Annotated in this window: 192 protein-coding genes, 11 pseudogenes and 1 riboswitch (2 of these 204 running past the window's edge); of the genes and pseudogenes, 74 read left to right on the plus strand and 129 right to left on the minus strand. The window is 61.8% G+C overall.

Annotated features, from left to right (window positions below):
* From XH92_RS33860 to XH92_RS33900, 9 genes are all read right to left on the minus strand, one after another.
* Positions 1–1,498 carry the 5' portion of a flavin monoamine oxidase family protein gene (locus tag XH92_RS33860; protein ID WP_210345497.1) on the minus strand. The gene continues 95 nt to the left of window position 1, outside the view, so only the first 1,498 of its 1,593 coding nucleotides appear in the window; its start codon is at positions 1,496–1,498; its stop codon lies beyond the left edge, outside the window.
* Positions 1,499–1,622: 124 nt separating this feature from the next.
* A complete protein-coding gene (locus tag XH92_RS33865; protein ID WP_194456016.1) occupies positions 1,623–2,375 on the minus strand; it encodes a hypothetical protein in 753 nt (250 codons plus the stop codon).
* Positions 2,376–2,681: 306 nt separating this feature from the next.
* Complete coding sequence (locus XH92_RS33870) at positions 2,682–3,902, minus strand: ABC transporter substrate-binding protein (protein ID WP_194456017.1); 1,221 nt, start codon at positions 3,900–3,902, stop codon at positions 2,682–2,684.
* 227 nt (positions 3,903–4,129) lie between these two features.
* Complete coding sequence (locus tag XH92_RS33875; RefSeq protein WP_194456018.1) at positions 4,130–5,575, minus strand: amidase family protein; 1,446 nt, start codon at positions 5,573–5,575, stop codon at positions 4,130–4,132.
* A gap of 41 nt (positions 5,576–5,616) precedes the next feature.
* Positions 5,617–7,035, minus strand: a complete 1,419-nt coding sequence (locus XH92_RS33880) for an amidase family protein (RefSeq protein ID WP_194456019.1) — start codon at positions 7,033–7,035, stop codon at positions 5,617–5,619.
* 43 nt (positions 7,036–7,078) lie between these two features.
* Entirely contained in the window at positions 7,079–7,873 is a 795-nt protein-coding gene (locus XH92_RS33885; protein WP_194456020.1) for a FadR/GntR family transcriptional regulator, read from the minus strand.
* A 163-nt stretch (positions 7,874–8,036) separates the two neighbouring features.
* Positions 8,037–8,546: a hypothetical protein gene (locus XH92_RS33890; RefSeq protein ID WP_194456021.1), complete on the minus strand. Its 510-nt coding sequence runs from the start codon at positions 8,544–8,546 to the stop codon at positions 8,037–8,039.
* Between the two features lie 362 nt (positions 8,547–8,908).
* On the minus strand, positions 8,909–10,030 hold the full coding sequence (locus tag XH92_RS33895; protein ID WP_194456022.1) for an amino acid ABC transporter permease: 1,122 nt from the start codon (positions 10,028–10,030) through the stop codon (positions 8,909–8,911).
* A gap of 1 nt (position 10,031) precedes the next feature.
* Positions 10,032–11,228: an amino acid ABC transporter permease gene (locus XH92_RS33900; protein WP_194456023.1), complete on the minus strand. Its 1,197-nt coding sequence runs from the start codon at positions 11,226–11,228 to the stop codon at positions 10,032–10,034.
* A gap of 106 nt (positions 11,229–11,334) precedes the next feature.
* On the opposite strand from XH92_RS33900, the gene XH92_RS33905 reads away from it, so the two are divergent.
* From XH92_RS33905 to XH92_RS33920, 4 genes are all read left to right on the plus strand, one after another.
* Positions 11,335–12,210, plus strand: coding sequence for a MurR/RpiR family transcriptional regulator (locus XH92_RS33905; protein ID WP_194456024.1), 876 nt, complete (start codon positions 11,335–11,337; stop codon positions 12,208–12,210).
* A gap of 5 nt (positions 12,211–12,215) precedes the next feature.
* A complete protein-coding gene (locus tag XH92_RS33910; RefSeq protein ID WP_194456025.1) occupies positions 12,216–13,565 on the plus strand; it encodes an aspartate aminotransferase family protein in 1,350 nt (449 codons plus the stop codon).
* 12 nt (positions 13,566–13,577) lie between these two features.
* Entirely contained in the window at positions 13,578–14,588 is a 1,011-nt protein-coding gene (locus tag XH92_RS33915; RefSeq protein WP_194456026.1) for an amino acid ABC transporter substrate-binding protein, read from the plus strand.
* A 168-nt stretch (positions 14,589–14,756) separates the two neighbouring features.
* Entirely contained in the window at positions 14,757–15,389 is a 633-nt protein-coding gene (locus XH92_RS33920; protein WP_194456027.1) for an aspartate/glutamate racemase family protein, read from the plus strand.
* A gap of 47 nt (positions 15,390–15,436) precedes the next feature.
* Here XH92_RS33920 and XH92_RS33925 read toward each other — a convergent pair whose 3' ends face one another.
* Entirely contained in the window at positions 15,437–16,771 is a 1,335-nt protein-coding gene (locus tag XH92_RS33925; RefSeq protein WP_194456028.1) for an MFS transporter, read from the minus strand.
* A gap of 318 nt (positions 16,772–17,089) precedes the next feature.
* Between XH92_RS33925 and XH92_RS33930 the strand changes: the two genes are divergently transcribed.
* Positions 17,090–18,289, plus strand: a complete 1,200-nt coding sequence (locus XH92_RS33930; protein WP_371818100.1) for a multidrug effflux MFS transporter — start codon at positions 17,090–17,092, stop codon at positions 18,287–18,289.
* Positions 18,290–18,352: 63 nt separating this feature from the next.
* On the opposite strand, the gene XH92_RS33935 is transcribed toward XH92_RS33930, so the two are convergent.
* Positions 18,353–18,787, minus strand: a complete 435-nt coding sequence (locus XH92_RS33935; protein WP_246787824.1) for a DUF983 domain-containing protein — start codon at positions 18,785–18,787, stop codon at positions 18,353–18,355.
* Positions 18,788–18,882: 95 nt separating this feature from the next.
* On the opposite strand from XH92_RS33935, the gene XH92_RS33940 reads away from it, so the two are divergent.
* Positions 18,883–20,259, plus strand: coding sequence for a PLP-dependent aminotransferase family protein (locus XH92_RS33940; protein ID WP_194456030.1), 1,377 nt, complete (start codon positions 18,883–18,885; stop codon positions 20,257–20,259).
* A 105-nt stretch (positions 20,260–20,364) separates the two neighbouring features.
* Complete coding sequence (locus XH92_RS33945; RefSeq protein WP_371817853.1) at positions 20,365–21,663, plus strand: serine hydrolase domain-containing protein; 1,299 nt, start codon at positions 20,365–20,367, stop codon at positions 21,661–21,663.
* 18 nt (positions 21,664–21,681) lie between these two features.
* On the opposite strand, the gene XH92_RS33950 is transcribed toward XH92_RS33945, so the two are convergent.
* Positions 21,682–21,990: a hypothetical protein gene (locus tag XH92_RS33950; RefSeq protein ID WP_194456031.1), complete on the minus strand. Its 309-nt coding sequence runs from the start codon at positions 21,988–21,990 to the stop codon at positions 21,682–21,684.
* Between the two features lie 193 nt (positions 21,991–22,183).
* Between XH92_RS33950 and XH92_RS33955 the strand changes: the two genes are divergently transcribed.
* Positions 22,184–23,188 carry a hypothetical protein gene (locus XH92_RS33955; protein ID WP_194456032.1) on the plus strand — a complete coding sequence of 335 codons (1,005 nt, stop codon included), beginning with the start codon at positions 22,184–22,186 and terminating at the stop codon, positions 23,186–23,188.
* Positions 23,189–23,558: 370 nt separating this feature from the next.
* Here the strand turns inward: XH92_RS33955 and XH92_RS33960 are convergent, their stop codons facing one another.
* Entirely contained in the window at positions 23,559–24,791 is a 1,233-nt protein-coding gene (locus tag XH92_RS33960) for a rhodanese-like domain-containing protein (RefSeq protein ID WP_194456033.1), read from the minus strand.
* Positions 24,792–25,038: 247 nt separating this feature from the next.
* Here XH92_RS33960 and glgC point away from each other — a divergent pair, with 247 nt between their 5' ends.
* Positions 25,039–26,301 (plus strand): glucose-1-phosphate adenylyltransferase, encoded by a 1,263-nt coding sequence (gene glgC / locus XH92_RS33965; protein ID WP_026192423.1) that lies wholly within the window; start codon positions 25,039–25,041, stop codon positions 26,299–26,301.
* Positions 26,298–27,752, plus strand: a complete 1,455-nt coding sequence (gene glgA, locus XH92_RS33970; protein ID WP_194456034.1) for a glycogen synthase GlgA — start codon at positions 26,298–26,300, stop codon at positions 27,750–27,752. The genes glgC and glgA overlap by 4 nt, the downstream gene beginning before the upstream one ends.
* Positions 27,753–27,814: 62 nt before the next feature.
* On the opposite strand, the gene XH92_RS33975 is transcribed toward glgA, so the two are convergent.
* From XH92_RS33975 to XH92_RS33995, 5 genes are all read right to left on the minus strand, one after another.
* On the minus strand, positions 27,815–28,132 hold the full coding sequence (locus XH92_RS33975; RefSeq protein WP_194461545.1) for a hypothetical protein: 318 nt from the start codon (positions 28,130–28,132) through the stop codon (positions 27,815–27,817).
* Positions 28,133–28,281: 149 nt separating this feature from the next.
* Positions 28,282–29,412, minus strand: a complete 1,131-nt coding sequence (locus tag XH92_RS33980; protein WP_194456035.1) for a serine hydrolase — start codon at positions 29,410–29,412, stop codon at positions 28,282–28,284.
* 515 nt (positions 29,413–29,927) lie between these two features.
* Positions 29,928–32,150, minus strand: a complete 2,223-nt coding sequence (locus XH92_RS33985) for a fused MFS/spermidine synthase (RefSeq protein ID WP_210345498.1) — start codon at positions 32,148–32,150, stop codon at positions 29,928–29,930.
* Positions 32,151–32,324: 174 nt separating this feature from the next.
* Positions 32,325–32,813 (minus strand): DUF417 family protein, encoded by a 489-nt coding sequence (locus XH92_RS33990; protein ID WP_194456037.1) that lies wholly within the window; start codon positions 32,811–32,813, stop codon positions 32,325–32,327.
* Between the two features lie 164 nt (positions 32,814–32,977).
* The gene (locus tag XH92_RS33995) at positions 32,978–33,613 is read right to left on the minus strand and encodes a TetR/AcrR family transcriptional regulator (protein WP_194456038.1); all 636 of its coding nucleotides are present in this window, start codon (positions 33,611–33,613) and stop codon (positions 32,978–32,980) included.
* 250 nt (positions 33,614–33,863) lie between these two features.
* Between XH92_RS33995 and XH92_RS34000 the strand changes: the two genes are divergently transcribed.
* From XH92_RS34000 to XH92_RS34035, 8 genes are read left to right on the plus strand one after another with little or no spacing between them, the layout of a single operon-like run.
* Positions 33,864–35,174, plus strand: a complete 1,311-nt coding sequence (locus tag XH92_RS34000) for an NAD(P)/FAD-dependent oxidoreductase (protein ID WP_246787826.1) — start codon at positions 33,864–33,866, stop codon at positions 35,172–35,174.
* A gap of 5 nt (positions 35,175–35,179) precedes the next feature.
* On the plus strand, positions 35,180–36,034 hold the full coding sequence (locus XH92_RS34005) for an ABC transporter ATP-binding protein (RefSeq protein WP_194456039.1): 855 nt from the start codon (positions 35,180–35,182) through the stop codon (positions 36,032–36,034).
* Entirely contained in the window at positions 36,031–36,822 is a 792-nt protein-coding gene (locus XH92_RS34010) for an ABC transporter ATP-binding protein (RefSeq protein ID WP_194456040.1), read from the plus strand. Before XH92_RS34005 ends, XH92_RS34010 begins: the two co-directional genes overlap by 4 nt.
* The gene (locus XH92_RS34015) at positions 36,822–38,756 is read left to right on the plus strand and encodes a long-chain fatty acid--CoA ligase (protein ID WP_194456041.1); all 1,935 of its coding nucleotides are present in this window, start codon (positions 36,822–36,824) and stop codon (positions 38,754–38,756) included. Before XH92_RS34010 ends, XH92_RS34015 begins: the two co-directional genes overlap by 1 nt.
* Positions 38,757–39,629, plus strand: a complete 873-nt coding sequence (locus XH92_RS34020) for a branched-chain amino acid ABC transporter permease (RefSeq protein WP_194456042.1) — start codon at positions 38,757–38,759, stop codon at positions 39,627–39,629.
* Positions 39,629–40,675: a branched-chain amino acid ABC transporter permease gene (locus tag XH92_RS34025; RefSeq protein ID WP_194456043.1), complete on the plus strand. Its 1,047-nt coding sequence runs from the start codon at positions 39,629–39,631 to the stop codon at positions 40,673–40,675. Before XH92_RS34020 ends, XH92_RS34025 begins: the two co-directional genes overlap by 1 nt.
* 34 nt (positions 40,676–40,709) lie before the next feature.
* Positions 40,710–41,870 carry an ABC transporter substrate-binding protein gene (locus XH92_RS34030; RefSeq protein WP_194456044.1) on the plus strand — a complete coding sequence of 387 codons (1,161 nt, stop codon included), beginning with the start codon at positions 40,710–40,712 and terminating at the stop codon, positions 41,868–41,870.
* A 4-nt stretch (positions 41,871–41,874) separates the two neighbouring features.
* Positions 41,875–42,621, plus strand: a complete 747-nt coding sequence (locus XH92_RS34035) for an NAD(P)H-dependent oxidoreductase (RefSeq protein WP_194456045.1) — start codon at positions 41,875–41,877, stop codon at positions 42,619–42,621.
* 10 nt (positions 42,622–42,631) lie between these two features.
* Here XH92_RS34035 and XH92_RS34040 read toward each other — a convergent pair whose 3' ends face one another.
* From XH92_RS34040 to XH92_RS34080, 9 genes are all read right to left on the minus strand, one after another.
* Positions 42,632–43,825: an acyl-CoA dehydrogenase family protein gene (locus tag XH92_RS34040; protein WP_194456046.1), complete on the minus strand. Its 1,194-nt coding sequence runs from the start codon at positions 43,823–43,825 to the stop codon at positions 42,632–42,634.
* Entirely contained in the window at positions 43,822–44,757 is a 936-nt protein-coding gene (locus tag XH92_RS34045) for an alpha/beta hydrolase (protein ID WP_194456047.1), read from the minus strand. Before XH92_RS34045 ends, XH92_RS34040 begins: the two co-directional genes overlap by 4 nt.
* Positions 44,757–45,509: an SDR family NAD(P)-dependent oxidoreductase gene (locus XH92_RS34050; RefSeq protein ID WP_194456048.1), complete on the minus strand. Its 753-nt coding sequence runs from the start codon at positions 45,507–45,509 to the stop codon at positions 44,757–44,759. Before XH92_RS34050 ends, XH92_RS34045 begins: the two co-directional genes overlap by 1 nt.
* A 3-nt stretch (positions 45,510–45,512) precedes the next feature.
* A complete protein-coding gene (locus tag XH92_RS34055; protein WP_194456049.1) occupies positions 45,513–46,307 on the minus strand; it encodes an enoyl-CoA hydratase/isomerase family protein in 795 nt (264 codons plus the stop codon).
* 13 nt (positions 46,308–46,320) lie between these two features.
* Positions 46,321–46,818 (minus strand): aromatic-ring-hydroxylating dioxygenase subunit beta, encoded by a 498-nt coding sequence (locus XH92_RS34060; RefSeq protein WP_157340290.1) that lies wholly within the window; start codon positions 46,816–46,818, stop codon positions 46,321–46,323.
* Complete coding sequence (locus XH92_RS34065; protein ID WP_194456050.1) at positions 46,818–48,077, minus strand: Rieske 2Fe-2S domain-containing protein; 1,260 nt, start codon at positions 48,075–48,077, stop codon at positions 46,818–46,820. Before XH92_RS34065 ends, XH92_RS34060 begins: the two co-directional genes overlap by 1 nt.
* A 190-nt stretch (positions 48,078–48,267) precedes the next feature.
* Positions 48,268–48,762 (minus strand): hypothetical protein, encoded by a 495-nt coding sequence (locus XH92_RS34070; protein WP_194456051.1) that lies wholly within the window; start codon positions 48,760–48,762, stop codon positions 48,268–48,270.
* Positions 48,759–49,832 carry a phosphotransferase family protein gene (locus XH92_RS34075; protein WP_194456052.1) on the minus strand — a complete coding sequence of 358 codons (1,074 nt, stop codon included), beginning with the start codon at positions 49,830–49,832 and terminating at the stop codon, positions 48,759–48,761. The genes XH92_RS34070 and XH92_RS34075 overlap by 4 nt, the downstream gene beginning before the upstream one ends.
* Positions 49,829–51,382, minus strand: coding sequence for a long-chain fatty acid--CoA ligase (locus XH92_RS34080; protein WP_194456053.1), 1,554 nt, complete (start codon positions 51,380–51,382; stop codon positions 49,829–49,831). Before XH92_RS34080 ends, XH92_RS34075 begins: the two co-directional genes overlap by 4 nt.
* Before the next feature lie 201 nt (positions 51,383–51,583).
* On the opposite strand from XH92_RS34080, the gene XH92_RS34085 reads away from it, so the two are divergent.
* The 7 genes from XH92_RS34085 (at position 51,584) to XH92_RS34115 (ending at position 60,192) form a co-directional block, all read left to right on the plus strand.
* Positions 51,584–52,807, plus strand: coding sequence for an ABC transporter substrate-binding protein (locus tag XH92_RS34085; protein ID WP_194456054.1), 1,224 nt, complete (start codon positions 51,584–51,586; stop codon positions 52,805–52,807).
* 54 nt (positions 52,808–52,861) lie between these two features.
* Positions 52,862–53,977, plus strand: a complete 1,116-nt coding sequence (locus XH92_RS34090; protein ID WP_194456055.1) for a hypothetical protein — start codon at positions 52,862–52,864, stop codon at positions 53,975–53,977.
* Complete coding sequence (locus tag XH92_RS34095; protein WP_194456056.1) at positions 53,977–54,903, plus strand: acyl-CoA thioesterase II; 927 nt, start codon at positions 53,977–53,979, stop codon at positions 54,901–54,903. Before XH92_RS34090 ends, XH92_RS34095 begins: the two co-directional genes overlap by 1 nt.
* Positions 54,904–55,114: 211 nt before the next feature.
* Positions 55,115–55,348, plus strand: coding sequence for a hypothetical protein (locus XH92_RS34100; RefSeq protein ID WP_194456057.1), 234 nt, complete (start codon positions 55,115–55,117; stop codon positions 55,346–55,348).
* A 291-nt stretch (positions 55,349–55,639) separates the two neighbouring features.
* Positions 55,640–57,970 carry a TonB-dependent siderophore receptor gene (locus XH92_RS34105; protein WP_194461547.1) on the plus strand — a complete coding sequence of 777 codons (2,331 nt, stop codon included), beginning with the start codon at positions 55,640–55,642 and terminating at the stop codon, positions 57,968–57,970.
* A 1-nt stretch (position 57,971) separates the two neighbouring features.
* Entirely contained in the window at positions 57,972–58,997 is a 1,026-nt protein-coding gene (locus tag XH92_RS34110) for an extracellular solute-binding protein (RefSeq protein WP_194456058.1), read from the plus strand.
* Positions 58,990–60,192, plus strand: coding sequence for a PepSY domain-containing protein (locus XH92_RS34115; RefSeq protein WP_194456059.1), 1,203 nt, complete (start codon positions 58,990–58,992; stop codon positions 60,190–60,192). Before XH92_RS34110 ends, XH92_RS34115 begins: the two co-directional genes overlap by 8 nt.
* Before the next feature lie 9 nt (positions 60,193–60,201).
* Here the strand turns inward: XH92_RS34115 and XH92_RS34120 are convergent, their stop codons facing one another.
* Together XH92_RS34120 and XH92_RS34125 are read right to left on the minus strand one after the other, a co-directional pair.
* Complete coding sequence (locus tag XH92_RS34120) at positions 60,202–60,729, minus strand: DUF4269 domain-containing protein (protein ID WP_194456060.1); 528 nt, start codon at positions 60,727–60,729, stop codon at positions 60,202–60,204.
* Between the two features lie 225 nt (positions 60,730–60,954).
* The gene (locus XH92_RS34125) at positions 60,955–62,592 is read right to left on the minus strand and encodes an isocitrate lyase (RefSeq protein WP_194456061.1); all 1,638 of its coding nucleotides are present in this window, start codon (positions 62,590–62,592) and stop codon (positions 60,955–60,957) included.
* A gap of 145 nt (positions 62,593–62,737) precedes the next feature.
* Here XH92_RS34125 and XH92_RS34130 point away from each other — a divergent pair, with 145 nt between their 5' ends.
* Positions 62,738–64,174, plus strand: a complete 1,437-nt coding sequence (locus tag XH92_RS34130; RefSeq protein ID WP_194456062.1) for a short-chain fatty acyl-CoA regulator family protein — start codon at positions 62,738–62,740, stop codon at positions 64,172–64,174.
* Positions 64,175–64,183: 9 nt separating this feature from the next.
* On the opposite strand, the gene serA is transcribed toward XH92_RS34130, so the two are convergent.
* From serA to XH92_RS34145, 3 genes are all read right to left on the minus strand, one after another.
* Positions 64,184–65,437, minus strand: coding sequence for a phosphoglycerate dehydrogenase (gene serA / locus XH92_RS34135; RefSeq protein ID WP_194456063.1), 1,254 nt, complete (start codon positions 65,435–65,437; stop codon positions 64,184–64,186).
* 278 nt (positions 65,438–65,715) lie between these two features.
* Positions 65,716–65,952 (minus strand): BA14K family protein, encoded by a 237-nt coding sequence (locus tag XH92_RS34140; protein ID WP_246787829.1) that lies wholly within the window; start codon positions 65,950–65,952, stop codon positions 65,716–65,718.
* A gap of 279 nt (positions 65,953–66,231) precedes the next feature.
* Positions 66,232–66,528 carry a hypothetical protein gene (locus XH92_RS34145; protein WP_246787831.1) on the minus strand — a complete coding sequence of 99 codons (297 nt, stop codon included), beginning with the start codon at positions 66,526–66,528 and terminating at the stop codon, positions 66,232–66,234.
* Between the two features lie 601 nt (positions 66,529–67,129).
* On the opposite strand from XH92_RS34145, the gene XH92_RS34150 reads away from it, so the two are divergent.
* The gene (locus XH92_RS34150; protein WP_194456065.1) at positions 67,130–68,062 is read left to right on the plus strand and encodes an AraC family transcriptional regulator; all 933 of its coding nucleotides are present in this window, start codon (positions 67,130–67,132) and stop codon (positions 68,060–68,062) included.
* Positions 68,063–68,083: 21 nt separating this feature from the next.
* Here the strand turns inward: XH92_RS34150 and XH92_RS34155 are convergent, their stop codons facing one another.
* From XH92_RS34155 to deoC, 8 genes are all read right to left on the minus strand, one after another.
* Positions 68,084–69,175 (minus strand): ABC transporter ATP-binding protein, encoded by a 1,092-nt coding sequence (locus XH92_RS34155; protein WP_194456066.1) that lies wholly within the window; start codon positions 69,173–69,175, stop codon positions 68,084–68,086.
* Between the two features lie 84 nt (positions 69,176–69,259).
* Positions 69,260–70,699, minus strand: a complete 1,440-nt coding sequence (locus XH92_RS34160; RefSeq protein WP_312000884.1) for an extracellular solute-binding protein — start codon at positions 70,697–70,699, stop codon at positions 69,260–69,262.
* Between the two features lie 49 nt (positions 70,700–70,748).
* Positions 70,749–71,786 (minus strand): carbohydrate ABC transporter permease, encoded by a 1,038-nt coding sequence (locus tag XH92_RS34165; protein ID WP_194456067.1) that lies wholly within the window; start codon positions 71,784–71,786, stop codon positions 70,749–70,751.
* On the minus strand, positions 71,783–72,658 hold the full coding sequence (locus tag XH92_RS34170) for a carbohydrate ABC transporter permease (protein WP_021076112.1): 876 nt from the start codon (positions 72,656–72,658) through the stop codon (positions 71,783–71,785). Before XH92_RS34170 ends, XH92_RS34165 begins: the two co-directional genes overlap by 4 nt.
* A gap of 7 nt (positions 72,659–72,665) precedes the next feature.
* Positions 72,666–73,589, minus strand: a complete 924-nt coding sequence (locus tag XH92_RS34175) for a ribokinase (RefSeq protein ID WP_194456068.1) — start codon at positions 73,587–73,589, stop codon at positions 72,666–72,668.
* 4 nt (positions 73,590–73,593) lie between these two features.
* Positions 73,594–74,049: an RbsD/FucU family protein gene (locus tag XH92_RS34180; protein WP_194456069.1), complete on the minus strand. Its 456-nt coding sequence runs from the start codon at positions 74,047–74,049 to the stop codon at positions 73,594–73,596.
* A gap of 82 nt (positions 74,050–74,131) precedes the next feature.
* Complete coding sequence (locus tag XH92_RS34185; RefSeq protein ID WP_194456070.1) at positions 74,132–76,519, minus strand: aldehyde dehydrogenase family protein; 2,388 nt, start codon at positions 76,517–76,519, stop codon at positions 74,132–74,134.
* A 10-nt stretch (positions 76,520–76,529) separates the two neighbouring features.
* Complete coding sequence (gene deoC / locus XH92_RS34190; protein ID WP_371818101.1) at positions 76,530–77,447, minus strand: deoxyribose-phosphate aldolase; 918 nt, start codon at positions 77,445–77,447, stop codon at positions 76,530–76,532.
* Between the two features lie 417 nt (positions 77,448–77,864).
* Here deoC and XH92_RS34195 point away from each other — a divergent pair, with 417 nt between their 5' ends.
* Entirely contained in the window at positions 77,865–78,590 is a 726-nt protein-coding gene (locus tag XH92_RS34195) for a DeoR/GlpR family DNA-binding transcription regulator (protein ID WP_246787833.1), read from the plus strand.
* Positions 78,591–78,670: 80 nt separating this feature from the next.
* Here XH92_RS34195 and XH92_RS34200 read toward each other — a convergent pair whose 3' ends face one another.
* The 3 genes from XH92_RS34200 to XH92_RS34210 all read right to left on the minus strand — a co-directional run bounded on the left by XH92_RS34200 (position 78,671) and on the right by XH92_RS34210 (position 82,460).
* Positions 78,671–79,822 (minus strand): substrate-binding domain-containing protein, encoded by a 1,152-nt coding sequence (locus XH92_RS34200; protein WP_194456073.1) that lies wholly within the window; start codon positions 79,820–79,822, stop codon positions 78,671–78,673.
* Between the two features lie 74 nt (positions 79,823–79,896).
* Positions 79,897–80,889 carry an ABC transporter permease gene (locus XH92_RS34205; protein WP_194456074.1) on the minus strand — a complete coding sequence of 331 codons (993 nt, stop codon included), beginning with the start codon at positions 80,887–80,889 and terminating at the stop codon, positions 79,897–79,899.
* A complete protein-coding gene (locus XH92_RS34210; protein WP_371817854.1) occupies positions 80,886–82,460 on the minus strand; it encodes a sugar ABC transporter ATP-binding protein in 1,575 nt (524 codons plus the stop codon). The genes XH92_RS34205 and XH92_RS34210 overlap by 4 nt, the downstream gene beginning before the upstream one ends.
* A gap of 260 nt (positions 82,461–82,720) precedes the next feature.
* Between XH92_RS34210 and XH92_RS34215 the strand changes: the two genes are divergently transcribed.
* The 3 genes from XH92_RS34215 (at position 82,721) to XH92_RS34225 (ending at position 87,604) form a co-directional block, all read left to right on the plus strand.
* Complete coding sequence (locus XH92_RS34215; protein ID WP_194456076.1) at positions 82,721–84,553, plus strand: PQQ-binding-like beta-propeller repeat protein; 1,833 nt, start codon at positions 82,721–82,723, stop codon at positions 84,551–84,553.
* A 1,183-nt stretch (positions 84,554–85,736) separates the two neighbouring features.
* On the plus strand, positions 85,737–86,417 hold the full coding sequence (locus tag XH92_RS34220; RefSeq protein WP_194456077.1) for an HAD family hydrolase: 681 nt from the start codon (positions 85,737–85,739) through the stop codon (positions 86,415–86,417).
* 278 nt (positions 86,418–86,695) lie between these two features.
* A complete protein-coding gene (locus XH92_RS34225; RefSeq protein ID WP_194456078.1) occupies positions 86,696–87,604 on the plus strand; it encodes a TauD/TfdA family dioxygenase in 909 nt (302 codons plus the stop codon).
* Positions 87,605–87,752: 148 nt separating this feature from the next.
* Here XH92_RS34225 and XH92_RS34230 read toward each other — a convergent pair whose 3' ends face one another.
* The 16 genes from XH92_RS34230 to XH92_RS34305 form a co-directional block, all read right to left on the minus strand.
* Complete coding sequence (locus tag XH92_RS34230) at positions 87,753–88,034, minus strand: DUF2274 domain-containing protein (RefSeq protein WP_194456079.1); 282 nt, start codon at positions 88,032–88,034, stop codon at positions 87,753–87,755.
* Positions 88,035–88,038: 4 nt separating this feature from the next.
* The gene (locus XH92_RS34235; protein ID WP_194456080.1) at positions 88,039–89,250 is read right to left on the minus strand and encodes a TrbI/VirB10 family protein; all 1,212 of its coding nucleotides are present in this window, start codon (positions 89,248–89,250) and stop codon (positions 88,039–88,041) included.
* The gene (trbG, locus tag XH92_RS34240; protein ID WP_194456081.1) at positions 89,247–90,281 is read right to left on the minus strand and encodes a P-type conjugative transfer protein TrbG; all 1,035 of its coding nucleotides are present in this window, start codon (positions 90,279–90,281) and stop codon (positions 89,247–89,249) included. Before trbG ends, XH92_RS34235 begins: the two co-directional genes overlap by 4 nt.
* Complete coding sequence (gene trbF / locus XH92_RS34245) at positions 90,278–90,961, minus strand: conjugal transfer protein TrbF (protein WP_194456082.1); 684 nt, start codon at positions 90,959–90,961, stop codon at positions 90,278–90,280. The genes trbG and trbF overlap by 4 nt, the downstream gene beginning before the upstream one ends.
* A 92-nt stretch (positions 90,962–91,053) precedes the next feature.
* The gene (trbL, locus tag XH92_RS34250; RefSeq protein ID WP_194456083.1) at positions 91,054–92,280 is read right to left on the minus strand and encodes a P-type conjugative transfer protein TrbL; all 1,227 of its coding nucleotides are present in this window, start codon (positions 92,278–92,280) and stop codon (positions 91,054–91,056) included.
* On the minus strand, positions 92,277–92,648 hold the full coding sequence (gene trbK-alt, locus XH92_RS34255; RefSeq protein ID WP_194456084.1) for a putative entry exclusion protein TrbK-alt: 372 nt from the start codon (positions 92,646–92,648) through the stop codon (positions 92,277–92,279). Before trbK-alt ends, trbL begins: the two co-directional genes overlap by 4 nt.
* Positions 92,648–93,376, minus strand: a complete 729-nt coding sequence (trbJ, locus tag XH92_RS34260; RefSeq protein WP_194456085.1) for a P-type conjugative transfer protein TrbJ — start codon at positions 93,374–93,376, stop codon at positions 92,648–92,650. Before trbJ ends, trbK-alt begins: the two co-directional genes overlap by 1 nt.
* Complete coding sequence (gene trbE, locus XH92_RS34265) at positions 93,373–95,814, minus strand: conjugal transfer protein TrbE (RefSeq protein ID WP_194456086.1); 2,442 nt, start codon at positions 95,812–95,814, stop codon at positions 93,373–93,375. The genes trbJ and trbE overlap by 4 nt, the downstream gene beginning before the upstream one ends.
* Positions 95,815–95,824: 10 nt before the next feature.
* On the minus strand, positions 95,825–96,088 hold the full coding sequence (locus XH92_RS34270) for a VirB3 family type IV secretion system protein (RefSeq protein WP_194456087.1): 264 nt from the start codon (positions 96,086–96,088) through the stop codon (positions 95,825–95,827).
* Positions 96,088–96,414 (minus strand): TrbC/VirB2 family protein, encoded by a 327-nt coding sequence (locus XH92_RS34275; RefSeq protein ID WP_194456088.1) that lies wholly within the window; start codon positions 96,412–96,414, stop codon positions 96,088–96,090. Before XH92_RS34275 ends, XH92_RS34270 begins: the two co-directional genes overlap by 1 nt.
* Position 96,415: 1 nt before the next feature.
* A complete protein-coding gene (trbB, locus tag XH92_RS34280; protein WP_194461549.1) occupies positions 96,416–97,330 on the minus strand; it encodes a P-type conjugative transfer ATPase TrbB in 915 nt (304 codons plus the stop codon).
* Positions 97,331–97,560: 230 nt separating this feature from the next.
* Positions 97,561–98,889 carry a nitrate/nitrite transporter gene (locus tag XH92_RS34285; RefSeq protein WP_194456089.1) on the minus strand — a complete coding sequence of 443 codons (1,329 nt, stop codon included), beginning with the start codon at positions 98,887–98,889 and terminating at the stop codon, positions 97,561–97,563.
* A gap of 132 nt (positions 98,890–99,021) precedes the next feature.
* On the minus strand, positions 99,022–99,447 hold the full coding sequence (locus XH92_RS34290; RefSeq protein WP_194456090.1) for a CopG family transcriptional regulator: 426 nt from the start codon (positions 99,445–99,447) through the stop codon (positions 99,022–99,024).
* A gap of 6 nt (positions 99,448–99,453) precedes the next feature.
* Positions 99,454–101,436, minus strand: a complete 1,983-nt coding sequence (locus tag XH92_RS34295) for a conjugal transfer protein TraG (protein ID WP_194456091.1) — start codon at positions 101,434–101,436, stop codon at positions 99,454–99,456.
* A gap of 36 nt (positions 101,437–101,472) precedes the next feature.
* Entirely contained in the window at positions 101,473–103,236 is a 1,764-nt protein-coding gene (locus XH92_RS34300; protein WP_194456092.1) for a DUF3363 domain-containing protein, read from the minus strand.
* A complete protein-coding gene (locus tag XH92_RS34305; protein ID WP_194456093.1) occupies positions 103,233–103,466 on the minus strand; it encodes a hypothetical protein in 234 nt (77 codons plus the stop codon). The genes XH92_RS34300 and XH92_RS34305 overlap by 4 nt, the downstream gene beginning before the upstream one ends.
* A 108-nt stretch (positions 103,467–103,574) precedes the next feature.
* Here XH92_RS34305 and XH92_RS34310 point away from each other — a divergent pair, with 108 nt between their 5' ends.
* The gene (locus XH92_RS34310) at positions 103,575–104,420 is read left to right on the plus strand and encodes an IS66 family transposase (RefSeq protein ID WP_246787835.1); all 846 of its coding nucleotides are present in this window, start codon (positions 103,575–103,577) and stop codon (positions 104,418–104,420) included.
* A gap of 380 nt (positions 104,421–104,800) precedes the next feature.
* Here XH92_RS34310 and XH92_RS34315 read toward each other — a convergent pair whose 3' ends face one another.
* The 15 genes and pseudogenes from XH92_RS34315 to XH92_RS34380 form a co-directional block, all read right to left on the minus strand.
* Entirely contained in the window at positions 104,801–105,490 is a 690-nt protein-coding gene (locus tag XH92_RS34315; RefSeq protein WP_194456095.1) for a lytic transglycosylase domain-containing protein, read from the minus strand.
* Positions 105,491–105,693: 203 nt separating this feature from the next.
* Positions 105,694–106,206, minus strand: a complete 513-nt coding sequence (locus XH92_RS34320) for a S26 family signal peptidase (RefSeq protein WP_194456096.1) — start codon at positions 106,204–106,206, stop codon at positions 105,694–105,696.
* The gene (locus XH92_RS34325; RefSeq protein ID WP_194456097.1) at positions 106,203–106,667 is read right to left on the minus strand and encodes a DUF2840 domain-containing protein; all 465 of its coding nucleotides are present in this window, start codon (positions 106,665–106,667) and stop codon (positions 106,203–106,205) included. The genes XH92_RS34320 and XH92_RS34325 overlap by 4 nt, the downstream gene beginning before the upstream one ends.
* Positions 106,668–106,858: 191 nt before the next feature.
* Positions 106,859–107,137, minus strand: coding sequence for an AlpA family transcriptional regulator (locus tag XH92_RS34330; RefSeq protein ID WP_075968518.1), 279 nt, complete (start codon positions 107,135–107,137; stop codon positions 106,859–106,861).
* Positions 107,138–107,364: 227 nt separating this feature from the next.
* A pseudogene (locus tag XH92_RS43975) lies at positions 107,365–107,802 on the minus strand (E3 ubiquitin--protein ligase); the annotation flags it as partial.
* 510 nt (positions 107,803–108,312) lie between these two features.
* A complete protein-coding gene (locus XH92_RS34335; RefSeq protein ID WP_194456098.1) occupies positions 108,313–108,930 on the minus strand; it encodes a hypothetical protein in 618 nt (205 codons plus the stop codon).
* Between the two features lie 288 nt (positions 108,931–109,218).
* On the minus strand, positions 109,219–109,539 hold the full coding sequence (locus XH92_RS34340; protein WP_018270286.1) for a DUF736 domain-containing protein: 321 nt from the start codon (positions 109,537–109,539) through the stop codon (positions 109,219–109,221).
* A 601-nt stretch (positions 109,540–110,140) separates the two neighbouring features.
* Positions 110,141–110,572, minus strand: coding sequence for a hypothetical protein (locus XH92_RS34345; RefSeq protein ID WP_194456099.1), 432 nt, complete (start codon positions 110,570–110,572; stop codon positions 110,141–110,143).
* Positions 110,573–110,713: 141 nt separating this feature from the next.
* Positions 110,714–111,637, minus strand: coding sequence for a DUF2493 domain-containing protein (locus XH92_RS34350; protein ID WP_194456100.1), 924 nt, complete (start codon positions 111,635–111,637; stop codon positions 110,714–110,716).
* A 337-nt stretch (positions 111,638–111,974) separates the two neighbouring features.
* Positions 111,975–113,075 carry a toprim domain-containing protein gene (locus XH92_RS34355; RefSeq protein WP_194456101.1) on the minus strand — a complete coding sequence of 367 codons (1,101 nt, stop codon included), beginning with the start codon at positions 113,073–113,075 and terminating at the stop codon, positions 111,975–111,977.
* A complete protein-coding gene (locus tag XH92_RS34360) occupies positions 113,075–117,403 on the minus strand; it encodes a strawberry notch-like NTP hydrolase domain-containing protein (protein WP_194456102.1) in 4,329 nt (1,442 codons plus the stop codon). The genes XH92_RS34355 and XH92_RS34360 overlap by 1 nt, the downstream gene beginning before the upstream one ends.
* Before the next feature lie 247 nt (positions 117,404–117,650).
* On the minus strand, positions 117,651–119,777 hold the full coding sequence (locus XH92_RS34365) for a ParB/RepB/Spo0J family partition protein (protein ID WP_194456103.1): 2,127 nt from the start codon (positions 119,775–119,777) through the stop codon (positions 117,651–117,653).
* Positions 119,778–120,213: 436 nt separating this feature from the next.
* Complete coding sequence (locus XH92_RS34370; RefSeq protein ID WP_194456104.1) at positions 120,214–121,407, minus strand: DUF932 domain-containing protein; 1,194 nt, start codon at positions 121,405–121,407, stop codon at positions 120,214–120,216.
* Between the two features lie 307 nt (positions 121,408–121,714).
* A complete protein-coding gene (locus XH92_RS34375; RefSeq protein WP_194456105.1) occupies positions 121,715–123,250 on the minus strand; it encodes a Fic family protein in 1,536 nt (511 codons plus the stop codon).
* Between the two features lie 695 nt (positions 123,251–123,945).
* Positions 123,946–124,266, minus strand: coding sequence for a DUF736 domain-containing protein (locus XH92_RS34380; protein ID WP_194456106.1), 321 nt, complete (start codon positions 124,264–124,266; stop codon positions 123,946–123,948).
* A 1,205-nt stretch (positions 124,267–125,471) separates the two neighbouring features.
* On the opposite strand from XH92_RS34380, the gene XH92_RS34385 reads away from it, so the two are divergent.
* The 3 genes from XH92_RS34385 to XH92_RS34395 all read left to right on the plus strand — a co-directional run bounded on the left by XH92_RS34385 (position 125,472) and on the right by XH92_RS34395 (position 128,498).
* On the plus strand, positions 125,472–125,726 hold the full coding sequence (locus XH92_RS34385; RefSeq protein ID WP_194456107.1) for a hypothetical protein: 255 nt from the start codon (positions 125,472–125,474) through the stop codon (positions 125,724–125,726).
* Between the two features lie 1,734 nt (positions 125,727–127,460).
* Positions 127,461–127,919 carry an Hsp20 family protein gene (locus XH92_RS34390; RefSeq protein ID WP_194456108.1) on the plus strand — a complete coding sequence of 153 codons (459 nt, stop codon included), beginning with the start codon at positions 127,461–127,463 and terminating at the stop codon, positions 127,917–127,919.
* Between the two features lie 81 nt (positions 127,920–128,000).
* Entirely contained in the window at positions 128,001–128,498 is a 498-nt protein-coding gene (locus XH92_RS34395) for an Hsp20/alpha crystallin family protein (protein ID WP_194456109.1), read from the plus strand.
* A gap of 138 nt (positions 128,499–128,636) precedes the next feature.
* Here XH92_RS34395 and XH92_RS34400 read toward each other — a convergent pair whose 3' ends face one another.
* Positions 128,637–129,074: a response regulator gene (locus XH92_RS34400; protein ID WP_194456110.1), complete on the minus strand. Its 438-nt coding sequence runs from the start codon at positions 129,072–129,074 to the stop codon at positions 128,637–128,639.
* Between the two features lie 282 nt (positions 129,075–129,356).
* Between XH92_RS34400 and greA the strand changes: the two genes are divergently transcribed.
* Positions 129,357–129,839: a transcription elongation factor GreA gene (greA, locus tag XH92_RS34405; protein WP_194456111.1), complete on the plus strand. Its 483-nt coding sequence runs from the start codon at positions 129,357–129,359 to the stop codon at positions 129,837–129,839.
* An 87-nt stretch (positions 129,840–129,926) separates the two neighbouring features.
* Here greA and XH92_RS34410 read toward each other — a convergent pair.
* The 7 genes and pseudogenes from XH92_RS34410 to rpoH form a co-directional block, all read right to left on the minus strand.
* Positions 129,927–131,023, minus strand: a pseudogene (locus tag XH92_RS34410) (trypsin-like peptidase domain-containing protein).
* A 109-nt stretch (positions 131,024–131,132) separates the two neighbouring features.
* Positions 131,133–131,468: a hypothetical protein gene (locus tag XH92_RS34415; RefSeq protein WP_194456112.1), complete on the minus strand. Its 336-nt coding sequence runs from the start codon at positions 131,466–131,468 to the stop codon at positions 131,133–131,135.
* Between the two features lie 139 nt (positions 131,469–131,607).
* On the minus strand, positions 131,608–132,063 hold the full coding sequence (locus XH92_RS34420) for an Hsp20 family protein (protein WP_194456113.1): 456 nt from the start codon (positions 132,061–132,063) through the stop codon (positions 131,608–131,610).
* Positions 132,064–132,276: 213 nt separating this feature from the next.
* On the minus strand, positions 132,277–132,723 hold the full coding sequence (locus tag XH92_RS43260) for a hypothetical protein (RefSeq protein WP_246787837.1): 447 nt from the start codon (positions 132,721–132,723) through the stop codon (positions 132,277–132,279).
* A gap of 402 nt (positions 132,724–133,125) precedes the next feature.
* Positions 133,126–134,748 carry a chaperonin GroEL gene (gene groL, locus XH92_RS34430; protein WP_194456114.1) on the minus strand — a complete coding sequence of 541 codons (1,623 nt, stop codon included), beginning with the start codon at positions 134,746–134,748 and terminating at the stop codon, positions 133,126–133,128.
* A 56-nt stretch (positions 134,749–134,804) separates the two neighbouring features.
* Positions 134,805–135,119 carry a co-chaperone GroES gene (gene groES / locus XH92_RS34435; protein WP_194456115.1) on the minus strand — a complete coding sequence of 105 codons (315 nt, stop codon included), beginning with the start codon at positions 135,117–135,119 and terminating at the stop codon, positions 134,805–134,807.
* Between the two features lie 559 nt (positions 135,120–135,678).
* Positions 135,679–136,572, minus strand: a complete 894-nt coding sequence (rpoH, locus tag XH92_RS34440; RefSeq protein WP_246787838.1) for an RNA polymerase sigma factor RpoH — start codon at positions 136,570–136,572, stop codon at positions 135,679–135,681.
* A 467-nt stretch (positions 136,573–137,039) separates the two neighbouring features.
* On the opposite strand from rpoH, the pseudogene XH92_RS43265 reads away from it, so the two are divergent.
* From XH92_RS43265 to XH92_RS43690, 3 genes and pseudogenes are all read left to right on the plus strand, one after another.
* A pseudogene (locus XH92_RS43265) lies at positions 137,040–137,369 on the plus strand (hypothetical protein); the annotation flags it as partial.
* 123 nt (positions 137,370–137,492) lie between these two features.
* Complete coding sequence (locus XH92_RS34445; RefSeq protein WP_194456117.1) at positions 137,493–137,822, plus strand: hypothetical protein; 330 nt, start codon at positions 137,493–137,495, stop codon at positions 137,820–137,822.
* 392 nt (positions 137,823–138,214) lie between these two features.
* Positions 138,215–138,337 carry a hypothetical protein gene (locus tag XH92_RS43690; RefSeq protein WP_018270270.1) on the plus strand — a complete coding sequence of 41 codons (123 nt, stop codon included), beginning with the start codon at positions 138,215–138,217 and terminating at the stop codon, positions 138,335–138,337.
* 91 nt (positions 138,338–138,428) lie between these two features.
* Here XH92_RS43690 and XH92_RS34450 read toward each other — a convergent pair whose 3' ends face one another.
* Positions 138,429–140,009: an ISL3 family transposase gene (locus XH92_RS34450; protein ID WP_210345499.1), complete on the minus strand. Its 1,581-nt coding sequence runs from the start codon at positions 140,007–140,009 to the stop codon at positions 138,429–138,431.
* 227 nt (positions 140,010–140,236) lie between these two features.
* On the opposite strand from XH92_RS34450, the gene XH92_RS34455 reads away from it, so the two are divergent.
* From XH92_RS34455 to XH92_RS34465, 3 genes are all read left to right on the plus strand, one after another.
* Positions 140,237–141,751 carry an ISNCY family transposase gene (locus tag XH92_RS34455; protein WP_194456118.1) on the plus strand — a complete coding sequence of 505 codons (1,515 nt, stop codon included), beginning with the start codon at positions 140,237–140,239 and terminating at the stop codon, positions 141,749–141,751.
* Positions 141,752–142,153: 402 nt separating this feature from the next.
* Complete coding sequence (locus XH92_RS34460; protein WP_194461709.1) at positions 142,154–142,354, plus strand: hypothetical protein; 201 nt, start codon at positions 142,154–142,156, stop codon at positions 142,352–142,354.
* A 39-nt stretch (positions 142,355–142,393) separates the two neighbouring features.
* On the plus strand, positions 142,394–142,573 hold the full coding sequence (locus XH92_RS34465) for a hypothetical protein (RefSeq protein WP_080650328.1): 180 nt from the start codon (positions 142,394–142,396) through the stop codon (positions 142,571–142,573).
* A gap of 570 nt (positions 142,574–143,143) precedes the next feature.
* Here the strand turns inward: XH92_RS34465 and XH92_RS43980 are convergent.
* From XH92_RS43980 to XH92_RS43270, 7 genes are all read right to left on the minus strand, one after another.
* Positions 143,144–143,368: a Lar family restriction alleviation protein gene (locus tag XH92_RS43980; protein ID WP_194456119.1), complete on the minus strand. Its 225-nt coding sequence runs from the start codon at positions 143,366–143,368 to the stop codon at positions 143,144–143,146.
* Between the two features lie 14 nt (positions 143,369–143,382).
* Positions 143,383–143,634, minus strand: coding sequence for a hypothetical protein (locus tag XH92_RS34475; RefSeq protein ID WP_246787839.1), 252 nt, complete (start codon positions 143,632–143,634; stop codon positions 143,383–143,385).
* 83 nt (positions 143,635–143,717) lie between these two features.
* The gene (locus XH92_RS43985; protein ID WP_371817856.1) at positions 143,718–143,924 is read right to left on the minus strand and encodes a sigma factor-like helix-turn-helix DNA-binding protein; all 207 of its coding nucleotides are present in this window, start codon (positions 143,922–143,924) and stop codon (positions 143,718–143,720) included.
* Between the two features lie 881 nt (positions 143,925–144,805).
* The gene (locus tag XH92_RS43695) at positions 144,806–144,931 is read right to left on the minus strand and encodes a hypothetical protein (RefSeq protein ID WP_256437493.1); all 126 of its coding nucleotides are present in this window, start codon (positions 144,929–144,931) and stop codon (positions 144,806–144,808) included.
* Positions 144,918–145,067: a helix-turn-helix domain-containing protein gene (locus XH92_RS34485; RefSeq protein WP_194456120.1), complete on the minus strand. Its 150-nt coding sequence runs from the start codon at positions 145,065–145,067 to the stop codon at positions 144,918–144,920. Before XH92_RS34485 ends, XH92_RS43695 begins: the two co-directional genes overlap by 14 nt.
* Before the next feature lie 108 nt (positions 145,068–145,175).
* Positions 145,176–145,448, minus strand: coding sequence for a hypothetical protein (locus tag XH92_RS34490; protein ID WP_075969288.1), 273 nt, complete (start codon positions 145,446–145,448; stop codon positions 145,176–145,178).
* A 1,411-nt stretch (positions 145,449–146,859) separates the two neighbouring features.
* A complete protein-coding gene (locus XH92_RS43270) occupies positions 146,860–147,054 on the minus strand; it encodes an isochorismatase family protein (RefSeq protein ID WP_245288924.1) in 195 nt (64 codons plus the stop codon).
* Positions 147,055–148,141: 1,087 nt separating this feature from the next.
* Here XH92_RS43270 and XH92_RS34500 point away from each other — a divergent pair.
* Positions 148,142–148,654 carry a ferritin-like domain-containing protein gene (locus tag XH92_RS34500; protein WP_194456121.1) on the plus strand — a complete coding sequence of 171 codons (513 nt, stop codon included), beginning with the start codon at positions 148,142–148,144 and terminating at the stop codon, positions 148,652–148,654.
* Between the two features lie 783 nt (positions 148,655–149,437).
* On the opposite strand, the gene XH92_RS34505 is transcribed toward XH92_RS34500, so the two are convergent.
* From XH92_RS34505 to XH92_RS34535, 7 genes and pseudogenes are all read right to left on the minus strand, one after another.
* A complete protein-coding gene (locus tag XH92_RS34505) occupies positions 149,438–149,980 on the minus strand; it encodes a DUF1003 domain-containing protein (RefSeq protein ID WP_210345500.1) in 543 nt (180 codons plus the stop codon).
* Entirely contained in the window at positions 149,980–150,441 is a 462-nt protein-coding gene (locus tag XH92_RS34510; protein WP_194456122.1) for a low affinity iron permease family protein, read from the minus strand. Before XH92_RS34510 ends, XH92_RS34505 begins: the two co-directional genes overlap by 1 nt.
* A gap of 366 nt (positions 150,442–150,807) precedes the next feature.
* Positions 150,808–151,728: pseudogene (locus tag XH92_RS34515) on the minus strand (YihY/virulence factor BrkB family protein).
* Between the two features lie 26 nt (positions 151,729–151,754).
* Positions 151,755–152,474: a hypothetical protein gene (locus tag XH92_RS34520; protein WP_194456123.1), complete on the minus strand. Its 720-nt coding sequence runs from the start codon at positions 152,472–152,474 to the stop codon at positions 151,755–151,757.
* Positions 152,471–152,887 (minus strand): phage holin family protein, encoded by a 417-nt coding sequence (locus tag XH92_RS34525; protein WP_194456124.1) that lies wholly within the window; start codon positions 152,885–152,887, stop codon positions 152,471–152,473. Before XH92_RS34525 ends, XH92_RS34520 begins: the two co-directional genes overlap by 4 nt.
* Complete coding sequence (locus XH92_RS34530) at positions 152,884–153,453, minus strand: hypothetical protein (RefSeq protein ID WP_018270255.1); 570 nt, start codon at positions 153,451–153,453, stop codon at positions 152,884–152,886. Before XH92_RS34530 ends, XH92_RS34525 begins: the two co-directional genes overlap by 4 nt.
* A 10-nt stretch (positions 153,454–153,463) precedes the next feature.
* Positions 153,464–154,447: a DUF3618 domain-containing protein gene (locus XH92_RS34535; protein WP_194456125.1), complete on the minus strand. Its 984-nt coding sequence runs from the start codon at positions 154,445–154,447 to the stop codon at positions 153,464–153,466.
* 191 nt (positions 154,448–154,638) lie between these two features.
* Between XH92_RS34535 and XH92_RS34540 the strand changes: the two genes are divergently transcribed.
* A complete protein-coding gene (locus tag XH92_RS34540; protein WP_194456126.1) occupies positions 154,639–155,598 on the plus strand; it encodes a sensor histidine kinase in 960 nt (319 codons plus the stop codon).
* Positions 155,599–155,627: 29 nt separating this feature from the next.
* Here XH92_RS34540 and XH92_RS34545 read toward each other — a convergent pair whose 3' ends face one another.
* Positions 155,628–155,981: a heat-shock protein gene (locus XH92_RS34545; RefSeq protein WP_194456127.1), complete on the minus strand. Its 354-nt coding sequence runs from the start codon at positions 155,979–155,981 to the stop codon at positions 155,628–155,630.
* Positions 155,982–156,211: 230 nt separating this feature from the next.
* A pseudogene (locus tag XH92_RS34550) lies at positions 156,212–156,667 on the minus strand (TspO/MBR family protein).
* Between the two features lie 1,246 nt (positions 156,668–157,913).
* Here XH92_RS34550 and XH92_RS43990 point away from each other — a divergent pair.
* The 3 genes from XH92_RS43990 (at position 157,914) to XH92_RS34565 (ending at position 160,396) form a co-directional block, all read left to right on the plus strand.
* A complete protein-coding gene (locus XH92_RS43990; protein WP_194456128.1) occupies positions 157,914–158,366 on the plus strand; it encodes a transposase in 453 nt (150 codons plus the stop codon).
* A gap of 17 nt (positions 158,367–158,383) precedes the next feature.
* Positions 158,384–158,713 (plus strand): IS66 family insertion sequence element accessory protein TnpB, encoded by a 330-nt coding sequence (tnpB, locus tag XH92_RS34560; RefSeq protein WP_210345501.1) that lies wholly within the window; start codon positions 158,384–158,386, stop codon positions 158,711–158,713.
* Between the two features lie 99 nt (positions 158,714–158,812).
* Positions 158,813–160,396, plus strand: a complete 1,584-nt coding sequence (locus XH92_RS34565; protein ID WP_371818102.1) for an IS66 family transposase — start codon at positions 158,813–158,815, stop codon at positions 160,394–160,396.
* Here the strand turns inward: XH92_RS34565 and XH92_RS34570 are convergent, their stop codons facing one another.
* A complete protein-coding gene (locus tag XH92_RS34570; protein WP_028339957.1) occupies positions 160,397–160,834 on the minus strand; it encodes a hypothetical protein in 438 nt (145 codons plus the stop codon).
* A gap of 1,263 nt (positions 160,835–162,097) precedes the next feature.
* The gene (locus XH92_RS43280; protein WP_246787841.1) at positions 162,098–163,252 is read right to left on the minus strand and encodes a hypothetical protein; all 1,155 of its coding nucleotides are present in this window, start codon (positions 163,250–163,252) and stop codon (positions 162,098–162,100) included.
* Positions 163,253–164,469: 1,217 nt separating this feature from the next.
* Here XH92_RS43280 and XH92_RS43290 point away from each other — a divergent pair.
* The 3 genes and pseudogenes from XH92_RS43290 to XH92_RS34595 form a co-directional block, all read left to right on the plus strand.
* A complete protein-coding gene (locus tag XH92_RS43290; protein WP_246787843.1) occupies positions 164,470–164,826 on the plus strand; it encodes a transposase in 357 nt (118 codons plus the stop codon).
* Positions 164,827–165,052: 226 nt separating this feature from the next.
* Positions 165,053–167,782 carry a DUF5695 domain-containing protein gene (locus tag XH92_RS34590; RefSeq protein ID WP_246787845.1) on the plus strand — a complete coding sequence of 910 codons (2,730 nt, stop codon included), beginning with the start codon at positions 165,053–165,055 and terminating at the stop codon, positions 167,780–167,782.
* Positions 167,783–167,917: 135 nt separating this feature from the next.
* Positions 167,918–168,139: pseudogene (locus tag XH92_RS34595) on the plus strand (transposase); the annotation flags it as partial.
* A 328-nt stretch (positions 168,140–168,467) separates the two neighbouring features.
* Here the strand turns inward: XH92_RS34595 and XH92_RS34600 are convergent.
* The 11 genes and pseudogenes from XH92_RS34600 to XH92_RS34645 form a co-directional block, all read right to left on the minus strand.
* On the minus strand, positions 168,468–169,802 hold the full coding sequence (locus XH92_RS34600; protein WP_194456132.1) for a glutamine synthetase family protein: 1,335 nt from the start codon (positions 169,800–169,802) through the stop codon (positions 168,468–168,470).
* The gene (locus XH92_RS34605; protein WP_194456133.1) at positions 169,799–171,088 is read right to left on the minus strand and encodes an ATP-grasp domain-containing protein; all 1,290 of its coding nucleotides are present in this window, start codon (positions 171,086–171,088) and stop codon (positions 169,799–169,801) included. The genes XH92_RS34600 and XH92_RS34605 overlap by 4 nt, the downstream gene beginning before the upstream one ends.
* Positions 171,085–171,954, minus strand: a complete 870-nt coding sequence (locus XH92_RS34610; protein ID WP_246787847.1) for an EamA family transporter — start codon at positions 171,952–171,954, stop codon at positions 171,085–171,087. Before XH92_RS34610 ends, XH92_RS34605 begins: the two co-directional genes overlap by 4 nt.
* A 162-nt stretch (positions 171,955–172,116) precedes the next feature.
* Complete coding sequence (locus XH92_RS34615; RefSeq protein ID WP_194456135.1) at positions 172,117–172,935, minus strand: gamma-glutamyl-gamma-aminobutyrate hydrolase family protein; 819 nt, start codon at positions 172,933–172,935, stop codon at positions 172,117–172,119.
* Entirely contained in the window at positions 172,932–173,990 is a 1,059-nt protein-coding gene (gene rtxC, locus XH92_RS34620) for a dhydrorhizobitoxine desaturase (protein WP_194456136.1), read from the minus strand. The genes XH92_RS34615 and rtxC overlap by 4 nt, the downstream gene beginning before the upstream one ends.
* 31 nt (positions 173,991–174,021) lie before the next feature.
* Positions 174,022–176,433, minus strand: coding sequence for a 2-aminoethylphosphonate--pyruvate transaminase (locus XH92_RS34625; RefSeq protein ID WP_246787849.1), 2,412 nt, complete (start codon positions 176,431–176,433; stop codon positions 174,022–174,024).
* Positions 176,434–177,203: 770 nt separating this feature from the next.
* Positions 177,204–177,332, minus strand: coding sequence for a hypothetical protein (locus XH92_RS43700; protein ID WP_256437494.1), 129 nt, complete (start codon positions 177,330–177,332; stop codon positions 177,204–177,206).
* 226 nt (positions 177,333–177,558) lie between these two features.
* Positions 177,559–179,075: pseudogene (locus XH92_RS34630) on the minus strand (ISNCY family transposase).
* A 951-nt stretch (positions 179,076–180,026) separates the two neighbouring features.
* On the minus strand, positions 180,027–181,910 hold the full coding sequence (cysN, locus tag XH92_RS34635; protein WP_194456138.1) for a sulfate adenylyltransferase subunit CysN: 1,884 nt from the start codon (positions 181,908–181,910) through the stop codon (positions 180,027–180,029).
* Complete coding sequence (cysD, locus tag XH92_RS34640) at positions 181,910–182,809, minus strand: sulfate adenylyltransferase subunit CysD (protein ID WP_194461555.1); 900 nt, start codon at positions 182,807–182,809, stop codon at positions 181,910–181,912. Before cysD ends, cysN begins: the two co-directional genes overlap by 1 nt.
* A 270-nt stretch (positions 182,810–183,079) precedes the next feature.
* The gene (locus XH92_RS34645) at positions 183,080–184,354 is read right to left on the minus strand and encodes a sulfotransferase (protein WP_194456139.1); all 1,275 of its coding nucleotides are present in this window, start codon (positions 184,352–184,354) and stop codon (positions 183,080–183,082) included.
* Positions 184,355–185,328: 974 nt separating this feature from the next.
* On the opposite strand from XH92_RS34645, the gene XH92_RS34650 reads away from it, so the two are divergent.
* Complete coding sequence (locus tag XH92_RS34650; RefSeq protein ID WP_194456140.1) at positions 185,329–185,880, plus strand: MarR family winged helix-turn-helix transcriptional regulator; 552 nt, start codon at positions 185,329–185,331, stop codon at positions 185,878–185,880.
* 1,860 nt (positions 185,881–187,740) lie between these two features.
* Here XH92_RS34650 and ccoS read toward each other — a convergent pair.
* From ccoS to XH92_RS34700, 10 genes are all read right to left on the minus strand, one after another.
* A complete protein-coding gene (gene ccoS / locus XH92_RS34655; protein ID WP_194456141.1) occupies positions 187,741–187,959 on the minus strand; it encodes a cbb3-type cytochrome oxidase assembly protein CcoS in 219 nt (72 codons plus the stop codon).
* Entirely contained in the window at positions 187,959–190,145 is a 2,187-nt protein-coding gene (locus XH92_RS34660) for a heavy metal translocating P-type ATPase (RefSeq protein ID WP_194456142.1), read from the minus strand. Before XH92_RS34660 ends, ccoS begins: the two co-directional genes overlap by 1 nt.
* Before the next feature lie 12 nt (positions 190,146–190,157).
* Entirely contained in the window at positions 190,158–190,658 is a 501-nt protein-coding gene (locus tag XH92_RS34665; RefSeq protein ID WP_194456143.1) for a FixH family protein, read from the minus strand.
* Between the two features lie 22 nt (positions 190,659–190,680).
* Complete coding sequence (gene ccoG / locus XH92_RS34670; RefSeq protein WP_194461556.1) at positions 190,681–192,150, minus strand: cytochrome c oxidase accessory protein CcoG; 1,470 nt, start codon at positions 192,148–192,150, stop codon at positions 190,681–190,683.
* Between the two features lie 77 nt (positions 192,151–192,227).
* Positions 192,228–193,100 carry a cytochrome-c oxidase, cbb3-type subunit III gene (gene ccoP, locus XH92_RS34675; RefSeq protein WP_194456144.1) on the minus strand — a complete coding sequence of 291 codons (873 nt, stop codon included), beginning with the start codon at positions 193,098–193,100 and terminating at the stop codon, positions 192,228–192,230.
* 6 nt (positions 193,101–193,106) lie between these two features.
* Complete coding sequence (locus XH92_RS34680) at positions 193,107–193,271, minus strand: cbb3-type cytochrome c oxidase subunit 3 (RefSeq protein ID WP_194456145.1); 165 nt, start codon at positions 193,269–193,271, stop codon at positions 193,107–193,109.
* An 11-nt stretch (positions 193,272–193,282) separates the two neighbouring features.
* Positions 193,283–194,017: a cytochrome-c oxidase, cbb3-type subunit II gene (gene ccoO, locus XH92_RS34685; protein WP_194456146.1), complete on the minus strand. Its 735-nt coding sequence runs from the start codon at positions 194,015–194,017 to the stop codon at positions 193,283–193,285.
* Between the two features lie 8 nt (positions 194,018–194,025).
* Entirely contained in the window at positions 194,026–195,678 is a 1,653-nt protein-coding gene (gene ccoN, locus XH92_RS34690; protein ID WP_194456147.1) for a cytochrome-c oxidase, cbb3-type subunit I, read from the minus strand.
* Between the two features lie 68 nt (positions 195,679–195,746).
* A complete protein-coding gene (locus tag XH92_RS34695) occupies positions 195,747–196,079 on the minus strand; it encodes a hypothetical protein (RefSeq protein ID WP_194456148.1) in 333 nt (110 codons plus the stop codon).
* 386 nt (positions 196,080–196,465) lie between these two features.
* Positions 196,466–196,693, minus strand: coding sequence for a hypothetical protein (locus tag XH92_RS34700; RefSeq protein WP_194456149.1), 228 nt, complete (start codon positions 196,691–196,693; stop codon positions 196,466–196,468).
* Between the two features lie 930 nt (positions 196,694–197,623).
* Here XH92_RS34700 and XH92_RS34705 point away from each other — a divergent pair.
* From XH92_RS34705 to XH92_RS34745, 9 genes and pseudogenes are all read left to right on the plus strand, one after another.
* Positions 197,624–197,959: a hypothetical protein gene (locus XH92_RS34705; RefSeq protein WP_194456150.1), complete on the plus strand. Its 336-nt coding sequence runs from the start codon at positions 197,624–197,626 to the stop codon at positions 197,957–197,959.
* An 8-nt stretch (positions 197,960–197,967) separates the two neighbouring features.
* Positions 197,968–198,201: a hypothetical protein gene (locus XH92_RS34710; protein ID WP_246787851.1), complete on the plus strand. Its 234-nt coding sequence runs from the start codon at positions 197,968–197,970 to the stop codon at positions 198,199–198,201.
* Positions 198,202–198,314: 113 nt separating this feature from the next.
* A complete protein-coding gene (locus XH92_RS34715) occupies positions 198,315–199,745 on the plus strand; it encodes a PAS domain S-box protein (protein ID WP_194456151.1) in 1,431 nt (476 codons plus the stop codon).
* Positions 199,742–200,347: a response regulator FixJ gene (gene fixJ, locus XH92_RS34720; protein ID WP_194456152.1), complete on the plus strand. Its 606-nt coding sequence runs from the start codon at positions 199,742–199,744 to the stop codon at positions 200,345–200,347. The genes XH92_RS34715 and fixJ overlap by 4 nt, the downstream gene beginning before the upstream one ends.
* 574 nt (positions 200,348–200,921) lie before the next feature.
* The gene (locus tag XH92_RS34725) at positions 200,922–201,713 is read left to right on the plus strand and encodes a universal stress protein (RefSeq protein WP_246787853.1); all 792 of its coding nucleotides are present in this window, start codon (positions 200,922–200,924) and stop codon (positions 201,711–201,713) included.
* A 497-nt stretch (positions 201,714–202,210) separates the two neighbouring features.
* The gene (locus XH92_RS34730; protein WP_246787855.1) at positions 202,211–202,894 is read left to right on the plus strand and encodes a helix-turn-helix domain-containing protein; all 684 of its coding nucleotides are present in this window, start codon (positions 202,211–202,213) and stop codon (positions 202,892–202,894) included.
* 151 nt (positions 202,895–203,045) lie between these two features.
* On the plus strand, positions 203,046–203,672 hold the full coding sequence (locus tag XH92_RS34735) for a hemerythrin domain-containing protein (RefSeq protein WP_194456154.1): 627 nt from the start codon (positions 203,046–203,048) through the stop codon (positions 203,670–203,672).
* A gap of 418 nt (positions 203,673–204,090) precedes the next feature.
* Positions 204,091–205,443 carry an oxygen-independent coproporphyrinogen III oxidase gene (hemN, locus tag XH92_RS34740; protein ID WP_194456155.1) on the plus strand — a complete coding sequence of 451 codons (1,353 nt, stop codon included), beginning with the start codon at positions 204,091–204,093 and terminating at the stop codon, positions 205,441–205,443.
* Positions 205,444–205,754: 311 nt separating this feature from the next.
* Positions 205,755–205,910: pseudogene (locus tag XH92_RS34745) on the plus strand (transposase); the annotation flags it as partial.
* A 10-nt stretch (positions 205,911–205,920) separates the two neighbouring features.
* Here XH92_RS34745 and XH92_RS34750 read toward each other — a convergent pair.
* Both XH92_RS34750 and XH92_RS34755 read right to left on the minus strand, forming a co-directional pair.
* A complete protein-coding gene (locus XH92_RS34750) occupies positions 205,921–206,136 on the minus strand; it encodes a hypothetical protein (protein ID WP_194456156.1) in 216 nt (71 codons plus the stop codon).
* 526 nt (positions 206,137–206,662) lie between these two features.
* The gene (locus XH92_RS34755; RefSeq protein WP_246787857.1) at positions 206,663–207,520 is read right to left on the minus strand and encodes an Effector protein NopP; all 858 of its coding nucleotides are present in this window, start codon (positions 207,518–207,520) and stop codon (positions 206,663–206,665) included.
* Positions 207,521–207,895: 375 nt separating this feature from the next.
* Between XH92_RS34755 and XH92_RS34760 the strand changes: the two are divergent.
* A pseudogene (locus XH92_RS34760) lies at positions 207,896–209,218 on the plus strand (IS5 family transposase).
* A gap of 325 nt (positions 209,219–209,543) precedes the next feature.
* Here XH92_RS34760 and metE read toward each other — a convergent pair.
* Positions 209,544–211,886 carry a 5-methyltetrahydropteroyltriglutamate--homocysteine S-methyltransferase gene (gene metE, locus XH92_RS34765; protein ID WP_194456157.1) on the minus strand — a complete coding sequence of 781 codons (2,343 nt, stop codon included), beginning with the start codon at positions 211,884–211,886 and terminating at the stop codon, positions 209,544–209,546.
* A gap of 101 nt (positions 211,887–211,987) precedes the next feature.
* A riboswitch (cobalamin riboswitch) is annotated at positions 211,988–212,185 on the minus strand.
* Positions 212,186–213,531: 1,346 nt separating this feature from the next.
* On the opposite strand from metE, the gene XH92_RS34770 reads away from it, so the two are divergent.
* Entirely contained in the window at positions 213,532–214,380 is an 849-nt protein-coding gene (locus XH92_RS34770) for a nodulate formation efficiency C protein (RefSeq protein ID WP_194456158.1), read from the plus strand.
* Between the two features lie 659 nt (positions 214,381–215,039).
* Here the strand turns inward: XH92_RS34770 and XH92_RS34775 are convergent.
* Both XH92_RS34775 and XH92_RS43295 read right to left on the minus strand, forming a co-directional pair.
* The gene (locus XH92_RS34775) at positions 215,040–215,306 is read right to left on the minus strand and encodes a hypothetical protein (protein ID WP_246787859.1); all 267 of its coding nucleotides are present in this window, start codon (positions 215,304–215,306) and stop codon (positions 215,040–215,042) included.
* Positions 215,290–215,910, minus strand: a complete 621-nt coding sequence (locus XH92_RS43295; RefSeq protein ID WP_246787861.1) for a Wadjet anti-phage system protein JetA family protein — start codon at positions 215,908–215,910, stop codon at positions 215,290–215,292. The genes XH92_RS34775 and XH92_RS43295 overlap by 17 nt, the downstream gene beginning before the upstream one ends.
* A 539-nt stretch (positions 215,911–216,449) precedes the next feature.
* Between XH92_RS43295 and XH92_RS34785 the strand changes: the two genes are divergently transcribed.
* From XH92_RS34785 to XH92_RS34800, 4 genes are all read left to right on the plus strand, one after another.
* The gene (locus XH92_RS34785) at positions 216,450–216,644 is read left to right on the plus strand and encodes a type II toxin-antitoxin system VapB family antitoxin (protein ID WP_194456160.1); all 195 of its coding nucleotides are present in this window, start codon (positions 216,450–216,452) and stop codon (positions 216,642–216,644) included.
* 43 nt (positions 216,645–216,687) lie between these two features.
* Positions 216,688–217,092: a type II toxin-antitoxin system VapC family toxin gene (locus tag XH92_RS34790; RefSeq protein WP_194456161.1), complete on the plus strand. Its 405-nt coding sequence runs from the start codon at positions 216,688–216,690 to the stop codon at positions 217,090–217,092.
* Between the two features lie 812 nt (positions 217,093–217,904).
* Positions 217,905–218,624, plus strand: a complete 720-nt coding sequence (locus tag XH92_RS34795; RefSeq protein WP_194456162.1) for a thermonuclease family protein — start codon at positions 217,905–217,907, stop codon at positions 218,622–218,624.
* 8 nt (positions 218,625–218,632) lie between these two features.
* Positions 218,633–219,382 carry a carbonic anhydrase gene (locus XH92_RS34800; protein ID WP_246787863.1) on the plus strand — a complete coding sequence of 250 codons (750 nt, stop codon included), beginning with the start codon at positions 218,633–218,635 and terminating at the stop codon, positions 219,380–219,382.
* Positions 219,383–220,225: 843 nt separating this feature from the next.
* Here XH92_RS34800 and XH92_RS34805 read toward each other — a convergent pair.
* Positions 220,226–220,705 (minus strand): annotated as a pseudogene (locus XH92_RS34805) (aminotransferase class I/II-fold pyridoxal phosphate-dependent enzyme); the annotation flags it as partial.
* Between the two features lie 676 nt (positions 220,706–221,381).
* Between XH92_RS34805 and XH92_RS34810 the strand changes: the two are divergent.
* The 6 genes and pseudogenes from XH92_RS34810 (at position 221,382) to XH92_RS34830 (ending at position 226,224) form a co-directional block, all read left to right on the plus strand.
* Positions 221,382–221,768 carry a hypothetical protein gene (locus XH92_RS34810; RefSeq protein ID WP_194456163.1) on the plus strand — a complete coding sequence of 129 codons (387 nt, stop codon included), beginning with the start codon at positions 221,382–221,384 and terminating at the stop codon, positions 221,766–221,768.
* A gap of 988 nt (positions 221,769–222,756) precedes the next feature.
* Positions 222,757–222,984 (plus strand): hypothetical protein, encoded by a 228-nt coding sequence (locus XH92_RS43995; RefSeq protein WP_371818103.1) that lies wholly within the window; start codon positions 222,757–222,759, stop codon positions 222,982–222,984.
* Positions 222,985–223,019: 35 nt separating this feature from the next.
* A complete protein-coding gene (locus tag XH92_RS34820) occupies positions 223,020–223,913 on the plus strand; it encodes a sulfotransferase (protein ID WP_246787865.1) in 894 nt (297 codons plus the stop codon).
* A 219-nt stretch (positions 223,914–224,132) separates the two neighbouring features.
* A pseudogene (locus XH92_RS43300) lies at positions 224,133–224,315 on the plus strand (MFS transporter); the annotation flags it as partial.
* Positions 224,316–224,332: 17 nt separating this feature from the next.
* On the plus strand, positions 224,333–224,848 hold the full coding sequence (locus XH92_RS43305; protein ID WP_246788653.1) for a hypothetical protein: 516 nt from the start codon (positions 224,333–224,335) through the stop codon (positions 224,846–224,848).
* 260 nt (positions 224,849–225,108) lie between these two features.
* Positions 225,109–226,224 carry a condensation domain-containing protein gene (locus tag XH92_RS34830; protein WP_246787866.1) on the plus strand — a complete coding sequence of 372 codons (1,116 nt, stop codon included), beginning with the start codon at positions 225,109–225,111 and terminating at the stop codon, positions 226,222–226,224.
* A 1,227-nt stretch (positions 226,225–227,451) separates the two neighbouring features.
* Here the strand turns inward: XH92_RS34830 and XH92_RS34835 are convergent.
* A complete protein-coding gene (locus XH92_RS34835; RefSeq protein WP_305825858.1) occupies positions 227,452–228,099 on the minus strand; it encodes an FkbM family methyltransferase in 648 nt (215 codons plus the stop codon).
* Between the two features lie 569 nt (positions 228,100–228,668).
* On the opposite strand from XH92_RS34835, the gene groES (XH92_RS34840) reads away from it, so the two are divergent.
* Positions 228,669–228,983 (plus strand): co-chaperone GroES, encoded by a 315-nt coding sequence (gene groES, locus XH92_RS34840; protein ID WP_194461561.1) that lies wholly within the window; start codon positions 228,669–228,671, stop codon positions 228,981–228,983.
* Between the two features lie 84 nt (positions 228,984–229,067).
* Positions 229,068–230,686: the 5' portion of a chaperonin GroEL gene (gene groL, locus XH92_RS34845; protein WP_194456166.1), read on the plus strand. 22 nt of this gene lie beyond the right edge of the window; only the first 1,619 of its 1,641 coding nucleotides appear in the window; its start codon is at positions 229,068–229,070; its stop codon lies off the right edge, out of view.

Consider the following 230,686-nt stretch of genomic DNA (forward strand, 5'->3'; position numbering starts at 1 on the left):
CGCCGGCCAGCGCGATGCGGCCGTCGATCTGGCAGAGATTGCGGTAGTGCTGCGCCCGCCCGGCCTCGGTCCATTCACCGGCACAGCCGAGCGTGAACGGCACCCGATGCCACGCCACCGCGACGCCGTTCTCGAACTCGCTCTTGTACTGCGGATGAATCTTGGCGCCGAACTCGACCGCACTGGCGACCCGTTCGGCCGGCGTCATCGCGGTGAACTCGAAGGAATTGGCGCCCTCATACAGGTACGCGCCGAGCAGCACGCCGCGGCCGCCGCGGTTGAAGCCATAGTTCGGATAGCCGATGTTCCGGATCGGCAGATCGGTGTAGCTGATGCCGCCATAGATCGCCTCGTCCTCTTCCCAGAACCGCCGCTTGAACTGCAGCCCGACCTTCACCGAGGCGGCGTAGGGCAAGGAATCGATCGCATTCTTCATCGGCCCGCCGACGTCGACGGGCAGCTGGCTCAGGATCGGCAGCGGGATGGTGCAGATGCACCAGTCGGCAGTCGCCTGCTGCACCGTGGACGGACCGGCGGTGTCGACATAGCTCACGGTGACGCCCGAGCCGTTCTGCTGGATCTGCGTCACCTTGGCGTTATAGCGGATGAGATCGCCGACCTCGCGCGCGAACGCCTTGCCGATCATGTCCATGCCGCCGACCGGCTGGAACATGGTGGTCTGGAAATCGTAGTGCGCGAAGCTCTGCACATAACGCCACATCCGCGACCGCAACAGCTCCTGCAGCGAGATCGGATCGCTGGGCAGCGGATCGCCCATCAAGCCGCCGCCGGGATCGCGCGCATAACCGCGGACGTCGGCGGAACGCAGATTGGCATTGTACTTGTAATCGCGATCCAGCGCGCCCCAGTCGCGCAGCGCCTGCAGCAGGATCTCCTGATCTTCCTTGCTGACGAACTCGTCGAGCCTGCCCTGCTGGCTGACTTTCGCCAGCAGCTCCGACACCCCGCCCTGGAAATCCGCCTTGACGCTGCGAAAGCGTTGCGGCTTGCCGTCGAATGCACGCGTCGCGTGCACATAGGCATTGTGGTTGAGCTGGATGAAGGGTTCCAGTGTCACGTTGAGCCGGCGGCAGTAATCGAGCAGCGCCCGATGATGATAGGGAATCCGCCACGGGCCGGGATTGAGATAGAGCCCCTGCTCGAACTGGCAGGTCTGCTTGAAGCCGCCGAGCTCGGTAAAGCTGTCACCGCCGCGGATCGACCAGTTGCGGCCGCCTGCGCGATTGTTGAACTCGAGGATCTGGACCTTGTAGCCGGCTTTGCGCAGTTCCAGCGCCGCAGTCATGCCGGCAAGCCCGGCGCCGAGAATCAGCACCGAAGCGCCCTTCACGTCGCCCGTGAGCTTGAGCGGGCCCTTGTAGGGCGACTCGGACGCGAAGCCGAGGTTCGTCATCGCCTGATACATCGCCGAACTACCGGCGATGGTCCCGATCAGCGCCAGCAAATCCCGCCGCCTGATCACAGATTGGTTCTGCACCCGCGTTCACCCAGCCACTGGTTTCGATGGCGAAGGGAAACGGTTGACGCGACCCGTGTCAAGAAAGGGCACGCGCGTGCACATGCACCCACACGCGCTTTTGATGCATCACGCGACCGAACCATCACACCACGCGCTCGCGATGCACGCGCCGGCAATCCATTTCGAAGTCGAGCCCGACCACCGGCGGCCGGTCGAAATGCCAGGTCAGGCCGTTGTGTAGCACACCGCGGCGGCCGAGCTCGCTTTCCAGCACCGGATAGACATCATGCACGGTGTAGAGCTGCACCGCGGTGGTGTCCCGCCAGGAGCCGCCGAACGCGCTCATCCGGCGTTCCATCTCGTCAGCCACGAATTTCGCCTTGGCCAGGATGCCGGCGGGGCTGGTATCGCCGGGCGCTATGGTATGATCGCGATAATTGGCCTTGCCCTCGACCGACTCGCCGCTGCCGGCCACGACGAAGCTGCGAGGTGCATCCTTCGCAGCCGGCACCGTGTAGCAGAAGGCGTGGAAGCTCGGCTCGGCGGGCGGATCGAGTTTTGGACAGACATTGCTGCGCGCCACCGGATTGACGCCGTCGCGCATCACGCCCCAGGCGATCAGCGTCTTGGTGTAGATCTCGTTGAAGGCCCTGAATCCTTCCTCGGTGAACGGCGCCGGTGAACGCAGTTCGCAGGCGCCGAATGCGGTGAGCGGGCGGCCAGCGTTCCTGATGATATCGGCAATCCGTTCGAAACCCGCGCTCAGCGACACCGGTTCAGAGAATCTGACCCGCTCGATGGCATAACCGGGCAGCGCGCCAATGCCGCAGGAATACTGACTGACGCCGGGCATGAAACGGTAGCCGCCGTCTTGAGCCTCGATGGTGCTGGTCATGGTGCCTCTTGATGCTGGATGCGGCGGTCGCGATGACGGTTCGCGATGGAGGATACCCTCAATTCGAGATGTCAAACAACGCGCTGTCATCACCCGCGAAAGCGGGTGATCCAGTATTCCAGAGGCATCTGCGCTTGAGCCGAGAGGCCGCGGCGTACTGGATCGCCCGGTCAAGCGGGCGATGACAGCGTTGGGCCTCCGAATTCTTCACAGCGACAAGCGAGCGATTTGTAAGAACGATGCGCTCACCGGTCAGTTCACCCGGGGGCCACCTCACGGCATTCCGCGGCGTCGAGCCTCGCGCCCTTAATGCGCCTTGGCGACGTAGGGGCAGCCGCCTTCATCGAGCGGACGGAAGGCCTGGTCGCCCGGCACCGTCGCGAGATATTCGTAGAGATCCCATTTGCCCCTGGACTCTTCCGGCTTCTTGATGCGCATCAGATACATGTCGTGCACCATGCGGCCGTCCTCGCGCACCACGCCGTTCTGAGCGAAGAAATCATTGACCGGGGTCTTGCGCATCTGCGCGATCACGGTCTCGGAATCGACCGAGTTGGTGGCGGCGACCGCCTTGAAATAGTGCCGCAGCGCCGAGTTGACGCCGGCCTGGTAGGCGGTCGGCATCGCGCCGTGCCGCTTGAAGAACTCCTGGGCGAAGACGCGGGTCTCCGGCGTGCGATCCCAATAGAAGGAATCGGTGAACAGCAGGTCGTGCGCGTGCGCGAGGCCAAGCGCCGGCACGTCGGTGAGCGTCACCTGCAGCGCGACGAGCTGCATGCTGGCGCGGATGTTGAACTCGTCGGCCTGCGATACCGCGTTGCGGAAGTCGGAGCCGGCATTGGCGAGCGCCAGGATCTTGGCTCCGGAGGATTGGGCCTGCAGCAGGAAGGACGAGAAATCGGCGGTGTCGAACGGATGACGGACCGCGCCCAGCACCTTGCCGCCGGCCGACGTCACGGCCTTGCTGGCGTCGCGCTCCAGCGCCTGGCCGAACGCATAATCCGCGGTGAGGAAGAACCAGGGCGCGCCGCCGCGCGCGACCACTGCCTTCGCCGTGGCGTTCGAGGAGGCATAGGTGTCGTAGGTCCACTGCACGCTGGTCGGCGAGCACTGCTTGCCGGTGAGATCGGATGAGCCGGAGCCCGAGATCAGGAACAGCTTCTTGCGTTCGCGCGTCACGGTCTGGATCGCGAGCGCCACCGCGGAATTGACGCCTTCGGCGATCACGTCGACGCCCTTGTTGTCGATCCAGTTGCGCACGATGCCGGTTGCGACGTCAGGCTTGTTCTGGTGATCGGCCGAGATGATCTCGATCTTGCGTCCGGCGACGGTGCCGCCGATTTCCTCCGCGGCCATCTGCGCCGCGATCACCGATCCCGGGCCATTGCCGTCGGAATATTGCCCGCTCATGTCGGTGATGATGCCGACGCGCAGGACACCATCCTCCGCGCGAGCTGCGCCGGCGGCGAAGCAGAGACACAGCGCGGCAATTGCGATCAGGACATGCGAGCGTTTCGTGATGGACATTTCGTTCCCAGGGATTCGGATGGTTCGGACGAACTCCTGAAGGAATCAGGGACCGCGGGCAACCCCGCAGCCGGAATGGCGCTCTGCGAATCCGCGCACAAATTCCGGGAGAAGGAACAAGCTCGAAGTGCCGACACGCGCGCGTCATCATGCGAACGCCGCGGCGAGAATTCGCCGCGGCGCTCTTTGGGTCATACGATTGAACAATCCGAAACGGCCTGATCGCCTCAGCGCCGCTCCCACAACTGCCGTGCCAGGATGCCGGCCTTGCGCTCGATCGCCTCGGCGGCATCGAGACACATGTCCTCGCGGTAGCGCGAGCCGACGATCTGCACGCCGACCGGCAGGCCCTCGTGCAGCCCGACCGGCACCACGGCCGCCGGCAGCCCCAGCACGTTCATCGACGAAATGAAGCGCAAATCGTTCCAGAACAAATCCTTCACGCGCTGGTCGCCGCCGAGATCGGCATTGACCTCCGGCGTCTTGCGCACCGAGGTCGGCATCAGCACCAGTGGATACTGCTCGAGGAACATCATCCAGTTCCTGATGTGGCGCGAACGCTCGGCGATCGCCTTCATGTAGCCGGCCTGGTCCAGCGGATTGGCCAGCGCCATGAAGCCGTGGAATGTCTTCTGGAAGTCGGCGCTGGAGGTCGCCAGCATCTGCTCCTGCTGCAGGATGCGGGTCTCGGTCATGATCAGGTCGCACCAGAGCTGCCAGACCTTGTTGAGATCGGGCACCTCGACCTCGCTAACCGCGTAGCCGGCATCGGCCAGGTAGTCCGCCGCCTTGCGCTGAAGCGCGATCACGCCGCGATCGGTCACCATGTCCTCGGGGATCTTTGCCAGCGCGACCTTGACCGGTGCGGCAGGCTTCGGCCCTTGCAGCGGCGCCGGCACATACCAGGGATCGCGCGGATCGCGCTGCGCCATCACCTCGAGGCCAAGGCGCACGTCCGCGACGTGGCGCGCCAGCGGCCCCTGCGACGACATGAACTGCGCCATCAGCGGCCGTTCAGCCGTTGCGCTGGGATTGAACGCCGGAATCCGGCCCTGGGTCGGCTTGATGGTGACGATGCCGTTGCAATGCGCCGGCCAGCGCAGCGAGCCGCCGATGTCGTTGCCATGCGCGATGGTGCCGATGCCGGCCGCGATCGACGCGCCGGCGCCGCCCGATGATCCGCCGCAGGTCACCTCGGCATTCCAGGGATTGCGCGTCAGGCCGTGCAGCGGGTTGTCGGTGAAGCCGCGCAGCGAGAATTCCGGCGTGTTGGTCAGGCCGATGATGATGGCGCCAGCCCTCTTGAGATTGGCCGTCACCGGCGAGTCGCCCGGCGCAATATTGTCCTTGAAGGCAACCACGCCGTTCGAATTGGCCTGGCCTTCGACGTCGATGTTGATCTTGATCGTGACCGGCACGCCGTGCAGCGGTCCCGCCGTGCCGCCCTTCCCCTTGCTCGCTGCCAGCGCCTCGTCCGCCGCCTTGGCGGCCTGCATCGCCGATGCGCCGAGATCGACGACGACTGCGTTGAGCGCCGGGTTGGCTTCCTGCATGCGGTCGAGATGGGCACGAACCACCTGCTCCGAGGTCACTTGGTTGTTCCTGATCGCCGCCGCCGTCTCGACGGCGGACCATTGCCAGATCGGTGTAGTCGTCACTTTGTACTCTCCCATGATGCTCAGTGCTTGTTGTTGGTTTCGAAAACCGCGTGCCTTCAGTCGCGCGGATCGATCGGCGTCAGCGTCGAGGCCCGCGCCTCGATCACCTCGGCGACGGCGAGACAGACGTCCTCGCGGAAGCGGCCGGCGATCACCTGCACGCCGACCGGCACGCCGCCGGCAGTCCCCGTCGGCACCACGACCGACGGAAAGCCGAGCGCGGGCACCGCGAGCAGCGGCCGCTGCGCGTCGAGCAGCGCACGCACCACTGTTGCGTCTTCCTGATCCTGATCGAAGCGGAACGGCAGTTGCGCCGAAACCGGCAGGATGATGACCGGGCAGCGCTCCTGGAACAGCTGCCAGGCCCGCACGATCGAAAGCCGCCGCTCGAAGCAGGCCAGCACCTGATCGCCATCGAGCTCGGGCGCATAGGCGACATGGCAGTCGAGATTATAGCGGCTGCGGTCGTCGCCGAATTTGCGGATCATCGGCGCCAGCACGCGGCGCTCCTCATTGATGACGAGGCGATGCCAGAGATCGGCGGCCTCTGCGAGCCGCGGCGGCGTGGTCTCCTCCACGGCAAAGCCGGCGTCCGCGAGCCAGCGGCCGGCGGCGCGCACCGCTGCGCTGACCTCCGGTGCCTCGTCGCCGAACGGCGTCGCCGCGATCGCAACGCCGATCGGACGCTTGAGTGGCGCGCCCTGCAAGGGCACCGGCATCCACGTGCCATCGCGCGCATCCGCCTGCGCCATCGCGGCGAGGCCGGTGCGCAGATCGGCGACCGAGCGGGCGAGCGGCCCCTGCACCGACATCATCTGCGCGGTGATCGGACGATCGCTGGTTGCCGATGGATTGAATGACGGAATGCGTCCCGGGGTCGGACGCAGGCCGGCGACGCCGCAGGCATAGGCGGGATAGCGGATCGAGCCGCCGAAATCATTGCCATGCGCGATCGCGCCCATGCCGGAGGCGACGGCCGATGCGGCGCCGCCGCTGGAGCCGCCCGGCGTCAAGTGCCGGCTCCAGGGATTGTAGGTCGCGCCGTGCAGATCGTTGTTGGTGAACCAGCGGTGCGAGAAGGCCGGCGTGTTGGTGCGGCCGACGATAACCGCGCCCGCCTTGCGGAAGTTCGCGACCACCGGGCTGTCCTCGGCGGCGATGACATCGCGGAAGGCGACGACGCCGTTGGTGGTGGCATGGCCGCGCTGATCGACATTGACCTTGATGGTGACCGGCACGCCGTGCAGCGCGCCGAGCTCTGCGCCAGATTTCACCGCGGCATCCGCGGTGTCCGCCGCGGCCAGCGCCTCATCGGCCAGCACCTCGACAATGGCGTTCAACGCCGGATTGACCTGCGCGATCCTGTAGAGACTGGACTGCACGGCGTCCCGGCTCGAGATCGCGCGCGTCGCGATCGCGCGCGCCAGATCGACGGCCGACCAGCTCCACAACTCATTCTCGCGCCGCTTGACCATTGTTGTTTCCTCCAAAGCGTATGCAACAGTCGGCCGTTGCGCTTCAGTCGAGCCGCAACGGCTGGTGAAAGACCGGCAGATCCATGCGCCGGTCTTCCGCGGGAACGACCACGGCTTCGGCGCTCAGCACATGATCGAGCATCACTCGGCGGGCACGCGCCGCATTGCCGGAGCGGAACGCGGCCATCAGGCGCTTGTGAAATTCGATGTTCTCGCAGGTGAAGCTGGATGCGAATTCCTGCACGCCGAGCTTGCCGATCAAATGGCGGATCGCCTCGTTGACGAAGCGGGCGACCAGGCCGAGCAACGGATTCGGACAGGCCTCGATCAGGATGTCGTGGAAGTCGATCTCGGCGTGGCGGTGGTGCTCCCAGTCCGCGATGCCGCCGGGATGATGCTCCTGAACCGCGATCGCCTTGTCGAGTGCCGCGAAATGCGCTGCCGTGAGGTGGCCGACCACGCTGAAGGCGAGCTCCGGCTCGATCAGGCGGCGGATCTGATAGATCTGCGCGGTAGAGATCCACTGGAAATAGAAGTAGTTGCTGAGCAGGCCGACGATCCGGTTGATCGACACCGTCGCCACCCGCGCGCCGCCGCCGGGACCTGTCGTGTTCTGCACCAGCCCCTGCACTTCCAGCGATTTGAGCGCCTCCCGGATGGTCGAGCGGCTGCAGCCGAACATCTCGATCAGCTCAACCTCCTGCGGCAGCCGGTCGTTGGGCTGCAACCCGGCCTGGAAGATGTGGCTGCGGATCAGGTCGGCGACCGCGTCCGAGCGCTTGCGCTTGATCGCGGCGCGCCGCGACGGGTCCAGGGACGGAAGAGCCGATTTATCCATTTTATGATCATAAATAGGATGGAGCCGGCTTGGCAAGCCTCCGGTTGCCTGGGGCATTCATTCTGTGGAGGCGCCAGCGACGGATTCAGGACTTGTGTCGGGCCGCGCGTTCGCTGCCGGGCGTTTCGACCGGTATTGCCCGTCAGCCGAGGCGGTCCTGCCCTTAAAGCGGGCGATGGTTCACCCTGAGGCGCATCCGGCGACAGAATCCCTCGATGACCTGTGCAAGCACCTCGAAATTGACGAGCAGCTGTTCGGCCTGCTCGCGATCAACCGATCCGGGGGCAAACGATTCCGTCAGACGCCGTTGGCGATCTGCCCAGGCCCGGCATGTTGCGGCCTTGCCTTCGGCAAACTCAAGCTGCTCGCTCCGGCGAACGAGCCTGTCTTCTTCCTCAAGCGACCGGCTGTTGGGAATTGGTCTCGTGCTGGTTGGAACGTCCGAGCGCCTGAACAGATCCAGGTAGTGATCCGTGTTTGCGCGCGCGATGGACTCATTGATGTAGGTGCCTCCCGCCAGTCGCAGTCCTGGTCGGCGAGGTTTGGCTTCAGGACTCAAGAACTGCTCGATCTCTGTCAGGAGGTCACGAAGCTCATCAGTCGAAAACCCCTGCAGGGCATCGTCGACCTGGCTTCGGGTGTTCTCCGGATAGACGACGTTGTCTTCGGCCATTGGCGTGCAACAAATCAGAAAAAAGCCCTATCAGGCAGGCACCATGCATTCGTATGAAAAAGAAACGGCAGCCATTGCGCGGCGCTCGGTCCAAACAGGACAATGCCCGCGCAAACAATGATTTCAGTCATCGCGCGCTCGCGAATCCCAATGGCTTTGAAGATAAGTTACGGGTGGAACAGCGCCTAGTGCACTCTGTGCCAGCCGCGCTCTGCGCCGGCCATCGGCCAAATCTTGGTTGTCGCATCCTTAAAGTCGGAACAGGCCGTTGCAAAAATCAAAGCAGGAAGCTGCGGATGCGAACAGGCTGACATCGAAGATGCAGCATGTGAACGACGCAAGCGACGGCGAGCCCGGATCGCTCAGTTCGTTCCGCGCTGCGCCTCGAGGCCGCGGCTGTAGCGCGACATCGCAAAGCAGAAGATGAAGTAGATCACGCCGACGAAGACATAGACCTCGACGCTGAAGGACTGCCAGGCCGGATCGACGATCGCGGTCTTGGCGGTGGTCAGGAGGTCGAAGATGCCGATGATCAGGACCAGGCTGGTATCCTTGAAGAAGGCGATGAAGGTGTTGACCAGCGGCGGGATGACGTGGCGGATCGCCTGCGGCAACACGATCAGCGCGTTCTTCTCCCAGTAGGACAGCCCGAGCGCATCGGCGGCCTCATATTGTCCGCGCGGCACCGCCTGCAGGCCGCCGCGCACGACTTCCGCAAGGTAGGCGCCGGCATAGAGGATGAAGGCAATCTGCGCGCGCAGCAGTTTGTCAATGTTGACGCCGTCGGGCATGAACAGCGGGAACATCACACTCGCCATGAACAGCAGGCTGATCAGCGGCACGCCGCGGATCAATTCGACATAGAGCACGCAGAGCGAGCGGATCGCCGGCAATTTCGAGCGGCGGCCGAGCGCGACCAGGATGCCGAGCGGAAAGCCGAACGCGAGCCCGAAGGTCGCCAGGATCAGCGTCACCGGCAGCCCGCCCCAGCGGTCCTGCGTGACGAAGCTGAGGCCAAGGAAGCCGCCCCACATCAAGCAACCGATCACGACCAGGGCCGCGGCCCACAGCAGGAACAGCTCCTTGCGCCAGAAGCTGCGGCGGCTCGAGACCGCGAACAGCGCGATGAAGATCACGACTACGAGCGCCGGCCGCCACTGCTCGTCGAACGGATAGGTGCCGAACAGGATGAAGCGGTACTTCTCGGGAACGACGGCCCAGCAGGCGCCGATGCCGCGCAGCGCGCGGCAGGCGCTGCTGTCATTGCCGGAGACGATCCAGACGGCGTTCGCGATGCCCCACTGCCAGAGACCGATACAGGCCTTGCCGAGCACGAACAGCAGCAGCAAGGTCATGATGCCGGACGGGATCGAGGCGAACAGGTTGGCGCGCAGCCACGCTGTGAGATGTCCGCCGAGCGCCCGTGGCGCCGGGCGCGGGCCGATCGGCAACGGATCCTGCGGAAGGTGCGCGACCGAGCTCATGTCAGCGCTCCACCAGCGCGATCCGCGCATTGTACCAGTTCATGAACAGGCTGATGCCGAGGCTGATGGTGAGGAACACCATCATGATCAGCGCGATCGACTCGATCGCCTGCCCGGTCTGGTTCAGCGTGGTGTTGGCGATTGAGACGATGTCCTGGTAGCCGACCGCGACCGCGAGCGAGGAATTCTTGGTCAGGTTCAGATACTGGCTGGTCATCGGCGGGATGATGACGCGCAGCGCCTGCGGCAGCACGATGTGTTGCAGCACGAAGCTGCGCTTGAGCCCAAGCGCCTTGGCGGCATCCGACTGGCCGCGCGGCACCGCCTGGATGCCGCTGCGCACGATCTCGGCGATGAACGCCGACGTATAGGTGACGAGCGCGATCAGCAGCGCAAAGTATTCCGGCGCCAGGGTCAGCCCGCCGACGAAGTTGAAGCCGCGCAGCTCCGGCAGCGCGATGCTCCAGCTCGCGCCCACAAACCACGACACCAGCGCAGGCAGCGCGACGACGAGCCCGAGCGCGTAAGGCCAGGCCGGCCGCGCGCGGCCGTCGAGCATCTGCTGCGCGATCAGGCGGCGCCTGACGACATGGAAGACGAACACGCCCGCGACCAGCGCCAGGATGGTCCACCAATTGGCTTCATGCAGCGGGACCGACGGCAGGATCAGGCCGCGATTGGAGAGATAGACGCCCTCGACCGGCTTCCAGGCCTGGCGCGCCGCCGGCAGGCCCTGCATCAGCACGTACCAGAACAGAAGCTGCAGCAGCAGCGGCAGGTCGCGCAGCACTTCGACATAGACGGCGGCGAGCCGCGCCAGGAGCCAGTTCGACGACAGCCGCGCAATGCCGACCAGCGTGCCGATCACGGTCGCCAGCACGATGCCGATCACGGCGACGCGCAGCGTGTTGACGATGCCGACGATGAAGGCGCGCAGGTAAGTGTTCTTCGGCGTGTAGTCGATCCAGGAGTCCGCGATCGGCATGCCGGCTTCGCGGCCGAGGAAGGCGAAGCCGGTCGAGATGCGCCGCACCGAGAGATTATGGACCGCGTTCGACCACAGCCACGCGACGATGGCGACCGCGATGGCGACCACCAGGACCTGCCAGAACAGGCCGGCGACGCGGGGATCGCTGAGCGAAAGCCGCCAGGAGCGACTTGGAGCCCGGGCGGGGCGTTGCGGCGTCGACGTCGTCACAGCACAGGATCCTCTGAGAAGCGATCTTCTGCCATGCGCAAGAGCGTATTCGGGGCTGCGCACTTCATATGTTGCACCAAATTGATATTCGTGCAACATATGTTTCATGGCCCAGGCTCAGCCGAAACCATCGCCCCTCAACGAATTGTGCAGCGCATTGCCGTCGCTGCCAATGCGGTTGCAGGAAGTCGGTCGGTTTGTCGCAGCCAATGATTACGACGCCACCACGCGCTCGATGCGCGAACTTGCCGCGGTCGCCGGCGCCGATCCAGCCTCCTTCACCCGTCTTGCCAAGGCCCTCGGCTATTCCGGCTGGGACGAATTGCGCGCCGCTCTCACCGAGGCGCGACGGCCGGCGCAGGGCTCGCCGTTCTCCGGTCGCGCCAGAAGCCGCCGCGCCGGGCCGAATGCCGATGTCAAACTGGTGCACGACAAGCTGGAGGCGGAAGCCGCGGGGCTTACCCGGATTTCCGCGAGCGCGATCGCTGACGCCGCGCGTGCGCTGCACGCCGCTGACAGGATCTGGATCACGGGCTTTCGCAGCTGCCGCAGCGTTGCGGAACTTTTGACGTATCAGCTTCGCCTGTTCCGCCCCGACGCCGTGCAGCTGGTCGGCGGTTCCGGTCCGTTCGATCTCGACCACGGCGCCTTCCGTTCAGGCGACGCCGTGGTGGTGATCGGTTTTGCGCCCTACACCCTGGTCAGCGTCGAGACCGCACGTGCGGCGCATCAGGCGCGCGCCACGCTGATCGCGATCGCCGACACGATCACAGCGCCGATGGCCGAGGGAGCCGATCATCTGCTGCTGTTCGAGGCCGCCTCCTCGCCCGGCTTCTTCCCGAGCCTGACCGGCGCGATCGCGGTCGCCCAGTCGCTCGCCGCCGTTGCCTTCACGCTGGGCGGCGCGAGCGCAAAACGCAAGCTGGAGGAGACCGAGGGCCGGCTTGCCGAGATGTCGCAATATTTTGTCGAGAAAGGATAAGTATCATGGCCGCCAACAAGAGCCGCGTGATGCATCGCAGCCTGCGCGAAACCCCGCCCAAGGCGATCGGCGGCGACGGTGTCTGGCTGATCGCGGAAGATGGCCACCGCATTCTCGATTCCTCCGGCGGCGCCGCGGTGTCCTGCCTCGGCCATCAGCATCCGCGCATCCTTGCCGCGATCGCGAGGCAAGCGTCCAAGATTGCCTATGCGCATACCGGCTTCTTCTCCTCCGAGCCGGCGGAAGAGCTCGCCGAGCGGCTGGTCGGCCACGAGCCCGGCGGCCTCGGCTATGTCTATTTCGTCAGCGGCGGCTCGGAGGCGATCGAGGCCTCGATCAAGCTGGCGCGGCAATATTTCATCGAGCGCGGCGAGCCGAAGCGCGCCCGCTTCATCGCGCGCCGCCAGAGCTATCACGGCAACACGCTCGGCGCGCTGTCGGCCGGCGGCAATGCCTGGCGCCGCGAGCCCTATGCGCCGCTGCTGTCGCCCTCGTTCAGCCACGTCACCCCGGCCTTTGCCTATCACGAGAAGCGCGACGATGAATCCGAGGCGGCCTTTGTGGCGCGGCTTGCCGCCGAGCTCGAGGCCGAATTCCAGCGGCTCGGCCCCGAGAACGTCGCCGCCTTCATCGCCGAACCCGTGGTCGGCGCCACCGCCGGCTGCGTGCCGGCACCGGAAGGCTACTTCAAGGCGGTGCGCGAGATCTGCAACCGTCACGGCGCGCTGCTGATCCTCGACGAGGTGATGTGCGGCATGGGCCGCACCGGCACGCTGCATGCGTGGGAGCAGGAAGGCATCTCGCCCGACATCCAGGCGGTCGCCAAGGGGCTCGGCGGCGGCTATCAGCCGATCGGCGCGATGCTCGCGAGCGGCAGCATCGTCGACACCGTGCGCAACGGCTCCGGCGCGTTCCAGCACGGCCACACCTATCTCGCGCATCCGCTCGCCTGCGCCGCCGCGCTCGAGGTGCAGAAGGTGATCAGCGAGGAGAAGCTGCTCGAACGGGTCAAGGAACGCGGCCGCCAGCTCGAGCAGCGGCTCGTCGAACGCTTCGGCAATCACCGCCATGTCGGCGACATCAGGGGCCGCGGGCTGTTCTGGGGGATCGAGCTGGTCGCAGACCGCGGTACGCGGCAGCCGTTCGATCCCAAGCTGAAGCTGCATCAGCGGATCAAGTCCGCAGCCTTTGCCGGCGGCCTCGGCTGCTATCCGTCGGGCGGCACCGCCGACGGCCAGCGCGGCGACCATGTGCTGCTCGCCCCGCCCTATATCGCAACTTCCGGCGACATCGACATGATCGTCGAAAGGCTCGGCGCTGCGGTAGACAGCGCGTTGAAGGATGTTGGTCATTAGGAGGAGGACAGAATGTACAGGGTATTGATCACTGCAACCGTTCTTGCCGCCAGCATCGCTGGCGCAAGCGCAGCGACGCTCGACACCGTCAAGCAGCGCGGCACGCTGGTGTGCGGCGTCTCGACCGGGTTTGCCGGCTTCTCGGCGCCGGACTCGCAAGGCAATTTCAAGGGCCTCGATGTCGACTATTGCCGCGCGCTTGCCGCCGGCATCCTCGGCGATGCCAACAAGGTGCGTTACGTCGCGTTGACGGCGCAGAACCGCTTCACCGCGCTGCAGTCGGGCGAGATCGACGTGCTCTACCGCAACTCGACGCAGACTTACCTGCGCGGCACCACGCTCGGCCTGCGCCAGGGCCCGGTCAATTTCTACGACGGCCAGGGTTTCGTGGTGAAGAAGGACCTCGGCGTGAAGGAGCTGAAGGATCTCAAGGGCGCCACGGTCTGCGTCGCGCAGGGCACCACGCATGAGGTGACGCTCGGCGACTACGGCCGCGCCAACGGCATCGACTGGAAGCCGCTGGTGTTCGACCGCCCCGACACCATGTACCAGACCTTCTTCGGCGGCCGCTGCGATGCCATGACCCAGGATGCTTCCGCGCTCGCCGGCGCGGTCGCAACCGCAGCGCCGAAGGCCGACGACTACGTCGTGCTGCCGCAGACCATCAGCAAGGAGCCGCTCGGCCCGTTCACCCGCAACGGCGACGAGGTCTGGAGCGACATCATCACCTGGCTGCACTATGGCCTCGTTGAAGCCGAAGAGCTCGGCGTCACGCAGGCCAATGTCGACGAGATGACGAAGTCACAGGTCCCGGCGATCCAGCGCCTGCTCGGCGCATCCGGCGATCTCGGCTCGCGGCTCGGCCTCGACAACAAATGGCTGGTTGGGGCGATCAAGGCCGGCGGCAATTACGGCGAGATCTTCGAGCGTAATGTCGGCAAGGCGAGCCCCCTGAAGCTCGAGCGCGGCCTCAACGGCACCTGGAGCAAGGGCGGCCTGATGTACGCGATCCCATTTAAGTGACGGATCACCTCGCCCCGCTTGCGGGGAGAGGTCGGATTGCGAAGCAATCCGGGTGAGGGGGAGCCTCCGCATATTCCACCCTCACCTGCTGCGATGATAGAGCCCCTCACCCCTGCCCTCTCCCCGCGAAGGGCGGGGAGAGGGAGGAAGAAGAGGCGATAACACACCATGCGCATCACGCTCATTCACGCCCTGAAACACTCGATCGTGCCGATCGAGGCATCGTTCGCAAAGCATTGGCCGGAAGCGCGGCTGATGAACCTGCTCGACGACAGCCTGTCGGCCGACCTCGCGCGCGACGGCAAGCTCACCGAGCGGATGACCGAGCGCTTTCTGACCGTGGGCAGCTATGCTGCCAGCACCGGCGCCGACGGCATTCTCTTCACCTGCTCGGCGTTCGGCCCCTGCATCGAGGCGGTGGCGCGCGCGCATGCGCCGATGCCGGTGCTGAAGCCGAACGAGGCCATGATCGAGCAGACGGTGGCGAAGGGACAACGGATCGGCCTGCTCTCGACCTTCCCGCCCACGCTGGTGTCGATGCCGCCTGAATTCCCATCCTCGGTCACGCTGGTGCCGAAGCTCGCCGAGGGCGCGCTGGCGGCGCTCGATCGCGGCGACCGCGCCGAGCATGACCGTATCGTGGTCGAGGCAGCCAAGGATTTGCGCGACTGCGATCTGATCGCGCTCGCGCAGTACAGCATGGCACCGGCCGCCGAGCGCGTCGCCGCCGTCACCGGCCGCGAGGTGCTGACGACGCCCGACAGCGCGGTCAAGAAGCTGAAGGCGATGCTCGGCGGTTAGCTCCGCTGCGCCGGGTGGATTAGCCGAAGGCTAGTCGCCCTACAGAGCTATCCGCCCGCATCCTTCACGTTCAGATCGACGCCCTGCGGATCCCTGATCGTCGACACCGTGATCAGCGAGATCAGCGACAGCACCGCGATGTAGACGCCGACACGCCAGGACTCGCCGTAGGCGCCGATGATCCATTGCGCGATCATCGGCGCGAAGGCGCCGCCGAAGATGGCGCCGAGCGCGTAGCCGATCGAGACGCCGGAATAGCGCACCTTGGCCGGAAACAGCTCGGCATAGAGCGCGGCCTGCGGGCCATAGGACAAACCGAGCGCGATGGTGAGGCCGACGGCGCTGATGAAGAACAGCAACAGATTCTTGCTGTCGATCAGAAACCACATCGGCACCGCCCACAGCACCATCAGGGTGTAGCCGATCTGGAAGCAGCGCACGCGACCAATCTTGTCGCCGAGGATGCCGCCGAGCAGCGTGAAGATGAACCAGCTCACGGCCGCGAGCGTGCCGATCAAGAGCAGCTGCTCGGACGGCATCTTCAGCGTGTTGGCGCCGTAGCTGATGATGAACGCGATCAGGATGTAACCGGCCGCATTGTTGGCCATGAAGATCAACGCGGTGCGCAAAATTTCCTTGCTGTGATTGCGCATCAGCTCCCTGAGCGGCGCGGAGGATTCCTTGTGCCGCCGTTGCATCGCCTTGAACACCGGAGACTCTTCAACCGTGCGGCGGATCACGATGCCGACGACGATCAGCAGGATCGACAGCAGGAACGGAATCCGCCAGCCCCATTCGATCATCGCTTGCTTGCCGAGAATCGTGGTCAGCACCCACAGCACGCCGGTCGCCAGGATCATGCCGAGTGGGGTGCCGACCTGCGGGAACGAGCCGAAGAAGCTGCGCTTGTCGACGGGTGCCGACTCCACCGACATCAGCGCCGCGCCGCCCCACTCGCCGCCGGCCGAGAAGCCCTGCAGGATGCGCAGAAGAATGAGGAGCGCCGGCGCCCAGGCGCCGATTTGGGCATACGTCGGCAGCAGGCCGACCAGCGCGGTCGCAGCCCCCATCAACAGCAGCGTGACGACCAGCATGTTCTTGCGGCCGAAGCGGTCGCCGAGATGGCCGCAGACGATGGCCCCGAGCGGACGGAACAGGAATGAGAGGCCGAGCGTCGCGAACGAGACGATCTGCGCCAGCAGCGGGTTGTTGGCGTTCATCGGCGCGAAGAACAGCGCGCCGAACACGAGGCCAGCGGCCTGGGCGTAGACGAAGAAGTCGTACCATTCGATCGTGGTGCCGACGAGCGTTGCGGTGAGGACCTTGCGCTCCTCATCCGACAGCGTAGCGCCGCGCGAACGCGCGGAGATTTCGATGGACATGTGGCCTCCCCAAAACCCGTTCTTTGGCCGTGCCGGCGTGATCGGCCGCGATGCGCCTGCCCAGCACGGATGCTGGTACCGGGATAGCAGAGGTTTTCGCGGGGGACGAGCAAAATAGTTGCAGCAGCAACGATAGCGCGCCACCCGATGCCCTCGGCGCCGGTTCCATGACCCGGCTACCTCACCCGCCGGTGACGGTCTCCCATCCCGAAACGCCGATTGTGCAACGCAGCAAGAGCATTATGATCCGGGTTCGCCACGAGGTCTTAAGTGTCTGACATCAATGCCGATGCCTGGGTTTCCTCAGGCCACCGCCCGATGGGCTTCCCGGAATTCGTCGTCGTCATCGCCTCCATCATGGCGCTCAACCCGCTGGCGATGGACATGATGCTGCCGGCGCTGCCGAACATCCGCTCCGCCTTCCAGATCGCTGACGCCAACCGCCCGCAGATGGTGCTGTCGATCTTCCTGGTCGGCTTCGGCGTCGGCCAGTTCGTGATGGGCCCGCTGTCGGATCGTTTCGGCCGCCGCCCGGTGCTGCTCGGCGGCATGACCGTCTACACCATCGCCGGCCTGCTCGCGATCATGGCGCCCTCGTTCGAGACGCTGCTCTTGGCGCGCGCGCTGCAAGGCCTCGGCACTGCGGCAACGCGCGTGATCGCCACCTCGATCGTGCGCGACTGCTACGCCGGACGTCGGATGGCGAGCGTGATGTCGCTGGCCATGATGGTGTTCATCGCGGTGCCCGTGATCGCGCCGTCATTCGGCCAGGCGGTGATGCTGCTGACGCATTGGCGCGGCATCTTCGTGCTCTTGATGATCTACGGCGTGATCGCGCTGGCCTGGAGCGCGATGCGGATGCCGGAGACGCTGCCGCTGGAATTGCGCAAGTCGCTGGCGATCCCGGAGGTGCTGTCCGCGTTCCGCCAGACCGTCACCAACCGCCAGACGCTCGGCTACGCGCTCGCCGCCGGCGGCGTGCAGGGCTCGCTGTTTGCCTTCGTGTTCTCCTCGCAGCAGATCTTCACCGAGATCTTCAAGCTCGGACATTACTTCCCGGTCGCCTTCGCGGCCTGCGCGGTCGGCGTCGCGATCGCCGGCTTCCTCAACTCGCGCATCGTCGGCCGCATCGGCATGCGCGTGATCTCGCACGCCGCGCTGACCGGCTTTGCCGTGGTCGCCGGCGCGCTGTTCATCGCGGTGAAGACCGACACGCTGTCGCTGCCGCTGTTCATGGTGCTGGCGGGCCTGATGATGTTCGCATTCGGGCTGATGATGGCGAACTTCACTGCGCTCGCGATGGAGCCGCAAGGCAAGATCGCCGGCACCGCCACTTCGCTCTACGGCACCATCACCACCCTGCTCGGGATCGGCGTCGGCACCACGATCGGCCAGGATTACGACGGCACCTTGCTGCCGTTCGCGACCGGCTTCTTCCTCTGCACGCTGGCGGCAGTCGCCGTCGTGCTGGTGACCGAGAAGGGCCGGATGTTCCGGCCGCATCACCATCCGATTTGATCTTCGTAGGGTGGGTTAGCCGAAGGCGTAACCCACCATCTTTCTCGCGAGCGGCGCGGCGGATTACGCTTCGCTAATCCGCCCTACGGAACCGGCGTTGGTTCGCACCCGCGCCGGCGCAGCAACCCGCCGCGTTGCCGCAAATCCCTCCATCCCGAGCTGCCACTGCAATCCGACGATCGCGCCCTTGGTCGGCTGCAACAATCCGAGTGCGCTGAACAGCGTGAACGGCAACCAGATCGCCAGTTGCAGCCAGGCCGGCGGCGCGTAGGTCATTTCCATCCAGAGCAGCGCCGGCACCACGACGTGGCCGACCACGACGATGACGAGATAGGCCGGAAAGTCATCCGCGCGCTGCGGGGTGAAGTCCTCGCCGCAGACCTCGCAATGATCGGCAACCTTGAGGAAGCGGCCGAACAGATGGCCGCGCCCGCAGTTCGGGCACTTCATGGTGAAGCCGCGCAACATCGCCTTTGGCAGGGAAACCGTCTCGGTCATTGTCGTTTTCCTTTCGCCGTTGTCCTTGACCTGATCTGATGATCCATACAATATGCCTTCGATAGCATACAATCAAAGACAATGCGCTGGATTGCATGGATTGGATCCCTACAGTTTCGGAATGGCACGGCCCGATGTTCCTGCGCATCGTCGATGCGCTGGCCGCCGACATCGCGAGCGGGCGTCTGGTGCGCGGCCAGCGGCTGCCGACCCACCGCGCGCTGGCGACCGCGCTCGGCATCGACCTCACCACGGTGACGCGCGCCTATGGCGAGGCGCGGCGGCGCGGGCTGCTCGATGCCCGGGTCGGCCAGGGCACCTTCGTCTCCGAGACCACCGCGCGCGCGGCGTCCGATCTGCCGGCGCCCGTCAACATCGACCTTTCGATGAACCTGCCGCCGCAACCGGTCGAGGCCAATCTCGACCTGCGCATCGCGCAGGGACTTGCCAACATCCGTTCCGAGGCCGGATTTTCAGCCTATCTCGGTTATACGCGTCCGGGCGGCACCGCCGAGGAACGCGAGGCCGGCGCCGCATGGCTGCAGCCGCGCGTGCCGAACGCATCGGCCGACCGCATCGTGATCTATCCGGGTTCGCAGGCGATCATCTTCAACGCCCTGCTGGCGCTGACCTCGCCCGGCGATGTCGTGGTGACGGAGGCGTTGACGTTTCCCGGCATCAAGGCCGCGGCGGCGCGGCTCGATGTCCGCCTGGTCGGCGTTGCGATGGACAGCGAGGGCGCGAGGCCCGACGCGCTGGATGAGGCCTGCCGCAAGCACAAGCCGAAGGTGGTCTATCTGGTGCCGACGCAGCAGAACCCGACCACGGCGACGATGGGCGCTGTCAGGCGCAAGGCGATCGCCGACATCATCAGGAAGCGCGGCTGCGTCCTGATCGAGGACGACGTCTACGGCCCGCTCGAGCCGCAAATGGCGCCGATCGCCACGTTGATTCCGGAACGCACCTACCTTGCCGCGAGCATCGCCAAATGCATCGCGCCGGCCTTGCGGGTCGCCTATCTGCTGGCGCCGGATGCGAGCGCCGAGCAGCGGATGCGCGCCGGCATGCAGGCCACCATGCAGATGCCGCCATCCTTGATGGTCGCGCTGGTCACGCAATGGCTGCGCTCCGGCGTCGCCACTGAGATCATCCGCGCGATCCGCAACGAGGCGGCCGCGCGCCAGCAGCTCGCGTCCCGCTTCCTCAAGGGCGTCAGCTACGCGGCGCGGCCGGCGAGCCACCATCTCTGGATGCCGCTGCCGAAACATTTCGACGGCACCGACCTGCTGTCGCATCTGATGCGCAATGGCCTCGCCGTGGTCGGCGAAGACGCCTTCGCGGCCGGCGATGCCGCGCCGCGCGGCCTACGTGTCTCGCTCGGCGCCGCGCGCAACCGTGCCGAACTGAGCCAGGCGCTGCAGGTGCTGTCGAATGCCGTGCGTACGCCGGTCGGCGCCACGCAAATTGTATGAATTTCGACCATCGTTGAGGAATAAACTCGCCCGAAAATGATTATGGTGCGGGGGCGCCTGCGCTAAAACCGCGGCGTTCAGGCATAGGCAGGGGCGGGCTTTTCAATGTCGGGCAGAGTTGATCGGGCAGCGCGGCCTTCCGTGCGAACGCTTCGTAGGGCTGCGACTGCGCTCTTCTGTCTTGCACTTGTCATATCCGGCGCGGCGCGCGCCTCTGATGCCCCTGCCCCATCGCCGGACAAGCTCGAACGCATCACCGCATTCTTCGACAACGAAGTTGCGACGGGAAAAATTCCAGGCGCCGCCATCCTGATCCAGCAGCACGGCAAGCCGGTCTATCTGAAGACCTTCGGATATCGCGACGTCACGACCAAGTCGCCGATGCGGCCGGACACCATGTTCGCGCTGCATTCGATGACCAAGCCGATCACCAACACCGCCGCGATGATGCTGGTCGACGAAGGCAGGCTGTCGCCGCAGGACCCGCTGTCGAAATACATTCCGGCGTTCGCCGACGTGAAGGTCGGCATCGAACCGGATGGCGGCAACGATCTGAGCAAGCTCGAGCTGGTGCCGCCGATCCGCCCGGTCACGATCGAGGACCTGATGCGGCACACCTCGGGCATCACTTACGAATATATCGGCGCCGACTGGATCCAGAAGCTCTACCGCGCCGGACATCTGTTCGACGGCAAGTTCGACAACAAGGAATTCGTCGCGCGGCTGGCCAAGCTGCCGCTGTCGCGGCAGCCCGGCACGATGTGGCGCTACGGTCATTCCACCGACGTGCTCGGCCGGGTGATCGAGATCGTCGCGGGCAAGACGCTCTATCAGTTCGAGAAGGAGCGCATCTTCGATCCCCTCAAGATGAACGACACCAGATACGTGCTCGATGCCGAGACCGAGCGGACTCGGCTGGCCGAGCCGCTGCCCTCGGACACCATCCTGATCGAGGGGGAAAACGACCGGCGCGCGCATCCGGAGTGGGAATCCGGCGGCGGCGGTCTGGTGTCGACCATTCTCGATTATGCGCGCTTCGCACAGATGCTGCTCAATGGCGGCGAGCTCGACGGCAAGCGCTATCTCAGCCCCGCCGCCTTCAGGACCATGACGACCGACCATGTCGGGCCGGGCTCCGGCGTCGGCCGCGACTACTGGTACTTCCCCGGCGACGGTTTCGGTTATGGCTACGGCATTGCCGTGCGCACCGATCCCGGCATTGCCAAGCCGCCGCCCCCCGGCTCGATCGGCGAGTTGAAATGGGACAGCGGCAGCGGGACCTATTTCGGCGTCGATCCGAAACTCGACATGATCTACATCATGCTCGAGCAGACCCAGAACGAACGCCAGCGCATCACGCCGGCATTCCGCAAGCTGGTCTACGACGCGTTCAGCCCGGATTGAGCTCGGTCGCTGGTTCCGTCATTGCGAGGAGCGAAGCGACGAAGCAATCCATCTATCCACGCATTCGCGGATAGATGGATTGCTTCGCTTCGCTCGCAATGACGGAGCCGGAAGTATCCCACCCCACGACTTCCGCCGAACCATCTCCTGCCTGCGCCATGCTGCATCCGCGATCAGGCTCGCGGTGCATTCGTCGCAGACGAACGCACACGCATCCGTAAACAGGCCGATCCGCGGCTCGAGTCCGATCGCACCATCGTCGACGAGCCCGTCGATGATGCCACCGCAGCACTCGCATTGGTGGCGCGCCGCCGATTCCCGTTCCATGACGCGCTCTCCAGCGGACGCTGCTTCCCTCTCTGCTGCTTCCCTCACGCTATATACTATCGTATATATCGAGACGACAAGGCAGGCGGGTGAACAATCCGGTCGGGAACCCTGCACACAATAACCATCGACCGGAGACGATCGCCTCACAATTCCTGCCTGGTCCAACCAGGTTCATTGAGGAAACGCGATCATGATAAAAAACAATGGCGACGCGGGACATCCGCGCGCAACGGGAGAACTGCTCAATATCCGCCGCGCATCGCTTCCAAGCGCTGCGGCCATCGTCCTCACGCTCGGCACCGCCGGCGTAGCCCGCGCCGAGACCGCGCCGCTCGGGGTTCCCGACAAGAGCTTCCCGGAGAGCGTGACCTCGACCTCCGACGGCACGCTTTACGTCGGCAGCTTCAATCATGGCGGCGTGACCAAGATCTCCGGCGGCAAGGCCGAGCAGCTGGTCAAGCCGGGTGCCGGCGACAGCCGCTCGACGCTCGGCGTGCTCGCCGACGAGAAAAGCGGCACGCTCTATGTCTGCTCCAACGACATCAGCGCGATGGGCGTCGCGGGGCCGAGCGACGTCAAGGGCGCCTGGCTGAAGACCTATGATCTGAAGAGCGGCGCGCCGAAGGGCAGCTTTGCGCTGAGCGATCCGAAATCGTTCTGCAACGATATCGTGGTCGGCGCCGACGGCACCGCCTATGTCAGCGATTCCTTCGCGCCGTTCGTCTACAGCCTGAAGCCCGGTGGCACGGCGCTGGCGACATTCGCGACCGATCCGCAGCTGGCGCCGGCCAAGGACGGCGTCGGGCTCGACGGCATCGCGATCGGCGCCGACGGCAATCTCTATGTCACGACCTTCATTCCGGCAAAGTTGTTCAAGATCGAGATGAAGGACGGCAAGGCGGGCGCCGTGACCGAGCTGAAGCCGTCGCGGCCGCTCGACCACGCCGACGCGCTGCGCGCGCATGGCGGCGGCTTCCTGCTGATCGAGGGCAACGGCAAGCTCGACAAGATCACGGTGACGGGCGGTGAGGCCACGGTCGACACCATCAAGGATGGTCTGGCCGAGCCGGTCTCGGTAACTAAGGTCGGCGATGTCGGCTGGGTCGCCGAGGGCAAGCTGTCCTACGTGATCGGCGACAACAAGGGCAAGGACCCCGGCCCGTTCAAGCTGACGCCGGTGGCGCTGCCGAAGTAGCCACCGTTGTCATCGCCCGGCCTGTGCGCAATTGCGCACATGGACCGGGCGATCCAGTACGCCGCGGCCTCTCGCCTCAATTCGCTGCTGCCTCTGGAATACTGGATCACCCGCATGCGCGGGTGATGACACCGAGCAAGCTGAGCAATCACCTGGTCACCCTGAGAGCCCGCCAACGGCCGGGGCCTCGGAGGATGGCTTGCACAATTTCGGAATAATGGAAAAGTACCGCTGAGTTGCCCGACGAGTCAAGTTGCCGTGTCCGCCGCCAGCCGCCGGCTACTGTGCATGGGGTTGTTTTCGATATTTTGGCAGCTGCCCCCAGCAACTCGGCACCGACGCGGTCGCACCGCCGTCACCAGGTCATCGCTCAGATCACATAGAACCCGTGCGTCGCGTCGCGGCGCAGCTGCTCGACCAGGCCGTACTCCCAATCGAGATAGGCCTGCATCGCCGTTTCCACGACGCCGGTGCCTTCATAGGGGCGCCGGTAACGGTGCGCGGGATCGGGCCGCGGCACGACGCGCGGCGGACCGGCTTCGAGCCCGCCGTCATAGCCGCCGTCGAGCACATAGACCTCCCAGCCCATCTGCGCGAGCCAGGACGCCGTCATGTCGGCGCGGATGCTCCTGTCGTCGGTCAGCACGATGCGCGCGCCGCGCACCGGCGCGGCCATGTCGATTTCCTGCACCAGCTGGCCGCCGGCATAATGACGGAAGCCGGCGAGATGACCGGCGGCGTACTCCTCCGCGTCGCGGACGTCGAAGCGATACAGCGTGCGCTGGGCGTCCTTCTCCAGCGCGGCGAGTTCAGCGGCGCCGATGTGACGGACGCCGGCGCGATAGGCGACGTCGCGGGCATTGCCGGCCGCGCCTTCGAACGGCCCGATGCTGCCGCGCTTGCCGGCGCCGTGTTCGAGATCGTGTTTGGCGAGCGTCCAGCCGATCGTGCCGTTGCGCAGCGCCCGCACCTTGTTCGGCAGCCCGGCATTGATCAGGGATTGCGTGCCGATGATCGAGCGGGTGCGGCCGGCACAGTTGACGATGATCGTGGTGTCGGGATCGGGCGCCGCGCGCCCTGCCCGCAGCACCAGCTCGGCGCCGGGCACGCTGACCGAGCCCGGGATGTTCATGGTGGCATATTCGTCGAAGCGGCGGACATCGAGGATCGCGATGTTGGCCTTGTCCGAGATCAGCGCGGCGACCTCATCGGCGCTCAGCGACGGCGTGTGCCTGCGCGACTCGACCAGCTCGCCAAAGGCCTTGGCGTAGGAATTGACATCCTCGAACACCTCGTAGCCGGCGGCCTTCCAGCCCTGCAAGCCATCGGCAAGCGCCGCGACGTTGCTGTAGCCCAGGGTACGCAACCCGGCGGCCGCGGCAGCGACCAGGCCCTCACCATCGTCATAGAGCACGATCGGCACGTCCTTGCGCGGCAAGCGAAGCTCGGCTTCGAGCGCGATCCGGTCCGCCGCCATGTTGGCGGCAAACAGCGGATGGCCGGTGGCGAATTCCGCCTCGTGCCTGACGTCGAGCAGCGCGATCTCCTGGCGCAGCAGAAGCGTTGCACGGATGTTCTGGGGCGTGACGAGCGAAACTGTCATGAGATGCTGGGCCTCGGGCGGGACATGCGCAGGCCTGCTCTAGGCCGAAATCGCGCGCCGTCAATAGCCTTAACCCGTCCGCAACCCCGATCTTCACGAGCAGGGGTTGCGGGAACGAAAGTCTGTCATCCCGCTTTGCCCAACCGGGGCGCGCTTGCTACGTTCCAATCGGCCCCGTTGGCGCCCGATCAGGCCTTCCGGACAAGAGAAGGCAGCGGGGCCAGCCTGAAGTTCTGGGAGGATGACCATGAGATCAGTCGGAAATGAACCATTGTCGCGTCACGCCCTCGCTTTCGTGCTGGCCGGCGGACGCGGCAGCAGACTTCAGGAGCTCACCGACAGGCGCGCCAAGCCGGCGGTGTATTTCGGCGGCAAATCCCGCATCATCGATTTCGCGCTCTCCAATGCGGTGAACTCCGGCATCCGCCGCATCGCGGTGGCGACCCAGTACAAGGCGCACAGCCTGATCCGGCATCTGCAGGGCGGCTGGAACTTCTTCCGGCCGGAACGAAACGAGAGCTTCGATATCCTGCCCGCAAGCCAGCGCGTCTCCGAGACGATGTGGTATGTCGGCACGGCGGATGCGGTCTATCAGAACATAGACATCATCGAGGCGCACGGCACCAAGTACATTTTGGTGCTGGCCGGCGACCATGTGTACAAGATGGACTACGAGATCATGCTGAAGCAGCATGTCGAGAGCGGCGCCGACGTCACGGTCGGCTGCCTCGAGATGCCGCGGGCGGAATCCTCCGGCTTCGGCATCATGCATATCGACGAGACCGGCCTGATCCAGTCGTTCCTGGAGAAGCCGGCCGATCCGCCGCCGATGCCCGGCAAGCCCGACAAGTCGCTGGCCAGCATGGGCATCTATGTCTTCAATTCGGAATTCCTGTTCGACGAATTGCGCCGTGATGCCGCCGACCCGAACTCGGCCCACGATTTCGGCAAGGACATCATTCCCTATATCGTCAAGCACGGCCGCGCGATCGCGCATCAGTTCAACGATTCCTGCGTCCGCTCCGGCGACGATCCGCGCGCCTATTGGCGCGATGCCGGCACCGTCGACGCCTATTGGGGCGCCAACATCGATCTCACCGACGTGGTCCCCGAGCTCGATCTGTATGACCGGTCATGGCCGATCTGGACCTATGCCGAGATCACACCGCCGGCGAAGTTCGTCCACGACGAGGAAGGCCGCCGTGGCCAGGCGGTCACCTCGCTGGTCTCGGGCGCCTGCATCATCTCGGGCGCGTCGCTGCGACGCTCGCTGCTGTTCACCGGCGTCCATGTCAATTCCTACGCCAATGTCGAGAATGCGGTGATCATGCCCTATGTGAATGTCGGCCGCGGCGCGCGGCTCAGAAACGTCGTGATCGATCGCGGCGTGCGGATTCCGGAGGGGCTCGTCGTCGGCGAGGATCCCGCATTCGACGGCAAGCGCTTCCGCACCACCGAGAACGGGATTACGCTGATCACGCAGGCGATGATCGACAGGCTCGAGACATGACGCAACTGCGCGTCCTCGCGGTCGCTTCGGAAATCTACCCGATCGTCAAGACCGGCGGCCTCGCCGACGTGGCCGGCGCGCTGCCGGCGGCGCTGCAGCAGCACGGCGTCACGACGCGGACGCTGGTGCCCGGCTATCCGGCTGTGCTGAACGCGCTGACCGCGGCGGAGACGCTGCTGCACTGGGGCGAGTTCTACGGCGGGCCGATCCGCGTGCTCGGCGGCAGCCATGACGGCCTCGATCTGCTCGCGCTCGACGCGCCGCACCTCTATGCGCGTCTCGGCAATCCCTATGTCGGCCCCGACGGTCGCGACTGGCCCGACAACGGCATCCGCTTCGCGGCGCTGTCGCGAATGGCCGCCGAAATCGGCCGCGGTGCGATCGCCTCCTTCGTCCCCGACATCGTGCACGCGCATGACTGGCAGGCCGGCCTCGCGCCGGCCTATCTGCATTATGCCGGGCAGCCGCGGCCGGGCACGGTGATGACCGTGCACAACCTCGCCTATCAAGGGCAATTCTCGCCGGACATGCTCGCGACATTCGGCCTGCCGGGCGAGGCCTATTCGCTGCACGGCGTCGAATATTACGGCACCATCAGCCTCTTGAAGGCCGGCCTGCAATTCGCCGACCGTATCACCACGGTGTCGCCGACCTATGCGCAGGAGATCCAGAGCGACGAAGGCGGCATGGGGCTCGGCGGCCTGCTGCGCGAACGCGCCGACGTGCTGAGCGGCATCCTCAACGGCATCGACATCGACGTGTGGAATCCGGCCACCGATCCCGATATCGCCGCGCGGTTCAGCGCCGGGCAGATGGCGGAGCGCGCCGCCAACAAGGCGGCGCTGCAGCGGCGCTTCGGGCTCGATCCGGCGCCGGATGCGATGCTGCTCGGCGTCATCAGCCGGCTGTCATGGCAGAAGGGCCTCGACCTGCTGCTCGACAACATCCCGACATTGCTCGGCGAGGGCATTCAGCTCGCGCTGCTCGGCAGCGGCGATCGCGATCTGCAAGATCGCTACGCCGCGCTGGCGCGCGACAATCCCGGGCGGATCGCGGTCGTGATCGGCTACGACGAGGCGCTGGCGCATCTGATCCAGGCAGGCTCCGATGCGCTCGCAGTGCCGTCGCGCTTCGAGCCGTGCGGCCTCACCCAGCTCTGTGCGCTGCGCTACGGCGCGGTCCCGATCGTTGCCAATGTCGGGGGTCTCGCCGACACCGTGCTGGGCTTCGACGAAGCCGCGATCACCGGTAGCGCGGCAACCGGCGTCAAGTTCGCACCCGTGACCTCGGAAGCGCTCGCCCACGGCTTGCGCACGGCGAACCTGCTGTTCAACGACAAGGTGACCTGGCGCCGGCTGCAGCAGGCCGGCATGGCCACCGATGTGTCCTGGCACAATCGCGCCGGCCGCTACGCCGCGCTCTACCGCGAGCTCGCTGCCGCGCGAGGCTAGAGCATGATCCGGAAAAGTGCGAAGCGGTTTTCCGACAAGATTATGCTCAAACGACGCCGCGATCAGTTCAGCAGATCACAGGACGCGATGCGGTTGACGTCGGCGAGGCGCCGGTCGGAATCTCCCTTGAGATCGAGGCTTGCGACAAGATCGAGCAGCCGGCCATAGGCACGGTCGGCGACTGCGACCGGCAGCGGCTCCTCGTCGAAGGCCTCGATGTAATTGCCGACGAGACCGCTCAGCAGCCGGCACATCGCCCGTTGCTCAGGCTGATGCCTGCTCAAGGTCTCGAGTTTTTCCTGGAGGGTTCGGTAGGTTCGCAAGCCGTGCGGCTGTTGCGAAAGCCAAGTGACTAAATCAGGATTTTGCAGATCGGTCATATTAGCCTCTTCAAAATGGAGAAGAAGCTGCGGGTTTATACAGCCGATCATGGTTCCGCGCCATGACGATTTTTGCATGCACCCCTGCCCAGCCGCGCAGGCCGTGTCATCGGATTTGCACGCAGCATCGCTAGGCTATTCTGGTTTGGTTAGAGCCGCGCGAGTGCCGGCAGAATCCTGTAGCGCGCGATCTCGTGCGGATAGTCGCCGCGATTGGCGAGCAGCACGATGCCGAACCTGCGCGCCGGCACCAGGCCGATATAGGCCGAGGCATTATTGAGACCGCCGGGCTTGTCGATGACGGTGACACCGTCCAGCCGCACATGCTCCCACGCCATCGCCTGCCCGAACTTCGCATCGACACGAAAGCTCTCACGCATGGTCATCTGCAATGCCGCGCGCAATTCGGGATCGATCACCGCGCCGTCGAGGCAGGCGCGCAGCAGCATGCCGAGATCGCGCGCCGACGAGAACATCTGACCGGTGCCGGGAAAATCGTAATAGCTCTGCTGATTGCCGGGTGGACCGATCGCCGTGCCGTCGTGCGAGTAGCCCTGGACCATGCGCTGCATGATCTCCGGCGCCACCGCCGCACGGTTGTCCTCGCCACGATCAGGAACGAAGGTCGAGGTCATCCCGAGCGGCTTGAGGATGCGGCTTTCGATCAAGGTCGCGATCGGCATGCGATAGCGCTGTTCCAGCACCAGCTGCAGCAGGACATAGCCGGCATGGCTGTAGATGCGCTGCTTGCCCGGCTGCTCGCCTGCCGGAGGCGTCCAGGCATTGAGCATCGCGATGAACTGATCGCGGCTGAAGCTCTCGTTCGGCCAGGGCGGATGATCGGTCGGCAGCAGCAGCCCGGATGTATGGTCGACGAGCTCGCCGATGGTGATGCGGCCAATAGTGCCACCGTGCAACTCGGGCAGATATTTGCCGACGGGATCGTCCAGCCGCAATTCGCCGCGCTCGGTGCCGAGCGCAACCAGCGTTGCCTCGAACAGCTTGCGCAGCGAGGCGAGGTTGAACAGCGTGTCCGAGGTGACCGGCCGCTCGGCCGCCGTGTCAGCGAAGCCGTAGTTGAAGAAGGCGACCCGGCCACCGGCATAGACCGCCGCGACAAGGCCGCCCGGATCGGCCGCGGTCGCGGTCGGCGCCAGTTCCGCCGCGACGATGTCCCTGATCTGCGCATCCATGTCGGAATCAGCCCGCGCCGCCGTCAGCACGCTGGCGGCAACGGCGAGCAGGACGGTCGCGATCCGGACGAAGAGCCATTGTCTCATGGAGAACGAATTCGGGACGATGTTGCAATGTGATCCGCAGGCGAACCTGTTCAGCCATTGCGAGATGGCGACATCGCGATCCTAGCGATGGAACCCACACTTTCCGAATTCACGATCGCGCGTCTTTGCGCCGCCGCCGTCCCGGGCTGGGGGAACGGGCGGCCCGATCGCTGTTCCAGCGGTCACTGCCGGAAACCGCGATCGCGACCGCCCTCCCACTCCAGCCACGGCGCGGGAACTGCAATGGAACTAAAAAATGCGGAGTGTTTGAAAATACGGGAAATGTGCTGCGACGGAGAGGCAATGCCAACGCTTGCCGAGAAAGCCGCCGATATGTCTGACTTCGTCACATTCCGCTCCCGACCGGGGGACGGTTTCTTACTAGCAACAATTCGTCAATCAACGGTTGCATAGGCCCGTGGGATTCGATTTACAAGACACGGCTGCCTGCGACGAATTGTCCTGTTCCAGGTGCCGGGATGTCGCGTTCGCGTCCCGCCCGCACCTGAATGCCGCTACTCCAGACCGAGATAGTAGCGCCACTCGGTTCCCATGTTGTCGTCGGTGACGAGGACCTGGTCCTTCGTTCGCGACAGCAGGGCCGGGCACTGCTCGATCATGTCGCCATCGAGGCGGAACTCGTCCATCAGCTCGTCGAGGAATTCACGATCGGTCTTGCCGGCCGGATTGAACTGGCGCTTTCCGTCGATCGTGTAGGCGTCCAGCACCGCCCGCCAGCGGGCATAGTTCCAGTCGAGCGGAGCGTTCGAGGCCACCATGTGGTTGGTGAATCGCGCCCCATAGGGAAACACGGTGCATGCCGTCTTCTGCATCCGCCGCGATGAGGTCGTGTTGTAGAACACGATACCGCCGGGATTGAGATGACCGCTGACCAGCTCGAGAAACTCGACCGAGAGCAGGTTCGTCGCGTTGGCGCGGAAGTTCCAGGTCGTGTTGGAGACGACCGCATCGAACTGCTGTCCCGGGTGGCGGCGCAACCATCGGCGTCCGTCGTCGGCGATGATCGTGACCTTGGGATGATGCAGCAGCGATTGCACCTCGGGGCGCTCGGCAATCAGTTGGGTGTAGCCCGGATTGATCTCCACAATGGTGAGCTGCTCGACCGACGGATTGTTCGCGATGACCTGCGCCCACGACCCCGATGCCAGTCCGATCATCAGCACGTCGCGCGGCGCCGGGTGAAACAGGCTGAGCGCATAGGCGCGGATGACGCCATTGCGATCGGATTTCAGGCTGGTGTTGAAGCGACCGTCATACATGCCGTTGCCATAGACCGCACCATCGGCGTCGACGGTAATCACGCCGCTCCGGTTCTCGACCACGCTGGCGAAGGTCTGACCGGAGATCGCATGGGTCTGAAGATTTTCGAACAGGTGCCGCGAGAGCGGCGGCGCGACAATCGTTCCCGCGCACAGAACCGCAACAGCGATCGCAGCCGCCCTCGCCCGCACACCGGCCACGGCGGGTGATCGGTAGATCAGCAGCAGCGCGCACAGGGTGCCGATCCCGAGCAGCAACATGCTGATCTGCTGCAGACCGAGGTAGTTTGTCAGCACGAAGCCGGTGACGACGGCACCGCTGGCGCATCCGGCGATGTTCGCGCTGTAGAGCAATGCCGTCTGCATGCCGGCCCGATCGTCCGCCGCAATGCCGAAATGCGAGAGGAACGGCAGCAGCGCACCCCATTGCCGCGCGATCAGGTAGATCCCCGCGAGCACGACCAGAATGGTTCCGATACCGAGGCCCGCCGACTGGTTCGCGAGCGGCAGAAAGGCCGCGCCCGCGGCATTGGCCCAGATCAAGCCCTTGGCAGCCTCCCCCATCGCTTCCGCCGGAGAAAGCCGCGCGCAGACATGCGCCGCATTGTAGGCGCCGCCGGCAACGCCCGCCAGAAAACCGCAGAGCACGAAGGCGAACGCCATCGAGCTCGATCCCGAGGCAAACGACACGGTCCGAAACAGGAATATCTCGTAGGACAGCGAGACGAAGCCGCCGACCGCGGCAAGCAACATCACAAACGGCATCGAAAGGATGGGCTGCGCCGTTCGCAGACGTTGCGGGACGATGCTCGTGTCGTCCAGTTGCTTGCGCCGATGATGGGCGATGAACGCACCGACGGCGACCGCGACATTGATCCCCGCCGCGATGTGCACTGCCATGTGCATCCCGAGATGGGGAAAGATGACGACGGCGCAAAGCAGGCAGGCCGCCGAGGCCCCCAGCGTGTTGACGTAATAGAGAAGGCCGACCGAATGGGCCGTCTGTCCCGACGTTCTCACGAGGTGCGAGACCAGGATCGGCAGCGTCGCGCCCATCAGAAGCGTCGGGATCAGCACCAGCAACAGGTTGACGGCGCCGATGGCCGGCAACGACCAGTCGAGCGCGAGGTCGCCGATCCATTCGAAGATCGCGAGCGACACGACGCCAAAGGCCGCAGTGAGCAGCTCGATGATGCCGAGCAGCAGCAAGGGCTGCACGGCGCGCCGCCGCGTGATCCATCCGCCGGCAAGGCTGCCGAGCCCCAGGCCCAGCATGAACGCGGTCACGACGATGGTGACGGATTCCGTATTGACCCCGAAGATGCGGAACAGGCTTCGTTGCCAGGTGAGCTGGTAAACGAGTGCGGGGATTCCGGAGAAGAAGAACAGGATCGGCAGGATCCGATGGCGCACAGCTGATGAGGCCGGGCTCGCCGTCGACAGTTCAAGGGCAGTCACATCCATCCCCCACGTTCGGGAGATTGCTCATAGCAACAATATGTCAATCGACGGTTGCAGCGGTCCCTTGCATTCGAGCAACGGGAGGAGGATTTCGGTCGAATATGTCGAGGCGGGCGCGCTTGGGTCGGAGCGAGATACCATTGATTCAGCACCCGTTAACCAAGGCGGCATCTATCCGGTCCGCGACCCGACGATCGACCGCGGCAACGACGCCAGCAGCAGCACGAGGCAGACGCAGAGCAGCACGATGTCCTTGAACAGGAATTCGCCGGCCAGGTTCCAGGCCATCGGGTCGGCCGACAGGCTCCATTTGACCACCCCGGGCGTCGTGAAGAAGAACGACCAGGTCACCGCGAAGGTGATCACGCCCATCAGCGCGCCGATCGCTGACAGGATCGGGTTGAACGCGCCGGCCGCAAGTAGCACCGCGATGCCGAACTCGGTGACGCCGAGCACATAGGCCTCGCCGCGCAGGCCGAACACCGACAGCCACGAGACGAACGGGCTGTTGCTGATGAACTGCACGATGCCTTGCGCCGATTGCAACGTGAACTTCTGCATGCCGAACGACACGAAGATCACCACCATGACCCAGCGCAGGATCGCGAGCAGACGATAGGACCCCTCGCCGTGTTCGGCGATATTGAACGACAGATTCATGCGGATGTTTCTTCCCTCGCTGCGGTGCCACCATCGGCCGTGGTTACGGCGTTCTTGGCAGGTCTACGCAGCGCGCCCCCACGCGCGTTACGCATGGGACCGGTAGCAGCCTTCACAAGAATGTGCGGACGGGGTTAAGGGCGGTCGCCGCCGCCGCGATAACCTCACGCGCGCTGGCGCAGCGGCCGCGCGGCGTCCTTGGCCGGCACCGGCATGGTGAAGCCGTACAGGAACAGGTCCACCACCATGTCGGCGAACTCGCTGGGGTCGACGCCGCCCTTCGGGTCGTACCAAGTGTGGCTGAAGTTCAGGATGCCGAACAGCATCATGCTGTAGATCTTCTTGGTCCGCTTGACGATCTTGCCTTCCTTGTCGAGCTTGACCAGGAGATCCGAGACCGTGTCGACGATCTGGCGCTCCAGCGCCTTGATCGCATCCTGCTCGGTCTCGCCGAGGAACGAGAGGTCGTTGAGGATCACGCGCTGCTCGTCGCTGGAGCGCGCATTGAGCGCGACGATAGCCTGGATCGCCGCGCGAAACTGCTCCAGCGTCGCCGTCTTGCCGGCCATCGCGGCCTCGACATCGGTGATCATCTCGCGGATATGCGCATCGAGGATCGCGAACAGGATCGCTTCCTTCGAGTCGAAATAATGATACAGCGCGCCGCGCGACAGCTTGCAGGCATCCGCAAGGTCGGCGATCGAAGCACGCATGTAGCCCTGCCGCGCGAATAGGCCGCAGGCGGTGGTGAGGATGCCCCGCTGGATCTCGTCGTAATTTTCTGAGCGCGTTCGCGCCATTGCATTTCTCTCGTGCACCATCGGCGCCGCCGGAATCGGACGGCACCCGTCTCTCTATACTACCGCCACTCCGCGCCCTCCTCCCCTTTGCGGGCACCATCCACCAGAACTCGTCGAGCAAGTCACAGCTTCATTGACCTGCGTCAAAAAATAATTTGAACGACCGGTCGGATTATATTATCGTGCCCGTCATCAGGCAAGCAGATTGCGCACGCCGGGACCAACCCGGCGGCACCGAGGGAGGCTGCGCGTGGATGCTCATAAGGTCGATGCTGTCGTGATCGGAGCCGGCGCCGGCGGGCTATGCGCCGCGGCGCGCCTTGCCCATGGCGGGCTGCATACGCTCGTCGTCGACGACAAGGACCGGCTCGGCGGACGCGCCTCGACCGAGGAGATCGATGGCTTCAAGGTCAATATCGGCGCGATCGCGATCGAGTTCGGCGGCGTGTTCGAGGAGACCTTCCACACCGTCGGCGCCCCGCTGGACATTCGCGCGCCGGAGCCCGCGAGCTCGTTCTTCATCGACGGCAAGGTGATCGATGTCGGCCGCGGCGGCTGGTCGCTGCTGCTCGGGCAGCTCACGAAGCAGGCCTCGCGCATCCTGGAGAAATTCGCCGATGCCCGCGCCGGCAACCTGCCCGACGGGCGGCAATCGACCGAGGACTGGCTGAAGGGCTACACCAGCAACGCCACGGTGCACGCGCTGTTCCGCAATCTCTGTGCGGCGATCTTCGCCTGCAACGCCGCCGAGCTGCCGGCGCGCGCCTTCCTCACCTATTTCACCAGCAAGGGCGCCTTCAAGAAGTTCGGCTTCTGCCCGCAGGGCACGATCGGCGTCTGGAACAGCCTCGGCAGCGCGATCCGGCGCAACGGCGACATCTGGCTCGGCACGCCGGCGACCACGATCCACACTGCCAACGGCCGCGTCGAGGGCATCACCGTGCTCAGGGATGGCGAGAAGGTGCGGATCGACACCGATCTCGTGATCAGCAATGCGGGACCGAAAGCCACCGTCGCGCTTGCAGGCAGCGCGGCCTTCCCGGCGGACTACATCGCCAAGGTGAAGAACGACCTGCGTCCGGCCGCCAACATCGTCATCAACGTCGCGAGCCGCGAGCCGCTGATCAACCATCCCGGCATCGTCACCTTCGGCAAGACGCGGCGGCTCTGCAACATGGCGAACCTCTCCGCCACCTGTCCGGAACTGGCGCCGCCCGGCTGGCATCTCTACGTCGCCTATGCCGTACCGGTGCCGGCGCTCGGCGATTTCGATTCCGACGCCGAGGTCGCGCTGGCGCTCGAGGACCTGCGCGAGCAGTTCGCGAGTTTCGACCAGGCGAAAATCCTCTCGATCCGGGTGATGCGCGACGACTGGCCGGCGCAACGCAGCTGCGCCGGCTACGACCTGCCGCGGGAAACCGGAATCGAGGGCCTGTGGTGCGTCGGCGACGCGGTGAAGCAGTACGGCAATGGCGGCACCCAGGCCTGCGCCGAGACCGCCAAGATCGTCACCGATGCGATCTTCGCCGCGCGGCCGCGCCGATCGGCCGGCCGGGTCTGAGCGCGATGCCGACGACCATCGCGCATCCGACGCCGCAGCCAGCAACCCAGGCCGCTCCTGCGCCGGATGCCCTGCTCGAATTCCGCAACATCCGGATCGTCTACGACAACGCGATCGAAGCGATCCGCGACGTCTCGATTGCGGTGCCCGAAGGCAACATCGTCGCCCTGCTCGGCTCCAACGGCGCCGGCAAGTCGACGCTGCTCAAAGCGATGTCCGGCATCCTCTACACCGAGGAAGGCGTGATCGAGAACGGCAGCATCCGCTTCCGTAATGACGAGGTGCATCGTCTCGCGCCGGACGAGCTGGTGCGCCGCGGCATCGTGCAGGTGCCGGAGGGCCGCCGCGTGTTCGCCGCACTGACCATCGACGAGAACCTGCAGATGGGCGGCTACACCAGGACCGGCGCCGAAGCGCGCGAGCGCCGCGACAAGGTATTCGTGCTGTTTCCGCGGCTCTATGAGCGGCGCGACCAGATCGCCGGCTACATGTCCGGCGGCGAGCAGCAGATGCTCGCGATCGGCCGGGCGCTGATGACCGATCCGGTGCTGCTGGCGCTCGACGAGCCGTCGCTCGGCCTCGCGCCGCTGATCATCGACCGCATCTATGAGGTGATCGTCCGCCTGCGCGACGAGCTGAAGATGACGGTGCTCCTGGTCGAGCAGAATGCACAGCGCGCGCTCGACATCGCCGACTATGGCTACATCCTGGAAACCGGCCGCGTGGTGCTCGACGGCACCGCCAAAAAGCTCACCGCTAACGAGGACGTCCAGGAGTTCTATCTCGGCGTCTCCTCCGCCGGCCGCAAGAGCCTGCGCGACGTCAAGCATTACAAGCGCCGCAAGCGGTGGCTGTCGTGACCGCGCTGCTTGCGATCGAGAACCTGTCCAAGCGCTTCGGCGGCCTGCAGGCAGTCGCCGACGTCAGCCTGCAAGTCTCGCCGGGCGAGATCTGCAGCGTGATCGGCCCGAACGGGGCCGGCAAGACCACGCTGTTCAACATGATCTCGGGCGTGCTGCGGCCGAGCGGCGGCCGGATCACATTTGACGGGATCGACCTTTCGACCATCTCGCCGTGGAAGTTCGCCGCCGTCGGCATCGGCCGCACCTTCCAGAATCTGGCGCTCTTCAAGCACGGCACCGTGGTCGAGAACATCCTGACCGGCCGCCATACCCACCTGCGCTCGACCGTGCTCGACGCCGTCGTGTTCTTCGGCCGTACCCGCAAGGAGGAGATCGCGGCCCGGCGGCGCGTCGAGCATATCATCGAGTTCCTCGAGATCGAGCATATCCGGGACGCGGTGGTCGGCACGCTGTCCTACGGCCAGCAGAAGCGCGTCGAGCTTGCCCGCGCGCTCGCCTGCGAACCAAAGCTACTGCTGCTCGACGAGATGGTCTCCGGCATGAACCAGGAGGAGACCGAGGATATCGCGCGCTTCGTGCTCGACATCCGCGACGAGCTCGGCATCACCGTCGTGATGATCGAGCACGAGATGCGCATCGTGATGGACATCTCCGACCGCATCCACGTGCTGAACTTCGGCCGCAAGATCGCCGAAGGCACGCCCGACGAGGTCAGGCGTGATCCGGCGGTCGCGGAGGCCTATCTCGGCGGCCAGCGCGCAGAGGCGATAAAGGTGGGCGCGTGATGTCGACGCTGGACAGTTTTCGTACCGTTCATCCACCGTTGCAGGCCAATGCAGCGCGCAGCGCACCTGCGGGAGGAGCCGACGCGCTGCAGGCGGCGCTTGCGGATGCCGCCATCACCATCCCGCAATTGCTGCAGCGGCGCGCCGCGATGCATGGCGATGCGCTGGCACTGCGCGAGAAGGACTACGGCATCTGGAACCCGTATTCCTGGCGGCACTATTACGAGACCGCGCGCGCGGTCGCGCTCGGGCTGCTGTCGCTCGGCATCAAGCCGGGCGACCGCATCGCCATCGCCGGCGAGAACACGCCGGAATGGTTTTACGCCGATCTCGGCGCCCAGATGATCGGAGCGGTCGCGGTCGGCATCTATCCGACCAATCCCTGGGTCGAGCTGCAATATATCGTCAAGCATTCCGGCGCCCGCATCGTCGTCACCGGCGACCAGGAGCAGACCGACAAGGTGCTCGACGCGATGGCGGGTAATGGCGGCCTGCCGGACCTCGAGGCCATCGTCTGCATCGACATGAAGGGCCTGCGGCACTACCGCCAATCGGAACTGATGTCGTTCGCTGCATTGTGCGAGCGCGGCACGGCCTATGCCGAGGCGAACCCGGACGCCAACACGGCGCTCGACCGCCTGATCGGCCAAGGCGCGCCCGACGATGTCTGCATCCTGGTCTATACGTCAGGCACGACCGGCCCGCCCAAGGGCGCGATGCTGACCCACCGCAATCTGGTCTACGCCGCCTATGCCTACGCCAAAACCGTGGGGATTGCCGACAAGCCGTTCGAGGCGGTGAGCTATCTGCCGCTGTGTCATGTCGCCGAGCGCTGCTACGGCACCGTGACGCATCTCGTGCTCGGCGGCACCGTCTCCTTTGCCGAATCGATCGACACGGTCGCGATCAACATCCGCGAGATCGCGCCGACCTTCTTCGTCGGCGTGCCCCGCATCTACGAGAAGCTGCAGCAGGGCTTTCTGTTCAGGCTCGGCGAGAGCGGCCGGATGCGGCAGAGCTTTACCAAAGTCTGCCTCGCCTGGGGCCGCGCCCTGTCCGACCGCCGACAGGCCGGCAAGGCCAATGTGCTCGACCGCGCCGCCTACGGGCTGCTCTACCTCCTGATGTTCCGCAATCTGCAGCGCCATCTCGGCTTCGCTTACAGCCGGCACCGGCTGTGCGCCGGCGCCTCGATCTCGCCGGAGACGCTGCGCTTCTTCGACATCATCGGCCGCCCGGTGTCGCAGGGCTACGGTCTCACCGAAAGCGGCGGCGTCGCCTTCATCCAGACCGCGAGCCACCACCGGATCGGCGGCTGCGGCGTGCCGTTGCCGCAGACGGAATGGAAACTCGACAGCGATGGCGAGATCCTGCTGCGCAACCCCGGTATCTTCAAGGGCTACTTCCTCGACGAGAAGGCGTCGACCGCTTCGCTGGAACAGGACGGCTGGCTGCGCACTGGCGACATCATCGACGTGCTCGACAACGGCGAAATCGCCGTGGTCGACCGCAAGAAGGCGATCATCATCACCGCCGGCGGCAAGAACATCGCGCCGTCGGAGATCGAGAACGCGCTGAAGGATTCCGAATTCATCAAGGAAGCCATCGTGGTCGGCGAGGCCAGGAAGTACCTCGGCGCCATCGTCCAGGTCGATTACGACAATGTCGGCCGCTGGGCGCGCGACCGGGCGCTGGCCTACACCAACTACAAATCACTGTCGCAGCTGCCTGAAGTGCACGAGCTGGTCGAGCGCATCGTCAACGAGACCAACAAGCGCTTCGCCCGGGTCGAGAACATCAGGCGCTTCGCCATCCTCGAGAAGGAGCTCGACCATGACGACGGCGAGCTGACCGCCACGCAGAAGGTGCGCCGCGCCATGATCGAGAAGAAGTTCGCGCGCGAGCTTGCCATCATCTACCAGTCGGAGGGCTGAATGCAGTATCTCGTCCAGCTCCTGATCTCGGGCCTTGCGATCGGCGCCATCTACGGCCTGATCGCGATGGGCTTCGCGGTGATCTACAAGTCCACCGGCCTGGTCAATTTCGCGCAAGGCGAGATGACAATGATCACGGCCTATATCGCCTGGACGATCTCGACCACGGTCAGCGGCAACGTGTTCGTCGTCGCCATGGGTGCGATCCTCGCCGCGGTCCTGCTCGGCCTCGTCATCGAGCGGTTGGTGATGCGACCGATGCTGGGCGAGCCGGTGTTCGCGACCGTGATGGTCACGATCGGCCTCGCGGTGATCCTGCGCTCGGCGATCAACTTCATCTGGGACGCCTATCCGCACGGGCTCGATATCGGCATGGGCCGCGGCATCGTGCATCTCGGCAGCATCGGCGTACGGACCGGGCAGCTCGCGGTCATCGCGGCGCTGCTCCTGCTGCTCGCCGCGATCTGGGCCTTCTTCCGCTACAGCAAGGTCGGCGTCGCGATGCGTGCCGTCGCAGCCGACGACCGCACCGCGCTGCTGATGGGCATCAGCGCCACCAAGGTGCATGCGTTGGCCTGGGCGGCGTCGTCAGTGATCGCCGGCATCGGCGGCGTGTTCTTCGCGCTGTCCTACGATCTGTCGCCGGCGATGTTCCAACTCGGGCTGAAGGCGTTTCCCGCCACCATCCTGGGCGGGCTTGACGCCGTGCTCGGCTCTGGCCTTGGCGGCCTCCTGATCGGCATCACGGAAAACCTCGCCGGCGGCTATCTCGGCTCCGGCATGAAGGAGGTGGCGGGCTTTGCCATGATCATCGTTGTGCTGATGGTCCGCCCGTTCGGCATCTTCGGCGAACGCGACATCGAGAGGGTGTGATGCGCACGGGCGATTACAAGCAGAGCTATGGGGAACTGGTTGCGCTGATCGATTCCCCGCCGGTGTGGCTCTGGTCGGCCGTGCTGCTGCTGGCACTGATCGCAGCGCCCCATCTGTTGAATTCCTACGCGCTGTCGTTCCTGATGATCATCCTGATCACGGTAACCGGCGCACTCGGGCTCAACATCCTGACCGGCTACACCGGCCTGATCTCGCTCGGCCATGTCGGCTTCCTCGTCACCGGCGCCTATGCTTACGCGGTGTTGGTCTCGAAATACCACATGCCGCCGCTGGTCGGCTTCCTCGGCGCCGGGGTGGTGCCGGCGCTGGCGAGCCTGATCGTCGGCGCGCCGTCGCTGCGGCTCAAGGGGCTCTACCTCGCCATCACCACGCTCGCCTTCTCCTTCATCATCAACACCGTGATCCTGGAGATGCGCTGGTTGACCAACGGCGCCCGCGGCATCCAGGTGCAGCGGCCGGAGATCCTCAGCATCAGCTTCGACGGCGATGCCGCCTTCACCTATCTCTGCCTCGGCATCGCGGGGCTGACGCTGTTCGCCACCCTCAACATCCGCCGTAGCCGGGTCGGCCGCGCCTTCGTCGCGATCAGAGACAACGACACCGCGGCCCGGGTCATGGGCATCAACCTGCATGCCTACAAGCTGTTCGCCTTCGTCACATCGGCGTTCATCACCGGCATCGCCGGCGCGCTCTACGGCATCTATCTCTCCTTCGTCAGCGTCGAGGGCTTTCCCTTCCTGCTGTCGATCGAGGCGCTGGCGATCCTGATCGTCGGCGGGCTCGGCTCGGCGCTCGGCGCCGTGCTCGGCACCGTCCTGATCGTGTTGCTGCCGGAGGCGACACGGCTCGTCTTCAGCCTGTTCAGCGCGCAGATGGACGCGACGTTTACGACCGGCGCGCAGGAGCTGAAGAGCATGCTCTACGGCCTCGTCATCATCCTGTTCCTGCGCTTCCAGCCGAGGGGTCTGGTCGGCGCCTGGCACGACATCAAGCGGACCTGGGTGCACTGGCCGCTGCGCTACTAACCAAAAAAAGACGCAACACCATGAGGAGGAGACAATGATCAAGCATCTGGCGGCGGCCGCGCTGCTGCTCACCACGGCCTGTCTTGCCATCGGCCCCGCTGCAGCCGCCGACCCGGGGATCACCGACACCGAGATCCTGATCGGTGACGTCGAACCCCTGACCGGCCCGCCGGCGCTGCTTGGCGTCGCGGCCTCGATCGGCCACAAGATCGCGATCGCGGAAGCCAATGCCGCCGGCGGCATCAACGGCCGCAAGATCAAATATGTGCTGGAGGACGATGGCTACGTCACCGCGCGCACCATCCAGGGCGTCAAGAAGGTGATCGACGTCGACAAGGTGTTCGCGATGATCGGGATCTCCGGCTCGGGCCAGTCGATCGCCGTGATGCCGGTGCTGGAGAAATCCGGCATCCCGACCGTGATCGACGTCGCGCCGGTCAAGTTCCTGTGGGAGCCGCCACGCAAGAATGTGTTCGTGGTCGGCCAATCCTACGAGGAAGGCATCATCCACCTCGTCAATTTCCTCGCCGACAAGAACCCCGGTAAGAAATGGGGCCTGATCACCCAGGACGACGATTACGGCATCACGGTGCGCGACGGCTTCGATTCGGTCGTCAAGGCCAAGAAGCTGAACGTCGTCTACAGCGGCAATTACAAGAAGGGCCAGCAGGACTTCTCGTCCGACATGCTGCAGCTGAAGGATTCCGGCACCGAGGTGTTCCTGGCCGGCGGCATCATCGCCGAGAACATCGCAATGATGAAGGAGCTCGAGAAGCTCAGCATCAAGCCGGTGACCGGCATCTTCTGGCCGGGCCGCATCGAGCCGGTGCTGAAGCTGATGGGTCCGGCCGGCGACGGCATCTACGCGGTCGACTATGTCGAGCCGTTCGCCGGCGCGGCCGGCAAGGCATTCCTGGAGAAAGCCAAGCCGCTGGTGTCGGAGGCCGAGCTCAAGGGCATCAACCGCTACACCATGACGGGCTATGCCGCCGCGAAGGTGTTGATCTCGGCGATCGAGCGCTGCGGCAAGCAGCCGACCTGGGCCTGCACCATCGCGGAGCTGGAGAAGACCAAGAACGTCGAGACCGGCGTGATGGCGCCGATCAGCTTCGGCCCCGGCGTCCGCTTCTCCAACCAGAAGCTGCAGATCATGCAGGCCGATACGGCGACGCTCAGCTTCAAGCCGGTGGACTAGAACCATGAAGGTCCTGATCGTCTTTGCCCATCAGGAGGCGCAGTCGTTCAACGCTGCGCTGCTGGCGCGGTCGGTGGCGGAGCTGACCGCGCTCGGGCATACGGTCAGGATCTCCGATCTCTACGCCATGCGCTTCAATCCGGTGGCGACATCAGACGATTTCGGCGCGCGGCGGTTTCCCGACCGGCTGCAATATGACCGCGAGCAGAAATACAATCTGCAACAGGGGGCGCTCAGCGGCGACATCGCCGCCGAGATCGAGAAGCTGCTGTGGTGCGACCTCCTGATCCTGCAGTTTCCGCTGTGGTGGTTCTCCGTTCCCGCCATCATGAAGGGCTGGATCGACCGCGTGTTCGTCAACGGCGCGGTCTACGGCGCGGGTCGTCGCTACGACACCGGCGGCCTTGCCGGCCGCCGCGCCATGGTGGTGACCTCGACCGCCGCCTATCCCGGAATGTGCGCGCCCGACGGGCTGGTCGGCGCGCTCGACGTCGTGCTGTGGCCGATCCAGAACGGCACCCTGGCCTATGCCGGCTGCAAGGTGCTGCCGCCCTTCGTGTCGTATTCGGTGAATTTCGTCGACGAGGCCACGCGGCACCGCTATCTCGACGGCTACGCCGAGCGGCTGCGTCGGATCGAGACCACCGAACCGCTGTTCTTCCATCCGCTCGCGGATTTCGGCGAGGATTGGCGGCTGAAGCCGGGGATTGCGGCGCAGACTGTCGGCCAGGGCAAGCCGGCGTCGAGGTAACGGCCGTCCCTTACATTCGCTTCGCCACTTCTTCCAGCATCACCTCGGTGGCACCGCCGCCGATGGTCAGCACGCGGGCGTCGCGCACCATGCGCTCGATCGGCGTGCCGCGCATGAAGCCGCTTCCGCCGTGCAGTTGCAGGCAGCCATGCACGACCTCGTGCAGCACCTCCGGCGACAGCGCCTTGACCATCGACACCTCGCGCAAACACTCCTGCCCGGCCGCCGCGAGCTCGGCGGCCTGGTAAGCCAGCGCGCGCGCCGCGGCCGCCTTGGCCGCGAGCTGGGCGAGCTTCAGCCGCACGCCCTGCTGGTTCCAGAGCGGGCCGCCGAACGCCTGCCGCGTCTTCACATAGTTCGTCGTCAACTCGATCGCCTTGGCGGACTCGCCGGCGCAGATGCCGCCGATACACATGCGTTCGTTCTGGAACGTCTCCATGATGCCATAGAACCCCTTGTTCTCCTCGCCGAGCAGATTCTCCGCCGGCACCCGGACGTCCTGGAAGCCGAGCTCGGCGGTGTCCGAGCAGAGCCAGCCATGCTTGTCGAGTTTTGTCGCCGTGATGCCCGGCGTGTTGCGCTCGACGATGAACAGCGAAATGCCGCGGCTGCCCTTGGCGTGCGGATCGGTGCGCGCGGCGACGATCAGGATATCGCCATAGACCGCGTTGGTGATGAACATCTTAGCGCCATTGATCACCCAATGATCGCCGTCGCGCCGCGCACGCGTCTTGAGGCCCGCGACGTCGGAGCCCGCGTCGGGCTCGGTCACCGCGATCGAACAGACCGTCTCGCCGCGGATGATCGCCGGCAGAAATTTCTGCTTCTGCTCCGGCGTGCCGCGCAAGGAGATGTGCACAGCGGACATGTCGGTATGAACCAGGATCGACGAGGTGAAGCCGCCGAAGCTCGAGCGCCCGAGCTCCTCGGCGAACACCATCGAGGCCAGCGGCCCCATGTCGGTGCCGCCATATTCGGCGGCATGGCGCATGCCGAGGAAGCCGAGCGCACCCATGCGGCGATAAATCTCGCGCGGGATCTTGCCGTCGCGCTCCCACGCCTCGGCCTGCGGCACCACTTCCTTCTCGACAAAGCGGCGCACCTGCTCCCGCAGCATGCGCAGTTCCTCGGGCAGATTGGGCTGCTCCGGGAAATGGAATTCGGTCTCGGTGAGCTGGCGCGGATCCGGGGTCATGACGTTCATTGTGGCGCTCTCTGATGGCCAATGTGAAGGTGGTTGCGCAGAAAATCCGCGAGGGCCGTGATCGCCTCTCGCGCCTGCGGAATTTCGGGGAACATCTGGAAGACGTGGATCATACCGTCCCAGAGCTGTAGTTCCACGTCGCAGCCGGCGGCTTTCGCCTTTGCGGCCAGCTCCGTTGAGTCATCGCGCACGGTTTCGCGGTCGCCGACCTGCACCAGCAGCGGCGGTAGACCAGCGAGATCGGCAAAAAGCGGCGAGGCCAGCGGATCGCAGGGATTACCGTCCTTGCCGAGATAGTTCTCGGCGAGCGCCAGGATCATCGCACGCTGGTGGATCGGATCGGCCTCGGCCCTGCTCTGATAGCTCGCGCCGCTCGCGGTGAGATCGGTCCAGGGCGACATCAGCGCGCCGGCCGTGGGGAGCGGCAGGCCGCGATCTCTCGCGGCGAGCATCGCAGCGAGCACGAGATTGCCGCCGGCGGAGTCCCCGGCGAAGGCAATCTGTGCAGGACGCAGTCCCTGATCGCGAAGATACTGATAGGCAATCAACGCATCATCCAGCGCCGCCGGAAAGCGATGCTCCGGCGCGAGGCGATAGTTGATCGAGAGTACCCGGCAGCCGGACGCATCGGCGATCCGCGCGGCCAGATCGCGATGCGAAGCGATCGAGCCGATGCGAAAACCGCCACCGTGAAAATACAGGATCGCCTTGTCGCGCGGTGCGCCTGGCGGCACGAGCCATTCGCCATCGACGCCGCCGGCGGAAACCGGCTGGCAGCTCACCGGCACCGAGCAGCCGGCAAAGGCTTTGTCCCAATCGCTGCGCATCTGCGCCACTGATGTATCGCGGGTCCAGCCGCGATAGATCGCACGCAAACGCTCGATCGCGCGATCGACCGGCGCGATGGCGATATCGTCGCCCGCGGTACCCATCAGCCGCCGATGCCCATGCCGCCGGAAACGCCAAGCGTTTCGCCGGTGATGTAGGCGGCCTGGTCGGAGGCCAGGAACAGCGCGGCGGCCGCAACCTCCTCCGGCTCACCGAGCCGGCCGAGCAGCGTCGCGCCGGTCATCGCCTGCAGGATCTTGTCGCCGCCTTTTGCCACCGCCTGCTCCAGCATCGGCGTGCGGATCGGTCCCGGCGCGATCGCATTCGCGGTGATGCGATAGCGCGCGTTCTCCCGCGCGATGCTCCGGGTGAAGGAGATCACGCCGCCCTTGGCCGCGGAATAGACCGCGCCGCCCTTGGAGCCGAGCCGCGCCGCCTCCGAGGTCACATTGATGATGCGGCCGAACCGTGCCGCCTGCATCGCCGGCAGCGCGGCGTGGGTGCAGGCCAGCACCGAAGTGAGATTGACCGCGATCAGCCGCGCCCAATCGTCGGCTGACGTGTCGGTGAAGAAAGCATGCTGATCGATGCCGGCATTGTTGACGACGATGTCGAACGGGCCATCCTGCGCCATCATGGCCTGCACCGCCGTGGCATCGCTGACGTCGAGCCCGGCGACCACAGCGCCGGTCTCGCGCGCGAGCTCCGAGGCCGCGGCGACGTCGAGATCGGCGATCACGACCCTGGCACCTGCTCCGGCAAAGCAGCGGACGATCGCAGCACCGATGCCGCGCGCGCCGCCGGAGACGAAGGCACGGCGGCCGTCGAGGCGTCCGAATGGCAAGGTGCCAGCCACGTCTTAGCGCCCCGTGAAGACAGGCTTGCGCCGCTCGATCACGGCGGCGAGCCCTTCGCGCGCATCGGCCATCCCCGAGAGCTCGGCAACGGTACGCGCCTCTTCCGACAAGCATTGCTCGATGCTGGTGCCGGTGCCGGCCCAGACCAGCCGCTTGGTCGCGGCCAGCGCCTTCGGCGCGCCGGCCGCCAGCTCGCGCGCCAGTGCGAGCGATGCGTCGGCAAGCTCCGCATCAGGCACCACCTTGGTGACGATGCCCATCTGCAGCGCCTCGGCGGCTGATATCACCGGGTTGGTCAGCAGGATCGACATCGCCCGCCGCAGGCCGACCAGCCGCGACAGCGTGACGGAGACGCCGGCATCCGGCGCCATCGCGACCCGCGTCGCGCCGGCAAGGAATTTTGCCGACTCCGCCGCGATCACGATATCGGAAGCGCAGACCAGACCGAAGCCGCCGCCGCCTGCCGCAAAGCCCTGCACCGAAGCGACTACCGGCGCCTCCAGCCGCAGCAATCCGGTGACCGCATTCTGCAGATAGGCGGTGGCCTGCCGGATATAGTCGGGCAGCTTCTCGCCCTTGGAGGCAAAGGCGCGGACATCGCCGCCCGCGCAGAAGTTCGTGCCCTCGCCGCTCAGCAGCACGACGCGCAGGTCCGGATGGCCGTGGCAGGCCATGATGGCGTCGCACAACGCGCTCAGCAGTTCTGCGCTCATGCCGTTGGCAGCGTCGGGGCGGTTGAGCCGCAGCCGCGCGATGCCGTCGGTGATGTCGAGCAGGACGGGACCCTTGTCGATCATGGCAAGATCTCTCCTAGACCAGGAATGACAGCGTGTAGATCGCCTTGTCGTTGTTGACGAGGATGACCTTCTTGCTGGCCATCCGCAATTCGCCGTCGACATGGCGCAGCCGGTATTCGTTGCGCGCCGCCCACAGCGTGTCGTCGCGCAGGCTCGACTCGAAGATCAGGCTGTTGCTGGCGACCGCGATGTCGCCATCGTCCGGCTGCTCGTCCATCAACTCGATGTTGGAGATCAGCCGGCGCAGGTTCGACTGCGGTGTCTGGGTGAAATGCTTGCCGGTCATCAGCTGCCGGACGCGCAGCGCGATCCGCGAGCGGTTATCGTAGATGATCGACATCTGCCGCTCCGGGTCGATGTCGGCGCCGTTGGCCGGCACCCAATAGACGCCGTCGTCGGTCCAGAGCTTTTCCCAGGCCTCGTATTGATGCTCGTCCTGCAATCGCGCCTCGCGATAAAGGAAGGCGGTGATGGCGCTCATCAACGTGGCGCTGCTCTCGCGCGACAGCATCAGGCAGGCTCCATCAGCTTGCGATAATGGGTCCAGATGCCGCGCGACGGCACCTCGTCGGTGACGTGGCCGACCGTGAAGCCGAGTTCGTCCTGCCGCTGGCGCTTCTCGCCGCGGCCGAGGAAGATCCATTCCGGATTGCGCGCCAGCACCCCGCGATGGCAGCGCTCGTACATCTCGGAATCATCCGCGAGCAGGAAGCCGGCCGGGCCGACCGAGCCCATGGTCTGCTGGCGCAGTCTCCGGTTCAGATCGGGCGCCCCCTTGAATTGCAGCGCCGTGACATGCTGCACGCTGTCGTCGACGCCGAGCGGCTGGATCACGAACATCTGGATCTCGGCGATGAACAGGTTCGGGAAGATCATCACATGCGGCGTGCCGTCGATCATGATCTCGCGCGCCGCGCTGTCGCCATAGGCGGTCTTCATGCGCGCGGTGTAGTCGGGCAGCCGCTCCTCGCTGGTGCCGAACCAGCTCATCGGCGCGTCGCGTTTGCGAAACTCGGGCCGCAAATCGATCTCGGTATGGCCGTTGCCATAGTCACGGGTCAGCGCGGTCGAGGCGCCGCCATAGAGCTTGCCGATCATGCTGTCGGCAACGCCGAAGATCGAGGTGTGCACGAAGGCCGGGTGATAGCCGTCGCACTCGTTCTCCAGGATGAACTTCCAGTTCGCCTTGACGCGATGCTTGAGGAAGCCCGCCGTGATCTCGACCTCACCCTCCGGCGATGATCGTACCAGGCGATCGATGGTCTCGGCGGCGCCGCCGAGATGTTCCTTCAGGGTCGGGCCTTCGGCCGCGAACGAGCCGAACACGAAGCCGCGATAGGACTCGACACGCGCCACCCGCCCGAGCGCGAGCTGCGCCTTGTCCTGCCCCTCGTATCCGTCGGGAAAGGCGTAGCCGACCAGGCGGCCGTCATTGGCGAAGGTCCAGGAGTGGAACGGACAGGTAAACGAGCGCGCATTGCCGCGCTCGAACGAGCAGACCTGGTTGCCGCGATGCGAGCAGCGGTTGAGCAGCAGGTTGACCTTGCCCTGCTCGTCGCGCGTCATGATCACGGATTGCGGGCCGATCGATTTGACGACGTAGTCGTTGGCATTAGGCACCTCGCTCTCGTGCCCGACATAGACCCAGGTGCGGTACCAGATGTTCTTGAGCTCGGCCTCGAAGATCTCGGGGTCGGTGTAGAGCGATCCGTGCACCCGGTCGGGCCGGATCAACCGCTCCCATGGCGAGACGCCGGTCATCATGTTCATCGCTCCGTCTCCCTCGCCGGCCGCTTGCCGCGGATGCCTTTACCGGCCCATCAATAATAATCCGAACGACCGTTCGGTCAATGAATAGCACGAGCGCCGCGGACCGGCAAGCTTCTTTCCCAGCGACACCACTGATTTCCCGGAACACCGCACAAAGATGCAATTCCGGGCAGCCGGCGGCGCAACGGCCTCAGCCCTGCGCCTCGCCGCCCGCGATCTGCTGCAACATCGACTTCGGCGTCGTCGCGAGCTCGATCTTGAGCTGGTCGCAGATCGCCCGGCGCAACAGGCGCTCAATCTCGCCCGCAGCATCGCGATTGGCCGCACGCGCCCCCTCGCCGCTCGCCCAGAGCAGAAGCTGCCCCAGCCGCCGGTCGCCATCGTCGCGGAGCGCCTCGATCATGGTGGCGTCGGACATGTCGCCCGGGATACGCGGCGTCGCCGGAATCTCCGGATGCACCATGCCGTCGGTCAACCGTTTGACCGCCGCAAAAGTATCGTCCTGCAAACGCACCTGCTCGAGCAGCGGTCCGGCCTTCCAGTCAGCCGCGAGCTTCAGCCCGTTCAACGCGTAGATCGCGGAGAACACCTGGCCGCGGACGAAATCGTCGTTGCTGTTCGGCACGACATGGCTTTGCAGGGCATCGATGATGCCGTCGATCAACCGCTCAAAGGATGCACTCATGCCGCGGCCTCCAATGCGCGCTCGAAAGCCCGCACGATCGACGGCATCTGGCTTGCCATCACCGCGAGGCGCATGTCGTTGAAGCGATCGACCTCGAAGGCGCGCACCGCGCACATCTGGATCGCCGCCGCCTGATACAGCGCATAAGCCTCGTAGAAGGCGAGGCTCTTGTCCGAGACCGCAATGCCGGAGGCACGCTGATAGAGATCGATCACCTCCGCGCGCTCGAGCACGCCATAGAGTTTGCGACTCCTGGCGTTGAAGGTCGGCATCATCGCCCAGGCCAGATCCTCATGGGGATCGCCGAGGTGCGTGAGCTCCCAATCAAGGATGGCGGTGATCCGCCCATTGTGCTCGATGAAATTCCCGATCCGGTAATCGCCATGCACGACGGTGCGGCATGGCGGCGGCGGGCAGTTATCTTCAAGCCAGCGTCCGCCCCAATCGAGCAGCGGATAATAGCGTGCCGTCGGCCGCGCCAGCGAGGCGCGCCAGCCGGCGATCGCGCCGACTTCGGCGCGGAGCCCGCCTTGTTGCAGCGATGCGAATGGCGTTCCGCTCGCGTCGATCCGGTGCAGCGATGCGAGGATCTCGACGAACTGCCGGGCGATCGCGCGCTTGTGGTCCGGGTCGAGCTCGCTCGCCGCCCAGGGTGCAGGTACATCGCCCTCGACATGCGTACAGATGAAGAACGGGAAGCCGATCTCGGCGCTACCCTGTTCAAACGACACCAGCGCCGGAACCGGCACGCCGGAGCCGGCAAGCGACTGCAGCGCATAGACCTGCGGCAGCACCGAGTAAGGCGCAAACAACCCGTTCGGCGGACCGACGCGCAGGATCAGCTTGCGGTCTCCGTCAGCCGCAGAGCGCGCCACGAAGGCATAGGTGATCCAGGAGAAGCCCGACGATTTGCGGCCGAAGCTCGTGATCTCCGTCCGGCTCCCGGATATCCGCGACAGATGCCGCGCGAGACCGGTCCGCACCGCGTCGTCATTCACCACGACAGGGCGAGCGGGCTCCGGCGCGACATCCGACTCGTCGCCGGATCGTTTGGCAGCCTCCTGCTTCAATTGACCGACCTCGTATAGCCCTGCCACTTCTCCTCACGCAGCGCCGACTTCATGATCTTGCCGGAACCGGTCAGCGGCAACGGCTCGAGACGGATGTCGACCGAGCGCGGGCATTTGTAGCCGGCGATCAGGGTGCGGCAATGCGCGATCACCATGTCGGAATCGAGCCGCGCGCCGTCCTTCGGCACCACGATCGCGTGCACCGCCTCGCCCCATTGCGGATCGGGCACCGCGATGACGGCGCATTCCTTGACCTGCTCGTGCTGGAAGATCGCGTTCTCCACCTCGCCGGAATAGACATTCTCGCCGCCGGAGACGATCATGTCCTTCAGGCGATCGACGATATAGACGAAGCCGTCCTCATCCATCCAGGCGCCGTCGCCGGTGTGCAGCCAGCCGTTGCGCAACACCCGCGCGCTCTCCTCGGGCTTGCGCCAGTAGCCGAGCATCACGCCGGCGCCGCGGATCGCGATCTCGCCGACGGTGCCGCGCGGCACTTCATTGCCCGCAGCATCGATGATGCGGATCTCGACGCCGGGCGCCGCCCGCCCAGCCGATTTGCGCTTGCCCGCCAGCGGTCCCTCCAGCGCGTGATACTCCCACGGCAGGATGGTCGCCAGCGCCGCGCTCTCGGTCATGCCGTAGCCCTGATGGAAGCGCCAGCTCGGCAGCACGCGCATCAGCTTGACCAGCAGCGCATCCGGCATCGGCGAGGCGCCATACTCGCAATCCCTGACGCTGCTCAGATCATATGCGCCGAACGACGGATGATTGAGCATCATGTTGAGCATGGTCGGCACGAACAGGCAGTAATCCACTCTGTGCTCGGCGATCGTCTTCATCGCGAGCTCGGGCTCGAATTTCGGGATGGTGACATGGGCGCCCCCAACGAGCGTGAGCGCGATCATCGGCGAGGTGCCGGCCAGATGAAACATGCCGGCCGAGTGCAGATACCGGGTATCTTCGCGGAACCGGAGCGCATAGATCCAGACCAGCGATTCATAGATGATGTTGGCATGCGACAGCATCACGCCCTTGGGAAAACCGGTGGTGCCGCCGGTGTAGAAGATGCCCGCGAGATCATTGTAGGCGCCGGATGCATCCGCGATCGGCGCGTTCGCAATGAGTTCGTCATAACCCTGCATGCCGCCAGGGACCGGTCCCTCGTCCAGATAGACCATCGCGGTAAGTGATTTCGCACCACGCAGCGCCGAGCCGATCTCGGCAAAGGCCTTGTCGACCAGCAGCAATTTCGGCGTGGAATCGTCGATCGCATAGGCATTCTCGGCGACCGCCCAGCGGGTGTTGAGCGGCACTGCGACCGCACCGGCCCAGGCGATGGCATAGAGCGCCTCGATATAGAGATCGCTGTTGTGCGCAAGGATCGCAACGCGATCGCCGGCCTCGATGCCGAGCCGCCGCAGCCCGCCCGCGGCACAGGCGACGCGATGGCCGATCTCCTTCCAGCTTCGCGACCGTCCGGCATGGATGGTGCCGGGCGCATCCTTGCGCAACTGCACTGCCGAGATGAGCGCCTGCGTCAGCTTCATGTTTCCTCCTTGCCGCCATTCGGCCGCGCACGCGCGGATGTTTCCGTCACGCGTGAGGCTGATATCCCTGCCCGGAGATTCCAGTTGATAATCCGGACATACGGTCTATTATTACATAGCCGATGCGGCGGGTAAAGCCTTTGCCGGCTCCGCCGTCGGGATCAACGAGCCCCGCAAAAGAGGGCGTCATGGGAGGGGAAGATGCGGAAGCTAATCGCAACGCTTGCCGTGTGGGCGCTCGCGCTCAGCGGAGGGCTCGGAACAGCGAACGCCCAGAAGGCCTATGGTCCAGGAGTTAGCGACACCGAAATCCTGCTCGGCGCCAACGCGCCCTACAGCGGACCGGCGTCGATCTATGCGAGCTTTCCGAAGACCATGCTCGCCTATTTCACGATGTTGAACGAGAAAGGCGGCATCAACGGCCGCCACATCAACTTCCTGACCCGCGACGACGCCTATAGCCCGCCCAAGACCGTGGAGGTGACGCGCGCGCTGGTCGAGAACGACAAGGTGCTCGCGATCATGGCGCCGTTCGGCACGCCGACCAACGCCGCGATCCAGAAATATCTCAACAGCAACGGCGTTCCGCAACTCCTGGTGCAGAGCGGCGGCACCCGCTGGAACGATCCCAAGCAGTTCCCCTGGACGACGCCCTACTCGCCGACCTACGTCAACGAGTCCCGGATCATCGCCCGCTACGTGCTGCGCGAGAAGCCGGATGCCAAGATCGGCGTGCTGCTGCAGGCCGACGACATCGGCAAGGATTTTGTGCTCGGCCTGAAGGAAGGCCTCGGCGCCAAGGCCGACACCATGATCGTCAAGGAGGCGATGTATCAGTCGACCGAGCCCACTATCGACTCGCAGATCGTGAATCTGAAGGCGTCCGGTGCCGATACAATCTTGATCGCCGCGCAAAACAAGTTCGCCTCGATGGCGATCCGCAAGATCCACGAGCTCGGATGGAAACCGCTGATCTTCCTCGGCTCGACCGCGAATTCGATCGCCGGCGTGCTGGTGCCGGCGGGCATTGAGGCCTCGACCGGCATCCTGACCACGACCTCCTACAAGACACCCAACGATCCGGCCTGGGCCAATGACAAGGGCATGGCCGACTATCTCGCCTTCGCCGCGAAATACATGCCGGGGATGGACCCGAACGACGTGATCGCGGTGACCGGCTACACCACGGCGCAGCTCGGCGCCATCATCCTGCAACGCTGCGGCGACAACCTCACGCGGGAGAACGTGCTGAAGCAGGCCACCAACCTCAGCGGCATCGAGCTGCCGATGCTGCTCCCGGGCATCACGATCCAGACCACGCCGCAGGATTACGCGGCGATCACCGAACGCCGCTTCGCCCGCTTCGACGGCAAGACCTGGGGGCTGTTCGGCGACATCGTGGGCGCGGGTCCGGCCAAGGATTGATCCCGCGCCGGCCATCCATCTGACCGAACCGGCTCAAACATAAGGACAAGAACAATGCTGACAGCCCAGGACGATCTCATCGGCCACCAGACGCCGCAGCCGTTTGCCAAGGCCGGCGGCGGCGATGTCAGGTTCACCGAGCGCTACTGGTACACCGCGCATCCGATCGACGGCAGCGAGCTGCTGATCGACATCGGGCTCGGCTATTACCCGAACCGCAACGTAATGGACGGCTTTGCCGGCATCAGCATCGGCCGCCGCCAACACAACTTCCGCGCCTCGCGCCGGCTCGGGACCCGTCCGCTGGAGACGGAAGTCGGCGGGCTCAGGATCGAGATCGTCGAAGGCAACAGCCTGCACAGGGTCTCGCTCGCCGACAATCCGTCCGGGATCAGCTTTGAGCTCGAATTCAAGGCGAGCTTCCCGGCGGCGCAGGAGAAGCAGAATTTCCGCGAGCGCAACGGCGTCGTCGAGGAAGACCTCGCGCGCGTCTCGCAATTCGGCCGCTGGCGCGGCTGGATCGTCGCCGACGGCAAGCGCTACGAGATCGAGCCGGAACAATGGTGGGGACAGCGCGATCGTTCCTGGGGCCTGCGCTCGGAGATGCGCACCGACGAGACAACGCCGCCGGTCGCAACCCATCGCAATTTCTTCTGGACCTGGTCGATGTTCCAGTTCGAGACGTCCGCGCTGTCGATCTTCATCAAGGAGCGCACGCCGGGCAAGCCGCATTACCTCTCCGGCACCGAGTTCCGCCGCGAGGCCGACGGATCGGTGTCGCATCGCGAGGTGACCTCGGTCGAGCACGCGATCGAATGGGCCGACGATCCGCTCGGCCAGACCATCGCGGTGGCCGACTTCACCTTCAGCTTCGAGCGCGGCGAGCCGCGCCGCGTCAGGATGCTGGGATTGCCGACGCGATTTTATCTGAAGGCCGGCATGTATGGCGGCCTGCAAGGCTGGACCCACGGCGACGACCGCGGCGAGAGCCATGCCGCCCACGACATCTGGAACCTCGACGACGCGGCGACACGCGCCATCGCTCGGACGCTGTCGGACCATGTCGTCCGGCTCGAAAGCGGCAACGAAACCGGATTCGGCATCAGCGAATACGGCGTCGCCGCCGGCTATCCGCTCTATCCCGGACCGCAGAAATTCCCGGCGATGTGATGGACGGGCAAGGCATCCGCGTCGCGGAGGGACATGGCGACACCTGCGATCCGTGGGACGACAAGGCGGCGGAGGCGCTGGTCTCGCTCGAGACCATCGCGCCGCTGCGCTATCGCAGCCGCTTCGGCGACGGCAATCTCAACGGGCGCTCCTACGGCGGCCAGATCCTTGGCCAAGCCATGATGGCCGCAACGCTCAGCGCGCCCGAAGATCGCCCGGCGGCGATGCTGCAACTCCTGTTCCTGCGCGGCGCCGATCCTGTCAGGCGCATCACGTTTGACGCGGCGGTTCTGCAGGACGGCAAGCGGTTCTCCTCCCGCCATATCCTCGGCAGCCAGGGCGACGGCCGCATCGTGCTGAGCGCGCAGGCCACGTTCTGCGCAGCGCAGCCGGGTCCGCGGCACGCAGCGCCGTTTGCACGATCGGAACATCCCGAGAGCCTGCCCGATCTGAGCATGATCCCCGACCGGCTGATGGCGCAGTTGCGACCGCTCGGTCCGTATTCGCAGCACATCAAGTCCAGCATGGATTTCCGTATCCCCGAGATCGAGCGTCAGCTCTCGGCCGCGACGGCAGGGCCGCGCCTGCGCTTCTGGATCAGATCCCGCCAGCCGCTCGCCGCCGGTTCCCGCGCCCAGGCCGCGGTGTTCGCCTATCTCTCGGATTGGTGGCTCAATTTCTCCAGCGTCGGCGGCCATCTCCGCGACCTGCAGTCGCGCGCGCCGCTCTATCTGTCGAGCCTCAACCATTGCATCTGGTTTCACCGCGCATTCTCGCCCGACGCCTGGATGCATGTCGAAACCGAGAGCCCGTGCGCCGACGGTGGCCGCGGGCTGTCGATCGCCCGCGTCCATGACCGCGATGGGTCGATGCTCGCGACCTCGATCCAGGAAACCCTGATGGTGCATCCGGACGGTGATGCGTAAGCCACGCCGCGACAGTTCAGCGCGTGTCGTGATCGCGGCTGCGTAGCAGCCGTTGCCCGTGATTGGGTTCCATCGTCTGTTGAATCCCGGCAACACCGCCAGACAAAATGCGCAATCGTGCAGATTGCGCGCTTTGAATCACGAAGGCGCCGCATCCCTGTCAAATCCTGTCTGCGGGTGGCGCAACAAAAACACTATGGGGAAAACCTACATGCAGCAGGCAGTCTCGGGCGCACGGAGTGCGGAATCGTCTGGCTATGTTCTCTACTTCCAGCTCGCCAGCAATGGCGCGAGACGCGCGTGCAGTCTGACGATCCAGGCGGAAAGTGCCGACGAGGCGGCGCGGATCTTCCGCGAGAACTGGGGCACGATCGAATCGATGGCACGCGACGGCGTGAGCACGGGAATGGTCGGTTCGGCGTGCGTCAGCCTGGCTATGTCGTGAGGCGCATCGCGCCTACACGAGCGACCCTACGCTTGAGGTGCGACAGCAAGACGACTGCTGACCGCAGACCAGGATCGCGCGACCATTTGACGCGCTAACCTGACAATCAAACATGAGAGGCGAGGCTCGCGCACGCGCGCGAGCCTCGTCTTGTCTTAGAACGATTCAAATCCAATCCGGTTAGAGGGATTCAAGTCTGCTCCGGTTCTTTTCGCGCGGGCTAGCTGCTAGAGGCGCGGCGTGAATGAGTTTGCGTGAATCGGAAGTCTAAGAGTGCCTGCAAGAGTGTCTGTGAATGCTGATGGCCGGCTTGTCGGCGACCGTCGAAATGCCGCCGACAAGGGCCGTACTCACCTGCTGATCGGCGCGGCATTCCTGCTCGCCGATGTCTCCTCGGCGGTGACGCCAGCAAACGCTCAATCGAGCGTCCCCTTGCCGCCGGTCACGGTCGACCAACCGACGCAGAAGCGCAAGCCGACCGCTGCGGCGAAGCCGGCGCAGCGAACGCAAGCCGCCGCCTCGGGACGGCAGCGCAGCCGGCCTGCCCAGCCGGCGCCACCGACACCGTCGCAGCGTGCAGCAGCGGCCGCCGCCGCGCTGAACGAAGCCAAGCTCGGCTATCGCGCGATGCCGAGCTCGACCACCTTGCGCAGCGGCGCCTCGCCGCTCGACACCACGCAGACGGTCAATGTCGTACCAGAGCAGGTGCTGAAGGATCAGCTGCCGCGCAATCTTGACGACGCGCTCGCCAATGTCAGCGGCGTTACCCAAGGCAACACGCTGGCCGGCACCCAGGATGCGGTGATGCGCCGCGGCTTCGGCGACAACCGCGACGGCTCGATCATGCGCAACGGCATGCCGCTGGTGCAGGGCCGCAGCCTCAACGCTGCGGTCGAGAGCGTCGAGGTGCTGAAAGGCCCGGCGTCGCTGCTCTACGGCATCATGGATCCCGGCGGCATCGTCAACACGATCAGCAAGCGCCCCGAACTGTATCAGCACGGCTCGGTGACCCTGCTCGGCTCGACCTTCGCCAACGACAAGAGCGGCGCCGACGGCACCATCGACATCACCGGCCCGATCGGCAATGGCGGCCTCGCCTACCGCTTCATCGGCTATGGCGTGAGCGAGGACTATTGGCGCAATTTCGGGCGCCACCGCGAAATGCTGGTCGCACCGTCGCTGGCCTGGTACGGCGACAACACCACCGTCCAGCTCAACTACGAGCACCGCGAATTCATCACGCCGTTCGACCGCGGCACCGCGTTCGATTCCGTGACCAAGGCGCCGCTGGCGATCCCGGCGACGCGGCGGCTCGACGAGCCCTTCAACAACATGTGGGGAACTTCCGACCTGATGCAGGCCTCGGTCGAGCACCGGCTGAACCAGGACTGGAAGCTGTTCGCGGCCTACAGCTACAACACCGAGACCTTCAGCGCCAACCAGCTCCGCATCACCGGCGTCAACAGCAAGACCGGCGTCGAGACCCGCAGCAATGACGGCACATGGGGCTCGCTCAGCAATGCAAGCTACGGCACCTCCTATCTGCAGGGCAATGTCTGGCTCGGCGGCTTCCGCCACGAGGTGCTGCTCGGCGGCGACGGCCAGTACCGCACGATCTACCGCGACAATCTGATCCGGCAGGCGACGCCGAGCTTCAACTTTTATAATCCGGTCTATGGACTGATCACGCCGGGCACCACGATCTCCGCCGCCGACAGTGCCCAGACCGACAAGCTCGGTCAGTGGTCGCTGTTCTTCCAGGACACGCTGCATCTGACCGAGCGCTTCGCGCTGGTCGGCGGCGTGCGCTACATGGATTATGATCAGATCGCCGGCAAGGGACGGCCCTTCATCACCAACACCAACGTCTCGCAGGACAAGGCGCTGCCGCTCGGCGGCGCCATCCTCAAGCTCACTGACGAGGTCTCGCTTTACGCAAGCTACACGCAATCGCTGAAGCCGACCTCGACGATCGCGCCGCTGACCGGCGGCGTCGTGATCGGCTCCAACATCGCGCCCGAAGAGGGCACCCAGTGGGAGACCGGCGTCAAGTTCGACTTCAACAAGCGGATCTCCGGCACGCTTGCGCTCTACGACATAGACAAGAAGAACGTGCTGGTCTCGCAGCTCAACCCCGCGACCGGTATCGTCGAATACCGCACCGCCGGCAAGGTTCGTTCGCGCGGCGTCGAACTCGATGTCACCGGCAGGTTGACCGACAGCTGGAGCATGATCGGCAGCTATGCCTATACCGATGCACGGGTCACCGAGGATCCGACGCTCGCCGGCAACGCCCTGCAGAACGTCGCACTCAACACCGCCTCGCTCTATCTGGTTTACGATTTCGGCACCACCCTGCCTGGCCGGTTGCGCCTCGGCGGCGGCGCGCGCTATGTCGGCGACCGGCCCGGCGATGCCGCCAACAGCTTCGTGCTGCCGGCCTACACCGTCGCTGATGTCTTCGCGACCTACGAGACCAAGGTGCAGTCGTTCCCGGTAGTCTACCAGTTCAACGTCAAGAACCTGTTCGACACCGTCTACTACCCCTCCGCCAACAACATCCTGACGGTGGCGATGGGCGACGCGCGGCGCTTCTCGCTTTCGGCGACGGTGAAATTCTAGCATGGGCACGGCACGGACAGCGATCGGACTGCTCGCCGTCCTGGCTGCGACCGCTTTCGCCTGCGCCACCGTCCACGCCGAGGAGCTCACGCTCTACTCGACCCGGGAAGCCAATCTGGTCGAGCCCGTCATCGCCGCCTTCACGGCAGCGAGCGGCACCAAGGTCAGGACCGTCTTCGTCGAGGACAGCCTGGTCAAGCGCCTGACAGCGGAAGGCGACACCTCATCCGCGGATGTCCTGCTGACCATCGGCCTCGACAAGACGATTCTGCTTGCCGCGCGCGGGCTGACGCAGGCGATTGCATCTCCAGGGCTTGAGCAGGCGGTGCCGGCGAACCTGCGCGGCGGCAACGGCCAGTGGATCGCGCTCGCCATCCGTCCGCGTGTGGTGTTCGCACGCAAGGACAGCCCTCTCGCCGCGATCACTTATGAAGAGCTCGCCGATCCCAAATGGCGCGGCAAAGTGTGCATGCGGCCGGCCGCGCACCAGAACAATGTCGCGCTGATCGCGGCCTATCTTGCACATCATGGGACGGATGCGACGGAGACCTGGCTCGGCGGACTGAAGCGCAACCTCGCCCACAAGCCGGCCGGCAAGGACAACGACGTGGTCCGCGAGATCGCGGAAGGGCGCTGCGACATCGGAATCGGCAACACGGTCGCGCTCGCGCAGCTTCGCGACGGCCGCGACGGCACCGACTGGCGCGCATGGGCGGACGCCGTGAAGGCGGTGCCGACCATATTTGAGGGCGGCGGCAGTCACGTCAATCTGACGGGCGCCGCGATCGCCCGGCACGCACCGCATCCGGCCGCGGCCCGCGCGTTCCTCGAATTCCTCGCCACACCCGAGGCCCAGACGATCTTCTCCACCGCCGAGCTGCAATACCCCGTGCTTGCGACCGCAAGGCGGGCCCCGATCGTGGAGGGGATCGGATCGTTCGCGGCCGATGCTCTCTCCATCGACGAGATCGCGGCGCATCAAGCGGCCGCAACCGCCCTGATCCGAAAGGCCGGATTCGATGAGTGATGTCCAACGCCCGATCAAGGCCGCGCTGCTGCAGGTCCACTCCATCGCCGGCCTCGCGCTGGCGCTGCTCTGGGCCGTGGTCGGCCTCACCGGCGCGACGATGGCGTTCGAGGACGAGATCGAGGCCAGCCTGAACAGCGGCATCATGCGCGTCGACGCCAGCGCGGCCCGGCGGCTGACGCCGGATGAACTCGTCGCATGTCTCCAGTCAGGTGGCGACTTTGGCCGGGCCTCCGCCGTGATGATGGCGAGCAACCCGTCAGCGGCCGCGCGCGTCCGCTTCGCCCGCGGCGAAGGCGGCTCGCGGCCATCCTCAGTGTATGTCGACCCCTATGACGGACATGTGCTCGGCTCGCCGCGCGGCGAGGACTTCTTCGCCACCGTCCGCAAGCTGCATCGCTGGCTGCTCCTGCCGGGCGACGGCAACGGCATTGGCCGCACGATCACCGGGTCAGCCGCGATTGGCCTGATCGTGATGCTGATCACCGGCCTCGTGCTGCGCTGGCCGCATCGCGCGCGTAGCGTGAAGATGTGGCTGAAGCCGAACCTGGGCCTGCGCGGGCGCGGCCTGCACCGCTCGCTGCACGCCGTGATCGGCACCTGGGTGCTGCCGGTCTATCTGGTGATAACGCTGACCGGGCTGTGGTACTCGTTCGAATGGTACAAGGCCGGCGCCAACTGGCTGTTGGCACGGCCTCAAGCCACAGCCGCAGCGATGCAGCCCAAACCCCCGCGCGCCGGCGCGGCTGCCGCGAGCAAGGGCGACACCAGCGCCGAGGCAAAGCCACTCGCCTTCGACCGTGTCTGGTCGGCCTTCCTGCAACAGGAGAAGGACGGTTACGCAAGAGCCCTCCTGACCTTGCCGGCCGGCGCGGGCACGGCGGTGCGCGTGCGGTCATGGCCGCGAGATTCCTCGCTCGAGAGCGTGCGTGACGAATTTCGCATCGACGCCGTCACCGGGCATGTCATCTCGTCGGATCGCTACGCGGACAAGACGTTCGGCGAGCGCGCCCTTGCCGGCGTGCTCGACATCCACCGCGGCGCCATCCTGGGATGGCCCGGCAAGCTCGCCTTCATGCTCGCCGCCGCCATGATGCCGCTGTTCGCCCTGACCGGCCTGCTGCTCTATCTGTCCCGCCGCAGACACCGGCGCCTCGCTCGGCCGCCGGTCGGCCACCTCGTCCCGGGCGAATGAACTGCGCGATCAGCCGGGATCGCACGCCGCGAGCCGGGCGCGCAACGCGGCGTCGGTTTCGGCCGCAAGTCCGAGCAATCCGCGATAGGGATCGCCTGGTATGCCGAGCACGGCGGCGAATGCAGGCTCGGTCTTGAGGCCATCTGCCCGCAGCTTGCCGACGGCTCGCCGCAGCCGTCCGTCATCCAGCGCGAGCAACCGCCGCTCGACCTCGAAATGAATCCAACCCTGCTGCTGGTCCACCGGACTCCGGTCGCCGAACAGTTCGAACGGCCAGCCATCCCACACAAAGCGGGCAATCGTCGGCCGTGTTCCCGAGGTCCATCGATAGAGCGCGAAATCATCCGCCGATCGGTAGTGATCCCAGACGATTTCCGCGAAGGCATTCGGATCCGGCGCATGGCAGACGATATCGATGTCGCTGCCGGGCACGGCAAGACCGAGCGGCAGCGTTCCGACGATACGGGGATCGAATGGTTTCAGCAGCTCGATCACGGCAGAGCTGGTGACGGCGGATGCATAGTGCCCGGCCTTCATCGCACGGCGTGCCCTCGAGATCGCAGCGATGCAATACCACGCTCGCGTGGGGTGAGAGAACCTCGACAAGCGGGCGGAAGCCTGACGGGAAAGGTCTTGCAAACGCTACGGGGCGATCTCAACCGCGTCATCGTGGTCGAAATCGCCCCGTCAAACGCAGACAGGCGGGACTGCCTCGCAATCCCGCCTGTCCAGCCGATCGTCGCAATGATCGGTTCGGATCGATTAGCCGAACTGGTTCATCGTGTTGTGAACGCCGCCCGCCTTGAGGGCAGCCTCACCGGCGAAGTACTCCTTGTGATCGTCGCCGATGTCGGAGCCCGCCATGTTCTGATGCTTCGCACAAGCGATGCCCTGACGGATTTCCGCGCGCTGCACGTTCTTGACGTAGCCGAGCATGCCCTGCTCGCCGAAATACTCCTTCGCGAGATTGTCGGTCGACAGCGCTGCCGTGTGGTAGGTCGGCAGCGTGATCAGGTGGTGGAAGATGCCGGCGCGCTTGGCCGAATCCGCCTGGAAGGTACGGATACGCTCGTCGGCTTCGATCGCCAGCGGGGTGCCGTCGTATTCCACCTTCATCAGTTCGGCGCGGTTGTACTTGCTGACATCCTGGCCCGCTTCCTTCATCGCGTCGTAGACCTGCCAACGGAAGTTGAGGGTCCAGTTGAACGACGGCGAGTTGTTGTAGGCGAGCTTCGCGTTCGGAATGACCTTGCGGATGCGATCGACCATGCTGGCGATCTGCTCGATATGCGGCTTCTCGGTCTCGATCCACAGCAGGTCGGCGCCGTTCTGCAGCGAGGTGATGCAGTCAAGCACGCAGCGATCCGCACCGGTGCCTGGACGGAACTGGTAGAGGTTGCTGGGCAGCCGCTTCGGACGCATCATCTTGCCGTTCTGGTTGATGATGACGTCGCCATTGCGCGCATTGGCTGCCGTCACTTCCTCGCAATCGAGGAAGCTGTTGTACTGATCGCCGAGGTCGCCGGGCTTGTGGCTCACGGCGATCTGCTGCGTCAGGCCGGCACCGAGCGAGTCGGTACGGGTCACGATGATGCCGTCTTCGACGCCGAGCTCGAGGAACGCATGGCGGCAGGCGCGGATCTTCGCGATGAACACCTCGTGCGGCACGGTGACCTTGCCGTCCTGGTGGCCGCACTGCTTCTCGTCGGAGACCTGGTTCTCGATCTGCAGGGCGCAGGCGCCCGCCTCGATCATCTTCTTGGCGAGCAGGTAGGTCGCCTCGGCATTGCCGAAGCCGGCGTCGATGTCGGCGATGACGGGCACGACGTGGGTCTGGAAGTTGTCGATCTTCTCGATCAGTGCCTTTTCCTTGGCCTTGTCGCCCTCCTTGCGGGCCGCATCGAGCGCGCGGAAGATGTCGTTGAGCTCACGCGAATCCGCCTGACGCAAGAAGGTGTAGAGCTCCTCGATCAGGGCCGGCACCGAGGTCTTCTCGTGCATCGACTGGTCGGGCAGCGGGCCGAACTCGGAGCGCAGTGCGGCGATCATCCAGCCGGAGAGATAGAGGTAACGGCGGTCGGTGTTGCCGAAGTGCTTCTTGACCGAGATCAGCTTCTGCTGGGCGATGAAGCCGTGCCAGCAGCCGAGCGACTGGGTGTACTTGGTGCTGTCGGCGTCGTAGGCGGCCATGTCGGCGCGCATCAGCGCAGCCGTGTAACGGGCGACGTCCAGACCGGTCTTGAAGCGGTTCTGCAGGCGCATGCGCGCCACGGCCTCAGCGGTGACGCCGTTCCAGGTGTCCTTGGTCTTGAGGAGCGCTTCGGCCGCCTCGATCTCGCTCTGATAGGAAGCCGGCCCCTGGATGGCCCGGTCGCTGATCCCGCGCGGTTGGAAGTTCATGTCCGTGATCCCTTCGGTGACGAAATAACTGCACCGTTTGTGACGCGCGGCGTCACGGGGAGCTAGACCTGGCGCGGAAAACTTGTCATAACTTACAAGAAACCGATGTATTGTTGTAAGAATCTTACAAGAATTGGATGAGGCGATGGTAACCTCAAGCGCCCGCTCCGTTTTCATGGGCCCCCGGCTGCGCCGGTTGCGGCGCGACCTCGGGCTGACCCAGGCGGACATGGCCGCCGATCTCGAAATTTCCGCGCCCTACGTCGCGCTGCTGGAACGCAATCAGCGGCCGGTGACGGCCGACATGCTGCTTCGCCTGGCCCGGACCTACAAGATCGATCTGGCCGATCTCGCCGGCGATGGCGGCGCCGATCACACCGCCCGCATGCAGTCTGTCCTGAAGGAGCCGATGTTTGCCGACATCGACATCCCCGCGCTCGAGGTCAGCGACCTCGCGGTCAGCTATCCCGGAATGACCGAAGCGTTCCTGCGCCTCTATACCGCCTATCGCGAGGAGCAGCTGGCGCTCGCAGAGCGGCGCGCGCCGGACCTGGCGGGAGCCGCCCTGCTGCCGGGTGAGAACTTCGACGCCAACGATCCCGTCGCGGAAGTCAGGCGATTTCTCGCCGCGCGCCGCAACAATTTCGCCAACCTCGACGATGCCGCCGAGCGCCTGGTCCATGAACCGGCCGGACCAGCCGGATTTATCGAGCGGCTTCGCGAGCGTCACAAGCTCCAGGTCCGCTATCTGCCGCCGAACGTCATGCTCGGCTCGGTCAGGCGACTGGACCTGCATCGCAGGCAATTGCTGCTCGAGGACTCGCTCGATACCGCGGGCCTCAATTTCCAGCTGGCCAAGCAACTCGCGTACCTGGAGCTGGAAGGCGAGATCAGCGCGGCGGTGGAAGACGGCAAGTTCACCAGCAAGAGCACCGAGCTGCTGGCCCGCCGCGCGCTCGCGGCCTATGCCGCGGCCGCGCTCATCATGCCTTATTCCGTGTTTGCGAAGGCAGTCGAGGCGCGCCGCTACGATCTGGAGGCGCTGGCGCGCCAATTCGGCACCAGCTTCGAGCAGACCGCGCACCGCGTCACGACCCTGCAAAGGCCAGGCCTCGAGAAGGTGCCGTTCTTCCTGATCCGCGTCGACCCGGCCGGCAACATTTCCAAGCTGCTCGATGGCGCCGGCTTCCCGTTTGCAAAGCACGGCGGCGCGTGTCCGCTATGGTCGGTCCACGACATCTTCAAGACGCCGCGCCAGATCGTCACGCAATGGCTGGAATTGCCTGACGGACAGCGGTTCTTCTCGATCGCTCGCACCGTGACCGCCGGCGGCGGCGCGTTCGGCGCCATACGCGTCGAGCGGGCGATCGCGATCGGCTGCGCCGCCGAGCATGCCGGCCAGCTGATCTACACGCGCGACGGACAGGGACCGAACGCGGATGAGCCGACGCCGATCGGCGTCGCATGCCGGGTGTGCCATCGCCCGAGATGCGCGGCGCGGTCGGCACCGCCGATCGGGCGCGAGATTCTTCCCGACGATTTCAGAACCTCGAGCGTTCCGTTCGGCTTCTCGGCGGACTGACGCGGTCGATCACCCCTGCGGCCGGTTCGCGTCGTACAGCACCCGCACGCGGATCGTGCCGTCAATGGCCTTCAAATCGGCCAGCAGCCCCTCGCCCTCGCCGCCGACAACGTCGGTCTCGAGCACGACATAGCCGACCTCCGGATCGGTCTGCAGATATTGCGCCAGGATGTTGATCCCGTGCCGGGAGACTGCGTCGTTGACCTGACGCATGACGCCCGGAACATTGCGGTGAACGTGGATGAACCGGGTGCCGGTCGGTCGCGCCGGCAATTGCACCTGCGGAAAATTGACCGCGCCGAAGGTCGACCCGACATCGGAATAGTCGATCAGCTTGCGCGCGACCTCGCCGCCGATGCGATCCTGCGCCTCTTCCGTCGAGCCGCCGACATGGGGCGTGAGGATGACGTTGGAGAGGCCCTGCAGCGGCGAGACGAAGCGCGCCTCGTTCGACACCGGCTCAATCGGAAACACGTCGACAGCGGCACCCGCCAGCCGGCCCTCGCGCAGGGCGCTCGCCAGCGCATCGAGATCGACCACGGTGCCGCGTGAATTGTTGATCAGATAGGCCTCGGGCTTCATCAGCCGGAGCTGGGCTGCGCCGATCATGTTGGCGGTGGTCGGCGTCTCCGGCACATGCAGGGATACGACGTCGCTCGCTGCGAGCAATGCATCAAGCGATTCAGCCGGCTCGGTATTGCCGTGGCGGAGCTTGTCGGTCTGATCGAAATAGATCACGCGCATGCCCATGGCTTCGGCGAGGTTCGACAGCTGCGAGCCGATATTGCCGTAGCCGACGATGCCCAGCGTCTTGCCGCGTACCTCACGGCTGCCTTCGGCGGATTTGTCCCAGCCGCCGGCATGTGCGGAGACCGAGCGCGGAAAGATCCGGCGGAACAGCATGACGATCTCGGCGATGGTCAGCTCGGCCACGCTGCGGGTGTTGGAGTATGGCGCGTTGAAGACGGGGATCCCGAGCTTTCGCGCGGCGTCGAGATCCACCTGGTTAGTGCCAACCGAAAAGCAGCCGACAACGAGCAATCGGTCGGCGGCCTCGAGGATTTCCGCGGTCAACTGGGTCCGCGACCGGATTCCCAGCATATGGATGCCCGACAGCGCTTGCCTGAGCTCTTTCGGCCCCAGCGCCTTGGGCAGACGTTGCAGCTCGGTATAGCCGTTCGCCTCGAACATCCGGGCCGCGGAATCATTGACGCCCTCCAGCAGCAACACGCGTATTTTTGTCTTGGGAAGCGACAACATCATCAAGATCCAGGCTCGTGGGCTCGGGCAGGTCATGCACGGGCGGTTTCGACGGATCAGGTGATAACATAGAAAACAATCGCGTCAGAAGCGGCCGTCGGCGGCCCGCCCCGCGATTTCCGATCAAGCCCCCTCGATCCGCGCATCCAGACGCTGGGCGGGAACCGATTCAGCCAAATATCTTGCTCAATTCGTCGGCAGAGGGCCCGTTGCGACCCTGGGGTGTTCGAACGCCTGCTCCGGCTCACCGGCCGGAGCAGGCGCGGCTCCATCTCAAACGCTTACTGGCAAGGATAGCGCCGGCCGTCCTTTGCCTGGAACGTATTCGACGCCGGATCGTATGAGCGATAGCGCTGGGCGCACGATGCTGCGTGCTGCTGGGCGGCGGCGGCTTCCTGCTGCGCGGCGGCGTTGGCTGCGCCGGCCGCGATGACGCCGCCGATGAGGCCACCGACCAATCCGCCGACGGCTGCGCCGCCATCGCACTGCCCGTAACGACACCAGACCTTCTCGGTCACGGCCGGTGCTGCCGCCGCAACACTGGCACTGTGCTGGAGCGGAGCCGAAATTGCGGAGGCGGAAAACATCATAACGCCGGTGGTGGCCGCCAAAACAGCTTTCAGAAAGCGAGCCCTACGCATCATATCTCCTGCTTCATTGCTGTGGGCGCAGGTCGGCGCCTGCGTCCCGATTCCCTCAAAAATGGATGGCTCGTCCGGTCTCGGACCGGACGGCACCCTTACACGCGCGGCCGGTTACAATTCGCGCGTCAGCCTTGCTTCACAGATGGGCGGAATTCATTGGCCGGCTGCGTTCACGACGCGGCAGAGGTTGTCGCCGACGCCTGGGGCCAACTGTCCGGGCGGCAAGGTGAAGGTCGCATCGACGCGGCTGCCTTTGCCGTCCTTGCGGACGACGACTTGCAGCGTTTGTGGCCGGCCCGACCCGGTGGTCTCCTGCTGCGTGGTCACGGTGCCAAGCTTCTTGTCGACGTTCACACCGACAAAGCCCTCTGCCAGAACGGCGCGAGACACCTTATCGAGGGCGACACCGGAATTGACCGACGGGAAAATCATCCAGGTCTTGTGGGTCATGCCCGTTACCATCGGAACGCCGGTACTCTGGACGTGATCTGCGCAGCTATCGGCCAGCGCAGGTATGGACGAAAGAACCGTGAGCGCGAATACGCAAGTTATCCTTGTAAGCATGCTTCCTTAACCCGTTTGAGTTGGTCGAAAGCATTTAGGCCAAATGGGCTATGAGTCCATGGACGGCATCGCATTCCGGATGGAAGCATTCGGATTGTGGCTAGCACGATCGACCGCGAGCGCTGCGCATTCGTGCGTGCTCTCAAGCGTCAGCGCGGCAGGACGAGATCGGAACTTTCGCGTTGCCCGGGCGAGCGAATGAGATCAAATGTTACCTTCCGCGCCTCGATTGCGCGATATGGATATTTCATTCGACAATTGGATATTGAAGTGATCGAGGAGAGCGCGCGCCGAACTCACCAAAGCTGTGCTAATGTGACGATACGATCTATGCGTTTGGCGGACGCCCTGAACGATGGATACGCGATCCCGATGGATCGGATCATTTTCGCGGACAGCAACATCCGATGGTTAGGATTTGATGGTCGAAGACATACTCGCTGCGCCTCCCACGCGATCGGGATCATCGTTTGAAGAGCTGCTGCAAATGCTCCAGCCGCACGGGATCAATGCGCACTCGTCGCCGCGGCCCGACGAATCGTTTCGTTGGCATGCGGATATTGCAATTGGCGCGGAAATTGACGTCGTTCGGGCGGAACTGTCCGCGGGTTGGGATTGGGACTATTCCTACGAGAACACGTCGGGAGAGCTTGCGATCAGCCTGCTGAATGCCGGCAACGCCGAAATGCGCATCGCGGGAAAGAACGTCCAGCGGACCCCCTCCGAGATCGCCATCGTTCCGCTTCCGACGATGCAGGCGCAGCGGGTCGAAGCTGTCGATGGACGATACGCGAGCGTCACGCTCACCTTGCACACGGGCATGGTGACAAAAGTGCTGTCCGCGACGTTCGGGAGCACGGCGCTGGAAGACCTCAATCTGACGCCAATCGTCGATCTGTCGACCGGCACCGGGCAGACCCTTCTTCAGCTTGTTCGTGCCAGCGCGACCGGCTTGTATGACGGCATCCTGGCGCGCTCGCCGAAAGCCAGCGCGCTGCTGTCAGAGGCTGCGATACAGCTCATCCTCGAGAACGTGCCGCATCGGCTGAGCGACCGCTTGAACCGCTACCCGCCGGATGCGCCGCCGCGTTACATCAGGCGGGCTGTCGAGTATATGCGGGCCAATCCTCACCTGCCGCTGACGATCTCAGATATTGCCGGAACGGTCGGCGTCAGCAGCCGGTTGCTGCAACTGGGCTTCCGTAAGATTCACGGCACGACGCCTGTAGCCTATCTGCGAAAGATCCGGCTTGAAGCGATCCACGATGAGCTGTCGCGACCGGAGAACATGCTGCCGATCAGCGAGGTTGCGCTGAAGTGGGGCTTTACTCATATGGGCCGTTTCGCGGCGGTGTACCGCTCGGCATTTGGCCTGTATCCGTCCGATACGGTGCGGCGAGCCCGCGGGTTCTACAGCTAAAAGAACTGTCACCGCGACAGATCAGGAAATGGCCTTCCCTGACGCCTTGTCGAACAAATGCGTTCGCTCGAGGTCGAGCGCGACGTCGATGACGTGATCCGGCTCCGCGGCAACGCCCACCTGCATTTGCGCGGTGAACGCAGAGCCGGCGACGGTCCCGATCACGAGCGTGTGCGGTCCGAGCGGCTCCACGTCCTTCACAAGCATGCGGATGTGAGAGCCTTCCGGCGCACCTTGCCGCAATACATGATCGGGCCGCACGCCGAGCACCACGGGCTTGCCGACGCTTGCTGCATAAGCCGCCTCACGCGACTTCGGCACTCGCAACGCCGTGCCTGATGCCGCGGTGAAGGTCAGCGCGCCGTCGCGGGCGATGATTTCGCCATCGATGAAGTTCATGCTGGGCGCACCCATGAAGCCCGCGACGAAGAGATTGCTGGGCTTCTCGTAGATCGTGATCGGATCGGCGGCCTGCTCGATCCGGCCTTTGTTCATCACCACGACGCGATCGGCCATGGTCATGGCTTCGACCTGGTCGTGGGTGACATAAACGATGGTCTTGGCGAGACGGCGGTGCAGCGCCTTGATCTCGGTCCGCATCTCGATGCGGAGCTTGGCGTCGAGATTGGACAGCGGCTCGTCGAACAGGAAGACATCCGGGCTGCGCACGATGGCGCGGCCGATCGCCACGCGCTGGCGCTGCCCGCCGGACAACTGCTTGGGCCGGCGCTGCAAATACTGCTCGAGGTCGAGCACGTGCGCCACGTCACCCACGGCCTTCTCGATGCTGGCGCGCGATTCGCCGCGCACCTTCATGCCGTAGCCGATGTTCTCGCCGACCGTCATGTGCGGATAGAGCGCGTAGTTCTGGAACACCATCGCGCAGTTGCGCAGGCCGGGACGCAACTGCGTCACGTCGCGGTTGCCGATCCGGATAGTCCCGCTGGTGACGGCCTCCAGTCCCGCGATCATGCGCAACGTCGTGGTCTTGCCGCAGCCGGACGGGCCGACCAGCACGACAAACTCCTCGTCGGCCACCTTGAGGTCGAGCCCTTCGATGATCTTGTAGGGTCCGTATGCCTTGCTGACGTTCTCGATCTCGACGTGCGCCATGGAGTCCTTTTCCGTCCCTTCGTCGACGGCTGGTCAAAATCCCGGATGACGCGCGTGCATCGTCCGGGACGTCTCACTCGAAAGCTAGTTCTTGGGCGGCAGGCCCATCGCCGCGCGATAGGCGGCAAGCTGCTTGGCCCGGCCGAACTCGTCGGTCAACCGATTCCACTCCTTCGCCATCGCGTCGAGCGCCGCCTGCGGCGTGGTCTGGCCGGCCAGTGCCTTGCCGAGCTCGATCTCCACGACCTCGGTGTAGGAGAAGTAGCCGGGCAGACGCATGTCGAGCGCGACGTTCTTGGCGTTGATGGAGTCCGATTGCGCGCCGAGATATTCCTTGGCCTCTTCCGGCGAGAAGATCTTGCTCCACAGTTGCAGGTTGGCGGTGTGCGATTTGCGGTAGGGATTGACGCCGCTGCCGCCGGTGATCGCCGCCTGGCCCGACACTTCAGGACTTGTCAGTGTCTTGACGAAATCCCACGCCGCCTGCTGGTTCTTGCCGGCCTTCGGCACCGCGATCTGCCAGCCGCCGAACGCCATGAACGGGCCCGGAAGCACGCTCGGGAACTTGTCCCACTTCTTGGTCTTGGCGTTCCAGATCTCGTCCGAGCCGGGCAGCATCGCCGAGCCGACCTTGCCCGAGATCTTCGACTGCTTCGGGTCGGCGGCGATGACGCCGGTGTCGCCCCAGCCGATCGATTCCGCCACCTGGCCGCCGGCCACCGCCGCGTTCACCTCACCGAACGAGAAGTTCAGCGCATTGGGCGGCCCGAGCTTCGATGCGCGGATGTATTCCTCGAGCCCCTTCACCCAGCCCGGGTTGTTGATCTGCGCGTCCATCGTCTCGGGGTCGAAGAACATCGCGCCCGGATAGTTCGGATTGTTCGCGTAGGCCGCCGCATGGCTGAAGAAGAACCAGAATTGCTGACCGCCGCGGCGGAAGGCCTCCGCCGTTCCCCACAGGCCCTTGTCGGGCCGCTGGAAGAACTCCGCAATGTCGAGATATTGCTTCCAGGTCTTCGGCGGAGCGAGGTCGTAGCCGTATTTGGCCTTGAAGGCGTCCTTCTCCTTGGGATCGCTGAACAGGTCGGTGCGGTAGGTATAGGTGTGGACGTCGCCATCCATCGATTGCGAATAGATCTTGCCCTCCCACACCATCAGGCGTTCGCGATAGGCCGGCTCGATATCGTCCCAGTCCTTGCCGGACTGCATTTCCTTCGGCATCTCGCTGAGGTAGGGCACGAAATCCGGCAGCCAGGCCGGCGCAAAGCTGACGAGATCGAACGTCGCGTCCGACGCCGTGAGCGATGTCGCGATCTTCGGATAGAGCTCGGACCAGGGAAACTCGACGACATTGACCTTGCCGCAGGTCTTCTTGGCCCATTCGTCGGCGCCAAGCTTGAGCGCGGAGGCGATATAAGGTCCGGTCTGCGACGCCACCGTCAGGGTGACGCCGGTGTAATCCGGACTGCAGGCAGCGTTCGCCTGGCTCGCGGCGCAGGCCATCGCGAGCGAGGTGGTCAGCATCAGGAACGTCCGTCGCAACATCGTCTAGTCCTCCCTACAAGGTTTTTTGCTATTTGATGGCCCCGAGCAGCAGGCCCGACCGCATCATCCGGCTGAGCAGACCCGCCATGATCATCATGGGAACGATGGCCACGAGCGCCGCAGCCGAGATCGCCCACCATTCATCGCCGCGTTGGCTGTTCTGTCCCGCCACCAGGATCGGCAGCGTCTGCCATCTGGAATTGGTCAGGAACAGCGCGAACAGGAACTCGTTCCAGACGAAGGCCAGCGTGATCATGAACGTCGCCAGCAGCCCGTTCATCGACATCGGCACCACGATGCCGATGAAGATGCGCCAGCTCGGCACATTGTCGACCATCGCCGCCTCCTCGACCTCGATCGGGATCGCCTCGAAGAAGTCGCGCATCAGCCAGACCACGATCGGCAGCGAGAACGCGACGTAGCACAGCGTCAGGCCGACGAAACTGTCGATCAGCTGGAAGCCCAGCCGGCCGATCTCGCTGTAGAGCAGATACAGCGCGAAGGCCGTCACGATCGGCGGGAACATACGCTGGCTGACGAACCAGAACAGGATGTCCTCATTGCCGAGGATCGGTCCGGGCAACGGCAGACGATTGGCGACGACAGCGGCGAGCAGCGCGATTGGAAAGGCGAGCAGCAATGCCTGCGGCCGGGTGAACCCGAACGTCGCGTTGAAGAGCAGATAGCCGCCGAGCGCGAACAGGAAGAACACGAGGCCCGCACCGAGGCGGACCTTGAACTCGAACCGCACGAGCGCATAGGCCGCCATCGCGCCGATCGCGGTGGCGATCGCCGCCGCAGACAGACCGACGATGGTCGAGTTCAGGAAGGTGCGGAAGAACTCGCCGCGAATCCCCTGGTAGAGATCGATGAACGGCTGCAAGGTCGGCGTGAAGTCGATGAACGGCAGATAGGTCGGTCCGCCGACGACGCCCGGCGGCGTCTTGAACGCGGTCACGACCACCCAATAGAGCGGAAACACCGTGATCAGGCACCAGAGGAGAACGCCGAGCGCGACCAGACGGCGGCTCCATGGCGACAGTCCGGTCAGCCCCTGCCCGCTCATCGGCGCTTCTCCAGATGCGGCCGCAGCAGCGCCAGATAGGTGACGCCGATGATCGTGATCGCGATCAGGAACAGGAAGCTGAGCGCCGATGTGTAGCCGAGATTGAACTTCTTGAAGCCTTCCTGGTAGGCGAACAATGTCAGCGTCTCGGTGTCGACGCCCGGCCCGCCGCCGGTCATCACGAACACCGTGTCCATGATCTTGTAGCTCTCGATCAGGCGGATGAAGACGACCGCAGCCGAGATCGGCAGCATCATCGGAAAGGTGATGCCCCAGAACTGCTGCCAGGCACTGGCATTCTCGAGCTCCGCGGCCTCGTAGACGTCTTCGGGAAGCGTCTGCAGGCCGGCCAGCATCATCAGGATCACGAACGGGGTCCACTGCCAGACCTCGACCGCGATGATGCAGGCGAGCGCCCAATGCCCGTTGGTGAGGAACGGCAGGTTGACCAGACCGAACTTCGACAGGAACTGGTTGAGCGGCCCCATGGTCGGGTTGAACATCATGCGCGCCACCAGCGCGACCGCGACGGGCGCCAGCAGCATCGGCAGCAGCAAGGCAACGCGAAACAGCCGCTCGCCCGGCACCCGCGCGTTCAACGCCAAGGCGACACCGAAACCGATCGCGTATTGCAGCCCGACCGCGATGAAGGCGATCAGCGTCGTCGTGAAGAGCGCACTCCAAAAACGCGGCTCCTGCAGCAGCGTGGCATAATTGCCGAGCCAGACGACGCGCGGCGGGATAGGCGGAATCAGGCGATAGCTCAGGAAGCTCGTGGTGAGCGAATAGATCAGCGGAAAGATCGAGATCGCCAGCACGACGAGCACCGCCGGCCAGATGAAGACATGCTTGATCGGATCGTTCCGCATCATCGCGCGGTCATCCCTTCAACAGCGCGTCGATCTCCGCACGCCGCGGCATCGCGGGCGCGGTGCCCGGTCGCGTCACCGAGATTCCGGCCGTGGCCGAGCCGAACCGTGCAGCCTCGAGCGGATCGGCGCCGTCAGCGAGCGCCGCCGCAAAGCCGCCGACGAAAGCATCGCCCGCGCCGGTGGTTTCGACCACCTTGCCGGCGGCGAACGGCGGCACATGCAGCGAGCGGTCCCGCGCATGAAACAAGGCGCCGCGCTCGCCGAGCGTGATCAGCGCCGTTCCGGCGCCTTTCGCCAGCAACGCGTCGCCGGCGCGGCGGGCGCCGGCGAGATCGCCGACCGCGATGCCGGTCAACCCTTCGGCCTCGGTTTCGTTGGGAACGACATAATCGCAGAGCGCAAACAGGCTGCTATCGAACTTGATGGCCGGCGCTGGATTGAACACGGTGATGCTGCCGGCGGCGCGCGCGATCTCGAGCCCGCGCCGCGCCGCATCGACCGGCTGCTCGAGCTGCGTCACGAACACGCTGGAGTCGCGTATGGCGTCCGCCACCGCGTCGACATCGGCCGTACCGATGCCGCCCGCCGCACCCGGCACCACGATGATCGCGTTGTCGCCGCGCGTCTCGTGGACATAAATGAATGCCGCGCCGGTCGGCGCATCCGCGGTCCTCGCCACGCGCGGCCGGATTCCCTCGGCCTCCCAGGTCTTGATCGCAAGCTCGCCAAAGGCGTCGCTGCCGATCCGGGAGATGAAGCTCACACTGGCGCCGGCCCGTGCGGCCGCGACAGCCTGGTTGGATCCCTTGCCGCCGGGCCCCATCGCGAATCCCGATCCGGCGATGGTCTCGCCGATCGCCGGCATGTTGCCGGCGCGGAACGCGAGGTCGACGACGAAGACGCCGAGGACGGCGACGCCATTCTTGCTCATGTCGTCACTCCCCGTCCGGCGCGATGACGCCCTTGCTGAACAGGAAGCAGCCGTAGAAGCGTCGCTCGCCGGTCGCGATCACGCAATAGGCTGCCTTGGCCTTCTCGTAGAACGCATGGCGCTCGACACCCACCAGCGGCCAGGACCGTCCCTCGGCGCGATCGATCGCGGCCTGCACCTCGCGCTGCACGGGCGGCACTTCCTGCGGCTGTCCGACAATCTCCATGCGGATCGCGGCGTCGTCGACGAAGGTATCGAGCGGCATCACCGAGAGAACGGCTTCGACCGCCTTGGCGGCGCTTACATTGTCTATGCGCAGCAGCCTGCCGAGCGCGCTCTGGCGCGCGATCGAGTCGGCCGGAAAATTGGTATCGCATACCACCAGGCGATCACCGTGCCCCATCGCCCGCAGGGCGTAGAGCACGTCGGCATTGAGCAGTGGATCGATGCCTTTCAGCATGTTTGCGTCCCTCCCTTGTCTTCAAGATCGCCGGACTCTGGCGGTCCGGATCCTTATTCCCTATCACCGCAAGGTGACGCCCCTAGTCACCATACGGAATCCAGATGTTCTTCACCTGCACGGCATGCCGGAGCAGGATCGGCCCCTCGCTCGCGGCCTTGTCGTACCAGTCGATCGCGAGGCCATGATCGACCAGCGTCCGCTTGAGATTGCCGATCGATAGCCGCTCGGCGGTCGCGGAGGCCTCCTGCGACCCGAACGCCCAAAGCGCGTCGACATCGTCATGCTCGGCAAGCACCTTGACCAGTTCGTCGCGGTCGCCGGTGACGATGTTGACCACGCCGCCCGGCACGTCCGACGTCTCGAGCACCTGGTAGAAATCGGTCGCGGCGAGCGGATGCCGTTCGCTCGGCACCGCGACGACCCGGTTGCCCATCGCAATCAGCGGCGCCACCAGACTGATGAAGCCAAGCAGCGGCGCCTCGTCGGGACAGGCGACACCGACCACTCCGATCGGCTCATGCATTGCCAGCGCCACGCCGCGCAGCGGCGGTGCGTGGACGGATCCCTCGAATTTGTCGGCCCAGGCGCCATAGCTGAACAGCCGCTCGATGCTCGCATCGACCTCGTTGCGCGCCTTCGCGCTCGAAACGCCGGTCATGTCCGCGATACGGCGGCTGAACTCGTCACCTCGAGCGGAAAAATTCTCGGCAAGGTAATAGAGGATCTGGGCGCGATTATGCGTCGTCGCCCGCGCCCAGGACTCGGCGGAGCGCGCCGCGGCCACCGCATTGCGGATATCCTTGCGATTGCCCTCGCCTGCCTCGCCGAGACGCCGGCCCTTCGGCGAGAGCACCGCGCGCGAATAATTGCCGTCCGGACGCACCTGCTTGCCGCCGACGAACAGTTTTGCCGTCCGATCGATCGGCGGCACGTCGAAACCGGCGCCGGCGCTGGCCGCAATCGGCGGAGGCGATGGCTTGGGCCGCGCCTTGCGCCCGCTCCAGGCCTTCGGCTTGAGATATTCGTACATGCCTTCACGGCCGCCCTCGCGGCCAAAGCCGGACTCGCGATAGCCGCCGAAGCCGACGCTGGCATCGAACAGATTGGTGGCATTGACCCAGACCACGCCGGCCAGGAGTTTTGGCGCGATGTCGAGCGCGAGCCCAATCGTCTCGCTCCACACGCTGGCGGCAAGGCCGTAGCGCGTGTTGTTGGCGAGCATGACAGCCTCGTCAGGCGTGCGGAACGTCATCGCCACCAGAACCGGGCCGAAGATCTCTTCGGTCGCGACCGTTGAGGATGGATGCACGTTCCAGAGTAGCGTCGGCGGATAGAAGCATCCGTCCGCCGGCAGCGCGGCGGACGCCTGATACTTCTCGGCGCCCTCCTTCACCCCGGTCTCGACCAGCGACTTGATCCGCTCGAGCTGCACCGGCGCGACCACCGCGCCCATGTCGATCGCCTTGTCGAGCGGCATGCCGACGCGAAGCGTCTCCATGCGGCGGATCAGACGCCTGCGGAAAGTCTCGGCAATGCCTTCCTGCAGCAGCAGCCGCGAGCCGGCACAGCACACCTGACCCTGGTTGAACCAGATGGCATCGACCACGCCTTCCACCGCGCCATCGATATCGGCATCGTCGAACACGATGAACGGCGATTTGCCGCCAAGCTCAAGCGTCAGCGATTTGCCGGTCCCTGCGGTCGACTGGCGGATCAGGCGCCCGACCTCGGTCGAGCCGGTGAAGGCGATCTTGTCGACATCGGGATTCTCGACCAGCAACGCACCCGTCGCGCCGTCGCCGGTGACGACGTTGAGCACGCCCGGCGGCAGGCCGGCCTCGGCCGACAGTTCGGCAAACAGCAGCGCCGTCAGCGAGGTGAATTCCGCCGGCTTCAGCACCACCGTGTTGCCCGCGGCGAGCGCGGGCGCGATCTTCCACGCCAGCATCAGCAGCGGGAAATTCCACGGGATGATCTGGCCGATCACGCCGATCGGCACCTGATCGGCGAATTCGCGGTCCTGCAACTGCGCCCAGCCGGCGTGATAGTAGAAATGGCGCGCGGCGAGCGGCACGTCGAGATCGCGTGTTTCCCGGATCGGCTTGCCGTTGTCGATCGCCTCCAGCACGGCGAACAGCCGCGCGTGACGCTGCAGCATGCGCGCCAGCGCGTAGAGATGACGCGCGCGGCCGTGACCGCCAAGCTTGGCCCAAGTGACCTGCGCGGTGCGCGCGGCGTTGACCGCCGCCTCGACATCGGCGGCGGTGCCCTGCGCGATGCGCGCCAGCGTCTTGCCGGTGGCAGGCTCGCTCGTTGTGAGGTGCTTACCCGCGTGCGGCGCGGTGAACTTGCCGGCGATGAAATGCCCGAACGTGGCGCCATGCCGCGCCAGCCAGGCGCGCGCCTCGCCGTCCGCCTCGGGCGCGGGGCCATACTCCATGGTCTCGAAATAGCTTGCGACGCTCATCGCTGGAGTCTCATCCCACGGGGTGGCGGTTGAAAGCCGAGTAGTGGCCGGTCACGTGATGCTCGAGCTGCCGCTCGATGTCGGCGAGCAGGCTGGAGGCGCCGATGCGGAACAGATCCGGCTCGAGCCAGTCGCGTCCCAGCTCCTCCTTCATCAGGAACTGGTAGTTGAGCACATCCTTTGCCGTCGAGATTCCGCCGGCCGGCTTGAAGCCGATCTTGTAGCCGGTGCGCTCCTGATAGAGGCGGATCATCCGCAGCATCGCCAGCGTCACCGGCAGCGTCGCGTTGACGCCTTCCTTGCCGGTGGAGGTCTTGATGAAGTCGGCGCCGGCCATCATGCAGACCATCGAGGCCTTGGCGACATTGCGCAGCGTCTTGAGGTCGCCGGTGGCCAGGATCGTCTTCAGATGCGCGTTGTCGCAGACCGCGCGGAAATCCCGCACCTCGGCGTAGAGCGCCCGCCAATCGCCGGTCAGCACGTGCTCGCGCGTGATGACGATGTCGATCTCCTGCGCGCCGTCGCGAACCGATGCTTCGATCTCCTTCAACTTCAGCTCGTGCGGCACGAGGCCTGCGGGAAACCCGGTCGAGACCGCGGCGACCGGGATGCCGGATCCATCGAGCGCTTCGACAGCGGTGCCGACGAAGCGATGGTAGACGCAGACCGCTCCGGTATGCAGCCCGCGCCCGGCAAAGCCGAGCCGCTCGAGAAGATCGCCGCGCACCGGCGCCCTGGCCTTGGCGCAGAGGCGCTTGACCCGCTCGGCCGTATCGTCGCCATTGAGCGTCGTCAGGTCGATGCAGGTGATCGCTTTGAGCAGCCACGCCGCTTGCGCGTCCTTCTTGACGGTGCGCCGGCCCGGCAGGCTCGCGACACGCCGTTCGGCGGCCGACAGATTGATCCTGATCTCGTCGAGCCAATCCATCTCGAGCGCGCGGCCGCTGTTGCGCGGAAGCGGATGCAAATGCTCGCCGCCCGGGGAAGGCGATTGCACGGCCAAAGGCGACGGATTCTGGATGAAGACGCTCTGCGTCATGGCGGCGCCGTGCGGTCCTAGCGAATCGAGGAGGTGGGCAGATAGATTGAATGTGTCGATCGCAACATGTGATCCTCCCCTGACCTTGCTGCTGGGCTTGCCGACCGCCTGAGGAACGACACCCCAACGCTCGATCAGCCCGCTGGACTGGATGTTATTATTGTAACAAATCGACGTTGATAAACTCACAACATTGTAAGATCATTGTCAATCGGATAAGCAAGCCCGGCGATCAAAATGGCTGAAACCTCGAACGCACGACCAAGCGAGACACGCGTCCAGCGCCTGCAGAGGCTGCGCCGAGCCGTGGAATCGAGTGGCGCGCTGCATCTGAAGGACGCCGCCGAGCTCCTGAAAGTTTCTGAAATGACGGTGCGGCGCGACCTTGCCGGTCCGGAGGCCGCCCTCGCTTTGCTCGGCGGCTACGTCGTCAATGCGGCGTCGCCGACCGGCATCAAGTACACGTTCGAGCAGGAGATCGACCAGCACACCCAGGACAAGCGTCTCGCCTGTCGGGCTGCCGCGGCCTCGATCAAGGAAGGCGACACGATCTTCATCGACTGCGGCACCACGATGCAGTCGCTGGCGGACTGCCTGCCCGAGGATCTGCCGCTCTCGGTGATCTGCTATTCGATGAACGTGGCCTCGATCGTGACGCGACGGCCGGCCACGCAGGTGATGCTGATGGGCGGGCTCTATCATCCCTCGTCGCAATCCTTTGCGTCCGACGACGGGCTGTCCTATCTGCGGCGGCTCGGCATCAACAAGGCCTTCATCTCCGCCGGTGGCGTGCACTGGACCCGCGGCGCGAGCTGCTCGAATTTTCACGAGGTCGCCGTCAAGCAGGCCGTGATCGAGACCGCGATGGAGAGCATCCTGGTGATCGACGCGAGCAAGCTCGGCAGCCTCAAATCGGCATTCTTCTCCGATATCGGCGCGTTCTCGCGGATCATCGTCGGCGGCGCGGCGTCAGCGGATATGCGTAAGCACTTCCGCAGCCTTCCCGTCGAGTACGTGACCAACGCAACCTGATCCGAGCGGGGGCTGGCACGCCCGGATCAGGCTGCTCACGATGCGCGGGCTCGCGGGACCACGCACCGAACTCAAGCGACTCAGTTACAGGCAGGCTTCGCCTTGTTGCAGGCGTCGGTCAGCTCCGGCGGCGGCTCCTTCTTGAACACCGTCTTGTAGGATTCCAGCACGTTCGACTGCGTCACTGGCAGCGACTGCACGCCGACCCAGGCCGGTGTTTCCTTGCCGAGCAGCGCGTTCATCATGGCCATTGCTTCGGCGACGCCCTGGTCATAGGGACGCTGCGACCCCGTCGCCTTCAAGGGACCGCCCTTGGCGATCTCGATCGCCGATTGCAGGCCGAGGTCGACGGTCGTGACCGGAACGTCGATGCCCTGTGCGCGCATCGAGCTCAGCGTATCGAGCGCCGGCTGATCCCAGACCGCGAACACGCCCTTGACGTCCGGATTGCCGGTGAGGAAGTCGCCCGCGATCTGCGACACCTTCGGCGGATCGGTGAAGTCGACCTGCTTCATCTTGATGTCGGGACGGTTCTTCTGCATCCAGTCGCGGACGCCCTTGGTGCGTTCGTTGGTGCTGAAATAGTCGACGCCGAAATTGACCAGGCCGATGGTACCGCCCTGCGGCATGCAGGAGGCCAGGATCTGGGCCGCGATCTGGCCGTTGCCCAGATTGTCCGCCGAAATCATCGAGGCGTATTCCTCGGGATGCTTGAGGCCGGTCGGAATGCTGTCCATCAGCACCAGCTTGATGCCGGCCTTGGCGACCTTCTTGTAGGTCGGCGCGGTCGCCGTGAAATCGACCGGGATCGAGATGATGCCGTCCGGATGCTGCTGGATGGTGTTCTCGATGTCGGCGATCTGCTTGTCGACCTGATATTCGGCGGACGCAACACCAGTCACGGTCACGCCATACTTCTTCAGCGTGTCGGTGATGCCCTGGATCTGCAACTGCGCCCAATCGAGGTTGACGGTCTGCATGGAGATGCCGACCTTGAAGTGCTTCTCCTTGACCTTGGCGGCGTCGGCGTCCGACAGCGCGAGCACCTCGGGCGACGCGGCCTTCTCGCCGTGCGGCCCTTGTCCGACGATGGATTTCGGTCCAAGCGTCGCGAGATCGACGCCCTTGACGCAGGTGGCCGGCACCTCGGCGCGCGCCGCGGGGGCGATCGAAATCGCTGTCGCCGCGATCAGCGCGGTCAGCGGCAGGGTTTGTCGCAAGATTGGCTTCATTGTTTCCTCCCTTTTTTGGTCGCCGATTGACCGGAGGCCGGCGACCTTGCCCCTACAACTTTCCGGATCGTGCTCTAGCGTTTGGTGAAGGCGACCGCGGCGACGATGATCGCTCCCTTGATGACGAGCTGCATCGGCGAGCTGACGCCGAGCAGCACGAGGCCGTTGTTGAGCGTGCCGATGATGAGGCTGCCGAACAGCGTCCCGAGAATGTAGCCGCGGCCGCCGAACAGACTGCAACCGCCGAGGATCACGGCGGCGATGACGTCGAGCTCCATCCCCTGCACGACGTCGGGCCGCGCTGCGTGCGAGCGCGCGGACAGCACCAGCGCCGCAAGCCCAGCCAGCGCGCCGGTCAGCACAAAGGCTGCGGTCGTCACCCATTTGGTGTTGATGCCGGAATACAGCGCCGCGGTCGGATTGCCGCCGACCGCATAGATACGACGGCCGAACACGTTGTAGTGCAGCAGCAGGATGCCGACGATCATCGCCACCAGCGTCCAGGCAATCGGAACCGGGATGCCTAGGAACGTGCCTTCGCCGAAGATCGCGAAATAGGTCTCGTTGGTGATGATGACAGGCTTGGTGTTGGTGACCATCATCGCCAGCCCCCGCGCCATGCTCAGCGATCCCAGCGTGACCAGGAACGAGGGGATCGAAAGCTGCGTAGTCAGGATGCCGTTGAGCAGCCCGACCAGCGCGCCGGTTCCGAGCCCGGCGGCGGCGCCGACGATCCAGCTGTTGCTGATCTGGCTCATGGCGAGCGCAGCCGCCATGCCCGACAGCGCCAATGTCGATGCGACCGACAGATCGATCTGACGTGCGATGATCACGAAGGTCATGCCGACCGCGATGATCGACACCAGCGTGGTCTGGCGTCCGATGTTCAGGAAATTGTCGACCGACAGGAACCAGGGCGAGGACAGGCTGAACACGACCAAGAGCACGACGAAGGCGATGTACAGCATGTAGGGCCGCTCGCCGCGCAGCAGATTCTGCAAGAGCTTGCGGCGACGGTCGGATCGGGTCGACGCGGCGACGACATTGGGCGCGGTTAGTTCAGTCATGCGGGCTGCTCTTGCAATACGCCTTGTCCGGAAGCCTGGTAGATCTGCAGGAGATGATGGAGCTCTTCGGCATCAACGATCTCGCCCCGCACAAGCGTTCGCGCCACGCGTCCATCGACGATCACGGAGATGCGGTCACAGAGTTCGATCAGTTCGACGAGATCCGAGGAGACGATCAGCACGCCGCTGCCGTCGCGGGCGGCATTGCGGATCACGCCGTAGATTTCCTCGCGGGCGCCAACGTCGACGCCGACCGTCGGCTCGTCCAGCAGCAGCACGCGCGGCTGCGGATCATTCCATTTTCCGAACACGACCTTCTGCTGGTTGCCGCCGGACAACGTCCGGACCAGGCTGGAAGCGCCTTGCGCTTTCACCGAAAGCCGCGCGACCGCAGCGTCGGCGCGCCTGATGGCGGCGCGTTGCTGCAAAAAGCCCCAGCGCGAGAAATGCGGAATCCGCGGCAGAGTGATGTTGCGTTCGATCGAATGATCGAGCACGAGGCCCTGCACATGCCGATCCTCCGGCACCAGCGCGACGCCCAGTTCGATCGCATCCGCCGCGCTCTTCGGCAGCCATGGCCGGCCCTCAATCTCGAGCGTGCCGCTCTCGGCCGGCCGAAGTCCGAAGATCGTCTCGAGAATCTCCGTGCGCCCGCTGCCGATCAATCCGGCAAGGCCATGGATCTCGCCTTTCATCACCGATAAGTCGACGGCCGACAGCCGGTCATTTGACACACCCGACAGGGAGAGAACCGGCGATGAATCGAACGAGCGCGCTGCGGCGGGCGCGGCCCGCGACGCCGCCGGTGCCAATCGATCGGTGCCGATAATGGCGTTCACCAGCCGTTTCATATCGGTATCGGCGGTGACGAACGTGCCGGCGTTGGCGCCGTCGCGCAGCACGGTGACGCGCTGCGATATCTCGAACACCTCGTTGAGCCGATGGGTCACATAGATCACGCCGACGCCGCGGCGCGTCGCCTTGCCGATCGCATCGAACAGGATGCGGACCTCATCCGACGTCAGCGAGGATGTCGGCTCGTCGAGGATCAACAGCCGCACCTCGCCCATCAGCGCCTTGGCGATCTCGGTCATCTGGCGGTAGGCGAACGGCAGCGAGCCGACCGTCGCCTTGGTATCGAGGGGAATGCCGAGCTCGCTCAGGAACGTCTCGGCCCTGGCCATCAGCTCGCGCTTCCGGACAAAGCCGAACCGCGCGCGCGGCTCGCGGCCGAGCAGCAGATTGTCGGCGACGCTCAGGGACTCGACGAGGCTGAGGTCCTGATAGACGACAGCGATCCCCGCCTCGCGCGATCTTGCCGGGCTGTCGAACGTCGCCGGTTTGCCGGCGATCTCGATCGTCCCGCTGTCGGCGGCATGAACACCGCTGAGGATCTTGATCAGCGTGGATTTTCCGGCGCCGTTTTCGCCCAGCAGCGCGTGCACCTCGCCGGAGACGACCTCGAGGTTGACGTCGCGCAGCGCGCGCACGCCGCCGAAGCGCTTGTTGATGCCACCGACCGTCAAAAGCGACGCCGACGGCCGAGGCTCTGCCGCGATCGAACCGGACAATTCCATCCTCCTCCCGTCGCCCGCGCGAGACGCTGATGCGATGATGACATCATGTTATTTTTGCAACTTATTGTGTTATAATTCTATCACATCGGGCGACCTGTCAATGGGAGATCACGCCGTCAGGCGCTCGATTTGGGGGCAGCCGGTCGCGATCAGGCCCGACACACGCCACCGGCCTCCCCATGCACAATGGAAGCCGGCAAGTTGTGCTACGCTGCAGTCGCTCATCTCATCAAAGCCAACGCCGGTGCATCACGATGAAACTGAGTGCCGCGATTGCCGTCGCCCTGATCTCGTCTTGCCTTCCTGCGACAGCGCAGCAAGGCGGAGCCGCCCTCTACGCACAACGCTGCGCGCAGTGTCACGACAGCAGCAACACCGATATCCGCGCGCCGAGCCGCACCGCGCTGCAATCGAAATCGTTCGAAGAGGTTCTCGGTGCGATCACCACCGGCGCGATGTCGTCCTTCGCGCAGGGGCTGAGCAGTGACGAGCGGGCGGCGATCGCCTCGCTCGTCACCGGCAAGACTGCCTCGCACGCGTCGACCGACAGTGCAGGCCAATGCGCGCAGAGCGAGGCCGGGTTTCCGCAGCCGATCGATGGGCCACGGTGGAACGGCTGGGGCGCGGATCTCAACAACAGCCGGTTTCAGACGGCGGCGATGGCGGGCCTGACGAAGGACCAGGTCCCGCGGCTGCGTTTGAAGTGGGCGTTCGGGTTTCCCGGCATATCCACGGCCTTCGCTCAGCCGACGGTCATCGGCGGCTTGCTGTTCGTCGGCGGCGGCGACCGCAAGGTCCACGCCCTCGACGCCAAAACCGGATGCACCCGCTGGGTGTTCCCGACCGACGCGCCGGTCAGGGCGGCCATCAGTCTGGTCCCGATGGATAACGGCCAGTCCGCCATCGTCTTTGGCGATGTGCTCGCCAACGTCTACGCCGTGAATGCTGCGACCGGTGCGCTGATCTGGAAGAGCAGGATCGAGGATCACCTGGCCGCCCGGATCACCGGTGCGCCGACCTTCCATTCCGGCGTCATCTATGTCGGGGTGTCATCGATCGAGGAGGCCACGGGGTCTCGGCCCACCTACCAATGCTGCACGTTTCGCGGCAGCGTCGTGGCGCTGAAGGCCGAAACCGGCGCGCAGCTCTGGAAGACCTACACCATCGCTGAAGCGCCGCATCCCACAAGGACCAACGCCGTCGGGACCCAGTTGTTCGGGCCGGCCGGCGCATCGGTCTGGTCCGCACCGACGATCGATGTGCAACGCAAGGCGCTCTATGTCGCGACATCGAACAGCTATGCCGATCCGGCGACCGACACCAGCGATGCCATCCTCGCCTTCGATCTCGCGACCGGGCGAATGCTTTGGCATCAGCAGGCAACGCCCAAGGACAGCTTCGTCGTTGCGTGCTTCGGCGCCGACCAGAGCAACTGTCCGCAGGACCACGGCCCCGACCACGACTTCGGACAATCGCCTATCCTGGTGACGTTGCGTAGCGGCCAACGCGCGCTGGTCATCGGCCAGAAATCCGGCGTGGTGCATGCGCTGGATCCCGACCATGAGGGCAAGATCCTGTGGCAGACGCGAATCGGTCAAGGTGGCCCATTGGGCGGCACCGAGTGGGGCTCCGCCGCAGACCAGGACCGAATTTACGTCGCCAATTCCGACGTGCGATTCCTGAGGGACGGCTCGAGGCGGCTCAATTCAAGCGAAGGCGGCGGCCTGTTCGGCCTCGATCTTGCGACCGGGAAAATCGAAATGCAGGTGGCGCCGGTTGCCTGTGGCGACCGCCCCCAGTGCAGCCCCGCCCTCTCCGCAGCGGTCACCGTGATTCCTGGCGTCGTGTTCTCGGGCGGCGTGAGCGGCTTCTTGCGCGCCTACGCCACCGATGATGCACGGCTGCTTTGGGAGATCGACACCGCGCGCGACTACACCACCGTGAATGGTGTTCCGGCCCATGGCGGCGCCATGGACGGGCCGGGATCGGTCGTCGTCGACGGCATGCTGTATGTCAATTCCGGGTACGCGCAATGGGGCGGCCTGCCCGGCAACGTTCTGCTGGCCTTCGAGGTCGGCAATCCCTGAGAGGCGCGTTTCAGAATCTGCGCTGGCACGTGAGCACTACTCGCGACGGGCTATTCGTGCTTTGATGGTGGCCAGAACCGGCCGATCGGTCGCAGCCGCTCGTTCCGGCGACTCGCCGATTCAGGAACATGCGCCCCGGAACGACGAACATGGCTGCCGCGCTAGAAATCAATGCGCAATTCGTTGCGCACAAAAAACACAGAAACTATAAGTGCTTGGAAAGATGGTCGGAGTGGCAGGATTCGAACCTGCGACCCCTGCGTCCCGAACGCAGTGGGCATCTTCTAACTTATTGATCTTTCTTCGTGTGGTGACCACTCCCGTCCCGTTTTGTTCACGGTCGTTTCACCCAATTCATTGCGATTTCGTTGCGGCATTTCCCGACGAGAACGGCGCTCGCTGAGATGTCGGGCCGGCGAGCTGCAATGTGACCTGACCAAATCAGCACCACCAGATCTGATCGGAAGGAGAAGCAATCGTAGCGATTTCCGAGCGACCCTAAACTCTGCCGCATGAACACTGGTTTTTGCGTAACAAGCTCAGTTCTTTCAGAAGACCGACCCTGATGACGTCTCGGGAAAAAAGTGGTCTGACGGCGACCACGATCGGCACCGATTGCAGCCCGGCCATCGACCGGACCTGCCGCTCGCCAACTTCCTTGACTGCGTCGGTGACGAGTCACTGCACGACTTTGCCAAAGCGCCACCCTCGGGCTTTGTCCGGGTAGTCAGCTAAAACAGAAACGCCAAGTCTTTTCACTACTCATGCATTTCATTGCTGGGGCGGGCGGGATCCGACCGCCGAATGACGAAAATCAAGATCCGCCGGCGCTCGCCAGCTCTATGCTGCGGCTGGTCCACCGTAAAAACTTGGTCCGTTTTCTGACAGCGACGTAAGGTCATGTCAGGATCGGCACACTGCGCGTCGGGTTCAGATTTTCCAAAGCACAGTTTGCCGCTTACTGCGCGCTTGCGGCGTTGGCACGACCATTGCTCCAGCAAAGATCAGCTTCAAAGATACAGAGGAAAACCGGTCATGCTCTTCTTCCCTAGTCCTCGCGTCCTACACAGAACAGCGGTCCGCGCGTTTACCTGACCAGGCGCAATACTAGACATACGGATCCGCAATTGTCCGATCGCAAACGCATTTACCGCCGCGGTACTTGCCTTAGGTTCGTTCGCCCATGAAATCCGCGATTGTGTTCGACTGGAATGGCACGCTGCTCGATGATGCCAATGCGGTGCTTCAAACCATTAATGCAATTTTGAGCCGCTTCGGTCGCGCAGCCGTAGATATGCGCAGGCTTCGAGAGGAATTCGAACTACCTCTTTCGGTTCTCTTCCGCAACCTAGACATGTCGAAAGATGAAATCGACGTCGTGGAGAGAAATGACAGCGCCATTTTTCACGACACCTACGAATTCTTGGCGCGCAACGCTGCCTTACGCAAAGGGGCACGAAATCTTTTGCTCGCCGCTGATCACAGAGCCGTTCACACCGTTATTGTCAGCAATCACATTGTTGAACCAATTCGCGCGCAAGTGCGAAGACTTGGAATCAAGACTCACGTCACGGACATTTTGGCATTTGAGAGCCGCGCAACCCAGTTTAAGAGCGTGAACAAGGGAGAACGTCTGCGCTTGTATATGCAGGCCAATGATATATCCCCACGAAGAACCGTCATCGTGGGTGACATGCCAGTCGAGACGGAGATTGCTCGCAATCTCGGTCTTATCAACGTATCAATCATGGGGGGATTTGTTTCCGAAGCGCGCTTGCGCGCCGCGGGGCCCGATTACATGATTCATGACCATCACGAATTATTACCTATTTTGCAGAAGCATTGCATTCTTCCGAACGGATGAGTCATCACAAGAGCATAACAGAAGAATCTGCCGGTTGGCGCGCTCCTGCTGTCCGCTTGGTCTTCACCATTCGACGAGAGTGGTCGGCGATCAAGTTCTTTCGTCACTCGGGCGAACTATCGGTTCAGTCCGATAGCTTGCGCCAAATATCGCGATCCGTTTAGCGCCCATGTGAGTCTACATGGTCGGTCTGGGTCCGTCGCATGGCACAATGCTTGCTGGAATCATTCGCTACCGAGAGGCGAAGAAGACACTGCGAGTTGGCTTGGAAAAACAACATGAGCACAACGGCTTTGATCGGTGACGTCATTTCAGGCACCGATGTTGTGAAGCGTGCAGCGCGCATCGGTGCCGAAGTCAAAAATATCAAGCTATCGGGCGATCTACCGGACCACACGATCGCCGCGATTAACAGCTTGTTGCTCGAGCACAAGGTGATCTTCTTCCGCAATCAAGGACATCTCAACGACGCCGAGCAGGAGCGCTTTGCCGCTCGCCTTGGAAAGCTAGTTCCCCATCCGATGCTCGGTCCTACCAAGGGAATGGCGTCGCTCCTCGAACTGGACTCCAGTCGCGGCGGCGGTCGCGCCGATGTTTGGCATGCGGATGGGACCTTCGCCGACGCCTATCCCAAAACTTTGGTCCTACGAGCCGTTGTAATGCCAACGTTCGGAGGCGACACCGTGTGGTCGAACACAGCGGCCGCTTATCTTGATCTACCGGCACCGCTACAGCGGCTTGCAGAGGAACTATGGGCCGTTCACAGCAACGTTTTCGATTACGCCGGAATCGCGCGCGTCCGCGAGGTCGACAAGAGACACTTTGACGAGGTGTTCACCAGAACGGTTTTTGAGACCGAGCATCCCGTCGTGCGCGTCCACCCCGAAACAGGCGAGCGGGCGCTGGTGCTCGGCGCCTTAGTGAAGCACTTTATTGGGGTCCCCAAGTACGACGGACAAAAGCTGTTCGATCTGTTCCAGTCTCACGTCACCGCGCCCGAAAATACTGTGCGCTGGAACTGGCTAGAGGGCGATATCGCGATATGGGACAATCGCGCAACACAGCATTACGCGGTCAACGATTACGGTGACCAGCATCGCGTCGTACGTCGGGCCACGATCGATGGTGACGTGCCCATCAGCGTAGATGGCCGGAGCAGTGTAACGCGCCTGAAGGTAACCGAATAGCGGCCCATCGACGCCCAGCGCCCTCGCATTGAGAATGGAGAAACCTGATTTGCCGGAGTTGTTTCGGCAGACTTGGAAACACACATTCCCACACGATATGTCAGCTGTTGGGGCCAAACTCGGCGGCGCCTAGGTTTATGCTTCGCAACTATTCAGCGTCGCGCGACAGCTTCGAAAAACCTTGGGCATCACTGTCTTCGCCGGCGACCGGTACGTCGCCCTGACGTTTCAGTTTAGAAAACCCACGATCCGTGGCCATAAAGCGCGCTAACATGGGAGCGATTAGCTTAGTCGGTTCGACCACTTGACCGCCTTGAAGCGTAAGGGCCTCTGCATATGCAATGAGATCACGATGCACGGCCGCCGGCAGCTCCGTACTCACTTTGACCGGCTTGTCGTCTGGAAGCTCTCCTATTTTGAGCTTTGGCATGCTGTCACCCTCTATACGGCGTAACTATGAGATCACGATTGACAAGAACACGGACCGGGAAGCCAGGCCGCACGGTCAGAGTAGGCTGGATGTTGAGACTGCGTCGAACCACCTGCTGTCCGGTTTGGTTTAGTGAGTCGGAGGCGCCGTGTCGCAACGCCTGGATGATGGCGCTGTCGTTGCTATTGGTGTCCGAGCCAGCCCCTAGTTCGGTCCCGACCGCCAGAAACGTCGATAGTGCCGCAGCCTTGAATAGCTCTGTCCAGTGATTGTCGACTTGGTCTTCCAGACCCGCATAGCCAGCGCTATCAGCGCCAGGCTGCCGCTCGAGAACGATAGAATGTCCATTCGGCATAATCAGCCGCGTCCAGACCAGTAGGACACGGGACTGGCCGAAAGTAACTTGACTATCGTACGTGCCGATCAGACGCGCTCCCTGAGGCACAAGCAGAAAGCGGCCGGTCGGCGTGTCAAAAACATTCTCGGTGACCTGCGCGGTAATTTGGCCTGGCAGGTCCGATCGGATCCCGGTAGTCAGGGCTGCCGGAATGACCGTCCCAGCCTGCACGACATATGGTGAAGCCGGCTTGGTGATGCGGTCGGGGCTGACCGTGCGACGGTCCACAGAAGCATTCACGAAGGCAAGCTTTCGGTCTTGACCGTTCTGCGCAAATCCGTCGTCGCCAGTGCTCGATAAGTTCGGCGACGCGACGCGGTCGCCTTCAACAGCCGCAGCGGCAGGCGGACGTCCTTCTCCTCCCTTGGTCGCAGCGAACAAATGGCTAATGCGGGCGGCCTCGGTCTCCTGGTCCCGGCGCTGCTGTTCCGCATCAGGCCCGATCGCCGGCGACTGGCCTTGGGCAGCAAGGATTGGCCGACCGAGGTCGCCAGGGAGTGGCGGACCAAGCTGCGGGATTGGCTGGCGCGGAACGCCAGCATAGTCCTTCGGCAGCGTCGTAAGGCCGTCGGCAACATTGTGATGGTCAGTGCTGTAGAGTTCCTCGGCCGCCTGGTTTCGGGGACGATTGTTCTGCAGCGACCACAGGACTGCTCCACCAATGACAAAGAAGGCAAGCGCGCTCCCTCCGGCCAGGACTTTTCGCGACAACCGTGTCACGCGCGGATGCTCCGCTCTCAGTCGGAAGCTTTTGGACTGCTCCTCTTGTGTCTCCGGCGAATCTGCTTGCTCGTGATCGTTTCCACTCCGGCTGTTCATGACGACGGCCTCCCGTCGGTCCTGACAATCCTGACCTTTTGCTGACGCTCACCGCCGAGCCGCAGTTCAGCTGCTGCAAACAGCCGATCGACGATCAACACGTTACCGTAGGCGCGATAGTTGACGAGCTCGGTCTTCCCGTCAGGGCCGATGACAAAGAGCGGTGGCATCTCTCCCTGGACGATACCTTTAGGGAATTCGACGTAGACCTTGCGGCCATCGTCGTATGCGGCGAGCGGCCGCCAGGGTGGACTGTCCCCTTCAATGGCATAGCGGGAGATACGCTGCCCTGGATCCGGAAGAATGGGTCTCAGAGCGACTGAACGGGATCGTTCGCGCGCTGTTTCGGGATAGTACCAGGCAACAGACGGCATATATGGCCGCTCGCGGGAGCGGAGCTCAATCAGGTAGGTGCGCCGGTCGGTATTGACAATGAGGTTGGTCTCGATCGATGCGCGGGTCGGCTTGACCAGGATATGGACGCGTCGCGTATCGCCGCTCCCGCTCTCGGTATCGCCTACGACCCAGCGTACGGTATCTCCGGCCGCGATGGGCCCTGATCCCGTCAGTTGCTCTCCCTCCTCGAGCGCGATGTCCGTGATCTGCCCCGGCGCGGCATAGATCTGATAGAGCGCCCCGGGACTGTAGGCGTAGATCTGCGCTGCGTTGAAATATCCCCGCTTGCGCGGTTCGACCCTGGCTGCGCTGTTTGCCGTCTCAACCCGGCTCACAGGTTCGGGCTCTTCCTTCCCACCTGACTTGCCGCCGAGAGCCGGCTTCCAGAGCGGCGGAACGTGGAGCGGTCGCGACTTGTCATCCAGAGGCGCTGGCAGCGCCGGCAGCGGCGGGATTTCCGCGTCATAGCTGATCCGTGGCGGGATGTAGGTCGCGCACCCACCGAGCGCCGACGAACAAAGCAGAAGAGCGGATAGAAATGCTCGCTTCGATGTCACGAACTCGGACCAAGTCGAATTGCACCTACTCAGCACGATAGGACGCTTCGAATAAACGTCAGACGGGGTCTTGGTCACTGACTCAACTCCTTTGACCAGTTGATGGCGCGGACATAGACGCCAAGGGGATTCTTGCGCAGGCGTTCGGCATCGCGCGGCATCTCGATCACGACGGTGAGAATTGCAGTCCAGCGCTCGGTCGAACTCAGCGAGCCGTTATCGTAGGTGCGTTGGATCCATGCGATCCGAAAGCTTTCTGAAGACGCGCGAATGACGCTCGACACGTCGACGGAGATTTGCGCCTTACCCAGTTTGGCAAAAGGGTCATTGTTGCGCGCGTAGTCGTTGAGCGCAGCGGCGCCGCGATCGGTCGCAAAATCGTATGCCCGGAGCCAGTTTTGGCGCAGAACGATGCCGTCGGCCGGAAGGCCCCTGACATCCTCGATAAAGCGCGCCAGATGGTAGGCGATCTGTGCATCAGTGGGTTGATAGTCGATGTTGGCCGGCGCGACCCTTTGGGCCTGGCCAAGATGGTCGACTTCGACCACCCAGGGTGTGATCGAGCCTTGATTCGACTGCCAGACAAGCCCACCAGCGAGACCGGCTGACAGCATCAAGCAGCCGAATGCCATCAGGCGCCAGTTCTTGGCTTGCACGCGCGCTGATCCAATGCGTTCGTCCCAAACCTGAGCTGCTTTCTGATACGGCGTGACCGGTGCGGGCATGCGCCCGTAGTGAACGGAAGTTCGTTTGAACATCGATGGTTACCCTGGTATCGAGTGATCGGTTTCACGTCGGGCGATGGAAGGGTTTGAGGTGCTGATGTGCGGCGTAGGTGCAGTGGTGCGTCTCAGCGCTCTCCTTCGGACAAATCGACGGAGGAGCCGCTGCCACCGTGATCGCCCGAGCGGACGGCGTGGCCGGCAGCCGAAGCACCATGCCGAATAGTCTCGGCACGCTTCATCCGGCGCGCCCAATCAGGCTGCCCCTCGGCCGAGGTGCTCGCGGCCCTTTCGCCCGCTTGCTCACCTCCGAAGGCAGCCGCTGCGCGACGCAAAGGACTCATGGCAGCCGAAGCGCCAGCCTCCGCGACGCCGGCAAGGCCGCCGCTTCGATAGGCGGCTGATGCTCCGCTTAGAACAGCGCCGCCACCGCGCGCGGCGCCTGCAATCGCGCCACTAGCGAGACCAGCACCACCGGCCGCTACACCAGCACCTGCCGCAACAAGCCCGCCAGCAGCCAACCCCGTTCCAATCGCCGCACCGGCGCCGAGCTGCGGTCCGCCGGATACCAGGCCGTTTGCAATACCCGGACCGAAGATGCCGAGGCCCAGCAGGGAGAGCGCCGCGAGCACTAGCGTCATTGCGTCTTCAATGGTCGGCTGAGCGCCTCGGAAACCAGAGGTGAACTGCGAGAACAGGGTCGAACCGATGCCGACGATGACAGCTAGGACCAGAACCTTTATCCCCGAAGATATTACATTGCCCAGGACCCGCTCAGCGGCAAAGGCGGTCTTGCCAAACAGACCAAATGGAATGAGCACGAAGCCGGCCAGCGTCGTAAGCTTGAACTCGATCAGGGTGACGAAAAGCTGGATCGCCAAAATGAAGAAGGCGAGCAGCACCACGACCCACGCGAATAAGAGAACAACGATCTGAACGAAATTCTCGAAAAAGCTGATGTAACCCATCAGGTTCGAGATCGAATCGAGCAGCGGTCGGCCGGCATCGAGTCCGACTTGGGCGATCTTTCCCGGCCTCAGGAAATCGGATGCGGACAGGCTTGCACCCGACGCTTTCAGCCCAAGGCCGGCAAAGCTCTCGAAAACGATGCGCGCCAGGCTGTTCCAGTTGCCGATGAGGTAGGCAAGGACGCCGACGAAGAGGGTCTTCTTGACGAGCCGCGCGATGATGTCCTCGTCAGTTCCCCAACTCCAGAACAACGCAGCGAGAGTGATGTCGATCGCGGCGAGTGTCGTCGCGAGATACCCAACGTCACTGCCCAGCAACCCGAATCCGTTATCGATATAACGCGTGAACGTTTCCAAGAATTGGTCGATGATCCCGGTACCCGTCATGGCTTGGCCGCCTCGGGTGTCGCCGGTTGCGGATATGCTTGCGGGATCCGGCTCTGATCCTTTGGGGCGGGCGCCAGCCCTGCGGCGGAATCATTCTGGCCAGGGTCTGCTGGGCCGGTTCTTTTGCCAAAGAAGCGACGCCGGTTTTCGTCCCAAATCTGCTTGCAATGCCGATAACCCGCTGTTTCCTCTAGAGTAACGCCGCGGCAGCGTGCGAGGTCGGAGTCGGCTGCATCGGTCCCTTGCTTCGCCTTCGGTGCCGACCGAGACTCGTCTAGTCCGCGCAGCTGAATCGTGCAGGCAGCGACGGCCACTAGGCCGATTGTCGTAAGCAGCGACAGCGCCTTGAATGCCTTTACGTCGGTCATCAGTGGAACATCTGTACATTGGAGGATTGATAGCCCTGTCCTGGTGTCAGGAAGCGCTTGAGCTGCTCTCGACCCTGATCCTGGGCCGCGGCGCGCTGCGCCGCTTCGAGGCTCTGCGCCCTGCCCTGCGCCGCCACGGCCGCCGTGAGATCGGCAAGTTGTTGCGCTTGAAGCGCGAGAATCTGATTGCCAGCCTGCGTCGCCTGCAGAGCGCCAGTGGCACCCTGGCTTGACGTCACGAGCGCGGATGTCTGGATGCGATTGGTGTCGAGGTTAGCAACGATGCCGGCCTGGACACGAAGCGCGTCTTGCGTTGCGGCATAGGAATTTTGCCATCGCGCTTGAGCGTTGGCGACCAGCAACTGGTTCGACTGGCTGCTGGTCGCTGGCGCGTAGCTTGTCGAGAAGGCATGATCGATCTGCTGCACGTCGTAAGCAATGCGCTGGGCCTGGACCAGCAATTGCTGGGTACGCTGAATCGATGATTGCAGTTGCTGCAGCGACGAATACGGCAAGCTCGCCAGATTCTTCGCTTGATTGATCAGCATCTGCGCCTCGTTCTGCAACGAGTTGATCTGGTTGTTGATCTGCTGGAGCTCCCGCGCAGCGGTCAGGACATTCTGAACGTAGTTGTTGGGATCGAAAACGATCAGCGCCCGTGCGGGGATCGTAACGCCAAGCGCCAGCGCGGTGACGCCGGCTGCGGCCAATAGGGCTAGACGCCTCATGGCGATTTCTCCAGATTGACGAGATTGGGAATCAGATCTGTGGCCCAGGCGACGCCACGGTGCTGGAGCCAGGCCGGCACGAAGCCGTCAGGTCCATGTTCGGCGAGGAGCTGCGCAATGGCAGCCTGGTCTGTCTTGGAAGAGGCCGCAGTGAACGCGAGCGCAACCTCACCAAGCCCGAGTTCGAACATCCGGTTGCCGCGGCGGGACTGGCAGTAATAGTCGCGTTTTGGCGTTGCCCGACTCAATAACTCGATCTGGCGGTCATTGAGGCCGAAGCGGCGGTAGATGGCGGTGATTTGCGGTTCGATCGCCCGTTCGTTCGGCAGCAACAAGCGAGTTGGGCAGCTTTCGATGATCGCCGGCGCGATCGCGGAGCCGTCGATATCCGAGAGCGACTGGGTGGCGAAGATGACGGAGGCATTCTTTTTCCGAAGCGTCTTGAGCCATTCCCGGAGTTGCCCCGCGAAATCCTCGTCATCGAGGGCAAGCCAACCCTCATCGACAATCAGGAGTGTCGGCCGACCATCGAGACGATCCCCAATACGATGGAAGAGGTACGCCAGCACGGCCGGCGCCGCGCTCGTTCCGATCAAGCCTTCGGTCTCAAACGCCTGGACCGACGCTTCGCCAAGGCGCTCGAATTCGGCATCAAGCAGGCGCCCTGAGGGACCACCCAGGCAATAGGGTTGCAGGGCACGTTTCAGGGAGTTGGATTGGATGAGGACTGACAGCCCCGTCAGGGTGCGTTCCTGCATCGGCGCCGAGGCGAGAGACGTCAGCGCCGACCACAGATGATCCTTGACCTCCGGGGTGATCTCGATCTTTTCCCGTGCCAGGATCGCGCAGATCCATTCGGTGGCCCATCCGCGCTCGGAAGGATCATCGATCCAGGCCAGCGGCTGCAGCGCGGCGGGCCGATCACTTCCGTCAGACAAAGCGCCGCCCAAATCATGCCAGTCGCCGCCCATGCCGAGCGCGGCCGCCCGGATCGAACCACCGAAATCGAACGCAAAGACCTGAGAGTTCGGGTAACGGCGGAATTGCAGTGCCATCAGAGCGAGCAGTACCGACTTGCCGGCCCCCGTCGGTCCGACCACAAGGGTATGGCCGACGTCGCCGACGTGGAGGGAGAATCGGAATGGGGTCGATCCCTCGGTCTTGCCGAACAGGAGGGGCGGACCCTTGAAGTGCAGATCCCTCGCCTCGCCGGCCCATATGGCGGAAATCGGAATCATATGGGCGAGGTTGAGGGTCGAAACCGGCGGCTGACGCACGTTGGCGTAGACGTGCCCGGGCAGACTGCCGAGCCAGGCTTCGACGGCGTTCACCGTCTCGATCATGCAGGTGAAATCACGGCCCTGAACGACCTTCTCGACCAGCCGCAACTTTTCATCGGCAGCACTAGGATCGCGGTCCCAGACGGTGATGCTCGTCGTGACAAAGGCCTGTCCGATCTGATCGGACCCCAGTTCCTGCAACGCCGCGTCGGCATCAAGCGCCTTGTTGTGGGCGTCGGTATCGAGCAGCGTCGACGCCTCGTTCGTCATGACCTCCTTGAGAATGGCGCCAATCGACTTTCGCTTGGCGAACCACTGCCGCCGAATCTTGGTCAGCAGCTTGGTGGCGTCGGTCTTGTCGAGCATGATCGCCCGGGTCGACCAACGATAAGAGAATGGCAGGCGATTCAGGTCGTCTAGGATTCCCGGAGTCGTGGCGCCCGGAAAGCCAACAATCGTTAGGACCCGAAGATTGGCTGAGCCCAACATCGGCTCTAGCCCGCCGGTCAACGGCTGGTCGGCCAAGAGCGCATCGATGTACATGGGAATTTCGGGCACCCGAACCCGATGACGCTTGGTCGAGATTGTCGAGTGCAGGTAGGTCAGCGTGTATTGATCATCGAGCCAGGCGCATTCGGGCATAAATCCTTCAACGAGTTGAAGCACGCGGTTGGTTTGATCGATAAAACCGCGGAGTACCTCGCGAGCAGCGGCCCCAACGGCGCGGTCGCGACCCTCGTAAAGAAGTCGCTCTGCCTTGGCGGCTCCTTCCTCGGGGGGCAGATAGAGGAAGGTCAAGAAGTAGCTGGACTCGTAGTGGGCACCCGCCTCTTCAAACTGAGCTCTGCGCTCGGCGTCGACCAGTGCGGATGCGACATCCGGAAATGTGCTCGGAGGATAGGCCCCGGCAAAATGGCGCTGCGCCTCGACGAATACGGCCCAGCCTGATCCGAGGCGGCGCAGGGCGTTGTTCAGACGGCCGGCGACGGCGACAAGTTCAGCCGGCACCGCGCTGTCGAGGTCGGGGCCGCGGAATTTCGCCGTCCGTTGGAAAGACCCGTCCTTGTTCAGGATGATTCCCTCGTCGACCAGGGCTGCCCATGGCAGGAAGTCGGCAAGACGGGCGTCGGAGCGGCGATATTCAGCGAGATTCATCATGATCGGGGGCTCAGGTGTTGAGATGGCCGGGAATGCGAAGATGTCGGCGCACGACGTCGACAAAGGCAGGATCGCGCTTGGCGGCCCAGACGGCGGCCATGTGGCCGATGAACCAGAGGACAAGGCCCGCGATCCAGAGCCGAAGTCCGAGCCCCAGGGCTGCAGCAAGCGTGCCGTTGACGATCGCGACCGACCGTGGCGCGCCGCCCATCAGGATTGGCTCAGTGAGCGCGCGATGAACGAGCACGACAAAGCCTGTGACCGGTTCATCCATCAGATCACCACGCCGCCGCCGAAGGAGAAGAACGAAAGGAAGAAACTCGAGGCGGCAAACGCGATCGACAGACCGAACACGATCTGGATCAGCCTGCGGAAACCACCTGACGAGTCTCCGAACGCGAGCGTGAGCCCGGTCACGACAATGATGATGACGGCGATGATCTTGGCGACCGGACCTTCAACTGACTGCAAGATCTGATTGAGTGGCTGTTCCCACGGCATGTTCGATCCGGCAGCCCATGCCGGTGCCGACGCCAAAAGAAGCATCCCGGACATGGCCAGTGAAGCGGCATCTCGACGAAAACGAAATTGCGAACGCATGTCAGTCTCCTGTTGATGAAAGGTCGTAGCCGCCGGCGGCCCCTAGCCCGGTGACGAGGGCAAGCTCAGCGAGGCGACGGTCAGCGCCGCGCCCCGCAAGCACAGCAACGAGGTTGATGGTCTCAGCGATCAAGGCGCGCGGAACCGTGATGACGGCTTCCTGGATGAGTTGCTCGAGCCGCCGCAGGGCACCGAGCGCAGTACCCGCATGGATGGTGCCGATGCCCCCGGGGTGGCCGGTGCCCCAAGCCTTGAGCAGATCGAGTGCTTCGGCACCGCGAACTTCGCCGACTGGAATTCGGTCAGGACGCAGTCGCAGCGAGGAGCGAACGAGGTCCGATAGCGTGGCCACGCCATCTTTGGTACGCAAAGCGACGAGATTGGGCGCTTTGCACTGAAGTTCGCGGGTATCTTCGATCAGCACGACCCGATCAGAAGTCTTTGCCACCTCGGCCAAGAGCGCATTCGTCAATGTTGTCTTGCCGGTCGATGTCCCGCCGGCGACGAGGATGTTCTTGCGTGAGACGACTGCGCTCTTCAGGATGTTGGCCTGTTCCGGGGTCATGATCTCTTTGGCGACGTAGTCATCCAGCGTAAACACGGCGACGGCGGCCTTGCGGATAGCAAAGGCCGGTGCTGCAACGACCGGGGGCAAGAGCCCCTCGAAGCGTTCGCCGGTCCCAGGCAATTCGGCCGAGACCCGTGGCGCGCCGGCATGCACCTCGGCGCCTACGTGGTGCGCAACCAGGCGAACAATGCGCTCGCCATCCACTGCGGACAGAGTTTCGCCTGTATCGGTCAGGCCATGCGACAACCGGTCGATCCACAGCCGCCCATCCGGATTGAGCATCACCTCGATGATCGCTTCGTCTTCGAGGTAGCTGGCAATCGCGGAGCCGAGCGCGCTACGCAGCATTCGCGCACCGCGCGAATTCGCCTCCGATTGAAAGGAATGGATTGCCACCGTCGCCCCCACCGAATGAGGGCCTCCACAGAGGGCCCCTCAGATGGGGACGATTAGAAAAGGCACCAATGGACTTGGCGCAACAAGCGCTTTCGATGATCGTAGACCGGCGTAGAAAAAGAAAGATTGAGAGGCGATATTTGACGCCTACTCAATCGTATGGGTTCGCTGCGAGTTGCTGCTCACCACTCCGCATCGTCATCCGGAGGCAGGAGGATGGCCGAATTCTCGTACAAGCCAACTGACTCGACAGGTTCGAAGGCGCTAGCCGACATCTCGAGAGAGATTGAACCCACCCATGACGCAAAGGCCCGGAACCAAGGCAGCGCGAACCAGAGCAATGTCACGATCTGCAGTGCTACGTTGAGACCGAACGCTACTTGATAGGCTTGGACGGGCCTATGGCCATCATTCGCAGACCATTGCTCCAGGATAAGACCTGTCGCGTATTGTGCTAGGAACGCCCAACCAAAGTGCAAGACGTTCAAGGCGCCGTTGGCACGACCGGCAAGCTCCGGCGGAAAGTAATCCGCTATCACGGCGAAGCTAACCACGGTTGCCGTTCCGACAATTGCGACAACAGACCAGGGCAAGATAGATGGCAGAGACGCTCGAAGGATCAAGGCAAACTCGGCTGCGATAAATAGTACCGCAACCATCGCCAATATTGTCTCCGCCCCGATTCCCCTTCGTTTGACGTAATGGACCGTCATACCGAACAACCAGGCACCCGCGCTAAGTACGATCGACATAATGAAAAGCTGGCTCACGAGGCTTGCGCGATCAAACCCCTCTACGTCGGTCAGCCATGGCGATGCCCATAATCCCTGCAGAGACCAAGCCGATCCAATGCAAGTCGCCGACAATGGGGCCATTCGCCAAAAGCGCCGATCGCTGAAAACGGAGCTCAGGGTGGCGGAAGCTGTTGATGGGGCTGCGCTTCGTTCAGGCACCACGAGATAGATGAGAATGGCCGTCGTAGCGGTCGCGACTGCCAAAATCTCGAAGAGCTGCCGCCAGCCCATCGAAGTCAGCAGGTGTTCGACGGGAGCCGTCGCGGTCACCGCTCCTAGCGATCCCAGCATGATCATATAGCCGTTCAGCAAGGCAACTCGTTCCCTAGGGAACCAAAGGATGATCGACTTCAGTCCTGCGGTCAGTGCCGCCGCTACGCCAAGCCCGATCATTGCGCGCGCGATCAAAAGCGACAGGAAGCCAGTCGATACCGAAAACAGTCCGCCGCCCACTGCTGCGAGCAAGAGCAGAACGCTCTGGACGCGACGCGGACCAAAGTGGTCCAACAATAAACCGACGGGGATCTGGGCCACCGCGAGAACAAGAAAATAGACTGACGTAAGCAACCCGAGGTCAGCAGTCCCAAGCCCGGTGTCCGAGCTGAGATGGCTGGCGATCAGAGCGTTGATCGTTCGAAACAGATATGAGAGATAGTACCCAGCTGCAAAAGGGAGAAAAACGCGCGCGATTCGACGCCATGCTGTTGAGATTTGCATGCTGGCCCCTTTGCTCTCAGCTCACCCGAGCCGATAGCGCGTCCAGCTTTTGTCAGTTCGGTTAACTCGCGGCGGTAGTAGGCTGGCGTAGAAAAAGAAAGAGCGGCGAAACGGTCTATCGACATGGTTCAATCAGCCTTCTTCTGCCGATTCCTGACGGCGGATATCTTCTGGAATCTCGCGCAGAAAGCTTTGCCCCTTTTGCAAACGACGCCCGAGCGCCTCGACAAATCCCTCAAAGCGCTCCCTTCCCTTTGCTTGAGCGGCCGCTTGCGCATCGTTGGGCAACGGTGGCGTGATCGTCAGCCAAAAACGAATGAAGAGGGCCAAGGTCTCGGCCGTCAAACCGACGTCACGTTCCAGCCTCTGCATCTGACGGGAAAGCCGATCCAGACGACGGGTAAATGCTGCCTCCCGCCTGTCCGCTCCATCCGGTGACAGAAACGAAGCGACGGCCGCTTCCACGATCGCAGACCGCGAAAGCTTCTTGCGATCGGCAAGATCGGAAATTTGCCTCAGAAGCTCGGGCGGGAAATACACGTTCATCCGGTCGCGCATATTGCCTCAGAGCTCCATACCGTCATTCGGGTCCATAGCGACTTGACGCGCGACGCCACGCGTCTGCATAAGTCGAGACTGGCAGACCGCATCCTCGTCGTCGTCAAGAACGGCAGCAAATTCCTCTGCCGGCGTCGGTTCGGTCGTTTCCTTGACGATCGCGACGTGATCGGGGAGTTCCGGCTCTCGACGGAGCCCGCTGTTCGCCGTGTCTTTCTCAGCCTCCGCGGCTTTGTCAGTTGAACCTCCCGCCGGCTTTAGCGTTCGGAGCGCTGACCATCCGTCCGTTCGCGATGATCGGCCGGCCCTCGCCGGATCAGGGGGAGGTAGAACCCGCTCGGCGAATCGCCGATCCTCGTAGTAGCGGACCTTCTTCGCCCGGATCGGCGGCGTGCCCGCCACCATGACGATCTCGTCCATCGGCGGAAGCTGCATGACTTCGCCCGGGGTCAAAAGCGGCCTTGCCGTCTCCTGGCGCGAGACCATGAGGTGACCGAGCCAAGGGTTCAACCTGTGCCCGGCGTAGTTCTTCATGGCCCGCATCTCGGTCGCCGTACCCAAGGCGTCGGACACACGTTTGGCCGTCCGCTCGTCGTTGGTCGCGAAGCTGACGCGGACGTGGCAGTTGTCGAGGATGGCGTTGTTAGGCCCATAGGCCTTCTCGATCTGATTGAGCGATTGCGCGATCAAGAAGCTCTTGATGCCGTACCCCGCCATGAAGGCGAGCGCGGACTCGAAAAAATCGAGCCGCCCTAGCGCTGGGAACTCGTCGAGCATCATCAGGACTCGATGCCGGCGGTCGCAGGCGTGCAGGTCCTCGGTTAGGCGACGACCAATCTGGTTCAGCACCAGACGGATCAACGGCTTGGTCCGTGAGATATCGGATGGCGGCACTACGAGATACAACGTTGTAGGGTGGCTATCTGCGATCAGATCGGCGATCCGCCAATCGCAACGGCAGGTCACCTGGGCCACCACGGGATCACGGTACAGCCCGAGAAACGACATCGCCGTGGACAGGACACCAGAACGTTCATTTTCCGACTTATTGAGGAGTTCGCGCGCGGTCGATGCGACCACGGGATGAGCGCCCTGCTCGCCGAGGTGCCGAGCGGTCATCATCGCCTTTAGAGTGGCTTCGATCGGCCGCTTCGGGTCGGAAAGAAAAGCTGCGACGCCGGCCAAGGTCTTGTCTGTCTCGGCATAGAGGACATGGAGTATGGCGCCGACCAGAAGCGAATGACTGGTCTTCTCCCAATGGTTCCGCTTGTCGAGCGAGCCTTCGGGGTCGACCAGGACGTCGGCGACGTTCTGGACGTCGCGAACCTCCCATTCCCCGCGCCGGACCTCGATGAGCGGGTTGTAAGCTGAGGACTTCGGATTGGTCGGGTCGAACAGCAGGACGCGGCCGTGACGAGAGCGAAAGCCCGCGGTCAGTTGCCAGTTCTCACCTTTGATGTCGTGGACGATGGCCGAGCCCGACCATGCCAACAATGAGGGGACGACGAGACCGACACCTTTGCCCGACCGGGTAGGTGCAAAACACAGTACGTGTTCCGGTCCGTCATGGCGGAGGTAGTCGCGGTCGAGTTTGCCAAGCACAACGCCATCCGGACCGAGAAGTCCGGCCGCTCGAACCTCTTCGGCATCAGCCCAGCGCGCCGAACCATAGGTTTCGACGTTCTTGGCTTCACGCGCGCGCCACACCGACATGCCGATCGCCACCGCGATCGACACGAAGGTCCCTGACGCCGCGATGAAGGCCCCCTCGACAAAGATTTGAGGCGCGTAGGCGTCGTAGACGAACCACCACCAGAAGAAGATTGGCGGGTAATAGATCTTGAAGCCCAATAGTTCGAACCAAGGCCGCCCAAGCTCCGGTTGCCAAGCGAGTCGCCAGGCCGTCCACTCGGTGGCTCCCCAGATGGCCAACAAAACGATCAGGCCGACAACGATGACCTGTCCCCAGAGGATTTTGGTTCCGGACATCCCAAACGCCCTTCCGCAACTAAATTGGAGAGATTGCTAGAGGCCAAGGTCGCGCTTGCGGCCAAGGTCCCATTCGATGCCGCCGCCGTCCTTCACGACGCCGGCGACGTGCCGGCCGAGCCTCTTTTCGAGTTCACGCGACCAGGGCACGAGTTGGAAGCCGAGCCCATTATCGATCATGGCGAATCGTCCCGAGGTGAGCGTCAGTCGCTGGCGATACGTGCCCGCCACATGCGCCCCGGAGGCGGCCTTCATGTGAGGTAGACCGGTGTCGGCCGACACCTTTGTTGCCACCTCCTCGACTTCGCGTCGGCGTAATGTGTTCAGGAGGTCTCGCTGCAAGATGACGCGTTGGCCTTGCCGCCGAGCCAGGCCCTCCTGAACCAGATGCTCGGTCCGGGCTTCCATGGCATCGCGGGTCTCACGGCCGAATCCGCCCATGGCGAGCGGCATCGGATCGCGTTCGACGAGCCGGTGGTCGAGCCAGGTCGCGCCCTTGGCGGTGACCTGCGCCCCAAGATCGATATCGGAACGGGGCGCGAGCACCAGGGTGGGACGCAGATCGCCGGCTTGACCGAAGCGTCGGACTTCGACGATGCCGCCGACCGGTGGCGCATGTTCGAAGGCCTCGAGCCCTCGAAAGCGCACGTGGTGAGCGCGTCCGTCTGTTCCATCGATCGTGGCGTAGGCCTCGCCGGTCAGTTCGTCGTGCAATCCACGATCGACCAGTCGTCCGATAATCTGGGATGTCGGCTGTCCGCCGTCGATGACGAAGTCGGCAACGCCGCGCGCTTCCCCGCGCTCGGTAAAGGCGCGGTGCACGGTCTTGATGATATCGCCGCGCATGCCGAGGTCGCGCAAGCTACGCTCGGCCTCGAGCCCTACCATCCATTCCCCAGGTAGCGCGGATGCGGCCAGGCCCATCTTCTCCAGTTGTTGAAGGCGACCGACCATCAGGCGCCGGATCTCGGGGTCGGACCTGCCGGGATTCTCTGGGCGAAGATCGATAGTGCCGGTCTCGTCTGCCATCAGCCGGATCTCCCGATCGAGCCGCGTCCATCGTTCCGCCGTGACTTCCCTCTCCAGCGAATTGCGAATCTCATGCTCCGGTTTTGGCCCCAGTTCGATGGCGACCAGTTCCTCGGCGCGTGAGCGCAGTCCCCTGCTGATGTAGTCGCGGGAGATCACGAGATCCGCCCCGTCCTTATCTACTCCACGAATGAGAAGATGGACGTGAGGGTTGTCGGTATTCCAATGATCGACAGCCACCCAATCGAGCCGCGTGGCGAGATCGGTCTCCATCTGCGTGGCGAGATCGCGGGTAAAGGCGCGCAGGTCGTTCATGTCGCCGGCATCCTCCGGTGAGACGATGAATCTGAAATGATGCCGGTCGTCCTTGCACCGTTCTGCGAAAGCCGCGCTATCGGCGCGGTCGCTACCCGCATCGAACATCTCGGCCCGCTCACCACCCCGAGTCACGCCGTCGCGCTTCAGATATGAGAGGTGGGCGGTCAGTGATGCTGAACGGAAGGCTCGCCCTTTATGCCGAACCACGCGCGCCTTCACCACAACGCGCCGCGTCGGGCTGAACAATCTGGCGCGGCTGAAGGCGAGGCGCCCGCGGCCAAACGTCGAGCGCCCATAGGCCGCCGAACGCCTGCCGGCCACAGCCTGCCCCGAGGTGTGCCCTGCTTTCTTCGCCGCCCGCAGCACCTGGTTGATGAAGCTCTTCGGCTTCGGCGTGCGCGTGCTGCGAATGCGCCCAGGCCGAATACGCAGGTCGCTATCGGCCGCGGTCACAGGCGGCCCTCCAGGCGGGCGAAAGCGCCTACAGTGCCGAGATTGTCCTTGATTGCATTGTTAAAGATGCAAGGCGCGGCACGCGCCGCGACCGACCGGCACGCCAGAACCCAAGCCATGTCAATGGCTTGCGGTTCGACCGGCGAGCCCCTTTTATCTCGCCTTCCTAATCGGGTGTTCAAAGTCAACTCATTCCTACGCTTTTCTTCGACTCTTCGCACTTCAGCCATGACAGACTCCCTGCATCGACAACACGCAAACGTCTCCACACACCGCGCTTGCGATCGCATTCACCGGGCGGGGTCCATGCGTTCCTTCTTCGGCACTTGGACCGTCGCATGCTCTTCATCAGGTTGGTAAACAGGGCCGTCCAAGCGGTCCGGCGCTCTTGTCCTCCCCGAGCCGAGGGCGCACCAAGTTCCGGACGGCTGTGGGTGTATGCCTGCGATCAATGGAGCTGGGCTGGGCCTGAGCCCCCGGCTGCAGTTTATGTGTTCGCGCACGACCGGAAGGCGGAGCGTCCGGCGGCGCATCTGACGCATCTCAAAGGCATTCTGCACGTCGACGGATACGCAGGATTCTATCGGCTGACTGACGCCGGAAACATCATCCTCGCCGCGTGTTGGGCGTACACCAGGCGCAAGTCCTACGAAGTTGCGCAGTCCCAGGACATGCCCGTGTCCGAGGACATGCCCGTCGCGCACGAGGCCCTGCGGCGCATCGCTAGCCTCTATGCCGTCGAAGCGCAGGTGCATGGTCAATCGGCGGCGCATCGGCTGGCGATGCGGCACGCATTCGCCAAGCCGATCGTTGACAGCCTTCGCCCTTGGCTCGAGATGCAGCCTCCTCAACTGCCCGGCCGCGGCAATCTCGGCGAAGCGATCGGTTATGCACTGTCGCACTGGGATGGATTGACCCGCTTCCTCCATGAGTGCTGCATCGAACTTGACACGAACTCCGTCGAGCGGGCGATCCGACCCGTGGCGTTCGGACGCAAGAACAATCTCTTCGACGAGAACGATGGCGGTAGGGAGCGACGGGCGATCCTCTGTTCGCTCATTGCAACGTGTATGCCCAACCACGTCGAGCTTTACGCATTCTTGCGCGGCATGCTGCAGCGCATGGTCGACGGGCTTCTGCCGTGGAACGGGAGCCCCGCGGGACTTGCCGCTGGCACCGCCTGAGCAAAGCCAGACTATCGCTAAACGACGAACATGAGACCGCGAGTAATTGCAATTGCCGTCCTTTGTAACGATATTACATGACGTTCTAAAATTACGATGTGATGGGGTTATAGAGGTTACGTAGTCTTCGCGAAGCGGGACGGATACTGCGCTGCTCTCCGAGACCATCGCAAAAGGGGAAGCTGCTATAGCTGAGTCCCACACAGAGTAGGAGTTCTCTGGCTCGAAGAATTGCCACGTGAGGCCGTTAAGTACGTCAAGATACGACGTCGTGTGCAGCCTCCGGACGCGGACGCATATCGTCGTGTTGCCCCCAGTCCCAGGTTTCCGGCCGTTTTCCTCGCTGAACCACGCGATCGCCTCCCAAGCCGCACAGCTGATCATCGCCCTGCTCCCGAGTTCGACCGGGCGACAAACATGTCAGTGGCCTTGGGGACCATCTGCAAAACATCTCGCGACCAGATTGCAGTCGTTGCGCCGCTCGAGAATAGGAACGTCGGCTTCCGATCGCCCGCCTTGACTGGGTCAATTCGCCCGACGAACAGCGTCGCAGCTGCTGATGGCTGCTGGCTCGCGGCCCAAGTTGCTGGCAGTTCGATGCCAAGCAGATTTGCAAGCTTGGCCACATATACTCGCGTCTCGTCTGACAAAGGAGCGCCCGCGAGATGCCCGTCGTAGCAAGTTGGCCCCGCGTTGTACGCGGCGAACGCCCCGGGCGAACCATAGCGGTCCAGCAGTTCGCGGAGATATGCCGTGCCGGCCAGAATGTTGTTGCGCGGATCGTAGGGATCGCTGCCGAGATGATAGCGTTCGCGAAGTTCCGCCCAGGTCGCCGGCATGATCTGCATCAGGCCGATTGCGCCCTTTGGCGACTTCGCTTGTACGTCACCAGCGCTTTCGATGCTAATGACTGAACTGATCAAGTTTTCCGGAACTGCAAAGCGTTTTGACGCTTCGTAGACGAAAGCTGCAAACGGCTTGCTCGTCTGAGAGACCGCTCGAACGGTAGTCGATCCATTCTCGGTCAGACCAACACTATGCGACGCAGTCAAAATGAGCAGCAGTGACACGACAGCGCAAACACGCACGCCCGGTCGAACCAAAGATGGCGAGTTCGCGCCCGTCCAGCGTAAAGCTGCTTCACGTCGGCCGTTCGGCCGCCTTGGACCGCCGCCGCACGCGTCGGCTTTGCAGACCTTGACCGGGACGGAGGAATGGTCCCCAAATCGATCGAACAGAGGAATGGCGTGGCGACCACGTGAAACCCGCACGATCAGTCCTCCCACGTCCACAGCGGGATGGCACGGCCGATCACGGCCGAGGCCGGAAGAAGTCCAAAATATCGGCCGTCAAGGGAGCCGTCCGACTGCCAATTCATGACAAAGAGCTCGCCGTCTCCGACGACGCGGCACCCCTGCCATTTCGGCAGCGGCCGGCCGCGTCCGTCGCGATCCCGCGCCTCGCCCATTGCAATGTCGTCGACCGAAATCGCGGTTCCGCTTCTGCAGACCGTCTGCCCGGGCAGCGCCAAGACTCGCTTGAGCATAGGGACGCCGAGCGGCAGATAGCCGTTGAAGTCGAGAAAGGTCGCAAGCGGTTCCGGCGGCTGAACGGCGACCAGCTCTGTAACAAAGAAGTGCTTCGCTGGTCGTAAGCCATAGAGACCGATCGGCACGCTTGCCGATGCATTCCAAATGTAGATCGGCAGCGGCTCCAGAGCGATCGTCGCGACAAGAGCGGTGACAACGGCAAACGTCGTGGCCAACGTCAACAGGCGGCTCGTCATCGCATCACCCTTTGACGATGGAGCCAAGCCTGGTGGCGGCCCTTCGTGTATGGACGCGGGTTTTCGTTGACGGACAGGCGATTGTGAACGTGATGCCAATGATCGGGCGCTACATCAGCCGGATCGATGCCCAGCGCATCGATCGCGTCGATCATCTGCAGCACCCGTTCGACCTTAGGCCAGCCGGAGAGTCGTAGCAAAATCTCTCCGCCCGGCGTCACATAGGGCACGGTCGAGCAGCGCTGTCCCGCTGCGACCGCGCGCAAGATGTCGATCCGCGAAATGACCGTACCAAAGTCGTTGGAGGTCCAACGGACAAAGGCAAAGATGCCGCCAGCTGCAAATGACAGGATACGCCGGTGGCGATCGAGCTTCCGTTCTTTGACAATGCGACCGAAACGAATGCGGTTTTCAATACGCTTTTCGAGCCACAGCACTTCCACTTCGGTGAGATCGCTCATGCCTCCGCTCCCTGAAGCTCGAACTGGGAACCGTGTGCTTCGGGCTTGGTGAAGCGGATGCGCCGCGTCGGAAGGTGGGTAGGACTCGCGATCCGGCGCGGCGCGAGATCGCAAGGAAGTGCACGAAACAAGTCAAGCTGCTCACGCTCGAGGCGGCGGTAGTGCGCTGGGGATTTGCTGACGGACATGGCCTAGCGCCGCTCTTTACCAGCATAGGGAATTGGCGCATGCCGCTTTGCGGGCAGTACGGTGCCGGCACCGGGATCGGAGGTCGATTTCTTCCTGCCCAGTTTGGCCCAGGCTGTCAGGTCGGCTACTGAGTAGACCACACGCCCGCCGATCTTGTGGTATTCCGGACCGGTTCCGTACGTTCGATGTTTTTCCAAAGTGCGGCCGGACAAACTCAAAAAGCGCGCGGCTTCGGACGTACGAAGGTACCGCGGCGGCTTATCCGTGTTCAGATCGGACATCTGAAAAGCTCCGTGATCGTCTGGAGCGCGAACGAGGTTCGCCGCGCGTCGACGGCCACAATCGCGGAGCAGCAGTGCTTAGGGGGATGCCGAAGATGACGGGGGCATTTTCGATACCCCCACGGAAGACGTATTCGTTCTCGCGCTCGGATCGTAGAAGCTTATGACGAGATGCACAGTCAGCCTCGAAATGTCCGCGGAGCAGATCGCATATCGCGACATCGCATCTCCAAATGCGGGTAGTTGAGACTAAAATGCGGTACAAGCTTCTCGACAAGGCCATCAGGCAGGCTGGTCAGCTGGTTACCGCTAAGATTGAGCGATTAAAGCGTGCTCGGAAGGGGAGCTGGCAAGTTGGCCAATTGATTGCTGCTGACATCGAGTTCGATGAGCCCCCTGAGTAGGGATTCGGGGAGCTCGGTCAGCTGATTTCCACTAACCGCGAGCGAGGTGAGCCTGCTCGGGAGAGCGTCGGGCAGGCTACTGAGTCGGTTGTCGTTTGCGTTCAGGATCTCGAGCCCAGCCGGAAGGTTGGCGGGCAGACTGGTCAAGCTGTTATCGGCCACCTCTAGCCGGGAGAGGGTCGCCGGCAGAGCGTCCGGCAAACTGGTCAACCGGTTATGGCTAATGAGAAGATGCTGGAGACCGGGTGGGAACGTAGCGGGCATCCCCTCTGCAGCTTTTGAGCAACACGCAAGCACCAAGTAACGATAGGTTGCAGTATTTAGATACGGCATTTCGCTGGCTTGAGCGAGGAAATTAATGCTTTCAGAGGTTGTGCTACAATCTAGCAATGGCAGAACAGCCTGAAATTGCGCCACTATCAGGAACGACAAGGGACAGTTTCTTCCCGGTGTATCAAGCAACCCCGCACTAATGGAGCAGTTGCTTACTGATCTCCTTCCTGATCTTCAAAAGCTGCACAAGCAGAGCAAGAACTAAGCCGCCAAGAAGAAGATACTGCTCTACATCGAGCGCATCCACGAAGCACTGGGATCACCGCAATGAGGAAGTTGGTCGAGTACGAATTGTCTTGCCTGACGGCACCAGCGCTATGAGTTCATCGAACCCAAGAACGACATGAGCGTGATGCAGCAAATCAACTTGGCAATGAAGATGCACGGCGCAGTGAAAGCGCATCCAGTACAGCCTGGTCTATTCGATACCCCGCCTGATTAGCGGGGTTTTTCTTTTCTGATACTGTCCCTCAATTCAGTTAGGAAGCTTTTCAAAAACGCGACTTGACGCCCATACTCTTGCGCTTCCGTCTTAGTCGGCTCCGTATTCGTATGGGCAATTACATCGCGGACTTCGCGCAAGGATTGGTACAGCGTCACATACGCCGTTGGCATCTTCTTCTGTGCCGCGAGCGCATAGGCGACTGATCTTGGGTTTGCAGCATCTATCCCAATCAAGTCTCCAATCTCATAAAGCAGATTGTCTAGCTGATCCATCGAAGCAAGTATGTGGCGCGCAGACTTCGACAAGCCGATTTCAGGGGAAAGCACATGTCTGTGCATATTTGCTGGGAATATTATTTCATCGGACTCAACAAGAGGCGGCTCTAGTCTTTGTTCAGACTTCGCAGGAGGAGTTGTCGGCGCCTGATCCACTATCTCAGCGCCTTTGGCCAGCAGCTTGTCAAATTTGACGGTGGCCCCGCCGAAGCTCAGCTCCAAAATGCGCTCGGCTAATGACCCCAAATGCTTACGAACCGCGAAAGTGATAATCAGCACAACGCCCGGCCACGCTATATGGCCGATCATTTTCTCAATGAACTCTAGCCAATTCACTGTGCTACCCTCGAGTAGTGCAATCCCGCACTATCGTACTTACGGTTGAGCCAAAGTCTACCCAGCACATCTATCGCCACACGTGCCGTGGCGGCTATGCGCCCGTTACGACGGCGCCATCGAACCGCGGCGATGTCTCAGCAAGCGTCACCGTGCTCGGAAAATTGCTGAAGCATTGGGATCGAACCGGGAGACCTGCCCGAGAGGCGGCGCGGCTTCGTACGCGGCCTCTCGCCAGCCGCGTCGCGCCCCGCCGGATGGGCGGGGCGCAGCACTCGGCTCACTCACTCACTCACCGTTCTTGCGCGGGCGCGACCACAGCAGCGTGTAGCCCTCGCCGCCTTCGTCGTCGAACAGGTTCGCGTAGATCGGTGCGTTGAACGAGGGATCATCGAGCTTGAGCGAGAGGTAATCGCGGCCCTCTTCGGAGCGCTTCGACCAGGCTGCGCCGATCTCGGCCCGGCCCACATAGATGCGGTGGCTCGGAGCGTTGTCGTTGGAGCGGTTGGTCTCGGCGACGATACGGACGCCCTTGGCTTGCAGGCTCAGGGTAACAATCTCGCCCTGGAAATCGTTGCCCAGCTTCTTGAAAGAACCGATGTTAGCCATGTCACTTCTCCTGTTGTGTTTCGAGCCCGCGACCACCGCGGCCTCGATGGCGATCTAAAGGCCGAGGACGATCGGCGACGCACCCGCGTTCCAAGGGCCGAAGCACAGCGAAGGACGCCGTTGAGGCGACTTTCTTGTCTCGCGAGGAATGGGCGAAGCCCAGGGGAAGAAAGTCGCATCAACGGCGTTGCGGCTCAGACGATCGAGGCGAAGCCGGTCTTCGGCCAGATCAAGCCATCAAAGAGGCCACGTGCGTCCGCGTGCTGAAGCGCAATCTCAAGGAGAAGACTGGCGACCTCGGTTGAGTTGCACAAGATGTTGGAACGATTCAGCGAAGAAAGAGAAACGATCTGCCGCAAAGGGCGGTATCGCCCATGAACGAACGATCGAGAGCGCGCAATGCGCCACCGCGACGAGTGGGCTAGGCCGAGATTGCTGCAGTCTGGTCGAAGCGCTCCGAAGAGGGCCGCGTTACCTCTCGCTCTCGTCACCTTGACCCCGCATTCAACGAACCAGGCGAACCCGTTCGACGAGGAAGGTGACGAAGGATCGTCCCTCGCGTGTGGCGGCCGTGAGAATGGTTGAGGCGGTTGCGCCAGGTCTAGCCGGCTCGAACAGGCGGGCTTCCGCGAGCAAGCACAGTCAAGCGCGTCCACGTCGTGCCGCCTACGCAAAGCGCGCCGAGGCAAGCGAAGGCCTCTCGCCAGGCCAGCGACGGCACTGCGATCTGTGACAGCGCGAGCACTACATTGTAGCCGGCGATGGCAGCTGGAACAGCAAATATGGTCGCGATCATGACGCGCAGGGCCACGGATCGGCTAGCAGCGAAGGTGGCCTCACCGACGACAAATGTCAGCACGCCCGCGGCAATTGCGACGAGCAGCGCGCCGATGACGCCGGCGCCGCCATGGAACGCTATCATCCCGAAAGTAAGTGCAACGAAAAACGGCAAGGCATACACTGCCAGCGCGAAAACCACCCAGCAGAACAGACCGATGCCGAGTGCGTTGAGAACAAGCCCAAGGGCGGGCATGGTGGCGGCTCCAGTTGCATGGATTTGCAAGTCGCGCCTTCCACCACCACCACGGCGCAACTACGGATGTAAGGTCTGAACGAGGCGGAGTTGCGGCGCGTACAACTCCGCTTTGATGGTTTGCAGACGAGAAGACGGCGCTCACGCGCCGCCGAATCTCCAAACGGGGATGCCGAAACGCCTCGCCTTGTCGGCGAGGTTGTCCTGGATTCCGGTACCCGGAAAGTGCATGACGCCGATCGGCAGGAGTTCGAGCATGGCGTCATTGCGCTTGAAGGGGGCCGCCTTGGCATGCTTTGTCCAGTCGGGCTTGAAGGCGATCTGGGGCACCTTGCGGGTGGTCGCCCATTTGGAGGCGATCAATTCGGCCCCTTTGGGCGAGCCGCCATGGAGCAGGACCATGTCGGGATGCTTGGCGTGAACCTTGTCGAGGCGATCCCAGATGAGGCGGTGGTCGTTGAAGTCCAGCCCGCCGGTGAGTGCGATCTTCACTCCCGGCGGCAACATGACCTCGGTCTCGGTACGACGCTTGGCGGCGATGAAGTCGCGGGAGTCGATCATCGCCGCGGTGAGCGTGCGGTGGTTGACCAGCGAGCCCGCCCGAGGACGCCAGGACGAGCCGGTGTGGACCTCAAATCGTTCGATCGCCTGCTCGCGAAAGATTTCCAAGCAATTTCGGCGCTCGATCAGCGTGATGCCCTCGGCCGTCAGGCGCTCAAGCTCGACCGATCGCACCTCCGACCCGTTCTGCTCCTGTTGGCTCTTGTGCTGGCCTTGTTCATTGTCGTCGAGCTGACGTTCAATGCGGTCGACGGCACGATGGAACAGGTTGACCGTCGACCAAAGGAGTTCGTCGAGGTCCGGCTCTAGCCGCGTATCGCTCAGCGTGGCGACCAAGGCGTCGAACATATCGACGATGGCACCGGCGATCGTTTTCGCCTCGGGAAGGGGTCTTGGATCTGGCTGGTCGTCGAAGGGACGATAGCCGAAGAGCTGCAATTCGCTCAGGACGTGGTCGGTTGGAGACGCCGCCTGCGCCGGTTCGATGTCGTCGTGGTCGGTCATGGGAAGAGGTCCTTTGCCGGATTGGCCGCGCCCATCGCGGCCTTCGTGGCGATCACTCAGACGGCGGGCGGAACGGGCCAGAACCCGGAGCGGCTTGTCCGCCGAAGCCCGCTAGGGCGTAGGCGGAAGCGGAGGGCCGAAGCGGCAGCGGAGGATGGCGGAGGCCGGCTATTTTGCTTCGCGATGCAAAGCGCGCTGGTCGAATCGCTGGCGTGCCGTCTCATCGCCTGCGCGCGGCGGAAAATAGCCGGGCGCAGCCATTGCCGGCCCGAACCGCTTGCCGTCCGATCGCCCTCTAGAAGGCCGTGGTCGCGTGCTCTTCCGGCATTGGCCCAATCTACCACCGATCCATCGCGCTCGATCGAACGATAGCGGCTTTTTCTGCAGCCGGCGGGAGCGAATGCAAGAAGCGAACGACATCTTCTGGTACGAGTTGAAGCCGCAACGCTGCTCGGAGCGCTTCAGGGCCTAAGATGTGCAGATCTTCATTGAAGTCGCCCAGCCGAGGCGACAACGCGATCGCTTCGATGCCGGCATCTTCCGCGCGCTGGGTAAGGTTAGCTTGTACGGCATCTCCGGCAGCATCGGCGTCGCGGGCGATATAGAGCCGACGTAGCCCAGACGGCAGCAACATGGCCGAGAGGTGATTGGCCGACAGCGCCGCTGTCATCGGCAAGGTCGGCAGGACGTAACGCAGCGACAGCATGGTCTCGATACCCTCGCCGGCCGCGAGCACGTCGTCCACCAGGCCGAAACGAACGGCATTGCCGAGCAGGTCGCCCATGGCCCGCCGCGGCGTGTCGACAGGAGCCTTGCCGAGCCGGACACGATCGAAGCCGTCTGGATCTAGCCAGGTGCGATGCACACCGGAGATCCGCCCATCGAGATCCGTGACGCAGGCGATCATCGCTGGCCATGTTTCGGTCGGCAAATGCTCGTTCGGTCGATAGTAGCAACGTGGGTGGAAGCGCAAGCTGCCACCATGGTGGATGCGGGCGATTCCGCGACGCTGCAAATAAGCTTCCACCATCGTTCCGTCGATTGGGCTGGACATGGCAAAAAGCCGACGGGCGGCTCCCCGCGATCCGGCCAGCACGGCTGGACCCACCCGTTCCGGGGTAGGTTGCCGCTCGGAACGAGGTAGCTTCAGAAAGCGTCTCGCCTCCTCGGCCACCTCGCGAAAGTCTCGCAAGGCCAGACTTTCGCGGATGACGTCGAGGAGATCACCATGTTCTCCGGTCGCGGCATCGGTCCACTTGCCGGCGGCCCCCTTCGGCGATTCCTGGAGCCGTACGAACAACGAACGGCCCGGCGTGTTGTGGACGTCGCCGACCACCCAGTACCGTCCGGCCCGCTTGCCATTGGAGAGATAGTGCCGGCATACCGCCTCGGCCTCGCGCGCGAGGCGGCGTGCCAATTCGGAGGCGTCGCGGGGCATCACGCGGCCTCCCGTCCACCAACGCGCGCGACCGGGTAGCTGTTGAGCACCTTCGCCAGGACCTCCACGCCGCTTGCGTCCGTGGGCACGAACATGCGGAGCTTCCAGGAGATGATCTCCCCGAACAGACCATAAGCCCGCAGGCGATCCCGCATGGTGTCGTTGAATCCCGACAGTTCGATGCGGGTTGCGCCCATCAATCGGACACGGCGAAGCTGGAGGTCTTCGGCAAGATCGAGGACGATCTGTCCTTCCATCAGCGCGGCAAAAGCAGCGTCCGGCGTCAACGTGGGCGCATCCGCGGCAAGGACGCTCGCGACCCAGGCGGCGGAGACCTTGCGGCCGATGATGCGTTCGCCCGCATCGGTCTGGAGCCGATAGACGCGTGTCGATTCGTTCGGCAGCCGCTTCCAGATGGGTAACAGCAAGCCGGCAACAACGTGGATCGTACTCTCCGTGAACTCGGGTAGCTCGGCGAGCTCCGCCAGCCAGGCGGCGGTAAAGCGTTCGCGATCCGATTCGGTCCAATGGCTTTCCCTCATCATGTTGAGGGGGACGCTGTGCTGCTCCATCGGCCGTATCAGGCGGATGCGCCGCTCGATCTCGCCGTCGTCGAGCATGAAACTTGGGGCCGGGAGCTGCACGGCCGCACGGTCCGAGCGTTCATTGCGCAACAGGATCGCGCGATGATCGGAAAGCCGAGCAAGAGCCGCATCGAGACTCAAGGGATGATTGCGCTGGCGCTGGGCCAGCGTAAGCAGGCGGGTCTGCGCCCCCGTGCCGGGATGGGTGTAGATCGTCCGCCGGTCGGAGACGACAAAGCTCTCTGCGCGGAGCGTTTCCAGCCCAATGTCATAGGTGCCCGACGCAACCGCGCCCTCGATCCGAGCGATCAACAGCTGTTCGAAGACGGTGAACAGGACGTTCTGTAAGTCGATGGTGAGCGCCAGCAAACGATTGAGGAAGGTTGTGATCGGCGGCAGCTCATCCCTCAGCCCATTGGCATCGGTCAGTTGCAGGCCGGTCGCATCCTCGAACCTCTCGAGCGAGCAGCCGTCGACCTTGCCGCGGACGAGCAACGTGTAGAGTTGACGCAAGGCATCACGCCCGTACCGGCTTTCGAGATTGTCCTCCGGCCGGAACAGGCCCTGCCCTCCGGTTTGGCGCTGACCGCGTGTGATCGCGCCCAGCGTGTCGAGCCGGCGCGCAATGGTGCTGAGAAAGCGCTTTTCGGCCTTCACATCTGTCGCGATGGGACGAAACAGCGGCGGCTGCGCCTGATTGGTCCGGTTGGTCCGGCCCAGCCCCTGGATCGCCGCATCAGCCTTCCAGCCGGGCTCGAGCAGGTAATGGACCCGCAACCGGCGATTTTGGGCCGACAGTTCGGCATGGTAGCTCCGTCCCGTGCCGCCCGCGTCGGAGAACACGAGGATGCGCTTGACGTCATCCATGAAGGCCGAGGTTTCCGCGAGGTTCGCCGAGCCCGCTCGGCTTTCGACCATCAATCGGCCATGCTTGCGAACGATGCGGCGCGAACGGCCGGTCACTTCGGCGACCATGTCGGTGCCGAAGCGCTGGATGACCTGATCCAACGCCCCAGGAACAGGCGGCAGCGAGGCGAGCTTTTCGATCAAGCGATCGCGGCGGGAGACGGCTTCCCTGCTCTCGACCGGTTGACCGTCGCGATAGACAGGCCGCGAGCAAAGATTACCCTCTGAATCAGTGAAGGGCTCGTAGAGCTGCACCGGGAAGGAAAAAGCGAGATAGTCGAGGACATACTCGCGAGGCGTAATGTCGACCTGGACGTCGCCCCAGTCTTCGGTCGGAATCTCGGCCAGCCGACGCTCCATCAGCGCTTCGCCCGTTGAGACGATCTGAATCACCGCGGCATGGCCGGCGTCGAGATCATGCTCGATCGATCGGATCAGCGAAGGCGTCTTCATCGAGGTCAACAGATGCCCGAAGAAGCGCTGCTTGGCGCTTTCGAAGGCGGATCGCGCCGCCGATCTGGCCTGTCCGTTCAGCGTTCCGGTTTCGCCGGTGATGTTGGCGGCCCGCATCGCGGCGTCGAGATTGTTATGGATGATGCTGAACGCGTCAGCGTAGGCGTCGTAGATGCGAACCTGCTCGGATGTAAGCTGGTGCTCGACGAGTTCGTACTCGACGCCCTCATAAGACAGCGAGCGGGCGGCATAGAGACCGAGCGCCTTTAGATCACGAGCCAGGACCTCCATGGCCGCCACCCCACCCTCCTCGATCGCCTCGACGAACTCGGCGCGCGTGGCGAACGGGAAGTCCGCGCCGCCCCAGAGCCCGAGGCGTTGCGCATAAGCGAGGTTGTGCACCGTGGTGGCGCCCGTCGCCGACACATAGACAACCCGAGCATTCGGCAAGGCGTGCTGGAGCCTCAGGCCCGCGCGCCCCTGCTGAGAGGCCGCCTGGTCGCCGCGCTCGCCCTTGCCCCCGACCGCATTCTGCATGGCGTGGCTCTCGTCGAAGACGATCACTCCGTCGAAGTCGGAGCCCAACCATTCAACGATCTGGCTGACACGCGAAAGCTTCTCGCCGCGCTCGTCGGTGCGTAGCGTGGCATAGGTTGTAAATAGGATGCCTTCCGAAAGCCGGATCGCCGTCCCCTGGCGAAACCGGGACAGCGGCGTCACCAGCAGGCGCTCCATGCCGAGCGCCGACCAGTCGCGCTGGGCATCTTCGATCAGCTTGTCGGATTTGCTGATCCAGACCGCACGGCGGCGGCCCTTGAGCCAATTGTCGAGCAGGATCCCTGCGACCTGCCGTCCCTTGCCCGCGCCGGTGCCATCGCCCAAGAACCAGCCACGGCGAAAGCGGATGGCATTCTGAGCGTCCTCGCACGCGGCGGCCACAACATCAAAGGTTGGATCGACCGTCCAGGAGCCTGCCAGGAACTCGGAATGTGCTCCGCCGGCATAAATGACGCTCTCGAGCTGAGCCTCCGACAGAAGTCCATCTGTCACGACACGCGACGGCAGATGCGGACGGTAGGTCGGCTTCGGTGGCGCGACGGATGCCATCGCCGCGGACTGCACAAGTTTGGTCGGATGTGGATGCGATCCGGAAATCCGGATCGACTGCAATTCGTACTCCTCATAAAGCGCATCGGTCAGTCGGGCGCCTTCCGGCGGCGACCATGCGACTGTCTCGTAGTTGAGCTCTACGCCTCTTGGCGCCACCCTTCCCGACGCGGACGATGGACACGGTGCAGCGGCGGCGGTCGATCTCGCCTTCGCTGGACGACAACGCATAAGGTCGACCGCAGCCGGCGCGGTGACGACGGGTAGCCTCGAAGGCACATGCCGGGCCACCCAGTCAAGCAAGGTGGCGACATCGCTCGCCATGCCCCGTGAAGCAGGAAATACCTTCGGATCAGCCGCAGGCAGCTTGTCGATCACAAGCAGCCTCGTGTCCGTCTGAGTTCCGTGCTTGGCGTAGACGGCGCCGTCAATGGCGGCAGAAAACGCCACTCGCGCGCATTCCTGGAGACGAACAAAGGCTTCCGTCCATGCTGGATTATCCGGCGCAAGGCTCTCGCCCACGATGGCGACGAGACGCCCGCCGTCGCAAAGGCGCGCTAAAGCTGATGTGATGTGCCGGAGAGCTGCGTCCGGCATCGGTCGTTCGACATTCGCCACAGCCGCGAACGGCGGGTTCATCAAGACGACGCTCGGGACGACACTCGCCTCGAGGTGATCATCGATCTGGGCGGCGTCGAAGCGGGTGACCTTGATGTTGGTGAACAGCTGATCGAGCAATGTCGCGCGCGCCTCGGCCAACTCGTTCAACACCAAGGCGCCGCCCGAAAGCTCGGCAAAGATCGCGAGCAAGCCTGTCCCCGCCGAGGGCTCGAGAACGCGATCGGCAGGCGTAACGCCCGCCGCCGCAGATGCAACAAGGCCGAGCGGAATCGGCGTCGAGAATTGTTGAAGTGCCTGGCTATCCTCGGAACGCCGCGTATGGGTCGGCAGACAGCTCGCGATCCTTGCGAGCATCGACAGCATGACGGCCGTCGAACCCGCCTTGGCGCGCATGGCGGGGCCGAACTTGCGAAGGAAGAGAACGGTCGCCGCCTCGCAGGCATCATAGGCGGTCTTCCAATTCCAGGCGCCGGCGGCGTCCGAGGCGGCGAAGGCAGCCTCCATGGTGCTGCGCAGGATGGCGCCATCGATGCGACGACCGCGCTCGAGCTCGGTCAAGAGCTGTTGTGCGGCGCGGAGGGCGGCAGAGGTGAGACTTGCAGCGGCACGCATCGAGAGCGGCGCGGCGGCGGCGCCGCCGGTGATAGATTCGGTCATGGCAGGATGTCTTTCGGGAGAGCGGGAACGGGTCGAGCCGGCCGACGCTCTCTCTGGACCGTGCCGGCTCAAACCCGTCTCGGCCGCTCTCTGCCTCTCAGGAGGCAGCCGCGCGCCCTCACGCCGCGCCGTCACATTCGGCCGGGCGACAAGACGAAATCACTGCCGGACACGGCGTGGACGGGCGCGGGATGAGACGTGCGAAGGAACGCGTGCGGGACGGCCGGAGCCGTCCCGCGACAAGGCATCATTCGGCGGCATCGAGCTGTGGTTCGGCCTCGTCGCTACTGTCCTTCTGCCCTTTGTCGGCGAGGAATTCGGGGAGCGATCCGGCCTCCCCCTCCTGTTCGACTGGCGAGGCGGTGGCGTCGACGAGGCGCAGCAGCTCCGGCAACCAGCCCGACCCCTCGAGAAGACGCTCGGCCTCCCTGGCCATCTCGGTCTTCTTCAGGTGGTCGATCAATTGCGCTGACGATTCACCTCGCGCCTCCCGCACCGCCTCCAGGATACGAGGCTTGGTGACGCGGCCGAGATAATTGTCGACGGTCGGTCTCCAGCCAGACTGAACCATGTCGAGGCCGACGGCGCGCGCCAGCACATCGGCCTGGTCGAGCCGAGAGCAGACGCCATGAGCACCGACACGGCCCTGATTGTGACGGTTGGCCGGCTCATGGACGGCGTTGACCGCAAATGATGCACAATGAGCGAACAGGGATGCCTGTGCGGCACCGTCAAGGGCCGTGAGCGCATCCCAGAGAGCGTTCTCGCTCTCGGGCAGCCGCGCCTTCCAGGATTCGTGCCGGGCCTCGACCGCCTTGGCAGATGCGCTTTCCCTGAGCCCGGGAGCTTGAGCGGGAAAGGTCGGCGTGCGAAGTCCGATCTCAAGGCACGTGCCGGACGATCCGTACCGGTAAAAGGTCGCCAGCACGAAGTTGTGCAGCACCGCCTGGAACGCGATTGCCGGATTTTCTGCCAGCGCGTCCCGTAATGCCAACGTACGATGCGCCGTCAGTTCGGTGATGAGTCGATCCGGCAACGGCCGTGCCGCATCCTCATCATGCTCCTCCGGCCCGGTCGATGCACCGGCAAGCGAAATCGTCGTGCGCTGGACCGAAGCACCGGGCTCCTGCCGTTCAGTCAACGGTGCACTGGTGTCTCGCTCACCTTCGACATTGGCCGCAGGCACCTCGTCCTCCGGTCGGACATAGCCGCGATTGACAGAAAGCCGCCCTTCGCAATCGATGCTGACGAAGACGCCGGCCCTGGCCATCTGGTCCGGCTCGAAGATGTCCGGCCGGTTGTTGAACGCTTCGAGCGCCTGCTCGAGTTCGCCGAGCCGCGCGTCCACCTCGCCTGGCAGTTCGTCAGCGCCTTCAAATCCTGTCTGAAGCGCGTCGTATTCCGCCTGGATGGCATCGAAGCGCGCCTGCTCCTCGGCGGTGAGAGCCGCAGGGTCTGCGCCAAGCCGACGGAGCCCGTGGTCATGGCCGTAGGGAAAGCTGGCGGCGGTGACCTCGATCCACTTCCAGCCTTCGGCGGCGATTGTCTCGGCTTCCGTCCGCAGCTTCTCAGCCACGAGACGCTCCAGCAAGGCAACGTCCTCGAGCCAGCCGCCGCCATCTTCTTCGAAGAGATCGCGCAGCACGCCGCCGCCGGCCGCTCCATAGGCGGCGAGGCCGACAAATCGCGCGCGCCTGTCGGACGCCCGCACCGCACGCTCGGTCAGGAGGCGCCTGATCTGATACGGCTCGTCATAACCCGACTTGTTGACGGTCTCCCAGACCTGTTCCTGCCGGCCGTGATCGGCGGTAACCGAGAACGCCATCAACTGTTCGAGCGACATGCCGTCGTCGGCGTAAACCTCGAGCAGCTTCGGGGACACCGCCGCAAGCCGCAGCCGCTGCTTCACGACGTTGACGGATACAAAGAAGATGGCAGCGACATCTTCCTCGGACCGCCCTTGCTCGCGCAGGGTCCGGAATGCGCGAAACTGATCCAGGGGATGAAGCGCGACGCGGTGCACGTTCTCGGCGAGCGAGTCCTCTTCCGCGGTGATCTCGTCACCCATGTCACTGACGATGCAAGGGACCGGCGCGGTCTTCGCCAGGCGCTTCTGCTTGACCAGGAGCTCAAGCGCGCGATAGCGACGACCTCCGGCCGGCACCTCGAACATGCCGGTTTCCTGGCCTTCGCCGTCGAGGACAGGCCGGACGTTGAGACTTTGCAGCAGGGAGCGCCGGGCGATGTCCTCGGCGAGATCCTCGATCGAGATGCCGGCTTTGAGGCGCCGCACATTGTTCTGGCTCAAGATGAGCTTGCTGAAGGGAATGTCGCGCGACGACGACAGCTTGATCTTCTGAACGGCCTTTGCCATGTCAGTTTCTCCGAAACGGGCGGCCGGGAGCCTCTCTCTCGGCCTCCAACCCGTTCACGAACATGCCTGCCCCTCTCTCGCTCTCGCTTACTTGCGGGCGCAATGGCGGTTGTTGGCGGCTGCCGCGCTATCGGAAAACTGAGTTGCGCCCGAGCTCGGATACGATCCAGTTCACCTCTCGTTTCAGAAGTCGAGGTCACGTGGGCCGAAGCTGAGCGCGGCCGCGCCAAGATCGTAAGCTCGCGGCACTTGACGTGCATCTTTCGGTGGCCCAGCCAGTTTTGTCGACGGCGCTACCGTCTCCGAGCCGCCGCGGAATCGTCGGCCCGCGACGGACATCAACATCTCCCCGAGAGGCAGCGCCCTCCCCGAACTGGTGAACCGGAAAAGCGCAGACGAGCCAAGCCGGAGAACGGAATCCCCGGCCTGGCCGCAACTACGCCACGCGGTCGAGCAACTTCTTGGCCTTGGCCTCCATGTCCAGGCGGACATCCTGATGCGGCCTGTCGCGCGCGACGGCGGTGATGCCCTGCACGAAATCGAAGATGCTTTCAGGCGGGCGGCCTTCCTCCGCCAGCACCGCGTCGATCACCTTGCCTGTCTCGGCCTTGGAGAAGCCGCGGCGGCGCAGAAACTCGGTGCGATCCTCGTCGCTGCGTGCCACGATCCGCTCGCGGGCGGCCTTGATGCCGTTGACGAAGGGCATGGGCGAGGAGTTGGCGAAGTTCAACAGTGCCGGGGCTACCTCGTGAGCAAAGCGGGAGGCTGCGTATTTGGAATGGCGGATGGTCATCTCCTCGAAATCTTCCACGCCCCACAGATTGCGATTTTGACAAACCGCACGAAGATAGAAGCTGGCCATGCCGAGCGTCTTCGCGCCAACTTCCGAGTTCCAGCAATAGAAGCCTCGGAAATAGAGGTCGGGCGAGCCGTCCCGGAGACGACCGGCTTCGATCGGATTCAGGTCATCGACCAGAAACAGGAAAACGTCCCTGTCCGATGCGTAGAGGGTCGTCGTGTCCTTGGAAATGTCGACGCGGGGATTGTAGATGCCACTTGACCAGTCGAGCGCACCAGGCACCTTCCACCGTGTATCGCCTGTGCCATTGCCAGCGATGCGTTGTACGGCCTCAACCAGCTCGTGGTCATAGATCCGGCCATAGTCAGGACCGGTGACAGCGCGAAGCTCGATGCGACTATCCTCGGTCTCGAGCGTTTTGATCTGCTCGACGCGATTGGCGGTCAGGCCATATTGCAGGTTGATTGCTGCGAGTGCCGCGGGGAGCTGCCGCAGGTAGGTGGCCGGCGCGCCAACCTGGCTTGCAAGCTGGCCGAAGCTCCAGTGGGTCGGGGCGACCGGCGTGTCCGAGCCGGGCAGCAGCAAGGCCAGGCGCGCAGGATCGGCACGGCTTGCCTCGACATGGATGAGCGCGCTTTCGACCACGCGCGTCCGGCTGCGGTCCGCGCGCTCGCGCACCTTGCAGGCCAGTTCGTTGAGCGACAGATAACGCTCATCCGCCGGACGACAGAACCACTCCGAGGACACCCGACCAACGCGCTCGCCGCGGCTCACGTCCACTCTGTAACCGAAACTGGGGCTGCGGCTGGCAGCAACAATCTGCGTATTCATGGGAGCAATCTCCATGACGGGCGCCGGAAGACTCTCCTCCGACCCTCAACCCGTCATGGCCAAGGCCGCTCCCCTCTGCCTCTCCCGTATCATCGGTCGCCAACAGCAGGCCCAAGACGCGCGACCAAGGCCCTCGACCACGACCCGCGACCACGACCCGCGACCACGACCCCGCTGCGCCGCAGCTTCCGTCAGGGATGGAAGCCCGAAGGGTGAAAACCCGGCGCAAGCCGGGGTTTCAGCGCCAGCCGACAGCCCGGTCCCGCAGGGAGACGGCAATAAACTCGGCCAACGCTTGACAAGACATCTAACCGGAATCGTAGAAGGCGGCTCGATAAAGCTCCTCGATCTTCGTGACTTCGTCTGGCGTCAACCGGGAGAATTCGTTGTCACGGGCGCGCTTTGACAGTCGCCCTTCATTCTGTTGCAAGAATCCAAGCAGGCTATTGAAAGTCCGCTCCGGCATGTCGATCATGTTTTCGACACCCGAGCGGAATCTATCGAAGCTCCGCAAGAACCGGGCTTGCCTCGGAAGATCCTGTTCGATGGTCCTCTGCACGCATGCGTAGAGAAATTCCGCGTGCGGCGTTGCATCGAAGAAGCGATAGAAGTCAGCTGTATCGTTCAAGACCTTGACGTTGCCCTGTGGGGTCGTTTCCCATTCGATGCATGGAAGCAATCTACGCGAATAGCTTTCCAGCACGTCCTTGTATTCGCCGATGTTGTCGAGAATGGCTGCTGAAACAGGAAAATGGATCCCGGCAGGATTGAATCCGCGCCGTGCCAGAACATGGTGCATCAGGTAACGGTGAATGCGGCCATTACCATCCTCGAACGGGTGGATGTAGACGAACCCGAAAGCCAGCACGGCGGCGGCAACGACGGGATCAAGCTGATTTTCCGCCGCCTGATCGAACGCGATCAATCCGCGCACGAGGCAGGCGATATCTTCCTGACGCGCGCTGATATGGTCCGGAACAGGCCCTTGGGTCTCGCGGTCATGCTCGCCGACGAAGCCGCCTTCGCCCCGGAAACCGAGTCTTACGAAGCGCTCATCGCCAATGACGATCCGCTGCAGGCGCAGCAACTCCGCCTCATCGAGCGGCGCCCGTCCTGCTTCGCCGATGACCTTGCCCCAGCGCTGGATGCGATCCTGGGGCGGCCTCTCGCCCTCGATGACATAGCTCGACTTCGAGTCCTTGAAGAGAAGGAAGGCCGCGGTTCGCGCGAGCAGATCCTTCGGGACCTGGCTGACCACGACACGGGCGCGCTCCTTGAGGTCCTGTGCAACAAATTCCGTCAGCGCTCTCGTCTTGAACACGAGCGGGCAGAAGTCCGACGTCCCTGGCAGATTGTTGCGGACGCGATGCCGTATCGAATTCTGCCCGGAGGTCGCAAACTGGAGATCGGTATCGACGGCATCGACATAGGAGACCTTGTCCGCCGTGGGCAGGTTGAGCATGCGTCCCAACAGCCATTCATAGAGAAACCAGATGCGACGCGTGTAGAGCCCGGTCGGCGTCCGTTTCACAAGCTCCGCAATCTCGTCCTCCCGCACGGCAAGGAAAAGCCGCTTTAAGATGGCGAGGTCGAGCCCTTCGTTCTTGAGCGCGAAAGTCAGATGCCCCTCAAGGGTCGGCGCAGGCGCATGACGCGGCGTGTAGATGCGCCATCCTGCTTGCTCAAGGATGCGGTGCTTCGTACCGACGGCGGAAAGCACGTGTGGGACCGGGACGGGCAGCTGGTAGGCGTCAATCAGCGCTGCGTAGCCGGCGGGAGTCGCGGCCTCTGGCAGCCTCCGATCACGAAAAACGCTCACGGGACCTGAAAACATTACTCGCATTGGCTCAATCCGTGAAAAATGTTCTCGATCGTGAATTCCACTCGCCAGCTCGCCTTCGGGACAAAATCAAACTCCTCCTGCGAAAAAGCTTCCCATATCGTACAATATATGAAAAATATTCACAACCCATTGCACCAATTCAAGCATCGTTCGCGTAGCGGCAAGCGGAGGGCTCCCGTTCAACCGCTCAATGGGCTGGATTCCGGCACATTGGACCCAAGCCGCACAGTTCCCGATCTATCGGTTCCAGCCGTCCTTGCTGAACGGGAACCCGAACGGCACCATCGTCGGCCCGGGAGAGAAACAGACTGAGAGGTGAAGGCCAACACGCGCCCCTTTTCTCTTGGCGCCGCGTCCGATCGGACAACGGCGGAAACGATACGAATTCCTCGCGCAGGCCGGGACCAGGCAACTTTCCAGGAACAGAGCGAGAAGCTCGCAACGGCATTCAATGAAGATGGCTTATTAGACTCGGACCGCCTCGCAGAAGGCCGCGCTTATGCGCGCACGGGCGGCGACGAACGCACCCGTGTTTGAGGCCGCAATACGCGCGCAAAACCTGCGCTGGGCCGGCGCCGGAGGCGCCGGCCCAGATCGATCCGTGCAACCCATCCAACAGCGAGATATTCTCGCTGGCTCGCGCAGAAAAAAGAACCCCGCCCGACAGATTGGGCGGGGCTCTGAAGGATCGAGGCTCACTCGCCATTCTTACGCGGGCGCGACCACAGCAGCGTGTAGCCCTCGCCGCCTTCGTCGTCGAACAGGTTCGCGTAGATCGGTGCGTTGAACGAGGGATCATCGAGCTTGAGCGAGAGGTAATCGCGGCCCTCTTCGGAGCGCTTCGACCAGGCTGCGCCGATCTCGGCCCGGCCCACATAGATGCGGTGGCTCGGAGCGTTGTCGTTGGAGCGGTTGGTCTCGGCGACGATACGGACGCCCTTGGCTTGCAGGCTCAGGGTGACGATCTCGCCCTGGAAATCGTTAGCTACCTTCTTGAAAGAACCGATGTTAGCCATGTCACTTCTCCTGTTGTGTTTCGAGCCCGCGACCACCGCGGCCTCGATGGCGATCTAAAGGCCGAGGACGATCGGCGACGCACCCGTGTTCCAAGGGCCGGAGCACAGCGAAGGACGCCGTTGAGGCGACTTTCTTGTCTCGCGAGGAATGGGCGAAGCCCAGGGGAAGAAAGTCGCATCAACGGTGTTGCGGCTCAGACGATCGAGGCGAAGCCGGTCTTCGGCCAGATCAAGCCATCAAGGAGGCCACGTGCGTCCGCGCGCTGAAACGCAATCTCAAGGAGGAGACTGGCCAATCTCGGTTCAGTTGCACAAGATGCAGGAACGATTCAGCGAAGAAAGAGAAACAATCTGCCGCAAAGGGCGGTATCGTCCGTGAACGAACGATCGAGAGCGCGCAATGAGCCACCGCGACGAGTGGGCTAGGCCGAGATTGCTGCAGCCTGCTCGAAGCGCACCGAAGAGGGCCGCGATTACCTCTCGCTCTCGTCACCTTGACCCCGCATTCAACGAACCAGGCGAACCAGTTCGACGAGGAAGGTGACGAAGGATCGTCCCTCGCGTGTGGCGGCCGTGAGAATGGTTGAGGCCGTTGCGCCAGGTCTAGCCGGCTCGAACAGGCGGGCTTCCGCAAGCGAGCACAGTCAAGCGCGTCCACGTCGTGCCGCCAACGCAAAACGCGCCGAGGCAAGCGAAGGCCACTCGCCAAGCCAGCGACGGCACTGCGATCTGCGACAGGCCAAACACCAGCTCCTCGATGGCCATCTTCCGTTGGGCGGCGTCATCCAAGCGTGAGCAGCTATTGCCCGTACCAACGAATATCCCCGTTGCCGGAGTAATCGGGCCTATTTAGCCCGCGAGCGGAAGACGCCTTCGTCGAGCCGCTTGAGCGACAGGCCCAGACCTGCACGATCCCGGAAGAACAGCCTGATACCACATAAAAAACGGCCCCGAGAACGGCGGACTGATAATCAAACTGCAGAAATCGCTTGAACCTGACGCCACGTCAGGGCGTAGCCTGGAGACAGTCAGCAAATCCTGAAGACGCAAAGCATCGAACCGGCACGTAGCACAACCGATTGACAGAGCTAGTGTGGGCGTCATCGTGAATGTTGCGAGCGTTCGTACGCTCAACGCGATGCGAGGCGCAGCGCACATTAAGCTAAAATCGCTCCCTCGCAAGCAATTCGATCCAGGAGCCATGGATGAAATTAGCGAAGACCTCTGTAATCGCGTGCGGCATTTCGGCTTTCCTCGCATACTCCGTCATCGCGCAAAGCCTCGCCACCGACGCCAGGGCTCGCAAAGGCATGCAAGACAGGAGCGTACAGAGCGGCATGAATGATGATGACGATTCTTCGCCCAAACTCAGGACCGCGGGCGGGAAAGTGGGCAGGAAGTCGACCAAGGGCGCGAAGAGTGCAGCCGGCGGCAACGCACCGGACAAGGAGACTGATTAATCCGCAGCCAACAGCACACCGGTCGGTAGCAAGCGACACTGACCCGAGGCCGTGTCCGGGTAAACCTCCACGTCCGGAGGTTCAGCCGCACCAAGATGAACTGCGACAGTCGCCGATCTTCAAGGAATCCGACGAGGACGAAGGTTCAGCCATTTAACTCGCACGTTTGCCGTGGCCGCCCAACGGAAGCCATCAAGCTGACTCTGATCAATCGCAGCGCAACGGCTGCAATGCTCAACTGCCCGATCGATGAGGAGCAGCTGCAAAGGCTGAACGTTGAACCCGATGCGTCGATCGTTGTGCACGATAGGATTGATCCAATCACCTCGCGACCTCGACTAATGGGTATTGCCCTCCGATCTCGTACGATCGCGTCAGGTTACCGACATTCATGTTCGGAAGCCGCCCTAGGAGTTGGCTGGCGCGGCGCGAAAAAGCACAACTTTTTGGTCTCTCGTCGGTTCTTCACAGTCTGGCACGCCGGTTGCTGAGTGATGCACGGCTTGGTTGCTCAATCACGACCTCCTGAGGCCCAAGCCGCTTCGTAGCGCAACTCGTGCGGGCGGATCTCCCGCCGCCCGCACGTTTTTCATGGCTTCGACCCAGAGCCGCGCTTCATGAGCTTGTGCTTGGCCCGTGACGAGACTGCGCGCTTATCTGGCACGCGAGTTGCTCGGAAGAAGATGGCTTGGCCCTCATGTATCGCGCCCCCCAGAGATGGCCAAGCTTCCACCCAGACTAGCGCGGGTGGTCCCCCAAGCCGCCCGCGCGACTTTCCATTCGCCGCGGGTCTGCCGAGATCGGGCCCGGCGAAACGCTGTGGAGATTATCGGCATGATCCGTGGAGAGCTTTAGAACCCCAAAAGCGAGCGCTCATAGGCCAGCCACTCACAGTTGCTATGCGTTGAGAGGGCGAACGGAGCGGACGTCCGATGCATCGTAAGTATTCAATACCGTGGGCGCAGCAGCAGCATTAGCGATCGGCGCGCACGATGCTCTCGGTGTTGCGCCGAACGTCGGCATCATGCTTGGCGCATTATTGATTGTCGCCTTTCCGGCATCGGTGATCGCTAGCCTTTTAAGTTGCCGTCAACGGCGCGATGACAGAACCGGTTGATGATCGCCTATTACTCTTAGATTTCTGCCGGCTCGACCGACATGGCTACGCCGGCGCAGCGCTATGCCCCCCGGCAGGAGCCTTCGTTCCGAGATCTCACGATGCGCGGCTCTCGTGACTGTCCGACACCAAGGCAATTTGTCGCGGTCTTCCGCTCAGCCGCGACCGAAGGTGGGAGGTTCATCTCCAGGAGCTGCGCGCGCGAGGTACCAAACCGGCCAGGAGATCCGATGTCGACACCGAGCGCGGCGAAGCACGGCTGATCACTCGCAGGAAAGGATTCCAGAAGCGCTGTCTCGACCACATCGTCGGGTGCTGCTTGGGCCATGGTCACTCTCACCTCAGTTAAGCTTCAATGGACCGGCCGAGGCGCAGCAGGACGATAGGAACCCCGTCCACATTCGTCTCAGCCGGACCCAACAAAGACATGGGTGCGACACCGCAATTTTCGCAAGTGCCTGGAAGGCCTTGAAACGATACGACACGCTTCTAATTTCATGGGTAGCCGCGCAGCAATTGCACGGCACGATTGGGCGCCTGGTACAGGGCCCGGTCAGCAAGCACCCGGCAGGTGTCCGGGGCGCTCTTATCCATGTTGCTCAAAGGAGAATATGGCTATGACCACGCTTGATCTTGCTCCCTTGTGGCGATCGTCGATCGGGTTCGATCGTCTGTTCGACCTTCTCGAGGACAACTCCGGCCGATGGACCGGCGGGGACAATTACCCGCCCTACGACATCGAACGTGTCGGTGAGGACCACTACCAAATCTCGCTGGCTCTTGCCGGCTTCACGCCTGACGAGGTCTCCATCACGGCCGAGCAGAACACGCTGACCGTCGAGGGTCGCAAGGCCGAAAAGGGCAGCCATCAATATCTCTATCAAGGCATCTCTTCGCGCCCGTTCCGACGGACCTTCAGTCTGGCCGAGTACGTGCAAGTGAAGGGCGCCTTGTTCGAGAATGGCATGCTCAAGATCGATCTGGTTCGGGAGGTTCCCGAGGCGATGAAGCCGCGCCAGATTGCGATCGGCACACGTGATGATCACCAGCAAGGTGAGAACAAGCAGGCGGCATAACACCGCCTGCTCGGAATTGATTTTTGCGGCGTGGCTTCGCCGCGTCGCGAAGCTTTGGAACAAAAGAAAAGGAGAAGCTCTATGGCTATCACTGATCTGATCCCCTGGGGCCGCGGTGGTGATCTGACCACCCGTCGCTCCGAAAACTACAATCCGGTTCTAACCCTGCACCGGGAGATGAACCGGCTATTCGATGATGTCTTCCGCGGCTTCGATGTCGTGCCATTTGGCGGCCGCTTTCTCGAGCAGTCGATGAATTGGCCGAGCATCGAGGTCAACGACAGTGACAAGGACGTGAAAGTCACGGCGGAGTTGCCAGGTCTCGACGAGAAAGACGTTCAGATCGAACTCGCCAATGGCGTTCTCTCGATCAAGGGAGAGAAGAAGACTGAGACGGAAGACAAGGATCGCCGGTTCAGCGAGCGGTACTACGGCAGATTTGAACGGCGCATCCCGATCGAAGACGTGGACCAGGACAAGATCTCTGCTGCGTTCAAGAACGGAGTTCTGACTGTCACCATGCCAAAGCTGCCGCAAGCAGAATCCAAGGTGAAGCGTATTGCGATCAACTCGAAATGACACAAATCGATGGGAGCGGTCTCCGCTCCCGTCCTACTTCCAATAAGAGCGGCCGTGGGTGTGCCCGACCATGGACACAAAGCGGAAATCCAGTTTTGCAGGCGCTGCGGATGTTGTTGCGCATGCAAAGATCCCGGCTCAACACATCGAGGAACTGAAAGTCGCCTGTGCGAATGGAGATAAGAGCGCGGCCCGCCGCTCGCTGCGCCAAGCTATCAGCGAGCTCGAGCTGGCGCGCGCTATGGTGCGGACCGGTATTGATTGAGTCCGCGCGGACTGGGAGAAACACGGCTTGCTGAGGAGCAGACTGCCGTTCATGTGTTTGCTAGTCTTTTCGATGAGGTCTGGATAGCCGCTGCAGCACACGATCGGCAAGCACGGCTGCTGCCGTTGAAGCTCAAGTCCGACGTTGAGTCCAGAAACGCCGGGCATCGCCAGATCAATAATCGCCACATCGATCGCTTGATGAGAAAGGGTCGACAGCGCGGCATCCAGATTGTCAGCTGCGATCGGGCGGTATCCGAGATCGTCAAGCATGTTCCGTGTCGTTTCGAGCACGCTCGCGTCGTCGTCCACAGCAAGGACGTACTCCCGTGCGCCCATGCAAGGAGTGCCCAATTGGCGATCTTCGCCTCATACAACTGCACTGGTCGATCGGGGCAAGAGTATTCGCACGGCAAACCCGGAGACCTGCGACAACCCAAGTTCCGTTCCCTCGCCGGGCTCCTTGGACCGGGCGCTCCTTGGAACAGGTAAAGGCCAGCATAGTTGCCAGCCCATAGTACCGAGATAGGTAGGCCCGGCAGGCGACCGCGGCCGCTCTCGGCTCTGGGCGGTGCTCTCACAAGGCGGTCCGAATTGATGCCAACCCTCCCCATGACTGCGGCCGGTCATGCCGCCCTTAACGACGAACTGGCCGACCGCACTAGAATCAAGCGGCCTCATCTTGCCGAGCGCATTCAGCAAGCGATTGCCGACGAGCCCAACCTTATTGAGAATTCGGAATATCAGGCTGCGTTGGGCGAGCAAAGGCTCAACGAAGCTCGCATAGCCGAGTTAGAAAGCAAGCTTGCACGTGCAGAAATCATTGATGTGTCAAAGCTCTCCGGCGAGACCATCAAATTCGGCGCGACGGTCACGCTGACGGACCAGGATACGGGCGAGGAGCGAATTTGCCAAATCGTTGGCGAGCCGGAAGCCGACCCTGCAAAAGGCAAGATCTCGTTCAGTTCCCCGCTCGCACGGGCGTTGATAGGCAGGTTCAAAGGCTCCGTCGTAGCTGTCCAGACCCCAGGCGGCGGCAAGAGTTACAAAGTTGAGCAAGTTAGATGGCTGCCCTAAAAGCCGAGGGGCTGGGCTTTTGAGTCAATACGCCTGCCACAGTTGAATTTGGCAGTCGACCGGCCAGATTGTCTTGAACCTTTTGCATCAATGCAGCAGACGAGTGGATGTGCTGCTTGCCTGGACGGGCGGAGCAACTTTCACAACGGCGGAACTGGTTTGACCACCCCGCACGATGGTGAGCTTCACATCTTGACCGACACGCGCCAGGCCGATCTTGTTACGAAGTTGCGACGCGGTGCGGATCCGACGGTCGTCTGCCATGACAACAATATCGTCCTTCCGCAAGCCGGCCCTTGCAGCCGGAGAGTCTGCCGCGACCTCTGCGATCACCGCGCCTTCGTTGCGCCCTTGTTTGGTCGACGGTTGGAGTTCGCGCAGTGAAACGCCAATGCGGCCTCGCTCAACGTGTCCCTTATCTACAATCTGCTCCATAACGATCCGGGCCATATTCGCGGGAATTGCAAAACCGATCCCGACATTCCCTCCGCCCGGCGAAATGATCGCGGAGTTGATGCCGACCAATTCGCCGTGAAGATTCACCAATGCGCCCCCGGAATTCCCGGATTGATCGCAGCGTCGGTCTGGATGAAGTCCTCAAAGCCTTCCTTGCTCAAGCCAGTGCGACCCAGCGCACTGACCAGGCCGGACGTGACAGTCTGGCCGAGACCAAAGGGATTGCCGATCGCGAGCACGAAATCCCCGACCTCAAGCGCATCACTGTCGCCGAAAGGAAGCGCCTGAAGGCCGGCAGGGTCTTGGATCTGCAGCACTGCAACGTCAGTCGGCGGGTCGCGCCCGATTACCTTCGCAGTTAACTGCCGGCCGTCCTTGGTCGTAATCCGAACGACCGAGGCGCCTTCGACAACATGATTGTTGGTCAACACATAGCCGCGCCTGGCATCGACGATGACTCCCGAACCGGTCGAATTGATTTCCTTCTCGACCTGCTTGGGAATGTCGAAAAACTCACGAAAGAACGGGTCGCGGTAAAGTGGATTGTCCTCACGGACACGGCCGTGCACGGAAATATTAACAACCGCGGGTGTCACCTGTCGAACTACCGGCGCCAATGTTGGCACAGGACCACCTGTCTTCAGGTCTGGCACTTGAGCTACTGCCGGATGAGACACGCAGAGCACAACAAGCAGGAGCCATGCCAATATTGTTCGACGTCCTAACATTTCAATTGTCCTTGGAATCACCAGGCAGCGGGAGAATTTGCTACGATCGGAATTGCCCACAACGCCGCGGCATGGCCGAGCAGCACGATGCCTAGGACAGCGCCCGTGATCATCGCAGAGACCTCCGCTGTGCGGCGGCCCAGGGCCGCCGCAGCCGCATGGGGACGCCACCGCCACGGGGCGGATCATCATCGTCGTCTCTGTCGAGTTGCCGCAACGCTGCCAGTATGTCGGCCAACTTCACAGCGTGGCCCATTCCGGGGACCTCCCGCATGCCGGGACAGGATTCCACGGCGTACATGTCCGACGCCCACGAGGACAGGATGATCCGCTTCTCAGGCGTCGAGAGCTCCTTGTCATTCAGGACTTCCGCCGGAGAAACGTAGTGAGCGGCAGGGTGGAAGAATGGGTGAAGACCACCGCCGTCGATTTTTACGTTAGTCATGGCTCGCCTCCCTATTCACTCCTTTCCAAGGGATGGTGCTCGTGATTTAGGTGGCGGCGTAGTCGATGTCGCCACCCACGTTGAGATGAGATCGGTCAGGAACGTCCGATGCCATCGCCGGTCCACGGATCGAAGCTACCTAAGCTGCCTTCTTCCGCTCAATTTGCGACGAAGCAGCCGTTGCACCGATCTGGATCTTGCGCGGCTTCATCGCCTCCGGAATCTCTCGAACGAGATCAATGGTCAAGAGACCGTCCCGGAAGGATGCCTGCTTGACCTGGACGTACTCGGCCAGACTAAAGACTTTCCGGAACGGTCGCGCCGGAATACCTTGGTAGAGATACCGGCGCGCAGCCCCGTCGGACTTCTTGCCTTCGATCGTGAGAGCATTCTGTTCGGCCGTCACGGAGATGTCACTAGCGCCGAAACCTGCTAGGGCCAGCGTGATTCGATAGTGATCCTCACCGGACCGCTCGATATTGTATGGCGGATAGCTGTCCTCATTCGGCCGGCGCGACATGCCGTCGATGAGGCCAACCAAGTGATCGAAGCCGACGCTGGTGCGCCACAGTGGCGTAAAATCAAGTGTCCTCATAGCCAAGTCCTCCAAAGAGCAATATGGATACGAAGCAAGGCAGGATGGGAGTTCGGTTATGGTCGAACACCCCAGTCCAGTACCTCGTGCCGAGCCCGGCCTGGCGCTCGACACACCGCAGTCGCGGTCGAGAAACGAACTAGAACTAACGTCCGTGAGTTCAAGAGGGGCATGCGCATTTTTCTTCAAGAGGCTCCCTTGGCGGCTCAGTGACTAGGCGGCCATGCGATCCGGAAGAGCACTCTGGCGTAGATCATCCATTACTTGCGGCTCTCGCTCAATCCGGGCTTGATAGAGCTGGCGCTCTTGCTCGCTCCTCGCAGTTGAGAGCAGGCGCTCGTAGTGACCGATCACCTTCTGACAGCCTCGGATAAGGAAGTCGCGGCCGCCAAGCTCGACTGCTGTGCTTGAGGCTGCATCGGAGCTCCCGCGCACGGAATGCCTCGCCGAATTCGCTTCAAACATGATTGTCGCTTGCTCTTGACGACCTTGCATAAGGTAGCGAGCGGCCTTCGCGGGCCGCTCACTGACGTTCAGCTTGCTGCCAACAGTCCGGCGGGATGGGGCGTCGGCTGCGGCCAAATACCTGTCGGCGCGGAGGTCGGCGGCAGCAAGATGTCGATCTTCATCGTTGCCGCCGCGGGCTGCCATTTCAGCCACGGCATTTGTCGAGATACGGGATTGGCGGCAGTGGCAGTCCAGTGAAGGTACCCTGTGTGGCCTCGGCTCCCCGCGGGCTTTCCACGCCGTAAGCACCGAAGGCCGCCAGAGACATTGCGCCGGCTACTACTAAAGCAAGCAGGCCTCGCCGCAGATTGCGGTTGGTCTCCGTCCGGTCGGAGAACGTATGGTGATAACTCAGCATCTATACTCCTCCCATCGTTCGAAAACAGATCCAGGCAATGGTGACAAAACTCAGGGAGAACATGAACCAATGGATCGTGTCCTGCCTCATCCTGAGCCGACGACGATTAGACTTGTTCATGGGACACTCCATCTTTGGAAGCGGTCTTCTCTCCTCTCATCGGTGGAGCCCGGCCTTGATCGGCCGGGCTCTCTCGTTCAGAAGTCCATGGCGGGAGCTGCCGGAGCGGATTCAGCCTTCTTCGGCTTTTCGGCCACGAGTGCCTCGGTGGTGATCAGCAGCGAGGCCACCGACGCAGCGTCCTGCAAGGCGGTGCGCACGACCTTGGCGGGATCGATCACACCGGCTTTCACCAGATCCTCGTACTCGCCAGTTGCCGCGTTGAAGCCCCAGTTGTAACTCTGGTGCTCCAGAAGCTTGCCGACAACCAGTGAGCCGTCTTCGCCGGCGTTCTGCACGATCTGCCGAGCCGGCATCCGGATGGCGCGACGAACGATGTCGATGCCGGCCTTCTGGTCGGCGTTCGCGGTCTTGATGCCGTCGAGCGCTTCGAGGGCACGCAGGAGGGCAACCCCGCCTCCGGGGAGAATCCCCTCCTCCACCGCCGCGCGCGTAGCATGCATCGCATCGTCGACACGGTCTTTGCGTTCCTTGACTTCGACCTCCGTCGCACCTCCGACACGGATCACCGCGACGCCTCCGGCAAGCTTGGCGAGGCGCTCTTGCAGCTTTTCGCGATCATAGTCGGAGGTCGTCTCCTCGATCTGGAGCCTGATTTGCTGGGCGCGCGCCTCGATATCCTTCTTGGCGCCCGCGCCCTCGACAATGGTGGTGTTGTCCTTGTCAATGACGACCTTCTTGGCGCGCCCGAGCATCTTCACTGTGACGTTTTCCAGCTTGATGCCGAGGTCCTCGCTGATGACATTGCCGCCGGTCAGGATCGCGATGTCCTCCAGCATGGCCTTGCGACGATCGCCGAAGCCAGGTGCCTTGACGGCCGCGACCTTCAGTCCGCCGCGCAGTCTATTGACGACCAATGTCGCAAGCGCTTCACCTTCGATGTCCTCCGCGATGATCAGGAGCGGCTTACCGGACTGGACGACCTGCTCCAACAGCGGCAGCATGGTCTGCAAGCCGGACAGCTTCTTCTCGTGAATCAGAACGTAGGGATCCTCGAGTTCGACGCGCATCTTCTCGGGGTTCGTGACGAAGTAGGGCGAGATGTAGCCGCGGTCGAACTGCATGCCCTCGACCACTTCGAGCTCGGTGTGCAGGCTCTTGGCCTCCTCGACGGTGATCACGCCTTCATTACCGACCTTGTTCATGGCGTCGGCCAGGAAGCGGCCGATCTCGGTATCACCATTGGCGGAGATTGTGCCGACCTGGGCGATCTCGTCATTGGCGGTGATTTTCTTGGCGTGGGATTTCAGATCGGTCACGATGGCCTCGACAGCGAGGTCAATCCCCCGCTTCAGGTCCATCGGGTTCATGCCGGCGGCGACGGATTTGCTGCCCTCCTTGAAGATGGCCTGAGCGAGCACGGTCGCCGTCGTGGTCCCGTCGCCGGCTGCATCGCTCGTCTTTGAGGCGACCTCGCGCACCATCTGCGCGCCCATGTTCTCGAACTTGTCTTCCAGTTCGATCTCTTTGGCGACGGTTACGCCATCTTTGGTGATGCGCGGCGCACCGAACGATTTCTCGATCACGACGTTACGCCCCTTCGGACCGAGTGTGACCTTCACCGCGTTTGCCAGAGTGTCGACGCCCCGCAGCATGCGCTCTCGGGCCTCGGTTGCGAACTTCACGTCCTTGGCAGCCATTTTGATCTCTCCTTTCCTCTATGACTGTCAGCTTTCCTCTTATGACTGTCAGCGCCCTACGCTGCCTTCTTGACGGCGCCTGCCTTGTCGATGACACCCAGAAGGTCGCTCTCCTTCATGATCAGGAATTCCTCGCCGTCGATCTTGACCTCTGTACCGGACCACTTTCCGAACAGGACGTGGTCACCGGGCTTGACGTCGAGTTGAATGAGCTGGCCTTGTTCGTTGCGTGCACCGGGGCCAGTGGCGACGATCTCGCCTTGCTGCGGCTTCTCCTTTGCTGTGTCTGGAATGATGATGCCGCCGGCGGTTTTCTCTTCGGCGTCGAGACGTCGCACGAGCACGCGATCGTGCAAGGGACGGAAATGCATGCACATCCTCCTTGGGTAGGTTCAGCGATGTCCAAAACCGGGGCCATAACGGCCCCCGGGCAAAAATCCACCTAGGAGCGAGGGTTCTACTTTCAAGAGGTTGGAAGAAAATTTTTGCGGCGAAAGCCGGATCGTCGATATTGCTCGCGGCTCGTAACCGGAGAGCATTCTCCTGCGTCCGGAAACGCTCAGCGCACCTTGAGAATTGAAACCGTCAAACCGAGACGTTGTCTCGGCTTCAGAACAACTCTGCGCGGCAAATTTGAGCATCGTCGAAAGGAGGGTAACCAGAGATGCGGAGCTTAATGGTACTTGCTGCTCTACTCGGGATGGTGGTCTCGCTGCAGGCGAAAGAAGCGGATTTATCGCGCGCAGTGCGAAGCTCCGACGCCGTCGATAAGCAGCTTGTCAGTGATCAAAGCGGCCAGCCCCCAGGCAAGAACAAAGTCCGGTGGCCGCAAGGACCGTGATTTCTCGGCCGAAGCCATCGTGCTTGACATCTGCACCGGCTGCTGATTCATCGATCAGCAGGCGGCCAGCGGTCTTTTGTGTTCTGCTTCTAGTATGCGCTTGCTGAAGCAGCCTCAAGATCCGGAAGGCGTACGCACATCATCGTCTTGATGCGCTTCAACGCACGCTGCTCGATCTGGCGGATACGCTCACGAGAAATCCCGAAGGTATTGGCAAGATCGTCAAGCGTGCTTTGCTCTTCCGCCATGTAACGGGCTTCGACGATGGTGCGTTCTCGCGGAGAGAGCGCACTCAGCGCCTCCGAGAGTGCGGCCTTCTGCCGTTCACGGTCTCCGGTCTCCACAAGCTGGGTTTCAGGATCAGGAGATGAATCGGCGAGCCTGTCTTGCCATTGCTCGCCTTCTTCGTCACTGAGCTGAACGTTCAGCGTCATATCGCCACGGATCCGCCCGTTCATCTCGACGACGTCACTTTCCCTAACCTGAAGATGTTCAGAGATCTGCTTCACCTGCTCCGGCGAAAGCTCGCCATCGTCCGGCGCACCAAGGCGTCTCTTCAACTTTCGAAGGTTGAAGAACAGCTTTTTTTGCGCTGCAGTTGTGCCGAGCTTGACGAGTGACCACGATCTCAGGACGAACTCCTGCACGGACGCCTTGATCCACCAAGCGGCATAGGTCGCCAGGCGAAATCCCTTCTCAGGGTCGAACCGCTTGACGGCCAGCATCAATCCGACGTTGGCTTCCGAGATGAGGTCGGCGATAGGCAATCCATAGCGCCGATATTTCAGCGCGATCTTGGCGGCCAATCGTAGATGGCTCGTCACCAGACGGTAGGCAGCTTCGCGATCCCCAGAATCCCGAAGACGCCTTGCATACATCGCTTCTTCGGATGCATCGAGCAGCGGGAAGCTACGGATCTCTTGCAGATACCGGGACAACCCGGCTTCCGAATGGATGGCAGGGAGGGCTGACTTGATTGACATGACGTGCCCTCCCTCAGAAGACATCGCCGCTCTTGAGCTCTAACGAGCGGCCAGAGGGAAGACGCGGCCGCGGGGCCCCACCGAGGTGAGTGAGACTGATCGACTGCCAAGCGACAATACGGGTCGTTTTCATATCCAAATCCTCCATGGAGCAAAATGGTACGAGCCGCCGTGTCGCCTGACTTAGCTGGGCCATGAGGCGCCCAGCGACACTCAGGCCGGCGGCGCCAAAAGAACTGCAAAACCAGCGGGTTGTTCCCCGTATCAGCTAGCCAATTCGTCGGAAGCCAAACTGCCGCTGCCCGATGAGGCGGAGGAGGAGCCCGACGCCTCAGGCGGCTTCCGAGTGCCCAATCCGTCAAGGGTTTCAAACATCTCGTAGACTTGGGACATTCCGAACCTTGGCCAAGACGTATACCGATCGAAGTCGGGTAGCGGTGCGGCACGGCTAAGTTTAAATGGTTTGCGCCGCCGGCGAGGCACTCATCCGCGAGGCCGACGATCCTGCTCTGCCAGAGCTGGAACAAAAAGATCTGGGCCGACGGCGGGCCCGGTCGACGCATCGCCCTCGATCGACCAGGCCATCAACGCCGGCTATCCGTGGCTCGAAATCAAATGCTCGCGGTGCAAGACACCGCGCGCGGTCGCGCCTAGCTGCGCTGCGCCACGTTCCGACCACCAACGTGCGCGATCTCGCCGGTCGCCTGCGCTGCGTGAAGTGCAGTACGGCGGGCAAGCGGCCGGCCGCGGAGCTGCTGCAGCTGTGGCGGCGCTGCCCGACCGGAGATGCGACGTGACCGAGCTCACGCGCCGGCGCGACCGAGCCGCAGCCGGGCAGAAATGGAACATCCTCTATAGCGCGTCGTCGTTGGCTCAATCGGGCTGCGCACCGGCGCACCGAACCATGCCGATCAGTGGGAATGGAATGCGGCTTTCATCCGGGCTGCGACCGGTCGAGCGGAGGCCCGGCCGCGACCTTTCAAGAAGCGCGCGCGGCGTTCGAAGTGGCATGGGGCGAGTTGCTGCCGCCCCTAACCAAAGCGAATTTCCAGGCCTGGCGCGATCATCGCGATTGGATCGCGCGCAAGCAGGCCATGTGGGACAGCGGCGAAAAGCTGCCTTCTCAACTGCCGTCGTCGCTGATGCGCTGTCCCTGCGGCGCGACGTTTGATAGCCACCGTCCCGCCGAAAGCCAGATTTACACCCCTCACATCTATGCTGCACAAAGGCGGGATGGAATTCGACGATGAAGATGAAGGAAGACCGGCGCTGGGCGGACCCGGAGAAAGGCTGCCCGCCGGATCATGGAGCACGCCCGCGCCTTTGAACCGACCCAGGACGACCGGATCTACATTGAGACGATCAACTATCCGATGATCTACCAGGACAAAGGCGACGCCGGCCGAGTACTGGGCCGGCTTGCAGTACGCCAAGGAGCGGGACGTTCGTGAGGATGCTGCAGCCGGGCAAAGACCTGTTCGCCTGAGTTGTCGGTTGTGCTGCTGCGCAAGTAGGCTGAGAGGTTCCTTGCAACCTCTAGCTATCCGGAGCATTGTCTAAACATCACCGGCCAAGGCTCTGCCCGTAGGCGCCGGTGGCTGAGAGACCGATCGCGCTCCCGCCTGCAGGCTTAAGGAGCGCCATGCTTGAACAGCCCCATTTCGATCCCTATTCGATTCCGGCGCGTGTCTGTCTCGCTATCGCGATTTTCGGCGGTTCCTTGCTTATTGCAGTGCTGTTGCTGACCGCTCTCATTGCGCACTAGGACCGCGCCTCAAATGTAAGTGCGCGGCCTATAGCGCGACAATCAGGGGTTCTTCCGCATATTTGGTGCAGCATAGGTTGCCCGGTCGTTTTCAAGCAGCCAGGAGGACGCGTCGACGCAATAGCGGGTAGCTTGCCCGGCCATACATTTGTCGTTTGATGGCTTTGATCCTGCTGATCTGACCTTCGACCGGACTGGTTGTCCAGGAGGTAGTTATTGCCGCTCGGACCGCATCGATGTCGCGCGCGATGCCGTTGGCGAAGCTCCTCAGCTCGCTGTTGGCCGCTTGTGTGATCCATTCATCGAGCGCGACGATGTCGCTACCGCTGAGAAGGGAGACAAACTGCTTCGCCAGCTCGGCCGCCGTGGCGAGTTCCGGAGCTTGCGCAAACAGGTGGCCGAGGAATAGCTTGGCTTCAGCATCGATTTGATCTGGATCCTGGCTCAAATACCAAGCACAGCGACGACGCGTGGGAGCTTTCCAAGTCGAGTGCGATTGTGCTGCTCCAGCTGCGTCTTGTGCACGCCTGTCAGCAGCCCATCGCGCGACGGTCACCCGACTTCCGGCATAACCCTGTTGCTGAAGCTCCCGCCAAAGCTGTTGGCCCACCTGGCAGCCAGAGACCCACCGCCCTTCGAGCCATGCCTCGAAAGGCGCGAGAAGATGTGAGGGTCTGTGAGGCCGCGAATGCTCCGGCTCGCCGCCAGCGGCAAGCCAGCGCTGAACAGTGCGCCTGTCGACGCCAAGCAGTTGGGCGATCCTGGATGTCGGGAAACCTTTCTCGCGTAGGCGACAGATTTCATCCCAGCGCTCGCGTCGCGCGGACTTTCGATCCGCCCGCAACTGTGCAAGGCCGGGCGGCGGCCTGACGGTCTGCGCGCGTTGCGCGGAGGCCATGATTTGCACGGCGGCGGCCACGTTGTGACGATGGCGGGCGACCGCGTGGCGCAGGGCCTCACCTAGGCTGTTGAGCAGGTGCCAGCGGTCCGCTACCTGCACCGCGTCGGGCGCGCCGCAGCGCGCACCATCGGCATAAAGTCCCGCACGATCGCGCGCGACGACCTTGATCCCCGGCCAGCGCTTCAGCCAGTTCGCAACACTGTCGGCGTTACGATCGGGAAGCAGATCGAGCACGCAATTGCGCTCCAGATCGCAGATGATCGTTCCATATCGCTGGCCACGACGCCAAGCCCAATCATCGATGCCGACGACGCTCGGGGCAACGAAATCCGGCAGCGGAGCCAAGTGAATCATTCGGAGCAAGGTGTCGCCACTGACCGGCATGGCTAGTTTGCGCGACAGGCGCGAGCCCGGCTCACCGCCGACCGCAAAGCCGATTGCCAGTTGGCTCTCGCCGAGGCGGGTTGTGCGCCTTGCTTTCGGCCGCGCCGTCGCCGGTAGCCGCTCGGTGAATATTCGACGCGGGCATTGCGGATTTGCGCATCGAAACAGTCGCGCGTGCAGCCGGATTTCGACAACCCGACCCTGCCAGGGCAGATCAGCTAAGCGTCGCACGTAATGGCTGTGGACGCGATCCGTCTGGCAGCCGCAACAAGGACAGAGCGAGACCGCTGAGTTCGGCCGAGCCACGAGCACCACCCTGTCGATCTGGGGGAGGATCTGGACAATCGAAAGCTCGGGGGAAACCAGTGAGCGAAAGGCTTGGAGCAAGGCGAATCACGGTCGTCGACTGCGATTCCGACCTTATGCCCTCATTCGCACTGTCCGTGAATCCCGCACCCTGCACCAAATATGCGGAAGAACCCAATCAGGATGAGAGCGGCGCGTCAATCAAGATTGTCGCTGGAGTCGCATTGCCTCGCCTTAATTGTTACCGGATGCTGAGCCGTTGCCTCACGTAAATTGCTCCCCTGGATCGGGGACGAGCGGGGGCGCAGATGGGGCAGCTGAGCATGGCAACGCGGAAGGAACTGACGGCGGCGGCAGGTGTGCGTTATCGGCATTCGGATCGCGCGAAGAAGGCGCGAATATTAGACGAGTTCGTCGACATCACTGGGTTTCATCGCAAGCATGCGATGCGACTACTTCGAGGCCAGGAAGACGCACGCCCAGGCCGACGGCCGCGACGTCGGATCTATAATGAGGCAGAACACAACGCGCTCGTGCTCCTTTGGGAAGCGTCGGACCGGATCTGCGGGAAGCGGCTGAAGGCGTTAATGCCTGCGCTGATTGAGGCGATGGAACGGCATGGCCACCTCGATCTTGCCCCCGAGATCCGCGCCAAGCTTTTGGCGATGAGCGCTGCGACGATTGACCGCGTATTGGTGCCGATCCGAGAAAAATTGGGTCGCAAACGCCGGCGGCACACAGCGCATTCTCTGCGTCGCAGTGTTCCAATACGGACGTCGGCGGATTGGAACGATCCGGCGCCAGGATTCGTCGAGGCTGACCTTGTAGCGCATAGCGGACCATCTGCGCGCGGCAGCTTTATCCAGACCCTCGTGCTCACGGACATTGCTACCGGCTGGACAGAGTGCGCTCCCCTGATCGTGCGTGAACAGACGCTGTTGAGCACGGTGCTGACGGAATTGCGCAAACATTTGCCTTTTGCGCTGCTCGGCCTCGACACTGACAATGATACGGTGTTCATGAACGAGACGCTGAAAGGCTATTGCGAGGCAGCCAACATTGTCTTCACGCGTTGCCGTCCCTACCGGAAGAATGACCAGGCGTTCGTCGAGCAGAAGAACGGCGCGGTCGTGCGCAGGATGGTCGGCTATCGTCGGTTCGAAGGCCTGGAAGCGGCCGAGCTGCTGGCAGAACTCTATCGAGCAGCGCGGCTGTTCGTGAACTTCTTCCAACCCTCGTTCAAGCTGATAGCCAAGCAGCGCGACGGTGCTCGTGTGCGCAAGACATACAGCGCGCCGGAAACACCCCACCAGCGCCTGGCCGCCGACGCCCGCACGCCTGACGCAGTCCGCCACCATCTCCAAGAAATCTATGCCGCTCTCGATCCGGTCGCGTTGTTGCGCGACATCCGCGACGCCCAGGAGCGCCTCGCGGCCCTCGCGGATACCCAACCAATCGCCCATCCTGCTGCGGCATGGCAATCGACCGATCGCTTCCTGGCAAGCCTGCGAACGGCCTGGAAGGACGGAGCTATGCGACCGACGGATCGGCCAATCGTGAAGGCGAAAAGAGGCCGGCGTCGTCCCGACCCGCTCATTCGCGCAACGCCAGATTTGCGAAAATGGTTTGAAGCCGAGCCCTGGCGGACTGGCAGCGAACTGCTCTCCCGTCTACAGGTGGAATATCCTGGAGCCTACCCGAACAAGCTTCTTCGAACGCTTCAACGGCGGCTTAAATCCTGGCGCAGCGAGCAAGCGAATGCGCTGCTGTTCGCTCCTACGGAGAAAATGCCGCCAAGGTCAGAGGTCACGACAACGCAATGATGTACCGGCTGCCCGCGGAGGAGGCCGGGCGCTCCGAAACCCCGGCCATCTCCGCACCCGGCCTCCTCCTCAACCCAAGCCAAGAGCAAAATAAATGAGGCAACCGATCGGGCCCGGGAGCATCGATACGTGAGGCAATACGGAGTCTCACCCTGATCGCCGCCGCGCAGCGGCCTAGTCTTATACCGCTTGGCCGCGCTGTGCGCTTAAGTAGGCGGACCAACTGAGGTAAGGCCGCCTACAAACGCGCGGCATTTGCCGTTTCGACCCAAGCATTAAGTTCAATATTGAACCGTTACGTCCTGAGGTAGTTTACCCTCATCACCGGCCGAGGCTCTGCCCGTAGGCGTCGGTGGCTGAGAGACCGATAGCGCTCCCGCCTGCACAACAGGGACCGCGGCTATGGCCGAACAGCGCAACTATCGTCCTGACCAAATGTGGTTTGAAAAGCTCGCCGGTCAGGCACGCGAGCTAATCGAGCACTCGCTCAAACTCCTCAATGATCCAGTGCCGGATACGTTTGCGGGCCGAAAATCCCATGAGCCCTTTCCCCAAGAGGAAAGCAGATACGGGATCAACGATAGAAAATCGGACGTATCCTAAGACAGGGCCGGAACTTAGGCGCTGTAGTACAGCTTGCCGATGATCGATCCACTGTTCGCGCGCTCCCAGCTTGCTATCGCCGAAAGTCAAGCGTTGCGCATACAACGAAAAACGCTCGCCGATCAGCGGGACGCGCAGCTGGCAGATCTGCGGAAATCCATCCAGGACAGCGCCAGCGCGCGCGCAGAAATCAAGGCACATCGAGAAAATGGGGAGTAAGGCCGCTTCAGTTGTCGACCTTGCTCCTCTAAAGAGACGGCCCCAGCGAGGGGACTGGCGGGGGCCACTACTGATGCCCAGATGCAGTCGGGGGGCAGTGGCGGCATCTGAGCGTCCGATAAACAAGACTCGGCCACGTTCGTTCCTACGCCGTATAGAAAAGGCCCCAGCACCTTTGGGCAGCGAGCGTCCCAAAACTGGGACAGCTCCTTGGGTACCGCGAAAGCTGAACTTTCGTGACGATGCTGCAGCCAAGCAAAGACCTCTTCCCAGAGACAGCGGGGATCCTGCTTGCGAGGTCTAGAAACTTGTAGAATCATTCTGGGCCAAATCCCGACGCGGGACTGGCAAGTGGCCCCGACATCGGCCTCCGCAGGCCCCCAAGGTTGTCGGGGCCACTCCTATTTCGGACGGCCTGTCTTATGCGCGCAAAGAGGCCCCAGCGAGGGATTCAAGCTGGGGCCAAGGAAACCACTCAAACCAAGCGATCGCGAAACGTCGCGGTTGGAACTTTGTTCTCGAAAAGAAACGGTCCCAACGAGAAATACCGCTTCCGCGGTTCTCTCGGCTTTAGGGGTTGGTTCGTTTGTTCCAACGCTCGGCCGCCTGCCTAACGGTCGGCGCATTGGGACCGAAAGCTGAACATTTCTTGCAGACTACAAATTTTGGGTCAATGTCGCTGTGGATCCAAACTTCCGAACCGCCGCAGAAGGGACAGGGCCGCAACGGTTGTACAGAAATGGGGAATCCGCGCAGCGGATCGATAGCAGGGCTGCCGCTAGGCTTCCTAGGCATCTTAACACGAGCGTTTAGGTCAGCAGTTCTGGGCCGATGTCGACGACCTCGACGAAATGATGACCGACGTCGCTATTGAAGCCGATGAAGTCCCACTTCACGCCGTCGCCTTGGCAAGTAGCGCAACGCGCCGGCTGCCACTCGGGATGCTTCGTGCTTGAGCGCACAAGGACCCAATAAAAGCCACCTGCAGTCAAATGCGTGACATCGGTCATCGAATCATTTGCTGCGGCGCAGTGAGGCGCCGCGCCGATGCGAGTTGCCATGATTACCTGCACGCCAAAACCCACAGTTGGCCGCCTGGTTCCCGTTTCACGTTGCCCTATTTAATTCCCGGCGGCACGCTTCCTTAGCACGCTAGGCGTAGGTTTACGGCCGCCTCCGAACGCCCGAGCTTCTGACCAATCTCGCGCTGCGTCAGATCGGTTTCTCGCGCCAACTGCAATAACCTCTGCTCGTCCTCGTGGGACCATACCGGCATGGCCTCTCCGAATCTTTCGTCATCAGATGCCAAAGACGATTGCAGATTCGATTTTGGCCGTCTGTCCAATTTCATACTCGTATCTCCGATGATCCTGGTCCTCGTTGATAGGAACGATCGGCTTGGCGACGAGTCGGCTCACCGCCCCCAGCTTGTTCAGGCGCCCCCGACTGCTGGAGGAAAACCCGTATCGCTCGGGTTGGCGGCCCCCTGGTTGGGGCCGTTTTCAGTTCGCCGCGGAAGCCAGGTGGTGCTTGTCCAAAGTTGATCGTCACGATTCACATAGTTCAATGCCGACGCTCCATCCTTCGAGCTAATCGACGAAGCTCGTATTTCGCAGATGGTGGTTGCAGATGGAATTTATTGGACGCCCGATGCGGGGACGTTTCCTCGTTCGGCAGGGTGGCAACGGCTGGATGGTCTACGATAGCGAACTCAAAGGGCCGGCTCAGATAATGCGCAGATCATTTGCGTTGCCGGAAGTGGTGGTTGATGCTTCCAAACCGGTCCCGCCGACAGAATAGCTAGGTGCGCTGTCGGTAACGCCGGTTTCGTGCGTTCATCAAACGGTGTTTGGCGTGGATTCCACGCAATGATGTTCACCAGAGTTTGCACCCTAACGCCGGTCGGACAACTGGCGAGCGCAAAGGTCCGCAACGTCGTCCCGACAGTCGCGTTTATATCCAGCGCTGAACCAGGCCAGAAACATTTTCTACCTCGACATAGCTCTCGAATGCCGCTGCGAACTCGACCGTTTTCGATCGTTTTGTGATCTCCGGAAATCGCCCCGAGGGGATTTATGGAGATCTTCCGGTTCAGGTTCAGAGATTAAGTGGTCGCACAGCTGCGAGCGTTGGCCGAGGGCTAGCGGAGTCCTAATCGTTTCGGGACTGGAATTTAGCCCTTGCTAGCAGCTAGGGCTAATCGCCGTTGAGTTTACTTGGCTTTCGTCGACGTCACGACCGGCAGGCACGCGCCTCGATCGTCGCGATATCGGCATCGACCGGCAGCTGGATCGGATCCGTGGTGCGCTTGCCGCGGCCATCGCCATTGCGGCGGCCGTTCTCGTCAAGTGCGGTCAATCGCGCCGATCTCCTCGAGCCAGGCAAGCCGCCGGCGGACCGTATCCTGCGATAGGTCGCAATCCGCCGCCAGCGACGGGATACCGACCCAGCACATGCCGTCGCCCTCGACATACTCCCCGAGCGCGCGAAGCACGCTTTTTGCGGGAGAAATGAATTCGCGCGCGAGAGTTTCCTCTCGCGCAGCGAGCGACGTATCGCGGGAATTGACAGAAGGCCCGGCCGGAACCGCGCCTTCTCCTCGTCACCAGCCGTACCAGTAGGGATAAACCGGCCGATAGTAGCGGACGACCCGATACGGGCGGCCGTAGTAGTAGGGTGGCGGGCCGTAGACCGGTCCATAATAGACCGGTGGTGCGGTGGCGGCCGCTAATGTTCCGGCGAACAGCCCGAGAGCAAGCCCGGGGCCAATACCCGGACCGCCCCAACCATGGTGACGCCAATGGGCCGAAGCCGGTGCAACCGTTCCAATGAGGAGCGTTGCCGCCGCGACGACTGCAAAAGCAAGCTTTCTCATGTCCCTTTCCTCAACTTCTTAAGCGCTTACGCGCTTGCCTCTTATTATGCTCCAATTAGCCGAAGCTCGGTTCGGCCATACATTGAATTAGAACCGTCCGGGCCGAGTTCAAGTAACTCGTTGCCCAAAGAGGGTGAGAGCCATGGTGACGTGACGCGAAGACGATCTCGCAAGCCTAGGACCGCGGCGCCTATTCGGGAGGGAGAGTGACGTCAGACCACCGGATTGAATACACCGTCGATCATGACCGGCTCAGAAGCGCGTAAGCGGCACCTACTATAAGTCCACGAAGCCGGCCAAAGACGTATTGGCTAGTCCTCGAATCGACAACGGAGGGGCTAGAAGATAAGGTCAAGCAACAGCACTGCGCCGGCAATGCCGAGAAAAACGATGATGAGAGTCCAATCGCGGCTTTCTTCCGACATGGTCCCACCTTAGAAACGAACGGCCCCGGCGCAGTGGGAGAGCACCGAAGCCGTTAAGTAGTCCCACTCCATCGTGGAGAGATAACTTCGCGGACTACTGCTTGTTCCCGGGAAGAAACGGCCCCAGCGAGAAGGTAGCTGAGGCCGATCCGACGCCAAGCTGCGGGTGTCCGAATCAAAACAGTACCCAAGACAGCATCCAAGTCGGCAAAGACCTGTTGGCCGAAAAGAAAGAGCCCCAACTGCGAAGCTGGGGCCAGTGTGAGGCTGGGCGTCCCAGTGCCGGTAGCGGTGCGGCACCGAACAGGCGGCCAATGCCACGGCACGCGCCGCCCTCCTGTCCACAAAACGGCCCCAGCATCCGGATCATGCTGGGGCCAGGCCGGATGGCCGAACCGCTGTCCATCGAGAGCAGCGGTCGTCGTTTTAGGGCTGAAAGAATACGAAATAAAAATTGCCTGCCGTATTGCTCGGATAATGCAAACGACGCCGGTTCCGGAAATAACCCGTGTGAACTTTGGAAAGCAAAAGTGCCATTTTTTCCTGCCCCTTGACGGGATTGCCGAAGACAGTTTCACTTGGGGTCTCAGCTCTCTCCAGGCTGAGAACCCCTACCGTGCAAGGCGAGGCCCCGTAGGACCCCACAACGGGGCCTCGCTGCGGATTGGTTATGCGACGGTGGGCCGGCAAGCTGTAGCAATTCGATTTGACGTACCCCAGCCAAACTTGGCTCTTGGTTTTGCGTGGAGTTGCGTTATGCGCTGGTCCCGTTGGACACCCTCGATGGTCTCTTGGACCGGTCAGAGCGTCTTCCCGGTCGCTCGCTGACGACTTCGGGAAGGTCGGCCAGGCGTGGCCTTAGGCCGACCTTGAGGCGACCGGCCTTAAGAGGGGCATTCAGCAGAACACCGCGGTCCGCTCCGCGCCATGGCTGCGATCATGCGCTCCATCGTTGCGCCAGGCCGCGACGGGGCATGCACGTCAGCTTAATTGGCGCTGATATCCGTCTCTCCGCCGGTAATGATGACCGTATCGATGCCATCGCTGCATAGCTGCTGGTGAAGATCGCTGCCTTTCCACGGCGAATAAACATGTTTGTCGAAAGTGCGGGCCGGAGGAGTAAACTTCACGAGGTCGGGGACTGATCCCGCCATCTCTGGCCCGATGCTGTCGATTGTCATCGACCCCCACCGTTCGTGGTAGTGCCGCGACATACCCGCTCATTGGGCCGGCTTGCGGGCGGAAATGAAGCGAGTGAACAAGCTTCTCTCGGGATGGGCAGCTGTGACGGCGAGGATATTTGGGAGAACTCGCGGAAGCCACGGCATCTTCCAGTCGGTGGCTTCAGCGAACATTCGCTGCATATCGACGCAGATATGAACCTCGCTCTCACCGGGCGGCCCGTACCGAAGTTCATGGTCCTTCACCATTGTCTTAAATCCCGGAAAGCGAGCTCCAACAGAGCGAGACCCATTAGTTCCTGCGTGCTCGAGGGTTGTCGCCAGAAACTCGCCGAGCCCGGCAGCAGGTGGACGTGGCGTGATAGATTTTAGCAAGAATATCGACGCGGGCTATCGGAGCGGTCCCGGCCAAACCTGACGGCGCTAGCAAGGCGACCGACCCGGGTTAGCATGACGACGTTCACCGAATGGACGGCTCCGGCGAAATGCGCCATTTCGTTTGTCTTGGCATGCGAGAAGATGAGAGCGCGGAAAGCGCAGTTCTTGAACTTCAGAAGCATCGCTCCCAAAAGAAAGCGCGCGGGCCCCGCTCCTGAGATCGCGAGCATACCGCGCGCCTTCGACTGATCTTTTCTATCGCTTTCCGCCAATGTTCTGCACTTAGCTGAAAATGCTTGATCGGAAAATGCCGTTTATCGGACCCAGCATGTTCATCTTACTGCAGCCCGAGCAGAGCTTCTGAGTCAAACCAGACATTCGCACCTCAGTGATGCATGAAGATTGCAAGAAGAATGATGATCGGAAGCGGTATGCCGATCAGCCAGAGAAGCGCTCCTTTGCCGAAACCCATAATTTCCTCCTCAAGTTTGTGGATGACGCCAGACCAACCCAACCTCGAAATCGTTGTTCCTGCAGCTGGCAACCAAATCGGCCAAGCAGTCAGTACCGCCAGAAGCCCCTCCCAGTGGCGTTCTTGCTCCCGCCTCCGTAACGCATGACGCGCGCTCGGCCGAGGGTCCGCTATTGTCCTAATTGGAACCGGGTTCCCTGCCAATTGTTGTTGTGCGCCACTTATGAGGAGCACCGCATGGCAAGGAAGCCGAAGAAGCTGGAAGACCTTTTCCACGAGGCGCTAAAGGACATTTATTTCGCTGAAAACAAAATCCTCAAAACCCTCCCCAAGATGGCGAAGGCGGCGCAGTCGCCCGACCTCAAGGCGGCGTTCACGCAGCATGAGCGCGAGACGAGAGCCCAGGTTAAGCGACTCGACCGCGTATTCAAGATCATCGGCAAGCCCGCGCGCGGCAAAACCTGCGCCGCCATCAACGGCATCGCCGAAGAAGGCTCCGAGATCATGAAGGACTTTAAGGGAATGCCCGCGCTCGATGCCGGTCTTCTCGCAGCCGCCCAGGCCGTCGAGCACTATGAGATTTCGCGCTATGGCACACTGTCCACATGGGCTGAAGAGCTGGGCTACGATGAAGCGGTCCAGCTACTTGAAGAGACCCTGACCGAAGAAAAGAAGACTGACAGGACTCTGACGGGCATCGCCAAGTCAGTTGTCAACGTTGAAGCCGAGAACGAAGAGGAAGACGCCTGACTGATGCCAAGCGCGACTCCAGCCTGGACGACGCCGCTTTTGACAGGTTTCTAGCAGGCGACCCAGAAAGATCGCCTGCTCCCTCAGGATTTTCACCCGCGCCTCTTCGACGCCCAACCATGCGACACGGTCGAGCTCTGCAAAGCGCTGCAGCCGTCCGTGGCGCCACACCATTTCAAAGCAGCTGCTTTGAAAATCGACCGCACTCCAACGGCTCGCCGACGCCCAGCCGTGCACGAATTTGCCGCCGAGCTGTTCTGCCTCCCCCAGTGCTATGAAAATGCTAGGCGGCACATGACCTGTTTCTTCCGCGAACTCGCGTTTAACTGCGGCGGAGCTTCACTTCAAAAATCTGACCTTTGGGAATAGTCCACGCGCCCTCATCCTTGTTCGTCCAGACGGCCCCCCAGGATGCCCAAGCAGGACTTCAATCGAGCCACATTCTTGCGGAGTTTCTCAAGGCTCGGATGCGAGCCGGTCTCGTAAAGTTTGGCAACCATATCGGCGATGGCATCGCCTATGCCCGTAATGTCGGAGAGCGCGCCTGCTTCGATGAGCCTCCCCGCTGCTGCGACAACGCTGACAGGCTGGTGGCCGCACGCAGATAGGCCTTTACACGGTAGGAATTACGGCCGCAATCCGCGACAGCTGGCCGATCAGGCTGGTGGTCGTTTCCGATTATCTGGATCAGCACCCAGTGCTGCCGCAAGGGTCTCGGTTTCTCAGGAAGCCTTCTGCTCCGCCTAAATTGATCGCGGCGCTGCGGGGGCTCGCGGCATAGCGTTATCTGACGGATTCGTCGCCTGCTTCCTGCTGTGCCCTGAGATCCTGGGCGATCTCATCGACCTCCGTTTCGTCCGCAAGCTCTTCGCACTGCGCGTCGTTTTCGACAGGGCATTTCAGGTGAGCGGAGATCCGTTGTAAAAGAGCAAGGGATAGCGTCGACTCCCGCTCGGCCAGCAGGTTGATCTGCAGCTCCAGGTGATTGCGCCGCTCGAAAGCCCGATCCGAGATGTTTTGCCGGATCAGGACGCAGGACGTCAAAAGGACAGCCTCAAGCGCAAGCACGAGGGAAAGAAGCGGAAAGGGATATTCATCAAAGCGCCAGCCGGCTTTCGGTGCGAGCGTGTTAATCCACAGCCACAGGCCTACGCCGCAAGACTGGATCGCAAAGAAATAGGGCGTGCCGACGAAACGGCCGACGGCGTGAAGCGCGCGATGATGGAGGAGGAGCTGCTCCTCGTCCTCCTTTTCAATCCGCAGGATCGCCTCAATATTTCGTGCCGAAGCGCCCGAGGCGTGATCGGATGGCGCAGCGTCCTCCACTAGTCAGCCGCCCGTTCGGCGGCGCGCCGGGCCCTTCGCCCCGTCGCCTTGACGCTGTCCTCGCCGGCTTTCTCCGCTTTCGCGCGAGATTCGCAGGTCTTGCGCAGCTGTTCGAGCTCCTCATCGGTCAGGTGCTCAATGCCGACCAGAGAATTCCGGGCGGCGCCGACGCGGATCAACTCATCGAGTTTTACCTGCATGGCAGCGCTGTCGCGGTTCTGCGAATTCTGGATAAGGAAAACCATAAGGAAGGTGACGATCGTCGTGCCGGTATTTATGACGAGCTGCCACGTATCCGAATAGCCGAACACTGGTCCGGTCGCAGCCCAAATGATGACGACCGCCGCGGCGAGCGCAAAAGTCGAGGCATGCCCCGCGGCTTGCGCCGTCCGGCTCGCGAAGGCGCCGAAGAACTTTGCGGGACCGCTCTGCTGTTCCTGCAATTGCTTTTTAGTACTCATGATCATCTCGCCGGACAGCAACGGCACGGAACCTGCAAAGTTCCACTGGCGCAGGCGGCCAAGACAACAGGCTACCCCGCGGAACCGCTGTTTGATCCTCCCGACTTGACTCGGTCGGAGTGACGCCTCGGACTTCCAGACGCTGGCCTGCTAGCGATCCGGCCATATCTCCTGCGCCGCAAATGCTATTAAATCCCGACGTACAGGGCGTCTTCGCCGTCCCGGAGACATATCGCACGCAATTGCGTCTATGGTCAGGCCCTTCGACACGGAGGCCGGCAGACAGGAAGTTCTCGTCGGATTGACACGCTCGACGGCCTCGCCTCGCGACCGGCCGGATTAAGTGCCCGGTGTGGTTGCCTTCGCTCAGGGCGCGCTCTTGGAACGCCGTGCTTGCTCGCCTCTCTGACGCGCCGGCTGCGAGAGTGGTCGCACGTTCGTGCGATTGCTTCGCTCTCGTGGCTTGACCGAATCCCGCTGCTTGGCGTAGGCGTGGGTGATCTCCGCGCCCATCAGGATGATCTGCGAGGTGTAGTAGACCCAGATCAGCACGACGACGATCGAGGCAGCCGCGCCGTAGGTCGACTCCAAACCTTGCTTGCCGATGTAGAGGCCGATCGCAGCCTTCCCTACTTCGAAAAACAAAGCCGTCAGGAGCGCACCGAGCCAGACGTCGCGTCAGGCGACCAAAACATCCGGTAGCCATTTGAACATCATCGCGAACATTATCGTGACGACGGCAAACGACACCAACGTACTGACGACATGTAGCAAGCCCTCCGGCAGGTAGGGAGCTACGAATTTGCCGGCCGCGGCCAGGCATGCGGTCACCAGGAGCGAAACGAGCAGCAAAAAGCCGAGGGCCAAAACGGCGGCGAACGATAGCACGTAGTTGCGGGCGAAATGCCAAATCCCGCTCTCTTCCGATTCTTCGACCTCCCACACGACGTTGAGCGCGTCCTTCAACTGTACGACGACGCCAATCGCGGCGAACAAAAGGGCGCCGAGGCCGAGAACCGTCGCCAGAATGCCCTCGGCGGGGCGGCTGGCTCCCGCCAGCATCGCTTCGATTGCTTTGGCTCCGGTGTCCCCGAGCATGTCCTTCAAGGAGGAGGTGACTTGTGAGGTGACAGCGTCGTAGCCGAAGAACAGCCCCGCGATCGCAATCGCGATCACGACAATAGGACCCAAGGAGAACACCGAGTAGTATGCAAGGGCGGCGCCCTGCCGCGCATCCTTGTGGCTCGACCAACTGGTCGCCGCCTCTTTCGCGACCGTCCACCACATTGCAGCTTCTCCGGTTCGGTTCAGGCTTATGGCGACTTCACCTTTTCCCGTGCCGCATCGGCAGCATCGATGCCAGCTTGCTTCACCCGATCGATGGCTTCGGCGCCGACGTCACCGACTTCGGCGCTCAGCGTATCGGAGGCTTCGCGCAGACTTTGCGATACGGCGCTGGCGCGCGTGTTCAAGTCGGTTTTGATATCGTCGCTGAGCTCGCCCACCCATTCGTTCTCGACATCGGAAGCCCGGAACGCACCCGCAATTGCCGCACCGATTGTCAAGCCCACGGCGCCGAGGACGAGCGGCTGCCGGTCAAGCATGTCGGCCAACGATGACTGCGCTTTCGTGAAAGCCTCTTTTCCAGGCATGCTGAGGTTCTCGCGCGCATAGGCGACGCCATCGTCGAATCGATCCTTGATCTTGTCCGCCGCTTCCGACATGGCATCTGAAGCCGCGCTCCCGGCCTCGCGTGTGGTTTCACCGAAGCCCGTGGCGTCATCATGATCCATTTCTGGTGCGGTCGGCGGCGCAGCGGTCCTTTGGAGCCCGGACGCGGCCGCGCGAACATTGCGCGCGCCGAGATCAACGATCGGCGAAGCCGCCGCTGTCGCCGATCGCGTCGCGCTCTTGAGCTTCTCGTCGCCTGCCAACAGCCAGACCGCACCGCCTCCGATCAGTGCTGCGGCGAGCGGGTTTTCCCGCACCGCCGTTACGAGACTATCGAAAAAACTCGTCTGCGTGCTGCTCATCGCACCATCCCTTTCACGGTATCCTTGTCCTTATCGAGCTGCCGCATGGTTTCCCGCGGCACCAGACCGCGGGCATCTAGCCGGTTGATGCCGATCGCGAACAGTATACCCGCGATCACCGCGGCCACGATCGCCGACGTCAAATAGGAGAGCGGCTGTGACCATCCTGCGCCGATCATCGCCGCCGATAGGGCGAACAGCGCCATCACCAAGGCTGGGATCACCAGGAGGGCACCGCCGGCGATGAAGACCAGCGCGCTGCCGACCTTCTGAACCTTTTCGCCTAACTCGGCTTTGGCGAGATCCACCTCGTTCTGGAACAGTTTGGCGAACTGCAACAACGCGTCGCCGAGCAGCGTCGAGATGGTTCTAAGATCGTTCTGACTTGTCCTGATATCGTTTTGGATGCTCATGACACGTTGCTTTGCTGCGAGGATGACGATTGTTCGCGGTGTTTCGAAGATGAGGAACGCCCGCCCGACGCCCTCAGAAAACGGACTGCCGCGAAACCGGCAAGGACCGAAATCCCTAGAAACGCGGCCGGCTGCCGCTTCGCAAAATCGGTGGCGCCGTCGACCAGGTCGCGAAAACTTCCGTCGCGGACTTTATCGGCCGCGTCATCGACATATTCGGCGGCGGAAGTCATGCCACGAGCAGCAAACGGCGCATCGCTCTCGAAGGCGCGCGCCGCTTCACGAATGTTATCGGCAAGGCGCGCCATGAAGTCCGCACCCGACCGCTGCTTGTCGCGCGCCTGGTCCTCGATCTGGTCCACTGTCCCGGAAGCCACGTCTTTGGCGGCGTCAGCCGCTTCCTTGAACTTGTCGCTGGCGACATCGGTCGACGCTCGGAGGGCGTCGCCGGCGCGCTGCTTCACCTCCGCGCCGGCATCGGCCATCTGGTCCTTCAGGGTCTGCGAAGGGCCGGTATTCTGGTTCTGCGTGAAATTCGTCTCTTTAGTCAGGTCCACATCGCTCATGATCGTTCTTTCAAGTGTTTGGGTTTGGGGAAGGACTGAAGGCCGCCCTGACGACGTCATCGGCAGCCTCTTTGAGTCTGTCGGCCACGTCTTCTGTCATGCGGCTGGCGTGCCCGCCGAGATGGGCCTCGCCGACGCTTCTTGCCGCCGCGTCGGCCGCCGACATCGTCGCATCCTTGGCTGCTTCGAAACCGGATTGTGCAGCCCCGCCCGCCGCCCGTTTCACGCTGTCGCTCGCCGGGCCCATCGCCTTGGCTTCGGCGGTTGTTTCGGGAAGAGCCGCGGCAAGGATGGCGCCGATCGCGATCCCAAGACCGGCGATCAAGGCGGCATTGTCGCCGATGACCTGCCGGGCCTTTGCAGGCGCCGTGGCCGCCGCGTCCTTGACCGCGCCCGCTCTCCCCTTGACGGCATCCATGCCGCTCTTGAGCGTATCGCCGACAGTGCCGGCGGCCTGCGCCGCCCGCTTGCCAAGATCGTCGGCCAGGCCGGCAGCGGCATCTTGCGCATCGCTGGCCATGTCGCTGGCCTGACTTTGAGCCGAATTCAGCCGGTCTCTCATGTCGCTGCTCGGCGCGTCCACTCGGTCGGCGGGCTGATCCAGCATCTCTCCCGCCTTCTCCATCACCGGTGCGGCCGCTTCCGCGGCCCGCTCGCGCACCGTCTTCGAGGTCAGGGCAAGGCCAGCCCCGATCATCAGAAGTGGTAGTGGAAAACCGCGCGCCAGGCGCAGCAGCGGGATTGCGACCGCGGTGCCCGCAGCGACCGCCTGCATCGGATTGTCCATGGCTTGTTGCTTCAGCGCCTCGACCCAACTCTGGGTCTTATTGCTGATGTAATCGGAGACTTCCGACTTGATGTGTTGCGGCGAGACCTTGTGGCGGAGGTCGTCAGCGGTATCCGATATCCGCTCCCTCAACCTATCGACCGTCGCCGCGAACTCGGCACGGCTTCGCTCGCACTCCCCCCTCAGCTCCTGCACTGATCGCGTCATGGAATTACCCTCTTGGATTTTTGTTCGGTTCTTTCGGAACGAACTCACGCTTTGTTGAATCGTTCCTCAAGACCAGAAGAGGGACAGGCCCAGAGCACCCCATTTTGGTTTAGGCTCAGCAGTCCGCGCGCCGGCCGAAGCGCTTGAAGCAAGCGGCAGGAACGCGCCGACAAGCCGGTTCGTTGCTTTCCATGGACCGGCTCCTGCTTCGCTTCATGTCCGTCACGCCCAGATATCCCCTGTGGGTGCGGTACCTCTTGAGCCTCGGGCTTGTCGGGTTGGCATTCGTCGCCAAGCTCCTGCTGGACGATCAGTTGAGACCCGATCCGCTGATGCTGTTCATCCCGGCCATTTTCCTGGCCTCAGTCATCTTCGATCGCGGCTCAGGCTTTCTCGCCACCGGCGCGAGCGCGGCGCTGGCGGCGCGATACTTTATCCCTCCGCCGCCGAGCGCCGCTATCGTGCCGCTCCTGATCTTTCTCGCTAGCGGGCTATGTCTTGCAGGGGTAACGGAAGCCCTGCGCACTGCACTCCAGAAGCACTCGGAGGCAAAGGCCTACGCGGACGTTCTCATGATGGAGTTGGCGCACCGGACCAGGAACGACCTCGCGACGATCATGTCGATCCTCCGTCTGCAGGCGCGATCGGACCCTAATCCCGCCGTGCAGGCGGCGATCACCTCCGCGCTGGCGCGGATTGAGGTTGTCGCGAAGGTTCATGATCGCCTGCGCGACACGCCGGTCAACAGCTCGGTCGACCTCCCCGCTTATCTTGAGGCGTTGTGCGGGAGCCTTTCGGATCTGCACCGGGGAGTGCGCCCGATCGCGATACGGGTGTCCTGCGACGAAATCGCCGTCAAGAGCTCGCAGGCCGCATCCGTCGGCTTGATCGTCAACGAGCTGGTGACAAACGCGTTCAAGTACGCGTTTCCGGAGGGGCGCCCGGGCGTCGTGGAAGTCGACGTCCGGAAGAGAAACGAAAAGGTCGTGATCACGGTGAGGGACGATGGAATCGGATGCCCCACCGAGGCGAAGAGCGGTTTGGGAACCCGCCTGATCAATCTGATGGTGGCCCAGATGCAGGGAGGCATGACCAGGGCGCCGATGGCGCAAGGCTGCGAGGTGGAAGTCGTGGTCGTCATCGAAAGCTGATCCCGAACGCCTACCCGAAGTTGGGGAATTCAATCGCTGATGCATCCGACTCTCAACATGCGAGAAGCCGCCTTGGCTTCGAGCTTCTGCACATAGTCCGCAAGGCTGAATTGGCGCTTGAAATTGCGGGTTGAAATGCTGCGATGGAGGAACTGGCGCTCGCCTTTTTCAGGCTTACTGCCCTCGATGGTGACTGATCGGCGTGATCGAGATGTTCTCAGGCGCGAAGCCCGCCACGGCCAACGAAATCTGGTAACGGTCGTCATCCGCTCGATGTTGTAAGGCGGGTAATTGTCCTCGCCCGCCTCGCTGGCCATTTCCGCGAGGTCAAGATCGAAACCGATGGCCGAGCGCCGGAGAGACGAAAAGTCGTGACTGCGCAAGCCAAATCCTCCAAAGAGCAAGATGGTTACGAGCGGCAGCGGGCAGGACCGGTGCCCGTCTCACCTGACCAAGCCTCGACGCCATCCTTTGAAGGCGTTTCAAGAGGGACCCGAAAATTTCGAAGCCGTCGCCCCCAACCGGGCGTGCCGGGTGCCGGGCTGGATCGCTCAAAGCGCCGAGCCCGCCCGCCGGCGGCTCTTAACTCGCGTTTAGCAGGTCCATAAGGAATTCAATTAAGGCGGTACAAAGCAAAGTTTAAAAGCGATGCAAACGCTACCCAGCCCGCATACGGGATAAATAAGAGCGCAGCAAGCCGATTGGCCCGCCATTGCAGGCCTATAAAAAACAGAATCAGGCCCAGCAGCAGAATGATGACCGACAGCCCCATGGCCAAGTTGTGCAAGCGGAAAACAATAGGAGACCAAAGAAAATTAAGCGCCATCTATCCGAGCCAAACCTGCAGGGCCAGGCCATTGACCTCCTGCAGGTAGGTGCGCCAGCCCGCGATTGCGATCATCACATACAGAATTGTCCAAGTTGGCGCGAACACCCAATTCGGAGGATTGAATGTCGGCTTCTGCAGTGCGTCATACCATGCACCAGGCAAGTTGGTTGCGCCAATTAGCCAACCAATACCCACGACGGCAACAAGAAAGATGAGCAGGCTTCGATTTCGTGCTTTCATGATCCAATATTGCACGTTCAGCAGAGGCAGGAATAGGCAGTCCAGACATCGGCGGGCCAATAGTCCTGAGGCGCCCCTCGCGGCGTCTTGCCCGACGGTAAGCTATGTTGTCCGGCTGGAGCCGCGATCCGCCGGCATTTACAACAGGAACCATCGATATCGACGTCTGTTTTGTCTCGTATGAGTGAATCGTTGCCAGTTCTCGTGGAGAGGTCGATCCAGATCGCCTGGGACTTGCTCGAACGCTCCGGCGAGATCACCGATCCTGGCTTCTTCTCGGAAATATCGATGACATGATGCGGGCTGGAGAGCATCGGCAGCTCATGCTTGCGAACAATGCGATCGAGGAGAGCCGCTCGCCACGAACCAGCAGCTCGCGGTGTTGTTGCAGCCGTTGTAGGGTGATAGATTGAGCGAGATACCCTCGCGCCAGCGTTCGAAGCCGCCTAGAATCCGTGTCGGTTTAGGGCTAGCGCAAACGCATCGCCGATGCCGCTCTTCTTATGAGCGAGGCAGACCAACGCTCACCGCGCGAGCATCGTTCCTAGCGACTTCTTCATTGCTGCTCCGAGCCGACGCTCAATCTGCTTCCGACCGGTACCGCCCTTTTGCGTTCGTTTTCGCCAATCGGAGCAAGGAGTCTAGCCAAGGCGGATCGGCAACTGCTGTCCGCCGAGCGATCCTTGGGGCACTTGACGGGCGTTTTGACCCCCGGCGAGGGATTTCGCTCAATCCCGATATCGAAGGTAAAGGCTGGTCGCTCTCCAGGGGGTTCGGCGCTGACGCAAGTCGAGACTTCGACCTAGTTCCGGCGCCTCACGGCTGCATCGAGCACTTATCGCTCCCGGAGAAGCTGCCTCACAAGTAAAGAGGAAGCCCATCGTGTCTTGAAATTGCCGTGGCACAAATTGCACTAGCGGCCACCAGCATCCGGGCATAGGATTTCAACCTCAATCGCGAAGGTACCTTTAAGTGCGCTCATCGTGGCGCTCGGGCTGAGCCCCATCGCAATCATGGCTATTGCCCTATTCATGTAGAACCAACGCAGGCCGCTTGACGGCCTCTTCTTTTGGCCTCAAGCAGCTTGATGAGCCGTGTGCCGGTCCTCACGAATGGGTGTGAAACTGTATTGTGGGTGCCGATGAATCTGCCGATCGTTTGTGAGCGTCATCCAGGGACCACGCGCTGAGAGCTAATCTGGTCGGTTAGGAAGATCTCGTGGACTGAATCATCACGAGGTCTCGCCATGTCTAAGGATAGCCGTAAGGATAGCGATAGGGATAGGCATACGCCTATCCTCAAGGATTTTTCTGACACGCTGCAGCGTATCGAGATCATCACTGGGACCGGCCGGCGCCGGCGCTGGTCGGCCGATGCGAAGGCGGCGATTATCGCGGAGAGTTTTGCGCCGGGTGCAAGCGTGTCCGCTGTGGCGCGGCGACACGACATCAGTCCAAGCCTGTTGTTTCTGTGGCGTCGTCAGACGACGCGGGCGAAGGTCGCCGCGCGCCGGGCCGGAGACGTGCCACCTGGCTTTGTGCCGGTCGCGATCACCGGCTGCGGGGGCGAATTGCCGTCGCGCGAGGAGCAGGCGGCAATCGAGATCGAGGTCGGCGCGGTTCGCATCCGTGTCAGAGGGACGGTCGACCGGCGGGCGCTGTGCGAGGTGCTGGCGGCAGTCGGGACGGTTGGCCGATGATCGGGATGCGACCCCGGTTGTCGATCTGGATCGCGACGCAGCCGGTCGATTTCCGTCGCGGGATGGACTCGCTGGCGATGCTGGTGAGCGAGGCGTTTGGAGCCAATCCGTTCGACGGCGGACTTTACATCTTCCGCTCCAAGCGCCGAGATCGCGTGAAGATCCTGACCTGGGACGGAAGCGGCCTTGTCCTTTACTACAAGAGAATCGAGGGGCAGTTCACCTGGCCGCCGATCAAGGAAGGCGTCGTGCCGCTATCTCATGCTCAGCTCTCGGTGCTGCTCGATGGCTCAGACTGGAAGCGTGTGCCGATGCGGGTTGTGGATCAGCCAGCACGAGCTGGTTGATCCGTATCAAGAGTAGTTCGTCACTCATGCGGAGTTGTTGTAGAATCACTCTGCATGAGTGATTTGCCTTCTGATCCAGCATTGCTCCGACAAGCCGTGATGGCGCTGTCGTCACGGCTTGCGGCGTTGTCGGCGGAATGCGGCACGCTGGCGGCCGAGCGTGATGCGGCGATTGCCCAACGCGACGCTGCGGTCCAGGAGAACGACAAGCTCCAGATAATCCTGTCCCAGTACAAGCGCACGATCTTCGGTCCCCGCTCTGAGACACTGGATCCCGGACAGCTGCCTCTCTTCGCCATCACGGCGCAGGCGGCTGGTGCCGCCGCCAACGACGACGTTACCGGAGGCGGGCTGCCTGACGGAGCGGAGGGCCGTGGAAAGCGACCGGCGCGACGCAACCGGGGGAAGCTTCCGGAGCATTTGCCGCGCATCGACGTCGTGATCGATATCGAGAGCCACATCTGCCCTTGCTGCGGCGAGCGGCTGCACAAAATCGGGGAGACCGTCAAGGAAGCCTTCGACGTCATTCCGATGCAGTACCGGGTCAAGCGCATAGTGCGTCCGCGGTACGGCTGCCGGGGATGCCGCCAGGGTGTGCTGCAGGAACCCGCGCCGGCCCAGGCGATCGACGGCGGGATGGTGACGGAAGCCTTGCTGGCCCACATCGCGGTGATGAAATACGGCTACCAGCTGCCGCTGTATCGGCAGGAACAGATGTTCGCTGCGCAAGGCATCACGCTCGACCGGCAGACGCTGGCCTCGTGGATGGGGCGCGCCGCCTGGTGGCTGAAGCCGCTTCACACGCTGTTGCGCGACACAGTGATGTCCTACCCGCGGCTGTTTGCCGACGAGACGCCGCTGCCGGTTCTCGATCCCGGCCGTGGCCGGACCAAAGTCTGCCAGTTCTGGGCGATCGCCACCGATGACCGTCCGTGGGGTGGCCCGGCGCCGCCGGCGGTGGTCTACATGTTTGCCGAGGATCGCAAGGCGATCCGCGCCAAGCAGCTGTTCGGGGACTACCACGGCATCCTGCAGGTCGACGGTTATGCCGCCTACAAGGGCCTGATCAAGAACGGCGGCCATCTGGTGCAGCTGGCGTTCTGCTTCGCGCATGCGCGGCGGAAGTTCTGGGACGTTCACGTCGCGACCAAGTCGCCGATTGCCGCGGAAGCGCTGCGACGGATCGCGATGTTCTACGCCATTGAGGATCGCATCCGCGGTCTGCCGGCGGCGCATCGGGCTGCTATGCGGCAAAGCGACACCAGGCCGTTGATCGAGGACTTCAAACCCTGGCTTGAGGCGCGGCTGCTGGAAGTCTCGAAGAAGTCCGGTCTGGGCAAAGCCATCCGCTACACCCTCAACCATTGGGACGGCCTGACGCGCTTCATCGACGACGGACGCATTGAAATAGACAGCAATACGGTTGAGCGCAGCATCAAGCCGATAGGCCTGGGAAAGAAGAACTACTTGTTCGCCGGCAGTGAAGGCGGCGCCGAGACATGGGCCATTCTCGGCTCGCTCATCAACTCGGCAAAGCTGCAAGACATCGACCCGCGGCACTATCTGACCGATGTTCTCGAGCGCATCGTCTCCGGACGTACCAAGATCAATCAGCTGCACATGCTGCTGCCGTGGAATTGGAAGGCCGAGCGCGACAGTTCGCCGGCAAAGCTCGCCGCCTGATCAGTTCGACGGCAGGGCATCTGGAACTTCCTGCGCATCGCTGGTGTCGTCATAGATCTCCTCGCGGATCACACGCAGCGTCACCTCGTGCAGATAGACTTGCAGCGCCCTCTCCAGCTCGGTGAACTCCGGCAGCAGCACTTTGTCGACGAAGCCTCGTGACGCGCGGATCATCACCGTGTTGCGTCGCTGGCGGTGATAACGAAACGGCCGCAGCCCGCAGCGACGGCAAAGCGCCAAGAACAGGTGCCGCGACCATTGGTCGGGAAGTGAGAATTGCTGTTCGATCGGTGGATCGTGGCGAGCGAGCTCCTCGACCCGGGCACGCACCCGCCGCAGCGCGGCTTCCGCCGCAAGGCGCTCACCAGCAGTTCCCGCACCCACGAACAACGCCTCGATCTTCCGAAGCTTCTCGCGCAGCTGCGACTCGCTGGTCATTCTGATCCCCGTTGCCCGCTCCGAACCGGGATCACCCCATCACCGCGTGCTTGCGGCGTCAATCATCCCGACCGCGCTATCCAGAGCATTCCGCGCGAGTCAAGGCCCGGCACGGTGCGCTTCCCGTGACGCTCACGATCGTTTGACGAAGGATATCTCACCGGCGAAGGCCGCTTGGTGAAGACGAAGACTGGCTTAGCGACATTGCCATCGAAATGCAGATCGAGGGTGCCTTGATCTGGGTCTATGGCGTCGGCGAAGATGGCGTTCAGGCGTTCACCGACTTTGGCATCGAAAACCTGATCGAGCTCGTCAGGTTACAAAGGAAAACCCCAAGCTGCTCACGCGCCGGCAACGGGAATGATCCAACGAGCCTGCGGCCTACGCCAGATGCGTACCCAGCAAGGCGATTACCCGCCGAGACCGAGGCTTCGAGGAGAAGATGGCCGACGACGGGGAACGGCGAGCGACGTTGCAGCGAGCTGAGAAGCCCCACTCCACCTGGTCGATATGGCGGACCCTGACCGTGTTCGTAGGATGAGCTGGCTCAATGTGAGCGTATGCTAATTCGCGCACAAGCGACGGCACGGGAACCGAGCTTTGCCACTTTTTCCCGTATTCTTACGGACGCGTTAACCATTCTTAGGTATGCGCGCGATTTGCATTTTGTGCCAAACTGTACCTATCAGGATTTTGCCAATAACCATCCTGGGGCTAGAGCAAGCGCCGCTCGCATGTATTTTAAGCGGGCGGCGTTGCGTTGAGTCATTACAAAAATTGGCCCGGGCACTTGGGGCTAATCCGCGCTCTCCGCGGCGCACTTCCTAATAACGATCAGCCGCCCGCTCACACTGCTGCCTCGGTCCGCCCGAGCTTCTGAGCAAACTCGCGCCGTGTGAGGCCTGCTTCTCGAACAAATTGCAATAGTCGCTGTTCGTCCTCTGCGGTCCACGCCGGCATTGAAACTCCCAAAAATCCGTCCTGAACTTTCAGCGACGATTGCAGATATTGGCTAGCCTGTCAGACCGGTTTCCTCCGGGTCTTTAAGTTGTCGCAGCGAGTGTCCTAACCACGAGCACGAGCAGGCCGCTATCCGTATCCAGGCCGCCGTGCTCTGATTTGATGCGCCGATGCCCAGCGCATTATCTTCGTTTTCATCGAGGGCTTCTACGACCCGAACCCGGCTCCATTGCGCAATCGATACATCGCCCGATCGAGATGGAGCTAAAAGCCGCTTAACCCGCTCCACTTTTTCGGGGAAGCTCAGACTGGCCTGGATTTTAGAGCCGAGTCCCCTGGATCGACGGAGACTGGCGACGGTATGGATTGATCATCAAGCAATTGCCGAAGCTCCTCTGGAGAGAATTGCTCTAGATCGAAGCTAAACTCTCCTGGATCGGCGGAGAGCGACGCGGCAGGGTGTCGGTGCAGCTCGTCATGCAAGTCCTTTTCCAGTCGCCGAAGCTCCTCTGAGGGGACCGAGACTGGCGACGGTATGGATTGATCATCAAGCAATCGCCGGAGCTCCCCTGGAGAGAATTGCTCTAGATCGAAACTAAGCTCTTCTGGATCGCAAGAGAACGACAAGGCAGGGTGTCGGTGCAACTCGTCCCGCGAGTCCTTTTCCAGTCGCTGAGGCTCCTGTGAAGGAACGGAGATTGGCGATGGTATGGATTGATCATCAAGCAATCGCCGAAGCTCCCCTGGAGAGAATTGCTCTAGATCGAAGCAAAACCTTTCTGGATCGGCGGAGAACGATGCGGCAGGGTGTCGGTGAAGCTCATCCCGCAAGTCATTTTCCAGTCGCTGAAGCTCCTCTGAAGGGACAGAGACTTGCGACGGGATGGGTTGATGATCCAGATGATCCAGCACTTGCCGAAGCTCACACTGATGAAGCTGCTCTGGATTGATCGCGAAGTGCCCTTGGACGAAAGTCGCCGGGGCGGGTTGAACCTCCTGCCCGTCCCGAAGCTCCTCTCGTCGACTGCTAGCTTCGTGCGACGCCCTGTGCTGTTCAGCGGCGTCGCCGACGAGCGTCGGTTCCATCAGTACCGCGCTTTCGGGATGGATGGGGGCCACGTTCGTGGGGCGAGGATTGACCTTGGCGCGACCGCTCCTTTGGCGTACGACGACTTCGCCCGTCGACCGAAAGGTGCGGAGATGGTCCAATGCTAAAAGGAGTCTCGTAGGATTACCGTTTCCGACGAACTCGTGTACGTCACCGCCATTGCTCAGCGACTGATTGTCCAGCCGAGCAACAATGCTCGGTCTGCGTTTGGCGAAGAGCCAACGGCTAAGGCTAAGAAGAGCGCCTGCATGTTGCTTCGCCCCACCGGCGACCATCCCGCCCTTGATGAGAGCCTCCTCAAGCCTCAAGATTTCGGGAGCATCCTCGGAATAAACCAGCCGCTTGTCCAACTGATGTCCCCGTACCACAATCCCAATTGATTGAGCCGGCTGCACCGCGGAGGCTGCTCGCATTGCTCCACCACCACCTGAATTGGCGATCTCGCTCAGCTGCTGCTCAATGACAACGCCTTGTGAAGTGTTTAGGGTCCTCGGCCTCTTCGCTGCTCTCAAACCAGCTGAGTTATGCCCATCGTTGGTGAGGACCTCGCTTCGCAAGAGGTTGCTCCTGGCAAGCGCACTCATCGGCTCGGCTGGGGACTGCTGGGTTTCGCTAGACGCATTGGTAGAGGGGCTACGGCGTGGCCCACTGCGAGGCATCGTGTTATCGGCTTCGCGCACCTCGTTTAATTGCTGCTCAAAGTCCTCTTGCCCTAATGGGTCGGGCTGATGCTCTTGCGAGACCTGTACCCGCTGCCCGGCAGTTACATTGAATGCGTCAAAATTGTGCAGGTCCACACTTGCCTCACGTCATAAAATCAATTGAGCTAGTCCTACTATGAACAATCTTTCGAGAAGCTGACGAGACCCTCGCCCGCGGCTCTCAATCGTCGCGCGGCTTCTTGTGTTCAGGACCCGCCTTCGGCGCGGCTGCACCAGCCGCACCCGGCCGCCAGACGGGTCCGAAAGCGCGACGCCGATGGGGATGGTCCTCCGGTCGGGCTCGCCACCCCTTCGCTCCGTCCCATTGGCGCAGTCTCATCCTGATTGGGTTCTTCCGCATATTTGGTGTAGGGTGCGGGATTCACGGACAGTTCGAATAAGGGCATAAGGTCGGAATCGCAGTGGACGCCCGTGATTCGCCTTGCTCCATGCCTTCCGCTCGCTGATTTCCCCCGAGCTTTCGATTGTCCAGATCTAGACCGACAGGGCGCTGCTCGTGGCTCGGCCGAAGTCAGCGATCTCACTCTGTCCCCGTTGCGGCTACCAGACGGGTCGCGTGCACAGCCACTACGTGCGACGATTAGCCGATCTGCCGTGGCAGGGGCGGGTTGTTGAAATCCGGCTTCACGCGCGACGGTTTCGATGCGCGAATCCGCAATGCCCGCGTCGGATATTCACCGAGCGGCTGCCGGCAACGGTGCGGCCAAAAGCAACAGGGTTTACAGGAAGTCGGGTGACGGTCGCGCGATGGGCCGCCGACAGGCGTGCACACGCATGCGTGGGAGGAGCAGCACAACCACACCTGGACCTGGAAAGCTCCCACGCGTCGTCGCTGTGCTCGGTACTTGAGCCAGAATCCGGATCAGATCGATGCTCAAGCCAGGCTGTTCCTCGGCCATCTGTTTGCGCAAGCTCCGGAACTCGCCGTGGCGGCCGAGCTGGCGAAGCGGTTTGTGTCCCTTCTCAGTGGTAGCGACATCGCCGGGCTCGATGAATGGATCACACAAGCAGGCAACAGCGAGCTCGAGAGCTTGGCCAACGGCATTGCACGCGACATCGATGCGGTCCGAGCGGCAATAACTACCTCCTGGACAACTAGTCCGGTCGAAGGCCAGATCAACAGGATCAAAGCCATCAAACGACAAAGGTATGGCCGGGCAAGCTACCCGCTATTGCGTCGACACGTCCTCCTTTCTGCTTGAGAACGACCGTTCAGCCGATCCAATCCCGATCGCTCGTGCAGCACCAAATATGCGGAAGAAGCCAATCAGGATGAGACTGCGCCGATGGGGACGGACCGATGATGGCGAAGCGGTGCCGACCGAACACTCGGTTACTTGAGAACGTATGTCGCTTTGTCGCGTTGACGTTTACGGCGGGAAACGGCACGCCTTGACTATCCGTATAAGGCAATACCGGATACGGTTGATGACGAAGACCAAAGGCATGTCTAACGTCTGGACGTGTACGCGTCGTACGATGCTGTTGGGCAGTAGCTTCTTGGGTAGCGCGTTGTTCGGGAGCGTTACGGTGCCTACACCCAATCGGCCGCAGCGCAAGGTTGCCATGGTGTTGAAGGCGGCCGACTCTCCCTTCGTGGTTGGGTGCACACAAGACGGCATTACCTCGTTGCGTTATCGTAACGATACGTATGACACGGATTATGTCCTGCCTGGAGCCGTGCTGGGAACGGCTCACGCTAGAGTTCGGCGTGCCGGTTCCGAGTGGCATACGCTTCGAACCGGCGTTGATGCAACGAAGCCGCTGCATAGCGCGGCCCTTGAACTAGCAGCCCGCGATGCCGGCGTCCTTCTCACGACCCTCCTCGCAGTCGACGAGGCTGGATTGACGTGGGAGATCATGCTGCGGAACGAGGGCATGGCGAGCGTGGAGGTTGGCGACCTCTATTTGCCCATGCCGATGAACACCGAATTTCTGGCAGGTCAACCGGTGTCGGTGGCTGTTTTGAAGCACAGCTTCGTCTCGGGGCATGGATCGCACATCTTCTGGATTCGCGGCAACAGCACCGGTCCCTTCCTCATGCTCTTGCCGGAAGCGGACACGTCACTGGAATATTGGGATGTCCACAAGGATTCAGCCGAAGCCAGTGAGACGTGGTGCGCCTACATCCTGGGCGGGGCGGCCGCCGGCGAGGCGGTGGCGGGCGGGACTCGCTGGCGACAGCCCACCCATTCCCTGTCCCTGTCACCGGCCGAGGAACGGCGTTACCATCTCCGCTTCCAGTGGGTTGCCGATTACGAGGCGGCACGCAGGGCTATCGCGGACGCCGGCCTGGTGGACGTGGAAGTAATGCCGGGCATGACGGTTCCCAACGACCTGCATGTCGACATCGCGCTCTCGTCCTCCATCCCGGTGGAGCGAATCGAAGCGGAGTTTACTGGCGACACGGTGGTGCAACGGTTGCCGGATCGGGCTGGCAGGCGACTGTGGCGGGTCCGGTTTTCGCGATTGGGCGAGAACCGGCTGACCCTGCACCAGCCGGGTGCGCGCCAGACCTTTCTTGAATTCTTCGCTACCGAGCCCGTCGAGACGATGATGAAGAAGCGCGCAAGCTTCATCGTGAAGCGGCAGCATCGTGACCCGTCCAAATGGTACGATGGTTTGTTTGGCGAGTGGAACATGGAGACGCAGGTCCTGCTTGGCCCGGACAATTACGACCGGATCAAGGGCTGGCGCATCTACGAGGTAACGTGCGACGATCCCGGGCTGAGCAAGCCCGCTTACCTCGCGACCAAGAATGCCGAGCATCCTGTTGCGGCGGAAGTGGCGGCGCTGGACCGGTATATCGATACGTTCGTCTGGGGCGGGCTGCAACGTACCACACAGGAGGCATACGCCTACGGCCTCTACGGCGTACCCGATTGGAAGCAGAACCGGGAAAGCAGCGATCCCGGCCCAAAGGGCCGCCTGCATATCTGGCGGCCGTATGACTATCCGCACATCTTCGCGATGTATTTGGCCATGCACCGCATCGCGCGTGACCATCCCGCGATACCCACCCGCCAGAGCGCACGAGATTATTTGGTACGCGCCTACGGTACGGCGCTGGCCATGTTCACGGTGCCGATGCGCGTGGTGATGTGGTCTGCCTACCGCACCGGCTTCTACAACGAATGTGTGATCCCCGAGCTGGTTTCGGCGCTCACGACGGCGGGCCTGATGCGCGAGGCGGCGACGTTGGAGGCGCACTGGGCGCGTAAAGTGCGCGCCTTCGTCGATCCGAAGGCGGACTTGTTCGGGTCGGAATATCCGTTCGATTCCACAGGCTTCGAATCAACGCAGGCACTGGCTCGCTCGGCCCTTGACGACCCTGTCGCGATGGGGGTTTCGCAGGCGGCAGCCCGTGCCTTCGCCGAGCGTCAGATCGCTGCAAACCTATTCTGCCGTGGCTGGCTGGAACCTGCTTATTACTACCTGGGCAGCGATTATCGCGGGACTGCGGGCGACGCCTATACGCTGACCTACATGGCGCAGATGGGCGGCTGGGCGCTGCTTGATCACGCGCTGAACGATGCAGACGACCCGCATCCGCTCCTTCGTCTCGGCTATGCGTCACAACTCAGCGCGTGGGCTTTGCTGAACAGCGGCCCTGCGTCGGCCGGTCATGGCTATTGGTATCCGGGCGAGGAGAATGACGGCGCGGCCGGTGGCGGCTTCGAGCCGGCGCCGAGCGGGACCACATGGCTCGGTCAGCCGCATCACCGTGGAACGTGGTATTATTCGTGCGAGATCGACCTGGGATTTTGTGGGGCGGTCCGCGCTGCTGCGACGATCGTTGCCGACGATCCCATCTTCGGTCAGGTTTGTTACGGTGGCACCATGGAGACGTTCGCTCACACCCTGCGTATCTGGCCACGTGATGGCGTGCGGCGACGGCTCAACGTGCGGCTCCAGTCTCTCCGATTGGACCTGGTGCTGCTCGACGCCCGATTCTCGGCGGATCGACCGATCATTCTGAATTTGGGGGAGGGGCGGATCAGCCTTACGCCTGAGCCCTTTGCCCCATCAGCGTCAGGAGTGACGTTCGAATTGCGGTACGACGACGGAAGGAAGCGCAAGGAGGTCCTCGACATCGTGGACAGCCAGATCGTCGTCCGCTTGCCTGCGGCGTGCTTACCGCGGGTTCAGGTTCGCTAGATGTTTAGTACCGGGCTTTGATGATGCATCCTTATCGCGCGATTCGAAGGAAGCGCTATGGGACAAATCTTACACCGCTGCGCCACCACGACGGAGGCGGTGCGTCGAGCAATACAAAATAGTCAAGAGCGCTGGCTAAGCGCTACTAACCTGGTCGAGCGCCTCAATGGCGAGATCTAGCGGCGTACCGAGGTGGTTGGCATCTTCCCTAATGAGGACGCCATCGTGCGCCTGATCGGCGCGATCCTGCTCGAGCAAAACGATGAATGGGCCGTCCAACCGGACCACTACATGACGCTGGAAACCATCGGGCCGTTGAGTGATGATCCGACCGTCAGCCTTCCGGCGATTGCAGCTGACCAGTCCGGCCCTCGCCGGCGAACGCGGTGTCCCATCGCGAGTTACACGACGCTAGGGGGCACGATCGCCCGCAACGCGGAACCGGAACGACAAGCCTCGATTCGCCTTCCTGCCAAAGGGCAGATCAACGGCACCTACCCTGGCTTCGCCAAAAGCCGGGCAGTCAGCCGATGACCGCGTTCGCTCTGTATCGAAGTCGAACATCGCGCCGGTACAGGCAGCCGCACGAGCTGGCTGGTGCCGTTCGCAGGATGGCGACAGGACCCGAAATGCGAATTGTCAACCAATTGGTTGCAGCACCTTATGGCTGTGGAGCTCAAGCTGGCTAAATGATCTCGAAGTACCGCCGGCGCTCAAAGTCCGTCACCCGATGTTGAACGGCTTCCCATTCCCAACGGCGGGAGCAAGAAAACGCTTCAACAAATCTTTCACCGAAGACATCATTGGCTGCCGCGGATTGTGCAAACCGATATGTTGCCTCTGACAGGCTTTGAGGCAGTCTCCCGGACGGAAGGCCGGTCTCCGCGCTTGCATCACCGGCGATCGACGGCGCGAGCGCCGCTTCTGTCTCGATACCCAATATGCCGGAACCGATGGCACATGCGAGCGCAAGATATGGATTCAGGTCTGCGCCGGGCAGCCTGTATTCGAGGCGATGTACAGATGGCGCTCCCGGAATGACGCGTACCGCGCAGGAGCGGTTGTCGACTCCCCAGCTCGGACGGATTGGTGCCCAGCAGCCAGGTACCAATCTCTTGTAGCTATTGAAGTTCGGCACGGCGAGCACACAGAAATCATTCATGTATTTCAATTGTCCGCCGATGAACTGCTCCATGAGCTTAGAGACGTTGCGGAACGCCCCACTATCGTAAAACACATTCTGACCATCTGAGGACATCGAGACGTGAATATGGCCGGACTGGCCTGGCCATTTCTCGAAAACCTTGGCCATGAATGTAGCCATCATGCCTCGCGTCTGCGCCCAGGCTTTAATCATCGACTTGAATATGATTGCTCGATCGGCCGCTTCCAGGGCATCACAATGACGAAGTGACGCTTCAATCACGCCTGGTCCCGTTTCAAAGTGCAGCCCGCTGAGAGGTATTCTCGACTTCTCACAAAGCGCCAGGATCTCACCGAACAGCTCCCTGTGCGCGACAGACCGCGCAATCGAGTAGCCGAATGGGCCCCGCGTCAAAGGAGCCCATTGGCCGAATGGCTTGTCTTCAATTATGTCGGCGTTCTCCTTGAACAGCATGAACTCAAACTCGAACCCGGCGCGGCAGCTGTATCCGCGGTCGGCAACTCTTCGTAGGACTTTACGCAGAATACCGCGCGGGCAGACGCTCTCATGTGCGCCCGCAAACTCGGCCAGATAGAAATATTGATCGCCGGTGTAAGACACCGAACGGCCGGTGTCTGACAGAACGCGCAGATCGGCGTCCCCGAATACTGACTGCGGCCCTTGCGTGAAGCCCGCCGGAATGACCCGGTCCGAACAATCCCACGCGAGCACCGCTTCGGAGAACTTGATGACTGTATCCCCGACGGAAAGATCTTCACCCAAGATGTGTTTGCCTCGAAGGATGCCATCGAAGTCGCTCACACCGATCATCGCCGCGGCGGCGGAATTCGTACAACTGTCGCGGGTGTCAGTCATTGGTTGGGCTCCCTCGCCACCAACTCGAACACCTGGTCCATTCGCATCGCACGCAGTTGGCGATAGTCTTTCTCAAGCTGTATCAGGTCGTTGTTCACGAGATACACAATGCCTGGCGTCGAGGCCAAGTCGATCGTCGGAACCAAGTTTTGACCTATCGGAACGAATGCAACGGCATCCGCGAAGCTCGGCAGCTTGCGGATCGCATCGAGTCCGGGATAGCCGGCAACAACACCGCCCATGTCGGAAATCAGCGAGACGCACAGTGCGTGAGCCTGCCGCTTGTAGACCCCGCGTCGCCTCATGTACTCAGCAAAGCCTTGGGGATCTGCGTAGCGCCACGCCGTGAGCGTCAAATGGTTATGGCCCAAAGCCATCGTCCGGGCTTTTGCCGACATGGTTCCTTGCAGCCTCGCTCCGAAGTCGACCAGAACCGGTCCCCGATCATCGACGATGATCTCGGCATGAGCAGGTCCGTCGGCGATCCGAAGCGCCCGCAGCGCACGTCCAAGGTAGTCGGACAGTTCTTGGACGATTGGCTCCTTGCCGCCCAATAGCCGCTCGAGTGAGCAGACCGACGACGCGCCCTCAATGGGAACAGTGTCATAGGTCCAGGCCTCCGTGACGAAGGGTTCGCCGTCGATCGAGACGGCATTTACGGTATATTGCTGGCCGTTTATTTTCTCCTGTCCAAGCGCCAATTGATTGAGCGTTCCGACACGGTTCGTCTTCCCCACGATGGCGGCTACAGCACGCTGAATATCGGCATCCGTCGAGCAGAAGAACACGTCTTCGGTGCCTGTGCTGTTCAGCGGCTTGATCACAATCTCATCGAAGCTCTCTTGACGCTTCCAGCTTGCGATCTCTCCAGCATTGTCGGACACGACTTGTCTGATCGACCGTACGCCTGCTGAGGCCAACGCTTCGGACAGGCGTGATTTGTCGCGCCGCGCGGCTGAAAGGGCGGTGCCATTTGAAGGCAAGCCCAGCCGCTCCGAGATGGAATCGGCCAGCTCAACTCCTGTCTCGCACCCTGCTATGACGAACTCCAGCTCCCTGCCTTGGAGAGCCCGAAGATGATATTCAACGATCTCGTCGTACCCCATGCGCTCGGGGGGGCGAATGACTTCATCATACAGATCGGCATTGAAATGCGATTGGAAGATCGATGGAATCTGCGCAGCCGACATCACATGCACTGTTGAAATTCCATACCGCTTGAACTCTTCCGGCAAGAATCGGCCGGTCGAATATGCGTCGACGATTACACAATTTCGCTCGTTCATGTGGATCTCCGGTATTGCAAATAGACGTTGCCGACGGCGACAGCCGTAATGAGAACATTTCCAACGAACGTATGTGGCGAAGGCACGATACGAGAATCGAAGTACTGGAACAGAAACGTGATGACAGGAGCGGTGGACAGGACCATGTTGACCGTGAAGGGCTCGACGCGGCGAATACCCTCCTGGAACAAGAGCAATGGAACGATGATCGTGGATAGCCCAATCGTTGCGATCGCAAGCCAATGCTGCGAGATCTCGAGCACGATGGAGGAATGGTCGACCAGTCCCAGCAGAATAATGATCGTTCCGTAAAAACGATGCGCCAACACCTGTCGACCTGAAAATCCGCGGTCGAATAACAGCTTGACGAGTATATTTGTAAGGGCGAGCGATAGGCCGGCCACGATGGCCAGGACGATGCCGAAGGACGATCGGGCTCCCCACTCCACGCCGGCGTTGCCGGTTGCCGAGATCCAGATCATGTAGCTTCCAATTATCGCGATCGTAACGCTCACGACGATATCGGATGTTGGAGGGACGCCCTGCCGCCTGATCAGCGCGTTTAACCACACCGTCGCAGCGGGCCCTAGCGCCACCATGAAGGCGACGACGATCGCAGGTTCGGCGTATTTCAGGCCGATAAACAGCCCGATCCAACTGATCGCGGTCACGACATTGAGCGACACAAAAACCAGGAGCGCCGACTTCGCAACTCGTGCCGTTCCTCTCTCGCGACCTGCCAGCAGATTGAATGTCAGACACACCGCGACAAAGGACACAAGGAGAGCGACAAACGCATCTGCTCGCTGAAAATACGATGCCGCATAAACTTCGCCCGCCGCGCTCAGGACGACATAGAGCGCCACAAAGAGAACTCCCAGAGCGAAGCGTCCTGTCAATCTTCCGCCCGTCCCCTGCCGCCGGCGCGGCGCAGCCCTCCCCCCGAAGCACGCTTGTGCATCAGTTCCGAGAGACTCGTCCTTCGACCTGGGCGGACCGCGCTTGGTTTGAAACGTCACAATCCGCCTCTAATGTTTCTTTGTTTGGCAGTACGCTACACACGCCTCTCCAAAAGCCGTGAACAGTCGCTGGCTCAGGAGATCGGTTGAGGCGTGCCATTCGGGGTGCCATTGCACACCGATCTGCAACGTCGGCGCGCCGATGACCGAAGCCGCTTCGACCAGTCCGTCAGCCGCCCATGCCTCGCGCCTCAGCGCGGCGGCAAGCAGCTCTATGCCTTGATTATGCAAGGAGTTCACTTGTGCTTCGTTGGCGCGCGCGATCGGAAAGAGCGCGCCCTCAGGAGATATCCTCACGCTGTGCGCGGCATCGTACTGACGGTCTCTTGGGCGATCTGGTTTCTCGGCATGCATCAGGCCACTTCCCAGTCTCCACTCGGCAAGCGATGGATGCAGAGTGCCGCCGAAATAGACGTTGAGCTCCTGAAGGCCGCGGCAGATGCCCAAGATCGGCATTCCGAGCGCGATGGCGCTCCCAATGGCTACCGCAGAGAGCCTGTCCCGCGGGCGGTCACGGATTCCGCCATCAACGTCCTGCTGGTCAGCCGGCGGAAGGGATGCAGGCGTCTTCAAGACGGCAGGGTCAATATTCGATTCATCCCCTGTCAGAACCAGACCGTCGAGCGCGCCCATGATCGCCAGGCCGACCTCTAGCCTGGCATCTTCCGCGTCGATCGTCGGCAATATGACGCATGCCACGCCCGCGTGATGAAGGAGGGCCTTGAGGTATTTTTGCCGCAGCCAGTCGCGATGCACACCATCGACCAAAAGACGGTTCGAGGTGACGCCGACCACGGCACGAGCGTTGTCTGAGCGTTGCAATGTCACGCCACGTGCCCCTTCGCATGGGCATCGGCAAGCGATTGCTCATACAAGCGTCGATTTCGCTCCTTCAACTGAGTTATGACACTGGGTTGACCTTGCGGCCCCTTGACGAAGAGCCCTCCCCAGCTCGCGGCAACCTTTGCGTAACCCGGATCCTGCATCCGGATCTTTTGGGCCTTGTGCAACAGCCAGAATGGGATACCCGGCGAGAGGTGATGCTCGAGGTGATACTCGTCCAGGTTTTGTCCAAGGATGGCCCGCTCCAGGAAATTTCCTTTCCGATTCCTGGTTAGATAGACGTTCTTCGTTTCGGTCTCGCACATCGGCGAGTGCTCGGCGAGCTCGACAAACCAGCCAAAAACCTGAAACGTTGTGAGATAGGGGACGATCCAAAACAGGATCACGATGTGGAGCAGCCCAAGCGCATATGATCCGGCCAGCATGCCGATCCAGAAGAGGTAAAAGCCATACTTGTCGACAAGTATGCTTGACCGGCTCTGGTCCTCGGAATCTGTGATCGAAAACCGGTTGGTCCAGAGATACTTCAGATAGGCCAGTGTCGCGCCACCAAATATCGGCTTCCAGATGATATTGAAGGCGTACCGCTCGGGAGGCTGGACGTCGTAAACACCATTGGCCATGAAGAACTTCAGGTCGGGATCCTTCTCCGGGTCACCAAGATACGGATGATGCAGATAGACGTGCGAGATCCGGTAGGCCCAGTGGCGCTGGAACAGGGGATAGGCCGCGAACAGAATGCCGAGGACGTAGTTCCAGGTCGTGTTCTTCGCGAGCGTACGGTGAGCCGCATCATGAGCGATCGTCGTCAGGCCGCGCTGGTAGGCGCCGATCAGAAGAACGGCGAGCGGGTACAGCCACCAGGAGACGCAGACCGTCGCGAGCGTGCAAGCGGCGATTACAGCGTAATCCTTGGCGATGTAGATCGCTCCCATCACATTGTCCGGCCTCAGCTCGGACAATTGCTTATTGATCTCCCGGCTGAACTGAACCGCCTCGTAACGAGACGACCTCAGTTTCCAAGCGTCTGCCTGATTCATGAGAACCTCTTCCTGATCGCCTTACAAGTTGTCAGATTGCGGAAAGCGCCCTGTCCAGATCGCGCACGATGTCGTCGACATCTTCGATGCCCACGCAAAGTCGGATCGAGCCGCCAAATATGCCGGCGGCTTCGCGCTTCTCCCGCGGAACAGTGGTGTGGGTGGTCGAAACAGGATGCGTCACGAGCGTACGGGCATCCCCGACATTCGAAACGTGATACATCAGGTCGACATTCTGGATGAATTTCCGCCCGGCCTGCTCGTCCTCAACCTCGAACATGACCATCGCGCCGTGTCCGTATGCGGGATTGAGTGTCTGGTCGACAGTTTCCTGATCGGCTCCTTCGAACAGCCCCGGGTAGAAGACACGGCGCACTTTTGGATGCGCCTTAAGCACGTCGGCCACGATCCTGGCGTTTGCGCAGTGCTGTTTCATGCGAAGGGGCAGCGTTTCAAGGCCTTGGATCAGCTGAAAGCTCGCAAAAGGGGCAATGGCCGCGCCAGTATCGCGCAACCAGGTCATGCGAGCCTTCAGAAGAACCTCGCTTTTTCCGAGATCGTCGATATCTTGCAGCGCGTTGCGCCAGATGATCCCGCCATGCGCCTCGTCGGGACTGTTGAACAAGGGAAAGCGAGAGGCGCCCCGGTAGCTGAACTTGCCGTTGTCAACGATCAGACCGCCCAGCGTCGTGCCATGGCCGCATATGTATTTCGTAGCGGAGTAGGTCGTAATCGCAGCACCGAGATCTGACGGCCGACATACCAGCGGGGTCGTCGTATTATCCACCACCAACGGAACGCCGTGCTTTCGGCCGAGCTCAGCCAGCAGTTTGACCGGAAGGGGAATCAGGCAAGGATTTGAAATCACCTCTCCGAACAGGCAGATCGTGCGATCATCGATGGCACGTTCGAAGGTCTCGGGCCTTCGCGGGTCTGCCGTCCTGACGCTGATACCAAGACGCTTCAGCGTGTTATGGAGCAGATTCCACGTGTTGCCATAGAGATACGGAGAGGCGACGATATTGTCCCCCACTTCGCCGCTTGACAGGTTGACGATGGCAAGGAAGGTTGCCGCCTGACCTGATGCGACGGCGAGCGAGTCGCTCCCCATGTCGACCGCAGCGTACCTTCTTTCCAGCGCGCGGGTTGTCGGATTGATGATCCTCGTATAGGTAAATCCATCAGCCTTGACGTTATAGACGTCCGCAATGTGATTCAGGTCGCCATCGAGTTCATAAGCCGTGTTCTGATAGATCGGCACTGCCACAGCTTTCGTCACCGGATCGCGTCGATAGCCCGCGTGCAGAACAGCAGTTTCGGCAGAGAACGGGAGCTGCGAGACCCTTGCGAAGGACGATGACATCTCGACGCCACGCTCGCAGGCCTGGCGGGTTGATGCCGTCCCCACGGATGAAGCCGGACCGGACCGAAAATATGTACGAAAGGCGCACCCCAACTGCTCGATCCAACTGGGCTGAATCTCGCCAATGCAGCCGACCCGAAAACTCCGCGTCGCAAGATGCAGCTTCGAGTAGATGTAGAGGTTGTGGGCCGCCAAGTGACGATATAGCCCATCGAATCCTGCCTGATCCGCGATTCCGGACGGCGCGCTGAACGCGACGCAGACCGGCGACTGCAAGTCGGCGGACAGCAGCGGAGACACTACCGCTTCGAGTTCTTGGACGAGATTGTCTCTGACCTTCTCATACCTGCGGCGCCTGGCATCAATGCCTTCCCCCTGCAGAATCTCCAAGGCCTTCGTTGTTGCCTGAACGATGTGGGTCGGTGGGGTCGACCGCCACTCACCGGTGCGCTCGAGCGAGAGCCATTGATCTCTCACGTCGAGCACAAATGACCTTGGTTCTTGAACCGCTTTTTTGAGCAGCTCGCGAGACGCGATGACAAAAGCTACTCCTGGCGGCCCCTCGATACACTTATTGCTCGACGTCACCAGGATGTCCGGTCCGCCGCGGCTTAGGTCGATGTCAATCGCGCCAAAAGAGCTCATGCCGTCGACGATCGTCTTGACACCACGCCGCCTCGCCTCCTCTATGATCGCGTCAAGCGGATTGACGATTCCGGTCGTCGTCTCGCAATGCACGAGACATAGGTGAGTAACGCCGGGATTTCGGCTCAGCTGCTCGGCAACTTCCTGGGGGTCCAGGGGCTCGGTAGCTCGCTTGACAACCTTCAGCGATTCGACGCCCCACAGCCGCAGAATCTTGAAAATGCGCTCGCCATAGATGCCGTTTATGCAAACGAGCGGCTTGTCGTCCCTGGACACGAATGAAGAGAGCGCAGCTTCCATTGCAAAGGAGCCGCCTCCCTGAATAGGGACCACCGAATAGTCCTCGGCACGTCCCAGCAGGTTGAGCATCAGCCGCCTCATGCGGGCGGTCACTTCCTTGAATTCGCAATCGCGCGATGCGAGGTCGAGCTGCATCTGGCTCCTGACCGCCAGCGACAGCGACAATGGACCAGGCGTCAGCAGCGAACGTTGTCTAGTCACACCAATTCCCCTTAAACCGTATTCGTCGATGGATCTGAATCGCGATGATGCGCCCTCACCCCCTTGGGCGCAGGTTTTCTCGGTTCATCTGCTGCTGGGAGAAACACCATAGGCGCAGGCGAGCTTCGCAGCGGCCCATCACATCATGCATGCAAGGATTTGAGCGCCGTCGCATTGCCAGCTAGGCGTCGATCGGCTTACGCCCAACCTGTGTATTCAGGCGAACGTCGAGGTTCGGAACCAATGTGCACGTCAGGCCATCGCGTGCGGATATCAATCCGCGCGTGATGGACATGATGCGTGCCGTTGCTGATGAGCCTGATCCTGCGTGAGCCTGACACTTGAGACATTCGCATACTGCCACTCGTTGGAGAATTCGGGACGTTGACGACCTTTGCCGTTTAATTTCAGATCGTACAACTTGACGTTAGGTGCGTTTCAACCCTCTCCCGAAATCTTCTTGCGTGAATTTTTTCTGACGTGCTCCTTCACTAGGAGCGATAAGCCGACTCAGGCGGCTGAGCGAAGTGATCGGCAGCAAGCTAGCTCGGGGTTTTCATAGTCTGACGTCAGGATCGTCCCGGCACTCAATCATCACGGCGGTGGGTAACTGTGGTTGACGGCTGATCCGGAGTGCCGCCGCCCAGCGGTGAGCCGCAGAGAGCTCGAATGCTCAACCGCGGAGGAGCTCAACGGCGTCGCGGCTAAACGATCGTGCCCTGTGCCATGAGGCGCTCGAGTTCGACGGATAGCTCCTTCGAGCCGTTCTGTGCGCGTTGGCTCTTCTGCCAGATCTGCCAGATGTCGAGCGCACTCTCGATCCGGTCTGCCACGTCCTCAAGGTCCAGCTCGAGGCCAGTGTCGATTATGCTCGAGACAGAGCGTCGAAATGTATGGCGCGACAATCAGAATGAGAGCGTATTGCCTCACGTATTGATGCTCCCGGGTGCGATCGGTTGCCTCATTTATTTTGCTCCTGGCTTGGGTTGAGGAGGAGGCCGGGTGCGGAGATGGCCGGGGTTTCGGAGCGCCCGGCCTCCTTCGCTGGCACCTCGTACATCATTGGGGTGTTGTGACCTCATGCCCTGGCGGCATTTTCCCGCTAGGAGCGAACAGCAGCGCATTCGCTTGCTCGCTGCGCCAGGATTTCAGCCGACGTTGAAGGGTTCGAAGAAGCTTGTTCGGATAGGCTCCAGGATATATTCCACCTGCAAGCGCGAGAGCAGTTCGCTGCCAGTCCGCCAGGGCTCGGCTTCAAACCATTTTCGCAAATCTGGCGTTGCCCGGATGAGAGGGTCGGGACGACGCCGACCTCTCTTCGCTTTCACAATTGGCCGATCCGTCGGTCGCATGGCTCCGTCCTTCCAGGCCGTGCGCAGGCTTGCCAGGAAAAGATCGATCGGTTGCGATGCCATGGCAGGATCGGAGGTTGGCTGGGAATCCGCAAGCGCCGCGAGACGTTCCTGCGCGGCGCGGATATCGCGCAACAACGCGACGGGATCAAGATGAGCGTAGATTTCCTGGAGGCGGACGCGAACCGGATCGAGCGTGCGGGCATCGGCGGCCACGCGCTGGTGCGGCGTCGCCGGCGCGCTGTATGTCTTGCGCACACGCGCACCGTCACGCTGCTTGGCTATCAACTTAAACGACGGCTGGAAGAAGTTCACGAACAGTCGCGCCGATCGATAAAGTTCAGCCAGCAACGTGGCCGCTTCCAGGCCCTCGAACCGACGATAGCCCACCATCCTGCGCACGACGGCGCCGTTCTTCTGCTCGACGAACGCCTGGTCGTTCTTGCGGTAAGGCCGGCAACGCGTGAAGACGATGTTGGCCGCTTCGCAGTAGGCCTTCAGCGTCTCGTTCATGAACACGGTGTCGTTGTCCGTATCGAGGCCGAGCAGCGCAAAGGGCAATTGTTTGCGCAATTCCGTTAGCACCGTACTCAGCAGCGTCTGTTCGCGCACGATCAGAGGGGCGCACTCCGTCCAGCCGGTCGCAATGTCGGTGAGCACAATGGTCTGGATATAGCTGCCGCGCGCCGATGGACCGCTGTGCGCTACGAGATCCGCCTCGACGAACCCCGGCGCCGGATCGTTCCAATCTGCCGACGTCCGTATTGGAATGCTACGACGCAAGGCGTGCGTCGTGCGCCGTCGGCGCTTGCGACCCAACCCTTCTCGGACCCGCGCCAACGCGCGGTCGATCGTGGCCGCGCTCATCGCCAGAAGTTTGCCGCGGATCTCGGGAGCGAGGTCGAGGTGACCGTGTCGTTCCATCGCCTCGATCAGCGCGGGCATCAGCGCCTTCAGCCGCTTCCCGTAAATCCGGTCAGACGCTTCCCAAAGGAGCGCGATCGCGTTGTGTTCCGCCTCGTTATAGACCCGGCGGCGCGCCCGCCGACTTGGTCGTACGTCCTCCTGACCTCGCAGTAGTCGCATCGCGTGCTTGCGATGGAATCCGGTGATCTCGACGAACTCGTCCAATATCTGCGCCTTCTTCGCGCGATCCGAACTTCGATAGCGCGCGCCTACCGCCGCCGTCAGTTCCTTCCGCGTCGCCATGCTCAGCCACCCCATCTTCGCCCCCGCCCGTTCCCAGTCCAAGGGAGCAATTTACGTGAGGCAACGGCTCAGCATCCGGGAACATTTACGGCGAGGCAATGCGGCGCCTTGATCGCCGCCGCCCAGAAATGCCAGAAACCGCGCCAGCGATAGCCTTGCCCTTTGGGAAGCGGCCTTGGGTCGGGTCTTCCCGCGAGAACTGAAGCCATCAAGCTGCAGGCTCATTGAGGAGGTGAGCGGTCCGGCATGAATTAGGTGGGGGCGCGACCGGCGTGCGCCAGCCTTTCCCACGGATTTCCCATCGTTCCCTGCCGGCCCGCTCCGTGCAGACATGTTCACAGCCAGCCGCGCGGACGGACCTTTGAAGCTCGTGCGCACGCGAGGGCTACGGCCAAAACTGTAGACAGCGCCCCGAGGGCAGACCTGGCGCCGAGAGCCGGGACGGGCTGCTCCTGCTTCCAGGTCAATGTACTGGGAAACAATTGTGGCCCGCCGGATGCGGCGAGACCCGGAGGAACGAATTGCCCCTCGTCGTGCGCAAGGGATCAAAGCTGGATGGCCGAGATCCGGCAGCTCGGTTACGAGACCCTTGGCGCGGCGCCGGCCGGGCGCGCGGGAAACGGCGTCAAGCGAGAACTCAGGCTATTGGAAGTCGGACTTCCTCTCTGGCCTTTGTCCTGGCGTCGTAGATTCTGACTTGAAGCATGGGACGGCACTTCTTGAGCTCCTGCGCTCCTGCAAAGGCTCCGTCTCTGGTCGCGAATTCGGTTTTCAATTGACCGTCGATTTCGAGCACATAACCAGAAGAGGGCAATCGACGTGTGGACGCGACCATTTTGTTCCTTTGGAGCATGAGTCTGATTGACGCCTGTGCTTAACCCGAGTCGCCGTGGCCCGGCCAGCAGGTTAATGAGAGGCATTTCCTGCTATCGATGGTGCGATCCGAGGTGACAGGTTTGACGAACACTAACCGCCAAGAATTGCGCGAGCCATCAAAACATCGATCACGGCCTGGGCCATTTGCTCAGGTGTCTGCTCCACGGTCCTGAGATGAATTTCGGGTCTTATCGGCGCTTCGTAGGACGCATCGATGCCGGTGAAGTTCTTGATCTTACCGGACTTCGCCTTCGAATAAAGACCTTTGGGATCGCGCCGCGCGCATTCTTCGATTGGCGTATCGACAAAGACTTCGACAAACTCCTCCTTGCTGACCAGACTGCGCACCCTGTCTCGTTCGGCCCTGTGGGGCGAGATGAACGAACAAATTACGATCAAGCCACTGTCCGCCATCAACTTGGCAACTTCCCCGGCGCGCCGAATGTTTTCCATTCGATCGACCTCGGAGAAGCCGAGGTCCGCGTTTAATCCGTGCCGCAGGTTGTCCCCATCCAACAGCATGGCATGGCGGGACATTGCAAACAGCTTTTGATCGACGATATTGGCAATCGTCGATTTTCCCGCGCCTGACAGGCCGGTGAACCAAATGATGCAAGGCTTCTGGTTCTTGAGGTCGGCCCGCTCCTTCCGTCCCACCGCAACGGGTTGCCAAACGATATTGCCAGCCCGCCGCAATGGACGTGCGATCATTCCGGCCGCGACCGTACGGTTGGTATAACGGTCGATGGCGATAAATGATCCGGTCTTGCGATTGACCTCGTAAGGATCGAACGCCGCAGGCAAGGCGGTTGAGATATTGCAAAAACCGATCTCGTTAAGGCCAAGCGTCCCGGCTGCCAGGTGCTTTCGTGTATTGACGTCGATCCGATGATTGATCGCGGTAATGCTACCTGCTGTGGTCTGCGATCCGATGCGCAGAATGTAATGGCGCCCCACCACGAGCTGGTCCTCATCCATCCAGATCAGATGAGCGGCGAATTGGTCGGCGAGCTCCGGCCGCTCGGCGGGACGTGCCAGGAGATCGCCGCGGCTGATATCGATTTCGTCTTCAACGGTAATCGTGATTGCATCGCCGGCTTCGGCGCAGGACAGATCGCCGCCCTGCGTCACAATCCGCCTGACCCGTGTGGTCCGTCCAGACGCTGCGACGACGATGTCGTCTCCCACCGAGATGCTTCCGGAAGCCACGGATCCGGCGTAACCGCGGAAATCCAGGTCCGGCCGGTTCACCCACTGCACCGGAAAACGGAAGGCATGCCCGGAGCTGTCGGACTGGATATCAATACTCTCCAACTGGCCGAGCAGGCAGGGACCATGGTACCAGCGAGTGTTGCCGGATCGGTTGACGACATTGTCGCCGTGCCTGGCAGAGATCGGGATCGGAACGATCGAGTCGAACCCAAGATCGCTGGCAAAGGCAACATAGTCGGCGACGATCCGATCAAAGGTCGCTTTGCTGTAGTGGGCGAGGTCGATCTTGTTCACCGCCAGGACGAGATGGCGAATACCAAGGAGCGAACAGATGAACGAGTGGCGCTTGGTTTGGACCAGCACCCCCTTGCGGGCATCGATGAGGATGATAGCGAGCTGGGCATTCGAGGCGCCCGTTGCCATGTTGCGAGTATACTGCTCGTGGCCGGGCGTATCGGCCACCATGAACGAGCGCCGTTCCGTCGCAAAGAACCGATAGGCCACATCGATCGTGATGCCCTGCTCTCGTTCGGCCTCAAGCCCGTCGACGAGCAGCGCGAAATCGATCTCACGGCCGGTCGTGCCGTGCTTGGCGCTGTCCCGTTCCAGCACCGTCAGCTGATCCTTGTAGATCATCTTGCTGTCATGCAGCAGCCGGCCGATCAGCGTCGACTTCCCATCGTCCACCGAACCGCAGGTGATGAATCGCAGCTGATCCTTTGGCTTGGCCTGGACAGATTCCGTTATCGGTTTGGCAAGCATCAAAAGTAGCCTTCCCGCTTCTTCTTCTCCATCGAAGCGGCTTCATCGACATCAATCAGCCGCCCCTGACGCTCCGACACCGTCGCAGTCTGCATCTCTGCGACGATGTCTTCGATCGTCGTTGCGTCGGATTCAATAGCCCCGCTCAACGGATAGCATCCTAGCGTGCGGAAACGGATCATCCGCATTTGCGGCGTCTCGCCAGACAGAAGCGGCAATCGCTTGTCGTCGATCATGATCGTTGCGCCATTTCGACGCACGATCGGTCTTTGCTTTGCGAAATAGAGTGGGACGACCGGAATCTTCTCGCACATGATGTATTCCCACACGTCGAGCTCAGTCCAGTTCGACATTGCAAAAACGCGCATGGTTTCGCCCGGGCGAATCCGCGTGTTGAACAGGTTCCAGAGCTCCGGCCGCTGGTTGCGGGGGTCCCATACGTGCCCAGCCGAGCGGAAGGAGAGAATCCGCTCTTTTGCGCGGCTCTTTTCCTCATCACGGCGCGCGCCGCCAAAGGCAGCATCAAATTCGTGAAGGTCCAGCGCCTGCTTCAGGGCGTCGGTCTTCATCACCTGGGTATGAAGCGCGGAGCCGGAATCGATCGGATTGATCCCGCGCTCGATGCCCTCCTCGTTCACATGGACGATCAGGTCGAGGCCGAGGCGCTTGGCTGTCGCGTCCCGGAAGCTAATCATCTCGCGAAACTTCCAGGTCGTGTCGACGTGAAGCAGGGGAAAAGGCAGCTTTGCGGGATAGAAGGCCTTGATCGCAATGTGCAGCATCACGCTCGAGTCTTTTCCGATCGAGTAAAGCATGACCGGCTTTTTGAACTCGGCGACCACGTCACGCATGATTTCGATCGATTCAGCCTCGAGACGGCGCAGATGTTTCGGCAGCATGTGTCTTCTACGATGCGGGATCGCTAGTTCGTTCAGTACCGCGTTTGCCTTGCGATAGGCCCGACAGGCGTTGCAGCGATCGGCGCCTGCCATAGCGCATCGGCGTCCACCGGGTCAAACAGCGGATAGCGCGCAATCCTTCGTCGACGCCTGCCAGCATCCAAGCGAAGCGCGGCTGGACACGCGAGCCGGTGGACTTACTTCCGCTTGCCAGCTAGACAACGAGCTCGATAAGGCAGGCAGCACATTCTGACCATAATCCTGGGAGGGTCATCGCTCATGATTGCTGCGTCCCTCCTTGAGCCGCACAATCTCGTCCCGCAGCGCCTCGATAACGGCGTCGCGATGCCGAACGGCCTCTTGCTGGGCACCTCGATCCGATTCCGAGGCCAAGAGTGCCATGCGCAACTGGGCCGCCATCGAACTCGTCAGCTCCTGACTTTGGTCGAAGTCGGTTCCGGATAGATGCTGCGCATCGTGCCCTGTGGATGCATTTGCTGTGGAGCAAGAGTTCTCGATTGGCTGCCGAATCCCAGGGGTCGGCTTACCGGGGTTGGCTGGAATGTTCGACCATGCCCGTTCCCTGCTGAGGCGCAGATCCCACCACATTCGAAATATCTGACGATAGAGCTCGGTGACCTCGCGCCCTTTATCAACCACTCCGGCTTGTTGTGCGTGCCGCAATTCCGCTCCATATCCGAGCTGTATCATCAGCTCGACGCCGATCAGATCGGTTATCGTTTGCATCTCTTCGATACCCAATTGGACTTGCCACGCGTCGACAGACTTCTCATCGACGGTCCTTCTTTCAAGGATTTTCCGATCTCCAAAGCTGCTGGAGTGAAGATAATCGGCCCGAGCCGTCGACGTAGCTGCAGTGTCTTTTGGATCACAGCCAAGGCCAGCGATGAGACGCTGAATTTCCCCCTCCGGACACGCCGCCAGACGTTCGTACTGCACCACCATCGTCTGCCGGCGATCGCGGTGCGCAGCGAGTTTGGGCAGGCCGAGAACCAAATCAGCAAGCGAAGAGGCAATAACGTCAGGCAGGCGGAGCATGAGATCAGCAAGCGAGTACACGCTGACCGAACGGGAGCTTTCCGCCTGAAGGGGGACACCCCAAGTCGACTTCAGGGATGCGGCAATGGCGTAGGGATTGCGCATCAGAAGAATATGCGGCGCTTCAGGATAAAGAAGATCCAAATAGTCGAGCACCATCCAGTAGCGTGGTGTCTTGTCCACGATGATGCGCTTGCCCGCCGAGGACAGATACGCACCGTACGCCGCATCCGCAAAGGCACGGCTGACCGCAGCGCGATCGATCCGGCCCAAGAACTCGGAAGTTGCCGTTTCGATCAGAGATCTTCCGGCCGGGTGACGATGGTCCACCCTGCCAAACGACTCAAGAGCCAGCATGAGCCAAGGCTCTGGTGGAGCTGTAATTTCCGGATGCTGTTGGAGCAAATGCGCCAACAGCGTCGTTCCGGATCGTGGAAGGCCGAGCAGAAAGCAGACCGTGGCCCCGCGGTTTACATCCTGGCTCAAGATATCGCTCCCGATGTGCTCGAGGAAAGCGAACCCCGAACCACACACTTGTTCGCTCGAGGACGACGGCGGCCGAGCAATTTCCCATCGGCCGATCGCTCGCGACACTTTGCCATACTAGGAGGGAGGCGCCTGCAATTCATGGTCTAAATCTGTCGAATTGATGAATCGCGCAAGCTTTTTTGGCAATTGCAATCGGCAGTTTGCGAGTACTCGCAAGGCTAGTTGTGACCAAAAGCCAGCTCAACTATACGAAGGCAAGCCGCCAATATGGAATCGGATGACAAGACTATACTGCGGTTTATCGGGTAACCCCCACACAACACTGCTGGTGAAGTGCGTGAAGCGACGACACTAGCCCCCGGCAACCGAGCGTCAACACGTAGCGTCTCGGCTTCGGATGCAATTTGCATTGGCTTCGATGATAGCCCACCGGCGGACCTCGTTGTTGAACCTGCCTTGTCGCTTATCGATTGCTTTCTGCACAATCGGCCCGATCTCATCGCGGCTGATGGTCTGCGCCCAACAGCTCGCGGTGCTGGACATTTCAGTCCGACCGCGTGGAAAGAGCAAGTCGTATCCTTTAATCAGACGGAAAGCGACGCGTCGAGATTTCGCGACACGCGGCGCAGATGTTCTAACGTTCCTCGCTCGAGACTTTGACTGCTCGATGATACGGCAAAGGAGTGAGCAAGCCGGCGAGTAGCCAATGAAGCAGACCATGGAGTCTCGTTGGTAGGGGCATCAATCTTACCGGCGTGTGGGATCGACCCCGACAAAGCCGCCCGTGGATGCCCCTGGTTCGTCAAGACAATGAGCGCGGTGTTGCCGCAACTGCTCCGGCCAGCTCATGACTGGCACACTCCCCTTTCGTCCGTGCCGTACCAAGTATTTGATTTGGCTGCTCTTACGAAGTTGTCGTCACTTCTCATTCGCGCTAAGGGAAGCTGGTAAAGGATGGAACCAGAGCTTCGATGCCGCCGGATTTGCTTGGCCCAGCAAACGCGCTTGGCAGTATCTCTACCGACGACCTGGAGACGATCCGGCCGTTCGTGTGGGAGATCAGATCGATCAGTGCATGTCTCGAAGAGCTTGCGAGATTTCGAGCCGACGTCCTTGGCATCACCGGGCCGCAGTGGATGATCCTGATGGCCGTGGCCTATTTAGGGAAAGAGAATGGTGTCCCCGTCAACATGGTGTCAAAGTTGATGCACGTCGATCCTTCCTTCGTCACGACCCATTCAAAGCTGCTCGAGAAAAATGGATTCCTGCGGCGTAAGCACTGCGCAAGCGACGCTCGGGTCGTGCAGATGACGCTGACAGCCAAAACTCGTAAACGTCTGGCATCTTTGGCACCGCAGGAAGCACTGGATGAGTTCGCTTCTGATGAATTCGGGGTTAACGGATCAAGCGAGTTCATTGCCAAGCTGGCCGCAATCAGGCGTCGTCTGGAGAAGGTCTACCGCGAGAGCGGTTGTGGCCTTCCGAAGACCAAACGCACGTCCGTCAGAAATGATGCCACGTAGCCATGTCTACACTTCCAGTCTTCGAGTGTTCCTTGAAGCAGCGCGGACGAAGGTGGTTGTGGTCCGTGCATACCGACGAGGGCAAGCAGATGATGGCCGGCTCAGGGCGCAGCCGCTCGGCCGCCAGATATCAGGCCAACCGAGCGCTGTTTTTATTGTTGCTGAGCGCGCCGTATCGTTCCGAAGCTCGAGCTCACCAGCATGCTGGGCGGCGCACTTTTGCGCCCAAATGACCTTCGAGGAACGCCCCACTCGCAAGGTTGTTTCCATCGGCTAACCCGTGGGCGCATGACTGCGCCACGTCCCAATTTTTGCAGAATCCACTTTCAGGCCACAACGACGACCTTCTCAACTGTGGTCAGCCAGGGGGCCATCGCAGTAACAACGAGCTGGTTGCGAGCCGCCCCTGACGAAAGCTGAACATTCTCGAGCGGTTTCGGGCGCGTCCGTCGTACAGACCTCGATGTTGCGGGAGCTGAATCTCGCGCTTAAGCAAATCGCGCAGAGCTGGTGTAGATCTGCAGGCTCATGTGACTTAGCGAGTCACTAGTTTTGCCGAGATATAGCCACAAAGCGCGTTCCAAAAATCTCATCGAAGATGCCGGACGCTCGAGGCCGCTCCGCCATCGCCAGGCTCCAACCAGACCGTGGCGTGAGAAGCCCATCTTCATCTGGAAATTGATCGTCGCTCGAACCTACGAAGATCTTTGACGCGCCGCCGATCGCGGACACATACGCTCTGCCTTGTGTTGGAGAAGCTCCTTGTCGAGGTAACCGACCGTAACGTCGTAGGTGAGAAGCTCTCCTCTGATCAGCCAGCTGAGGACTCCGGGACCTCATCAAAGCTGATCGGCTGCAGAACCAAGCGGCCAGTCCTCTGGCAGGTACACGCCGGGAAGCAGACCAGACGTTCGTCGGACCAGGAATGCAGACTGTACTCACTGAGCTCGCTGGATTCGATCACCACACTTTATAAAGGTCCGACAATGCTACGTTCTCGGACAGCAGCATCAATCGCGGCGCTGAAATCGATAGGAAATTACCCGGGCTCGAAGTTGGTTGATCTACGGTTGGGCCGAACCACCTGTTGCAACACAATCCAACAGCCAATAAGGGCGGCCCGGGAGCCGCCCTACTGTTGCAATCAACAGCGCAGCCCAATCAACTACCGCTGATGTCCCAGTCCGATTCCGAGATGTAAGGCCTTCTGGCGTAGCGCACCGACAGAGCGTTTGGTCATTTTTGATATTTTTGTGACCGGGGTCCGAGCCTTTGAATGGACCTTGAGTTCTTTGATATCTGCCTTAGTCCACTCGCGCCGCTTAACGCGTTTCTTGGTTGCTTTTTTCACAATGAATGCTCCTTTTGAGAGGAGCGGCTTCTAACATAGTTTTTTCACAGCGACGACCGTAAAAAGGAGGCAAGCATAGACCTCGCGCAAAGGTGCAAGGCTCTGTCATTGTCATGTGTTCAGCAATAGCTTCAGCGCCTGCCCCGTTGTTGGTTTCGTGGAGGTTTTCGTATCGAGAAATTTGGCCACGAATTGGCGAATCCGGTCTCCTAATTGGCACATCGTCGTTGGAACCAAGCAGGTTGTTACAAGTCTTTGAAACACCATGAGAAAGCGAATTGCGACTAGCCAGAGAACTGCAGGTGGGGTCGAGATTTGTATCCAGCTCAGAGGAATCAGGCATTGAATCCGGCAGACACCGTCGCGCTCTCATACTATGGTCATCGATAGCGAGCGGGCTACTGAGCAACCGTTGCTGATCACGGCGCGTTGCCGCCATCAACAGGCTGCTAGCCGTACGACTTTCGCCTGTCCCACAGTTGCGGCGGTGGACCGCCTGGACGGGCGAGCTAGTACTCGCGTCGATGCCCGCTGCCACAAATGCGCTGGTCCATTGGCACTATTTGGACCGGCACCGGGGGCTGATCGGGCTCCTCATCGGCGATGGCGCGCCAGGCCGCGCCGTCGAGATCGTCATACTGGCCGCTCTTCAGCGACCACAGAAAGCCAAGCAGGCCGAGGAAGCCGAGTGAAAGAGCGAGCGGAACCAGATAGATCAGGACTTCCATCAGAGGGCCTCGCCCCTTCGCGCCCGCAACGCGTTAAGCATGACCAGTACCGACGAGCATGACATCGCCGCGGCGGCAATCAGCGGCGTCACCAAGCCGGCGATCGCAACGGGCACGGCCAGGACGTTGTAGACGACAGCAAGACAGAGATTCTGCCGCATCAGCCGCAGCGCCCCGCGCGAGGCAATGACTGCCATCATCACCGGCCCGAGACGCTCACCGAGGAAGACCGCATCAGCGATCGCCTGGCTCATATGGGTGGCGGTAACAGGCGACATCGAGGCATGGGCTGCTGCGAGCGCGGGCGCGTCGTTCAAGCCATCGCCGACCATCAACACCTTGTATCCCCTGCTTGTCAGATCTTCGACCCGGGCGACCTTGTCCGTCGGCGAGACGTTGGCCCGCCACTTGTGAATGCCAAGCGTCTCGGCCGCCCGCCGAACAGCCGGCTCGCGATCCCCGGAAACGATCTCCACCATGATGCCAAGGCGTGCGAGGCTTGTGACGACCTCGACCGCGTCCGGCCGCATCCCTTGCCTGATGGCAAAGACATGCCTCGCCTCGCCGTGGCTGAACGCGACGACGGAGGCCTCGGGATCATGGCACAGGATCTCGTCAGCGAGGCTGTCAGCGCCGCAGAACGAGGGGCGGCCCAGCCGGATCGGCGCGCCCTCATAGTAACCGCGGACGCCCCGTCCCGGCTCCTCTTCGATATCGGCCAGCGGCTCGTTTGTGCCGGCAGCACGTGCCAGGGCGGCGGCGACCGGATGGCGGCTCGACAGCGCCAGCCGGCCCGCCAATTTGACGACATCCTCGGGAATGCCGGCGAGATTGGCGACATCGAGTTCAGGCAGCGTCAGCGTCCCGGTTTTGTCGAAGATCACCCGATCCACCTCGGCGATACGCTCGATTGCATCCCCGGCATTGAGCAGCACGCCGGAACGGAACAGTGCGCCGGCGGCCACCGTCTGCACCGCGGGGATAGCCAGCCCCAACGCGCAGGGGCAGGTGATGATCAAGACTGCGATCGCCGTGACCACCGAATCATGAAAGGTGGCACCAGAGGCAAGCCAACCCAGCATGGTCAGGAAGGCCGTGATGTGAACGATCGGCGCATAGAGCCGCGACGCGCGCTCGGCGAGGCGCAGATAACGCGAGCGCGCTTCCAGGGCATGATCGAGCAGCCTGGAAATCTCAGCAAGCAGTGTGCCGTCCGAGGCCGCCGCTGCACGGACGCGCAGGGTGCCGGACCGTACCAATGTGCCGGCGAACACCGCGCTGCCGGGCGTCGCGATCGCCGGCAGAGTCTCGCCGGTAATAAGGCTTTGATCGACCTCGGAGCTTCCCTCGATCACGTTGCCGTCGACTGTACAGCATTCGCCGGGGCGCACCAGCACGATGTCCCCCGGTTTGATCGCCGCCACCGGAACGGCTCTGATCTCGGTCGGGCTAATGAACTTCGCCGCAGTCTCCGCCTTGAGTGCTGCAAGGTTGCTGGCGAAGGCGCGGGTGCGCCGCCTCATGTTCTGGTCGAGATAGCGACCTGCGAGCAGAAAGGCGATCAACATGATCGCCGCATCGAAATAGGCGTGCTCGGCATGAGCGATGGTCTCGATCACCGACGTCGCCAGGGCGAGCAGAATGCCGATGCTGATCGGAACGTCCATATTGGTTCCGCGCGCCCGCAGCACGGCAAAAGCGGAAGAGAAGAATGGTTGCGCACAATAAGCCGCGGCCGGCAGGACGATCAGCGCGGAGAGCCAATGAAAGAAGTCGCGCTGTTCCGGCAGCATGTCCGAGACATTTCCGGACCATACCGGGATCGACAGCATCATCACGTTCATCGCGGCAAAGGCGGCGACGCCCAGCCGCCGCAGCAAGTCCTGCGCCCGCTCCGCCTCCAGCGTCTCCGCATTGTCCCGCTGGAACGGATATGCCCTATAGCCTAATTCGGCGAGCCGCTTGACAAATAGTGCTGGATCGAGGGCTCCGGCGTTCCACTCGAGCGCGAGCCGATTATCGGTGAGGTTCACGCGTGCCGAGGTCACATCCGGGATGCTCGACAGATTGCGCTCGATCTTGCTCATGCAGCCCGCGCAACTGATCCCCTCCACCGCAAGGTCGAGCTGGAGGCGGCCCGAGCCTGTCCTCTTCAGAAAGTGAGAAAAATCGATGTCGGACTGCATGTGCACACGCTCTCAATTCAGGACGATGCGGTTCTTCGACAGAAACATGCGGCGGCCGTCATCGTCGCCCTCGATCACGAGATCCCACTGCCCGACAGCGACGCTCGAGGCGCTGCCGCGGTAGATACCAGCATTGGCCTGCGAGACATCAATCGCCCGATCGGCCCGGCGGTCGACCGGGCGCTCGAGGCGGGCCACGAAATTCATTCCGGCGAGAGGCGCACCTAGGCGGTCGCGCGCCTCGATCGCAAGCTCAGCTTCACCGTCCGACTGCCGGTGGATATATACTTGCACCTGCCAGTTTCGCTCGTTCTGCTGCCGTGCCGCGATGATCTCGCGCTGATAGGCGAGGCTCGCACGATAGGCGCTGTCAACCTCCGTCCCCGGCAGCGTCACGATGGCAAAGCGCATCATGACCAGATTGGCGCCAATCACGACCGAAAAGAACGCGAGAATCGCGATCAGGACGAAGCGCCCGGTAATGGGCCCCGTGACTTGATTTGATGCGGTCATGGTCACATCCCGTCAGTGATCGTCAGGGGAGAACGAAGTGATCCGATGCGGAGGCGACCTCGCCGAGGCCAAGGTCGGTGACCCGAAACCTCACCGGCATCGAGCGTTCTGCCATGCCGTCAACCGGCGCTGTCAACAGCACACGCAGTTCTGTCGTCGTATCGTGAGCCAGGACGATCATCGGCCGATCCACGGTCACCGAATCGGCGCCGACGACGTGGACGGACGTCTTGGGCGGCCCATCGATGTCGATCGCGATCACCCGATCGAAGTCGCGCCTGTTGAGCAAACGCACGGTGTAGGCGTTGCGAATCGATCCATCACTGAGCCTGACAGCCATGGGATTACGATCATGCAGAACGCTGAGATCAAGCAGCGTTCTCGATAACAACTCATAAACCATCACCGCGCAGATGACCGTGATCAAAAAGGCATAAACGAGCGTGCGCGGGCGTACCGGCTTGAACAGCTCCGGCTTGCCGTCCATCCGCCGGCGGATATTGATGTCGTTGTCGTAACCGATCAGGCCGGTTTTGCGCCCGATCTTCTTCATGACGGCATTGCAGGCATCGATGCACAGCCCGCACTGGATGCAGCCCAGCTGGGCGCCATTTCGTATATCGATCCCGGTCGGACAGACCGCCGCGCATTGATTACAATCGATGCAGTCTCCGACCCTTTCGCCGCGTGCGCGCAGATCGAATGATTTCTTCAATGAGCAGCGCTGCTCGCCGCGGTCGCATTTGTAGGTGACATTGAGGGCCCATTCGTCGGTGAGCGCGGCCTGGATGCGCGGCCACGGGCACATATAAACGCAAACCTGCTCGCGCATGTAGCCAGCCAGCAGATATGTCGAAGCGGTCAGGATCCCAATCCAGATATAGGCGATTGCGGGCGCTTGGAACGTTGCCAGATCGTGCACCAAGGTCGGCGCGTCGGCGAAGTAGAGCACCCAGGCGCCGCCCGTCCACCAAGCAATCATCAACCAGATTGCGTGCTTCGCCACGCACTTTGCCGCGCGCCCTGCTGTCATTTGGCGTGCGGCGGCCTTCAGCCGCTCGCGACGGTCGCCCTCGACCCAGCGCTCGACCGCATAGAATAGGTCGGTCCAGACCGTCTGCGGGCAGAGATAACCGCACCAAATCCGCCCGCCCAGCGCGTTCATCAGGAACAGCACCATGGCGGCAAGCACGAGCAAACCGGTGAAGTAATAGAGCTCTTGCGGCCACAGTTCGATGAAGAAGAAGTAGAACCGCCGGTTTGGAAAATCGAGCAACACCGCCTGGTCGGGAGCGCCGAGGCCACGATGCCAACGCACGAAGGGCAGCAGATAGTAGATGCCCAGACACACGACCATCAGCCGCCATTTGATCGTACGGAAAGTACCGCGGACGCTCTGCGGATAGACCTTCCTATGGGCTGCATAGAGGGGTCCATCCTCGTCGATCACCGGCTCATCGAGCGAAACGGTCTTGTTTACGGCGGGCTTCATGACCGACCTTACATCGGGCGCGGATGGCTCGCGTTGATCCTGGGTCACCGGCGCGCAGGTTTTGCGGCGCATCTCGCCTATTGTCCGCCGCCGAGCGAATGGACATAGACGGCAAGCGCCCTGACTGTAATGGGATCGAGCCGCCCGCTCCAAGCCGGCATGATGCCGGCGCGGCCATAGCTGATAGTCTCGACCAGCGTGTCCTCGTCCGAACCGTACAGCCAAATCCGGTCAGTCAGATTCGGTGCGCCGAGTGCCTGATTGCCTTTGGCGTTCTCGCCATGACAGACCGCGCAATTCTCGGCAAAGATCCTGGTGCCGGCCGCAGCATCGAACTCGGCCGCCGTGGTCAGGCCTGACAGCGATCGCACGTAGTTTGCTACGGTGACAATCTCGGTTTTCGTGAGGATGCCGTCGCGGCCAAAGGCCAGCATTTGTCCCTCATGCGCCTGGGCATGCCCGGAACGTGCGCCGAACTGGATGGTCTGCAGGATCTGGTCGAGCGATCCGCCCCACAACCAATCATCGTCATTGAGATTCGGATATCCCTTGGCACCCGCGCCACCGCTCCCATGGCATGGCGCACAATTGTCCGCGAACACCGTCCTGCCGCGCGCGCGGGCCAATCCCAGCAGGGCCGGATCCTTCTCGATCTCGGTAAGAGACGCTTTGCCCAGCACGGCCATCTTCTCGCCGCGCAGCTTCTCAAGACCTGCAAGGTCGTTGACGACGCTGGCGCGGGTCGAATAATCAAACACGCCTGTCGTGTAGCTTGAGAGGAGCGGCCATGCCGGATAAACGACCCAGTAGCCCATCGCCCAAAGGATCGTGGCGTAGAAGCTCAGAATCCACCAGCGCGGCAGCGGCGTGTTGAGTTCCTTTATACCATCCCATTCGTGCCCGGTCGTGGAGCGGCCGGAGATGTGGTCGATGTCATTGTGCTCGGTCATGATCTGTCAGTCCCGGCGCAGCGGCATGCGCGCCGCAGAATCAAAACGCTTCTTGTTGCGAGGCCACAGCGCGTAAACGACGATGGCCATGAAGATGCCGCCGAACAGCGGCGTCCAGAGCGTCACGACGAAGCTCGATGCCAGGTTCTCGATGGAAATAACGGCTTTCATCAGAGGATCCTTCAGCGCAGATTGGCTTTTTCGTCGTAGAGCTTGAAATCGATCAACGTGCCGAGCATCTGCAGGTAGGCGACGAGCGCATCGAGTTCAGTCGGATTGCCGGCCCTGCCGTCGAAATTGCGCACAGCGGCCTTCGGATAGCGCTTCTGGAACGATTCGACGTTCGCGCTGTCAGGATCGAGCTGCGTCTTCAGGTCGACGACAGCGTTCTTGATCTGGTCCTCGCTATAGGGGACGCCGATCGCCCGATTGGTGCGCAGATGTGCGACCATGTCGGTCAGGTCGACCTCGGTGTTCGCCAGCGACGGGTAGCCCGGCATCACCGATTGCGGCACGATGGCGCGCGGATTGGTCAAATGCGTGACGTGCCATTCATCGGAATATTTCCCGCCAACACGTGCGAGGTCCGGGCCGGTCCGCTTCGAGCCCCATTGAAACGGATGGTCATACATGCTCTCAGCGGCCAGCGAGTAATGCCCGTAGCGCTCGACCTCGTCGCGTAATGGCCTGATCATCTGCGAGTGGCAGACATAGCATCCCTCGCGTACGTAGATGTTGCGGCCGGCGAGCTCGAGCGGCGTATACGGCCGCATGCCGTCCACCGCCTCGATTGTGCTCTTAAGGTAGAACAACGGCGTGATCTCGACCAAGCCACCGATCGCTATCACGGCAAGGATGCCCGCGATCAAGATGATCGAGTTCTTCTCAAAGATCTTGTGTCGGTTCCAGAGCGACATGCGATGACCTATTCCGCGACCTGGAGCGCTCTGGCGTCCTGGACTTGATCGGCTTCCTGTGCATTCACCGTCATCCAGAGATTGGCGGCCATGATCAGCGCACCGATCAGGAACAGTGCGCCACCCGCGGCACGGATGATGTAAAAGGGATGCATGGCCTCGACCGACTCGATGAACGAGTATTCGAGGAAGCCGAGCGAGGTATAGGCGCGCCACATCAGCCCCTGCAGGATGCCGGACACCCACATTGCGGAGATGTAGAGCACGATGCCGATCGTGGCGATCCAGAAGTGCCAGTTGACGAGCTTAAGGCTATACAGCTGGCGATTCCAAAGCCAGGGAATCAGACAATACAGCGCGCCGAATGATACGAAGCCAACCCAGCCCAATGCACCCGAATGCACATGGCCGACCGTCCAATCCGTGTAATGGCTGAGCGAGTTGACGACCTTGATTGCCATGGTGGGACCTTCAAATGTCGCCATGCCGTAAAAGGCAACCGAGACCACGAGCATACGAAGTACCGGGTCGGTGCGGAGCTTGTCCCAGGCGCCCGAGAGCGTCATCAGGCCGTTGATCATGCCGCCCCATGAGGGCATCCACAGCATGATCGAGAATGTCATGCCCAGCGTCTGCGTCCAGTCCGGCAGGGCGGTGTAGTGCAGATGGTGCGGTCCGGCCCAGATGTAGAGGAAGATCAGCGCCCAGAAGTGGATGATCGAGAGACGGTAAGAATAGACCGGCCGTTCGGCTCTTTTCGGAATGAAGTAGTACATGATCGCCAGGAAGCCGGCGGTCAGGAAGAAGCCGACCGCGTTATGGCCGTACCACCACTGAAACATGGCATCCTGCACGCCGCCCCAGGCAATGTAGGATTTCGAACCGAACACCGATACCGGTAATGCGGGATTGTTGCCAAGGTGGAGCACCGCAATGGTGACGATAAAGGCGAGATAGAACCAGTTGGCGACGAAGATATGCGGCTCCTTCCGTTTCAACAGCGTCGCCACGAACACAGTGAGATAAGTGATCCAGACGATGGTGAGCCAGAGATCGGCGTACCACTCCGGCTCGGCATATTCCTTCGACTGGGTGACACCGAACAGATAGCCAGTGCCTGCGATCAGAATGAAGAAATTATAGCCAACGACCACAAACCATGGCGCAAGATCGCCAGCCAGGCGGGTGCGGCAGGTCTTCTGCACGACGTAGAACGAGGTCGCGATGAGCACGTTTCCGCCGAACGCAAAGATCACAGCCGATGTGTGCAACGGCCGGAGCCGACCGAAGCTCGCCCAGGGCAGATCAAAGTTCAGTGCAGGCCAGGCAAGTTGCGAGGCGATCAGCAGACCGATGGAAAAGCCCGCAATGCCCCAGAACATCGCCAGCACCGAGGCGAATTTGATCGGACCGAGATTGTAGTTCGGTCGGCCATTGATCTGCGCCGGCGGTAATTGCGCCGGCCGTTCATAGTAGCGATTGAGGATGACGCCCGCGGCGGTCAGACTGGCGGCGGAAGCCAGCAATGCGTGGAAGGTAAACGCAGAATCATGCCCCATCGCTCCGGCGAAAAAGAAGACGTAGGCAGAAACTGCAAATACCGACATCAGGCCTGCTTCACCCATCGTCGTGGATTTCGAGGCAAAGGATGGGCTTGTCATGGCTTGGCCTTCTTTGAAAGCGGGGATGCTTCGGGAACTGTTTCCGGCGAGCTAAGCGATTGGGTTCATCAATCGCAAAAGCGCTGCGGAAGGCCGTGATCGACCTCACGACCGAGCGCGCGCAGGGTTTGTTCGTTGGGGCAGTCTTTCAGCGGATTTCGATACTTCCCTGTTTGGAGGTTGGCGGCGCAACGGGCTTTGGCCTGACATAGGCCGCATACTCGCTGCAGATCGCGCAGTACGTCGCCATGGCGGGCGGCAAGCGCATGCTCGGAAAAACCGGCAAGTGCGAGGCGCTTGCTCAAGAGTTCGGGAGAGCCCGGACTTTGCGCCAGGGTTCGAAAAGCGGATGTAGACAGATTAAGCTCGCGCGCGATCGCATCGATGTCCTGCGGGCTCAAGCAAGCCAGCTCGGACGTCCGAGACAGGCTCGCTCGTAATCGGCTGAGCAAATTCCTAAACCGCCAAGGACGACCGATTCGTGCAGGTTGGCTGACCATGTGTCATGTCCCTCGAAGCAGCCATAGCTGCTGGAGGCAGGTTTGTTTTTGACCTGCATCAAATGTAAGAGCAAATCGTTCGATCCGGATCGCCCTGCCCCGGGGGGCCGGCGAGACTGCGGCGAGGCCCATTTCGTGTTGCGGGCAACAGCGCCTGCCGCATTGGTGACAGCATCGCGAGCTCTTTCGAATCGATGCTCGGCGCGGTGTTTTACAAGATCGCGCTTGAACTCACGGATTGACGATTGCCATGAAATCCGCAAGGACCTGCGCTAGCCGAACTCAGGCTAGCCGCCCCATGCCGGGGGCAACGCAGGCGGGGCTCGAAGCTCCATCGCATCTGCGAAAATGGTCCAATCGCGGACACCTTTTTGCTTGCAGAAGTCGCTCTCTGCCTGCTGGGCGGCAGCACTCAGCGATGCGGCATCGACCTTGAACGCTGCCTGACAGGCACGATGCTCGTGGCCGGTATCGTCACAGACGGTCTTAATGAAGCGAACGTTAAATGAAGGCATGACCACCCTCTTGCAGTGGGTTTGCTTATCCCTGCCTATTCTGCCATTAGCGCGCGGAGAGTATTTGATTTGTCTCAAGCAGCATCCAAAGTAATCGGTCACTTACCGTGACAGAGACTGTTCTGACGAGTGCTGGCGACCCGGCGATATCGTCAGCCAGACCTGGGTCCCCGTGATCGTGAGCAAATGGGGCGAACCGCCCCTATCTCGCGTCTGACGACCCACCCTGCCGCCGCAATGGCAAAGCCGATGACCAGGCTCGCCGCAGCCAAGGTTTCGATAAGGCCAAGGTTCAGGGCTTCCGCGCCAAAGCCTATGGCTGCGATCAGCGCCGGCAAGGCCATCGACAATGCGAGGCGAGCAATCACTAGGAATCTCCTTTGCGCCTCTCGCATCATTGATGACACTTGTTGTCATGGTCCGATGCGCGTCCGGTGCGCTTCAACATTCGCATGATTGCCCCGCCCGTATTTTGACTCCCATCAACCCGGCCGCATCCGGGGTTTGTCGGGATCAAGGCGCGACACGAGGGATCGCCCGAACTGGAACATGTTTGGCCCCCTGTCCCGCTCGCGGCGAGCGGTACGCCGCCACTCGTTCTAGACGCATCGCTTTTTTTGACCTGCGTCAATACTCCAGCGGCGGCCTACCGATAGAAACGATCTCCAGTCAAGGTCAGACATATGGCTCACAGACAGGCTTGGCGCCCCATCATCTTTTCGTGCCCAAATAGGGGCGACCGGATTCAAGGACTGCTGCCGAACGACGCAGTCGAGCCAGGCGCCAACGACCTGCACCCGGTAACCTGCGCCGCCTACGATGGTGTCCACTTCATCGACCCGCGGACCGGCCCGACGCTCGGGGCCGAGCGCAGCTAGCCCCCCGTCCCACGACCGACGCCGTAACAAGGAGACGTCCCATCAACAAAGGATGTTCGACATGACAGGCCACGGCGAAACTTGCTCGGCGAAGAGCCCAATTGTGGGCCGCGGTCCAGTTCAGTTTCGGCAAAAACCCGACATGACCAACCGGAGAAGGCTTGAGCAGGTCCGGACCGGTTCGACCGAAGGTGGCAAGGTGCTTCGTAGCATCAATCCCGGTATTTGGGTCGGCGAGAGGGTCATGACCCAGCACGATGGGTTCGACGATGCCTCCGCCGACAGACCCGAGGCGGCGACTGCCGCGATCGAGACCGCGCGCCGACTGCGCAATATTGGGCTGAACCAGATCGCGGGGCGGACAAGCGATGTGGTTCGTACTGTCTGAAAGGTTGCTTGAATTTGTCAGTCGGCGGCGATGAATACCGTCCAGGATCTAACGGCAACGTGACGTGGGAGCGGATCGACACGGCGCCCTTCGATCGGGACCTTGAGATTGGCGTGATCGAGGGTAATATCATTCATCGGCTGGTCTTCCCTTGCCGCCGCATCTTCGGTGGCTGGATCAAGGCGAAGACAGGAGAACACGTCGCTGTGCAGCCCACGCACTGGCGCATTTGGTTCAAATAGCGTTGGCTATCCTGCACAATATATCGGCGCGAACTGACGTGCGCCTGCCTCCGGTGGCCCTCCCGCGGCCAAACGATGTAGAATCGATCGAATGAGAGGGTCTGCCGGCAAGTATGTCCGACCACATCTGGTATCGCTATGGCACTGCCGCGGCAGCCGTCGCGCTCGCCCTCATGCTCCGCGCGGCGCTCAATCCGTATCTCGATGACCGCTCATTTACGATCATCTACCTTCCGGCGATCGTTTTTGCCGCTTTCGCCGGCGGCCGCGGACCGGCGAGCTTCGCGACCCTGCTCTGCCTCGTCATCAGCGCGGCATTTCTTGGGAAAAGCCTCATCACCCTTTCCGCAAACATGATCGATATTGCCGCATTTTCGGTACTAGGTCCCATGCTTGGCTTCATGGGCGACCGGCTGCGGCAGGAATCGGAACAAGCGCGGTATCGGCAAGCCCATCTGCAGTCGATCCTGGACACCGTACCTGAAGCCATGATCGTCATTGACGAGAAGGGTATCATTCGCTCGTTCAGCGCCGCGGCAGTGCGTTTATTTGGCTGGTTGCCGGACGAAGTGGTTGGAAAGACTGTATCCAAGTTGATGCCGCAGCCCTACCGGGCCGAGCATGACCGCTACATTGAACGTTATCTGGCCACCGGCGAGCGGCGCATCATTGGCATCGGTCGCATCGTGGTCGGCGAGCGGAGCGACGGCTCGACCTTTCCGATGGAGCTTGCCGTCGGCGAGGCCAAAGTGCGCGGCGAACGCTTCTTCACCGGCTTCATCCGAGACCTAACCGAACGGCGGGCGCAGGAACGGCGGCTGCAGGAGCTGCAGTCTGAACTCGTCCATGTGTCGCGGCTGACCGCCATGGGTGAGATGGCATCATCTATTGCCCATGAAATCAACCAGCCACTCTCCGCCATCACAAACTACATGCGCGGCGCAAAGGCTCTAATGGCGTCAGACAAGCCGAACGCCAATCGCATTGGTGATGCACTCGAACGCGCTGTCCAACAGGCTCTGCGCGCCGGCGATATCATCAAGCGCCTGCGGGAGTTCGTTGCCAAAGGCGAGACGCAGCATTCTGTGGAAAATCCGCTCACGCTGCTTGAAGAGGCTGTGGCGCTGGCCCTGCTCGGCGCCAAGGAGCAAGGCGTGCGGGTGACGATGCGCAGCGACCGCGATCTGCCGTCAATGATCGTAGACAAGATCCAGATCCAGCAAGTCGCGCTGAACCTGATACGCAACGCGATCGAGGCGATGGCTTGCTGTCCGCGCCGCGAATTGACCGTCGGAGTCAGCAAGGTCGATGGTCTCGCCAGGTTTACCGTTGCTGATACGGGTTCCGGCATTAGCCCTGATGTCGCCGACCGCCTGTTCCAGCCCTTTGTCACGACGAAGGAACACGGCATGGGTGTTGGACTATCAATCTGCCGGACAATCGTGGAATCCCATGGCGGCCACATCGTGGCGGAAGCCAATCCGGGTGGCGGCACGATCTTTCAATTCACGCTGCCATTTGCTGACATCGGTGAAGAAGCATGACTGAGCGGCGCATTCTTGTGATCGACGATGACGCCGCGATGCGGGATTCGCTGGCGTTTCTGCTCGATATTAGTGGTTTCTGGGTAGCAACCTACGAGACCGCGACCGAGTTTCTCAATGATATTGCAAGCGGTCCGGTCGACTGCGTTGTATCAGACATCCGCATGCCAGGAATGAGCGGCCTCGAACTGATCCGCAAGTTGAAGGCTGATTGCCTCGACTGTCCGGTCGTCCTGATAACCGGTCATGGTGATGTATCGCTCGCAGTCGAAGCGATGAAAGCGGGTGCGGTCGATTTCATCGAGAAGCCGTTCGAGGACGAGGTGCTGTTGCGTGCCATCAACGCTGCTTTGGAAGCGCGGCCAACGAAGCCAGACGATGACGCAGCGAAACTGCAGGCAGAAGGGCGCCTTGCGGACCTCTCGTCGCGCGAACGTGACGTCCTGCAGGGACTATTAGCCGGCAAGATCAACAAGGTAATCGCCCATGATCTTGGCATCAGCCCCCGGACGGTCGAGGTTTATCGCGCCAACCTGATGGCCAAGACCAATGCACGCAGCATGTCCGAGTTGATGCGGATTGCCATCGCCGCAGGATTCTAGCAGGGGCGCGAGCCGCGTGGTCCAGGCGACGCATAGTGGTTGATCTTAGAGAATTCGTCCAGGAACGATTTTCAATCGCGTGAGGGTGGAGCGCCTTGGAAACGCATTACCCAGCGGAGCCTTGAGAACAGGCCAGGACCACAGACCGGCAATGGCGAAAATCAAGACGAGCCCAGCGAACGATGCACGCGCACGTCGCACTGGCCCCCGCGCCCGTCTGCGACAATGTCCTCACATACCGCTGATTGATTCTCCGGCGAGGAATCGACGGCATCCGTGATCTCCGGCCAGTCCCAATCCCGCTGATTTGTGCAGCAAAAATCGCTGTGCACGAATCGTGCAAGATTCGCGGTTGACACGACCGATGCAGCACATGCCATGCTGGTTCTACTTGGCATCGGACTCTGCGCGAACTGTCCGTGGCCGGTTTGATCCTGCCTAACCAAATCGGCGACCTTATGAAGCAGATCAATTGTCCGGCCCAGATTTGTGCTCCGATGGGCAGCAATCCTTTCATGCCCGGAGAACGGCAATGTTCGGGAACATATTGGTCCATCTTCCCACGGAGCTTCCGATGCGGGCTACGGTGAACGGTTCGATTTCCTTCGCACTAAGCACGGGCGCGCATCTTGACGTTGTGGCGATCGGTTATGAGAGGACCATGATTCCGCTCGCCGCACTCAGCGGGGTGGCCGTCACTTCGGTCTTTGAAATCGAGCAGGCGCGTGCGTTAGAGAAAGCCGAAGCGGCACTTCGTGTCTTTGATCTGCGGGCAAGGAGCGCCGGCATTTCTTATGCGAGCCGCGCGCTCAGTGCGGTTCCAGCGGAGGCGCGTCGAAGCATCTGCGCCAGCGCGCGAGTGCACGACATGACTATCGTCACGCAGCCCCAGAGCGGCTACGAGAGCTATGACAACGTTATTCCCAAGGAGATCCTGCTCCAGGCCGGCAAGCCAGTTCTGTATCTGCCAAGCGTCATCCACGGCGCTTTTTCGGCCAAACGAATCGGGATTTGCTGGGACGGCAGCCGCCTTGCAGCCCGCGCGGCGCACGACGCGATGTTGTTGCTGCGCGAAGCGGACGCGCTGACCATCATCGCGATGACTGCTGCGCACAGGGTCCCGGCACAAAGTTCCGCCGACCATTTGGGACAGTATCTTGCAAGATCGGGCCTCCCTGCAAAGATCGTGTCGCTCCCGGCGTCCCGGTCGGTGCACCGGGCCCTCCTGTCGCTTGTGGCGGACGAAAACCTCGATCTGCTGGTGATGGGCGGAAACGGCCGCTCTCGGCTGCAGGAAAGGCTGCTCGGCAGCATTTCGAGAGATCTGCTTCGTGCAAACGTCATTCCGGTTTTGATGTCGCACTGAAGGTGAGATCGTAGATGCGATAATGCCGCCGGATGCGCTCCGAACGCCGTCGATTAGCGCAGGGCAAGGCACCCATCACCATCACCCGCCGATCCGGAGAACAGGGGCGCCGTCTGTTTCACGCGCCCGCCGTCGCCTGATCGACGAGGCAAGGCGAAACGGCTGAACATGCGCCGCGGTTTTCGAACATTGCACGTGCGCTACCGGTCTAGAGAAGCGGGACAATCTGGTCACCGCCCCTCCCCGAGGATCCCCGAGCTCAACTTCAAGACGAACGGCCGACAAGCCACCATGCAAGCTTCCTCATTCAAACGCGGCTGGTCGGCTTTGAGCCGCATTCGAGCTATCGAAAGGCTGCGTCGCCCCCATCGAGAATCCTTCTCGCGGCCTACGTATAAATACTTAGTGGGTTCTACTTAGGGGAAACATCCAAATTTTCCAATTCATTAGAAGCGGCCAGTCTGCGTTCTATCGACGTTTCGAAGATCGAGTCCACCATGTACGCTCAGGCCGCGAGTATTCACCAGATCAGCCATCATCCGAGCAGCGTCCTGTGCAGGCAATCTCGTACCTATGGACCGTTTGGTATGGTTGCGACCCCGATGCGGTTCGCTCGCAATAGTGAGATCTACGGCGAGGACGAAGCAGCCGAATACCTATACCAGGTGGTATCGGGTGCTGTACGAACCTACAAGCTTATGGAAGATGGACGTCGTCAGATTGGTGCGTTTTATCTGCCCGGTGACATCTTCGGCTTTGAGGCCGGAGACAGCCATATCGCTTCGGCGGAGGCGGTCTGTGAGACGCACCTTTTGATGGTGAAGCGCAGCGCCCTCATCGTTCGCGCCAGCCAAGAGAGCGAGCTCACAAGGCAGCTCTGGGACGCGATGGCGCTTGAGCTCCGCCGCTTTCAAGAGCATCTGATGCTTTTGATCAGCAGCGCTGAACAGCGGGTCGTGGCATTTCTGCTCGATATGTCTCGCCGTACTACGAAGAACGCTGCGATCGAACTGCCGATGTCACGGCAGGATGTTGCCGACTACCTTGGCTTGACGATCGAAACGGTCTCGCGCACCCTCACTCAACTCGAGCAGAATGGCGTGATTGCCTTGCCGACCTTGCGCCGAATCGAGCTACGTAACGACAAACTGCCGAGCCGCGTTGCGCAGAACTTGGGCTAAGCTCAAGAAGCGCTGTGAAATGCGCGGACTTCCGAGCACCGAACAACGCCGACAGATCGCAGCACGTGAAAGACACCCGAACATCGGCTTGGGCGATCGCGCACAGATGGCAGGATCGCTCGCTTACATTGTTCCTCCCTGGAGCACCGCAATGATCATCGATCTTTTGCTTCGAGAGCATCGCAATATTGACCTACTTCTGGTCGCCCTCCAGCGTGAATTGGAGATTTTTGAGCATGGGGCTCGTCCAGACTATGAGGTCATTCGCGCGATTATCAGCTACTTCGAGGTTTACCCGGAGGTGTACCATCATCCTCAGGAAGATTTGATTATCGCCAAGCTTAGAACTCGCGATCCGGATGCGGCTGCAATCATCGGCGATCTCGCGCATGAACACCAGGAAGTCATCGACCGCCTGCACCATTTCGCTCAAGCTATCGATGCTATCCTCGCGGATCGTGAAATCCTTCGACAAGACGTCGGCAACATCGTACGCGACTTTATATTGCGGGAGCGGCACCACATGATGTGGGAAGAACGAGATTTCTTCCCCGCCGCCGTCAAGGCTCTATCGGCTGAGGATTGGATGGAAATCGCTTCCGCCCGCACTGATCATGGGGATCTGCTATTCAGCGAGACGGCGGAAGCGGCTTCCGATGCACTAAGAGCGCATATTCTGCAATTAGAGCAAGAAGCTGAAGCCGAACGGAGTTCGGTGGCGTTTTCGTCCGCAATGGCAGGTAAGCCGCCAGAAGGCGCCAAAGCCGATGGACCGTAATTGATCACTGGCCCTTCACGTCGGGCCGTGGAGATCATGCTCATCTCGTTGAAATGAAGCTGACAATCCTTCTGGCGGTAAGCTGCGCGCGGCCAGTGCGACATCCGCGCCCGATGATCGCTTGCAGCCCGTCCCTTCGCAAACAGCACGGCCGGGGTCCGGCAGGTCCCGTAACGTGAGCGTCGCGGGGCAATTGGCAGGACGGCTCGAACAGCGCCCCGCTAATATTACTTTGATATGAGTGCCCCTCACGTCCGCCGACCAACTGCGATCGATCATTGCGGCACTGCTGGACCTCTTCTTGCCCAGAAAGGGCAGGGCCGCTATCGCCATCAACAACGCGGATATTTTGAGCCAGCGCAAAGCCTATCCGCCGCGTGTCCGGTAATCGGTTGGAGAGGGAAGAAAGGCATTCCGAATGCGACCGGACTTGGCACAAGCCTACGGGCAGCACCGGCTGCCACGCTACACCAGCTATCCGACGGCTCCCCATTTCTCAGCTTCGATTTGCGAATCCGACTATCAAACGTGGCTCAAGTCGTTGGGCGCCCAGCAATCCGCCTCGATCTACGTGCACGTGCCGTTTTGTCGACGCATGTGCTGGTATTGTGGCTGCCACACGTCTGTCACGAAGCGCCAGGAGCCGATCTCGATCTATGCAGCGGGACTACGGACCGAAGCTTACCTCGTTGCAGAAACCCTTGGCCGACGGCAACCGATCTCTCATATCCACTTCGGGGGCGGCACCCCGACGATCATGACGCCTGAAACGTTCGCTGATCTGGTAGGTTCGTTGCGCCATTCATTCGCGGTCCTGCCTGATGCCGAGATTGCCGTAGAGATCGATCCACGCATGTTGAGCGAGCCGATGGCCGAGGCGCTGGGCTATTGCGGGGTCAACCGGGCGAGCCTTGGAGTCCAGAGCTTCGATCCAGTTGTTCAGCAGGGCATCAACCGGCTGCAGAGCTTCGGACAGACCGCGACCTCGGTCGATCGGTTGCGCCGCGCCGGTGTCGACCGTATCAATTTCGACCTGCTCTATGGCCTGCCCCGGCAGACGGTCGCTTCGTGCCTGGATACGGTCACCAGATGCCTCGAGCTTCATCCGGACCGGTTTTCGGCCTTTGGCTACGCGCACATTCCTTCCTTCAAGAAGCATCAACGTAGGATCGATGCATCCACCCTCCCCGACAGCGTCGCGCGCCACGTCCAATCCGAAACGATCACGGAAGCTTTGGTTGATGCGGGATATGTCCGCGTCGGAATCGATCACTTCGCCCTACCGGACGACAATCTCGCCCTGGCGAGGCAGCAAGGCAGGCTGAGGCGCAATTTCCAAGGCTATACTGACGATAGCGCGGACACCCTGATTGGTCTGGGCGCCAGCGCCATCGGCCGTATGCAACAGGGCTTTGTCGCGAACGCCGTCCAAACGAAGGACTACCTCGCTCGCATCAGCGAGGATCGGCTCGCCATCGCAAAGGGCTATTTACTGACTGACGACGATCGCTTCCACGCCGAGATCATCGAACGAATCATGTGCGATTTAACGGTCGATCTTTGCGAGACATCCCGTCGTTATGGCCGGGACCCAAGCTTAGCCGTCGTCGATCGTTCTGGTCTCGACGGCCTTATCGCCGACGGCGTCGTGGTGATGGATGATGGCCGGCTTTCCGTAGCCGGTGGCGCAGAGTTCCTGGCCCGCAGCGTCGCATCGATCTTCGACGCTCACCTTACTCGGACCGGAGCTACCCATAGTCTGGCGGTCTAAACCGACTAAGCCGAGCCGAGCCGTTTCAGATCCGAGCGCGACATCGCGTAACTGGCTTATGCTTTGGATCGCGACCAGTCGCCACGCTGAAGAGCACAACTGATTGGCATCCCTGTTCGCGGTCCCTCTGCGTCGAGCCGCACAAGGTTTCCAGCAGAGGTTGGAACAAAAACTTGACTAGAGCAATGACTACCTGACGCCAGACCAATAGCAAGCCGCTCATTGCAAGATCGAGGGCGACCCTGCGCGTGAGGATCGCTTTGGTCCGCGGCTCGATCTCGCCCACCGGGTTCGCCATCAAGAGCAGCAACGCCATCCGCCGCGAGATGCGGCGCCGCGCCGCCGTCGAGCCTGTGATCGGCCATCTCAAGGACGACCACCGAATGCGCCGCAACCATCTCAAGGGCCGCGATGGCAACCGCATCAACGCCGTGCTCGCCGCCGCCGGCTACAACTTCAGCCTGCTCCGCCACTAGTTCACGGAACTTTTACGCGTCCTGCTCTGGATACGCTGTCGCCGTCTATCGCAACGCCTCGCGTAAAACGGTGCTCAGAAACGTTCTTCACGAACGACAATCTGCTTTCGTCACGCGACAACCGGAATCCCTCGTGCTGGCGCGATTGCTTGTCGATATCGCGCTTGTGCACAACCTGCCGACCCGTAACAGCGACGAAGAGGCGGACCATGGTCATCCCGCTGGTCCACTGTGGCCAGGGGCAGAAATGCCTCTTGGCTCCGATTAGCTGGTCGCATATCGATTTTTGGCATCACGCGCCCTCCAATCTGTGCAGACGAGCCTTGACCCCATTGCTGATGCTGTCAGCGACTTCGGCTGGAAATGCTTTTGGGAGCGACGCGGTGCCCTGTTCGACCGCCGCCGGCGCCTGTGCGCGCAGCTCATCAAAGATCGGGTCACGAGTCCCGCGCCAATTCCTGCCTTGGCGGCGGTCTGGATAAAATGGCGAGGCATGACGCAGTCGACGACATAGTGACGGCTGTCACCGACCGCCATGGCCAGCTTCATCTTGCTACGTTTGATCCGGCCTGCGTCGAGGCTAGGCTATTCGGCACCTACCAGATCAATCGACAACTCTCTGAGTGGAACCTTTCTCCCCTGATAATACGCGCCGCCGGGGCCCACCATACTGTCTTACGAACAATTTATCGTCAGGAGAGAGCGGGCCTCAACGCAACTCTCTCGCTGCCGATTTTCCTGGGCTACATGAAGTCGTAGTCGTCCTCCCAATCAGGCGTTCTATTTGCTGCACGTGCCGATCTTTCGGCATACCTGCCATCGCTCTCCTCAGCCTTCGCAAGATAAAGCGTAGGCTTGTCTGCTCGCTGCCATTCACCCGCGCTATTGTTCGTCCACTTGTCGGACTGTCTAGGGTCAAGCACCATCAGGGAGTCGCTCACATCAACAAAACCGAGCGTCGCGGCCCGGCCCCTTGCCGCCTCGTTTATCGGGTGGGACAGCAGCAGCGGGCTGTCGCCATCCAACCGAAGTTGATGCTCTAGCAAAATGTCCCCTGCATTATCCACCAGGGGATGAACGACCCGAAAATCGACCGTCGAGGTAATTTCCTTCCGTCCAGGGAACAGCCTTTCAAATTTGGCGCGCGTGCGCCTATCTTTGAACACATCTTTGACGGGAGCTCCACTTTCCGTGCGCAGAAGTCCGACACTTTTCTCCCCTAGCTGGTAGCTGAAATACCTCGCATCTTTTGAACCTTTTCTCCCGTGATCATAGGCAACTTGTGCAGTCCGTGCGGCCTTGTTTGCGATCGGACCCGAATATCTCTGCGGGTTACTGGCGATATCCTGAATTTCGTCGCCATAATAATCCTCTACCTTTTCGATGAATTCGTTTCGAGAGAGCTCCACCACAGGCGGCTCGGAGGCGAGAACGTAGGAGCCTGAACCGCTGCCGGAAGAACTCGCATAAGAGCCCGGATCTGTTATGTGCATTCCAGAAAGAGCGTCCTCGAAGCTTCGCCCCCCGGACTGTGCCGTCTCATCACTGTCGTGATAGGCCGCCCATGGAAAACCGGATGAGTCGTTGATTCGATTGTACATGGACTTGGTATTCCTTTCAGCGAAGATGATTTAACCGAGCAAGGGCCGGTCGGGCCGAGCGGAGGTTGATAGTCAGCCAGTCTGACGAGAAGCTTACGGCAACTCGGGTTTTCGGGTCGCTCCCATCGAGACTCGAAAGTCCGAGACTGCGTAGCGTTGCGCCGACGATAGACGGTAAGGTACCGACCTTATCGATCTCTTCCGTCGCCCGTGAAGAATTAGGAAGCGACGATCTATCGCTGTGATTTAGCGTGAGCAAATATTCGATTTTGCAAGAAAGCCGTGGGTAGATCTTGGTTTTCTTGCGGTTTTGGATTCCGGATTTGGCGGCTTCGTGATTCCTTTGACGGCGAGATTCGCTGTTGGGGAGAACCCATGAGCCGTCCGCGCGACGATCGTGAGGACGATCTGTTTCGTCCATCTCTGGAGAAGATCATCAACCTTCGCCATCCGCTGGTGCGTCTGTCGGCGGAGATCGATTGGGACTTCCTGGCGGGACGCTTCAGTTCGGTCTGTCGCCTGCGGGGCAGCCGCCGTTGCCGACACTATTGGTAGCCGGACTGTTCATCCTCAAGCACATGACACAATCTGTCTGACGAGGCACTGTGCGACAGGTGGGTCGAGAACCCGTATTTTCAGTATTTCTGCGGCGAGGTGGTGTTCCGGCACGAGTTGCCGTTCGATCGCTCGTCGCTGACCCGCTGGCGCCAGCGGCTGGGTGAGGAGCAGATCGCCGCGCTGTTCCAAGAAAGCCTCTCGGTGGCGCATCGAACTGGGGCGATCGAGCCCAAAGATCTCGAGCGGGTCGTTGTGGACACCACCGTCCAGGACAAGGCGATCGCGCATCCGAGCGATGCGCGGCTCATGCACCGGGCGATCGAGAAGCTGGTCGATTTGGCCAAACGCGAGGGTATCGAACTGCGCCAGAGCTATCTGCGCGTGGCCAAGCGCGCCGCCGTCATGGTGGGACGCTACACGCTGCCCACCAGTTCAAGCGCGCCCGGCGAGAACTCAAATTCCTGCGCACCCGGCTTGGCCGCATCATCCGTGACATCAGACGCAAGATCGAGGGCGACCCTGCGCGCGAGGATCGCTTTGGTCCGCGGCTCGATCTCGCCCGCCGGGTTCGCCATCAAGAGCAGCGTCAGCGCGGTCCCAAGGTCTACTCGTTGCACGCCCCCGAGGTGGAGTGCATCGGCAAAGGCACGGCCCGGGCACCTTACGAGTTTGGCTGCAAAGTCTCGATTGCCACGCCTGCCACAGCGCCCAAAGGCGGGCAGTTCGTGCTGCATGCCAAGGCCCTGCACGGCAATCCCTATGACGGCCACACGCTCGGTCCCGTCATCGCCGATCTCGAAAAGCTCACAGGGGTCCAGCGCGCCGCATCCACGGCGATAAGGGCTATCGCGGCCACAACTATCCAAACCGGTTCAAGGTCTGGATCAGCGGCCAGGTTCGCCGCGTCACCAACGCCATCCACGAGATGCGGCGCCGCGCCGCCATCGAGCCTGTGATCGGCCATCTCAAGGACGACCACCGAATGCGCCGCAACCATCTCAAGGGCCGCGATGGCGACCGCATCAACGCGGTGCTCGCCGCCGCCGGCTACAACTTCAGCCTCTCCGCCACTGGTTCACGGAACTTTTACGCGTCCTGCTCTGGACACGCTGTCGCCGTCTATCGCAACGCCTCGCGTAAAACGGTGCTCAGAAACGTTCTTCACGAACGACTTTCTAATCCCAGGTATATGGGCCGCATATCAGGGCATGATTGAGCTACGCTGAACTTGCGCCTCAACTAGGGTCAGATTTCGGCGGATGTCCTCGCCGTAATCGGACCATCGGCTGTCCTCCTTCCGCCGATGGAGGTCGGCACGTTGCCTAGCAGCGTCGCTCCTCCCGGACATACTTCCGCCCGGCCGCTAAAGGCGGCCGGGCCTTTTTTTTCACCAGGATCTCTCACGATTATCGAGCCCGCAAATCGTTGACAGGCGGTCGAATTCTCGACCAAGACCAGTCCCAGATCAACGGTCGGCCGGAGCGGATGCGGCGCGTAGTTCGCGGGCGGCGGAGACCATGTTGACCAGCGCGGGGCGAACCTCCTCCCATTTGCGCGTCTTCAGGCCGCAGTCCGGATTGACCCAGAGTTGCGAATCCTGCAGCCGCTTTCGAGCCAAAGCCACGAGCTCTTTCATCTCGCTCGACTCGGGCACGCGCGGAGAATGGATATCGTACACGCCCGGCCCGATTTGATTCGGATTGTAATTCCGGAACGCGTCGAGCAGCTCCATCTTCGAGCGCGAAGTCTCGATCGAGATGACATCCGCGTCCATTGCAGCAATCGCATCGATGATGTCGTTGAATTCCGAGTAGCACATGTGGGTATGGATCTGGGTTTGATCGGCGACGCCCGATGAGCAGATGCGAAAGCAATCCCCGGCCCACTCGAGATAAGCCGTCCACTCCGATCGACGCGGCGGCAATCCTTCGCGCAGCGCAGCCTCGTCGATCTGGATCATGGCCGCACCAGCATTTTCGAGATCGCCGACTTCGTCTCGGATCGCGAGCGCAATTTGACGACAGAGCTCGCCTCGGGGAATATCATCGCGAACAAACGACCAGTTCAAGATCGTCACTGGTCCGGTCAACATCGCCTTCATCGGCTTCTCGGTTAGCGATTGCGCGTACCGCCACCAACCCACAGTGATCGGTCTCGGCCGTGAGACATCGCCAAACAAGATCGGCGGCCGGACACAGCGCGAACCATAGGATTGTACCCAGCCGTTTTTGGTAAATGCGAAGCCGGCGAGTTGTTCGCCGAAGTACTGCACCATGTCATTGCGCTCAAACTCGCCGTGCACGAGCACGTCCAGGCCAATGTCCTCCTGCCAACGTACGGCACGGGCAGTCTCTTCCTTGAGGAACTCGTCGTATTGTCCGTCGCTCATCGCGCCTCGCGCGTGTGCTGCGCGGGCATTGCGGACCTCCGCAGTCTGCGGAAACGATCCGATCGTCGTGGTAGGAAACGCCGGTAGTTTGAAGCGCTTGCGCTGGATCTCGGCACGACTGGCAAATGGACTGGCGCGCCGGCGCGTGGTCTGGTTCATCGCTCTCATCCGGACGGCGACACCGGCATCTTGGATCTTTGGCGAAGTCCCACGATTGGTGGTGACGCGCTCCGATTCCGCAAGAGCGCCGGCAACATTCTGATCACCCGCAAGAGCGCGCGCCAAGGTCGCAAGGTCGCGAATCTTCTGAACCGAGAATGCAAGCCAACTCTTGACGTCTGAAGCGAGCTCCGTCTCGAGTTCAACATCGACCGGCACGTGAAGCAGCGAACAGGAGGGAGCGATTTGTATGCGATCCTTGCCGAGCTTCGCGATAGCGGGATCGAGCCGCTGGCGCAGTGCCGACAAATTCGTTCGCCACACATTGCGGCCGTCTATCGCGCCGAGTGACACGACAAGATCACTTCGCTTGGCGGTAATGATCTGGCCCAATAACGCTGGCGCCCGAACCAGGTCGACGTGCAGCCCGGCGACAGGCAGGCGCAAGGCGGTGGGAAGATTGTCGCCGAGGCCACCGAAATAGCTGGCGACCATGATCTTGATGGCCGGCCCTTCCTTGGCGAGCCGGTCATAGGCATGTAGCAAGGATTTTCTTGATTCCTCATCCAGATCAAGAACCAGGCAGGGCTCGTCGAACTGAACCCAATTTGCCCCACGTTTGGCCAATTCCTGCAGAACCTCGATATAAACCTGTAGCAGGTCATCCAGTAGTGACAGTGGCTGGAACGCAGGATCAGCACTCTTGCCTAGCTTTAGGAATGTGACCGGGCCGATCAGGACAGGGCGAGTCTGAAAGCCAAGGGCCTTGGCTTCCTCATACTCCTCGATAGGCTTGCGAGAGGACAGCCTGAAAGTCTGTCCGCGGTGAAATTCCGGGACCATGTAATGGTAGTTGGTGTCGAACCACTTGGTCATCTCCTGCGCGGGTGCGCCATCGCCGCGAGATCCGTGGCCGCAACTCGCACCCCGGCTGTCGTATTGTGAACCGCGTGCCATGGCGAAATACGTCTTGAGGGAAACGGGCTCGGCTTTCGAGGCGTAGACTTCCGGGATGGCGCCGACCATGACACTGGTGTCGAGCACGTGATCGTACAGCGAGAAGTCGTTCGACGGAATGACGGTGACACCGAGGGACTTCTGGCGCGCCCAGTTCGCAGCACGTAGGCCGGCCGCATCCTCGAGCAACTGCTGTTCGCTGGTTCTTCCGGCCCAATAGCTTTCGAGTGCAAATTTGAGCTCGCGCCTTGGACCGATGCGCGGCGTTCCGAGCGTGGCAACCGGAAGTGAGAGAAGAGACATAGCGCTAACCCCGGGTTGGGGGCAAAGGCCATGGCGGACGCAGGCAGGAGAAGTCGCCCGAGCGACGGCTGCTTAGCGCACCACCGGGACACCCCGCCCGTGGATGAACATATTGTCGGGGCAGGTCTCCTGGCTCGCGGGTCATTGCTGCTGTCCGGCCTTCCCGAAGCCGCGCGGGCTTCAGTGATTGGACAGTGGCTCGCCGCTCACAGTTGCGGGGCAGCGCCGGCATTGGCACCGGCTTCCCTCTTAGCTCCGGATCAAATGGAAACCGGAGAACCTCGACGACTTGGATTATCGGCAAGAGAACTCGGCCGTCAACCTCTCAAATTGGTGCTGCGGCCTCTTACGCGAATGACGTTCCAAGGCCACTCTTGATCGCGACGTGGACGCCACTCTCGAATCATAAGATATCGGAATGGCCATCTCGAAGGCGCGTGGCGTCGGGCGGCGTGTCAGATCTATGGAAGAGACGACGCGGCCTGCAGGATGAAGGTACCACGCCGAGTTGGACGTTTTCATGCGGCCCGGCTTTCGAACGATTCATCGAGCACGCTTCGATGCGTCCTCCCTCTCCACCAATAACCATGGATCAGTGTCGAATAGGCGCAAGAGGTATGCGCTAAATCCAGCAGCGTGCTCAGCGAGCATGTCGATGTACGACCAGCCAATCCTGGTAGGCGTCAAGCTGATGTTTTGGTGATACTGGCCAAAGCAAGCATATTGAATCACCACAACCACAAGAGAGCCTCGCAATGAAAATGGCTGTTTGGAGCGCCCTCGGCGTCTTTGCTGCTGCCGTCTTTACTGTCGGTCTGTTCGGCTGGATGGCAAGGCCTTTTATGAGCCACCCCGTCAGACAGATGCTCTCGAAAGCGTTCAGTAATTCAAGCCGAAGCTAGCAAGACCTGAGGCTTCCCTCTTGCCGGTCGACACGGCTGCGTGGAAGCGCAGTTCCTCTAATGTTGACTGCAATGACGAGCAGGTAGACGACGGCCCATAACATTGCGCGAGCGGAGAATGCCACGTCTCGTCCGCCTGCTTGATCCGTGAAGTTCCTTAACGTCGATTCCAAATCGCTCGCCGCTGAAGGGCGGCTCCGCGTTGATGTAGGCCGCAAAGTGCCAAGCACAACAGGCTTGGGCGCCCTCGACATTCGTAGTAGCGGCGACGCCCCTGGATCACACGGATCGATGGCGGCATACCTGCTCCCAATTGTCGTCAAGACTCCGGCAGCAAGGCATTCGCCCGCACTGTCGAAGATTCAGTGCGTGATAAGAATCATTCACGGAAGTCGTGGCGAATAGGCTGTATGGTAACATTAGAACGTGCGCAGGTCGGTAAGTCGACAAAGACGGCACAAATCTGGCGCGAACTGCCGGTTATTGCCTGGCACGAAGAATGCAGGTCCTCGGCATGTCCAGGCTTCTCCTCCTGGGCAGGTCCAGCATTGCAAATTGAGGCTTTGGCTGACCACTGAAGTTAGCGGCGCGTGACATCGAGGGACGGCGCCTGCTCGTGCGGGACATCGGCAGGCGCCCGCGTCACGTTGCCGCTAACTTCTTGCGATCTGCGCATAGCACGTTGAGGAGGACGTCCCGCTTTGGAATTGACGTGTGGATGATAACTAGATGGGCCGGAAGCAATGAAGAAAATGCCTGGAAGACGCGTGCTTTGGTTCTGTATCGGTCGGTCGCTGATCTGCCTGGCCGGGCTGGCGGTGACGAGCAACAATGTTCGCGCCAACGACCACGCGCTTGTCGAAAGGGTCAAGTCAACGTGGCGAGCGCAAGATGGTGAGACTATAGAACAAATCATCTCCATGGTCTCGAAGGTGGCTCACTTTGTGCCTCGATCATGGGGAGTCGCCGAAGGAATTGACCGAACAGAGTATGTCTATTTTTCATGGACCAGGCACCCGGACAATAGATCAGACGAACAGTACGCTATCACTTGGAAGATCGCGACCGACGGGACGATTACACTTGCGTCGACATATGCAAAGCCGATTGAGTTGGGCTGGCGTGCCTTGGCGCTCTCGTTGATCGCCAGTGAAGTCACAGATGGCGAAAGGGACGCAAATCTTCACTTTCTGCATGATCCGGCCAACTTCAATTTCGTGACGACTGCGCAAGGCAAGCTCGGCAATCTTCTGCGGCACGGCCGCTGCCATATCATTGAACCCGTTGTAGTTGATTACGTGTCGAAACCGAATGACAAGCCGACCGAGAGGGGGGATCTGTGGCGCGTTCTGCTTTTGGTGAACTGTAAGATTCCAGGGCCCCATTATTTTACCCACAACGGCGTCATCGCTTTCGAGAAGAGCGAGGGACAAGATTGGGAGCCGCAATCTTTCTTCGCCAAGCGTATCGCGGCCTTTCCTCCAGGCTCCTGGTTCGATCGGATAGAGCCAAGTGAACGGGAAGCAATAGAGAGGACGCGAAAGGCCTCGGCCGATGGTCGCACAAAGCAAGATCGCGGCGCAGCTCCTTGACGCTGAGCGCCTCCGAGGAGCAGCAAAGCACACGCGTTCGGAAGCGCTGACTTGACCTGTTACGCTTTTGCGACAAACCGCGAGCCCCTCGCAGCTCGTCATAGGGTAGCACCGTTGCTCTCGGCCCATTCCGCGAAGCAATCGATGCCATGACCAGGCGACCACGTGCCAGCTTACGAGAGCCGGCTTAGCCCTCCCCGCTCACATGCAGCGAGCGGACGCCAACCTGCGACGCGCCCAGCTCTAGATCCATTCTTCGGGGGAGTTGGCCCAGCGATGCTTGCGGCCCCTGCTCAGACCAGGCGTGCGCGCAGCGCATCGCTTCAACGGACAATGGCACCCGCAGGAGCGTGACGCCGAAGGCGGCACGCGGGAGCGAGTGCAGCGACGAGCCTGGTTAAAAGGGTACCCGGGAACGGGGCAGTGATAGCGACGCCGGCATACTTCATGGCGGCGGGCCCCTTTCCCGAGTATCCCCGGCGAGGAGCTCTGCAGCCATGCTGCGATTTATCGACCGCAGAATTGGGACGGAAGATCTAGATTTCCTCACGCGCATTCGTTTGCGCGTCGTAAATCCCGATCTGAAGCATGCTTCTTTAGCTCTTCCCCACCCGCCCGGGCGCCGTCTCTCGTTACAAATTCGGCTTTGAGTCGGCCGTTCACTTCAAGCCCGTAACAAGAGATCGGCAGTTCACGGCTCCCCATTGCGCCTCCGGATCGCGATGGACGCGATAACCGCAACTGTCGAAGAAGCCATCGACCACGTCGCGGAAGCGGTCATCCATCATCGTGTAGTAGACCGTCCCGGTGCGAGGATCGCCGGCGAACACGAATCGTCGTCGCAGCAAGAAGTGAAACGCCCTCCAAAGGTCGGCCGCCTTCTCCGCGCCGACGGAGCGCTCGATGTTGTCAAATTCTCCAAGCATGGATCGCTCTGCCTTTCGCCGGCGTACCCGATCGTCTGACCACGAAGTTCGTGCATCTGAGCCACTCGCTATCGTGCGGAGCCGTGTCAAGGCTTGGCTGCGCATCGAAGTCAGCCGCGATCTGCGCCGGCACGTCGCCGGTTAGCGCATAATGTCGGGCGCAATCGAAGGCGAGAAAATCGTCAACGGTGCCGATCTCCATGAAGCGCGCCTCCTTGGTGGCGAACGGAGGCACCTGCCGCTCGAGGAATCTTTTGACGTCCTCGGGCCGCGGCGCGATGCGGGCGATGCACTCGAGGCGAATCCGCTTCCTCAGTTCGTAGAGCGGATCCGACGGCGGCCCCGCGAGTTCTCTTGCCTCGACAGGACGGCGCAACTGTCTAGCCGGCGCCTGATGGTGTTCAGGCCAAGGCGACCGCAGGGGCTCAATGGTCCATTCGACGGTTGCCTCTTCGTGCCCGCCTTCGCGGAGCAGGGCGTCAAGCCGCCGCACCAGGTCGCCGGCGCGACCGACGAGTCCCTGTGCTCCGCGCTCCGCGTACCTGATGGTGTTTCGAACACGTGCCTCGAGCTGTCTGCGAAAGGTCTCGATCCGATCGAACATCTCGCGATCTGCTCGAAGATGCTTTCGATGGCCAACAAGTCGTCAGCCGCAGCCATCCGGCCCTCTTCGAGATCGGACGCCATGCTTGCTGCGGCGTATTCCTCGGCGAGCACCTGCATCGTCTCGGACGTGCAGGAATTCTGAGAGCAAGATCCACGATCGCGTCGCGGAAACGGTAAGGAGTGGACTAAATCCTTCAGCAGCAGCTGGACGACGAACTCCTCGAAAAAGGCCTCCAGCCTGGTGCCCACCGTCTTCGGTTCCATGACCGTCCGTCGGGTACGCTTAAGGTCGGCCAAAATGGCCCGCAGACTCTCGGTGAACTGATCGACCTGATTGCGAGCCTCGCGACGGCGAGTGCGGCCTCGCGTTGTTTGCGGTCGGTAATCTCGCGTGTGAGCTGCTGCAATTTAGCGGCTCGTCTCTCTCGCGATCCATATTCGACAAATATTACGTAATATCAATGAGTTAAGAGCACGGAAACCCACCCTTGCTGGGTACCCGAATATGGATACCTATATACCCGAGCAGAGGTACCCATGGCCTACAACATTAAAGACCGCGACACTGACCGGATCATTCGTGAACTTGCCGCCCTCAAAGGCAAGCCGATCCTCGATTGCATTCGCGAGGCTTGCGAACATGAAATTCAGCGTGAACGTCTGAAGACGCCGCTCTGGGAGCGGGTGCAACCGCTGCTCGACCGCATCGCCCGCGCTCCCAAACCGGCCTGACCGCCGATAAGGCGTTTTTCGACGATCTGTCGAGTGATGCCTGATGATGATCGACGCCTCAGCCCTGGTCGCAATCTTGCTACGCGAGCCAGACGCGGCTGAGCTCGTCATGGCAATTGCGGACGCCAAGGCGCCGTTCACCTCACCCATCGCAGTCTACGAAACGATCTGTGCTCTCATGCGCGTCAACGCATGGGGTGCGCCGGAAGCGGAGGCGGCAGTGCGAGAATTTCTCGACGCCGGATCCATCCGCGTGTGCGCGACTACCGACGGAATGATATCGACCGCCGCTATGGCATTCGATCGGTTCGGAAAGGGGCGACATCCGGCTCAGCTCAATCTTGGCAACTGTTTCGCCTATGCCTGCGCCAAGACCTATCGCGCGCCACTGCTGCACAAGGGTGACGACTTTCCGCGAACCGATCTCGAGCTGGTCCATAAAGGATAGACCGCTGGCAACGTCCGTACGATTACCCCGAACTCCCTGCCTTGGCCCGAATTCGCGGCGCTGACGCCCGCGGCCGACGAGCGGCTCTCGGAAAACTCCGACCCGCGACGGCTGGATCGCACGCAGACACTAGATGAAGCTCAAGACGAAACTCACGCGTCTTGGAGTTCATCCAAAGTTTTGAACCTAATGTCGTCACGCCTTGCCAACAAATGCCAATAGCCGAGGCCATCTTTAAGTCACTTCCACGCTGGTTGGCTGGTTGAGCCGCTATCGGAGAAGAAAGGATAGTCGAGACCAACCGGTGCCAGCTTCAGAAGTCGCTTAGCAACCTCGTCCGCCACGTACCATGAACCCAGCCGCTCCCTCGATCACTGTCTAACGGTCGGGCCCGATGTCTGGCGCATCGACGAATCTACATCGACAGATCGTGCGCTGTACGATGGCGCTCGCAAACGCGTTGCAAGCCATGTTCATTTACTTTGATTGATTTCTCTCGGGGAGCACTCGGTTGTTTTTTAATGCACCGAGTTCGACGCTGTGCCCGATGATCTTAAGCACGGTGCAGTCTGCGTTTACTGAGAGAGACGGTCGAGGCCGGAAGCCTATCGCAACTCACACAAGAAATCGCTTGAATCTCACGTTACGTCAGGCCGTAGGTTGGCAACCACAATCGAGCTTCCACCAACCAAACGTCGAATGATGCAGCACGGACCAAGTAACCGACATGGTGCGATCAAGCAGTCGAACGCGGCTGACGCCGGATTGCAGGTGTTTTTGAGCGCATGGACCAAGAGCGAAAGGCTGTCGGGATGAAACGTCGCGCGATGATAACCGCATTGCTCGCTATCATCACATCTCCGGCTTGCGCAGCAAAACTCAGCGGCCCTCCACGCATCATCGATGGCAATACGATTGAGATCGAGCAAACCAAAATTCGGCTTTCGGGTATCGAGGCGCCAGAGACGGATCAGATTTGCCTCGACGCCCACGGCCAGAAATGGGCTTGCGGCATAGCTGCTCGTGATGAGCTTATCAGGCATTCGAATGGACGAACGTGGGATTGTCACACCACGCGGGTGGATAAGTACGGACGGTCACTCGGCAGCTGCTTCATCGCAGGCGAGGACGTGAACGCATGGATGATAAGCTCGGGCTGGGCACTATCATCCGATCCTCACACCTACATTATCTATGAGGTTGTAGCGAGCAATGCCTATGCGGGCCTATGGTCGGGGGCGTTCATCGCTCCTTGGGACTGGCGTCGCCGCAACAAGGGGACCATCGTTGTCGGCGCGAGCTCGATACCGATCGACGCTCAGGAACTCCTGCTCGGATCCGCTTTGCTATCCGACCCGCCCTCACCCGAATGTCTGATAAAGGGCACGCTGGGCCGCGGGAGCGAGCGCATTTATCACATGCCCGGGCAACTCGGTTACGGACAAATCGATATGACGAAGAAGGCGGGTGATCGATGGTTCTGCAGCGAAGCGGAGGCTGAAGCCACTGGATGGCGTAAAGCGGCGCGATGAGGCGACACATGCACGCAGACCGTTCCCTTAATATGTCTAGCTCGCTGATGATCAAGCCTTCGCGCCGGTCGCTATTACTATCGCTGTTCGCGTTTTCGGCGGTTGGCATGCGGCTTGGCGACAACATCGTTAACGCGAAGGAAGCAAACCGGCTGCCCAAGCCGGATAATCTGCTCTCGCCGGATGCTGCGCTCAAGCGGCTGATCGAAGGTAATGACCGATTTGTCCAGGGCGCATCACGAGGCGGCGACTTCAAGCGCGAGCGTGAGGTTTTAGTCGATGGACAAAATCCATATGCGGCGGTCCTGAGCTGCGCGGATTCTCGCATAGTGCCTGAACTTGCTTTCGACAGCGGACTTGGCGACCTGTTTGTCTGCCGCCTCGCCGGCAATTTTGTCAACGATGTCACGATCGCGAGCATGGAATACGCCGTCGCTGTGCTGAACACGCCGTTGATTTTGGTACTCGGTCACGATCGCTGCGGCGCGATAGACGCCACGATCAAGTCGCTCAGCGACGACAAGCCGGCACCGGGGCATATTCCCTCCCTCGTCGCTGCGCTTGCGCCTGCCGTACGGGAATCTCGCCATCAAACCGGTGATGCGTTCGCCAATGCCATCCGGCAAAACGTAATCGATAACGTCGGCAAACTTAAATCGGCGGGCCCGGTTCTGAACGCGGCAGTTGAGCAGAACGGGCTAAAGGTCGTCGGAGGTCTGTACCGGCTCGACACCGGCAGGGTCGACTTGCTGAACTGACCTGTACTTTCGCAGTCGTTTGAACTGCCTAGCACGGCTCCGGTTGAGTTCCGCAAAACTCGCCCGCCCATCGGTAAATGCACCGGACGTGACAGCTGCACAATTGACATACAGCTTCGGGACACCTCTTTGCATGCGCGGGCTTTTTATCCTCTTCTTAGTTTACGCACTTATGTTGGCAACGCGCGGCCAGCACCCACACAATTCCTGCCGTGACCGAACAGGGTCCATGCCTTCCGTCAATGCACTGGTCAACACAGTTGGCTGAAGCCGCAGAAATGCGCTGCGATGGATGTCGGGATCTAAGCGGGGCTCGGCGACACGGGACAAATTTCAGCAAAATATCCTCGCCGGATCGTCCGGTTTGGAACCGATAGAGATCGTACTGTCAAGCTCCCCGACTCAGATCGGGCTGAAGATCACATACAGCAGAATTAGGATCGCGACGGCGGTCCAGCCTGCTGATGTGAGGAACATTGTTGCTCGCGACGGCATTGGACGGTCTCTCCTGCATCAGCCAACGAAGCGACCGGCAATCTCGAAAACGCAGCATCGCTGAAACTGTACGACCATACTTTGGATCCGCAATAAACCGGCAATTTTCGCGCGCGACAGTTGCGATCATCGGCTGGAACGCAGAATACTCTTCTGCGCGTCGCCTGCACCCCGTCGAGCCTGGCACTCAAGGATGGATGGACGTCCTGAGAATGTTGTCCAAAGAGCGGTGGTAGCTCTGCGTGGGCGCACCTTGTCAATTTGCGTTCCGAAGCGGGTGCGTCGGCAAGCACCTTTGAAGCAGTTTTGCCGATCCCGACGTCAGCCTCATGATCATCTTGCGTGGCCTCAATGCACGTCGCCCCAGGTCTCCTCGACCAACGCATCGATCATGTCGGATACATCATCTTGCCCCACGTTAAGTGTCAGCAAGATCCGCAACCGTGCCGTTCCCACAGGCACCGTTGGCGGCCGTATCCCACGAATATTAAAGCCGCGCGCCTGTAGCGCAGAGGCGAGCCGCATCGCGCGGGCGTTGTCGCCCACAACATAAGGAATGATCTGTGAGTTCGAAGAACTCGCGCGACCGCACACAATGAGCTGCCGATGTGCAAAGTCGATCAAATCGATCAGATGTCGTTGCCGCTCGGGCTCCTCCTGCAGGATTAAGATTGCCTCTCGCACCGCTACGGCCATTAGGGGTGAAGGCGCGGTGGCGAAAATGAATGGGCGGCACCGATTGACCATGAAGTCGCGCAACACGCCGGAACCCGTGACAAGAGCACCCGCCGCGCCCAGCGCCTTGCCGCAGGTGTGGATCACTAAAAGTTCGACCGGAAATTGCGCGGCCCCGCCTCGGGAAAACAAGGCGGGCCGCTCCCCTCCCCCCTGGGGACGCCGCGCTGCGGATCACAACGGAAATCGTCTAACTGCCGCCCTCTGTCATTTATGATCACACGCCCAAGTTACTCACCTGCATTGCGGCTTCCGCGACGTGCCGCAAGACGAGCTGAGAAAGCTGTACAACCAGATTCTTGAGACGTGCTATTTCCTGCCTGCACCGCGCCAACTCGCGCTCTTCTTCCGTCACTATCGACATTTCATAGCGATCCCAGCCGCGTGACTCATGTTTGGACCTCAATTCGAGCAGGTAATCACGAACAAGGACTCAAACTACATTCCCTGCAAAGAATGTACTGGAACCCCGCATTTCTACGCCAGTAAAAATACTGTACGATGCGGCCGAACGATCTCGCTACCCCGGCTCAGCGTGCCATCCCCGCCACAGATCTGAGCGTCTCGTACAGAATCTTAGCTGGCATGACGGTCAACGCGATCGAGCAGAAGCGCTGCGCGGCTTGAGCTCGTGGGGCTCCTGGACAATGGTCGTCTTCATGTCCCCTTCATACAGCAAGACATCGCCGATGCATGCGGGCTCTCGACTGTGCACGTCAATCGGACGATCCAAAAGCTAGGCGTAGGAAGCTCATTGAATGGAACGGCCATGCTGTTGATTTTCTTCCGCGAGATCAGTTCGAATTACTTGGGGAATTCCGCCGCTCATATGTCCTGCGTTGAATTTCTTCGGCGGCCGCTTCGTGCTCTTCGCATCAAGCAAACCAACAAGCGCACGCCAATTCCGATCCGTACCGCCTATTCGACCTGCAGTCGCGTTTGCTTGGCCGTTTTCTTGAAATACTTGAGCGTAGTTACAACGTGCGCGACCTGCCTGAGGTTACGGTCGCAAAGCTTCGTCGCCGCAGTAATCCTTGCGGAGAATCGAGAAACCGCGCTGGCGAAATCTTCGAGCGCTCACGTGGCACAAGCACAGGCAACACAAGCAGAATACGACATGCACCGTTGCGGCTCGCGGATTGATCGCTGCCCGTGAGAAATCGGGAGCTTAAATTTTCATGACGCGTGCCGCAGCTCAAACGACTTGATTCGTACCTAGCGTTACGTTGTAGCATCTCAAAGCAGGACGCGAGGGGCCCCGGGCAAGCCAGCGGGGCCCCTCCGCCAGAGGCGCGACAACGACACCTGAGCGGTCGACTTTGCTTTACGAGGATCGTCAAGATCATACCGATTAGACGAGTGGGGTCGATGACGGATGGTCCCGGGCCGTCCGTGCATTGGTGAATATCGCCTTGGGAAAAAGGAAACAACGCCAGACCGACATCGATCCCTTCGTGATTAGAATTTGCGGTGAATGCATCACCGCAAATAACCGTCGGCAGCCCTCCCTCTGTCGACGAGAGCTGGCGCGACGCTTAGCAGCCTCGTTTGCCAGACTCACTTCCGCCCGGCCCTCGAAATGAGGCCGGGCTTTTTTTCCGATAAGATGCGCGGCTTTGCTGTTCCAGCCAACCCACGTCTGATGATTGCGAAAAGTTCGGGAGCCAACAGTCCTGGTGGCCTTCGAAATGCTGCCCGCATGGCCTTTGTGACGTTTAACCCAAGGAGCTCGCGAGCGCCCGCAAATCGTGCAGACACATTTGCTGACCCACGCAGCTACGCAAGTTAGGTGGATCGGACAACCGCCTGACCTAGCCATCTGTCATATTTCACGCGGTAGGGTCGGACGGCCTTGAATCGTACGTAGCGTCACATTGTACGATCTCAGGGTAGTTCGCGATGATATTTGGCAGATGATACCCGCCAGATGATCATTGGCGACCGAGCCAAGCCGCACTGGATAGTCTGGGGCAATGTGCAACTGCCGCGCGTTCATCGTTGGCTATGGCAGTTATCTGGGGCAGCCGGTCACTGATCAATAGGGCTTTGATTGCGCATTGTCGAAATTTGTTGCCAGAGGTGGGATAGTGACGGCCGATATCGTTGATGTATGCGTTGTCGGGAGTGGTGCCAGCGGCTCGACCGTGGCCTACGAGATCGCCCAACACGGTTTGCGAGTGCTCCTTCTCGAGGAAGGTCGGGCGCTTCCTCCCGGCGCCTCGCTGGCGAGCGTCCAAGATGGTATGGATACCGCCCTAGTAAGGTCTTCGGCAGGTACGTTGACGTCGTTTGGACGTCCGCTGGACTGTGTGCGCGCTCGGCGGCGGAATGACTTTGTATGCCGGAATAGCCTTCCGCTATCGGACCATTGATTTTGATGCGCGAGCGCATGTAGCCGGAGACGCGCTTGACCCGTCTGCGGATGAGCAGGCATTTTCCAACAGAGAACACCGCCATGCCGCTGCCCAATCCATTTTCCACATCGCCGGTGCTGCTCGGCGGGGAGAACCGCTCGGGCGCCACATTGCTGAGCATCGTGCTGGATTCGCATCTGGATCTGGTAGCCGGGCCGGAGATCGACTTCCTCGAACCGCCCAATCTCGGTCCGCACATCTTGAGCGCGATCGACCTGCTGGCGGCCGGCGATTCCCGTGTCGCGGGCATGACCAAAAACACGGTCGATCCGTTCTGGTATGACGGGGTGCACTTTGTGGTCCAGTGCCGCCGGTTCGGCCTCGACTTCGATGATATGCGTGGGTTGGTCAGCAAGGTGATGGTCGAGATGGGCGACGACATCGTTTCGTTCGCCGCCCGATGCTGCCTTATCAACGAGATGGGCGAGTTGCGCCGAGCACGTAGCGGGGCCCGGCGCTGGGGCTTGAAACTGCAGCGCAAGATTGCCCACATCGACGCCTTCGCCCGGCTGTGGCCGCGCGCACATTTCGTGCATATCGTGCGGGACGGCCGCGACGTTGCCGCCTCTCATCTGAAAACCGTTCCTGATTGGGGGTACCGAACTGTTGCCGATGCGGCGCGCGGTTGGCTGGAAGTGGTATCCCAGCCACACCGAATCGCGCCGCCTGGCCGCTATCTTGAGGTGCGTTACGAGGATCTTGTAACCAGTCCCCGTCCCACCCTGGCCCGGGCCTGGATCACCTCGGCTTGCCTTGGGATGAGGCCGTGCTGCGTCACGCTGAATACGAGCACGTATTGTTCGAACAACCGCACGGCCATCCGGCGGCCGAGGCTGCGGGGAAGCCGCTGCACCGAGGCAGGATCGGTCGTTACGTCCAAGATCTGACGCGAGCCCAGATCGAGGAGTTCGAGCAGATCGCCGAAAGTGAGCTGAGCCGACTCGGGTATCTCTCGGCTCCCAGCCTGTCTGGCGACACGTGAGCCGCCGGCGCTGTTTCGCCGCGCCTCGCGGACTGCCACGAAGCTATCTTGCGCTGCTCGTCGGCTGGACGCGGGACCGGCGCAAACGGGGCTGCTGCTGGCCTGCGGTCGAGCGCCGTACCTGGTGGTGAGTCTGTTCGCCGGGGTCGTCGTCGACCGCCTCCCTCATCGGCGGATCCTTTTGACCGCCCATCTGGTGATGGCGGCGACGCTGGCCATAATTCCCTTGTTCGCCAACCTTGGACATCTTGGACTGGTTCAGTTGTACACGACGAGCATGCTGGTTGGGGTTGCCGCAGTCATCGCTGAAGTGGCTTATCTGGCGTGCATACCCACTCTGCTAGATCGCTCACAGCTGGTTCGGGCACAGAGTTCCTGGCGGACTCGATTTCATTTTTGCTTGCCGCCGCGTTGCTGTCTCTGGTGCCCCTGCGTAAAGCTGGGTGCTCGGAGGCCGCGCCGAGAGCGGTGCTTGGCCAAGTTGCCGAGGGTTTGGCAAGCCTGTTCGGCAATCCGATTTTGCGGGCAGTCACGTTGGCCAGCGGCACATTCATCTTTTGGCACAACGCGTTTTCTGCGGCGTTTCTGCTGCATTTGACCAAGGATCTCGGGTTTGACAGCCGGCTCGTCGGCATGGCGCTCGGCATCGGTGCGCTTGGAGGTGTGGTCGGCGCGGCTAGCTCACCGCGGGTGGGCCGGGCGATCGGCCTCGGCCCAAGTTTAATGATCGGTTTGGCGGTAAGCGCCGGCGGAATGAGCTTGGCGGCCCTGCTCACCCAGCCCTGGTGGGCCGCAGTAGCATGCGTGACCCTCTCCCAATTCATGCTGTGGATCGGTTAAGGGATCTACAACGCGCAGCAGGTTCCCATTCGATATGCGTTGGTCCCGCCGCACTTACAGGGCCGGATCAATGCGAGTATCCGCAGCGTGGTGTGGGGACTGGCCTCATTGAGGGCGCTGGCCGGCGGCGCGGCCGCTGCTGCGACGAGCCTGCGTACCACGTTACTCGCGAGCAGCGTGCTTGGCATGGCCTCCATAGTGTGGATTTGGCCGCTGCGCCAGGCGCGCAGCTTGCGTCTATGACCGCGACGGACTGGCTCATGGACATCAAAGAATTTGGCGATCTTGATCGGCAGCCTGGGCGGCTCATGGTTTGGCGGATCAACGTCCCCGAGCCGATCAGCTGGCGGGCTGACCCGCGCCGCCCGTCCTATGTGCAAGAGGAACATCTTCGCTCTGCGGACGATGGCCGACCGGGCTGGCTCGGCGCAGCATTCGAGTTGCCAGGCGAGCTCCACGCCGCCGCGCTGACCAAAGCGATCCTTGGCTGGGTCGATCGGCACGAGGTATTACGCAGCCGATTGGCCAAGGATGGATCGGCAATGCATCGCGCCACGATTGATCCAGGCGCTGCAGCGCTTGAGCAAACCGTGGTGAGTGACTGCGCCGATAGCGGCGAAACTGCTCAGTTGCTCGAAAAACTGTTTGACGCGGAGACCAACGCGCTGCGCTGGCCGGCGTATGTCTTCGTGACGATCAGCCGGCCGACATCCACGAGCCTCCTGCTCGCCGCCGACCACTCGGTTAGCGATGCCTACTCGATGGCCTTGGTACCGTATGAGATCCGCGAGCTGTACACAGCCGCGATCCGTCGAGTGGAACCTCAGCTGGCAGCGGTGCACAGCTATCTGGATCACGCCGAGGCCGAACGAGAGCGATTGACCGATCTAACCGATGACCATCCTGCCATCGGCCATTGGCGCGAGCTGATCGCGGCGAACGGCGGTCAATTGCCGCACTTTCCGCTATCATTCGATGCGCCGGAGAGATCCTTGCAGCGGAGCGGAAAAATGTGGCTGCTCGATGCGGCTGGTGCATGCGAATTCGATCGCGGCTGCAGGTCCCAGGGCGGAAACGCGGCGACGGGAATTTTCGCCAGTCTGGCGCTGGCAGGAAAGACACTGGCGAACCAACGACAAATTCCACGCCGTTGCGCGCTTTCACACCAGGTACGATCTACGATCGATGCGTTCGGTTGGATGGTATGTCGGGATGAGCCCGGTGAGCTTCCGGGTGGCCGATACGTTGCCGGAAATCCTGCACGCCGCCCGGCTCGAACTCAAACGCGCCAAGAAAACGGCTCAGGTGCCATTTTCAAAGGCCATGGAGCTGCTTGGCACCACGCTGCGCGACCGTTTCATGGTATCCTATATTGACAATCGGACGGTGCCCGGGTCGGACCGCTGGCCCCACTGGCGGACAAGATTTCTGATTAGCCGTAGCTCCGATGCTTACGAGACATACCTATGGGTCAGTCGCTGGCAGGACGGAATTTCCGTGAACTTCCGCCACCCTGGTACAGCAACCGCGCGAAATGCAATGGATGACTATCTTGCTGAAGTGGCCGCGCAGGCCCACCTGATCAGCGGCGCTCGTCCGCTGCCGCGGCTCTCAATCGACTGACCAGGGTGGCTGAGAGTTAGCGTTCTTGACCAAGAACCGCTCGCGTTACGATCACGATCATTCGTGCTTGGGTGGCCAGAAAGGAGCTAAATTTAGCAGCATGCCGAGAGCGCCACCGGGCGCGAGCATAGGCCCTATCTGCTCTATCTTTTGGTTGAGGCGACTTTCTCGCGGGTGGCTTGCGGATGATCCTCGCCAGGCTAAGCCGACACAACTCTTGCTCCGGACAGTAACGTGCATAGTGCCGAGCAGCATGTCGAGTTTATGACCAGCAGATATTGCGATCAATTGCGAGCTAGCATCCTCATATCCATGCTTTTCTTGCATTGAGCTAGCGATGGCACGGTCATTGCAGGTCTTCGTTCAATGAATGGATTCGCCCTCGCACGGCAGGCGTTGATTTTCCGGATCATGCGCTGATGGAGGCATGTTCGTACATGATGGCGCAGAGGCTCATCGACGATGCTTCGTGCAAGCGACACGGAATACGAGCTGCAGCTGATGAGCAGCGACGAACTCGCTATGCACCCCACTGGCGATTGACTTGGACTGAAGACAAATGTTTCAGCATGACGCAACAACAGCGACGCAAAGCGCGTAATCGAAGTGGCGCATCTTAAGGATCTACGAGAGCTGATGCAGTTGCTTTGGCATTTGTTCGAAGCAGCGGACCGGGTTCCTAGAGGACCGGAGCATACAGCAGCGATTCAGACAATTAAACGCTTTGAGCGTCGGCTGGCAGTATTGGTTCAGGCATCTGAGAAAGCTCGAGCTGGTCGCACCAGAGTCGCGGGCCGAGCCAGCCCGCCAAATAAATGATCTTCAAACAATCACAGAAATCATCGAGGGATTCCATTTATGTGCGCTATCGCTAAGGCCTGCATGGCCACCGCGATGTGAAAGGAACTTGAAGCGCCTGTCCGGACCGCGGTATCCATTCGTCTTCCAGGGGTAAATGAGGGCCGAATATGTGGCAGGCGCTAGAAGCGCGTGTTCTTGAGCAATACATCTCCTTCTACAGCACGGGGATAATGAGCCGCCACTTCGAATGACGGCAATAGATCAAGAATGGCTTGCAGCGACAGTTGCCCTTCGTAGAGCTCCCGGTCGCTATATTCCGTGTAGATGAAGCGTGTATTGCTCAAGGTTTGCATGCCGCCCGCAATGACGTCGGCCTCCGCGCCTTGGACATCCATCCAAATGAAATCAACCGTGTTCAGCTTAGCGTCGCTGTACCAATCGTCCAGCCGCCGGGTTTCAACCGAGAAAGGGCGGTCGAACCGAACCCAATCATACTCGGTAAGATGGTTTTTCGGACGGCGTATCGAGCCGGAGAGATCCCATTCTTTTGCATCTCCATCTGCATTGCTTGGATGAAAATCGATCATCCCGTTTCGATCGCTGATCGCGATTTCAAGCAGCGTCACCTTATCGAGGGAAGGGCCCAACTTCTTCTTAAAGCGCGCAATCGCACGAGGGTCCGGCTCGAAGCAGTAAAGCTGAGCTTGTGGGCACAGGGTAAGAAAATGTTGCGTATCGGTTCCGTCATTGCAGCCGATATCCAAGATGACTGGATTGGACTTCTGAAGAAGCGAAACGATATGCTGATGTACTTCTACCGACGACACAGGTTGTTTTCCTATTGGCGCAGAGATCGGTTGAATTCGCCACCGCAATCACACGCTGGAGGCTTCGGCACAACGTATATCAACGTATATAATCCATATGCCGGTCCAATCCCCTTGCTCCATCAGCGCTATTGGAATGCCGTCGACGCAAAATAGCCCGGCCGCATGATTTTCTTTCAGCCAAATTCGTACGAGCAGCTTTGCTCGCAGGGGCGACAATGAAGAGCCGTGGAGAAGAAACGGAAAGAGACTGTCGGCGCTCGATCACCATCCCATCGGTAGGTCGTGATCGGCCTGATCTTGCGGTCCCTAGCGAGCACATTTTGGCGCCCATGCGCGTGACGGTACACTCGGATGTTTTGACGAGAAGCAATGTCAGGTTCGCAACAGCTTGGCGAGCTGTGCACATGAAGGCGTTTGCTTCCGGACGAATGCACGCGCAGGCCAAGCGTGAGATTCATCACGATTGCAGGCAGATCGCTCTGCTCGTCTTTGGCCTGGCTCTTGCAATAATGGTGCTGCTCAGAAAGCACCCATCGTCAACTCGTTCAAATGCTCAGGAGGCCTGCATGAATTTCCGTCCGCTTCACGACCGCGTCGTGGTCAAGCGCATCGACGCTGAAGAGAAGACAGCTGGCGGCATCATCATTCCCGACACAGCCAAGGAAAAGCCCTCGCAGGGCGAAGTCGTCGCGGTTGGCCCAGGCGGCCGTGACGAGACCGGTAAGCTGATTCCGATCGACGTGGCGGTCGGCGATCGCGTGCTGTTCGGAAAGTGGTCAGGCACCGAGGTCAAGGTCGACGGTCAGGAACTGTTGATCATGAAGGAGAGCGACATCATGGGCGTTCTCACGGATGTGTTTTCCAAGAAGAAAGCCGCCTAGTCCGGCGCTCGCCACCACTCACCCCTGACGAACGCCTTGCCGGGCGCGTCGAAGGATGAGAAATTAAACTAAGGAAATTCGATTATGTCAGCCAAGGAAGTCAAGTTCGGCGTAGAAGCGCGAGACCGCATGTTGCGCGGTGTCGACATTCTCGCCAACGCCGTGCAGGTCACCCTCGGTCCGAAGGGCCGCAACGTGGTGCTCGAGAAGTCGTTCGGCGCTCCCCGCATCACCAAGGACGGCGTCGCCGTCGCCAAGGAGGTGGAACTCGAGGAGAAGTTCGAGAACATGGGTGCCCAGATGGTGCGCGAGGTCGCGGCCAAGGCAGCGGACGCCGCCGGCGACGGCACCACCACCGCGACCGTGCTTGCGGCTGCTATCGTGCGCGAGGGCGCCAAGTCGGTCGCCGCCGGCATGAACCCGATGGATCTGAAGCGCGGTATCGACCTCGCGGTCGAAGCCGTCGTTGCGGACCTCCAGAAGAACTCGAAGAAGGTCACCTCGAACGAGGAGATCGCCCAGGTCGGCACCATTTCGGCCAACGGCGATGCCGAGATCGGCAAGTTCCTCGCCGACGCCATGAAGAAGGTCGGCAACGAGGGCGTGATCACGGTCGAGGAAGCCAAGTCGCTCGAGACCGAACTCGACGTCGTCGAGGGCATGCAGTTCGACCGCGGCTACATCTCGCCCTACTTCGTCACCAACGCCGACAAGATGCGCGTTGAGATGGACGACGCCTACATCCTCATCAACGAGAAGAAGCTCTCCTCGCTGAACGAGCTGCTGCCGCTGCTCGAGGCCGTGGTGCAGACCGGCAAGCCGCTGGTGATCGTCGCTGAAGACGTCGAAGGCGAAGCGCTCGCCACCCTCGTCGTCAACCGCCTGCGTGGCGGCCTGAAGGTCGCGGCCGTCAAGGCTCCCGGCTTCGGCGATCGCCGCAAGGCCATGCTGCAGGACATCGCGATCCTGACCGGCGGCCAGGCCATCTCGGAAGACCTCGGCATCAAGCTCGAGAACGTCACGCTGCAGATGCTCGGTCGCGCCAAGAAGGTGATGATCGACAAGGAAAACACCACGATCGTCAACGGCGCCGGCAAGAAGGCCGACATCGACGCCCGCGTTGCCCAGATCAAGGCGCAGATCGAGGAGACCACCTCGGACTACGACCGTGAGAAGCTGCAGGAGCGTCTCGCCAAGCTCGCGGGCGGCGTCGCGGTGATCCGCGTCGGCGGCGCGACCGAAGTCGAGGTGAAGGAGCGCAAGGATCGCGTTGATGACGCGATGCATGCGACCCGTGCGGCGGTCGAGGAAGGCATTCTCCCGGGCGGCGGCGTCGCCCTGCTCCGTGCCTCCGAGCAGCTCAAGGGCCTGCGCACCACGAACGACGACCAGAAGACCGGCGTTGAGATCGTGCGCAAGGCGCTGTCCTGGCCGGCTCGGCAGATCGCGATCAACGCCGGTGAAGATGGCTCGGTCGTGGTCGGTAAAGTCCTAGAGAAGGATCAGTACTCTTACGGCTACGACGCGCAGACTGGCGAGTACAGCAACCTTGTCTCCAAGGGCATCATTGACCCGACCAAGGTCGTGCGCATCGCGGTCCAGAACGCCTCCTCGGTGGCGGCGTTGCTGATCACGACGGAAGCGATGGTTGCCGAGTTGCCAAGAAAGATCGCACCCGGTCCCGCAATGCCTCCGGGCGGAGG

Source organism: Bradyrhizobium sp. CCBAU 53421 (assembly GCF_015291625.1).
Classification (GTDB): Bacteria; Pseudomonadota; Alphaproteobacteria; order Rhizobiales; family Xanthobacteraceae; genus Bradyrhizobium.

Bases quoted from the DNA above. Each gene is read 5' to 3' on its own strand.
- XH92_RS34200 (WP_194456073.1), bottom strand. From the start codon at position 79,822: ATGAAGCCAATCTTGCGACAAACCCTGCCGCTGACCGCGCTGATCGCG.
- XH92_RS34230 (WP_194456079.1), bottom strand. From the start codon at position 88,034: ATGCCAAAGCTCAAAATAGGAGAGCTTCCAGACGACAAGCCGGTCAAA.
- XH92_RS34015 (WP_194456041.1), top strand. From the start codon at position 36,822: ATGTCGACGCTGGACAGTTTTCGTACCGTTCATCCACCGTTGCAGGCC.
- XH92_RS34625 (WP_246787849.1), bottom strand. From the start codon at position 176,433: ATGCAGCTCGACCTCGCATCGCGCGATTGCGAATTCAAGGAAGTGACC.
- ccoG (WP_194461556.1), bottom strand. From the start codon at position 192,150: ATGAAGCCCGCCGTAAACAAGACCGTTTCGCTCGATGAGCCGGTGATC.
- XH92_RS33865 (WP_194456016.1), bottom strand. From the start codon at position 2,375: ATGACCAGCACCATCGAGGCTCAAGACGGCGGCTACCGTTTCATGCCC.
- XH92_RS34065 (WP_194456050.1), bottom strand. From the start codon at position 48,077: ATGAACATGATGACCGGCGTCTCGCCATGGGAGCGGTTGATCCGGCCC.
- cysN (WP_194456138.1), bottom strand. From the start codon at position 181,910: ATGCTTGCCAAACCGATAACGGAATCTGTCCAGGCCAAGCCAAAGGAT.
- XH92_RS34665 (WP_194456143.1), bottom strand. From the start codon at position 190,658: ATGACCGCATCAAATCAAGTCACGGGGCCCATTACCGGGCGCTTCGTC.
- XH92_RS33920 (WP_194456027.1), top strand. From the start codon at position 14,757: ATGCGCATCACGCTCATTCACGCCCTGAAACACTCGATCGTGCCGATC.
- XH92_RS34005 (WP_194456039.1), top strand. From the start codon at position 35,180: ATGCCGACGACCATCGCGCATCCGACGCCGCAGCCAGCAACCCAGGCC.
- XH92_RS34490 (WP_075969288.1), bottom strand. From the start codon at position 145,448: ATGAGAAAGCTTGCTTTTGCAGTCGTCGCGGCGGCAACGCTCCTCATT.
- XH92_RS34040 (WP_194456046.1), bottom strand. From the start codon at position 43,825: ATGAACGTCATGACCCCGGATCCGCGCCAGCTCACCGAGACCGAATTC.
- XH92_RS34125 (WP_194456061.1), bottom strand. From the start codon at position 62,592: ATGAACTTCCAACCGCGCGGGATCAGCGACCGGGCCATCCAGGGGCCG.
- XH92_RS34520 (WP_194456123.1), bottom strand. From the start codon at position 152,474: ATGAGCAGCACGCAGACGAGTTTTTTCGATAGTCTCGTAACGGCGGTG.
- XH92_RS34215 (WP_194456076.1), top strand. From the start codon at position 82,721: ATGAAACTGAGTGCCGCGATTGCCGTCGCCCTGATCTCGTCTTGCCTT.
- trbJ (WP_194456085.1), bottom strand. From the start codon at position 93,376: ATGAGGCGTCTAGCCCTATTGGCCGCAGCCGGCGTCACCGCGCTGGCG.
- groES (WP_194461561.1), top strand. From the start codon at position 228,669: ATGAATTTCCGTCCGCTTCACGACCGCGTCGTGGTCAAGCGCATCGAC.
- XH92_RS34145 (WP_246787831.1), bottom strand. From the start codon at position 66,528: ATGACCCACAAGACCTGGATGATTTTCCCGTCGGTCAATTCCGGTGTC.
- XH92_RS33875 (WP_194456018.1), bottom strand. From the start codon at position 5,575: ATGGGAGAGTACAAAGTGACGACTACACCGATCTGGCAATGGTCCGCC.
- XH92_RS34590 (WP_246787845.1), top strand. From the start codon at position 165,053: ATGACGAAGACCAAAGGCATGTCTAACGTCTGGACGTGTACGCGTCGT.
- XH92_RS43980 (WP_194456119.1), bottom strand. From the start codon at position 143,368: ATGCCTAGGAAGCCTAGCGGCAGCCCTGCTATCGATCCGCTGCGCGGA.
- XH92_RS34565 (WP_371818102.1), top strand. From the start codon at position 158,813: ATGGCGCTGTCGTCACGGCTTGCGGCGTTGTCGGCGGAATGCGGCACG.
- XH92_RS33945 (WP_371817853.1), top strand. From the start codon at position 20,365: ATGTCGGGCAGAGTTGATCGGGCAGCGCGGCCTTCCGTGCGAACGCTT.
- XH92_RS34705 (WP_194456150.1), top strand. From the start codon at position 197,624: ATGTTCGACATGACAGGCCACGGCGAAACTTGCTCGGCGAAGAGCCCA.
- XH92_RS34275 (WP_194456088.1), bottom strand. From the start codon at position 96,414: ATGCGTTCGCAATTTCGTTTTCGTCGAGATGCCGCTTCACTGGCCATG.
- XH92_RS34320 (WP_194456096.1), bottom strand. From the start codon at position 106,206: ATGACGAGCCGCCTGTTGACGTTGGCCACGACGTTTGCCGTTGTCACC.
- XH92_RS34305 (WP_194456093.1), bottom strand. From the start codon at position 103,466: ATGGCTGAAGTGCGAAGAGTCGAAGAAAAGCGTAGGAATGAGTTGACT.
- XH92_RS34465 (WP_080650328.1), top strand. From the start codon at position 142,394: ATGATCGATCCACTGTTCGCGCGCTCCCAGCTTGCTATCGCCGAAAGT.
- XH92_RS34295 (WP_194456091.1), bottom strand. From the start codon at position 101,436: ATGTCCGGAACCAAAATCCTCTGGGGACAGGTCATCGTTGTCGGCCTG.
- XH92_RS34175 (WP_194456068.1), bottom strand. From the start codon at position 73,589: ATGAGCAAGAATGGCGTCGCCGTCCTCGGCGTCTTCGTCGTCGACCTC.
- XH92_RS33975 (WP_194461545.1), bottom strand. From the start codon at position 28,132: ATGACCGATCTGCAAAATCCTGATTTAGTCACTTGGCTTTCGCAACAG.
- XH92_RS34460 (WP_194461709.1), top strand. From the start codon at position 142,154: ATGGCCGAACAGCGCAACTATCGTCCTGACCAAATGTGGTTTGAAAAG.
- XH92_RS34220 (WP_194456077.1), top strand. From the start codon at position 85,737: ATGAAATCCGCGATTGTGTTCGACTGGAATGGCACGCTGCTCGATGAT.
- XH92_RS34475 (WP_246787839.1), bottom strand. From the start codon at position 143,634: ATGGCAACTCGCATCGGCGCGGCGCCTCACTGCGCCGCAGCAAATGAT.
- XH92_RS34385 (WP_194456107.1), top strand. From the start codon at position 125,472: ATGAAATTAGCGAAGACCTCTGTAATCGCGTGCGGCATTTCGGCTTTC.
- XH92_RS33870 (WP_194456017.1), bottom strand. From the start codon at position 3,902: ATGTCCATCACGAAACGCTCGCATGTCCTGATCGCAATTGCCGCGCTG.
- XH92_RS34170 (WP_021076112.1), bottom strand. From the start codon at position 72,658: ATGATGCGGAACGATCCGATCAAGCATGTCTTCATCTGGCCGGCGGTG.
- XH92_RS34650 (WP_194456140.1), top strand. From the start codon at position 185,329: ATGCCGCCGGATTTGCTTGGCCCAGCAAACGCGCTTGGCAGTATCTCT.
- glgC (WP_026192423.1), top strand. From the start codon at position 25,039: ATGAGATCAGTCGGAAATGAACCATTGTCGCGTCACGCCCTCGCTTTC.
- XH92_RS34360 (WP_194456102.1), bottom strand. From the start codon at position 117,403: ATGACCGAATCTATCACCGGCGGCGCCGCCGCCGCGCCGCTCTCGATG.
- XH92_RS34420 (WP_194456113.1), bottom strand. From the start codon at position 132,063: ATGAGGACACTTGATTTTACGCCACTGTGGCGCACCAGCGTCGGCTTC.
- XH92_RS33940 (WP_194456030.1), top strand. From the start codon at position 18,883: ATGGATTGGATCCCTACAGTTTCGGAATGGCACGGCCCGATGTTCCTG.
- XH92_RS43295 (WP_246787861.1), bottom strand. From the start codon at position 215,910: ATGTTCGATCGGATCGAGACCTTTCGCAGACAGCTCGAGGCACGTGTT.
- XH92_RS43985 (WP_371817856.1), bottom strand. From the start codon at position 143,924: ATGAAATTGGACAGACGGCCAAAATCGAATCTGCAATCGTCTTTGGCA.
- XH92_RS43990 (WP_194456128.1), top strand. From the start codon at position 157,914: ATGTCTAAGGATAGCCGTAAGGATAGCGATAGGGATAGGCATACGCCT.
- deoC (WP_371818101.1), bottom strand. From the start codon at position 77,447: ATGGATTGGCTCGACGAGATCAGGATCAATCTGTCGGCCGCCGAACGG.
- trbL (WP_194456083.1), bottom strand. From the start codon at position 92,280: ATGACGGGTACCGGGATCATCGACCAATTCTTGGAAACGTTCACGCGT.
- rtxC (WP_194456136.1), bottom strand. From the start codon at position 173,990: ATGAATCAGGCAGACGCTTGGAAACTGAGGTCGTCTCGTTACGAGGCG.
- XH92_RS34605 (WP_194456133.1), bottom strand. From the start codon at position 171,088: ATGAACGAGCGAAATTGTGTAATCGTCGACGCATATTCGACCGGCCGA.
- XH92_RS34390 (WP_194456108.1), top strand. From the start codon at position 127,461: ATGACCACGCTTGATCTTGCTCCCTTGTGGCGATCGTCGATCGGGTTC.
- XH92_RS34155 (WP_194456066.1), bottom strand. From the start codon at position 69,175: ATGGCGCACGTCGAGATCGAGAACGTCAGCAAGGCATACGGACCCTAC.
- XH92_RS34350 (WP_194456100.1), bottom strand. From the start codon at position 111,637: ATGACCGACCACGACGACATCGAACCGGCGCAGGCGGCGTCTCCAACC.
- XH92_RS34735 (WP_194456154.1), top strand. From the start codon at position 203,046: ATGATCATCGATCTTTTGCTTCGAGAGCATCGCAATATTGACCTACTT.
- XH92_RS34535 (WP_194456125.1), bottom strand. From the start codon at position 154,447: ATGACGCGATCAGTGCAGGAGCTGAGGGGGGAGTGCGAGCGAAGCCGT.
- XH92_RS34120 (WP_194456060.1), bottom strand. From the start codon at position 60,729: ATGAAGGCCGGGCACTATGCATCCGCCGTCACCAGCTCTGCCGTGATC.
- fixJ (WP_194456152.1), top strand. From the start codon at position 199,742: ATGACTGAGCGGCGCATTCTTGTGATCGACGATGACGCCGCGATGCGG.
- XH92_RS34355 (WP_194456101.1), bottom strand. From the start codon at position 113,075: ATGCCCCGCGACGCCTCCGAATTGGCACGCCGCCTCGCGCGCGAGGCC.
- ccoP (WP_194456144.1), bottom strand. From the start codon at position 193,100: ATGACCGAGCACAATGACATCGACCACATCTCCGGCCGCTCCACGACC.
- XH92_RS34725 (WP_246787853.1), top strand. From the start codon at position 200,922: ATGCGGGCTACGGTGAACGGTTCGATTTCCTTCGCACTAAGCACGGGC.
- XH92_RS34185 (WP_194456070.1), bottom strand. From the start codon at position 76,519: ATGAGCGTCGCAAGCTATTTCGAGACCATGGAGTATGGCCCCGCGCCC.
- XH92_RS34030 (WP_194456044.1), top strand. From the start codon at position 40,710: ATGATCAAGCATCTGGCGGCGGCCGCGCTGCTGCTCACCACGGCCTGT.
- XH92_RS43690 (WP_018270270.1), top strand. From the start codon at position 138,215: ATGCTTGAACAGCCCCATTTCGATCCCTATTCGATTCCGGCGCGTGTC.
- XH92_RS34785 (WP_194456160.1), top strand. From the start codon at position 216,450: ATGGCCTACAACATTAAAGACCGCGACACTGACCGGATCATTCGTGAA.
- XH92_RS34270 (WP_194456087.1), bottom strand. From the start codon at position 96,088: ATGGATGAACCGGTCACAGGCTTTGTCGTGCTCGTTCATCGCGCGCTC.
- trbF (WP_194456082.1), bottom strand. From the start codon at position 90,961: ATGTTCAAACGAACTTCCGTTCACTACGGGCGCATGCCCGCACCGGTC.
- rpoH (WP_246787838.1), bottom strand. From the start codon at position 136,572: ATGTCAATCAAGTCAGCCCTCCCTGCCATCCATTCGGAAGCCGGGTTG.
- groL (WP_194456114.1), bottom strand. From the start codon at position 134,748: ATGGCTGCCAAGGACGTGAAGTTCGCAACCGAGGCCCGAGAGCGCATG.
- XH92_RS34370 (WP_194456104.1), bottom strand. From the start codon at position 121,407: ATGAATACGCAGATTGTTGCTGCCAGCCGCAGCCCCAGTTTCGGTTAC.
- XH92_RS34095 (WP_194456056.1), top strand. From the start codon at position 53,977: ATGGACGGGCAAGGCATCCGCGTCGCGGAGGGACATGGCGACACCTGC.
- XH92_RS34020 (WP_194456042.1), top strand. From the start codon at position 38,757: ATGCAGTATCTCGTCCAGCTCCTGATCTCGGGCCTTGCGATCGGCGCC.
- XH92_RS34345 (WP_194456099.1), bottom strand. From the start codon at position 110,572: ATGCCCGCCCTTGGGCTTGTTCTCAACGCACTCGGCATCGGTCTGTTC.
- XH92_RS34525 (WP_194456124.1), bottom strand. From the start codon at position 152,887: ATGAGCATCCAAAACGATATCAGGACAAGTCAGAACGATCTTAGAACC.
- XH92_RS34090 (WP_194456055.1), top strand. From the start codon at position 52,862: ATGCTGACAGCCCAGGACGATCTCATCGGCCACCAGACGCCGCAGCCG.
- XH92_RS33950 (WP_194456031.1), bottom strand. From the start codon at position 21,990: ATGGAACGGGAATCGGCGGCGCGCCACCAATGCGAGTGCTGCGGTGGC.
- XH92_RS33930 (WP_371818100.1), top strand. From the start codon at position 17,090: ATGGGCTTCCCGGAATTCGTCGTCGTCATCGCCTCCATCATGGCGCTC.
- XH92_RS33915 (WP_194456026.1), top strand. From the start codon at position 13,578: ATGTACAGGGTATTGATCACTGCAACCGTTCTTGCCGCCAGCATCGCT.
- XH92_RS34310 (WP_246787835.1), top strand. From the start codon at position 103,575: ATGCTCTTCATCAGGTTGGTAAACAGGGCCGTCCAAGCGGTCCGGCGC.
- XH92_RS34730 (WP_246787855.1), top strand. From the start codon at position 202,211: ATGTACGCTCAGGCCGCGAGTATTCACCAGATCAGCCATCATCCGAGC.
- XH92_RS34680 (WP_194456145.1), bottom strand. From the start codon at position 193,271: ATGAAAGCCGTTATTTCCATCGAGAACCTGGCATCGAGCTTCGTCGTG.
- XH92_RS33990 (WP_194456037.1), bottom strand. From the start codon at position 32,813: ATGAATCTGTCGTTCAATATCGCCGAACACGGCGAGGGGTCCTATCGT.
- XH92_RS33995 (WP_194456038.1), bottom strand. From the start codon at position 33,613: ATGGCGCGAACGCGCTCAGAAAATTACGACGAGATCCAGCGGGGCATC.
- XH92_RS33960 (WP_194456033.1), bottom strand. From the start codon at position 24,791: ATGACAGTTTCGCTCGTCACGCCCCAGAACATCCGTGCAACGCTTCTG.
- XH92_RS34775 (WP_246787859.1), bottom strand. From the start codon at position 215,306: ATGCTTGGAGAATTTGACAACATCGAGCGCTCCGTCGGCGCGGAGAAG.
- XH92_RS34755 (WP_246787857.1), bottom strand. From the start codon at position 207,520: ATGTACAATCGAATCAACGACTCATCCGGTTTTCCATGGGCGGCCTAT.
- XH92_RS34830 (WP_246787866.1), top strand. From the start codon at position 225,109: ATGGACATCAAAGAATTTGGCGATCTTGATCGGCAGCCTGGGCGGCTC.
- XH92_RS34325 (WP_194456097.1), bottom strand. From the start codon at position 106,667: ATGAGCGATCTCACCGAAGTGGAAGTGCTGTGGCTCGAAAAGCGTATT.
- trbB (WP_194461549.1), bottom strand. From the start codon at position 97,330: ATGCTGCGTAGCGCGCTCGGCTCCGCGATTGCCAGCTACCTCGAAGAC.
- XH92_RS34790 (WP_194456161.1), top strand. From the start codon at position 216,688: ATGATGATCGACGCCTCAGCCCTGGTCGCAATCTTGCTACGCGAGCCA.
- XH92_RS34500 (WP_194456121.1), top strand. From the start codon at position 148,142: ATGGCAAGGAAGCCGAAGAAGCTGGAAGACCTTTTCCACGAGGCGCTA.
- XH92_RS34055 (WP_194456049.1), bottom strand. From the start codon at position 46,307: ATGATCGACAAGGGTCCCGTCCTGCTCGACATCACCGACGGCATCGCG.
- XH92_RS34750 (WP_194456156.1), bottom strand. From the start codon at position 206,136: ATGACCATGGTCCGCCTCTTCGTCGCTGTTACGGGTCGGCAGGTTGTG.
- glgA (WP_194456034.1), top strand. From the start codon at position 26,298: ATGACGCAACTGCGCGTCCTCGCGGTCGCTTCGGAAATCTACCCGATC.
- XH92_RS34380 (WP_194456106.1), bottom strand. From the start codon at position 124,266: ATGGCTAACATCGGTTCTTTCAAGAAGGTAGCTAACGATTTCCAGGGC.
- XH92_RS33885 (WP_194456020.1), bottom strand. From the start codon at position 7,873: ATGGATAAATCGGCTCTTCCGTCCCTGGACCCGTCGCGGCGCGCCGCG.
- XH92_RS34130 (WP_194456062.1), top strand. From the start codon at position 62,738: ATGGTAACCTCAAGCGCCCGCTCCGTTTTCATGGGCCCCCGGCTGCGC.
- XH92_RS33980 (WP_194456035.1), bottom strand. From the start codon at position 29,412: ATGAGACAATGGCTCTTCGTCCGGATCGCGACCGTCCTGCTCGCCGTT.
- XH92_RS33895 (WP_194456022.1), bottom strand. From the start codon at position 10,030: ATGAGCTCGGTCGCGCACCTTCCGCAGGATCCGTTGCCGATCGGCCCG.
- serA (WP_194456063.1), bottom strand. From the start codon at position 65,437: ATGATGTTGTCGCTTCCCAAGACAAAAATACGCGTGTTGCTGCTGGAG.
- XH92_RS34510 (WP_194456122.1), bottom strand. From the start codon at position 150,441: ATGAGTACTAAAAAGCAATTGCAGGAACAGCAGAGCGGTCCCGCAAAG.
- XH92_RS33925 (WP_194456028.1), bottom strand. From the start codon at position 16,771: ATGTCCATCGAAATCTCCGCGCGTTCGCGCGGCGCTACGCTGTCGGAT.
- trbE (WP_194456086.1), bottom strand. From the start codon at position 95,814: ATGATGAATCTCGCTGAATATCGCCGCTCCGACGCCCGTCTTGCCGAC.
- XH92_RS34165 (WP_194456067.1), bottom strand. From the start codon at position 71,786: ATGAGCGGGCAGGGGCTGACCGGACTGTCGCCATGGAGCCGCCGTCTG.
- XH92_RS34070 (WP_194456051.1), bottom strand. From the start codon at position 48,762: ATGAGTGCATCCTTTGAGCGGTTGATCGACGGCATCATCGATGCCCTG.
- XH92_RS34770 (WP_194456158.1), top strand. From the start codon at position 213,532: ATGAAGAAAATGCCTGGAAGACGCGTGCTTTGGTTCTGTATCGGTCGG.
- XH92_RS34180 (WP_194456069.1), bottom strand. From the start codon at position 74,049: ATGCTGAAAGGCATCGATCCACTGCTCAATGCCGACGTGCTCTACGCC.
- XH92_RS34160 (WP_312000884.1), bottom strand. From the start codon at position 70,699: ATGCTGACCACCTCGCTCGCGATGGCCTGCGCCGCGAGCCAGGCGAAC.
- XH92_RS33910 (WP_194456025.1), top strand. From the start codon at position 12,216: ATGGCCGCCAACAAGAGCCGCGTGATGCATCGCAGCCTGCGCGAAACC.
- XH92_RS34375 (WP_194456105.1), bottom strand. From the start codon at position 123,250: ATGCGAGTAATGTTTTCAGGTCCCGTGAGCGTTTTTCGTGATCGGAGG.
- XH92_RS33935 (WP_246787824.1), bottom strand. From the start codon at position 18,787: ATGACCGAGACGGTTTCCCTGCCAAAGGCGATGTTGCGCGGCTTCACC.
- XH92_RS34045 (WP_194456047.1), bottom strand. From the start codon at position 44,757: ATGGGTACCGCGGGCGACGATATCGCCATCGCGCCGGTCGATCGCGCG.
- XH92_RS34700 (WP_194456149.1), bottom strand. From the start codon at position 196,693: ATGCCTTCATTTAACGTTCGCTTCATTAAGACCGTCTGTGACGATACC.
- XH92_RS34365 (WP_194456103.1), bottom strand. From the start codon at position 119,777: ATGGCAAAGGCCGTTCAGAAGATCAAGCTGTCGTCGTCGCGCGACATT.
- hemN (WP_194456155.1), top strand. From the start codon at position 204,091: ATGCGACCGGACTTGGCACAAGCCTACGGGCAGCACCGGCTGCCACGC.
- XH92_RS34060 (WP_157340290.1), bottom strand. From the start codon at position 46,818: ATGCTGTCGCGCGAGAGCAGCGCCACGTTGATGAGCGCCATCACCGCC.
- ccoN (WP_194456147.1), bottom strand. From the start codon at position 195,678: ATGACAAGCCCATCCTTTGCCTCGAAATCCACGACGATGGGTGAAGCA.
- XH92_RS34795 (WP_194456162.1), top strand. From the start codon at position 217,905: ATGAAACGTCGCGCGATGATAACCGCATTGCTCGCTATCATCACATCT.
- XH92_RS34115 (WP_194456059.1), top strand. From the start codon at position 58,990: ATGAGTGATGTCCAACGCCCGATCAAGGCCGCGCTGCTGCAGGTCCAC.
- XH92_RS34660 (WP_194456142.1), bottom strand. From the start codon at position 190,145: ATGCAGTCCGACATCGATTTTTCTCACTTTCTGAAGAGGACAGGCTCG.
- XH92_RS34205 (WP_194456074.1), bottom strand. From the start codon at position 80,889: ATGACTGAACTAACCGCGCCCAATGTCGTCGCCGCGTCGACCCGATCC.
- XH92_RS34290 (WP_194456090.1), bottom strand. From the start codon at position 99,447: ATGCGCGACCGGATGAACGTGTATTTCCCGCCCGAGCTTCTGAGGCAA.
- XH92_RS33905 (WP_194456024.1), top strand. From the start codon at position 11,335: ATGGCCCAGGCTCAGCCGAAACCATCGCCCCTCAACGAATTGTGCAGC.
- XH92_RS33880 (WP_194456019.1), bottom strand. From the start codon at position 7,035: ATGGTCAAGCGGCGCGAGAATGAGTTGTGGAGCTGGTCGGCCGTCGAT.
- XH92_RS34530 (WP_018270255.1), bottom strand. From the start codon at position 153,453: ATGAGCGATGTGGACCTGACTAAAGAGACGAATTTCACGCAGAACCAG.
- XH92_RS34110 (WP_194456058.1), top strand. From the start codon at position 57,972: ATGGGCACGGCACGGACAGCGATCGGACTGCTCGCCGTCCTGGCTGCG.
- trbK-alt (WP_194456084.1), bottom strand. From the start codon at position 92,648: ATGACCGACGTAAAGGCATTCAAGGCGCTGTCGCTGCTTACGACAATC.
- XH92_RS34455 (WP_194456118.1), top strand. From the start codon at position 140,237: ATGGGGCAGCTGAGCATGGCAACGCGGAAGGAACTGACGGCGGCGGCA.
- XH92_RS34225 (WP_194456078.1), top strand. From the start codon at position 86,696: ATGAGCACAACGGCTTTGATCGGTGACGTCATTTCAGGCACCGATGTT.
- XH92_RS34035 (WP_194456045.1), top strand. From the start codon at position 41,875: ATGAAGGTCCTGATCGTCTTTGCCCATCAGGAGGCGCAGTCGTTCAAC.
- XH92_RS34340 (WP_018270286.1), bottom strand. From the start codon at position 109,539: ATGGCTAACATCGGTTCTTTCAAGAAGCTGGGCAACGATTTCCAGGGC.
- XH92_RS34025 (WP_194456043.1), top strand. From the start codon at position 39,629: ATGCGCACGGGCGATTACAAGCAGAGCTATGGGGAACTGGTTGCGCTG.
- XH92_RS34810 (WP_194456163.1), top strand. From the start codon at position 221,382: ATGCTGTTGATTTTCTTCCGCGAGATCAGTTCGAATTACTTGGGGAAT.
- XH92_RS34445 (WP_194456117.1), top strand. From the start codon at position 137,493: ATGGAATGCGGCTTTCATCCGGGCTGCGACCGGTCGAGCGGAGGCCCG.
- XH92_RS34080 (WP_194456053.1), bottom strand. From the start codon at position 51,382: ATGAAGCTGACGCAGGCGCTCATCTCGGCAGTGCAGTTGCGCAAGGAT.
- XH92_RS43270 (WP_245288924.1), bottom strand. From the start codon at position 147,054: ATGACAATCGACAGCATCGGGCCAGAGATGGCGGGATCAGTCCCCGAC.
- XH92_RS34600 (WP_194456132.1), bottom strand. From the start codon at position 169,802: ATGACTGACACCCGCGACAGTTGTACGAATTCCGCCGCCGCGGCGATG.
- XH92_RS34415 (WP_194456112.1), bottom strand. From the start codon at position 131,468: ATGACTAACGTAAAAATCGACGGCGGTGGTCTTCACCCATTCTTCCAC.
- ccoO (WP_194456146.1), bottom strand. From the start codon at position 194,017: ATGTCGCTCTGGAACCGACACAAGATCTTTGAGAAGAACTCGATCATC.
- XH92_RS34285 (WP_194456089.1), bottom strand. From the start codon at position 98,889: ATGCAAATCTCAACAGCATGGCGTCGAATCGCGCGCGTTTTTCTCCCT.
- groES (WP_194456115.1), bottom strand. From the start codon at position 135,119: ATGCATTTCCGTCCCTTGCACGATCGCGTGCTCGTGCGACGTCTCGAC.
- XH92_RS33955 (WP_194456032.1), top strand. From the start codon at position 22,184: ATGATAAAAAACAATGGCGACGCGGGACATCCGCGCGCAACGGGAGAA.
- cysD (WP_194461555.1), bottom strand. From the start codon at position 182,809: ATGCTGCCGAAACATCTGCGCCGTCTCGAGGCTGAATCGATCGAAATC.
- XH92_RS34395 (WP_194456109.1), top strand. From the start codon at position 128,001: ATGGCTATCACTGATCTGATCCCCTGGGGCCGCGGTGGTGATCTGACC.
- XH92_RS34540 (WP_194456126.1), top strand. From the start codon at position 154,639: ATGGACCGGCTCCTGCTTCGCTTCATGTCCGTCACGCCCAGATATCCC.
- XH92_RS33890 (WP_194456021.1), bottom strand. From the start codon at position 8,546: ATGGCCGAAGACAACGTCGTCTATCCGGAGAACACCCGAAGCCAGGTC.
- XH92_RS34715 (WP_194456151.1), top strand. From the start codon at position 198,315: ATGTCCGACCACATCTGGTATCGCTATGGCACTGCCGCGGCAGCCGTC.
- XH92_RS34330 (WP_075968518.1), bottom strand. From the start codon at position 107,137: ATGTCCGATCTGAACACGGATAAGCCGCCGCGGTACCTTCGTACGTCC.
- metE (WP_194456157.1), bottom strand. From the start codon at position 211,886: ATGTCTCTTCTCTCACTTCCGGTTGCCACGCTCGGAACGCCGCGCATC.
- XH92_RS34570 (WP_028339957.1), bottom strand. From the start codon at position 160,834: ATGACCAGCGAGTCGCAGCTGCGCGAGAAGCTTCGGAAGATCGAGGCG.
- XH92_RS34100 (WP_194456057.1), top strand. From the start codon at position 55,115: ATGCAGCAGGCAGTCTCGGGCGCACGGAGTGCGGAATCGTCTGGCTAT.
- ccoS (WP_194456141.1), bottom strand. From the start codon at position 187,959: ATGGAAGTCCTGATCTATCTGGTTCCGCTCGCTCTTTCACTCGGCTTC.
- XH92_RS34235 (WP_194456080.1), bottom strand. From the start codon at position 89,250: ATGAACAGCCGGAGTGGAAACGATCACGAGCAAGCAGATTCGCCGGAG.
- XH92_RS34800 (WP_246787863.1), top strand. From the start codon at position 218,633: ATGCACGCAGACCGTTCCCTTAATATGTCTAGCTCGCTGATGATCAAG.
- XH92_RS34150 (WP_194456065.1), top strand. From the start codon at position 67,130: ATGCTCCAGCCGCACGGGATCAATGCGCACTCGTCGCCGCGGCCCGAC.
- XH92_RS34085 (WP_194456054.1), top strand. From the start codon at position 51,584: ATGCGGAAGCTAATCGCAACGCTTGCCGTGTGGGCGCTCGCGCTCAGC.